This is a genomic window from Solwaraspora sp. WMMD406, from assembly GCF_029626025.1.
Lineage (GTDB): Bacteria > Actinomycetota > Actinomycetes > Mycobacteriales > Micromonosporaceae > Micromonospora_E.
Genome location: NZ_JARUBF010000001.1, coordinates 2,935,207 through 3,165,892 on the forward strand (window position 1 = coordinate 2,935,207; position 230,686 = coordinate 3,165,892).

175 protein-coding genes and 9 pseudogenes (2 of these 184 running past the window's edge) are annotated in these 230,686 nt (G+C 70.9%); 93 read left to right on the forward strand and 91 right to left on the reverse strand.

Annotated features, from left to right (window positions below; genetic code table 11):
* The 5 genes from O7632_RS13290 to O7632_RS13310 form a co-directional block, all read left to right on the forward strand.
* Positions 1–2,060 carry the 3' end of a hypothetical protein gene (locus O7632_RS13290; protein ID WP_278114448.1) on the forward strand. The gene continues 9,376 nt to the left of window position 1, outside the view, so only the last 2,060 of its 11,436 coding nucleotides appear in the window; its start codon lies off the left edge, out of view; its stop codon occupies positions 2,058–2,060.
* 44 nt (positions 2,061–2,104) lie between these two features.
* Entirely contained in the window at positions 2,105–8,038 is a 5,934-nt protein-coding gene (locus O7632_RS13295; protein WP_278114449.1) for a hypothetical protein, read from the forward strand.
* Positions 8,035–10,053: a hypothetical protein gene (locus O7632_RS13300; protein ID WP_278114450.1), complete on the forward strand. Its 2,019-nt coding sequence runs from the start codon at positions 8,035–8,037 to the stop codon at positions 10,051–10,053. The genes O7632_RS13295 and O7632_RS13300 overlap by 4 nt, the downstream gene beginning before the upstream one ends.
* A 249-nt stretch (positions 10,054–10,302) precedes the next feature.
* Positions 10,303–11,511, forward strand: a complete 1,209-nt coding sequence (locus O7632_RS13305; RefSeq protein ID WP_278114452.1) for a hypothetical protein — start codon at positions 10,303–10,305, stop codon at positions 11,509–11,511.
* A gap of 333 nt (positions 11,512–11,844) precedes the next feature.
* Complete coding sequence (locus O7632_RS13310; RefSeq protein ID WP_278114454.1) at positions 11,845–19,077, forward strand: hypothetical protein; 7,233 nt, start codon at positions 11,845–11,847, stop codon at positions 19,075–19,077.
* Positions 19,078–19,115: 38 nt separating this feature from the next.
* Here the strand turns inward: O7632_RS13310 and O7632_RS13315 are convergent, their stop codons facing one another.
* Positions 19,116–22,478: an AAA family ATPase gene (locus O7632_RS13315; RefSeq protein WP_278114456.1), complete on the reverse strand. Its 3,363-nt coding sequence runs from the start codon at positions 22,476–22,478 to the stop codon at positions 19,116–19,118.
* A 46-nt stretch (positions 22,479–22,524) separates the two neighbouring features.
* Here O7632_RS13315 and O7632_RS13320 point away from each other — a divergent pair, with 46 nt between their 5' ends.
* Positions 22,525–23,874: a S8 family serine peptidase gene (locus tag O7632_RS13320; RefSeq protein ID WP_278114457.1), complete on the forward strand. Its 1,350-nt coding sequence runs from the start codon at positions 22,525–22,527 to the stop codon at positions 23,872–23,874.
* Here the strand turns inward: O7632_RS13320 and eccCa are convergent.
* Positions 23,847–27,830: a type VII secretion protein EccCa gene (eccCa, locus tag O7632_RS13325; RefSeq protein ID WP_278114459.1), complete on the reverse strand. Its 3,984-nt coding sequence runs from the start codon at positions 27,828–27,830 to the stop codon at positions 23,847–23,849. The two genes, O7632_RS13320 and eccCa, sit on opposite strands and share 28 nt — an antisense overlap.
* A 124-nt stretch (positions 27,831–27,954) precedes the next feature.
* Here eccCa and eccD point away from each other — a divergent pair, with 124 nt between their 5' ends.
* From eccD to O7632_RS13345, 4 genes and pseudogenes are all read left to right on the forward strand, one after another.
* Positions 27,955–29,328, forward strand: a complete 1,374-nt coding sequence (gene eccD / locus O7632_RS13330) for a type VII secretion integral membrane protein EccD (protein WP_278114461.1) — start codon at positions 27,955–27,957, stop codon at positions 29,326–29,328.
* Between the two features lie 42 nt (positions 29,329–29,370).
* On the forward strand, positions 29,371–30,780 hold the full coding sequence (gene eccB / locus O7632_RS13335) for a type VII secretion protein EccB (protein WP_278114462.1): 1,410 nt from the start codon (positions 29,371–29,373) through the stop codon (positions 30,778–30,780).
* A 130-nt stretch (positions 30,781–30,910) separates the two neighbouring features.
* Positions 30,911–31,889 (forward strand): annotated as a pseudogene (locus O7632_RS13340) (family 65 glycosyl hydrolase); the annotation flags it as partial.
* An 84-nt stretch (positions 31,890–31,973) separates the two neighbouring features.
* A complete protein-coding gene (locus tag O7632_RS13345) occupies positions 31,974–32,267 on the forward strand; it encodes a hypothetical protein (RefSeq protein ID WP_278120020.1) in 294 nt (97 codons plus the stop codon).
* 371 nt (positions 32,268–32,638) lie between these two features.
* On the opposite strand, the gene O7632_RS13350 is transcribed toward O7632_RS13345, so the two are convergent.
* The gene (locus tag O7632_RS13350; protein WP_278114463.1) at positions 32,639–33,358 is read right to left on the reverse strand and encodes a dienelactone hydrolase family protein; all 720 of its coding nucleotides are present in this window, start codon (positions 33,356–33,358) and stop codon (positions 32,639–32,641) included.
* Between the two features lie 188 nt (positions 33,359–33,546).
* Positions 33,547–33,990: a DUF1801 domain-containing protein gene (locus O7632_RS13355; RefSeq protein WP_278114464.1), complete on the reverse strand. Its 444-nt coding sequence runs from the start codon at positions 33,988–33,990 to the stop codon at positions 33,547–33,549.
* 163 nt (positions 33,991–34,153) lie between these two features.
* Between O7632_RS13355 and O7632_RS13360 the strand changes: the two genes are divergently transcribed.
* The gene (locus O7632_RS13360; RefSeq protein ID WP_347403570.1) at positions 34,154–34,642 is read left to right on the forward strand and encodes an NUDIX hydrolase; all 489 of its coding nucleotides are present in this window, start codon (positions 34,154–34,156) and stop codon (positions 34,640–34,642) included.
* A gap of 139 nt (positions 34,643–34,781) precedes the next feature.
* Here O7632_RS13360 and O7632_RS13365 read toward each other — a convergent pair.
* The 3 genes and pseudogenes from O7632_RS13365 to O7632_RS13375 form a co-directional block, all read right to left on the reverse strand.
* A pseudogene (locus O7632_RS13365) lies at positions 34,782–34,952 on the reverse strand (DUF397 domain-containing protein); the annotation flags it as partial.
* Between the two features lie 140 nt (positions 34,953–35,092).
* Positions 35,093–35,299, reverse strand: a complete 207-nt coding sequence (locus O7632_RS13370; RefSeq protein ID WP_278120022.1) for a DUF397 domain-containing protein — start codon at positions 35,297–35,299, stop codon at positions 35,093–35,095.
* A pseudogene (locus O7632_RS13375) lies at positions 35,291–35,482 on the reverse strand (Scr1 family TA system antitoxin-like transcriptional regulator); the annotation flags it as partial. The pseudogene O7632_RS13375 and the gene O7632_RS13370, both read right to left, overlap by 9 nt.
* Positions 35,483–35,857: 375 nt before the next feature.
* On the opposite strand from O7632_RS13375, the gene O7632_RS13380 reads away from it, so the two are divergent.
* Positions 35,858–36,481, forward strand: a complete 624-nt coding sequence (locus O7632_RS13380; protein WP_278114466.1) for a hypothetical protein — start codon at positions 35,858–35,860, stop codon at positions 36,479–36,481.
* 105 nt (positions 36,482–36,586) lie between these two features.
* Here O7632_RS13380 and O7632_RS32225 read toward each other — a convergent pair whose 3' ends face one another.
* The 3 genes from O7632_RS32225 to O7632_RS13390 form a co-directional block, all read right to left on the reverse strand.
* Positions 36,587–36,775, reverse strand: coding sequence for a cellulose binding domain-containing protein (locus O7632_RS32225; protein ID WP_347403571.1), 189 nt, complete (start codon positions 36,773–36,775; stop codon positions 36,587–36,589).
* Positions 36,724–37,755, reverse strand: a complete 1,032-nt coding sequence (locus O7632_RS13385) for an alpha/beta family hydrolase (protein WP_347403572.1) — start codon at positions 37,753–37,755, stop codon at positions 36,724–36,726. The genes O7632_RS32225 and O7632_RS13385 overlap by 52 nt, the downstream gene beginning before the upstream one ends.
* Positions 37,756–37,971: 216 nt before the next feature.
* Positions 37,972–38,796: a helix-turn-helix transcriptional regulator gene (locus O7632_RS13390; protein ID WP_278114468.1), complete on the reverse strand. Its 825-nt coding sequence runs from the start codon at positions 38,794–38,796 to the stop codon at positions 37,972–37,974.
* A gap of 133 nt (positions 38,797–38,929) precedes the next feature.
* Between O7632_RS13390 and O7632_RS13395 the strand changes: the two genes are divergently transcribed.
* The gene (locus O7632_RS13395) at positions 38,930–39,667 is read left to right on the forward strand and encodes an Atu4866 domain-containing protein (RefSeq protein ID WP_278114469.1); all 738 of its coding nucleotides are present in this window, start codon (positions 38,930–38,932) and stop codon (positions 39,665–39,667) included.
* Positions 39,668–39,707: 40 nt separating this feature from the next.
* On the forward strand, positions 39,708–41,045 hold the full coding sequence (locus O7632_RS13400; protein WP_278114471.1) for an amidohydrolase family protein: 1,338 nt from the start codon (positions 39,708–39,710) through the stop codon (positions 41,043–41,045).
* Between the two features lie 18 nt (positions 41,046–41,063).
* Here the strand turns inward: O7632_RS13400 and O7632_RS13405 are convergent, their stop codons facing one another.
* The gene (locus O7632_RS13405) at positions 41,064–41,684 is read right to left on the reverse strand and encodes a DUF4232 domain-containing protein (protein WP_278114474.1); all 621 of its coding nucleotides are present in this window, start codon (positions 41,682–41,684) and stop codon (positions 41,064–41,066) included.
* Between the two features lie 615 nt (positions 41,685–42,299).
* On the opposite strand from O7632_RS13405, the gene O7632_RS13410 reads away from it, so the two are divergent.
* Together O7632_RS13410 and O7632_RS13415 are read left to right on the forward strand one after the other, a co-directional pair.
* A complete protein-coding gene (locus O7632_RS13410) occupies positions 42,300–44,786 on the forward strand; it encodes a helix-turn-helix domain-containing protein (RefSeq protein ID WP_278114476.1) in 2,487 nt (828 codons plus the stop codon).
* A gap of 28 nt (positions 44,787–44,814) precedes the next feature.
* The gene (locus O7632_RS13415) at positions 44,815–45,573 is read left to right on the forward strand and encodes an HAD family hydrolase (protein WP_278120023.1); all 759 of its coding nucleotides are present in this window, start codon (positions 44,815–44,817) and stop codon (positions 45,571–45,573) included.
* Here O7632_RS13415 and O7632_RS13420 read toward each other — a convergent pair.
* The 3 genes from O7632_RS13420 to O7632_RS13430 form a co-directional block, all read right to left on the reverse strand.
* On the reverse strand, positions 45,518–46,771 hold the full coding sequence (locus O7632_RS13420) for a glycosyltransferase 87 family protein (protein ID WP_278114477.1): 1,254 nt from the start codon (positions 46,769–46,771) through the stop codon (positions 45,518–45,520). The two genes, O7632_RS13415 and O7632_RS13420, sit on opposite strands and share 56 nt — an antisense overlap.
* 245 nt (positions 46,772–47,016) lie before the next feature.
* A complete protein-coding gene (locus O7632_RS13425; protein WP_278114478.1) occupies positions 47,017–48,156 on the reverse strand; it encodes a hypothetical protein in 1,140 nt (379 codons plus the stop codon).
* Positions 48,157–48,385: 229 nt separating this feature from the next.
* On the reverse strand, positions 48,386–49,909 hold the full coding sequence (locus O7632_RS13430; protein WP_278114480.1) for a hypothetical protein: 1,524 nt from the start codon (positions 49,907–49,909) through the stop codon (positions 48,386–48,388).
* A 136-nt stretch (positions 49,910–50,045) separates the two neighbouring features.
* On the opposite strand from O7632_RS13430, the gene O7632_RS13435 reads away from it, so the two are divergent.
* On the forward strand, positions 50,046–51,479 hold the full coding sequence (locus tag O7632_RS13435) for an RNB domain-containing ribonuclease (RefSeq protein WP_278114482.1): 1,434 nt from the start codon (positions 50,046–50,048) through the stop codon (positions 51,477–51,479).
* Positions 51,480–51,505: 26 nt separating this feature from the next.
* Positions 51,506–52,201, forward strand: a complete 696-nt coding sequence (gene npdG, locus O7632_RS13440) for an NADPH-dependent F420 reductase (protein ID WP_278114483.1) — start codon at positions 51,506–51,508, stop codon at positions 52,199–52,201.
* Between the two features lie 34 nt (positions 52,202–52,235).
* Here the strand turns inward: npdG and panB are convergent, their stop codons facing one another.
* From panB to O7632_RS13455, 3 genes are all read right to left on the reverse strand, one after another.
* Positions 52,236–53,150: a 3-methyl-2-oxobutanoate hydroxymethyltransferase gene (gene panB / locus O7632_RS13445; RefSeq protein WP_278114485.1), complete on the reverse strand. Its 915-nt coding sequence runs from the start codon at positions 53,148–53,150 to the stop codon at positions 52,236–52,238.
* A 131-nt stretch (positions 53,151–53,281) separates the two neighbouring features.
* Positions 53,282–55,084: an NAD+ synthase gene (locus O7632_RS13450; protein ID WP_278114487.1), complete on the reverse strand. Its 1,803-nt coding sequence runs from the start codon at positions 55,082–55,084 to the stop codon at positions 53,282–53,284.
* A gap of 81 nt (positions 55,085–55,165) precedes the next feature.
* Positions 55,166–56,014, reverse strand: coding sequence for a hypothetical protein (locus O7632_RS13455; protein ID WP_278114489.1), 849 nt, complete (start codon positions 56,012–56,014; stop codon positions 55,166–55,168).
* A 281-nt stretch (positions 56,015–56,295) separates the two neighbouring features.
* On the opposite strand from O7632_RS13455, the gene glnA (O7632_RS13460) reads away from it, so the two are divergent.
* Both glnA (O7632_RS13460) and O7632_RS13465 read left to right on the forward strand, forming a co-directional pair.
* Positions 56,296–57,648: a type I glutamate--ammonia ligase gene (gene glnA / locus O7632_RS13460; protein WP_278114490.1), complete on the forward strand. Its 1,353-nt coding sequence runs from the start codon at positions 56,296–56,298 to the stop codon at positions 57,646–57,648.
* Positions 57,649–57,807: 159 nt separating this feature from the next.
* Positions 57,808–58,233 carry a DUF350 domain-containing protein gene (locus tag O7632_RS13465; RefSeq protein ID WP_278114491.1) on the forward strand — a complete coding sequence of 142 codons (426 nt, stop codon included), beginning with the start codon at positions 57,808–57,810 and terminating at the stop codon, positions 58,231–58,233.
* Positions 58,234–58,288: 55 nt separating this feature from the next.
* On the opposite strand, the gene O7632_RS13470 is transcribed toward O7632_RS13465, so the two are convergent.
* On the reverse strand, positions 58,289–59,164 hold the full coding sequence (locus O7632_RS13470) for an LD-carboxypeptidase (protein ID WP_278120025.1): 876 nt from the start codon (positions 59,162–59,164) through the stop codon (positions 58,289–58,291).
* A gap of 253 nt (positions 59,165–59,417) precedes the next feature.
* On the opposite strand from O7632_RS13470, the pseudogene O7632_RS13475 reads away from it, so the two are divergent.
* The 3 genes and pseudogenes from O7632_RS13475 to mptB all read left to right on the forward strand — a co-directional run bounded on the left by O7632_RS13475 (position 59,418) and on the right by mptB (position 65,017).
* Positions 59,418–60,220, forward strand: a pseudogene (locus O7632_RS13475) (type 1 glutamine amidotransferase).
* 11 nt (positions 60,221–60,231) lie between these two features.
* A complete protein-coding gene (locus O7632_RS13480) occupies positions 60,232–63,375 on the forward strand; it encodes a bifunctional [glutamine synthetase] adenylyltransferase/[glutamine synthetase]-adenylyl-L-tyrosine phosphorylase (RefSeq protein WP_278114494.1) in 3,144 nt (1,047 codons plus the stop codon).
* Positions 63,368–65,017, forward strand: a complete 1,650-nt coding sequence (gene mptB, locus O7632_RS13485) for a polyprenol phosphomannose-dependent alpha 1,6 mannosyltransferase MptB (protein ID WP_278114496.1) — start codon at positions 63,368–63,370, stop codon at positions 65,015–65,017. The genes O7632_RS13480 and mptB overlap by 8 nt, the downstream gene beginning before the upstream one ends.
* Before the next feature lie 132 nt (positions 65,018–65,149).
* On the opposite strand, the gene glnA (O7632_RS13490) is transcribed toward mptB, so the two are convergent.
* Positions 65,150–66,574: a type I glutamate--ammonia ligase gene (gene glnA, locus O7632_RS13490; protein WP_278114497.1), complete on the reverse strand. Its 1,425-nt coding sequence runs from the start codon at positions 66,572–66,574 to the stop codon at positions 65,150–65,152.
* 196 nt (positions 66,575–66,770) lie between these two features.
* On the opposite strand from glnA (O7632_RS13490), the gene O7632_RS13495 reads away from it, so the two are divergent.
* Entirely contained in the window at positions 66,771–67,169 is a 399-nt protein-coding gene (locus O7632_RS13495) for an RDD family protein (RefSeq protein WP_278120027.1), read from the forward strand.
* Here the strand turns inward: O7632_RS13495 and O7632_RS13500 are convergent.
* The 7 genes from O7632_RS13500 to O7632_RS13530 form a co-directional block, all read right to left on the reverse strand.
* Positions 67,159–68,700, reverse strand: coding sequence for a cation:proton antiporter (locus O7632_RS13500; protein ID WP_278114499.1), 1,542 nt, complete (start codon positions 68,698–68,700; stop codon positions 67,159–67,161). The two genes, O7632_RS13495 and O7632_RS13500, sit on opposite strands and share 11 nt — an antisense overlap.
* A 104-nt stretch (positions 68,701–68,804) precedes the next feature.
* Complete coding sequence (locus O7632_RS13505) at positions 68,805–69,032, reverse strand: potassium transporter TrkA (RefSeq protein WP_278114500.1); 228 nt, start codon at positions 69,030–69,032, stop codon at positions 68,805–68,807.
* A gap of 24 nt (positions 69,033–69,056) precedes the next feature.
* A complete protein-coding gene (locus O7632_RS13510) occupies positions 69,057–69,746 on the reverse strand; it encodes a DUF4191 domain-containing protein (protein ID WP_278114502.1) in 690 nt (229 codons plus the stop codon).
* Positions 69,747–69,793: 47 nt separating this feature from the next.
* A complete protein-coding gene (locus O7632_RS13515) occupies positions 69,794–71,152 on the reverse strand; it encodes an IS4 family transposase (RefSeq protein WP_278112971.1) in 1,359 nt (452 codons plus the stop codon).
* 174 nt (positions 71,153–71,326) lie between these two features.
* The gene (gene lipA / locus O7632_RS13520; RefSeq protein WP_278114503.1) at positions 71,327–72,265 is read right to left on the reverse strand and encodes a lipoyl synthase; all 939 of its coding nucleotides are present in this window, start codon (positions 72,263–72,265) and stop codon (positions 71,327–71,329) included.
* 79 nt (positions 72,266–72,344) lie between these two features.
* A complete protein-coding gene (gene lipB / locus O7632_RS13525; RefSeq protein ID WP_278114505.1) occupies positions 72,345–72,986 on the reverse strand; it encodes a lipoyl(octanoyl) transferase LipB in 642 nt (213 codons plus the stop codon).
* Positions 72,987–73,063: 77 nt separating this feature from the next.
* Positions 73,064–74,899, reverse strand: a complete 1,836-nt coding sequence (locus tag O7632_RS13530; protein WP_278120030.1) for a DUF2079 domain-containing protein — start codon at positions 74,897–74,899, stop codon at positions 73,064–73,066.
* Positions 74,900–75,171: 272 nt separating this feature from the next.
* Between O7632_RS13530 and O7632_RS13535 the strand changes: the two genes are divergently transcribed.
* Genes O7632_RS13535 through O7632_RS13545 form a run of 3 tightly spaced genes read left to right on the forward strand, consistent with a single transcriptional unit; the run spans position 75,172 to position 77,605 of the window.
* Positions 75,172–76,152 (forward strand): ATP-binding protein, encoded by a 981-nt coding sequence (locus O7632_RS13535; RefSeq protein ID WP_278114507.1) that lies wholly within the window; start codon positions 75,172–75,174, stop codon positions 76,150–76,152.
* A gap of 21 nt (positions 76,153–76,173) precedes the next feature.
* Positions 76,174–76,566: an SCO5389 family protein gene (locus O7632_RS13540; RefSeq protein WP_278114508.1), complete on the forward strand. Its 393-nt coding sequence runs from the start codon at positions 76,174–76,176 to the stop codon at positions 76,564–76,566.
* Positions 76,556–77,605 (forward strand): LLM class flavin-dependent oxidoreductase, encoded by a 1,050-nt coding sequence (locus O7632_RS13545; RefSeq protein ID WP_278114510.1) that lies wholly within the window; start codon positions 76,556–76,558, stop codon positions 77,603–77,605. The genes O7632_RS13540 and O7632_RS13545 overlap by 11 nt, the downstream gene beginning before the upstream one ends.
* Before the next feature lie 59 nt (positions 77,606–77,664).
* Here the strand turns inward: O7632_RS13545 and O7632_RS13550 are convergent, their stop codons facing one another.
* Both O7632_RS13550 and O7632_RS13555 read right to left on the reverse strand, forming a co-directional pair.
* Positions 77,665–78,009, reverse strand: coding sequence for a PPC domain-containing DNA-binding protein (locus O7632_RS13550; RefSeq protein WP_278114512.1), 345 nt, complete (start codon positions 78,007–78,009; stop codon positions 77,665–77,667).
* A 22-nt stretch (positions 78,010–78,031) separates the two neighbouring features.
* Positions 78,032–79,318 carry a helix-turn-helix transcriptional regulator gene (locus O7632_RS13555; RefSeq protein ID WP_278114514.1) on the reverse strand — a complete coding sequence of 429 codons (1,287 nt, stop codon included), beginning with the start codon at positions 79,316–79,318 and terminating at the stop codon, positions 78,032–78,034.
* 971 nt (positions 79,319–80,289) lie between these two features.
* On the opposite strand from O7632_RS13555, the gene O7632_RS13560 reads away from it, so the two are divergent.
* The 5 genes from O7632_RS13560 to argS all read left to right on the forward strand — a co-directional run bounded on the left by O7632_RS13560 (position 80,290) and on the right by argS (position 85,835).
* A complete protein-coding gene (locus O7632_RS13560) occupies positions 80,290–80,568 on the forward strand; it encodes a hypothetical protein (protein WP_278114515.1) in 279 nt (92 codons plus the stop codon).
* A 260-nt stretch (positions 80,569–80,828) separates the two neighbouring features.
* Positions 80,829–82,349: a pyridoxal-dependent decarboxylase gene (locus O7632_RS13565; protein WP_278114516.1), complete on the forward strand. Its 1,521-nt coding sequence runs from the start codon at positions 80,829–80,831 to the stop codon at positions 82,347–82,349.
* Entirely contained in the window at positions 82,346–83,269 is a 924-nt protein-coding gene (locus tag O7632_RS13570) for a class I SAM-dependent methyltransferase (protein WP_278114517.1), read from the forward strand. Before O7632_RS13565 ends, O7632_RS13570 begins: the two co-directional genes overlap by 4 nt.
* Positions 83,266–84,054 carry a nucleotidyltransferase domain-containing protein gene (locus tag O7632_RS13575; protein ID WP_278114518.1) on the forward strand — a complete coding sequence of 263 codons (789 nt, stop codon included), beginning with the start codon at positions 83,266–83,268 and terminating at the stop codon, positions 84,052–84,054. The genes O7632_RS13570 and O7632_RS13575 overlap by 4 nt, the downstream gene beginning before the upstream one ends.
* Positions 84,055–84,101: 47 nt before the next feature.
* Positions 84,102–85,835: an arginine--tRNA ligase gene (gene argS / locus O7632_RS13580; protein ID WP_278120031.1), complete on the forward strand. Its 1,734-nt coding sequence runs from the start codon at positions 84,102–84,104 to the stop codon at positions 85,833–85,835.
* Positions 85,836–85,878: 43 nt separating this feature from the next.
* Here argS and O7632_RS13585 read toward each other — a convergent pair whose 3' ends face one another.
* The 3 genes from O7632_RS13585 to lpdA form a co-directional block, all read right to left on the reverse strand.
* The gene (locus O7632_RS13585) at positions 85,879–86,784 is read right to left on the reverse strand and encodes a TIGR01777 family oxidoreductase (protein ID WP_278114519.1); all 906 of its coding nucleotides are present in this window, start codon (positions 86,782–86,784) and stop codon (positions 85,879–85,881) included.
* Between the two features lie 190 nt (positions 86,785–86,974).
* Positions 86,975–88,774 (reverse strand): 2-oxoglutarate dehydrogenase, E2 component, dihydrolipoamide succinyltransferase, encoded by a 1,800-nt coding sequence (gene sucB, locus O7632_RS13590; protein ID WP_278114521.1) that lies wholly within the window; start codon positions 88,772–88,774, stop codon positions 86,975–86,977.
* Between the two features lie 18 nt (positions 88,775–88,792).
* Positions 88,793–90,181, reverse strand: a complete 1,389-nt coding sequence (gene lpdA / locus O7632_RS13595; RefSeq protein ID WP_278114522.1) for a dihydrolipoyl dehydrogenase — start codon at positions 90,179–90,181, stop codon at positions 88,793–88,795.
* Positions 90,182–90,452: 271 nt separating this feature from the next.
* Between lpdA and O7632_RS13600 the strand changes: the two genes are divergently transcribed.
* Entirely contained in the window at positions 90,453–90,776 is a 324-nt protein-coding gene (locus O7632_RS13600; protein ID WP_278114524.1) for a hypothetical protein, read from the forward strand.
* A 135-nt stretch (positions 90,777–90,911) separates the two neighbouring features.
* Here O7632_RS13600 and O7632_RS13605 read toward each other — a convergent pair whose 3' ends face one another.
* Entirely contained in the window at positions 90,912–92,540 is a 1,629-nt protein-coding gene (locus O7632_RS13605; protein WP_278114525.1) for a leucyl aminopeptidase, read from the reverse strand.
* Between the two features lie 137 nt (positions 92,541–92,677).
* Here O7632_RS13605 and gcvT point away from each other — a divergent pair, with 137 nt between their 5' ends.
* Complete coding sequence (gene gcvT / locus O7632_RS13610) at positions 92,678–93,823, forward strand: glycine cleavage system aminomethyltransferase GcvT (protein ID WP_278114527.1); 1,146 nt, start codon at positions 92,678–92,680, stop codon at positions 93,821–93,823.
* Positions 93,824–93,958: 135 nt separating this feature from the next.
* On the opposite strand, the gene O7632_RS13615 is transcribed toward gcvT, so the two are convergent.
* From O7632_RS13615 to O7632_RS13625, 3 genes are all read right to left on the reverse strand, one after another.
* Positions 93,959–95,275 (reverse strand): DUF2314 domain-containing protein, encoded by a 1,317-nt coding sequence (locus O7632_RS13615; RefSeq protein ID WP_278114529.1) that lies wholly within the window; start codon positions 95,273–95,275, stop codon positions 93,959–93,961.
* Between the two features lie 103 nt (positions 95,276–95,378).
* Positions 95,379–96,185, reverse strand: a complete 807-nt coding sequence (cobS, locus tag O7632_RS13620; protein WP_278114531.1) for an adenosylcobinamide-GDP ribazoletransferase — start codon at positions 96,183–96,185, stop codon at positions 95,379–95,381.
* Positions 96,182–98,203, reverse strand: coding sequence for a bifunctional adenosylcobinamide kinase/adenosylcobinamide-phosphate guanylyltransferase (locus tag O7632_RS13625; RefSeq protein WP_278114533.1), 2,022 nt, complete (start codon positions 98,201–98,203; stop codon positions 96,182–96,184). The genes cobS and O7632_RS13625 overlap by 4 nt, the downstream gene beginning before the upstream one ends.
* Before the next feature lie 172 nt (positions 98,204–98,375).
* Between O7632_RS13625 and O7632_RS13630 the strand changes: the two genes are divergently transcribed.
* Entirely contained in the window at positions 98,376–98,576 is a 201-nt protein-coding gene (locus O7632_RS13630; RefSeq protein ID WP_278114535.1) for a hypothetical protein, read from the forward strand.
* A 30-nt stretch (positions 98,577–98,606) separates the two neighbouring features.
* On the forward strand, positions 98,607–99,407 hold the full coding sequence (locus O7632_RS13635; RefSeq protein ID WP_278114537.1) for a site-2 protease family protein: 801 nt from the start codon (positions 98,607–98,609) through the stop codon (positions 99,405–99,407).
* 87 nt (positions 99,408–99,494) lie between these two features.
* On the opposite strand, the gene O7632_RS13640 is transcribed toward O7632_RS13635, so the two are convergent.
* The 6 genes from O7632_RS13640 to nadA form a co-directional block, all read right to left on the reverse strand.
* The gene (locus O7632_RS13640) at positions 99,495–100,493 is read right to left on the reverse strand and encodes an aldo/keto reductase family protein (RefSeq protein ID WP_278114539.1); all 999 of its coding nucleotides are present in this window, start codon (positions 100,491–100,493) and stop codon (positions 99,495–99,497) included.
* A gap of 58 nt (positions 100,494–100,551) precedes the next feature.
* Complete coding sequence (locus O7632_RS13645) at positions 100,552–103,866, reverse strand: WG repeat-containing protein (RefSeq protein ID WP_278114540.1); 3,315 nt, start codon at positions 103,864–103,866, stop codon at positions 100,552–100,554.
* A gap of 332 nt (positions 103,867–104,198) precedes the next feature.
* The gene (locus tag O7632_RS13650) at positions 104,199–104,603 is read right to left on the reverse strand and encodes a cupin domain-containing protein (protein WP_278114542.1); all 405 of its coding nucleotides are present in this window, start codon (positions 104,601–104,603) and stop codon (positions 104,199–104,201) included.
* A 67-nt stretch (positions 104,604–104,670) separates the two neighbouring features.
* Positions 104,671–105,282, reverse strand: a complete 612-nt coding sequence (locus tag O7632_RS13655; RefSeq protein ID WP_278114543.1) for a DUF3043 domain-containing protein — start codon at positions 105,280–105,282, stop codon at positions 104,671–104,673.
* Between the two features lie 162 nt (positions 105,283–105,444).
* Positions 105,445–106,800 (reverse strand): UDP-N-acetylglucosamine 1-carboxyvinyltransferase, encoded by a 1,356-nt coding sequence (murA, locus tag O7632_RS13660; protein ID WP_347403573.1) that lies wholly within the window; start codon positions 106,798–106,800, stop codon positions 105,445–105,447.
* Between the two features lie 333 nt (positions 106,801–107,133).
* Positions 107,134–108,303, reverse strand: coding sequence for a quinolinate synthase NadA (nadA, locus tag O7632_RS13665; RefSeq protein WP_278114544.1), 1,170 nt, complete (start codon positions 108,301–108,303; stop codon positions 107,134–107,136).
* A gap of 94 nt (positions 108,304–108,397) precedes the next feature.
* Here nadA and O7632_RS13670 point away from each other — a divergent pair, with 94 nt between their 5' ends.
* The 3 genes from O7632_RS13670 (at position 108,398) to O7632_RS13680 (ending at position 111,275) form a co-directional block, all read left to right on the forward strand.
* Positions 108,398–109,543 carry a glycerate kinase gene (locus O7632_RS13670; protein ID WP_278114546.1) on the forward strand — a complete coding sequence of 382 codons (1,146 nt, stop codon included), beginning with the start codon at positions 108,398–108,400 and terminating at the stop codon, positions 109,541–109,543.
* Between the two features lie 227 nt (positions 109,544–109,770).
* Positions 109,771–110,139, forward strand: a complete 369-nt coding sequence (gene erpA / locus O7632_RS13675) for an iron-sulfur cluster insertion protein ErpA (RefSeq protein ID WP_278114548.1) — start codon at positions 109,771–109,773, stop codon at positions 110,137–110,139.
* A gap of 158 nt (positions 110,140–110,297) precedes the next feature.
* Positions 110,298–111,275, forward strand: coding sequence for a carbohydrate kinase family protein (locus O7632_RS13680; protein ID WP_278114550.1), 978 nt, complete (start codon positions 110,298–110,300; stop codon positions 111,273–111,275).
* A gap of 117 nt (positions 111,276–111,392) precedes the next feature.
* On the opposite strand, the gene O7632_RS13685 is transcribed toward O7632_RS13680, so the two are convergent.
* Positions 111,393–112,136: an aminoglycoside phosphotransferase family protein gene (locus tag O7632_RS13685; protein ID WP_278114552.1), complete on the reverse strand. Its 744-nt coding sequence runs from the start codon at positions 112,134–112,136 to the stop codon at positions 111,393–111,395.
* Between the two features lie 416 nt (positions 112,137–112,552).
* Between O7632_RS13685 and O7632_RS13690 the strand changes: the two genes are divergently transcribed.
* A complete protein-coding gene (locus O7632_RS13690; RefSeq protein ID WP_278114554.1) occupies positions 112,553–112,714 on the forward strand; it encodes a hypothetical protein in 162 nt (53 codons plus the stop codon).
* A 10-nt stretch (positions 112,715–112,724) separates the two neighbouring features.
* Here O7632_RS13690 and O7632_RS13695 read toward each other — a convergent pair whose 3' ends face one another.
* The 3 genes from O7632_RS13695 to O7632_RS13705 all read right to left on the reverse strand — a co-directional run bounded on the left by O7632_RS13695 (position 112,725) and on the right by O7632_RS13705 (position 114,834).
* On the reverse strand, positions 112,725–113,330 hold the full coding sequence (locus tag O7632_RS13695; protein WP_278114555.1) for a class I SAM-dependent methyltransferase: 606 nt from the start codon (positions 113,328–113,330) through the stop codon (positions 112,725–112,727).
* A gap of 119 nt (positions 113,331–113,449) precedes the next feature.
* Positions 113,450–113,689: a sulfurtransferase TusA family protein gene (locus O7632_RS13700; RefSeq protein ID WP_278114557.1), complete on the reverse strand. Its 240-nt coding sequence runs from the start codon at positions 113,687–113,689 to the stop codon at positions 113,450–113,452.
* Positions 113,686–114,834 carry an aminotransferase class V-fold PLP-dependent enzyme gene (locus O7632_RS13705; protein WP_278114558.1) on the reverse strand — a complete coding sequence of 383 codons (1,149 nt, stop codon included), beginning with the start codon at positions 114,832–114,834 and terminating at the stop codon, positions 113,686–113,688. The genes O7632_RS13700 and O7632_RS13705 overlap by 4 nt, the downstream gene beginning before the upstream one ends.
* A gap of 323 nt (positions 114,835–115,157) precedes the next feature.
* Here O7632_RS13705 and coxB point away from each other — a divergent pair, with 323 nt between their 5' ends.
* From coxB to O7632_RS13720, 3 genes are read left to right on the forward strand one after another with little or no spacing between them, the layout of a single operon-like run.
* Positions 115,158–116,021 carry a cytochrome c oxidase subunit II gene (coxB, locus tag O7632_RS13710; RefSeq protein WP_278120034.1) on the forward strand — a complete coding sequence of 288 codons (864 nt, stop codon included), beginning with the start codon at positions 115,158–115,160 and terminating at the stop codon, positions 116,019–116,021.
* A 9-nt stretch (positions 116,022–116,030) separates the two neighbouring features.
* Positions 116,031–116,456, forward strand: coding sequence for a cytochrome c oxidase subunit 4 (locus O7632_RS13715; RefSeq protein WP_278114559.1), 426 nt, complete (start codon positions 116,031–116,033; stop codon positions 116,454–116,456).
* 44 nt (positions 116,457–116,500) lie between these two features.
* Positions 116,501–117,439 carry a phosphotransferase gene (locus O7632_RS13720; protein WP_278114560.1) on the forward strand — a complete coding sequence of 313 codons (939 nt, stop codon included), beginning with the start codon at positions 116,501–116,503 and terminating at the stop codon, positions 117,437–117,439.
* 35 nt (positions 117,440–117,474) lie between these two features.
* On the opposite strand, the gene O7632_RS13725 is transcribed toward O7632_RS13720, so the two are convergent.
* From O7632_RS13725 to O7632_RS13740, 4 genes are all read right to left on the reverse strand, one after another.
* Complete coding sequence (locus O7632_RS13725) at positions 117,475–119,121, reverse strand: ubiquinol-cytochrome c reductase cytochrome b subunit (protein WP_278114562.1); 1,647 nt, start codon at positions 119,119–119,121, stop codon at positions 117,475–117,477.
* On the reverse strand, positions 119,118–120,221 hold the full coding sequence (locus tag O7632_RS13730) for a Rieske 2Fe-2S domain-containing protein (RefSeq protein WP_278114563.1): 1,104 nt from the start codon (positions 120,219–120,221) through the stop codon (positions 119,118–119,120). Before O7632_RS13730 ends, O7632_RS13725 begins: the two co-directional genes overlap by 4 nt.
* Positions 120,218–121,078 carry a cytochrome c gene (locus tag O7632_RS13735; protein ID WP_278114565.1) on the reverse strand — a complete coding sequence of 287 codons (861 nt, stop codon included), beginning with the start codon at positions 121,076–121,078 and terminating at the stop codon, positions 120,218–120,220. Before O7632_RS13735 ends, O7632_RS13730 begins: the two co-directional genes overlap by 4 nt.
* Positions 121,079–121,156: 78 nt before the next feature.
* Complete coding sequence (locus tag O7632_RS13740) at positions 121,157–121,756, reverse strand: heme-copper oxidase subunit III (protein ID WP_278114567.1); 600 nt, start codon at positions 121,754–121,756, stop codon at positions 121,157–121,159.
* Between the two features lie 107 nt (positions 121,757–121,863).
* Here O7632_RS13740 and O7632_RS13745 point away from each other — a divergent pair.
* The 3 genes and pseudogenes from O7632_RS13745 to trpD form a co-directional block, all read left to right on the forward strand.
* Positions 121,864–122,769 (forward strand): annotated as a pseudogene (locus O7632_RS13745) (cytochrome c oxidase assembly protein); the annotation flags it as partial.
* Between the two features lie 155 nt (positions 122,770–122,924).
* A complete protein-coding gene (locus tag O7632_RS13750) occupies positions 122,925–123,332 on the forward strand; it encodes a hypothetical protein (RefSeq protein ID WP_278114569.1) in 408 nt (135 codons plus the stop codon).
* Between the two features lie 53 nt (positions 123,333–123,385).
* Positions 123,386–124,459 (forward strand): anthranilate phosphoribosyltransferase, encoded by a 1,074-nt coding sequence (gene trpD / locus O7632_RS13755; RefSeq protein WP_278114571.1) that lies wholly within the window; start codon positions 123,386–123,388, stop codon positions 124,457–124,459.
* A 48-nt stretch (positions 124,460–124,507) separates the two neighbouring features.
* On the opposite strand, the gene O7632_RS13760 is transcribed toward trpD, so the two are convergent.
* The 6 genes from O7632_RS13760 to O7632_RS13785 form a co-directional block, all read right to left on the reverse strand.
* Positions 124,508–124,795, reverse strand: a complete 288-nt coding sequence (locus O7632_RS13760) for an Lrp/AsnC ligand binding domain-containing protein (RefSeq protein ID WP_278114572.1) — start codon at positions 124,793–124,795, stop codon at positions 124,508–124,510.
* Between the two features lie 40 nt (positions 124,796–124,835).
* On the reverse strand, positions 124,836–126,047 hold the full coding sequence (locus O7632_RS13765; protein WP_278114574.1) for a transposase: 1,212 nt from the start codon (positions 126,045–126,047) through the stop codon (positions 124,836–124,838).
* A 177-nt stretch (positions 126,048–126,224) separates the two neighbouring features.
* On the reverse strand, positions 126,225–127,076 hold the full coding sequence (locus O7632_RS13770) for a sugar phosphate nucleotidyltransferase (protein ID WP_278114575.1): 852 nt from the start codon (positions 127,074–127,076) through the stop codon (positions 126,225–126,227).
* Positions 127,077–127,087: 11 nt separating this feature from the next.
* Positions 127,088–127,693 carry an NUDIX domain-containing protein gene (locus O7632_RS13775; RefSeq protein WP_278114577.1) on the reverse strand — a complete coding sequence of 202 codons (606 nt, stop codon included), beginning with the start codon at positions 127,691–127,693 and terminating at the stop codon, positions 127,088–127,090.
* Positions 127,694–127,767: 74 nt separating this feature from the next.
* Complete coding sequence (locus O7632_RS13780; protein WP_278114579.1) at positions 127,768–129,552, reverse strand: HD domain-containing protein; 1,785 nt, start codon at positions 129,550–129,552, stop codon at positions 127,768–127,770.
* Positions 129,553–129,677: 125 nt separating this feature from the next.
* The gene (locus tag O7632_RS13785; protein WP_347403628.1) at positions 129,678–131,399 is read right to left on the reverse strand and encodes a DEDD exonuclease domain-containing protein; all 1,722 of its coding nucleotides are present in this window, start codon (positions 131,397–131,399) and stop codon (positions 129,678–129,680) included.
* 204 nt (positions 131,400–131,603) lie between these two features.
* On the opposite strand from O7632_RS13785, the gene O7632_RS13790 reads away from it, so the two are divergent.
* The 12 genes from O7632_RS13790 to O7632_RS13845 all read left to right on the forward strand — a co-directional run bounded on the left by O7632_RS13790 (position 131,604) and on the right by O7632_RS13845 (position 157,900).
* The gene (locus O7632_RS13790) at positions 131,604–133,082 is read left to right on the forward strand and encodes an NYN domain-containing protein (protein WP_278114580.1); all 1,479 of its coding nucleotides are present in this window, start codon (positions 131,604–131,606) and stop codon (positions 133,080–133,082) included.
* Between the two features lie 294 nt (positions 133,083–133,376).
* Entirely contained in the window at positions 133,377–133,613 is a 237-nt protein-coding gene (locus O7632_RS13795; protein ID WP_278114582.1) for an MbtH family protein, read from the forward strand.
* 192 nt (positions 133,614–133,805) lie between these two features.
* The gene (locus O7632_RS13800; protein ID WP_278114584.1) at positions 133,806–139,520 is read left to right on the forward strand and encodes a non-ribosomal peptide synthetase; all 5,715 of its coding nucleotides are present in this window, start codon (positions 133,806–133,808) and stop codon (positions 139,518–139,520) included.
* On the forward strand, positions 139,517–142,750 hold the full coding sequence (locus O7632_RS13805; RefSeq protein ID WP_278114585.1) for an amino acid adenylation domain-containing protein: 3,234 nt from the start codon (positions 139,517–139,519) through the stop codon (positions 142,748–142,750). The genes O7632_RS13800 and O7632_RS13805 overlap by 4 nt, the downstream gene beginning before the upstream one ends.
* Positions 142,747–144,072 (forward strand): NAD(P)/FAD-dependent oxidoreductase, encoded by a 1,326-nt coding sequence (locus tag O7632_RS13810; protein WP_278114586.1) that lies wholly within the window; start codon positions 142,747–142,749, stop codon positions 144,070–144,072. Before O7632_RS13805 ends, O7632_RS13810 begins: the two co-directional genes overlap by 4 nt.
* A gap of 33 nt (positions 144,073–144,105) precedes the next feature.
* Positions 144,106–144,765 carry a DUF6875 domain-containing protein gene (locus O7632_RS13815; RefSeq protein WP_278114588.1) on the forward strand — a complete coding sequence of 220 codons (660 nt, stop codon included), beginning with the start codon at positions 144,106–144,108 and terminating at the stop codon, positions 144,763–144,765.
* Entirely contained in the window at positions 144,762–152,525 is a 7,764-nt protein-coding gene (locus O7632_RS13820) for a non-ribosomal peptide synthetase (protein WP_278114589.1), read from the forward strand. Before O7632_RS13815 ends, O7632_RS13820 begins: the two co-directional genes overlap by 4 nt.
* Positions 152,522–153,910, forward strand: a complete 1,389-nt coding sequence (locus O7632_RS13825) for an MFS transporter (RefSeq protein ID WP_278114591.1) — start codon at positions 152,522–152,524, stop codon at positions 153,908–153,910. The genes O7632_RS13820 and O7632_RS13825 overlap by 4 nt, the downstream gene beginning before the upstream one ends.
* Positions 153,891–154,973 carry a methyltransferase gene (locus O7632_RS13830; protein WP_278114592.1) on the forward strand — a complete coding sequence of 361 codons (1,083 nt, stop codon included), beginning with the start codon at positions 153,891–153,893 and terminating at the stop codon, positions 154,971–154,973. The genes O7632_RS13825 and O7632_RS13830 overlap by 20 nt, the downstream gene beginning before the upstream one ends.
* A gap of 224 nt (positions 154,974–155,197) precedes the next feature.
* Positions 155,198–155,425: a hypothetical protein gene (locus O7632_RS13835; protein WP_278114594.1), complete on the forward strand. Its 228-nt coding sequence runs from the start codon at positions 155,198–155,200 to the stop codon at positions 155,423–155,425.
* Between the two features lie 73 nt (positions 155,426–155,498).
* Positions 155,499–156,758, forward strand: coding sequence for a M48 family metalloprotease (locus tag O7632_RS13840; protein ID WP_278114596.1), 1,260 nt, complete (start codon positions 155,499–155,501; stop codon positions 156,756–156,758).
* Positions 156,755–157,900 carry a glycosyltransferase family 4 protein gene (locus tag O7632_RS13845; RefSeq protein ID WP_278114598.1) on the forward strand — a complete coding sequence of 382 codons (1,146 nt, stop codon included), beginning with the start codon at positions 156,755–156,757 and terminating at the stop codon, positions 157,898–157,900. Before O7632_RS13840 ends, O7632_RS13845 begins: the two co-directional genes overlap by 4 nt.
* Positions 157,901–157,953: 53 nt before the next feature.
* Here the strand turns inward: O7632_RS13845 and O7632_RS13850 are convergent, their stop codons facing one another.
* The 5 genes from O7632_RS13850 to O7632_RS13870 all read right to left on the reverse strand — a co-directional run bounded on the left by O7632_RS13850 (position 157,954) and on the right by O7632_RS13870 (position 165,034).
* Positions 157,954–159,615, reverse strand: coding sequence for a bifunctional diguanylate cyclase/phosphodiesterase (locus O7632_RS13850; protein WP_278120036.1), 1,662 nt, complete (start codon positions 159,613–159,615; stop codon positions 157,954–157,956).
* Between the two features lie 103 nt (positions 159,616–159,718).
* Positions 159,719–160,528 carry an SAM-dependent methyltransferase gene (locus O7632_RS13855; RefSeq protein ID WP_278114600.1) on the reverse strand — a complete coding sequence of 270 codons (810 nt, stop codon included), beginning with the start codon at positions 160,526–160,528 and terminating at the stop codon, positions 159,719–159,721.
* Between the two features lie 321 nt (positions 160,529–160,849).
* Positions 160,850–161,518 (reverse strand): response regulator transcription factor, encoded by a 669-nt coding sequence (locus O7632_RS13860; protein WP_123602728.1) that lies wholly within the window; start codon positions 161,516–161,518, stop codon positions 160,850–160,852.
* 7 nt (positions 161,519–161,525) lie between these two features.
* Positions 161,526–163,223: a GAF domain-containing sensor histidine kinase gene (locus tag O7632_RS13865; protein WP_278114604.1), complete on the reverse strand. Its 1,698-nt coding sequence runs from the start codon at positions 163,221–163,223 to the stop codon at positions 161,526–161,528.
* Between the two features lie 14 nt (positions 163,224–163,237).
* Positions 163,238–165,034 (reverse strand): AMP-dependent synthetase/ligase, encoded by a 1,797-nt coding sequence (locus O7632_RS13870; protein WP_278114606.1) that lies wholly within the window; start codon positions 165,032–165,034, stop codon positions 163,238–163,240.
* 188 nt (positions 165,035–165,222) lie between these two features.
* Between O7632_RS13870 and O7632_RS13875 the strand changes: the two genes are divergently transcribed.
* From O7632_RS13875 to O7632_RS13900, 6 genes are all read left to right on the forward strand, one after another.
* Positions 165,223–165,684, forward strand: coding sequence for an SRPBCC family protein (locus O7632_RS13875; protein WP_278114608.1), 462 nt, complete (start codon positions 165,223–165,225; stop codon positions 165,682–165,684).
* A gap of 10 nt (positions 165,685–165,694) precedes the next feature.
* Complete coding sequence (locus O7632_RS13880; protein ID WP_278114609.1) at positions 165,695–166,516, forward strand: hypothetical protein; 822 nt, start codon at positions 165,695–165,697, stop codon at positions 166,514–166,516.
* 116 nt (positions 166,517–166,632) lie between these two features.
* Complete coding sequence (locus O7632_RS13885) at positions 166,633–167,580, forward strand: ROK family glucokinase (RefSeq protein ID WP_278114611.1); 948 nt, start codon at positions 166,633–166,635, stop codon at positions 167,578–167,580.
* Positions 167,581–167,613: 33 nt separating this feature from the next.
* Positions 167,614–168,438: an endonuclease/exonuclease/phosphatase family protein gene (locus O7632_RS13890; RefSeq protein ID WP_278120038.1), complete on the forward strand. Its 825-nt coding sequence runs from the start codon at positions 167,614–167,616 to the stop codon at positions 168,436–168,438.
* Between the two features lie 37 nt (positions 168,439–168,475).
* A complete protein-coding gene (locus O7632_RS13895; protein ID WP_278114612.1) occupies positions 168,476–169,879 on the forward strand; it encodes an NAD(P)-binding domain-containing protein in 1,404 nt (467 codons plus the stop codon).
* Positions 169,876–170,694, forward strand: a complete 819-nt coding sequence (locus tag O7632_RS13900) for an alpha/beta fold hydrolase (protein WP_278114614.1) — start codon at positions 169,876–169,878, stop codon at positions 170,692–170,694. The genes O7632_RS13895 and O7632_RS13900 overlap by 4 nt, the downstream gene beginning before the upstream one ends.
* A gap of 55 nt (positions 170,695–170,749) precedes the next feature.
* Here O7632_RS13900 and O7632_RS13905 read toward each other — a convergent pair whose 3' ends face one another.
* The 3 genes and pseudogenes from O7632_RS13905 to O7632_RS13915 all read right to left on the reverse strand — a co-directional run.
* The gene (locus O7632_RS13905; RefSeq protein ID WP_278114616.1) at positions 170,750–172,162 is read right to left on the reverse strand and encodes a trehalose-6-phosphate synthase; all 1,413 of its coding nucleotides are present in this window, start codon (positions 172,160–172,162) and stop codon (positions 170,750–170,752) included.
* Between the two features lie 164 nt (positions 172,163–172,326).
* Positions 172,327–172,680 (reverse strand): annotated as a pseudogene (locus O7632_RS13910) (DUF308 domain-containing protein); the annotation flags it as partial.
* Positions 172,681–173,052: 372 nt separating this feature from the next.
* A pseudogene (locus tag O7632_RS13915) lies at positions 173,053–173,451 on the reverse strand (hypothetical protein); the annotation flags it as partial.
* A 225-nt stretch (positions 173,452–173,676) separates the two neighbouring features.
* Between O7632_RS13915 and O7632_RS13920 the strand changes: the two are divergent.
* Positions 173,677–174,357 (forward strand): lysophospholipid acyltransferase family protein, encoded by a 681-nt coding sequence (locus O7632_RS13920; RefSeq protein WP_278114618.1) that lies wholly within the window; start codon positions 173,677–173,679, stop codon positions 174,355–174,357.
* Between the two features lie 4 nt (positions 174,358–174,361).
* On the opposite strand, the gene O7632_RS13925 is transcribed toward O7632_RS13920, so the two are convergent.
* Positions 174,362–177,886: an adenylate/guanylate cyclase domain-containing protein gene (locus O7632_RS13925; RefSeq protein WP_278120040.1), complete on the reverse strand. Its 3,525-nt coding sequence runs from the start codon at positions 177,884–177,886 to the stop codon at positions 174,362–174,364.
* Between the two features lie 230 nt (positions 177,887–178,116).
* On the opposite strand from O7632_RS13925, the gene O7632_RS13930 reads away from it, so the two are divergent.
* Positions 178,117–178,368, forward strand: coding sequence for a hypothetical protein (locus O7632_RS13930; protein ID WP_278114619.1), 252 nt, complete (start codon positions 178,117–178,119; stop codon positions 178,366–178,368).
* A 90-nt stretch (positions 178,369–178,458) separates the two neighbouring features.
* On the opposite strand, the gene O7632_RS13935 is transcribed toward O7632_RS13930, so the two are convergent.
* Positions 178,459–179,151, reverse strand: a complete 693-nt coding sequence (locus O7632_RS13935; protein ID WP_278114621.1) for a Crp/Fnr family transcriptional regulator — start codon at positions 179,149–179,151, stop codon at positions 178,459–178,461.
* A gap of 527 nt (positions 179,152–179,678) precedes the next feature.
* Here O7632_RS13935 and O7632_RS13940 point away from each other — a divergent pair.
* From O7632_RS13940 to O7632_RS13960, 5 genes are all read left to right on the forward strand, one after another.
* Positions 179,679–180,182, forward strand: a complete 504-nt coding sequence (locus O7632_RS13940; protein WP_278120041.1) for a polyadenylate-specific 3'-exoribonuclease AS — start codon at positions 179,679–179,681, stop codon at positions 180,180–180,182.
* Positions 180,183–180,351: 169 nt separating this feature from the next.
* Entirely contained in the window at positions 180,352–181,380 is a 1,029-nt protein-coding gene (locus tag O7632_RS13945; RefSeq protein WP_278114622.1) for a 6-phosphofructokinase, read from the forward strand.
* Positions 181,381–181,523: 143 nt separating this feature from the next.
* On the forward strand, positions 181,524–182,342 hold the full coding sequence (proC, locus tag O7632_RS13950) for a pyrroline-5-carboxylate reductase (RefSeq protein WP_278114624.1): 819 nt from the start codon (positions 181,524–181,526) through the stop codon (positions 182,340–182,342).
* Between the two features lie 282 nt (positions 182,343–182,624).
* A complete protein-coding gene (locus O7632_RS13955) occupies positions 182,625–182,975 on the forward strand; it encodes a DUF2203 domain-containing protein (RefSeq protein WP_278114626.1) in 351 nt (116 codons plus the stop codon).
* Between the two features lie 297 nt (positions 182,976–183,272).
* Positions 183,273–184,898 (forward strand): glycosyl hydrolase family 18 protein, encoded by a 1,626-nt coding sequence (locus tag O7632_RS13960; protein WP_278114628.1) that lies wholly within the window; start codon positions 183,273–183,275, stop codon positions 184,896–184,898.
* Positions 184,899–184,965: 67 nt separating this feature from the next.
* On the opposite strand, the gene O7632_RS13965 is transcribed toward O7632_RS13960, so the two are convergent.
* Both O7632_RS13965 and O7632_RS13970 read right to left on the reverse strand, forming a co-directional pair.
* Positions 184,966–185,772, reverse strand: coding sequence for an ABC transporter ATP-binding protein (locus tag O7632_RS13965; protein ID WP_278114630.1), 807 nt, complete (start codon positions 185,770–185,772; stop codon positions 184,966–184,968).
* Entirely contained in the window at positions 185,759–186,667 is a 909-nt protein-coding gene (locus O7632_RS13970; RefSeq protein ID WP_278114632.1) for an ABC transporter permease, read from the reverse strand. Before O7632_RS13970 ends, O7632_RS13965 begins: the two co-directional genes overlap by 14 nt.
* Positions 186,668–187,127: 460 nt before the next feature.
* On the opposite strand from O7632_RS13970, the gene O7632_RS13975 reads away from it, so the two are divergent.
* From O7632_RS13975 to O7632_RS13990, 4 genes are all read left to right on the forward strand, one after another.
* A complete protein-coding gene (locus tag O7632_RS13975; protein WP_278114634.1) occupies positions 187,128–187,769 on the forward strand; it encodes a TetR/AcrR family transcriptional regulator in 642 nt (213 codons plus the stop codon).
* Positions 187,770–187,868: 99 nt separating this feature from the next.
* Entirely contained in the window at positions 187,869–188,384 is a 516-nt protein-coding gene (locus O7632_RS13980; protein ID WP_278114636.1) for a hypothetical protein, read from the forward strand.
* Positions 188,385–188,405: 21 nt separating this feature from the next.
* Positions 188,406–189,812, forward strand: a complete 1,407-nt coding sequence (locus O7632_RS13985) for a 3-deoxy-7-phosphoheptulonate synthase class II (RefSeq protein WP_278114638.1) — start codon at positions 188,406–188,408, stop codon at positions 189,810–189,812.
* Between the two features lie 40 nt (positions 189,813–189,852).
* Positions 189,853–190,875, forward strand: coding sequence for a GntG family PLP-dependent aldolase (locus O7632_RS13990; RefSeq protein ID WP_278120042.1), 1,023 nt, complete (start codon positions 189,853–189,855; stop codon positions 190,873–190,875).
* Between the two features lie 57 nt (positions 190,876–190,932).
* Here the strand turns inward: O7632_RS13990 and O7632_RS13995 are convergent, their stop codons facing one another.
* Both O7632_RS13995 and O7632_RS14000 read right to left on the reverse strand, forming a co-directional pair.
* Positions 190,933–191,808: a deoxyribonuclease IV gene (locus tag O7632_RS13995; protein ID WP_278114640.1), complete on the reverse strand. Its 876-nt coding sequence runs from the start codon at positions 191,806–191,808 to the stop codon at positions 190,933–190,935.
* 2 nt (positions 191,809–191,810) lie between these two features.
* Positions 191,811–193,928, reverse strand: a complete 2,118-nt coding sequence (locus tag O7632_RS14000) for a Stk1 family PASTA domain-containing Ser/Thr kinase (protein WP_278114642.1) — start codon at positions 193,926–193,928, stop codon at positions 191,811–191,813.
* A 159-nt stretch (positions 193,929–194,087) separates the two neighbouring features.
* Here O7632_RS14000 and O7632_RS14005 point away from each other — a divergent pair, with 159 nt between their 5' ends.
* The 5 genes and pseudogenes from O7632_RS14005 to O7632_RS32230 all read left to right on the forward strand — a co-directional run.
* Positions 194,088–194,495 carry an Rv2175c family DNA-binding protein gene (locus tag O7632_RS14005; protein ID WP_347403574.1) on the forward strand — a complete coding sequence of 136 codons (408 nt, stop codon included), beginning with the start codon at positions 194,088–194,090 and terminating at the stop codon, positions 194,493–194,495.
* A 5-nt stretch (positions 194,496–194,500) separates the two neighbouring features.
* A complete protein-coding gene (locus O7632_RS14010) occupies positions 194,501–194,992 on the forward strand; it encodes a lycopene cyclase domain-containing protein (protein WP_278114643.1) in 492 nt (163 codons plus the stop codon).
* On the forward strand, positions 194,989–195,369 hold the full coding sequence (locus tag O7632_RS14015) for a lycopene cyclase domain-containing protein (protein ID WP_278114644.1): 381 nt from the start codon (positions 194,989–194,991) through the stop codon (positions 195,367–195,369). The genes O7632_RS14010 and O7632_RS14015 overlap by 4 nt, the downstream gene beginning before the upstream one ends.
* A 221-nt stretch (positions 195,370–195,590) precedes the next feature.
* Positions 195,591–196,799, forward strand: a pseudogene (locus tag O7632_RS14020) (S8 family peptidase); the annotation flags it as partial.
* 27 nt (positions 196,800–196,826) lie between these two features.
* Positions 196,827–197,534 (forward strand): annotated as a pseudogene (locus O7632_RS32230) (Ig domain-containing protein); the annotation flags it as partial.
* A gap of 95 nt (positions 197,535–197,629) precedes the next feature.
* On the opposite strand, the gene O7632_RS14025 reads toward O7632_RS32230, so the two are convergent.
* Entirely contained in the window at positions 197,630–198,712 is a 1,083-nt protein-coding gene (locus tag O7632_RS14025; protein ID WP_278114646.1) for a polyprenyl synthetase family protein, read from the reverse strand.
* A gap of 60 nt (positions 198,713–198,772) precedes the next feature.
* Between O7632_RS14025 and metF the strand changes: the two genes are divergently transcribed.
* Positions 198,773–199,690 carry a methylenetetrahydrofolate reductase [NAD(P)H] gene (gene metF, locus O7632_RS14030; protein ID WP_278114648.1) on the forward strand — a complete coding sequence of 306 codons (918 nt, stop codon included), beginning with the start codon at positions 198,773–198,775 and terminating at the stop codon, positions 199,688–199,690.
* Positions 199,691–199,737: 47 nt separating this feature from the next.
* Complete coding sequence (locus tag O7632_RS14035; protein WP_278114649.1) at positions 199,738–200,415, forward strand: CDP-alcohol phosphatidyltransferase family protein; 678 nt, start codon at positions 199,738–199,740, stop codon at positions 200,413–200,415.
* Between the two features lie 49 nt (positions 200,416–200,464).
* Here O7632_RS14035 and crtI read toward each other — a convergent pair whose 3' ends face one another.
* From crtI to O7632_RS14065, 6 genes are read right to left on the reverse strand one after another with little or no spacing between them, the layout of a single operon-like run.
* The gene (crtI, locus tag O7632_RS14040) at positions 200,465–202,015 is read right to left on the reverse strand and encodes a phytoene desaturase family protein (protein WP_278114650.1); all 1,551 of its coding nucleotides are present in this window, start codon (positions 202,013–202,015) and stop codon (positions 200,465–200,467) included.
* A gap of 12 nt (positions 202,016–202,027) precedes the next feature.
* Complete coding sequence (locus tag O7632_RS14045) at positions 202,028–203,230, reverse strand: glycosyltransferase family 2 protein (protein WP_278114652.1); 1,203 nt, start codon at positions 203,228–203,230, stop codon at positions 202,028–202,030.
* Positions 203,231–203,260: 30 nt separating this feature from the next.
* Positions 203,261–204,049: a carotenoid biosynthesis protein gene (locus O7632_RS14050; RefSeq protein ID WP_278114654.1), complete on the reverse strand. Its 789-nt coding sequence runs from the start codon at positions 204,047–204,049 to the stop codon at positions 203,261–203,263.
* Between the two features lie 2 nt (positions 204,050–204,051).
* Entirely contained in the window at positions 204,052–204,612 is a 561-nt protein-coding gene (locus O7632_RS14055; protein ID WP_278114655.1) for a GNAT family N-acetyltransferase, read from the reverse strand.
* A gap of 13 nt (positions 204,613–204,625) precedes the next feature.
* Entirely contained in the window at positions 204,626–205,372 is a 747-nt protein-coding gene (locus tag O7632_RS14060; protein ID WP_278114657.1) for a monooxygenase, read from the reverse strand.
* Positions 205,369–205,860 (reverse strand): YbaK/EbsC family protein, encoded by a 492-nt coding sequence (locus O7632_RS14065; protein WP_278114659.1) that lies wholly within the window; start codon positions 205,858–205,860, stop codon positions 205,369–205,371. The genes O7632_RS14060 and O7632_RS14065 overlap by 4 nt, the downstream gene beginning before the upstream one ends.
* A 164-nt stretch (positions 205,861–206,024) precedes the next feature.
* Between O7632_RS14065 and O7632_RS14070 the strand changes: the two genes are divergently transcribed.
* The 5 genes from O7632_RS14070 to O7632_RS14090 all read left to right on the forward strand — a co-directional run bounded on the left by O7632_RS14070 (position 206,025) and on the right by O7632_RS14090 (position 209,585).
* Entirely contained in the window at positions 206,025–206,507 is a 483-nt protein-coding gene (locus tag O7632_RS14070) for an NUDIX hydrolase (protein WP_278114660.1), read from the forward strand.
* Between the two features lie 24 nt (positions 206,508–206,531).
* Complete coding sequence (locus O7632_RS14075; RefSeq protein ID WP_278114661.1) at positions 206,532–207,074, forward strand: GNAT family N-acetyltransferase; 543 nt, start codon at positions 206,532–206,534, stop codon at positions 207,072–207,074.
* A gap of 186 nt (positions 207,075–207,260) precedes the next feature.
* Entirely contained in the window at positions 207,261–207,458 is a 198-nt protein-coding gene (locus O7632_RS14080; protein WP_278114663.1) for a DUF397 domain-containing protein, read from the forward strand.
* A gap of 191 nt (positions 207,459–207,649) precedes the next feature.
* Positions 207,650–207,943 carry a hypothetical protein gene (locus O7632_RS14085; RefSeq protein ID WP_278114665.1) on the forward strand — a complete coding sequence of 98 codons (294 nt, stop codon included), beginning with the start codon at positions 207,650–207,652 and terminating at the stop codon, positions 207,941–207,943.
* 818 nt (positions 207,944–208,761) lie between these two features.
* Positions 208,762–209,585, forward strand: a protein-coding gene (locus O7632_RS14090; RefSeq protein ID WP_278119771.1) for an IS5 family transposase whose coding sequence is annotated in 2 segments (ribosomal slippage) — positions 208,762–209,101 and positions 209,101–209,585 — 825 coding nt in all. Because the reading frame shifts where the segments join, the coding sequence is not laid out codon by codon here.
* A gap of 31 nt (positions 209,586–209,616) precedes the next feature.
* Here O7632_RS14090 and O7632_RS14095 read toward each other — a convergent pair.
* Complete coding sequence (locus tag O7632_RS14095) at positions 209,617–209,814, reverse strand: DUF397 domain-containing protein (protein ID WP_278114667.1); 198 nt, start codon at positions 209,812–209,814, stop codon at positions 209,617–209,619.
* Entirely contained in the window at positions 209,805–210,356 is a 552-nt protein-coding gene (locus O7632_RS14100; protein WP_278114669.1) for a DUF5753 domain-containing protein, read from the reverse strand. The genes O7632_RS14095 and O7632_RS14100 overlap by 10 nt, the downstream gene beginning before the upstream one ends.
* An 814-nt stretch (positions 210,357–211,170) precedes the next feature.
* On the opposite strand from O7632_RS14100, the gene O7632_RS14105 reads away from it, so the two are divergent.
* Positions 211,171–211,614, forward strand: coding sequence for a hypothetical protein (locus O7632_RS14105; protein WP_278114671.1), 444 nt, complete (start codon positions 211,171–211,173; stop codon positions 211,612–211,614).
* A 31-nt stretch (positions 211,615–211,645) separates the two neighbouring features.
* On the opposite strand, the gene O7632_RS14110 is transcribed toward O7632_RS14105, so the two are convergent.
* From O7632_RS14110 to O7632_RS14120, 3 genes are all read right to left on the reverse strand, one after another.
* Complete coding sequence (locus O7632_RS14110; protein ID WP_278114672.1) at positions 211,646–211,903, reverse strand: hypothetical protein; 258 nt, start codon at positions 211,901–211,903, stop codon at positions 211,646–211,648.
* A 260-nt stretch (positions 211,904–212,163) separates the two neighbouring features.
* Entirely contained in the window at positions 212,164–213,045 is an 882-nt protein-coding gene (locus O7632_RS14115; RefSeq protein ID WP_278114673.1) for a diacylglycerol kinase family protein, read from the reverse strand.
* A 54-nt stretch (positions 213,046–213,099) separates the two neighbouring features.
* Positions 213,100–214,089, reverse strand: coding sequence for an EamA family transporter (locus O7632_RS14120; protein ID WP_278114675.1), 990 nt, complete (start codon positions 214,087–214,089; stop codon positions 213,100–213,102).
* A gap of 140 nt (positions 214,090–214,229) precedes the next feature.
* Here O7632_RS14120 and O7632_RS14125 point away from each other — a divergent pair, with 140 nt between their 5' ends.
* From O7632_RS14125 to O7632_RS14135, 3 genes are read left to right on the forward strand one after another with little or no spacing between them, the layout of a single operon-like run.
* Positions 214,230–215,240, forward strand: a complete 1,011-nt coding sequence (locus O7632_RS14125) for an ATP-binding cassette domain-containing protein (RefSeq protein WP_278114676.1) — start codon at positions 214,230–214,232, stop codon at positions 215,238–215,240.
* Positions 215,237–216,079 (forward strand): ABC-2 family transporter protein, encoded by an 843-nt coding sequence (locus O7632_RS14130; protein ID WP_278114678.1) that lies wholly within the window; start codon positions 215,237–215,239, stop codon positions 216,077–216,079. The genes O7632_RS14125 and O7632_RS14130 overlap by 4 nt, the downstream gene beginning before the upstream one ends.
* Positions 216,080–216,081: 2 nt before the next feature.
* Positions 216,082–216,915 (forward strand): ABC-2 family transporter protein, encoded by an 834-nt coding sequence (locus O7632_RS14135; protein ID WP_278114680.1) that lies wholly within the window; start codon positions 216,082–216,084, stop codon positions 216,913–216,915.
* A 46-nt stretch (positions 216,916–216,961) separates the two neighbouring features.
* Here O7632_RS14135 and O7632_RS14140 read toward each other — a convergent pair whose 3' ends face one another.
* The 9 genes from O7632_RS14140 to O7632_RS14180 form a co-directional block, all read right to left on the reverse strand.
* Positions 216,962–217,279 carry a DUF2087 domain-containing protein gene (locus O7632_RS14140; protein WP_278114681.1) on the reverse strand — a complete coding sequence of 106 codons (318 nt, stop codon included), beginning with the start codon at positions 217,277–217,279 and terminating at the stop codon, positions 216,962–216,964.
* A 45-nt stretch (positions 217,280–217,324) separates the two neighbouring features.
* Positions 217,325–218,791, reverse strand: coding sequence for an NAD-dependent succinate-semialdehyde dehydrogenase (locus tag O7632_RS14145; protein WP_278114683.1), 1,467 nt, complete (start codon positions 218,789–218,791; stop codon positions 217,325–217,327).
* A gap of 3 nt (positions 218,792–218,794) precedes the next feature.
* Complete coding sequence (locus O7632_RS14150) at positions 218,795–219,973, reverse strand: alcohol dehydrogenase catalytic domain-containing protein (RefSeq protein ID WP_278114686.1); 1,179 nt, start codon at positions 219,971–219,973, stop codon at positions 218,795–218,797.
* Between the two features lie 46 nt (positions 219,974–220,019).
* Entirely contained in the window at positions 220,020–220,916 is an 897-nt protein-coding gene (locus O7632_RS14155) for a carbohydrate ABC transporter permease (RefSeq protein WP_278114687.1), read from the reverse strand.
* A 4-nt stretch (positions 220,917–220,920) separates the two neighbouring features.
* Positions 220,921–221,862 carry a sugar ABC transporter permease gene (locus O7632_RS14160; protein WP_278114689.1) on the reverse strand — a complete coding sequence of 314 codons (942 nt, stop codon included), beginning with the start codon at positions 221,860–221,862 and terminating at the stop codon, positions 220,921–220,923.
* A gap of 2 nt (positions 221,863–221,864) precedes the next feature.
* A complete protein-coding gene (locus tag O7632_RS14165) occupies positions 221,865–223,148 on the reverse strand; it encodes an extracellular solute-binding protein (RefSeq protein ID WP_278114690.1) in 1,284 nt (427 codons plus the stop codon).
* Positions 223,149–223,168: 20 nt separating this feature from the next.
* Positions 223,169–223,942 (reverse strand): amidohydrolase family protein, encoded by a 774-nt coding sequence (locus O7632_RS14170; RefSeq protein WP_278114692.1) that lies wholly within the window; start codon positions 223,940–223,942, stop codon positions 223,169–223,171.
* 83 nt (positions 223,943–224,025) lie between these two features.
* Positions 224,026–226,515, reverse strand: coding sequence for a beta-galactosidase (locus O7632_RS14175; RefSeq protein WP_278114694.1), 2,490 nt, complete (start codon positions 226,513–226,515; stop codon positions 224,026–224,028).
* The gene (locus tag O7632_RS14180; protein ID WP_278114696.1) at positions 226,512–227,327 is read right to left on the reverse strand and encodes an IclR family transcriptional regulator; all 816 of its coding nucleotides are present in this window, start codon (positions 227,325–227,327) and stop codon (positions 226,512–226,514) included. The genes O7632_RS14175 and O7632_RS14180 overlap by 4 nt, the downstream gene beginning before the upstream one ends.
* 493 nt (positions 227,328–227,820) lie before the next feature.
* Between O7632_RS14180 and O7632_RS14185 the strand changes: the two genes are divergently transcribed.
* Positions 227,821–228,438 carry a C39 family peptidase gene (locus tag O7632_RS14185; RefSeq protein WP_278114697.1) on the forward strand — a complete coding sequence of 206 codons (618 nt, stop codon included), beginning with the start codon at positions 227,821–227,823 and terminating at the stop codon, positions 228,436–228,438.
* A 65-nt stretch (positions 228,439–228,503) separates the two neighbouring features.
* Here the strand turns inward: O7632_RS14185 and O7632_RS14190 are convergent, their stop codons facing one another.
* Entirely contained in the window at positions 228,504–229,490 is a 987-nt protein-coding gene (locus O7632_RS14190) for an intradiol ring-cleavage dioxygenase (protein ID WP_278114699.1), read from the reverse strand.
* Between the two features lie 199 nt (positions 229,491–229,689).
* Between O7632_RS14190 and O7632_RS14195 the strand changes: the two genes are divergently transcribed.
* Positions 229,690–230,686 carry the 5' portion of a hypothetical protein gene (locus O7632_RS14195; protein ID WP_278114701.1) on the forward strand. It continues 227 nt past the right edge of the window, so only the first 997 of its 1,224 coding nucleotides appear in the window; its start codon is at positions 229,690–229,692; the stop codon falls past the right edge of the window.

Consider the following 230,686-nt stretch of genomic DNA (forward strand, 5'->3'; position numbering starts at 1 on the left):
CGGACAGCGATTCCGAAGCCGGCCGGTTGACGGCCGGACATGGTGCGGATTCCACCGGGGAAGAGGTGACCGGTCCGTGGTCGCCGTCGAATCTGTACGTGCCGGACCGGGGACAGGGCGTGTACGCCAACTCTGGCGAGGTCGGGGTCGATCCCGTGGTCGACGAGCATTTTCCCTGGTTGCCGCAGGTGAACCTGATCATCCGCGAGAATCTCGATCCGGACGTTTTCGCCCTGGTCAAGAATGGTCAACTCAGCCTCGCGGCGGTGGACCGGGCCATCCGTGGCAGGTCGCGGCCGGGAGACCTGGCTGGTCTCGATCCGGCCGTGCGGGCCCGCATCGGCAAGCGGGATCTCCCGACGTCGTACAGCCTCACGAACTGCCACCTCTCGGTGCTCGCCGCGGAGATGACGTTCGCCGACCGCGAGGCGGATCCGTCGTCTGAAGTGGTGTTCGCGTCGCTGGACGCCGATCCGGCACTCATCTCCGGTCTGGACCGCGATGGTGACCCGGACTGGTTCCAGATGAGTTCCTATCAGCAACTGGAAACCTCGATGCGGGCCGCCGCCGAGGCCAAGTCGGCCCAGAGCCGCGAGCCCGGTCGTGAGCCCGGCAAGGAGAACGCCGCGGCTGCCAGCTCCCGCGCCAGGGTGCGGGTGCAAGCGGTCGAGGGCGGGATGTGGCACGAGATCATCGTGGTCACGCATGACCAGCTGGGTGTGGTGTACCTGGACCCGCAAGCAGGTGACCTCGCCAAACTGCCGGCGGATCCGTACGCGGTGTGGCTGCAGTCACCCACCGCCGCGCTGCGCACGGGTCCTCACCACAGCGACGCCGGACCGTTCGCGGAAGTGCCGGTAGCAGCACGGTCCGGCGTGGTCGGCGGCCTCTTCGACGCTCCAGTCAAGGAGCTGATCAAGCAGCCACGTCCCAATGCGGTGAGCATCGCGGCGTTGAAGGAAGCGGACCTGCACAAACTCGCCGCGTCCGAGGTATCGATGATGAGTCCGGGGGTGCTCAGGCTGCTGAGCGCCGGGCAGGTGGCCGCGCTGAATATCAGCATGCTCACCGCCACACAAATGGCGGAACTGACCGCCGACGCGATCAGCGGGATCAGGCATGACCAAGTAGCCGGTCACGGTTCAATTCCTAGTTCTAGCTCTTCTGTCCCCATGAACGATATATTCGCACAATTCACCGCTGACCAGTTCGCTGCCCTGCGTCCTGAAGCGATCTCCGGCCTGCGACCCGACCAATGGCAGAAGCTTTCGGATTCCGAGCCGCTCACCGCACTCTCCGCCGAACAGATCGCTCACCAGCCAGCCACGGCCGATTCGCTCCCACGAGGGCTGCCGCCCGGCTTGATAAAGTCTCTGCCGGACGGCGTGGTGACCCGTTTGTCCAGGGCCCTTTCCGTCGATCACGTCCGCGAACTCGCGCCCAGCGCTGTGCGGTCGCTGACGCGCGATCAGGTAGCCAGGATTCCTCCGGACGCGATCGCCGGATTGACGGCCGCTCAGGTGCAGGATATCCGACCGGCTGCGCTAGCGGGGTTGACGCCTGCCCAGCTGTTGAAGGTCACGCCCGACGCGATCGCGGGGTTGACGCCTGCCCAGCTGTTGAAGGTCACGCCCGACGCGATCGCGGGGTTGACGCCTGCCCAGCTGTTGAAGGTCACGCCCGACGCGATCGCGGGGTTGACGCCTGCCCAGGTGGACAGGTTCAAGCTATCGACGATTGCTGGGTTGACGGCTGCCCAGATGGGAAAGATGACATGGGCGTCCGTGAATGGTCTCAGTCGCGCCCAAGCGCGGACCTTGTCCGATTCCGCCGTCAAAGCGATCAGACCGGACCTGCTTCGGGATGACCCCGCCACCGGTGAACCGGCCACGATCGTTACCAAACTTGATGACCGACAGATCCCGCTGCTCCCCTCACTTGCCGAGCTGGGGTCGGCCACCACGAAAGGGCTCAGCGAAACAGCGATGTCATCGTTGACAGCGGCCAGATCAGATCGATCAGCATCCATGCTGTCGACGCGCTTTCTCCGAAACAGTTGATGATGCTGTCGCCGTCGTCGCTGGCTAATCTCGGGATCACCTCAGTGGCACGGTTCACCCAGGAACAACTGGAGGCCGTCGGCCCGGCGGTGGCTCAGTTGATGCGCAAACGGTTCCTGGCTTTGAAGGAAGGTGCTTCCATCGGGGCGGCCGAGGTCGGCAGGCGTCTTCCGCCGTACCTGACGGCCAGCCAGTCGCTGGGCCCGATGGTGACCGTGACCTCCGTCGTGGACTTCGCCGGGGTGACGACCGTGGTAGACGACGGCCTACGGCGGCTGTGGCCGCGGGTCTGGAAGGGACGAAAGGCGCGCGGCCGATGGGCGGAGCAGGTTCGCGCCGAGCTGACGACCGGCATCGACGACTTCCTCGGTATCGGCAAGACCTACCGGGTAGCGCCCGGCACCACGATGCGGGTGAAGGTGACGTTCGACTTCACGAACGCCCGGATCGCCGATGAGAACGAGGGTCGGACCGACGAGAGCGACGTCCAGGCCACCCGCAACGACACCAACTACCGGCAGGCCCAGTCGGCCACCCAGACGGAGAGCCACGGACCATCACCGACGGTGGCACTCAACGGGGTGGGTTTCGCGCAACCCGTCTTCGTCGCGGTCGGCGTCGCGGGTACCGTACCGGTCTCGACCAGCTCCAGCGCGCTGACCAGCGCACAGTCCGCCTATCACCGGGTCAACAGTGGTCCGATCGGCGCGATGGACCTGAGCGGGGTCACCGCCGAGGTGGTGATCGAGTTCATCGACGACAGTGAGACCGTACTGGCCGCGATGCCAACGGTACGGCAGGACGAGCTCGAGCTGTCCGTGTCGAAGAACCTTGCCAAGGCCGACTGGTCCAACCCGGGCGGGACCAGCGTCACACTCTCGGACGACCAGCGGAAGTTGGCGGGAACGTTGAGTTCGCTCGTCGTCGTCTCCGGTGGCCGACCCGCCGCTGGTGGTAGGGCGTCGCAGCTGCTCAACGTACTCACCGGCGCGGTACGCAAGCGGAGCTGGCCGGTGACCAACCAGCTCAACTCCAACCGGCGGCTCCGCCAGACCCTGCAGGCGGCGCTGCGCAGTCCGACCGCCACGGACGGACTGCGCAGCAGATGGGGCTCGGTGGGTCAGCTGGGCATGAAAGCGGACCTCACCGAACTGACGGAGGTCACCGATCTCCACGGTACGGGCAGCGAAACCGCGAAACTCTGGATGTACGACATGAACACCACCGCGCTCGACGCCTCGGGCAGCCGGTCGAAAGGGCTGGAAGTCGCCCCGCTCGTCGCTGTCACCTTCGGACCGGTGCTGGCGTACGCCGAGGTCGCCCTCGGCGCCGGCAACTCCGCCGGGCGTACCCACGCGGTCGAGGCCACCGTGCTCAAGGGCAGAGAGGTGAAGGGTCCACTCAAGCTCTACAAGGCCAAGGTCGAGGTGACCACTGGTGCGGCCAACTCCTGGGGCCCGTTGGTGTTCAGCAGGGGCGGCGGTAATGGCACGGGCCCGGCGACGGTCACCTACGAAGAGGTGTATGTGCTCCTCAGCGAGACCGACGCGACGTTGCTCCTGCGTCCTGCCGGGGACCTGCCCACCCGGACCCCCGCGCCCGTCCTGGCGCCCGAGACGCTACGCGGGGAGCGGGTCGGACACGTCGCCGTAACCGGCTTCACCGCGACGGAGGAGATCGTCAACAGGGTGACCGGATATCTACGCGGACTCCCACTCGGCCGGCTGGTCAACACGATGGACCTTACCGCGGCGTCCGCGCAGCCGGCGAAGGGCCGGTTGTCGTGGAACGGCCGGCAGGCCGCCGGCCATCTGAAGACCCTGTTGACCGAGTTCAGCCCGGCCGCCCTCGCCGGTCAGTACGGCGCGTTGAGCCGGTCGGCGAAGGACCCCGACACGGGAATTCGCCAGCTAGGCACGGGGGTCTCGGCCAGCCTGAAACTGCGCGGTGCGCTCTACAACACCTATGTCCACGTCGAGGTCCACGATCGAGGCGGGCCCGGCTCGACCCAGCCGACGTACTCGCACAGCGTGCTGAAGCCGGTCGGTCCCAGTCGCGGAACCGGACCGCTCGCCGGCGAAGGCCATTTCATCGACTCCGTCGCGACCAGCCTGGAGAGTTCGGCCCAGGACGCCGGCTATCTCGGGTTCAGCCTCGGCGGACGCAACGCCGATCCGGTGCCGGTCGGCGCGGCGCAGACCGCGTTCGGGGCGGAGGCGCAGTTCGTCGTCGGTAGCCGGCGTACGGCCAGCGCCACCACGTCGGCTGACCATGGCACGTTTCTCACCGAGACCGGCGCGGAGGACGTCTTCACCAAGACGATGAACCTGGGCGTCACCGTCACTCACTACACCCGGCCCCGGACCTGGGTGCGTGCCCTGATCCCGGGCCGGTGGGGGAGACACCTGCCCAAGATGGGCAGCACGGAGATCGACATCAACCAATCGCAGGCGCTGCGCCTGTCCGTGCCGAGCGCGTTCCAGGAGAACGATCACCTGACAGCGAGTGTCGGGCAGGCGCTCGATCCGAACACCCCTCGGACCGAGGTGGCCTACACGCGTGACCTCGTCGCGAAGTTCCACGCCGGCCAGGAGCTGGCCGGACCGGCAGCGGGCACGATCGCGGTGCCCGCGACACCGACCATTGCCCGGTGGTGGGGCGGCGGCGAGGTCATCGGTCAGCCGATGTCGCAGGTCGTCCGGGAGAGTCTCACCGCGAACGCCGTCGACTCGCCCAACGAGGTACTGCTGCTACCCGGATCCCAGGCATTGGCCAGGCTGACCGGGCTACTGCGCCGGGACAAGGCGAAGGCGGCGTACCGCCTCTTCACCGACGGCGGCGTCCGGCTCGACCTGCTGCGCTACCCGAGGCGTACCGGGACGCGCCGGGGAACCGTCATCGTCGCCATGCGCGCGGTGGCCCGGCCAGACCCGACCGGACCGAAGCACGACGACGACCCGGTCATCCTGCAGCGGTTGACGGGGATGGGCGGTGAGAAGCCGAACAGGGGCAGCACCAGCGCGTCCAAGGGCAGCCGGTCCTGGCTGCGTCTCAACCTACGGCCACGGGCACTGTTCAACGGGGCGGGCAGCACGACGATGAGCACGGCGCAGACGGCGGACCGCTGGCATACCCGGCTGCAGCTCGGTCCCCGGTGGGCATTCACCTGGCGCAGACGCAGCGACCTCACGGTCAGCGGTGGCATCGAGCGGACCGCGGTCACCCACACCGAACGCAACATGTACCTGGTGAGCGCCAAACTGGAGCAGTTGGTGATCCAGCACTCGGCGGACACCAACACGAACATCCGCGGCAACGAGAGCGTGACGGCGCACCTGTTTCGGGGGCGCAACCGTGTCGAGCTGGTCCTCGACGAGGAGCAGGTGCGCGCGCTGGGCCTGTTGACCGAACTTGACAAGGCCGCGTTCCCGGCACCGTTCCCGGCACCGCCGACGGCGTCCGGTTCCGGGGTGCTCGACGCCGACCCTTCCTCCGCCAAGCCTGAGGAGTGGGTGCCGAGGTTGGCGCCCGCGACAGACGACACGGGCACGCCGTGGAAGTTGGCCGTGCCCGCCACCATGCCGGTGCCCGCGCCGGGACCGCCCGCCGACGCGGCGGTGGCGGCGTTGGGACTCGGACACCTGCTGGACGACATCGACCTGCGCGAGGCGCTCGCCGCGAGGCTGCACGAGGAGGTCGGCAGGTTCACCCTGCCGTCGCTCGGTGAGTTGTTCACCAACGATCAGACCGTGTGGCGGCGGTTGACCACCAACAGGTACCAAGGGCTGCGCAGATACCTCGCCAAGGATCTGCTCGCCGACAAGATGCAGGCGGAGCGGACGCTCACGGCGTTGAGCTCCCCGGCCATCGGGCAGGCGCACCTGGACAACATCCTCGACGGTGGCTGGACGCTGGCCGCCGAGCAGAACTTTGACGGCAGCCGATACGAGTTGAGCCTCTCCGCAGAGGTGGCCGCCGTCGATTTCGAGGACGTGCGGGCCGACCGGGAGACCGAGTACGTCACGGTCGGCAGCCAGGCCACCGGAACGGGGCAGTCGCACAGCCGGAGTAGCGGATTCGACGTGTCGGGCCGATTCGCGCAGGGCCTGCCCGACGACGGGCGGCGGGTGTTCCAGGCGACCGGCGCCGTGTTGGATGGTGTCGTCAACGCCAGCCAGGAGCACTCCGAGCAGGACGAGACCAGCCAGCGGACCGCCACTTACCAGATCACCTACGGGGTGGGGGCCGTCATCAAGGCGAGCGTCGAGTACCGGCTCGTCGTCACGCGCGACGGCGAGGAACTGTTCACCATCCGGCACGACCCCGCCAGACCACCGGAGCAGTCACTGAGCAGGACGATCCGGTACCTCACCCCAGCCGACGACCTGATCGTCGAATCCGAGAGTCAACGCCTGCCGCCGCGGCATACCTCGGCGACCAGACCGGTCGTCGTCAGTCCGGCGCAGTGGCTGGACGTGGCCGCCCTGAAGGCCTGGCGCGACAGTTCATCGTACAAGCTGCCGGCCGACTGGACGCCCACCGGAGGCCTGCTCAACGTCGAGCGGTTCAAGGAGGCTGCGGAACTGGCGTTCCAAAAGGCGGGTATCTCTGCGGATCGGCGCCGTCTGTCCGAGATTCTCACCAAGGAAAGCCTGCAGGGCAACGTGCGCCGGATGACCACCTCCGGTTTCAAGGTTCCCACCAAGGATCCTGGTTGGTGGCTTGGCGGTAGGGCCGTCGACCTCGAGGTGCATGCCAAGGTCGACTACGCCGAGATCGTCAACCTCACGGACTCCGTCCGCCCGGAGTACCTCGCCACGACCAGAACCACCCACACGGCCACCGACAGCTCCGGCGAGAGTGTGGGCTCTGGGCTGACCCTCGGTACCGCCCCCACGGAGACCATCGTGTACGTCAATGACGGCGCAGGCGGATCACCGTTTGCGGGCGACATCGCGCACGGGGACGGCTCGGCCGTGGCGCTTTCCGGCCAGACCGCCGACGTCCCCTACCAGCGCCCGGTTCACCAGCGAAACGCGCTTGTGCCGCTCGCGATGACGTTCCGGATGGTACTGAACGCCGGCCTCTCCAACCCGCCGCAGGTGGTGGTCGAGTTCTCGGCTCCGCTGGCCGAGGTCGCCCGGATGCACCTACCCGCCGCGCTGAGATTGGTGGGTAACCCCGTCGTGCCGGTCGACCTGCATAGCAAGCTCGACGTGAAACGGGCCGCCGAGCTGAAGTTCCAGCAGTCGGAACGCGACGCCTACCTGGCGGTCGGCTCCGTCGAACAGCTAGCCCGCAGCAAGGCGGAGGCACCCCTGCGAACGCTCTTCGACGCCGCCCGCACTGCAGCGCGGAACCTGGCGACGGCAGAGCACGACTACCTGGCGGCCGACCCGGCCGACCCAACCGATCAGGCCGCCAAGCTGGCGCTGTACACGGCGGCCAAGACGGCCAAGGATGCCGCCGACACCGCGCTTCACCAGGGAATACGGGACTGGACCGCGGCAAGCACCGACAACGATGTGGTCAACAAGCGCGCGGTCGCCTACACGGCCCTGGCGAAGGCCGCGCAGGACAAGAAGGCGTGGTTCGTCGCGAAACGCGAGGCCGACGAGCAGATCGTCGACCTGGTCCTGCGTCAGCGAGTCGCGGCGATGACCCGCCACCTCAATCCGGCGACCGCTGACCCGTCGGCCGCGAAGCAGATGTTCGACCTGCTTCCGCAGGAGACAGCCGACCTGCACATCGACGTGCCGGGCACTCCTGGCGTGCCCGCGGGCACCGCCGCACGAAACGCCTGGCTGGCCACGGTCACCGACCCGCTGATCACCGTCACCCCACCCGGTTCGGGAAACCTGCGGCTGACCATTGCCCCCGAGTCTTACCGGCGCTACACGGACCCGGTCACGGGCGTGACCATGGTCGTGCTCGACATCGACAGGCTGAAGGAGTTGGCCGGGGTGGCCGCACCATGAGTTCGGGCGGATTCGCAGGGGAGTGGCCAGGTCTACCCGTTCCCGATGCGGGGTTGCTCGACCTTGCCGACGGCCGCGTTCCGATCGCGACGTGGTGGAGCCCCACCCCGGGCGTTCTGGGCGTGCTGGCACCGGCCGATGAGTCCGACGTCGACGTGCCAGAGCTGGGGGAGCGGATCGCGGCCGATCCCGGATGGAACGGTCGGCCCGTCGTACTGGCCGGGGTCGAACCGGCGGCGGGCTGGTTGGTCCAAGTGCTGGCGGACCAACTGCAGGCACCGGTGATCACCGCCGCCGACCCAGCGGGCACATCCGGCTGGCACGTGGCCCGACCGCGTACGGCAGCCGGCGGGACCCGCCTGCCGTCGTTGCTCACCGGCCGCTACCCGGTGGCAGTGTCGGCTGTGGAATCTGCCACGGCTGACCCCACAGCCATCCCGGTCACGGCCGCGTCAGCACCGCCGTGTCTGGCCAACGCCGAACTGGCGATCCCCGGTGCGGCCGAGTGGGCGACGGCCAGGCTGCCCTCGGAGATCCGCTCTCCGGTCGGAGCCTACGCCGTTCTGCTGGAGCTGGCCGGGGATGCCCGCCGACCGTTCCTCTTCGGCGACGAGCAGGTCACCTGCTGGCAGGCCGCGACCGCGCTGTGGGCCGTACGCGATCACTGGCACGGGCAGGTGCTCGCGCTTCATCCGCCTGCCACGCCGCGCGCGTACGCCCAGATACTGGCGAACTACCTGGGCGTGTCGGTGCGGTACGCCGGACCAGACGCCAGTTGGCCGGTCTGCCAACCCCGCGACGCGGCCGCCGTGCGAAGTGGGGTCGCGGTCCAGCTTGACGCGGCGGCGGCGCCCGAGGACCCGGTGTTCAGCTCCGTCCGGTTCATCACCGACCTGGCCGAGCTCTTCGACGACCCGACCGAGACGCCGGTGACACGGCCTACGGCCACGGTAGTGCCCAGATCGGGTCTCCCGTCCGATGGGCGTGCGGGAGGACCGGTAACCGTGCCCGTTCCGCCGGTGGCTGGCCACGTTGATGGTCGGACAACCACCGAGGTCGCTGTGGCCACCGCGCCGATGGTCACCGCGCTGCCCGAGACCCGCAGTAGCGCCCTGCGGGACCACGCGACCGTCGTCCACGCCGTTGTGCCGAGACGTCCACCGGCCTCCGTACGGCACCTGCCGGTGGACGGCCCGTCGGCGGCGAAGCCCGGCCGGACCGCCATCGCGGACCTGGCCCCGCCGGACGGCCCGGCGGTGCCGCCCCCGCTGCCGGTGCCGCCGTCCGAACCCACTCGTCGGTCTGAGCCGGTCTTGGAGCCTGAGCCCGCGACGACGGCCGACCCGGCCGAAGCCGGTCAGGTGCTGCGGGAGCTGCTTGGCTGGCGATACGACGTCCATGCCCGAGCGGTCTCCCGACTGCTGGCACAGCGACCCGGCATGCGTGACACCAGTGGCCCGGAGGCACTGGTGACCGAGTTGGTGGCGGTCAGCGCGCTGCTGCACCACGATCCGGTGCCGGCGCTGTCAACCGACCGGTCGGCCACCCCGGAGCAGCGGATCTACACTGGGTGTTTCCTGCGCGGCCTCGCGCGGCTGCCAGCGCACTTCGGACCGGTGTACTCGGTGGTCCTTCCGGCTGACCCGAACACGCACATCGACGCGACGGTGTACGCGTCGGGCCGTGTCTTCGTGGAACCGGGCGTGCTGGCCGCTTCGACCGCCTTCCCGTCGATCACCGAGGCGGTCGTGGGGCGGCGTCTGGCGATCTGGTCGTGGTCGGGCCGGCGGGTGGAAGGACTGGCCGAGCGGGCCGCCCGGATGGTGCTCTTCCCGCCAGAGCTTGCTTTCCAGGTGCTGCTCGCGGAGCTGGACGGGACCGGTGCCGGCTGGGTATATCTGCGTGAGCTGCCGTCCGGCACCGGGGCCGGACCGGCGACCGGTGATCACGGCGACAGCAGCTACATCCTTGATCGGCTCCGGAGCGCGACCGGCGGGGAAATCCAGACGAAATGAGGGGTCGTATCCTGGACGCGGCAAACGGATAGCCATGCCGAGCTGTCCGTCAACGGCAGACTGAACACTGGTGAGGCCTGGGTGACGCGGTGGCTGGGGCGACGAAGCGGGGCAGAGCCGGCAGCCCGGGCACGGGAATCGGACGGTGGCCGACGAGCGGGGGAGCAGGGCCGGGCTGCCACGACGTGGGACACCAGCGCGGGTGTGCGTCGGTCGGAACAGCCGAGATCGGAGTGGATAAGCGACGGCGTGCTGCTGGTCGGCCCGGATCCAGGCTGTGCCGTGGCGACGATCGCCACCGACCTTCCGGTCGAACCGGGTGTCGTGACCGTGGTCAGCCTGCTGACCAACGCTCGAGACTGGCGGTGGCTGGCCGAGGCTGTCGCGGCCTCGGCGCCCAAGGGCGTCGCAGTCCGGCTGGCGGTCTCCAACGCCGGCGCACCGCAGGAGGGCGACGGGCAGTCGACCGCGCGACTGCTGGCTGAGCGGCTACGGGCCGATGTGATCGCGCCGGACGGACAGGTGCTGCTGATACCGGGAGGCAGCGCCTTCGTCGTGGCGCCGTCCGGGCAGGGCACGCAGCCGACCGGCGAGTCGGGACGATGGGTGCGGTTCAGTCCGGATGGCACGGTGGTGCCGTTGGGGGCACGGTTTCCGGAGCCGCCATGGGCGCAGGCAGCGGCCCGCCTCATGGGTGACCGGGGTGGCGGGGTGACGGTCGTCGAAGTCCCGGCCGGGCTTTGGGCGTCGACCGGTGGCAATGGCTCCGCGCCACGGTTGGACGATCTGGCGTTCTGCGTCCCGCTCGACGCCGAACTGTGCACGCTCATCGTGGGCTCGGCGGCCGGAACACGCCCCGATCCTGAGGCGGTGGTGTCAGCGCTGGTCGACCTGCCGCCGGCGGCGCGTGATCGGCTGTTGGTGGCACCGTACGGATCAGGTGCCCGGAGTGCGGGTGTTGTGGCTGGCGAACTCGCCCGTCGCTGGGACCGGCCGGTTTACCTGTCCAACGGCATCCCCGCGATCGGTTCGGACGGGGTGCGTCGGACCCTGGTCACCGAGGACGACGGCTCGCCGTTGTGGTGGCCCGCGAGCAGCCGGGTGCGGTGTGGCCCGGAGGGCCCACCGGTTCCTGTCGAGCCAACTCCGCTGTTAGCGGACGTCCCGTCGGTGGCTGACCGGGTGTGGGCGCTGCGCGAACCGTGGCTGGTGGAACAGACCCACTTCGGCTTGTGGATTCGTCATCTGGATGCGCCTGCCAGCGTCGAGCAGGTGGCCCAGATTCCCTGGGATCCGCGGTGGCTCACCGTGGTGGCGGGTGTGCCGGGGCAGCCGTCGGACGGTGTTCGGCCCGTCCTGGCCGGGCTGCTGGGTCGGTTTCCCGAGCAGGTCAAAGCACGGACCCGGGTGGTGTCACCAGAGTTGTTGTCCCGGCTGGCCGGGCCGATCCGGCGGTAGTCGACAACTAGAGCCCCTTCCACGCATCTCCGATGCGACAGCGATCCCTGCTCTAGTGACCGTAATGGCCCTGCGGTAAAGCCGACGCAAACGCTGGATTATATGATTTGAAACAATTATTCGGCTCCGGTGATCTGGTCTGTGTGTTTTGTCGCGTCGTCATGTATGGGTCGTAACGTTTCCGAATTCCGGTGAGTCGTGAATGCGCCAGCTCGTGCGACGAATCAGGTACGCCAAGATCGAGCTAATTTACATATCGGAAACATATATGAATTGATACAGAAACCTCGTGGCCGTCGAGAGTGCTGGTGGCCGAGTGGTGGACTCGTGGTTGTGAGCGAGCTGGATGCGACGGCCCAGGGGTTGGTGCAGTTCTTCTTTGGTGAGCCGTATCCGACGGGTGATCAGCGTGAGCTGCGGGCGTTTGGTCGTGATTTGGTGGGTGCTGCTGGTGATGTGGATGTGTTGGCGGAGTACGCGGTGCGTGTGTTGGCGGCTGCGCGGCGGGCGGGTTCGGGTGCGGCGGTGGATGCTATGGAGCGGACGTTCGGGCAGTACACGTCGAGTCCGCCGGCGTATTTCGATCAGTTGGGGTCGCAGTTGCGGGGGTTGGGGAGGTATTCGCGGGATACGGCGACGTTGGTTGAGTATTTCAAGTGGATGTTGATCGCTGATTTGGTGGAGACGCTGGCGGAGTTTGCTTTCACGGTGGCGTGGAGTTGGTTGTACCCGGGTTTGTTGCCGCAGTTCGCGGCGCGGACGGCGGCGCGGCGGGCGGTGATCGGGCAGGTGCGTCGTCGGTTGGTGGTGGAGTTGGCGAGTGGGGCGGTGGTGGTGCTGGGGATGCAGGTGGCGATGGATGTGTTGGTGCAGAAGTTGCAGTTTTTGACGGGCGGTCGGGATGTGTGGGATGCGTCGTTGACGGAGGCTGCGGCGAAGACGGGTGGGTTGTCGGCGTTGTTCGGGGCGGGTATCGGGTTGGGGCGTGGTGGGTTGGGTCGGGACGGTGGTGGTTTTCTTGGCGACGTTCTGGGTGGCGGAACGAACGAGTTGTTGACCGAGCTCATGCTGACCGGGCAGGTGAACCCGTTCTCGTTCACGGCGGGTGGGGTGGGTGGAGCGTTCGAGGGGTTGGGTGGGCAACTCGGGCCCGCCAACCTACGGCTACCGAGCCGCGCGGCCGACGGCAATGGCGGCGATGGTGGCGATGGTGGCGATGGTGGCGACGGTGATCCGGTGACACCGCCGACCGGCGACCTGGTCGGATCGAGCGAGCCGTCGCTGGTGCGGATTGGTTTCGAGCGGTCTACCGCGCTGGATTCACCACCTGCCCAGGACCGGGCCGGCGGGAGCGGATTTCCGCAGCCGGTCCCGGACCCGACATTGCGCGACCCGGGGCAGGCATCGATGGATACATCGAGCGGATCTCTCATCTCACCACCGTCGGAACCGGCCGGTGCGGACGCGTGGTCGGGCGCGACGCGTCCCCCTGCCCTCGCCGACACGCCGAACGGCACGAGTCCACCGAGTCAGGTGCCCGACCCGGCGGGCCAGTACACGCCCGCCCGGTTCGGCGGTCCGGAGTCGACAAGAGACTGGTCCACCGGCACTGGTTCGGTCGTCACCGGCTCCGCCGTCACCGGCTCCACCGTCACCGGCTCCACCGTCACCGGCTCCGCCGTCACCGGCTCCACCGTCACCGGCTCCACCGTCACCGGCTCCACCGTCACCGGCTCCACCGGCGGCGGCTCCACTAGCGTCGGCTCCACCAGCATCTTCCCGACCGGGGACTCTTCGGCGGCGTCCACGCAGCCAGTGGACCAGATCACCGGTCTGCCCGACGTCGGCGTGGGCGCCGGAACGTCGGCTGCCGAGCCGGGACCGGCCAGCGCCGACTCGGCGTCCCAGGTCGCCGTCGGCGACTCCGGGTCGTTGGACGCCCAGCACCCGCTGGCGGTCAGCACGGCGTCCGGGTCGGGTGTCGTCGACACTCCGGCCAGCGCGGTCGTGACCGGTCCGCAGCAGGAACGATCAGACGGGACCTCGCCGGGCGGAACCACCGCGACGACAGCCACATCAGAAGGAACCAACGGGACGGCACCGGGGACCCGTTCGGCAAGCCCACTCCATACCCCGGCGAAAGCCCCGCAACGGTCGGTCAAGGCCCGGGCGATGAAGGACCCCACGCTGGCGGCTCGGGCGAAGACCACAGTGTTCGGGCCCGCGCGGCAGGTCATGCTGAGTGCGTCGGGTGTCTCGGCGTCGTCGGTGACGGCGGGCGGTGACGGGTGGCTGGTGGATGGTCTGCCGGTGACGTCGACCGTGCTGGACGCAGGGGTGGCCTTCCTGACCGGGGACGAGGCAGCCTGGTTCGTCGAGGGATGGTCTAGTGGACCCGTCGGCAGTGATGGCGTGGTGGCGGTGCACGTACAGGATGGGTTGGCGTGGGTGCCGGTTCAGGCTGGATCGGGGGTGCGGTGGCGGGGGGTGTCGCCGGAACAGCTCGCGGTTCTGATCGGCGGGGCAGTGGCGGGGTCGACGGTGACGTTGGTGGCGTGTGCGTCGGCGGCGCGGGGCGTCGGGGTCGACGGTCGGTCGGTGGAGACGTTCGCGGGGCGGCTCGCGACAGCGCTGGGTCGGGACGTGCTGGCACCGGAGACGGCGGTGTCGGTACGTGCGGATGGTGAGGTGTTCACCGGGGGCGGGGTGTCGTGGCGGTTGTTCACCCCGGGTGATCCGGACGGCGACGGGTGGGACGTCGTCAACGACGGAGTGGACGGCGAGGTGCCGTTCCTGACAGTCGTGGCTCGGCCCGTACCCGAATCGGAACCGGTCTCCTCCGCGCAGGGCGACCCGCGACCGCGCCTGGTGACGCTGAGCTCGGTGCCGACGGTGGCCCCGGACCTCACCACTGGCGACGACTCCGCGCCGACCCAGGCGGCCGTGGGAACGGCCGAGACCGTGGAGGTGGCCGCGACGGCCGCGATCGTGGAGGCAGTCGAGACGACCGAGACGACCGAGACTAGGGAGACCATCCAGCGGACCGAGACGGTCGGGACGTTACACGCGGTCGAGACGGTCGGGACGCTACACGCGGTCGAGACGGTGATCCTCGACACCAGAGATGCTGACGAGGTCACCGACGACGTCATGGAATTCGCGGTGACCGTACCGGCGGCGGCTCAGACCGGCACCATGGTAGAGCCGGCGTCGACGGATCACACATCGGAACAGGCGGACCCCGAGGACGTCGTGACGGCGGCGGTGCGGCAGGTGCGGGACGCCCCGCAGCGGTCCGGTGGGCGGGCGTGGTCGATCGAACACCGTGCCGCCGACCAGACGGTCGTCTTCCGAAGCGGGTCGAAGACGGTCGCCGTCGCCATCGACCTGTCCACCCCCGTGCTGACGCCGACCGCGGTCACCCTGATCGAGCCGGGCCGCCGGCAACCTACCCTCCGGATGCCTCCCGGCGCGACGGCACACGAGATCGCCACGGCCCTCGTACGGGTCGGCACCGAAATCGCCCGAACCGGTAAGACCACGATCCATCGCGTGGGCCGGACGCAGCTGCATCGAGGGAGCAGACATCAGGATGGCACCGACACCAGCGGCCGCCCCCGCCTGCTCGGCTCGGCTGATCACGCCCTGCTGGCCGGGGTGGCGCATTCCCTGCACCACCTGGCCAGGTCGTCCCACGCACAGGACGCGGCCAAGCCGGCCACCCAACTGATGGCCGGGCTCACGGCTCTCGGCGCGCTGCCGGACCAGCCCGGCGGGCCACGGCGGGCCTGGGCACTGCGGCGACTGCTGGGCAGCCTACCGTCGGTGACCCCGCCTGCCGGACACGACGACACCAGTCCTTCCGTTGGCGACCTGCTCATGGCCAGGCTCTTCGACACCAGGTCGGAGCGGTCGGAGAAGGAGACACTGGAGTCGGTCGCCAACGCCGCGAGTCGGTACCGGTTTCACTCGACCCTGGTGCGGGGCGTCCAGCTGCAACCGAAGGACAAGAACGACCCGGCGGGCGTGAACCTGCTCCTGGTGGCGAAACGACCAGAGCCGGATGGGCCGCTGACCGACGCCGACATCAGCCGGTACGTGGTCAGCGTGGTCGCCGCCGCCGCGAGCGACCCGCCGCACCTGCCCAGTCGACGGGCGGTGTGGCTGGTGGGCGCCGGGACCGGCCGGGTCGTCACGGTACGTCGCGACGCCAGCAAACTCGCGATCGAAGTGGACCTCGCCGGCGTGATCGCCGAGCTGACCACCGGTCACCCCGAGATCGGGCTCGCCGAGCAGTACCGCACCCTGATGCGGCACTTCCGGCAACGCAGTGCGTTGTCGCGGACGGGCAGTGACCTCACCCGGCGGCTCTTCGGCCGGAACCGACACCTCACGACGGGTCAGATCACCCTGATGTCGGTCACCTTCCGGTCCACGCTGCGGTTGCAGACCATCGACGAGCAGGTGTCGGCCCGAGCTCTGGACCGGATCGAGAAGGGGCTGCGCGAGATCGCGCGGCTGCCTGCCGAATCGGCCAACCCGACGATCATGGAGGCGGTACGGTCGGCGCTGCACGAGACACCGCAACCGGTCCGCCGTCCCGTCTCGGGTCAGGCGTCGTTGGGGCTGCACCTCGCACGACGCGGCACGAGCGCGATCGCCTCCGTGGCGTACACGATGGCATCGAGCACCTTGGCCGAGCGGGCACCCTATCTGACGTACGCCAGCGTGGCGGCGACGGTCGGTCAGCAGGGCGTCCAGTCGGTCTCCGACGCCAGCTCCAGCGCGATGACCACCGCCGGACCGCCGAAGTCGGTGCTGTCCACGCCAGCGGAGCTCGCGAAAAAGCCAGCGCTCAAGCTGCTCGAACCACCCCACTACGGCTACGGCGGGCCGCAGTTGGTGAAGCGATCGCCAGCCGGAATCGCCCAGTCCTCAGTGAACGCTCTGGTGCTCGGCCTGGCGGGCGGCCCGAGTGTCGGCCTGGTGCCCGTCTACGGCGGAGGCGTCACCGTCGGGTCCAACCTCGCGCAGGCGTTCGCCGACTACATCTACGACCGGTCCGAGGCAGAAGCGAAGGACCGGCGTCAGCGGCTGGCGAAGCTCAGCCCGGACCACTTCCGCAACATCGGGGTGGCGGGCGTCTACTACCGGCTACGCGAGCTGGTCGGCCGGCTCGGACCGAAGCCGGTCGTCGACGATCTGTCGCAGCCACTGGTCGCGGCCGACACCGCGCTCGCGCAGCACCTGACGGAAGCCAGGAGAGATCTGGCGCTGATCAGGGACGCGCTCAAGGACGAAGTCGACGCGCGGGTCGCCGACATGACGGCCAGACGGCGGCCGATGAACCGGAAGAAGGGGCAGCAATCCGGCACCACCTACGACCCGGTGGCCCGGGGGATCCCGCTAGGAGCGCCACTGGCCTGGCACAACGCGGTACGGGTCGGGAGTCAGCAGACCGCTTCGACGGTACCCTCGCTGGCGCTGGCCGTGATCGGCAACTCCGCGATCGAACTGGCCACCGTCAACCTGGGTGCCGGCGCCGGATACGGGCTCGCGTACGGCGCCGGCTGGAGCCTGCTGAAGCCGCACGAGTTCGCGGACGCGGCGACGGTCGCCGCCTGGGATGCCTGGTACCAGGCGGCGAGATCAGTCGAAATGATCGACTACCTGCTCGGAACGGCCGCCGACCCGCCAGCGGACCCGCTCGCGACGATCGACCCCAGGGGTTGGAGTGGTCTGCGCTGGCTCATGCCCGACACAGCCGACATCCTGACCCAGCGGCGGGCCAACAAGGTCAGCGAACGGCCGGAGGAGGTCTCCGCCACGCTGCAACTGCTCTACAAGCACGTCCCGGCGGGGGTGTCCAAGCTCGCGGCCGGCGGCGCGCTGGTCGCGGCGACCGGCACGACCGGCGGCACCGCCGCCTTCATCCTGCTCGGCGGTGTCGTCGTCACCGCCGGCCTCGCACTGGGCGAAAACGCGCTACGGGTCGTCGCGGCGACCTACGCCCAGCGGGCGGCGAACACGGCGGCCAGCGCCGAAGCCGCCGCCCTGGCCCAGACGACCGACGAGTTCGTGCGGGTGATCAAAGAGCTCGCACAGGAGACGCTGACCTTCCAGAACCTGATCGCACCGGTGCCGGTGCCCGTTCCACGTACCTGGACCGGCTACGTCACGGACGAGAAGGCCAAGGTGGGCCGAGCCGCGCGCCGGTTCGTCGACCGTCTGAGCACGGTCCCCACCAACGGGAGACCACCGCGGGCGTTGTCGCGAGGTCCGGTGCCGGCCGACACCCTTCAGCTGACCGGCGCCGACCTGACCGAGGTCGACAGGCTGTACGAGCTGGTCGAGGAGTACGACAACGCCGCCCACCCGGACCACAACGCTCATCCGTTCCATCTGAGCCCGGCGCAGCTCACCTCGCGCGACTCGGACCCCATCTCCGACGCGCTGCTGATCGCGCTCGACGACCTCGGTCTGCGCAAGCAGCAGTCCGGCAGCGACGAACGGTGGGCGGCAGTCAGGACCTCGATGCTGGCCCGGCACGGCATCGACCTCGACACGCGCCCACCGGTGGGGCCACGGCTGGCGCAGTTGCGCGACGTCACATACGACCCGAAGGCGGTCGCGCCGCAGGCCGGGACCCTGGCGGCGAAACTCGCCGAGCATCGCGGCTCCGACACGCTCACCGACAGGCTGTGGGCGGCGGTCGCCCAACCGAGTGTGGCCGGTACCGGACACCGGTTCGACGTTCAGGCCGGCGGTCGCGTCATCGTCCACCCGGGGACCGGTCGCCCGTACACGATCGTGGTCAGCGCCGGGCCGGTGGGCACGCGGGCCGCCGCCGAGCTGGACTCGACCGGTACCGGCACCGACCGTGCGCCGTACCGGGTGACGGTCCCCGCCGCGACCCTCGACGATCCCGAGCTGCTCGCCACGACGCTGACCTGGGCGATCGGAATGGTCCCACAGATGGCTGGGCAGACCATCCAGACCGGGCAGCCGGCGTTTCCCGACGTCCATGTGCTGCCCCGGCCGGTGGCCGGTTCGCAGCCCGCCGATACGGCGTTCCAACAGGTGGCATCGGGTGTCAACCTGCCGGCGGTGGACGAGGGGGACGACCGGCGGCACGAGACGGTCACTGTCGCGGCCACGCCCGGCACGCTCGTGGTGCACGCGCGGATGACCGCTGGCCTGCTCGACATCGACGGCGAGCTACTCGACGTCGCGCGGTTCGCCGACCGGCTGCGCGCCTCGAGCCGGCTGACCGGTACGAGCCGGCTGGTGCTGGCCGTCGGCCAGGCGGGAGCCGGCGGCCGGAACTCGTTCGCGGAGCACCTCGCGCTGCGGTTGGGTATCCCGGTCGTCGCCCCGACCCGGGACGTGTGGCCGAGCCAGGGACGGCTGTTCTCGTACTCGCTGTCATCCGGCGACGAGGCCGGTCCGTCGCACCGCGCGGGGCAATGGCAGGTGCACGATCCGGACTACGACTCGCCGCAGACGGTGCCGTCGCTCGCGGCGGACGACCCGCTGAACGCGCTGCTGGTGAGCGGCATGCCGTGAGCGCGAAGCGACGCCCGCCGGGTCAGACGCCCGCCGGGTCAGACGCCCGCCGGGTCCGGCTCGTCGGAGGCCCGGGGGCGAGCCGCCGAGGTGTCGGCCGGCCCTGGCTGGTCGTGCGGCACCGGATCGGACAGCTCCGACGGCTCGAACAGGCCGCGCAGGTCGGTCGGCACATCCTGCTCCACCAGCGCCCGCAGGTCGTCGGTCGTGGGAGCGATGTGTCCCCGCAGCCGGTTGGACTGCCGGACCACCATGTCGTCGAGGACCTGTCGGGCCAGCCGGGCATTGCCGTGATCGGCGGTACGCGCCAGTGACGCGAACAGCTCCAGCAGCCTGGCGTCGGCGGGCGGGCGCAGCTCGTACCCGAGGCTGTCGGCCATCTGTCGAAGGATGGTGACCAGCTCCGGCGCGCTGTAGTCGGTGAACCGTACGTGCCGGGAGAAGCGGGAAGCCAGGCCGGGGTTGGCCCGGATGAACCGGCTCATCTCGGCCGAGTAGCCGGCCACGATGACCACGACCTCGTCGCGGTGGTCCTCCATCAGCTTGACCAGTGTGTCGATCGCCTCCCGGCCGAAATCCCGGCCGTCGCCGCCGGTCGGTGCCAGCGTGTACGCCTCGTCGATGAACAGCACGCCGCCTCGGGCCTGGTCGAACGCGGCGCGGGTGCGTTGGGCGGTGTGTCCGATGTATTCGCCGACCAGGTCGGCGCGGGCCACCTCGACGACCTGTCCGGAGCGCAGCACACCCAGGGCGGCCAGGATCCGGCCGAACAGCCGGGCGACGGTGGTCTTGCCGGTGCCGGGCGGGCCGGAGAAGACCAGGTGTCGGCCGACCTGAGCGACCGGCAGGCCGGCCTGCTGGCGCAGCCGCGACGACGCGATGAGGTTGACGATGTCGGTGACCTCGTTCTTCACCGCCGCCAGCCCGACCATGCCGGCCAGCTCGTCCAGCAGGGTGGCCAGATCATCGGTGGCCGCGGCGGCGGCTAGCGGTGGCGGCACGTCCTCGGGAAGCAACGTGGCCAGGGCGGCCTCGTCGGTGTCCGAGCTGTCGGCGAGGCGCTGCGCCTGCCGCGTGATCATCGTCTCGAAGACCTGGCGGGCGGTCCGCGCGTTGCCGAAGTTCTCGTCTCGGGGTACCGAGGCGAAGTACGCCCGCAGGGTCTCCCGGGTGCCGTACTCGAGTCCGAACCGGTGCTGACTACCCAGCGCTTCCACGATGGTGACCAGCTCGTCGTCGGTGTACGGGGCGAAGACGACCCGCTTGCCGAACCGGGAGCTGAGGCCTGGGTTGGCGGTCAGGAACTGCGCCATCTGCTCGGCGTATCCGGCGACGATCACGACGACGTCGTCGCGGTGGTCCTCCATCAGCTTGACGAGCGTGTCGATCGCCTCTTGGCCGAAGTCGGGGCCGTCGCCCCGGCTGGAGCTGAGCGTGTACGCCTCATCCAGGAACAGCACGCCCCCGAGCGCGCGGGTGAACACTTCGGTCGTCTTGATCGCGGTGGCGCCGACATACTGGCCGACGAGGTCGGCGCGGGCGACCTCGACCACGTCCCCGGTCCGCAGGACGCCCAGCGCGCCGAGGATCCGGCCGTACAGCCGGGCGACGGTGGTCTTGCCGGTGCCGGGCGGGCCGGAGAATACCAAATGCCGGGCGATCGGCGGTACGGGCAGTCCGGCGGTACGCCGCCGTTGGGCGAGCAGGTTGAGATTGACCAGTGACTTGACCTCGTCCTTGACCCCGGCCAGCCCGACCAGGGCGCGCAACTGCTCCATCAGGGCGTTGACGTCGTCGGACGCGCCGCCGAGGCGTTCGGCGGGCGGCGTGGTCGTGGTGCCGGCATCGGCGGGCGGCGCGGGCTGGGCGCTCGGCGGGCGGTGTGTCACCCCGCCGGTGGAACGGTCGCCGGTGGAACGGTCGGTGAACAGCCCACGTGGGTCGACGCCGGGGCCGGTGCGCACCTCCTGCCCGCTGTTGCCGCCCAGCCGGCAGTCGCGGACCGAGACCTCGTCGCGGGTGAGCACCACGAGTCCGTCGCCCTCGTTGCCGAAGATCTCGCATCCGGCGAGCGATCCCTGGGACTCCGCGTCGAAGCGCGCCCCGTCCGCCCCGCAGCCGTGTATCCGGGTCCGGGTCAGTGTCAGCACGGCGCCGGCGCGGGCCAGCATCCCGGTCTCGGCGGCTTCGGTGATCACGCAGTCGCGGGCGGTGAGCTCGCCGTTGTCGACCACCACGCTGGTGGTCGCGCTCTCGCGGAAGCCGCAGCCGTTGGCGCGCACGGTGGCGTCGTCGACGGCCAGGGCGGCGCCGCCGCTCGTCGCGATCTCGCAGTCGTCGAGAGTGGCGACGGATCGGGTCTTCACGAGCATCCCGTTGTCGCCGCTGCCGGTCACCGTCAGACGGCGCAGGGTGGGGCGGGCGCCGTGGTCGACGACGACGCCGTGCCGGCCGGCGCTGGTGACCTCGACGTCCTCGAAGACGCCTTCGGCGTCGTTGACGACCAACGCGTCTGTCGGACAGTCCCGGAGTCGCACCACACTCAGCTTCGCGGTGGCCCGGCTGTCGACCCACACCGCCGCGAGCTGGCCGCCGCGTATCTCACACTGGGTGATGGTCGGGGTGGCGCTGCGTCCGATGTAGACGCCCAACTGGGCGGGAGCCTCGGCCTCCGGCTCGGAGCCGCCGTCGATCAGGCAACCGCGTACGGTGGTGCGGCTGCCATCGTCGACGGCAAGGGCCGGGCCGACGCAGCGTCGCAGCTGGCACCGTTCCACGGTGCCGGCGGCCTGCTCGGTGGCGCACACGCCGTTGCCGGCCGCGTCGCTGATGACGCAGTCCAGCAGGTGCGGATCGGCGCCGGAGCTGATGATCACCGCGGAGCTGCCGAACTTGTCGAACCGGGAGTGCGCGACCAGGCCACCCGCGCCGTCACTGAACATCACCCCGGCCCCGCCGATGTTCGTGAAGTGGGACTCGTCGGCGTTGAACACGCCGGCCCCCTGCACCGCGACAGCGGCCGCGGAGTTCGCCAGGATCCGGCAGCCGAGCAGATCGAGTTGTCCATCCCGTACGTCGACGGCGGCGTCGTCGGGATCAGCGTGCCGCAGGATCACTCCGGCGACGGTCGCGCTGCCACCGAGCAGGGCCAGCGCCGGGCTACCCGGCGCGGCGGTGACCACGACGTTGCCGGGGTTCGTGGCGGTCACCCGTACACCGTCGGGCAGCACCAGCGACTCGTCGTACCATCCGTCGGCGAGCGCGATCACCGCGCCGGGCCAGGCCACCGCCAACGCCCGCGCGATGGTGGGGTAACAGCCGGGCGAATCGGGGTCGACGTATAGCACGGTGTCGTCATGCGGCGGCGTCTTGCCGGTGTGGACGACGAGGTCGTCGGTCAACCGTTCCTCCCGGGTCCCGTGGAGCGGCTGTGTGCGATCCTAGGCCATGCTTTACCGGTTCCTGCCGGCGTGTGTCGCGCTGCTGCTGTCGGCGCTGGTCGTGACCGTTCCCGGCACCGCGGCGCACGGCGCCAGCGGGTTCCCCACCAGGTACGGCGTCCCGAGCGGCGCCGAGGCACTCGCGCCGCTGGTGGTCGGCACCCTGCAGTCGGACACCGGCCTGCCCAGGCGACAAACCGTCAGCGGACGGCAGTGCGTCAGCGGGTCGCGGATCGTCGCGACGTCGTTGCCGTGGGCGCAGCGCCGGTTCGCCCCGACCCGGGTCTGGCCGCTGTCCACCGGTGACGGTGTGCTGGTGGCGGTGGTCGACTCCGGGGTGAGTCGGCAGTCCACCGCGTTGACCGGCGCGGTCGCCTCCGGGGCGCGGGTCGCTGGCGCGGGTGCCCCGGATGTCGACTGCGACGGTCACGGCACGTTCGTGGCCGGCGTCATCGCCGCCCGGCCACAGCCCGGGTCGGCCTTCGTCGGCCTGGCACCGGCGGCGCGGATCCTGCCGGTGCGGGTCACCGACGACGAGGGCACGGTGACCGTCGCACGGCTGGCCGCCGGGATCCGAGCCGCCGTCGACGCCGGGGCGAAAATCGTCACCGTGTCGTTAGTGCTGTCCGAGTCAAGTCGGTCGCTGCACGACGCGGTGCGGTACGCCACCGCGCGGGGCGCGCTCGTGGTCGCCGCCGCCGACATCGAGAGCGATGACGACGTGATCGGATACCCGGCCGCCTACCCGGAGGTACTCGCGGTGGGCGCGGTGCACTCCGACGGGGTGCGGGCCGGTTACTCCGCCGCCGGCGGCAACCTCGGTGTGGTCGCACCCGGAGCGGACGTCACCAGCGTCGGGGTGAGCGGCCCGGGGCACCTCGTCGGTGGCGGCAGCGGCGTCGCGGCCGGATTCGTCTCCGCCACCGCCGCGCTGACGCTGGCCTACCGGCCCGGGCTGAGTCCGGCACAGCTGGCCCGGCGAATCAAGACGACCGCGGACCGGCCGGGCCGCGAGGTCCCGGACAGCGAGTACGGCTACGGCGTCGTCGATCCGTACGCCGCGGTCAGCACCCTGCTGCCGCAGGAGTGGTCCGGCCCGGCAACGAACCCGGTCTCGCCACCGGCACCGCCGTACGTAAGCCTGCCGGTGCCGGCCGACCCGCGTCCGGCCGTCATCGCGTACCTGGTCACCGGCGGCGCGGTAGCGGTGGCCGCGCTGACGGCGTTGGCCACGGCGGTACGCCGACGGCACCGGGCGCAGCAGGCGCGGCGGCCCGACGATCCGGCCGACCGGTCACCGCCGGGTGAGGCGCCGGACCGGGCGATCGGTCAGCCCGTCGCGCCGTCCCGGAGGTAGGCGGTCTGGATCAGGGTGGCGCCGCGCCGGGTCACCAGCTGGGCCCGGCCCGCCGGCAGTACCCGGCCTTTGACCGGCGACCCGGCCGGGGTGTCCATCGGCGGGCACGACAGCATCAGATCGGGCACGTTCAACTCGCCCAGTTTGCGCAGCAGCGGATCCATTCCGGTACGGCCCGATCCGGCCGCCCCCCGGGCGACCACCACGTGCAGCCCGATGTCCGCGCCGTAGGCCAGCAGATCGAGCAGCGGGTCGATCGGGCTGTTCACCGAGGAGGCGAGTAGGTCGTAGTCGTCGAAGACGAGAAACACCTGCGGGCCGCTCCACCACTGGCGATGGCGTAGCTGTTCGGGTCGGACCTCCGGGCCGGGCATCCGGTCCCGCAGCGCGGGCGCCACGTCCGCCAGGGTCTGCCGGGCGCTGGCGGCGGTGACCGCGTACCCGATTCGGTACTCCTCCGGCAGCCACTCCAGCAGGTTGCGGCGCAGGTCGACCAGGATGACCTTCGCCTCGTCCGAGGTGTACCGGCTGGTGATCGCGCGCAGCACCAGCCGGACCAGGTTGGTCTTGCCGCTTTCGGCGTCACCGAGCACGCTGAGGTGCGAGTGCACGTCGAAGTCGTGCCAGACCGTGGCCAGGCTGCCCTCCGCGACGCCGATCGGGATCCGTACGTCGCCGTCCGGCGTGGGCAGCGTGTCGGCCGGCAGCGTGTCCGGCAGCACCCGCAGGCCGGGCGCGCTCGGGCCGGACCAGGCCGCGCTCACCGTCTCCACCAGTGCGGTCTGGCCCACGGTCAGATCGGTCGGGTCGCACTGGCCGTCGATCCTCGGCAGCGCGACCAGGAAGTGGGCCTTCTCCGTGGTCAGTCCACGCCCGGCGGCGACCGGGACGGTCGCGGCCAGCCGGATGTCCACCGCGGAGTCGATTGCCTCACCCATTCGCAGCTCCAGCCGAGTGCCGAGCTGGTCGCGGACGCTCATGTGGATCTCGCTCCACCGCGCGGCCGTGACCACCAGGTGTACGCCGTAGTTCAGCCCTCGCCCGGCGATGGTGCGCACCGCCGGCTCCAAGGCTTCGAATTCCTGCCGCAGCGTCGCCCAGCCATCCACCACCAGGAACACGTCGCCGTACTCGTCGTCGTCGAACCGCCCGGCGTCGCGCTCCCGGCGGTACGCGGCCATCGAGTCGACGCGGTGCTCGGCGAACAGCCGCTCCCGGCGGGCGAGGACGTCGCCGATCTCGCTGACGATCCGACCCACCCGGTCGATCTCGGTCCGGGCGGCGACCGCGCCGACGTGCGGCAGCCCCGCCAGCCCGCCCAGGGTGCCGCCGCCGAAGTCCAGGCAGTAGAACTGGACCTGCCGGGGGGTGTTCGACAACGACAAGGAACAGATCAGCGTACGGAGCAGCGTGCTCTTTCCGGTCTGCGCGGTGCCGGCGACGCCGATGTGCCCGCCCGGACCGTTGACGTCTGCCACCAGCAGCTCGCGTATCTGGTCGAACGGCCGGTCCACCACGCCGATCGGTGCGGCCAGCCGGCTGTCTCGATTGTCCGGGCCGAGGCCACGCGCCGGATCGAAGACGAGCGCCGGCAGCAGCTGGTCCAGGGTGGGCGATTCGGCGAGCGGCGGCAACCACACCTGGTGGGCCGGCGGCCCTTGGTCGCGCAGCGCCGCGATGATCATGCCGAGCAGGCTCTCCTCGCCCAGCGCCGACTCGCCCTCGGGAATGTCGGGCGTCTCGGGCCCGTCGGGCTTGGCCTGCGCGGCGGCGTGTTCGGCGAACCACCCGGCCGGCCGCGGTGTCGCCTCGAAGGGCAGGACGGCGCGGGAAGCGACCTCCGTCGGACGGCCCTTGCGGCTCACCGGTCGGACGTACGGTCCTGACACGTACGCCGCCTTGAACCGCACCATCGACGTCACGTCGAAGCGCAGGTACCCGTTGCCCGGCGCGGACGGCAGCTCGTACGCGTCCGGCACGCCCAGCACGGCACGGCTCTCCGAGGCGGAGAACGTCCGCAGACCGATCCGGTAGGACAGGTGCGTCTCCAGCTGGTTGATCCGCCCGTCGTCGAGCCGCTGCGAGGCCAGCAGCAGGTGGACGCCCAACGACCGGCCCAGCCGGCCGATCATGACGAACAGTTCGATGAACTCCCGGTGCGCGGCCAGCAGTTCGCTGAACTCGTCGACCACCACGAAGAGGCTGGGCAGCGGGTCCAGCGGTGTCCCGGCCGCGCGGGCCCGGTTGTAGTCGTGCACGGAGCTGAAGTTGCCCGCGCTGCGCAGCAGCTCCTGGCGGCGGATCAGCTCGCCGTGCAGCGCGTCGTACATTCGGGCGACCAGCGGGAGCTCGTCAGCCAGGTTGGTGATCACCGCCGAGGTGTGCGGCAGCTGATCGCAGCCGAGGAAGGTCGCCCCGCCCTTGAAGTCGATCAGGACGAAGTTCAACGTCTCCGACGAGTGTGTCACGGCGAGGGACAGCACCAGCGTACGCAGCAGTTCACTCTTGCCCGACCCGGTGGCACCGATGACCATGCCGTGTGGACCGAAGCCGCCCAGCGCGGACTCCTTGATGTCCAGGTCCACCGGCGCGCCGTCCATGCTCATCCCGATCGGCACTCGCAGCCGGTTGTTCCCGCCGCGCGCCGCCCACAGGGCGTGCACGTCGAGGTCGTCCAGGTCTCCGAGACCGAGAAGGCTGGCCAGGCTGATGCTCGCGGTCGCTGGCTCGGCGACTTCGGCGCTGTCGCTGGGTCGGAAGGCGGCGATGGTCCTGGCGAGCGCCCGCGCGTCGGCCGTGGAGAGCTGGTCGGGCCGCCCCAGTACAGTGCGCTGCTGCCGCCCGTCCGGGGTCCGGTCCATCATCGTCACCTCGGTCGCCGTCACCTCCAGGTGCAGCAGGTCACGGACCGATTGTTCGGCCAGGTGACCGTCGAGATCGATGAGGATCGCGTTGCGGTAGCCGGCGCCGGCGAACCGGTTACCGGCCGACGCCTCTACCCCGTCCACCAGTACCACGACGAACGGCTCGTCAGCGGCGGGGACCGCCCCGACCTGAAACCGGTTGCGGCCGGTGAACGACTCACCGAGCGCCGACTCCACCGCGGCCAGGTCGGTGCAGAACAGCGGTGCGGCACCCGCCCCCAGGCTCGACATCGTGTGTGGCGTCCATTTCGCCCAGTCCCACCGGGCCGACCGGTGCGGGGAGGCGCAGATCACCAGTCGTAGGTCGTCCGGGCCGTGCAGGGTGATCAGCTGGGCGAGCACCGCGGTGACCAACCCGCGTACGGCCTCGGGGTCGCCGGTGAGCCGCAGCGCCCGGAACCCCCGCAGGTACAGCGCGAACGGCAGCTGCGCCACCGTCGTGTACGCCTGGACGAAGCGGCGCAGCCCCTGCGCGGCCAACGGTTCGAGGTCTTCGACCGGCCGGGTCTGGGCCGGGGTGATCCGGGCGCTGAACCGCTGCACGCCCAGCCCGGCACGGACCTCCGCGAAGTCGGCGTGGTGGGCCCGCCGTTCCCACAACCGGTCGCTGATCGCCACCGACCAGAGCGTGTCCGGCGCCGGATGGTTGAACGCCATCGACTCGCGCTGTCGGTCCACCATCTTGCGCACGAGTCGGCGCAGTTGCGACAGATAGCGGAAGTAGTCACGTCGCTCCCCGCGCATGCGCTGCTTGCGCTCCTTGGCGGTCTGGCCGAGCTGCCCGACCAGCATGCCTAGGGTGGCCACCACCATCAGCCCGGCCGCCATGTACATCAGCACCGCGTTGCCCGGCGACACGAACAGCAGGATCACCACGCTGGACGCGATCGCCATCGGTAGGTACATCAGGACCATGCCCATGTTGCCGGTCGGGAACTCCGGCACCGACGGCGGTTCCTGCACGGTGATGTCGCCGGTGGGCAGTTCCGGACCCTTGCGCCGGGCCGGTCGTCGGAATGGGATGGTGCTCACCTGGTGTCTTCCTCCCTGCCCAGCCGACACGTCGACCGGCCATCGGCGCACCACCGCGCCGCCAACCGCGGACAGTGTGGCAGACTCGCGCCGTCGTCTTCCGTCCCCACAGTGAGGTCGCTTGATGGCCACCACCGAGGCCGCGCCGCTGTGCCGGTTGACTGTGCATGGACCCCGCCGCAGCGCCGACCTGGCGCTGCCGACCCACATCGCCCTGGTCGAACTGCAGACCGAGCTGGTTCGGCTCGTCATCGACCCGCACACGTTGGCCGGCGCGGACAGCGACGGCTGGGTCCTGCAACGACTCGGCGAGGAGCCCCTGGACACCGCGCAGACGGCGGCGGTGCTGGGCCTGCGCGACGGTGACGCGCTGCACGTCCGCCCCCGCAGTACCCCGCTGCCGGTGGCCGCGTTCGACGACGTGATCGACGGCGTCGCCACCGGTATCGCCGCGCGCCCCAACCAGTGGCGGACCGACAGCTCCGAGCTGGCGCTACGCGCGGCGCTGGTCGCCGCCCTGTCGACCGGGTTGGCGTTGCTGGCGTTGCCCGGCGCGACCGGTGTCGGGGTTCTGGTCGCCGCCGGCGCGGCGGTCGCTCTGCTCGCCGCCGCCGCGACGGTGGCCCGAGCCTTCGCCGACCAGACGACCGCGATGGTGCTTGGTTGCGCGGCGATCGGCTATGCCGTGCTCGCCGGCCTGCTGCTGCCCGGCCAGCCGTTGGCGGCTCCGGCGCTGCTGTCCGCCGCTGCCGCCGCCGGTGGGTTCGCCCTGCTCCTCCGCCTGCTGATCGGTGCGGGCGAGGCGGTCGCGGTCGCGGTGCTGACGGTTGCCCTGTTCGGGGTGGCGGCCGGTGTTGGTGCCACGATGGTCGGCCTGTCCACCGCCGCGACGGCCGCGTTGACGCTGTGCGTTGTCGCCGTCGCCATCGGACTCATGCCGATGCGGGCTGTCCGGCTGGCGGGCATCACGCTGCCGCCGCTGCCCAAGGGCCTGCCGGATCTGCAGCGCGAAAGCGATCTGACGCCGGGCGACGAACTGATCGCAGCGGCGGCCCGGGTCGACCGCTACCTCACCGCCCTCTACACCGCGCTGGCCGTGGTGGCAGCCGTGACGCTCACCGTCCTGGCCTGGTCGCCGGGGTGGGCGGCGACCGCGATGACGGTGGCGGGCATCCTGCTGACGCTGCTGGAGGCCCGGTCGGTCAACCGGGTCGGGCAACGTTTCGCCTTCCTGTGCGCTGGCGGCTGGGGCCTGGCCCAGCTGCTGCTGGCCAACGGATTCGCCGACGGTCCGGGTGGGCGGGCCGTGACGGTGTTGGTCCTGGTCGTGGCGGCCGTGGCGGTCGCGTTCGGCGTACGGGCGCTGCCACAGCGGCAGTTCACCGCGTACTGGGGCCGGGCCGGGGACATCCTGCAGACCGCCGCCGCGCTCAGCCTGCTGCCGCTGGCCATGGACGTGCTGGGTGTCTACCGCGCGGTACGCGGTATCGGCGGATGATCGGCGTCGGACTCCGGACCGGGCAGCCCGAGGGGGACGGCCGTGTACGCGCGTCGTGACCAGGTACAGGCACAGGCCTACGTCAACCGGCGGCTGATCCTGGCGGTGCTCACCGCCGACCCGGACGCGCCGGAGGTGCCCACCCAGCGGACCACCTTCGGCATGATCGCCGGGTCCGTCATCATGGGCCTGATAGTGGCCGGCTTCGCCGTTTTCGGGCTGATCGTTCCGGGCGGGTCGACGGCATGGCGGGAGCCCGGCGCGCTGGTGCTGGAAAAGGAGACCGGGGCGACCTACCTGTACGTCGACGGGACGCTGCACCCGGTCCGCAACCACACCTCGGCCCGGTTGCTGCTCGGCGGCGAGCCGAACCTGGTCTCGGTGTCGCGTCGGTCGCTGGACGGGACGCCGCACGGTCCGGCGCTGGGCCTGCCGGACGCGCCGGAGAGCCTGCCGGACCCGGACGCGCTCAACCACGGCCCGTGGAGCGTGTGCGCCGGGTTCCGACTCGACGACACCGGCGTGGTGACACCGCTGGTGAGCCTGATCGTGGCCGAGCTGCCGGACACCACCGAGGTCGCCGACGATTCGGCGGTGCTGGCCCGCGCACCCGACGACAGCTGGTACGTGATCTGGCGGGGCACCCGGTTGAAGGTGACCAGGCCGTGGATTCCGACCGCGCTCGGCCTCGACCCGGCCACCGCGCTGCCGGTGGCGGCGAGCTGGCTCAACGCGGTGCCGGCCGGTCCTGATCTGGCCCCGCCGGCGGTCCCGGGACGCGGTGGTGCGGGACGCCAGCTCGACGGTGACCAGACCCGGATCGGGCAGCTCTTCGCCGTCCGGGACGTGGCCGGTGACCAGACGTACTACCTACTGCGCGCCGACGGCTTGGTGCAACTGTCCGATTTGGACGCAGCGCTGGTGCTCGCCGACCCGGACACTGCGGCGGCCTACCCCGACGGACCGGTCGTCGCCCGGCCGCTGAGCGCCGCCACCCCCGCTGGCGCGCTCGCCCCGGTCACGGCGGGGACCGGCGGCGACCGTCCCACCGCGTTGCCGCGCCAGGTGACGGTGGGCGCCGGCCAGGCCGCCTGCGTGCTGGCGACCCCGGCGACCGAGGGTGCGCAGGCCGAACTGGTGCTGGCGGCGGCAGCGGCGACGACCGCCGCCCCCGTCGTCGCGCCCGCGGGCTCACCCGCCGACGGCCGACTGGCCGACCGGGTACGGGTCGCGGGCAGCAGCGGCGCGCTGATCCGTCCGGTTGTCGCCCCGGACGTACCCGGCATCGCCTACTTCCTGGTCACCGACGAAGGCATCAAGTATCCGATCCCGTCACAGGCGGTGCTGCTGGCACTCGGCTACGACGCCTCCGACGCTGTGGCGATGGCACCACAACTGCTGAGCCTGCTGCCCACCGGACCCGCCCTCGACCTCGCGCCCATCGTCGGTTGAGTCGCGGCGGCCGACGGGACCTACTGAGCCCTGCACGTCGCTCCGTCAGCGGGTCGGCGCAGCGGTTGCCGCGTGAGGCGGGTGGGTATCTGTGGCCCGTGCAGGCAGAAGCAGATGCCAGCACCGCGAGATGCCCGGCTGCTACCTCAACGGATTCCACGAGCGGCGCGAGCTGAGCTACCCCGAGGACGGGTACGCCTTCCCGCAGGAACACGACACCTTGTCACCGGCCGGCCACCCGGTGCGGATCCGTAGCACCCGCCTGGTGTCGCTGCCCCGTCAGCGGGTCGCTGCGGTCGCGTACGAGATGGAACTGCTCGGCGACGACCCGGTCGACGTCCGCCTCTACTCGGACGTGCAGGCCAACGAGCGGGTCCCGGACCGTGCCGACGACCCCCGCGCCGCCGAGATCATCGACGACCCGCTCGCCGCCGAGCTGCACCGCAACGACGACGACGGCGGCTGCGGGGTGCTGACGCACCGTACCGAGCGCTCCGGGTTGCGGGTCGCCGTCGCGGTGACCCACGACATCGACGCACCGGCGGGCTGCACCGTCCGCGAGGAGTGCACCCCCGACCGGCTGCGAACCGCCGTCGAGGGCCGGCTGCGTCCGGGCGAACGGCTGACGGTCACCAAGTACGCCGGGTACGAGTACGGGCCGGTCGACGATACGTCTCCTCAGGACCTGGCGGACCTGGTGACGAGCGAGGCGGCCACCGCCGGGCGCGACGGCTTCGCCGCTCTCGTCACCGAGCAGTGTGAGGCGGTGCAGGCGTTCTGGCGGGTCGCCGACGTCGAACTCGACGGCGACCGGACCATCGCGGCGAAAGGGCTGACCGGCAACGGGTACGACGGCCACGTCCTCTGGGACACCGGAAGCTACGTGCTGCAGGCGTTGACGTACCTCCAACCGGATGTCGCCCGGCGGGCGCTGCGCTGGCGGCACGCCCACCTGGCCGAGGCCCGCGATCGCGCGGCCGAACTGCGGCTGCCCGGCGCGACCTTCCCGTGGCGGACCATCGGCGGCCGGGAGTGCTCCGGCTACTGGCCGGCCGGCACGGCCGCGTCGCACGTCAACGCCGACATTGCCGACGCGGTACGCCGCTACGTCGCCGCGACCGGCGACGACGACTTCCTCGCCGAGACCGGGTTGGAGCTGCTGGTGGAGACGGCAGGCCGATCTGGTGTTGGCGATGCAGCTGTGCCCCGGCGAGTTCACCGTCGAGGAGAAGGCCCGCAACTTCGCCTACTACGAGGCCCGTACGGTCCGCGACTCGTCGTTGTCGGCCGGCCCGCAGGCAGTGCTCGCCGCCGAGGCCGGGCACCTGGATCTCGCGTACGACCTGTTCGCCGAGGCCGCCCTGCACGACCTGGCGGATCTCGGCGACCGGACCACCGACGGGCTGCACCTGGCCGCGTTGGCCGGGGCTTGGATCGCGCTGGTAGCCGGCTTCGGCGTGCTGCGCGACGACTGCGGGTCACCCTGACCGCTGACGAGGTCCGCTACGAGCTGCCCGACGCCGACCCGTCGGCCACCGTCGAGCTCACCCATCAGGGTGAGCCGGTACGGCTGACCGGGCGCGCACCCGCCGTACGGCTGATGCCTGCCGTGCCGGACCACGGCCCGGAACCGTCGCCGCCGCACGGCCGCCGTCCCGCCCGCCGCAGCCACCAACCCTGACTGCGGCTGACCCGTTCACGGTCGACGGGGGAGTGCCTGGTGCCAGGTGTCGTGGCTGTGGTCATCGCCGAGGATCAAGATCAATGTGAGCGTCATAGCCCTCAACCTCGCAACTTGAGGGCTATGACGCTCACATTGATCTTGCCGGAGCGGGTGACGCTAGGCAGCGGGCGTCGATCAGCCCTGCGGTGGTCGGTGCGGCATGAGATGACGGGTGAAGAACCGGACCGCGCTGTCCAGCTCATGCTCCGGGAGCCGGTCGGCGTGCCGGCCCGGGTTGGCGTGCAGCGTCTTCTCAGTCGAGCCGAAGGCGTCGAACAGGGCCAGGCTCTGCTCCCGGGGCACCCGTTCGTCGTCCCACTGGACCAGGAACTCGACCGGCACGGTAATGCGAGTCGCAGCCTCCAGCGTGGCAGCGGCGGCACCGCCGCCCAGGCCGAGAACCGCCGCGCGCACGCGCGGCTCGGCGGCGACGAACGGTACGCCGAGCCCGCAGCCCAGCGAGACTCCCCAGTAGCCGACCGGCCCGGCGTCGAGGTGATCGAGGACGGCCCGCCACTCCGGCACGGTCTGCTCGGCGACCAGGGCATGGAAGTCGGCGAGCAGGGCGGCCAGGTCGCCGCCGGAACTGACAGCGGCCTGGATCTCAGTGGCGATGGCCTGGTAGCGCTCGTCGGTCGGCCGGTCGCCGTGGTTCGGCACATCGACGCAGACGGCCGCAAAGCCACTGGAGACGAAGCGGTGGGCCCGGTGCACGACGCCGGGAGCGGTCTTGTGCTGGCCGCCGCCGTGGCCGATGACGATCAGCGGCGGACGGTCGGCGCCGCTGCCGGCTGAGGTCCAGAGCACAGCGGGTACGCCGTCGACGGCGAAGTGTTCTTCCTGGATGGTGTGCATGCGCGTACGCGCCTTTCGAGAGTCCCGGTGCGGGCGCTCCCTAGACCATGCGGGGGAGGGAGTCCCGACCTGTCACAGCGTTGATCGGACTCACCTCCTCGGGCAGCAGTCATGCACGGCGCAGCGATCGTAGCGCAACCCACCCCAGCTATCGGCGCTCAGCTCTCGGCCGAAGGCGTACCGGCAGGTCAGCTCACGGCCTTCGTGACAAGGACGGCGATGGTCTCGGCGGCCTGCTCGCTGAGCTGGGTCACGGCGAAGGACGTCGGCCACAGGCCGCTGTCGTCGGCGAGGTTGGCGGCGGCGGCGAAGCCAAAGGTGGAGTAGGGCTCCTTGTCCGCGTGTCCGCTCCGGAAAAAGCACACGACCTTGCCCTTTCTCGCGTACGCCGGCTGGCCGTACCAGAGCTTCGGGGACAGGTCGGGGGCGTTGCTGGTGACGATGGCGTGGATGCGTTCGGCCAGTGCGCGGTCCGACGGTTCCATCTGGGCGATCTTCGACAGCACGTCGAGCTCTTCGGCCGCTGCCTTGCCACCACGACCGCGGGTCGTCTCCTTCTTGAGCTCTGCGGCGCGTTCCTTCAGGGCGGCGCGCTCGCCCTCGGAGAATCCGTCCGTGCCTGCCTTGCTCACCGTGTCGCTCCTGATCCTCGTCGCGTGTGACCGAGGGTCACGCTAGCCGTGCTGCGGCGGCTGGTGCTTCTCGATTCCTGATCGGCAGAGGCGGTCCGGCACCACGAGCCCTGACCGGCGGAAGTTGCCGTCAGCTGGACATTCAGCCGGTTAGCCTCCTGAGGTGAGCTCCCCGTCTGACGATTACACCGCGACGTTGCCGCGAAAGCGGATGGGCTCGGCGGTGCTGCTGCGCGACCGTGACGGACGGATCCTGCTCGTCGAGCCGACGTACAAGGACTACTGGGAGCTGCCAGGCGGGGCGGTGGACGCCGACGAGTCGCCGTACGACGCGGCGGTCCGTGAGCTGGCCGAAGAACTCGGCCTGATCATCGCCCCCGGACGGCTGCTGGTCGTGGACTGGGTGCCACCTCGCGCCGGCCGCACCGAAGGAGTGATGTTCGTGTACGACGGCGGTGTCCTGGAGGCGTCGCAGACCGACGCGATCCGGCTCCCGCCGCAGGAGTTGCGCAGTTGGGCGTGGTCGACCCTGCCGCAGGCGCAGCAGCGGCTGTCGCCGCTGCTGGCTCGGCGGGCCGCCGCCGCTGTGGAAGCGGCGACGGCCAGCGGGACTGTCTACCTTGAGGGCGGCAATCAGGTCGGGGGACCGTAGGGCGCGCGGAGCAACGTGGCGCCGCCCGATCGGTAGAGACTGTCATTGACGCCGTCGGCGTAGAGCATGCCGGTGAGGTCGGCTCGCGCTTTCGCGACAGGGCTGGACTGTTGGAATCCACGAGCTGGGACGACTTGAGCGCGGTGGTGAAGGTGGTCCAGGCGGAGGGGGCGAAGGTCAGCGCCGGGCCGGTCGGGTCCTTGCTGTCGCGGGTGGCGACGACTCCCGGCAGGTTGCGGGCGACCTCGACGCACTGGCTGTTCGCGCTGCTGCGGCTGCTCTTGATCCACACGGCATGGGTGAGATCCATCGCGCTCTTCCTTCCTGATCTGTGGCAAGTTCCGACGGCGGCAGAGGTCGCTGTGGCGTACAGGGCAGTGGCCATGGCTGGCGTTGGCGCAACCGCGCCGTATGCTCGGCGCGGTCACGCATCCGCAATTCGGGCTGGTCTCACTCGCCCCGGAGCGACGTGGTGAAGGACGCCCACGCGGTAGGGGAGAACGCGAGTACGGGCCCGGATCGGTCCTTGCTGTCCCGGACCGCAACGACGGCCGCAAGGTTGTCGGCGACCTCGACGCAGTTGCCGTTGCCACCGGAGCGGCTGCTCGTGCGCCATTCGGCGTTCTCCAGTTGCCAGTTCGGACTCTCCAGGAACATCGCGTTGACCCGGTTCTCGATGTAGACGAGCTCTGGGTCGTACGGGTCGGGGAAGTCCATCAGGGCGAATGCGCCGTGCATGCCAGCGTGGGCGCCAACCTCGTACGGCAGCACGACGGTGACGGGGCGGCCGTCGATCGGCGAGAGATCTTCGTGCAGCGGCGCGGCCTGCGCTATCTCCATCGTAGACAAAAGTGACCGCTGGTTGGTGCTGGCGGGTGGACCAGCCCACCCACCGGTAGTGCGTTCTTGTCTGATCCTCCTGCGGGATCATGATCCCGCAGGAGGATCAGACAAGAAACGGATATCGCTCCGGGGCGGCCTCCCGGGACGCAGCGGGAGTCCGAGGCGGCCTTCGCATCCGATGTCGATGCGTGCGCTGTGCGGACTGGCGGCGGTCAGACGAGGATGATGGACTGATGGCGACAGCATTACCACCGGGCCGGCATCCACTGTTGCCCGAACAGCGGTCATCTCGGGCGGTACTGGTCGGTCGGGGCGAACGGACCTCCCCCTCGGCTGGCTCAGGGGTCGGAACGTTCGTGGGAAGCGGAACGGATGGCCCGCGAACTCGCTGAGGCGATCACCACTCCAGGTCCGGGCGGGGCAACGTTCCGACCCGAACACACCCAGGTGTTGCTGAATCCGCACCCCGCAGATCTGCTCGACGCCGTCCGGACGGCGTCGCGGGACGCCGCCGATACCTTGCTGTTCTATTACGCGTACGCCGGTAGCGGCGACAGGGTGGACCGGTTCTACGGCCGGGTACCGTTCGCCAGCTCAGAACTCGCGGCCGAGTCCGCCGTCATCCTCGACGGCGTGGTGGAGGACCGATTGGCGGAACACACGCCGACATCGTTCGTTCTCGCCGGTTCGAGCTTCGGTGAAGGCGATCAGCTGGTCTCGTTCACTCCGACGCTCGTCGGTGCACTGTGCGACGGGATCCGTGACGGCCCGGCGTCGTTGGACCTGCTGACCCTCCGCAACGCGGTCGAAGCGGCTTTCGACGAGGCGCGGGAGTACGTCGAAGACGACTGGGTCGTCGGGCCGGCCAGGTTGTATGTGCGCCAGCCGGACCTGTTCCGGATGGTGGCCCTGGGCATGAACCCGGCCTTTGGCTACTCGGATCGGCGTGGCATGCTCCGCGACTCGGCGGCTGTCGACCAGGAGTACCAATGGTGAAGGTGTGCGTACCAGTCGTGATGGCGCGTGCTGGTAGCGGCGGTGCGCTGACCTGCTGTCGCGGTGATGGTCTCCGCAACCACCACCGCGACAGCAGTCGACTGGTCAGGGACTGGTGCAGGTCAACGATGATGGCGTCGACGGCGATCCGGAGCCGAGGAAGCCGAAGGTCGCGGTGCCGGCAGCCGGCAGCGACCCGTTGTACGACACGTTGCGTACCGAGACGGTGGAGCCGCTGGTGCTCAGGGTGCCGTTCCAGATCTGGGTGATCTCTGGCCGCCGCCGAGTGTCCACCCGACGGTCCAGCCGTTGATCGCCGAACTGCCGGCCCGGACGGTCACCTCACCCTGGAAGCTACCCGGCCACGAACCGATGGTCTGGTAGGTGGCGGTGCAGGCACCCGTCGGCGGTGCCGTGGTGGGCGGCGCGGTCGTCGGGGGAGCGGTGGTCGGCGACGGCGATGGCAGGCCCGGCGGTACGAGTGGGCAGGTGTTGCGGTACTGCAGCACCCCGGAGGAGTCCGTCAGCGGGCAGAGGAACTGGGTGTACCGCAGGTCGTTGTCGAGGAAGATCTTGACCCAGGGGATCATCGTACGCATCAGCAGCGTGTTCGGCCGGGTCGGGAAGCTGTGGTCCAGGCCGGCGGCCTCGATGTACGCAGCCTCGGTCGTCGACGGCAGCCCGTTGTAGAGGTTGCTGACCGACGACGGGGTGGTGACCGTGTCGTTCTGTCCGGAGTAGAGCAGGGCCGGCACCCGCATGGTGTTCAGGTTCTGCGAGGGCGAGAACGGGGTGAAGCCGACCGCGGCCTTCAGCGCCGGGCGCCGCAGCGCCGCGCTGAACGCACCACCGCCGCCCATCGAGTGGCCGGCGACGGCGAGTCGGTTGGGGTCGACGCGGTTGCGTACCGAACTCTGTCCGGTGAGGTAGTCCAGCGCGGCCAGCAGTTGGGTGCCCCGGGCGGTGTCGAAGTCGTTGCGGTTGTTGGTCTCGATGCCGATCACGACGAAGCCCTGCGAGGCGAGCCGTGGCCCCATCCAGGCGAGTTCGACGGAGAACAGTGCCGTGTAGCCGGGGGAGATGGCGATCGCGCCGAAGGTGCCCTGGCTGGTGTCGGTCGGGTAGTAGATCATGCCGCCGTTGAAGCCGTACCCGGATGGGACGCTGACCTGCGCGGTGGCGAAGGGTCCGTTCGGAGCGGCGACGCTCGCGGCGGTCGGGTCCGGACCCCGCTGGTACGGGTTGTCCGCCGCGACCGCCGCCGGTCCGGCCACCACGAGTCCGACGGCCAGTGCGTTGTCGAGGTTCCTGGCATCGGGTGTCTCCTTGCCCGTCGTGGGGTGCTATTGAGCGATCAATATCGATGTGAACGGTCACCCTACACACCCTCTGGGCTGGCCATCAATCGATGTCCAGGAACGACATTCGCCAGTATGGATTACCGCCATCGCGCAAAGTGACACGTGACGCCAGCACGTAGCGCCAGCTGGTCAGGAGAGCCAGTTGCTCACTGCCAGAGTGCCGAGCAGTCGCAGCGCCTCGGCGCTGTGGCCGTCCGCCGCGCGGTAGACGATCAACTGCTGGCCAGCGGCACCGCGTACGTCGAAGGCGTGGTACGTCAGTGTCAACTCGCCGACCGTGCCGTGGCGGAACGCCTTCGCCTCGTGGGCCTTGCCCCGTACGTCGTTGCGCTGCCACAGTTGGCGGAACTCCGGGCTGGCCGCGCCCACCTCCTCGACCAGCTCACGCACCCGCCGGCCGTGTGGGTCGTGGCCGAGCGCGAGCCGCAGGTTTGCCACGCACGCCTGCGCGGCGCGCTGCCAGTCGACGAAGAAGCCGCCGCCGACCGGATCGAGGAAGGTCATTCGCGCGATGTTGTCCGGCTCGGTGAAATCGGCATAGAACGCGTCCGCCAGCGCGTTGCCGGCCAGCAGGTCGAGCCGGCGGTCGATCACGATCGCCGGGGTGTCCGGCCAGGCGTCGAGCAACTCCCGAAGGCCCGGGTCGACCTGCGGACGCGCCGGCGTCGGAGCGGATCCCGGCGCGACATCTGCCAGCCGGAACAAATGGTCACGGGCGTCGGCGTCCAGATCGAGGGCACTGGCCACCGCGTCGAGCACCGACGCCGACGGGTGGCGTTCCCGGCCCTGCTCCAGCCGGGTGTAGTAGTCCACGCTCACCCCGGCCAGCACCGCGACCTCCTCGCGACGCAGACCGGCGACCCGGCGGGTGCCGCTCGCGGTCAGCCCGACATCGCACGGCGTGAGCCGGGCCCGGCGGGCCACCAGGAAGGCCCCGAGGGCGGTGGTGGGCATGCCGCCACGGTAGCCAGGCGCTGCTCACGCTATCCAGGGTGTGCCGCACCCTGGATAGCGTCGGCCTGGCTGACGGCCGCGTCGGCCCGCACGGTGGAGAGGTCCCACACCGAACCCTCTACCGGAGGTGCACGTGAACACCCCGATGTTCGACGAGTCGGTTCTCGCCACGATCGATGACAGCACCGCAGCCGCCGACAGCACCGGCGGTCGCCGTCGGCCGCTGATGTTCGTCAACGCCGCCATCCACACTCTCGACCCGGTGATCGGCGACTTGGCCGCCGCCGACCTGCTGCTCGGCGGCGACGTGATCGTCGGCGTCGGCCCCGGCCTGCACACCGCCGCCACCGACGACGAGGCGATCGTCATCGACTGCACCGGGCTGACCATCGTGCCGGCGGTCGTCGACGGCGTCGCGGCTGCCGGGCTGCGTACCCGCCCCGCCGACCGGGTCGGCACCCTGACCCCGGGCAACCCCGCGACCTTCGCGGTGGTCCCGGGCAACATCGCCCTGGAGAAGATCATCTGGCGACCGGAGCAGGCCGCCGCGATCGTCGTCGACGGCGAGATCGCCCTGTTCAACGGCGAGCGCCGCAGCCCCGCCCCGGTCGAGCCGGACCGCAGCGGCCCCCGGGCGGTGGACGGCCCGTACCTCGGCATGTGGATCGACGAGACCGGCTTCATCCACCAGGAACTCACCGCCGACGGCCGCTACGACGAGACGCGCGGCGGCCGGCCACACGCGTACCAGGGATCGTTCTGGATCGACGGCGACCGGATCGTCTACCGCGACGACCTGGGCTTCTGGGCGTACGGCCGGTTCGTCGACGACGTGCTGCACCACGCCGGCTACGTCTTCCACCGCCGGTGAAACCCGACCAGGAGTCTCTACCAGGAGTAAGGAGAAGACGATGATGCTGTTCAGCGGTGGCGCGGTCGTCACCATGGACCCGACGATCGGCGACCTGGACCACGGTGACGTGCTGGTCCGCGACGACCGGATCGTCGCCGTCGGCGCGGACCTGCGGTCGCACCCGGACGCGGCCGGCGCGACCGTCGTCGACACCACCGGCGGCATCGTCTGCCCCGGGTTCGTCGACACCCACCGGCACGCCTGGCAGGCGCAGCTGCGCCGCAGCATCCCGGACGTCGGCGACCTCGGCGAGTACGTGATGTCGACGCTGGCCGGGGTCGCACCCGCCTACACCCCGCACGACATGTACGTCGGCACCCGGCTCGCCGCGCTCACCGCCCTCGACGCCGGCATCACCACGATGCTCGACTTCTCGCACAACTCCCGCTCGGCGGCGCATTCCGACGCGGCGGTGCGGGCGCTGATCGACACCGGCATCCGGGGCGTGCACGCCGCGATGGGCCCACACTTCGGCGACTGGGACAAGCAGTGGCCCGCCGACCTCGTCCGGCTGCGGGAGACGTTCCACGGTGCCAACGACGGACTGGTGACCGTACGGCTGGCGGCGCTGGCCACCGACGAGATCGCCGGCCCGGCGCTGGCGTACGGCACCGAGCTGGCGGCGCTCGCCCGCGATCTGGGCGTCGGCGTCAGCATCGACGCCGTGTTCGGCAAGTCGTCGTCGGCGGCGATCGACCGCTGGGCCGCCGCCGGTCTGCTCGACCCGGACGTCACTCTGATCCACACCACCGGGCTCACCGCGCGGGCCTGGCGGACGATCGGCGACACCGGGACCACCGTCGCCCTGGCTCCCACGTCGGAGGCGCAGATCGGGCTGGAGACGGCGGTACCGGCGATCGACGAGGCGCTCGCCGTCGGCGTCCGACCCGGGCTCAGCATCGACGTCGAAGTGGCGCTGGCCAGCGACATGTTCACCCAAATGCGGGCACTGCACGCGATCCAACGGATGCGCGCGGTGCACGCGGTCTACCGTACGGAGCACCCGGTCGGGCACCGGATCACCACCCGCGACGTGCTGGACTTCGCCACCGCGCAAGGTGCGCGGACCAACGGCCTCGGCGACGTCACCGGCTCGCTCACCCCGGGCCGGCAGGCGGATCTGCTGGTGGTCCGGGCCGACGACGTCAACACGATGCCGCTCAACGACGCGGTCGGCACCCTGGTCCTCGGTGCCGATGCCCGCAACATCGACACGGTCGTGGTGGCCGGCCGCATCCGCAAGTCGGCCGGCAGGCTGGTCGGCGTCGACCTTGACGACCTGCGCCGTTCGGTGACCGCCTCCCGCGACGCGATCCGCGCCAGCGTCGGCGGGTAGCGGGGATCTGAGCCCGGTCTACCAGGCCACGACGCCCTGGGTGGACGGCTGGATCGAGCCGACCCGCACGTCGGCGATCGGCAGTTCGCCGACCAGATCGGCGCCGTCGATGCCGATGACCCGGGCCACCACCGTGGCGCTGTCGCCGGGGGCACCGACCCGCACCGTGGTCGCCACCGCGCAGTCGGTCGACGACGGGTCGCAGGTGGCCCACTTGATCCCGGCGAACGCCGACTCACCCGGATCCAGGTCGGTGGCCAGCGGCGGTCCGGGCTGCTCCACCTGCTCCTGGGCGACGTCCACCGTACTGCGGTCGGCACGCTCGAACGCCAGCGTCACCCACCCGTCGAGCTGGCACGCCGTTGACGAGGCGTTGGTCAGCGCCAGCAGGGCCAGACCAGCGTCCTGGATGGTCACGTCGACCGACAGATTCGCGCTGGCACAGGCCGCCGTACCGCCGTCGTCCGGTGCGCCGGACGAGGTGCCGGACGGGTCGGACGAGGTGCCGGACGGGTCGGCGCTGGCGGCCGACGCCGAGCTGGCCTGCGGGTCCGCGTCGGAGGCGGGGTCACCGCAGGCAGCGAGGACGAGTGCTGCGGGGATCAGGCAGGTCGCGGCAACAGTACGGGCAACACGCACGGGAGGCTCATTCCTGTCAGATGTCCGGGAGCACCACGATGCCAGATGCGTCAGGTCCTTCGCTCCACCATGGGGGATCCGATCCGGCGCCGGCCGGTCGTCGGCGGGGGCGGCGACGTCGCGGGCGATCCGGCGCACGCCGGTGGTGGCCTCCAGCAGGGACGCCCACACCCACCTGGCGGCGCGGTCCGCACCGGCCAGCCAGAACCGGCAACCGTGGGTGTCGTGCGGTGACGTCGAGGGCGGGTGGCCGGGGTCCCGTGGCCGGCCACCCGCCACCCGAACGTAGCCAACCGCCGCCAGCGCGGTCGGTTACGGGCAGGGTGCGGTCAACGTGACGGGTTCGAATCCGTGCGCCAGTACATCTGTCCGTCCTTCCCTTGTCGGTCCGCCCGAGCCCGGGCGGCGATGACGCTCGGCGCGGCCTGGTCACACCGAGCGGGATTCCGGCCTTCGACCAGGGTGGTGATCCGTCAGCTGACGTGGGGGTGATCTCGATCATCTCCGTACATTGGCGTACATCGACTAAGATCCGCTGTGGAGCGGCGAGCCGTACGAGGTTCGCCGCAGTGACGTCGGGCCGGTGGGGTCGTGCGAGTCGGGACGATGCACGATGTGGACGCTCGACCGGCCGACCGGTTTCTCCTCGCGGCCGCCGGCACGTCGACCCTCGACGACCTGGCTGGACTGTTGCGCGCGTTGCGTCGTCGGCACGCCCGCCGCGAAGGGCACCGCGTCCTGTCTTACCGGACACTCGCCGCCCGGGCCGGTTGGTCGCACACCGCCGTCGCGGAATACCTCACCGGCAAGACGCTGCCGCCGACCGACCGGTTCGACGTTCTGGTCGGTCTGCTCGGCGCCAGCCCGGTCGAGCGCGGGGCGCTGGCCAGCGCCCGCGACCGAGTCGACGAGCAGCGTCGTGTCGGCGCGCCGTCGGCACGTGCCGGCACACCGTCTGACCGGGGCGGCGGCAACGCGGCCGGCGCATCGGCCGGCGCATCGGCCGGACATCCGGCTGGCGGACCGCCCGAAACCGCCGGCTCCGGACCGGCCGGACCGGCCGGACCACATGTGCCGCGCCAGTTGCCGCCGGCACTTCGCTATTTCAGCGGTCGCCGTACGGAACTGGCGCAGCTGGCGTACGTCGCGCGACTGGCGGGTGGTGGGGATCCGCACCCGCCTCAGGCCGGCACCATCCGGATCGTGGCGGTCAGCGGCACCGCCGGAGTCGGCAAGACCACGCTGGCCGTGCACTGGGCGCACCAGGTGGCCGGTCGGTTTCCCGATGGTCAGCTCTATCTCAACCTGCGCGGCTTCGACCCGGACGGGTCGATGACCGAGCCGGCCACCGCGTTGCGTGTCCTCCTCGATGCCCTCGGCGCGCCGCCCACTGGGATTCCCGCCGACCTGGACGCACAGGCCGCCCTCTACCGCACCATGGTCGCCGGTCGCCGCCTGCTCATCGTGCTGGACAACGCACGCGACAGCGCGCACGTCCGGCTGCTCGTGCCCAGCGCCCCGGACTGCCTGGTCATCGTCACCAGCCGTAACCAGCTGACCGGCCTGGTCGCGGCGCACGGCGCCCATCCGGTCACCCTCGGCCTGCTACCGGAGTCGGAAGCGGTCGAGCTGCTGCGGCAGCGGATCGGTGCGCGACGCTGCCGGGCCGATCCCGCCGCGACCGACGAGATCGTCTCCCGCTGCGCCGGGTTGCCACTCGCGCTCGCCATCGTCGCCGCCCGGGCCGCCACCGCCCCACAGATGCCACTCGCCGGGCTCGCCGCCGAACTCCGTACCGCCCAGCACCGGCTGGACGCATTGTGCGCCGACGATCCGGATCTCGGGGTACGGGCCGTTTTCTCCTGGTCCTACCAGGCGCTGACCCCGGCTGCCGCGCAGCTGTTCCGGCTGATCGGGGTCCATCCCGGACCGGTGCTGTCGGTGCCGGCGGCGGCGAGTCTCGCCGGACAGCCGTACGGACAGGTCCGGCCGCTGCTCGCCGAACTGGTCCGGACGCATCTGCTCAACGAGTACCCCGGCGGCCGGTACGGCCTGCACGACCTGTTGCGCGTCTACGCGGCCGAGCGACTCCGGGCGGAGGAGCCACCCGCCGTCCGCGACGCCGCCCTGCGCCGGCTGACCGACCACTACCTGCACAGCGCCTACCGGGCCGACCGGCTGGTGCAACCGACTCCCGACCTGACCGGCATCGCCCCGGCCGGCGCGGGCGTCGTCGCCGAGGAGTTCGCCGACAACCGTGCCGCGCTGGACTGGTTCGCCATGGAACACCCGACGCTGCTGGCCGTGTTCGACCTGGTGGCCGCCGCCGGGCTCGACCGTCCGGCGCTGCATCTCGCCCAGGCGATGTCCACGTTCCTCGACCGTCGTGGCCACTGGCGGGATCTGCTCGCCACGCAGCACGCGGCGCTGGAGTTGGCGCGGCGGCTCGCCGACCCGGTCGCGCAGGCGGTGGCACACCGGGGCATCGCCCGTGGCCACACCCGGACCGGCCGGTACGACGAGGCCTACGTCAACCTCGTCGCCGCGCTGGAGCTGTACCGCGATCGGGGCGACCAGGTGGGGCAGGGCATCACCGGGCTCAACCTGGCGCTGCTGCGCGAGCGCCAGGGCCGACACCGGGACGCGCTTGGTCACGCCCGCCACGCCTTCGAGTGGTACGCGGCGGCGGGGGACCGGCGGGGACAGGGCAAGGCGCTCAACGTGGTCGGCTGGCAACACGCCCTGCTCGGCGAATATCAGGCGACCCTCGTGCACTGCCAGCGCGCGCTGGATCTGCTGCGGGAGTTCGACGACCGACCGGGGCAGGCCAGCACCTGGGACAGCCTGGGCTTCGCCCACCACCATCTGGGTGACCACGACGAGGCGGACCGCTGCTACCGGCAGGCGCTGGCCTTGTTCCGCGAGGTCGGCGACCGGCATGTCGAAGCTCTCGTGCTCAACCACCTGGCCGAGCTGCGGCTGGCCACCGGCGACACGAACGCGGCCCGCGTGTCGTGGCAGTCTGCCGCGGACATCCTCGACAGTCTGGACCACCCGGACGCGGGGTCGATCCGCGCCCGCCTCGCCGAGCTGGGGCGATGAGCGCAGGGCTGGGATGATGACGACCATGTTGTTGCCTGCCCCCCGCGCGCTGTTGCTCGACTTCGGCGGCGTCATCGTCGAAGCACCGGTACGCACCCCGCAACCGTTGAAGCTGATCGACCGACTGCACGAGCTCGCCGGCGGCGAGCTGACCGCCGAGGAGATCCGCCGCGCACTGGTCGACGGCCAGCGCGAGTACGCCGCCTGGCGGGACCGCGTCGGCAACGACCCGCACCCCGCCGAGTACAGCCATGCTCAGGTGTGGCAGGAATTCATCACCAGCGGCTGGCCGGCCGCCGCCCGGGCGGCGGTGATCCAGGAGGCCACCGCGTTGAGCTACGACTGGACCTGGCAACCGAACTGGCAGGTACGGCCGGGGATCCGTGACACGCTGGACGCGGCGACCGACGCCGGCGTGCCGGTGGCGGTCGTCAGCAACACCTTGTGCGGCGCGGCGCACCGCGACTACCTGTTGCAGGTCGGCCTGGCCGACCGGTTCGCGGTGCAGATCTACAGCGACGAGGCCGGTGTCCGCAAACCCCACCCCGAGATGGCGTGGTTGGCGGCGCGGCGGCTGGGTGTGCCGGCGGCGCACTGCTGGTTCGTCGGAGACAGCCGGGCCCGGGACATCCCGTGCGCCCGGCGGGCCGGCACCGGCGCGGCGATCCTGATGGTCTCCGCCCGTACCGACCGGGAACCCGCCCTGCCGGAGGGTACGCCCGACGCGACCGTCACCGATGGGCACGGACTGCGGGAACTGTTCGCCACCGCCATCGCGCACGGCTGACTGCCGCCCGTCCCGGGCCGGACCCTGCTCGATCCCGCACGGTCGGGATCAGGCAGGCCACCACCACGGCGAGCAGCGCCCGTACGTTGTCGGTCAGGTGTGCGGTGGGCAGCCCGGCGCCCACCGTCGTCACCGGCAGGACAATGGTGGCTGCCACCAGAACGGTCCAGGCCAGCGCCTTACCCCGGTGCTCGCTCACCACCAGCAGGGCGGCGAGCACGAGCCACGTCTGATGATGGGTCCAGGACACCGGGGAGAACGCCAGACCGGCCGCGCCGACGATCACCACGCCGGCCAGCCGGTCACCGTCGCGGTAGGCGACCGCGCCGCGTACCAGGGCGATCGCGACCACCGCCAGCCCGGCGGTGAACAGCACGAGGGTACGGGCGTCGTCGGGTGCCCCCAGCCGGAGCAAGGTGCCGTTGATCGACTGATTGCCGGCGGTGACGATGTTGCCGACCCGGTCGACGTCCCACATCTCGGTGAGCCAGAAGCGGATCGACTCGCCGGGCAGGATCAGCCAGGCCAGGCCGGTTCCGCCGAGGAAGGTCCCGGTCGCGGTGACCGCCGCTCGTCGTTCGCCGGCGAGCCACAGGTACGGGATGAAGATCAGCGGGGTGAGTTTGACGGCGGCGGCCAGTCCGGTGGCGACACCCGCCAACCGACGCGGGGCATATCCCAAACAGTCGACCAGCACCAGCAGGGTCAGGATCACGCTGACCTGACCGAACCGCAGGTTGCTGGAGACCGGCGCCGACGCGAACAGCAGCAGGGCGATCGCTGCCGGTGCCACCTGCCGGGGTAGGAGCCGGTGGGTCCCATAGGCTCGGGCGACGATCACGGCGAGTAGTGCCACCAGTGCCACGGTGGCCGCCGTCCAGATCACCCGCAGCACGTCGATGTCGATCAGCGTCAGTGGTAGGAACAGCAGGCCGGACAGCGGTGGATAGGTGAACGGTGCTCCGGTGCCGGCGGCGGCGTAGTCGTAGAGGCTGGCTCCCTGCCGCAGTCCGGTGGTCGCTTCGACATACACGTCGAGGTCGGCGAGCCGGTCGTGCCGGGCGCGGGTGAGCGCCGCCACCGACTGGGCGACGGCGACGACTGCCGCCGCGAACCAGACGGCGACCGCGACCCGGACCGTGTGAACGGAACCTCGCCCCCCGCGTCGGCGTGGCGCGGACGACCGGACTCGGTGCATGCTCCGCCCCCGTAACGCTCCTGCCGATCAGTACGCCGAATCGTACTGGACGGTTCTGTCCCGTTCGGCCCGCGCCGGTCCCGCCGACAGATCGATGGACATCGGCGAGACCGGCGAGACCGGCGAGTCTGGCGAGACCGGTGTGATCGTTGTTATCGGTGTGATCGCTCCCGGGCATCCGGCCGGGTCGCCCGGCCGGATGGGTCGGTTGCCCAGCCGGCCGGGCTGGCGCTCTGGTCGACTCGTCAGGGCATGGTCAGCTTGGCCAGAAAAGCCTGATGGTCGGTGTAGAACATCAGGTACGTGTCGGTGTCGTAGAACGGTGTGTCGTTGGTCGCCATGATGTGCTGCACATTTCCGTCGCCCTTGCGGGTGTACCCGGATGGGACGCAGTTCTGTACGTTCTCTGGATCGCTGGTGTCGTATTCCAGATTGAGGTCGCCGCCGAGTACCGTGGGCCGGTACACACCCTCGTAGGCACGGATCGCGGGAATGACTCCAGTCAACAGTTCCGAACACTGGGCGAGGGCGATTGGCTCGCTGTCGCTGGTCAGATGAGTCGTGCATGCGTAATAGTGGTCGATGGCGTACAGGCAGGCGAAGGCGCGCTTCTCGTTGCCGGAGTCCTGGTTGCCGTAGTGTCCGCCGAAGGCGTCGAAGCCGTAGTACAGGGAGTCCGGCATGTGCCCAATCACCGCTACCCCGTACTCGTCGCCGTTCGTGCAGGTGACCGGGGTCCCGGCGGCGGTGACGGCGGGCATGAACACGTAGAACGCCCAGTCGCCGGCCCAGGCACCGGCCATCGCCGGGGTCAAGTCGTTCGTGACGTCCCCGAGGCAGACCTCGTTGACGGTGACGAGATCAGGCATGAGTAGATAGATCATGTACGCGCCTTCGTCGATCGCGTCACCGCCGGCGTAGCAGCCGGCGTGACCGCTGTTGCAGAGATTCATCTGCAACTGCCAGAAGTCACCAAAGGCGGTCCCGCTCGCGCGTTTGCTGAAGCCCCGGGCAGGCAGGTTCGGGCGGCCGGCCACTGGGGGTGGCGCGGCGCGGGTCACCGTTCCCGGTGCGATCGTTCCGGTGCGGTACGCACCCTTCCCGCCCTGCCCGGTGAGGATGTGCGTGCCTTCTCCGGCGACGATGCGCGCGTCCTGGGCTGGCGCGGCGGACGGCGCTGCCTGGACCGGTGTGCCGGACATTAGCAGCGCGGCGCTGGTGGCCAGTGCGGCGAGCAGGCTGAGGGGGGCCCCGAATCCGGGCCGGCGAGAGTTCCTGGTGTCTTTCGAGTACGGGAATCCAATGTCCACGTACGTTCCTCCCGTGAGGTCGAAGGGGAGGCCGTCGACCGACGCGCCAATAGAGCGCCTGGGCTGGGAAGACAAATGGGCGCGAAGATCTAGCCGAGGGTTGTCGTCGGAGCTGATCTTGGGTGGATTTCCTGTCCTTCCCGTGTTCGTCCAGACGCATGGACACCGTACCGCCATACAATGAGATGAGTCAATAGATATTAGTGGTTCGGTGTCAATTTAAAATCTTGGTTTCGCAAAGTCGAATTGTCATTGAGATGACAGGTCGACCAGTCACTGGGCTTGGTTCGCGCGGCGAAATTGATCATTGCGCGGTCGGATCACGGTGCTGGTGGTGCGACGACGGGCGAGACGGCGATGGCGGCGGCTGGGCCGCCCCGTCCACTGGGCCGCCCCGTCCACTGTGCCGGCCGGGCGGCGGTCGATGGCCGACGTCCGGGGGGTCGCCCTGGTGTCGCCTCGAATCCGTCCGGCACCCACTGGCCCGAAGGGTCGAGGCCGCGACGGCGAGTCCAGTGACGACGACCGAGGCCGCGGTGACCAATCCCTGAACGGACCTGGGGACTGTCTCCGGACCGCTCGCGCCGGTGCCGTCGGCGCGTTGCCCGGTTCGGATTGGGTCGACGGTTCGGTGCCGGCCGCCGGTATGGCATGCGGCTGGAAACGGAGGTTTATCGCGGTGAATTCCCTGTCTCGCAAGGCATGCGAGGTGTCGTGGTGACGGTGCGGGGAAATCGGCTTCGGGGAAATTGACCTCGTCTATTGTGGAGATGTTGGTGGGTTTTTGTGCGAAACGGTAGCGCTTGGGAGTTTTTCGGTGCACAGTGTTCTCATGAGCGACAGCGGACCTGGTGGCGAGTACTTCTGGTGTCTCCGTCATCAGCGCGTGGAGTCCGGGGCGGATCTGTGCGCCGCCAAGTACCGGCTCGGTCCCTACGCCTCGAAGGCCGAAGCTGAGCAGGCGCTGCAGCGGGTGGCGGAACGTAACGAGGAGTGGAAGGCCGAAGACGCCCGCTGGACCGGGGAGGAGAGCTAGGCCGGTCGGGTCGTACCTGGGTCCGACCCTGGAGACTCCATTGTCTCCGAAGGAGACAAACCCATAGAAAGTCCGCAAGAAGGAGACAGAGATGGTTGCTGGCAGTAACGCCACGACCCGCCCCGCCGCCCGGCGCGCATCGAGCACCGGTTCGTCGGCGAGGTCCACGTCCGCACGGTCGACCGGTACGGCCACCCGCACCTCGACCGCCGGCGCCGCGAACCGGAACGCGGCAGGAAAGCCCAGCACCGCGAAGAAGACCAGCACCGCGGCAAAGGCGAGCACCGCGAGGAAGACCAGCACCGCGGCAAAGGCGAGCACCGCGAAGAAGACGAGCGCGGCGAAGACCACGGGTGCCAGGAGAACCGTAGCGGCGAAGAGCGCACCGACCCGCAAGAGCACCCCGGCGAGCAAGACGACGTCAGCCGGCAAGACCACCACGGCCCGCAAGACCGCTCCGGCCAAGAAGGTGACCACGAAGAAGGCGACCACGGCCAGGAAGACGACCACGACGAAGGCCACTCCCGCCAGGAAGCCGACCACCCGTACGTCGGCATCCGCTGACACCGCGGCGAAGTCCACACCGGCCAAGGGCACCACCGGTCGGGCCGGCAAGAAGATGGCCGCCGCGGTGAAGCGGACCGTCGGACGGGTCCAGCGGGCGACCTCGCCGAAGAACGCCACCCCGGCCCAGAAAGGCACCGGCAAGAAGGCCGCCGCGAGCAAGACGACCGCGAAGAAGACCACTAAGAAAGTGGGTACGCAGAGCGCGCGCAAGGCCTCGACCGGCACCGGTCGGGCCGGCGCCCGCAGCGCCGCCCGTACCGCCGCGCGGTGACCGCTCCGGGGGCGGCCCGGCCGATCGGTGCCGGGCCGCCGCCGACGAGCTGACGCGACACGGCTGGCTTCCTGCTGCTAGGAATAGGCCGTGCCAGTTCGTCGCCTCAACGCGCCCCGGATTGACTTCGCCGCGCTGCGCCGGGAACTGGAACTCCCCGACGGGTTCCTGCCCGCCGCGCAACGCGAAGCAGACGAGGCGGCAGCCCGCGTCCGCCTACGCGACACCGACCGTGCCGACCACACCGACATCCCGTTCGTCACCGTCGACCCGCCCGGTTCCCGCGACCTGGACCAGGCGATGTGCCTGCGCCGACGCGGCGACGGATACCGCCTCTACTACGCCATCGCCGACGTCACGCCGTTCGTTCCGGTCGACGGAGCGCTACGGGTCGAGACCTGGCGGCGCGGGCAGACCATCTACCTGCCCGACGGCCGCGTCCCGCTGCACCCGGCCAGCATCAGCGAAGGAGCGGCGAGTCTGCTGCCCGACGCCGAACGGCCGGCCGTCGTCTGGACCCTCGACCTCGACGGCGGCGGGGCGCTGACCAACACCGAGCTGTGCCGGGCCCGGATCCGCAGCCGCGCCCAGCTCGACTACCAGCGGGTGGCTGCCGCACATGCCGCCGGCACACCCGCCGAACCGATCGAACTGCTTCCGGAGATCGGCGAACTGCTGCTGGCCGGGGCGGTCGCGCGGGGCGCGGTCACGCTGCCGCTGCCCGAGCAGGACGTCGTACCCGACGGCGACGGGTGGCGGCTGGTGCTCCGACCTGCGCTGCGGATCGAAGAGCACAACGCCCAGATCTCCCTGCTGACCGGCATGGCCGCCGCCGACATCATGCTGCGCGCCGGGATCGGCCTGCTGCGGACAATGCCGGCACCGGAACCGGCCGCGGTCGAGCGGCTCCGGGCCGCCGCGCACGCCCTCGGCATCTGGTGGCCGCCGGGTGCGGCGATCGGTACGGTGACCGCTGGCGTCGACCCGGCGCGACCGCGTGGCGCGGCGTTCCTCGACCACGCCACCGAGCTACTGCGCGGAGCCCGCTACACGGCCTTCGACGGCGCGCCACCGGCGGACCCCGGCCACGGCGGAGTCGGCGCGCCGTACGCCCACGTCACCGCCCCGTTGCGCCGGCTGGCCGACCGGTACGCCGCCGAGGTGTGCCTGGCGGCGGTCGCTGGGCGGGAGACACCGGCCTGGGTACGGGACGCGCTACCCCGACTACCGGAGGTGATGGCGGGCACCGATCGGATCGCGTCGACCGCTGCCCGGGCGGCCGTCGACCTCACCGAGGCGGTACTGCTGCGGCACCGCGTCGGTGAGGAGTTCGACGCCGCCGTGCTCGACGCCGTGCCGGGGACCGCGAACCGCCCGCCGCGCGGCACCGTCGCCCTCGACGACCCGGCGGTGCTCGCCCGCTGCACCGGCGATCTGCCGGTCGGGGAGCGGGTAACGGTACGCCTGATCACCGCTGACCCGGCCACCCGACAGGTGCTGTTCCGGTACCCGGCCGGTGAGTGACCGTGGCGGTGAGCGAGGATGGCCGAATGGGATACGACGCCAGCACACTGCCGGACGTGTCCGACCTGACGGTCGGCATCATCGGTGGCACCGGCGACCAGGGCCGTGGCCTTGCTTACCGGTTCGCTCTGGCCGGCCAGCGGGTCCTGATCGGTTCGCGGGACGCGTCCCGGGCGGCGGCCGTCGCCGAGGAGATCGCCGCGCTGCCGGGCGTGCCGGCGGGCGGCATCACCGGCGGCGGCAACGACCAGGTCGCCACCGGGTCCGACGTCGTCGTGATCGCGGTGCCGTGGGAAGGACACGAGGCGACCGTGGCGGCGCTCGCCGACCCGCTGCGCGGCAAGATCGTCGTGGACTGCGTCAACCCGCTCGGGTTCGACAAGCAGGGCCCGTACGCGCTGGCCGTGCCGGAGGGCAGCGCCGTCCAGCAGGCGGCCGGTCTGCTGCCCGAATCCCGGGTCTGCGCGGCGTTCAACCACGTCAGCGCCCCACTGCTGGCCGACCCGACGATCGAGTGGATCGACCTCGACGTGCTGATCTGCGGCGAGGACCGTGAGGCCGTCGGGGTGGTCGCCGCGCTCGCCGGGCGGATCCCGGGGATGCGCGGCGTCTACGCCGGACGGCTGCGCAACGCCCACCAGATCGAGGCGTTCACCGCCAACCTGATCGCCATCAACCGGCGGTACAAGGCCCACACCGGGGTACGGGTCACCGACCTGTGACCGCCGTACCCCGGCGTGCCCGGATCGGCGTGGATCAGAACGTGTGTCGAGCGGCGGGGAACTCGCCGGCGCGTACCTCGTCGGCGAACCGTCGGGTGGCGTCGCCGAGCACCCCGGCCAGGTCGGCGTAGGTCTTGACGAACCGGGGCATCGGGCCCGACCGCAGCCCGGCCATGTCCTGCCAGACCAGCACCTGCGCGTCGGTCTCCGGGCCGGCGCCGATGCCGATCGTCGGGATCGACAGATCGTGGGTGACCCGTTTGGCGACGACACCGGGCACCATCTCCAGCACCACCGCGAACGCCCCGGCTTCCGTCACCGCCTGGGCGTCGGCGAGCACCTCGTCGGCGGCGTCGCCCCGGCCCTGCACCCGGTAACCGCCGATGGTGTGTTCGCGCTGCGGGGTGAACCCGACGTGTGCCATCACCGGGATGCCGGCACCGGTCAGCGCGGCGATCTGGTCGGCGACCCGACGGCCGCCTTCGAGTTTGACCGCGCCGCAGCCGCCTTCCTTCATGAACCGGACGGCGGTGCGCAGCGCCTGCGTCGGCCCTTCCTCGTAGGAGCCGAAGGGCAGGTCGCCCACGACCAGCGCACCCCGGGTGGCCCGGACCACCGCCCGGACCAGGGGGAGGAGCTCGTCGACGGTGATCGGCACGGTGGTCTCGTGGCCGAAGACGTTGTTGGCCGCCGAGTCGCCGACCAGCAGCACCGGGATGCCCGCCTGGTCGAAGATGGCGGCGGTGTACTGGTCGTACGAGGTCAGCATCGCCCAGCGTTCGCCGCGCTCCTTGGCGGCGATCAGATCACGGGTACGGACCCGGCGGCTCACCGGTCCGCCGTACAGCGCGGTCGCCTCGCCGGCCCCGCCCGGCCCGCCGGTCTCGGTTGGTCCGCCGGTCTCGGCCGGCTGTTCGGGCGGGCTGGCGGTAGGCATGGAACGGGACATCATCGTCTCCTCTCACCCTCGTGGCCGCGGTCGCGGTCCCCGGGGTACGTCACCGATGGTGCCACCGCCGGTACGGGTGTGCGGAGACTTCAGTGCAGGAATTCACAACCTCGGCGCACCCGGCGGTCGGCTCACCGGGTCGGACGGTCGCCCGGCTCGCGCCAGCGGTTGGTGATCGGTAGCCGCCGATCCCGTCCGAACGCCTTGATCGATATCTTGGTGCCGGGTGCGGACTGCCGCCGCTTGTACTCCGCCAGGTCGACCATCCGCAGCACCCGGTCGACGAGCGTGGCGTCGTATCCGGCGGCGACCAGGTCGTCGCGGCCGGAGTCACCGTCGATGTAGCCGGTGAGCACCTGATCCAGCACCCCGTAGTCGGGCAGGGAGTCGGTGTCCAGCTGACCGGGCCGCAGCTCCGCGCTGGGCGGTTTGCTGATCGAGTTCTCCGGGATCGGCGGCTCGCCGCCCCGGCGGGTCTCGTCGTCGTTGCGCCACCGGGCGAGCTTCCAGACCAGGGTCTTCCATACGTCCTTGATCGGGTTGAACCCGCCGACCGAGTCGCCGTAGAGGGTGGAGTAGCCCACCGCCAACTCGCTCTTGTTGCCGGTGGTGAGCACCAGGTGCCCCTCCTGGTTAGACAGCGCCATCAGGATCACTCCCCGTACCCGGGCCTGGAGATTCTCCACCGCGAGCCCGGACAGCGAGATGTTGGCCAGGAACGGGTCGACCATCGGCTGGATCGGCTCGACCCGGTAGTCCAGGCCGGCCCGTTTGGCCAGCTCGGCGGCGTCGGAGCGGGAATGCTCGGACGAGAACTGGCTGGGCAGCGACACCCCGACGACGTTGTCGGCACCGAGCGCGTCGACCGCGATCGCGGCGACCACCGACGAGTCGATCCCGCCGGACAGGCCGAGCACCACCGAGGAGAAACCGTTCTTGCGTACGTAGTCACGCAGGCCGAGCACCAACGCGGACCAGATCTCCGCTTCGGCGGTGAGCGGTTCGGCGATCCCGGCGTCCGCCGGCTCCCCGATCGGTGCGGGCAGCGGCCCGCTGACGCTCACCCGGTCGATGCCCATCGGGTCGGCGGGCGGGCCGGCGGTGCCGGTCTGTGATCCCGGAGCCGGCGTCGGTACGGGGTCGTCGGCGGCCGGCAGGTCCAGATCGTGCAGCAGCAGGTGTTCGACGAACTGGGGCGCGCGGGCGAGCAGCTCGCCGGAAGCGGACACGATCATCGAGTCGCCGTCGAATACGAGCTCGTCCTGGCCGCCCACCAGGTTCACGTACGCCACGGTGGCGCCGGCCTCGGCGGCCCGGCGGCGGACCAGCGGCAGCCGGGCGTCGTCCTTGTCCAGCTCGTACGGCGACCCGTTGACCGTCACCACCAGACCGACGCCGGCTCGGCGGGCGGCGGCGAACGGACCGCCGGCCTGCCACAGGTCTTCGCAGATGGTCAACGCGACGTCGACCCCGCCGACCCGTACGACGGTCAACGCCGAGCCGGGCACGAAATAGCGGTCCTCGTCGAAGACACCGTAGTTGGGCAGATGATGCTTGAAGTAGGTGGCGGCCACCGTACCGCCGTGCAGCAGGGCGAGCGCGTTACGCGGCCCCCGGCTCGGATCCGCCTCGGCGCTGAGCGCGGCCGGTCCGTCCGCGTCCAAGTAGCCGACCAGCACCGGTAGGTCCGCGAAACCATCGGTGGCCAGGTCGGCGGCCAGCCGGTGCAGACCCTCGCGGGACGCGGTGACGAACGACTCCCGGAACACCAGATCCTCCACCGGATAACCGGTGAGCACCATCTCGGGGAAGACGATCAGCTGACCGCCGGCCTCCACCGCCGCGCGGGTGAAGTCGCGGACCAACCGGGCGTTTCCCGGCAGGTCGCCAACGGTGGGGTTGACCTGGGCGAGGGCGATGCGCAACGTCGGCATGTCGTTATCTTCTCCTAGCCGGTGCCGGGCCAATCCAGGTGTCGCCCGGCGATCATCGACACCGGCGTGGACCGGTCGCGGTCACGGGCCGGTGGTGTCGGGCCGGTCGCCCGTCGCGGTGGCCGGGCGCAACAGTGGCGCGGCCGGATCCACCTTGGCGGCCGCCCGGGTCAGCACCTGGGCGGCGTCGCGGGGGGTCACCGTGCCGATCGGGCCCAGATGGCGCACGGTGGCCAGGACGCCGCCGATGCCGATCACCGCGAGGTAGCCCGCCTGCGGCGGGGGTCCACCTGCGGCGGCACCGGGCGTGGTGACACTCAACAGCAGCGACCACGACGTGGCGGTGCCGTCGGGAACCCGGTCGAGCCGGTGCGCCCGGACCGACACCGGGCTGCCGTCGTCGAGCGTCGCCGGGAAACCCGTACAACTGTCCGCGGCGGTACGGATCTCTTCGACGGCGACGGCCGCCTCGGCCGGGTCGAGGACGGTCAGCGACTGGCGCAGCACCGCGCCGGTGTCGGCCGCGACGTGGTGGGCGACGACCTGGTCGCGGGTGTCCGTCGGCGCGTCGGCGGTGGCGATCTGCCACGGCCGTTCGAACAGCCACCGGCAGCGGTGCGGAATCGTCGCTTCGCCGGGCGCCGGTCGGTCGAGGCCGAGGTACCGGCCGGCGAGGTGGTAACCCGCAGGCAGGTCGGCCGGGCCGAGCAGGACGTCGCCGAGATCCGGTTGACCGGTGACGGATTCCGGTCGACCGGTGGTGGACTCCGGTCGACCGGTAATGGACTCCGATGCGGTGATGCGTCCCGCGCCGGTGACCGCGACCGGGTCGACCTGGCCGTCGGTGGGGACGCCGATGACGGTGCCGACCATCAGTCCGGCGGCCAGACCCCCGCCGAGGGCGGACCGGCTCACCGCGTACCTGGTCACCGCAGACCATCCGGTGACCGTACGGGTTGGTATCGGCGTGCCCTGGTGATGGTGCATTAATATCCCCTTTCGTAACGCTTGGGACTAACGCTGCTGAACCGGACGGGTTGTGCCCTGGCCCCGCCAGGTCGGTGGCCGGAGTGGTCCCGTAACGTCGGTGTAACGAGGTCGGGAAAGACTGGGCAGCCCAGGTGGGAGCCGAAGCGCCTGGTCCTGCGCTGGAGGGCAGCAGCGCGGAGAATGGAACCGGTCCGGGCAGACCAGTGTCACGAGGGGTAGACGTGGACCGTCAGCAGGAGTTCGTGCTCCGCACTCTGGAAGAGCGCGACATCCGTTTCGTTCGGTTGTGGTTCACCGACGTGCTCGGCACGCTCAAGAGCGTATCGGTCGCGCCGGCTGAGCTGGAGGCGGCATTCGAAGAAGGCATCGGCTTCGACGGATCGGCGATCGAAGGGTTCGCCCGGGTCTTCGAGTCCGACATGGTCGCCATGCCGGATCCCACCACTTTTCAGGTATTCCCCTTCGAGGGTGGCGTCAGCGGTGAGAGCGCCCGGATGTTCTGCGACATCCTGCTCCCCGACGGCACCCCCTCCTGGGCCGACCCACGGCACGTCCTACGGCGGGCGTTGTCGCGGGCAGCGGACAAGGGCTTCACCTTCTACACCCATCCGGAGATCGAGTTCTTCCTGCTGGAGAACAGTCCGACCGACGGCTCCACGCCGGTGCCGGTCGACTCCGGCGGCTACTTCGACCACACCACCCACGCGGTGGCCCGCGACTTCCGTCGCCAAGCGGTCCTCGCCCTGGAGCGCATCGGGATCTCCGTCGAGTTCAGCCACCACGAGGTGGCCCCCGGCCAGCAGGAGATCGACCTGCGCTACGCCGACGCGCTGACCACCGCCGACAACATCATGACGTTCCGGCACGTGGTCAAGGAGGTCGCCCTGTCGCACGGCGTCGCCGCGACCTTCATGCCCAAGCCCTTCACCGACCAGCCGGGCAGCGGGATGCACACCCACCTGTCGCTGTTCGAAGGCGAACGCAACGCGTTCCACGACGCCAGCGACCCGATGAAGATCTCCAAGGTCGCCAAGGCGTTCATCGCCGGCCTGCTGGTGCACGCCCGCGAGTACACCGCCGTCACCAACCAGTGGGTCAACTCCTACAAGCGGCTGTTCCCGCAGGCACTGCCCGACCGGATCACCGAATCCCCGGCGTACGTGTGCTGGGGGCACCTCAACCGCTCCGCGCTGGTACGGGTGCCGGCGTACGGCAAACCCAACTCGGCCCGCGTCGAGGTCCGCTCGCTGGACTCGGCGACCAACCCGTACCTGGCGTTCGCGGTGATGCTCGGCGCCGGCCTCAAGGGCATCGAAGAGGGCTACGAGTTGCCGCCCGGCGCCGAGGACGACGTGTCGGCGCTGTCCGCGGCCGAACGCAAGGCCATGGGGTACGAGTCGTTGCCGGAGAACCTCTCCGAGGCGATCGAGGTGATGGCGAAGTCCGAACTGATCGCCGAGGTGCTCGGCGAGCACGTCTTCGACTTCTTCCTGCGCAACAAGCAGTCCGAGTGGGAGCAGTACCGCCGCGAGGTCACCCCGTACGAGCGTCGCCGCTACCTCGGCGCCCTATAGGCGGCACGGCACCGTCCGGGCGGCGACCCGGCTCGGCGCCCGCCGAATCCACCCCGGGACGCGGCCGCCGTCCCGGGGTGACGACCCACTGGCACGCTCGCGCTATCGTCCCACCCGACGTCGTCGCCGAACCCGGCGCGGACAGTGGAGGGACGTGGCGTGGTAGAGGATCTGTTCACCGGAGCCTGGCAGAGCATCGTGTTCGGAGCGGTCGGTGTCGCCCTGATGGCCGCAGGGTTCCTGGTGGTCGACTGGCTCACCCCGGGCAAGCTGCGAGATCTGATCTGGGTGCAACGCAACGGTAACGCGGCGTTGCTGCTCGCCGCGAACCAACTCGGCGTCGCCGCCATCGTGTTCACCGCGATCATGACCAGCTACCCGTCGTTCGCCAAAGGTCTCGCCTCTACTGTCCTGTTCGGACTGATCGGGCTCGGTATCATGGCACTGGCTTTCGCCGTACTCGACTGGCTCACCCCCGGCCGGCTCGGCGCGGTGATCTGCTCCGACGAGCCGCACCCCGCCGCTCGGGTCAGCGCCGCGTCGCACTTCGGCGCCGCGCTCATCGTCTGCGCCTGTATCGCCTGACGACCGCCGTGGCCGTCCGTCCGCCCGCCGCCGCCAGCGGCGGGCGGCGGGCGGGTCAGCGGACCGGCGCGGCCACGGTCAACGTACCCGCGGCGGTGTCCAGGACGGCCGGTACCCCGAGACCGACCGTCCGAGGTGCCTGGCCGTGCCCGATCGACAACCCGCCGAGCACGGGTACGCCGAGATCGCCCAGCCGTTCGGCCAGCACCTGCGCGACCGGCACCCCGTACTGGTCGGCGCAGTCGGTGAACTGGCCCAGCGCCACCCCGGCCACCCCGTCCAGCGCGCCGGCGCGCCGCAGCTGGGTGAGCATCCGGTCGATCCGGTACGGCGCCTCGCCGATCTCCTCGAGCAGCAGGATCGCGCCGGTCAGGTCGGGCAGGTCGGCGGTGCCGGCCGAGGCGGCCAGCAGATTCAGGTTGCCCCCGAGCAACCGGCCGCTCGCCCGGCCCGGCACCAGCACCGGCGCGCTCGACTCGTCCGGTGACCGGTGCACCACCGCCGCCTGGGGCCGGGTCAGCACGGCCCGCAGCGACTCGGCGGACACCGCTGGTGTCCGGTCGTCGCGCCAGGCCGCCACCGGCCCGTGCACCGTCGCCAGCCGGGCACCCCGCCAGAGCGCCAGCTGCAGCGCGGTGATGTCGGAGTAGCCGCAGACGACCACCGGATCCCGGCGTACGGCGGCCAGGTCGAGCAGGTCGACGATCCGCTGCGAACCGTAGCCACCCCGGGAGCAGATCACCCCGCGTACGGCCGGATCGGTGAACGCCTCGTTGAGGTCGGCGGCCCGCTGCCGGTCGTCGCCGGCCAGGTAGCCGTGCCGGGCGAAGGCGTGCCGGCCGATCCGGGGACGCAGGCCCCAGCTGGCCAGCAGCCGCATTCCGCGCTCGACCGGCTCCCGCGCGACCGGTCCCGCCGGCGACACCACCATGACCTCGTCGCCGGGACGCAGCGCCGGCGGTCGCCGCACCTCGTCTGCCGGTCCGGCGGTGTCTGCCGGTCCTGCGGCGTTTCGGTCTGCCGGTCCTGCGGCGTTTCGGTCTGCCGGTCCTGCGGCGTTTCGGTCTGCCGGTCCTGCGGCGTTTCGCGTCACGTCGACCAAGCCTAGGCCGGTCTGCCGGACGATCCTACGAGTACGCGGCCCGCAGCGGGTCGGTACCACCCGGGCTCGGCGGCGCACGCGATTGGATAGCCTCGACGGGTGGGCAACGCGCTGGTGATCGAAAACGACCCGACCGACGACCTGTGTCGGCTGGGGCAGTGGCTCACCGAAGCCGGCCTGTCGGCTGAGGTACGCCGCCCGTACGCCGAAGATCCGGTCCCCGCCGATCTGGCCGGGTACGCCGCGCTGGTCGTGCTCGGCGGCCGCCAGCACGTCACCGCCGCACCGGCCGGCGGCGACACCACCGAGACCACCGAGACCACCCACTGGTTCGCCGAGCTGGAGGCGCTGCTGCGCAAGGCGGTCCGCACCCGGCTGCCCACCCTCGCCATCGGGCTCGGCGCACAGCTGCTCGCCACCGCCCACGCCGGTACGGTCGAGCGCAGCGCGGCCGGTCCCGAGATCGGCCCGACCCTGGTCGGGAAGCGCGACGCCGCCGGCACCGACCCGCTGTTCCGCTACGTCCCCCTCGCGCCCGACGTGCTGCAGTGGCATGTCGACGAGATCACCGAACTGCCGCGCGGCGCCGTCCTGCTGGCCGCCTCCACCCACTATCCGCATCAGGCGTTTCGCTTGGGGGACAGGGCCTGGGGGCTGCAGTTCCACATCGAATGCGACGCGGACATGATCGCTACCTGGGCCGCCGGTTCCACCGTGCTGGCCGAATTGCGGCTGCCCGCCGACGTCGTGGTCGGGGCGTGCGTCGAGGTGCTGGGGGAGATCGAGGACGTGTGGCAGCCGTTCGCCGCCCGGTTCGCCGCGCTGGCGCTGGGACAGCTGCAGACACCGGATCTGCCCCGGACCCTGCCACTGCTCGGCAGCTAGGCGGTCCGGCGATGACCAGACCGACCAGAGCCAGCGGCCGCCTCGCCCGATACGGCTTCGACATCAGCGGCGGCGACACCGTCCGGGCCGGCGAGCTCCTCGGCCCGGACGGACTGCGGCTGTGGGACCCGGACAGCCAACAGCCGGTCGACGAGGCGGCGGCCGAACTGCTCGCCGCGCTGTCCCGGGCCGCCGACCCCGACCTCGCCCTGCGGCAACTGCACCGGCTGGTCGAGGCTCATCAGCGGGCCGGCGCCGGCGCCACCAACGGCGGTCGACGGGCCTTCGGCCCGCGACCGCCGACGGACGGACGAGCTACGGACGGACCGGGCGACGAGACCACGGTGCTCACCGCCCTGCACGCCGACCCGGGGCTGCGCCGCCGGCTGATCGCCGTCCTCGGCGCCTCCTCCAGCCTGGGCGACCATTTGGTCGCCAACCCCGACCAGTGGCAGCAGCTCGCCACCGGACACAACGGGGTCGCCCCCACCGCCGATGGCAGTCTCGACCTCGGTGCCGGCGACGAGGTCGGGACGCCGGCGATCGCTGCGCTGCGCCGGGCGTACCGGTTGGCCCTGCTGCGGATCGCCGCCGCCGACCTGACCGGCGGACGCGGCCTCGAGCAGACGATGGCGGCCCTGTCCGCGTTGGCCGACGCGACCCTCGGCGCCGCCTACGACATCGCGGTCAGCGAACTGCCCGCCGGCACCACCCCGCCGCGACTGGCGGTGGTGGCGATGGGCAAGTGTGGTGGCGGCGAACTCAACTACGTCTCCGACGTCGACGTCATCTTCGTCGCGGCCGAGGACGCCGACCTGGCCGCCGGGACCACCGTGGCGACCCGGCTGATCCACATCTGCGGGCTGGTGGCGTGGCCGGTGGACGCGGCACTGCGCCCCGAAGGCAACCGGGGGCCACTGGTCCGGACCCTGGCCAGCCATCTCGCCTACTACCAGCGATGGGCCCGTACCTGGGAATTCCAGGCGCTGCTCAAGGCCCGCCCGGCGGCGGGTGACACGGACCTGGCCCGGGAGTGGATCCGGCTGCTCGCCCCACTGGTGTGGCACGCCGCCGAACGCCCCGAGGCGGTCGACGACGTCCGGGCCATGCGCCGTCGGATCATCGACAACGTTCCGCCCCGTGAGCTGGAACGCGAGATCAAACGGGGACCCGGCGGGCTGCGCGACATCGAGTTCGCCGTCCAGTTGCTGCAGCTGGTGCACGGGCGGGTCGACGAAACCCTCCGGACACCGGGCACCCTGCCCGCGTTACGGGCCTTGGTCGCCGGCGGCTACGTCGGCCGCGCCGACGGCGAAGCGCTGCTGCGCGGCTACCGCTTCCTGCGCGGCGTCGAACACCGGCTGCAACTGCAAGGCCTGCGCCGTACGCACACCGTGCCGGCCGACCCGGCCGGGGTCCGGTGGCTGGCCCACGCCCTGGGCTACACGGCGCTGCCGGGCCGCGCCGCCGTCGAGGCGTTCCGCGCCGACTGGGTCAGCCACGCCACCGAGGTACGGCGGCTGCACGCCAAGCTGCTCTACCGGCCGCTGCTGGAGTCCGTCGCCCGGGTGCCGGCCGAATCGCTGCGGATGACCCCGCAGGCGGCCCGCCGCCGCCTCGAAGTGCTCGGCTTCGCCGATCCCGCCGGCGCGCTGCGGCACCTGGAGGCGCTCACCGGCGGGGTCTCCCGGACCGCCGCCATCCAACGCACCCTGCTGCCGGTGCTGCTGCAGGAGTTCGCCGACGCCCCGGAACCCGACCGTGGCCTGCTCAGCTACCGTCAGGTCTCCGACAAGCTGGGCAGCACCCCCTGGTATCTGCGGTTGTTGCGCGACGAAGGCCCGGTCGCCGGCCGGCTCGCCCGTACCCTCGGCCTGTCCCGGTACGCCGCCGACCTGCTGGCCCGCGAGCCGGAGGCGCTGCGCATGCTCGCCTCCGACACCGAACTCGCACCCCGCGACGCCGGCGTTCTCTGCGACGGGTTCGCCGCCGCGGCAGCCCGACATCTGGGTTCCGGCGGCGGCGAGCCACCCGATCCGATCAAGGCCGTCCGGGCGGTGCGTGCCCTCCGACGCCGGGAGCTGCTCCGGCTGGCCTGCGCCGACGTCCTCAGTCGCGCCGGTGCGCTGGCCCCGACCCGCCCGACCTCGACCGGCGATGCCGCCGATGCCGTCGGCGGCGGTCCGGCCGCCGCCGACGGCATCGATGTCACCGTCGTCGGCGCCGCCCTCAGCGCGGTCACCGACGCTACCCTCGCCGCCGCGCTGCGGGTGGCGGTCGCCACCGTGCCGCCACCGCCGGGACTGCGTTTCGCGATCGTCGGGATGGGGCGCCTCGGCGGCTACGAGATGAGTTACTCGTCTGACGCGGACGTGCTGTTCGTCTACGATCACCCGCCCGGCGTCGCCGACGACCAGGCCAGCGCGGCGGCGCGGGCGATCGCCGAGGAACTGCGCCGGTTGCTTGGCATGCCGGCCCCGGACCCGCCGCTGGGCGTCGACGCCGACCTGCGTCCCGAAGGTCGGCAAGGACCGCTGGTGCGAAGCCTCGCCGCGTACGCCCAGTACTACGCCCGCTGGTCGAGGGTCTGGGAATCCCAGGCGTTGCTTCGGGCCCGGTTCGTCTGCGGTGATCCGGCACTGGGCCGGGAGTTCCTCGCCGTCGCCGACCCGGTCCGCTATCCGGCCGACGGGCTGAGCCGGGAACAGGTCGTCGAGATCCGACGGATCAAGGTCCGGGTGGAGACCGAGCGGCTGCCCCGGGGCGCGGATCCGGCGACCCACACCAAACTCGGTCGAGGCGGCCTGGCCGACGTGGAGTGGGCGGTGCAGCTGACCCAGCTGCGGCACGCACACGCCGTACCGGCGCTGCGCGACACTCGTACGCTGATCGCCCTGGCCGCCGCCCGTGACGCCGGGCTGATCGACGCGGCCGACGCCGCCGCGCTGCGGGCCGGCTGGACCCTCGCCGCCCGGGTCCGCGATGCTCTGATGCTGGTCCGGGGACGGGCCAGCGATCAGTTGCCCCGGCACGGACCGGAGCTGGCCGGGGTGGTCCGCCTGCTCGGTGGCGCTGACGCCGGCCAGTTCCTCGACGACTACCTGCGGACCGCCCGCCGCTGCCGGGCGGCGGCCGAACGGGTCCTCGGTGCCTGACGGCGCCCCCGTCACCGGCGCGCGGCATCGCCTCATCCGCTGGACCGGACTGCTCGGCGCGGTCGGGTTGGCGCTGGCCGCCGTGCTCGGCGGCGCGTCGCCCGACCCGCCCGCCGCCGGTTGGGCGGTCTTCACCAGCGGGCGCGGGGTGCTCAGCGTGCTCGCCTGGGCCGCCGGCACCGCCGTACTGGTCTGGGCGTGGTGGTCGGCGCGGCACGGCGTGCCGTCGACGCGTTGGGCGATCGTCACCATCGGGCTGTGGGCGGCACCGTTGCTGGTCGCCCCGCCGCTGGCCAGCCGGGACGTCTATTCGTACGCCTGCCAGGGGTGGACGTACCACACCGGTGGGGACCCGTACGCCGGTGTCGCCGGGCAGGGCTGTCCGTGGCTCGACGCGGTCGCCCCGCTGTGGCGCGACACCCCGGCACCGTACGGTCCGCTCTTCATCTGGCTGGCGGGACTCGCCGTCGCCGCAGGGGTGGGTCTGACCGGCACGGTGCTGATCCTCCGTGCGGCGGCCGTGGCCGGTCTGGTGCTGGTCGTGCTCGCCCTGCCCGGGCTGGCCCGGCGCTGTGGCCTACCGGGTGGGCGGGCGTTGTGGTTGACGCTGGGCTGTCCGGTGGTGCTGGTGCACCTGGTCTCCGGCGCGCACAACGACGCCGTGATGGTCGGCCTGCTGGTTGTCGGGCTGTGGCTGCTCGTCGCCCGGCCGGCGCCGGCGGCCGTCACGGGCGAGCCGGCCGTCACGGGCGAGCCGGCCGTCACGGGCGAGCCGGCCGTCACGGGCGAGCCGGCCGTCACGGGCGAGCCGGCCTCCAGCGGCGAGCCGGCCTCCAGCGGCGAGCAGGCAGCCGCCGGACTGCTGGTGCGCGGCGCGTCGGTCCTGGTCCCGGTGGCCGCCGGGGTGCTGCTGGGCCTCGCGGTGGCGGTGAAGGTGACGGCACTGGTGGTGGTGCCGTTCGCCGTGGTGCTGGCGGTCACCAGCGCGCGCCGCCCCGCCGCCCTGGTGCGGGCCGGCGCGGCGGTGCTGTCCGGGGTCGTCGCAGCGGTGGCGGCGACGTCGCTGCTGGTCGGGTCGGGGTGGGGCTGGGTGGCCGGGCTGACCCGCAGCGGCGACTCCCGACAGTGGACCTCTCCGCCGACCGCCGTCGGTCTGCTGGTCGACTACCTGGCCCGGCCGGTCGGCGGCGAGCCGCAGGCGGTGGGCGTCGCGCGGCTGGCGGCGCTGGTGCTGCTCGCCGTGTTCCTGGTGGCCCTGTGGTGGTGGGTGTGGCGGGGCAGCGGACCGGTGCCCTGGTGGCGCGGCCCGATCGGCCGGGGCGGCGCGTGGTACGTCCCGGTTCGTGACCGGGGGCTGGCGGTGTACGGGGCCGGAGTGGGGCTGGCCGCGACCGTGCTGGCCGCCCCGGTGTTCTACCCGTGGTATCTGGTGTGGCCGCTGGCGTTGCTCGCCGCCACCGCGTACCGCACCCGGTGGTTCCTGCTGCCGGCGGCGGCCAGCTGTTTTCTGGTGCTGCCGGACGGTTCGGGAGTCGCGGCGATGACCAAGGTCCCCGGTACGGTCGCGATGTGCGCGCTGCTCGTCGTCGGGCTGTGGCGGGCGGTGCGGCACTACCGTGCCCGGCCACGTCCGGCCGGCTGAACGATCGCTGCGCTGCGCCGTCGCGCGCCGTGTCTGCGCTGGCGGCGGGCGGGTGGAAACGGCGAAGGCCGGACCCGCAAAGGTCCGGCCTTACCGTTTCAGCTGCTCAGCGCGCCCCTCGGGGCAACTGGATCAGCAGTCGTAGTACATGGCGAACTCGTGCGGGGTCGGCCGCAGGCGGACCGGGTCGACCTCGTTGGCGCGCTTCCACTCCACCCAGGTGGAGATCAGGTCCGGCGTGAAGACGCCGCCCTCCAGCAGGAAGTCGTGGTCGGCCTCGAGGGAGTCGAGCACGGCCGGCAGCGAGCCCGGTACCTGCTTGACGTCGCCCCACTCCTCCGGCGGCAGGTCGTAGAGGTCCTTGTCGATCGGCGTCGGCGGCTCGATCTTGCTCTTGATGCCGTCCAGCCCGGCCATCAGCATGGCCGAGAAGGCCAGGTAGACGTTGGCCGACGGGTCCGGCACCCGGAACTCGACCCGCTTGGCCTTGGCGTTGCTGCCGGTGACCGGGATACGGGTGCAGGCGGACCGGTTACGCTGCGAGTAGACCAGGTTGACCGGCGCTTCGAAGCCCGGCACCAGCCGGCGGTACGAGTTAACCGTCGGGTTGGTGAAGGCCAGCAGCGACGGCGCGTGGTGCAGCAGACCACCGATGTACCAGCGGGCGGTGTCGGACAGCCCCGCGTAGCCGGTCTCGTCGTAGAACAGCGGCTCGCCGTTGAGCCACAGGCTCTGGTGGGTGTGCATGCCGGAGCCGTTGTCGCCGAACAGCGGCTTGGGCATGAAGGTCGCGGTCTTGCCGGCGGCCCACGCGGTGTTCTTCACGATGTACTTGAACAGCTGCAGCTGGTCACCGGCGTGCAGCAGGGTGGAGAACTTGTAGTTGATCTCGGCCTGCCCGGCGGTGCCCACCTCGTGGTGCGAGCGCTCCACGGTGAAGCCGGTGTCAATCAGCTTGCGCACAATCTGGTCCCGCAGGTCGGCGTAGTGGTCGACCGGCGGCACCGGGAAGTACCCGCCCTTGTACGCGGTCTTGTAGCCGCGGTTGCCGCCTTCTTCCTCGCGGCCGGTGTTCCAGGCGCCTTCGATCGAGTCGATGTAGTAGTAGGCCTGGTTCGCCGAGGTCTCGTGGCGGATCGAGTCGAAGATGTAGAACTCCGCCTCGGGGCCGAAGTAGGCGGTGTCGGCGATGCCGCTGGCGGCCAGGTAGGCTTCGGCCTTCTTGGCCACGTTGCGCGGGTCCCGCGAATACGCTTCCCGGGTGAACGGGTCGTGGATGAAGAAGTTGAGCGCCAGCGTCTTCTCGATCCGGAACGGGTCGATGAAGGCTGTGGCGACATCCGGCAGCAGCAGCATGTCCGACTCGTGGATCGCCTGGAAACCACGGATCGAAGACCCGTCGAAGGCGAGGCCGGTGGTGAAAATGTCCTCGTCGACCGACTCAACCGGCAGGTTGAAATGCTGCATCACGCCGGGCAGGTCGCAGAAGCGTACGTCGACGAATTTCACGCCCTCGTCTTTGAGGTACCGCAGTAGTTCCTCTGGATTGGCGAACACACGTCCTCCTGGCACGTCGCACTGATGGCTATGCTGGTCGCGACGCTATGGCCGAGCGGTTGCCCCGGGGTGTCTCTAATGTTTCCGCCGTGTTACGTCCCGTGCGGAGCGTGATCTCGACCAATCGTCCCCTGCAGGATACGGCAGACGGCCCCGGCTACCCTGGCCGTTCGTGGGTATCCAGGAAGGCGGCAGCATGTCGGACAGCGCGAGCGGGGCGACGGCGACGGGTCCGGCACCAGCATCCGATCCGCCCGGGCTGGCCCGACGCACCGGAGCTCTAGTCATCGACTGGCTACTGTGCGTGCTCGTCGCGGGTCTCTTCGCCGACCCGGCACGGGACGGTTGGCCGCCGGTGCTCGTCCTCGTTGTCGAGTACGCCATTTTCCTCGGGCTGTTCGCCCAGACGCCGGGAATGTGGCTGGCCAGGATCCGCTGCGTGTCGGACATCGACGGGGGACGGATAGGCGTACCCCGGGCGTTGGTGCGCGGTATTCTGCTCGCCTTGGTCGTGCCGCCACTGATCATGGATGACCGTCGCCGTGGACTGCACGACCGGGCGGCTGGTTCGGTCGTGGTCGCCGTCAATCGCTGACACCATGATCCGGTTGCGCCAGGCCCGGATCCGCCGGATCGGCCGGACCAGCCGGATCGGCCGTGCGGCCCATCGGCTGGCGGACCAAAGTCCGGTCCTCGAAGCAGTACCACCAGTCCTCGCCCGGTTCGAGCGAACGCATCAGCGGGTGGCCGGTCTGGTCGAAGTGGGCCGTAGCGTGCTTGTTGACCGAGTCGTCGCAGCAGCGGACCGCGCCGCAGGTCAGGCACATCCGCAACTGGACCCAGTCGTCGCCGGTCTCCGCGCAGTAGGCGCACTCGCGGGTGTCCGTCTCGGTCACCGTGACCAGGTCGAGATGGGTGCAGGCGGTACTCATCGTCTCCTCGCGCACGTACCGCCAGCGCGACCGCAGCAGCCAGTCCGGAATGATCCGGGCCAGCAGCCGGGACTGCGCCGCCAACATCGGCGAGAGCACCGCCAGCACCAGCACGTACAACGCGATGAACGGACCGAGTCGGGGGTCCAGCCCCGCGCTCAGCGCCAGCGTCGCCAGGATCAGTGAGAACTCGCCCCGGCCGAGTACGGTCAACCCGACGTTGGCCGCCCCCCGGTGGTTGAAGCCGAACAGCGCGGCGGTGACCAACCCGGCGCTGGCGTTGACCACGAGCGTGATCAGGACCGCGATCACCACCGGCAGGACGACCGCACCCAACTCGCCCACGTCGATGCTGAGCCCGAACGCGACGAAGAAGACCGCAGCGAACAGATCCCGCAGCGGCAACGTGAGCCGTTCGACCCGCTCCCGGACCGACGTGCGGGAGATCACCAGACCGATCATCAGCGCACCGATGGCATCCGACACACCGACGTCGGCGGAGATCCCGGCGACCAGCAGCACCAGCCCGACCACCAGGATGACCAGGATCTCGTCCTCATGAGAGCCGATCAGCCGACCGATCGCCCGCGCGCCGAAGCGGGCTACCGCGAACAACAGCAGCAGATAGCCGAAACTGATCGCGATGTCCGCGACCAGTTGGCCGGCCGAGTCGGCCGGCGACAGGACCGGCGTGAGCATCGCCAGGTAGAAGGCCAGGAACAGGTCCTCGATGACGATGATCCCGAGGATCACCGGGGTCTCGGCGTTGGTCAGCCGGCGCAGCTCGATCAGCAGCTTGGTGGCGATCGCCGACGACGAGATGCCCAGCGCACCGCCGATGACCAGCGCCTCGGCGGTGCCCCAGCCCAACGCGAACCCCAGCGCCAGGCCGGCGCTGACGTTCATCCCGATGTAGCTGCCGGCCGCGATGAACAGCCGTCGGCCACTGCCCAGCACCTGTTCGACCGGGAACTCGACCCCGAGGCTGAACAGCAGCAGGACGAGGCCGAGCGCGGCCAGAAGGGCGAGGTCTTCCGGATGCTCCACCAGCACCGGACCGGGGGTACCCGGGCCCAGCAGGATTCCGGTGAGCATGAAGAACGGGACCGTGGGCAGGCCGAGCCGGCGTCCACCTCGGGCGAGCAGCCCGGCGATGAGCACGATGGCGCCAAGACCGATCAGGTCAGCGTGCATGCCGTATCAAACCAGGTGGACGGCGGGATCCGACAGGCTGGTCCAAGGCCGGACGGCGTCGATCACCCGGGACGGCGTCGATCACCCGAAGTCGTCGGATCGAATCAGGCTTCGAAGAAGGTGCCGGCGAGGACGGCGCCCACCTTGCGAGACTGTTCCTCTGTCAACTCGAGCACGGCGGTCGGCTCGTCGGATCGGCTGGTGAAGACATAGAGGTCCCGGGTGCCGTCCCGGCGGACCACCACGGACACCCGCTGGCTACCCGAGCCGAGGTCGATGTCGTATCGCTTGCCGATACCCGGCAGCTCCTGCATGTGTACGCCCTGACCCATCGGTCCTCCCCCTGGATGGTGTGGTCAGCGCCCGCGCGACTGCCGGAAGGCACCCCGGGGCGGACGCATGTTCTTCGGGATCGCGCCCTTGGGGAGCTGCGGTCGGGCCGACAGCGCGGTCAGCCGCTTGTCCAGCGCGTTGACGTCCTTGCCGGTGAGGTTGCGCGGCAGGCGCATCAGGGTGGTGCGCATCTTTCGGATCGGCAGCTCGCCCTCGTCGGTGCCGATCACGTAGTCGTACAGCGGGGCGTTGCCGATGACCTTGGCCAGCCGCCGTTTCTCCTGGCCCAACAGCCCTCGGACTCGTTGCCGGTTGCCTTCGGCGAGCAGGATCACCCCGGGACGGCCGATCACCAGGTGCACCATGTCCAGCTGGGTGGTCGAGCTGACCGCCGGGGTGACCCGCCAGTCGCCGCGCATGTTCTCCAGCAGCGACGCGGCGGCCCCCGGCTGCCCCTCGGCGACGTTCATCATCGCCGCGTTGGAGCGGAGGTTGAGCACGATCAGGACGGCGAGCAGCGCGAGCAGGATGCCGACCGGCAACCACATCCAACCCCAGGCGATCACGGCCACCACCGTGACCGCCAGCGGCAGCACGACGGCGGCGAGCGCCAGCGGCACGAACCACTTGTCGCGCTTGGCGGTGAACGAGAACACCATGCCGATTTGCTTCAGCCGCTGGCCGAACGACACCTTCTCCTGGGGTTTCGCCATGCGAGGCAGTCTAGTGGCAACGCCGCTCGGTTAGGGCGGGTGGATGGTTAGCAAGTGTTTGTGATTATATCGATGGCTATGGTGGCTTTGTAGCTGCGTCGGTCTACGTTGGGTCCGCGGGCTTGGTACTTGGAGTTCGAGCGTTTGATCATGCGGGTCTTCACCCGGATCCGACGCTCAGGTAGCAGGTGGGCCAGAACCGCACGACCGATGGCGCCGACCAGGTCGATGACGGTGTCGGCGAGGACGCCGGCGGCGTGGGTGACCTGGTCGCGGGCGGCGTTCAGGGCGGTGGTGAAGCTGGCCCGGTCAGGGCCGGTGCCGGGCCGGCTGTCGGTGGCGTCGGTCATGGCGTTACGCAGGATCTGGTAGACGACCAGCAGGGCGTAGACCTCCTGGTCGATGCCGTCGGGAGTACGCGCGCGCAGGACCCGGCCGCCGAGGATGCTGGATTTGATCTCCAGGTAGGCGGTTTCGACCTCCCACCGGCGGTGGTACAGCTTTATCAGTTCGCCGGCCGGGTGGGTGCGTGGGTCGAGCAGGGTGGTGATCAGCCGGTAGCCGCCCGTGCGGACGCCGTCGATGGTCTGGACGCTGATCTCAGCGTCCACGACCCGCACCCGTACCGTGCCGATGGTCGACAGCCAGGATCCGTCGTGGTACCGGCGGATCACCGGCAGGCGGCGGCCGTTCTTGCAGCGGATCAGCAGGTCGGCCCTGGTGGCGGCGAGTGTCTGGATGAGGTCGGCGGCGGCGTAGTTACGGTCGGCCAACAGCAGCATCCCGGCGGCCAGGCTCCGGGCCAGGGAGCGGGCCTGGTCGAGTTCGCTGGTGCCGAGTGGAGCGAACACGGCGTCGATGATCGAGCGGGTGCCGCAGGTCAGCAGGACACTCAGCCGTAGTGCCGGGTAGCCCGCGCCGCCGTGGTTACCCCGTTGTTTGCGGTAACGGACCCGGACCGCCTCGGCGTCGGCGACCGACATCGTGGTCCCGTCGATCGCTGTCACCAGCAGGCCCCGCCACCGCACGGCGTGCGTCGCCGTGGTGACCGCCGGGCCGCGCAGCAGATCGAACAGGGCCCGCAACGGCGTCGACCCGAGCCGCTGACGCGCCTCCCGTAACGTGCCTGAGGCCGGCTCGGTCAGATCCAGCCCGGTCAGACCGGCGGTCAGTTTCCGCCACACCTGCCCGTAGCCGAGTTCGGCGAACAAGCAGCCTGCGAGGACGAGGTAGACCACGACCCGGGCCGGGAGTAGCCGGATCCGCTGCTGGGTACGACGGGTCGCGGCAAGGACCTCATCGACCATCTCGAAGGGCAGGAACTGGGTCAACTCACCCAGATGACCCGGCGCGAACACACCTGCGGCTACCCGCACCGTCCGAGTTATGGCAATCTGATCGACCAAAGCGGAGTTCCTGGTCTCGAGGCGTCTTGGAGTGACTCACCTCGTTACAGGAACTCCGCTTTCCCATGTCCGACCGACACACCCTTGACCGCTGCCGCAACGGCTTAACCGAGCGGCGTTGAGTCTAGTGGCCGGAGGCGAGCCGGTTCACCGGCGGTGACACCTGCGGGGGGCCTAGCGGGGGAGCGCAGCAGCGCGCCGCTCCAACGCCTGCTGGTAGAGGCGGCCGGCCCGGTACGACGAGCGCACCAGCGGACCGCTCATCACCCCGGCGAAGCCGATCCGCTCCGCCTCCTCGCGCAGCTCGACGAACTCCTCCGGCTTGACCCACCGTTCCACCGGGTGGTGGCGAGGGGTGGGGCGCAGGTACTGCGTGATGGTGATCAGCTCGCAGCCGGCGTCGTGGAGGTCGCGCAGTGCCTGGGACACCTCGGCCCGGTCCTCACCGAGCCCGAGGATCAGGTTGGACTTGGTGACCAGGCCGGCGGAGCGTGCCTGGGTGAGTACGTCGAGCGAACGTTCGTAGCGGAACGCCGGCCGGATCCGCTTGAAGATCCGGGGCACCGTCTCGACGTTGTGCGCCAGGACCTCGGGTGCGGCGGCGAACACCTCGGCGAGCTGCCCCGGATCACCGTTGAAGTCCGGGATCAGCAGCTCCACGCCGCAGCCGGGCTGCAGCGCGTGGATCTGGCGGACCGTCTCGGCGTACAGCCAGGCGCCTCCGTCGGGCAGATCGTCGCGGGCGACCCCGGTGACCGTGGCGTAGCGCAGGCCCATGGTCGCCACCGATTCGCCGACCCGGCGCGGCTCGTCGGCGTCGAACTCCGCCGGTTTGCCGGTGTCGATCTGGCAGAAGTCGCAGCGCCGGGTGCACTGGTCGCCGCCGATCAGAAACGTCGCTTCGCGGTCTTCCCAACATTCGTAGATGTTGGGGCAGCCGGCCTCCTGGCAGACGGTGTGCAGGCCTTCGCGCTGCACCAGGCCGCGCAGCTGGGTGAACTCCGGGCCCATCTTGGCCTTGACCTTGATCCACGGCGGTTTCCGCTCGATCGGGGTCTCGGCGTTACGGGCTTCCAGGCGCAGCAGACGGCGTCCCTCCGGAGCAATGGTCACCCTTGTCAGCGTACGCCGACGGGGTGCCGGCCGGGCGGTCCGGCCGGGCCGCACACGGCATCGTCGTCCGTGAGTTCGCTCACCCGAGAGTCGGCAGGTGCCGTTCGACGACCGGCAGCACCTCGGCCACGGTGACCGGGCGGCCCAGTTCGGCGCTCAGCGACGTGACCCCGACGTCGCGCAGCCCGCACGGCACGATCCGGTCGAACGCCGACAGATCAGGATCGCAGTTGATCGAGAAGCCGTGCTGGGTCACCCCACGGGCGACCCGGATGCCGATCGCGGCCACCTTGCGCGCCGGCCCACGGTCGTCGGCGGCCACCCACACGCCGCTGTGGTTGGGGCCCTCGAGCCGGGTCGTGGCCAGGCCGAGCTCCGCGCAGACATCGATCAACAGCTGCTCGGTACGGCGTACGTAGGCGACCACGTCGACCGGTTCGGGCAGCTTGACGATCGGGTAGCCGACGAGCTGACCGGGCCCGTGCCAGGTGATCTTGCCGCCCCGGTCGACGTCCACCACCGGGGTGCCGTCGGTCGGGCGGTCCCACACCTCGGTGCGCTTGCCGGCGGTGTAGACGCTGGGGTGTTCCAGCAGCAGGACGGTGTCGGGCTCGTCGCCGGCGACGACAGCGGCGTGCAACCGGCGTTGCTCCGTCCAGGCGACCTGATAATCGACCAGTCCGGCTCGAACGCTACGCAGGCGGGATACGGTGCTCGTCACACCGCCCAGCGTAGTGCGTTACCGGCCGGTCGGCCCGGTCCGTGGCCGGGCTCACCAACGGTCGGCGTACCGCTGGCTCACCAGCCGCCGTCGGGCACCGGCCAGATCCAGACGTCGTCGACCCGCTGCGGCGGTCCGAGCAGCTGCGTCGTGGCCCGCAGCAGCGCGTCGGCGTCCACCGGGAACTTGGCACCGTGCACCTGGTCGGCGAGGACGACCACCTCGGCGTCCCAGTAGCGCAGGTCGGCGCGGGCCGCCGCCCGGTCGGCGTCGTCGATCGGCGGCACGACACCGGTCCGCGCGACGGTGTGCAGCAGACCGTCGGTGGCCCGGGGGACCGGCCCGATGCGGCCCCGCCCGTCCGGGCCGCCCGGTCCGAGGAAGAACCCGGACGGGATGGCGAACTCGCCCTGCCGCTCGGCCAGGGCGTACGCCTGCCACCGCTGGCCGTCGGGCAGCACGTCCAGGGTGAACGGGACGGGTGCGAGCACCCCGCCGGGGCTGACGTGGTCCCGCCACGCCCCGGAGGTGACGAATTGCGGGATCGGTTCCCGTTCGATGGTGAGCAGGCTGGCCGGGACCAGCGGCAGCAGGGCGGCCACGAACGCGCCGGTCCACCACCGGCGTCGTACCGGGCCGGTCCACCACCGGCGCCGTGCGGTGCCGGTGTCGGCACCGGCTGCGGTCCGGAGCCGGTCGATCGTCAGCGCCAGCACGATCCCGATGACCGGGGCGACCACCAGGGCCAGCCGGGCCGGCAACGCGGCGTTGAAGATCGGGGCGTCGGCCAGCGGCGCGTACGGCAGTGGAACGTCGGTGATGGTGCCGTCGAACTTGAGCCGTGGTCCCCAGGAGAGCACGGTGAAGACGGCCGCGGTGACCGTCAGCGCCCGCAGGGTGGCGCGCCGGCCGGGGTCGGCGGCGCGCCACAGCATCACCAGCCCGGCGACGGTCAGGGCGAGCACCGGCAGGCCGAAGAAGCTGTTCTCCTCGGTCTCGTTGGGTGCCAGCCCGGTGTCGAGGCCGGCGATCCCGGCGAGCGAGCGTTGCGGGAACGCGCCGTAGGCGAGGACGTCCTCGCTGTGGATCCGGGCGTCGAAACCGGTGCCGTGGAACACCTGCGGTCCGAAGAAGTGCAGCCACAACGGGTACGCCAGCAGCGTGGTCGCGATCACGGCGGTCACCGCCAGGCCGCGTACCAGCCGGGGGAGCGCGGCGCGGACCTCGGCCCGGCGGCTGCGGTCCAGCGCCCAGGTGCCGAGGAAGACTCCGCAGGCCAGAGCGGTGAAGAACAGGCCTTCGGCGGCGATCGAGAAGGCCGCCGCGACGAGTACGCCGAGGATCGCCCCGTTGCGTAGCCAGCCGCCACGGGCCGTTGGTCGGGCACCGGCCCGGCCGCGCAGCGCGAGTACCCGCCAGACGATGATCGGCACCAGCCAGCCGGCCGTCCAGTTCAGGTGGGCGTTGGCGTGCGAGACCATGCCGGGTGCGAAACCGATGAAGAGTCCGCCGACGGCGGCGGCCAGCCGGGAGTCGACGAACGGCGTACCGCCGTCGCCGGTGCCGAGCCGGGACAGCAGCCAGTACCAGGCGAAGCCGGTGCCGGCGAGGTTGAGCGTCAGGATCACGGCGAAGGTCGCCGGTGGCCCGATCAGGAAGGTCAGCGGCGCGAAGACCACCGCGTACACGGTGATCGAGGTGTTGACGGCGAGGTTGACCCCGTCCGGGGCGTTGAGCAGGTAGGTGAACAGCGGGTTCTCGCCGTGGGTCAGTGCGTACGCTCCGTAGGCCAGCAACCATTCGAACAACGCCTGGTCGCTGGAGTTGACGGTGATCGCCCGGCTGTCGGGTCCGGCCCACAGCCCGCTGGTGACCCAGCCGGCGAGGGCGAGTGCCGCGAGGGCCGCCCACAGGTCGGCGCGGCGGTACTCGGCCGCGCGGAGCCGGCCGTCCGGGGTGTCCCGGGTGTCCGGGGTGTCCCGGGTGTCCGGGGTGTCCGGGGTGTCCGGGGTTGATCGACCGGAGCCGGTCGTCCGGATGGCGTCGGGTAGCGGGGACGAGGCGGTCGGCACGGGCGGAGATTACCAATTTCGCCCGACACGCCCGCGTCGTGCCTACGCTTGACGAAGTTATTGGAAATGACTTCCAATGTACTCGTACCTTTTCATCCTGGGGGAGACGTACCGTGAAGATCTGTTTCGTCGGCAAGGGCGGCAGCGGCAAGACCACGCTCGCGGCGCTGTTCGCCCGCCACCTGGCGGCGGTGTCCGCCGCCGAGGGCGGTGGCCCGGCACCGTTGCTGGCCATCGACGCCGACATCAACCAGCACCTCGCCGCGGCACTCGGAGCCAGCGACGACGAAGCGCTGCTGCTGCCGGCACTCGGTGACCACCTCACCGACATCAAGGAGTACCTGCGCGGCGACAACCCCCGGATCGGTTCCGCCGCCGCGATGGTCAAGACCACCCCGCCCGGCCGGGGATCGCGGTTGCTCACGGTCACCGGCGCCAACCCGATCTACGACTCGCTGGTCCGCGACGTCGCCGGCATCCGCCTGGCGGTCACCGGCCCGTTCGCCACCGACGACCTTGGCGTGGCCTGCTACCACTCCAAGGTCGGCGCCGTCGAGCTGCTGCTCAACCACCTGGTCGACGGGCCCGGCGAGTACGTCGTGGTGGACATGACCGCCGGCGCCGACTCGTTCGCCTCCGGCCTGTTCACCCGCTTCGACGTGACCTTCCTCGTCTGCGAACCGACGGTCCGCAGCGTCGGCGTCTACCGCCAGTATGTCGGATACGCCCGCGACTACGGCGTACGAGTGCACGTGATCGGCAACAAGGTCGACGACGAGTCCGACGTGGACTTCCTCCGGGAGGAGGTCGGCGACGACCTGCTGACCTGGATCGGCCGGTCGGCCTTCGTCAAGGCCGCCGAGCGTGGCCGGCACCAGCCGATCGCCGCCGTCGAACCAGCGAACCGTGACGCCCTGGACGCGATGCGTAAAACCGTCGATGCTTGTCCGCAGGACTGGGCCAGATTCACCCGGCAGGCGGTGGAGTTCCACCTGCGCAACGCCACCGCCTGGGCCAACGACCGGGTCGGCGAGGACCTCGCCGGCCAGGTCGACCCGGAGTTCGTTCTCGGGCCAGACCTGCTGGTTCGCTGACCGTCTGCGTGAGGAGAAAGCATGTCGCTCGACGTACCCGCCGCTCTGCTGGAGCGGGCCGAAGCCGGCCAGATCGACGACGCCGAGTTCGTCGACTGCGTACGCCAGTCCCTGCCGTACGCCTGGTCGGTGGTGTCGCAGGTGGCCGCCCAGGCCCAGGACACCACGGCCGAGTTCGCCGACCACGCCGTACCGCCGCCCAGCGAGGCCGAACGCGGCCAGCTGCTGCGGGCGCTGGCCAGTGACGCGATCCGAGGTGGTCTGGAGCGCCACTTCGGCGTCAAGCTGGCTTTCCAGAACTGCCACCGGGTGGCCGCCTTCAAGCTCGCCGCCGTCGGTGGCGAGACCTACCAGCGGTTCATCTCCCCGGTCGCGCAGATCCGCAACCAGTCACCCGAGCTGCGTGACTGCTGATCCGACCGGATCGACGGTGGTCGGCGCCCCGCGCCTGCCCGCGGTGGACCTGTTCCTGCTGGCGGCGCACGGGTTGCCGGCCACCGTCACGTACGCCCGCGCCGCCGAGGCAGCCGGTCTCGGCGGCGTGTGGCTCGCCGAACACCACTTCATCGCGTATGGGCAGTGCCCGTCGGCGACCACCCTCGCCGGCCACCTGCTCGGCGCCACCGACCGGATCAGCGTCGGTACCGCTGCCGCCGTACTGTCCAACCGGCACCCGGTGGCGCTGGCCGAAGAAGCGGCCCTGCTCGACGCGGTCTCCGGCGGTCGGTTCCGGCTTGGGGTCGCCCGGGGCGGACCCTGGGTCGACCTGGAGGTCTTCGGCACCGGGCTGCCCCGCTACCAGCAGGGCTTCGCCGAAGCCCTGGACCTGGTACGCCGCTGGCTCTCCGGTGCGGCCACCGTCGGCGCCGACGGCGAGTTCTTCACCTTTCGGGACGTGCCGGTGGTACCCCGGCCGACCCGACAGGTGCCGATCTGGGTCGCCGCGACGTCCCCGGCGACCGTCGCACTCGCCGCCGAACGTGGTCTGCCGCTGTTGCTCGGCCTGCAGGACGACGACGCCGCCAAACGGGCCACGCTGGACCGCTATGTCGACGTCGCCGCCGCCCACGGGCACGACCCGGCGGCCGTCGAGCACGCCTCGGCGCACCTGATCGCCCTCGCCGACAACCGGGCCGCCGCCGAGCGGGAGCTCCGTCGGACCCTGCCGCCCTGGCTGGCCACCACCCGGCAGTACGTGCGCATCGACGGCTCGCCGCCGGTGCACCGCGACCTCGACGCCTACGTCGAACATCTGCTGCGCATCCACCCGCTGGGCAGCGCCGAGGAATGTGCCGAGCGGTTGGCGGCCAGCGCCGCCGTGACCGGCGTGCACCACCAGTTGCTGATGGTCGAGGGCGCCGGACCGGACGGCACCGCCGAGCAGATCGCCGCCATCGGCGCCGACCTGCTGCCCAAGATCCCGACCATGGACCTACGGCCGGCATCCGGCTGAGCCGTCCGGACCCGACAGTGGCGGACTGCCCTCAGCCGACGTTGCCGAGCGATCAGGAGTCAGGAATCGATCAAGAGCGGAAGTGCGTACGCGTGTACGAAGAACGTCTCGACCCTGGCCCAATGGAGGTGCCCGGCGATGGCCGTGTCGCCCGCTCGGCTGAGGCACACATGGATGTGCACCTTCCCGTTTGTTATCTCGCCAGTACCGGACAGCTCGAATGGTTGTTGGTATTCGGTGACGATATCGGACTTGGCATCATGAGCGGGCATGTTGCTGATGGCGCATGCATCAACGGCACCGATGAGGGACACGATGGCACCATTGGTGATGCCCTCCTCAGCGGCGCGGCGTTGAATTGTCTCGATTACTTCCTCGCCTGGCTTGACTACGAGCAGCTTCACGCGGTTGACCTCTCTTGTTGGCTTATACGATTGGGCTGTTACCGGCGAGAACGGCCGCGTAGGCGCGCAAGTTCTCCCGGCACGGCTCGTCCTGGATTGCGCGGGCGAGCGCGGCGTGGATCACATGGAGATCTTGTTGCGCCAGGCTGGACAGCATGATCGCGCAGCACCATCGGGCGGCGGCGTCGCGAGGATTCGCGATCTCTGCGGCCAGCCGTTCCGCCGCCCACGGAACCCGCTCATCGCCAAGCCGATCGCTGAGACTGCTCGGGTGGCCGTCCGTCCCCGCCACGACGTGTTCAGCGTGATCCCACGTCGCATCCAGTACCCGGGCAGCGACTGCGGTCAGGTAGAGATGCCTCGCGGCCCGGTCAATCCGCAGTGCGGAGACCACCGAGTCGCCGAGGTCGGGCACTCCTACCTTGGCCAGCACGCCGGCGGCGTTGACCCGCAGGACCGGCGTCGCGCCCCAAGACATCCAGCTCGCCAGGCCACGCCGAGCCGCTTCATCTTCACCGGTCAGGGCGCTGAGCCGCATGTCCGTGGCATGGCTGGTCTGGGCCGTCGACAGCAGATGGCTATCGCCAGCCTGGACACCGCCGAAGATGCGCTGTGCCACAAGACCATCGATCATCGCCGGATCGGTGAAGCGGTACGACCCTTCCGGGCCGGAAATCACCTGCGGATGCGTCTTTAAGTGCGACGCAAGGCGGGGCGGCACCAGGGAAGCTTCCAGCTCGCGCGTTTGGCGCTGCCACAACAGCCACGCCAGCCACTCGGCTGGTTCGTCAGCAGTGGCCAGCCCGGCGCTTGGCGGTTGCTGGGGCAGCAGCCCACCGACGACCGTCATGCCGGCCGATGCCAAGAACTCGCGCCGCTTCACCGTGCTCTCTTCCTCCTGCTGTCCTGGGGCTGTTTCGGGCAGAGCGAACCACAGCCGATTGGCCGGGACACGCAGCACCCGAGCCCACTGAATGAGGCGGTCGAGGTGGGCGATCGGTGGTCCGTTCTCGATCCGACTGAGCTGCGCTTGGGAGATGCCGACCCATGCCGCTACGCGCTCTTGTGGGACCGGCTGACGCCCGTGCTGAGGATGTGTCCGCCAGGCACGTATTACCCGCCCCATGTGTCTGGTCTGGAGCGCCTCCCGAAGGACAACTTCGTCCCAGAACTCGGCTGACACCTCCGGAGCGGCAGCCAAGCGATCCCGATCCGCCGAGAGGCAGGCAGCGCACTGGTTGCCGGGATTATCCCTGGCCAAGCGGGCACCACAACGGCAGTACCGAGCTTTCTGGGTCACGGTCTTCATGGCGTCCTTGTATGACGGCTGTTGGCTCGGGATCTTACGGACGGACGTTTCAAGGGTCTACCTGTCTGCCGTGGGGAAGGTATACACGAGGTGCATATTGATGACCGCCTCCTCGGGTACTGCCACGGTCCCGCCCGGTCCCAGGTCTTGCCAATCCCGTCTAGCTGTGCTTCCGGTCGAAGCTGCTCTTGGCGCGATGAGTCGGCGGCTTGCTCTTCACGACAACCCTCTTGGCCGTCGGCTCTGTCGTCGACGCGGACGCCAACGACGATACAGAACCGCTCTGCCAGGGGGTACGTGCTCTCCTCTGCATAGGCGCGTACAGCCACGTGTGTTGAGCTTGTCGTACTCGCTCCTCGGGAGATGATCAACAAGTTGGATGGGTGGTCCGTCCGAGCGCCTCCAGGCCATGCGCGGGTCAGCCTGTTCTGGCGTGCGTCTGGGCGGCCTGACCGCGAGCATGGGGCGGCTGTACCCAGACGCTGCCATATCGGTAGCAAGCCGACCGCACCGCAGCCGCGCAGCGGTGCGGAGGGGAAGCGGCGCGGTAGGGACTTTGGTCACAGGGCCCCGCGTATGGCGCGACGTCTGGTGCGGCGTAGATCGACGTTCACCGCCATCCGGTCCATGACCTGGCGTGTTTACGGCTATGTGGCGAATGGATATCTACATACGTCGTGTGTTATGTCGGCGGCCGGACGTATGCGAGATCGTGTTACTAACGATAGGTAACCAGCGGCCCGTGAGGCTGGGCGACGGGTCTTCATGATCGACGTGCGGTGGCGTCCTCGGTTGGGCGTGGCGCTTCTTTCGGTGTCCGGTCGGCGGATGTCGCGGCAGGAGTTTGTCAATCGGTCAACTCCTGCCTCTTCGCCACCCACCGGGCGAGTATCCAAGCCGGACGGCAGCGCCCTGCCGATCCTGCAGCGCAGAGCCAGCCGATGACCGCAGCTATGTGGGAGGTGACAACGGTGAGCGACCTCGCCGACGCAGTGCGGAATTTGGCAGAATACCACGTCAAGAGCCCCGCACTGGTTGTGCAGGCGCCGGACGGCGGCTACCTAATCAACCCTGACGGAATGGGCGGCAACACTCGGAACCGATTCGTCATCTCGCGTAGCCAGCTCGGGACGCTGATGTGGGAGAACGGATTGCGGCGGAAGGAGTTGGCCGAACCGCAGGCCGCCGCAAAACTCGCCGCGATCGTGGCCAAGTTCCGAGTCCCGCCCGCCGGGTCGCCTCGGTGGTGAGCGCCCGGTGGTGGGCGGAGGGCATGTCCAGGATCTCTTCAGTCATATCGACTCGGCACGAGGAGGAAGGGCTTGGCAACGACACGGCGTTGACCGTGTCCAGTACGCCGCGACGGCGACGACCGTACCTCCCCGGCCGATCTGGCCTACCTGAACCACGACCTCGCCGACTCGTGAAGGTCGGAGTCTTCCAATGTTCCTCGTTGCGGCTCGCAGAGGTCCATTGGACGTATCGAATTCTTATTGATTGAGGACTTCAATTGACTGGCATTTCCATCACCCAGGGTGTACTGACCGATACGCAAACCGTCAACGAGTCCACGAAACTCCTAAAGTGGCTTGTCGACCTGGGCATCGAGTTCAAGCGGCGACATGTCATCTTCGGTGAACGTTTGAGTCCCGAGCAAGCCCGAGATCTGCTGATCTCTGAGCTACCCACCGCCCCGACTCCAGTGGACGGATTGCTGCGCTACTTCGAGAACACGGTATTGCCGTTGTGCAAGAACGAGGCGAGTCCCCGCTTCCTGGGTTTCGGCGACACCGGCGACGACCTGGCTGCGATGGCTGGTGGGCTGCTGGCTCTATTTACCCAACAGAACCTGATAAACCAGAGTTTCGACTCCCCGAGCGCAACCTTCATCGAGATAGCTGTCCTACGATGGCTCCGCGACCTGCTTGGGTACCACAACCAGCCTGTTAAGGACCTCAGATCGGTGTGGGACGTGGGTGGGATCATCACCCACGGCGGGACCACGAGCAACACCGTGGCCATGATGCTCGCAAGGGAGCGACATGCACCGGGCACCATGCAAGCCGGGGTGACCGATCCGGCTCGGTTCGCCATCATCGTGCCGCGAGGCATCGGGCACTACAGCGTCAAGAGCGCGCTGACCTGGATCGGCGTCGGGGCGCACCTGATTGAGGTGGATACCCGCGACTATCGCTACGACCTTCAGGCACTTACCGAAGCGTTGCGGACGAACTCTGACCGCGTCATGGCAGTGGTGGCCTACGCAGGAGACAGCCGCACCCAGACCGTGGATGACCTGCGTGCGGTGCACGACGCGGTCCGAGCCGTGAACGAACAGATCTGGCTGCACGCCGACGCGTGCTGGGGCCTGGTGTGCGCCTTCAGTCACACTTTGCAAGCCAAGATCGACGGCATCGGTGAGTACGACAGCATCACCGTCGATCCCCACAAGGTCATGTCAGTGCCGTACGGGCTGAGCGCGTTGCTGGTCCGCGATCCCGCTGATCTGCGAATGATCTCCACCTACTCAGACCTGATCATGCAGGAGGACTTCGCGTTCGGCCAGGTGACCCCGTTCATCGGCAGCAAGGGCTGGCTGTCGCTCAAGCTGTGGATGATGATGCGTGCTCACGGACGCTCCGGGCTGGCACGCATCGTGGAGCGCCGCATCGAACTGGTCAAGGCTTTTGTGACGCTGGTCGATGACCATCCTCGGCTGATACGCCTACACGACCCGGACTTGGTCGCCGTGGTCTTCATGTACCTGCCCGACCGCTACGACCCGCACGCGCCCGACGTTGACCTGCTCAACCAGGCCAACCAGTGGATTCACGCTCAGCTCATCGCCGAGGGCACCTGGCATCTTCATCAGTTCAGCATCGCCGACGACGCCGGGCGCGTTCGTCGTAGCACCACCCTGTATCCGCTGCGGTTCATGGCCGCCAACCCCCGTATCGAGTACGCCCACCTGGTCGGTGTCCTTGAGTACGTCGTGGGCCTCGGTCAACGCTGGGAGAAGGATTCACGGTGAGCCGCGAGAATGGTTTCAAGTCCGTGTACGAGGCGGTCGGCGTCTACGACCGGGTCCTTCTGCCGCACTTCTACGACGGTATCGAGGACATCGATCTCGTCGGACGGTTCATGGCCGAGAAGTACGGGTCGCCGGGCACCGCATGCCAATTGTCGATTGTAGAGTTCGGTTGCGGGACGGGCCGGATCACCGCCAGGCTTGCACCCTACGCCCGACGCCTCGTCGGAGTGGACTACAGCCCGGCAATGATCGAGGCGTTCCAGGCGAGGTACCCGCATGCGCGGACGCACTGCCTGGACACCCGCGAAGCCGTCGCCGGCCTTCTGGACGACGGTCAGGCGGACGCCTTCGATGTTGTGGCCGCGTTCTGGTCGTTGAGCTATCCGTTGGGCGAGTGCTTCGAGCAGATGACCGCCGACGGTATCCGGCCCGAGCCCGACACCGGCTCGGCGCGTCGTCGTGCCGGGCAGCTTGTACGCGACCTGTTGCGGTTGGTCGCCCCCGGCGGTCATCTGCTCGTGCTGTTCTTCGATTCCGAAACCCGCGAGCAGCACATGGTTACCCGGCTGTGGGAGAAGCTCGCGCCATTCCCCGAAGGGGGCCGCGGATACACCCGGCAGCTACTCCTTGACGAGTTGTACGCCGCCGAGCGACGCGGACAGGGCAACCTGACGCACGTCCGGCGGGCAGGCGTCGCCACTGCCAGCGACCGTGACGCAGCCCGCGCCTGGTTCGCCACCGTTCATCTAAAGGGCATGCCGGCACTGGTCGATGACCCACAGGCCCAACGCGACATCGATCAGTTCGTTACCGCGTGCTCACGCCCGTCCGGACAGGTCGACATCCCCACCGGCGTCCATGTCATCGACTTCACGATGTCTCAAGATCGTGCCCGGCGCAGTCGGGGAGCCGAAGCATGATCGAGCACGCTCTTGAAGACGCCAGCCACATCTGCGCCGCCGTCGTCGGCGATGCGGGTTACGGCTTGGCCTACGGCTCCCACGCCGCCGGCAACGCCAAGCCCGACTCGGACCTTGACCTGCTCTACGTCGCTGCCACCGAGCTGGGCCACACCCAAGCCGTCCGACTCATCGAACAAGTGGTCGCGCTGCACCGCAAGCACCAGCTGCGGCTGGACCATGAAGTCGCCTATGAGGTGAAGCTGTACGCCACCCTCGCGCAGGTCGACGCCGCCATCGCGCTGCGCGGATTAATGATCCAACCAGATGGCCGCCTGCGGGTACCACAGTTGGTGGCCCAGCCCTTGTTTCTCAACTCCGTCCCGTTCAAGCTGAGATTGATCTTCAACGCCCTCACCAGCGCGCATGCCTTCCTCGGCGGCAACCTCAACCTCTACCAGCACCACCGCGCGCAGGCTTGTCGGTCCCTTGCGCTGCTCGCTCTCGCGCTGCTGGACCCCGTCTCATCCTTCACGGCGACGCAGGTAGTCGCGGTCCTCACCCACGGCTACGGCACCGCCGGCAAGGACTATCTGGGCTACACCGGCGATGCCACGCTTTACTCGGCGCTGCAGCAGGGCCTCATCCACCTCGCCGCCGAGCAGGCCGTCACGGTAGTCGACGGCACCCACTATCGTGCCCACCCCCAGGTGTGTCGCCAGCTCGTGGCGACACTCACCGGGTCTACCCCGGCAATTGCCGAGCCGAATGACGATGCTGCGACAATGGCGAACACCAACCATTGAGAGGAAGCACGTTGATCGTCAACGAGGTCCTGTCGCTGACCAGCACGATTGAGGACACTGTCCAGGCCGCGATCACCCGAGCGCTGCCCGAGCTGGCCGGTGCCGACCCCGTTGTCCGACGTTCCGAGCACGCCGACTTCCAGTCCAACGCTGCCCTCGCCCTGGCCAAGCCCGCCCGCCGCAGGCCCGCTGACCTCGCCAGTGCTCTGGCCGCCGCACTGCAAGATCAGGTGCCGGCGGCGCTGGCCGGAGTCTCTGTCTCTGGACCCGGGTTCCTCAACATCACCCTGCCTGACGCCGTGCTGTGGCGGCAGGTTGCGGGTCGTCTGGCCGGCCCGAGGCTCGGTGTCGGAACCCCGCACGCGGGCCAGCGAACCCTGATCGACTACTCAGCGCCCAACATTGCCAAGGAGATGCACGTCGGGCACTTGCGTACCACGATCATCGGGGACTGCCTCGCCCGCGTGTTGGGCTTCCTCGGTGCCGAGGTCATTCGGCAAAACCACCTTGGCGACTGGGGTACTCAGTTCGGGATGCTCATCCAGTACCTCGACGAGCATCCCGACTCCGCCTGGCACCACGACCAGCTTGCCGCCGGCACCTCCACCGTGTCCGCCCTCGACGCGCTGTACCGGGCCGCCCGCGCCGCGTTCGACGCCGACCCCGCCTTCGCTGACCGTTCCCGGGCGCGGGTGGTGGCCCTGCAGGCCGGCGACCCGCCCACCGTCGCCGTGTGGCGGGACATCGTTGCCGAGTCCGAGTTGGCGTTCCGTGAGATCTACGACCGGCTCGGCGTCCAGCTCACCCCGGAGGACTCGGCTGGCGAGTCGTTCTACAATCCGCTGTTACCCGGCATTGTGGAGGAGCTGACCGACGCTGGCATCGCCGTGGCGAGTGACGGCGCGCTGTGCGTGTTCTTCGACGACATCGCCGGCCCGGACGGCAGCCTGGTCCCACTCATGGTTCGCAAGCGCGACGGCGGCTACGGCTACGACACCACGGACCTGGCCACCATCCGGTACCGTATCCGAGACCTGAAGGCCGACCGAATTTTGTACGTGGTCGATGCCCGCCAAGCCCTGCATTTCCGCATGGTCTTCACGGCCGCCCGCCGGGCCGCCTGGCTCGGCGACGATGTCCAGGTCGAGCACGTCGCGTTCGGTACAGTGTTGGGACCTGACGGGCGGCCGTTCAAGACCCGTTCCGGCGAGACTGTCAAGCTCATGGATCTGCTCAACGCGGCCGTGGATCGTGCACGGGCTGTCGTTGCCGATAAGGCAACGGATCTGGGTGACGAGGAGCTGGACAGGATCGCGGAACAGGCCGGCATCGGCTCGGTCAAGTACGCCGACCTCTCCACCTCTCGCACCAAGGACTACATGTTCGACGTCGACCGGATGGTGTCGTTTGCCGGCAATACTGGCGTCTACCTGCAGTATGCCCACACTCGGATCTGCTCGATCCTGCGTAAGGCACCCGCAGATGCCGTCGAGCTCGATCCAGCCGTCTCGCTACATCCCGCCGAGCGGGCGTTGGTTCTGGCCCTAGACGGCTTTGCAGACACCCTCACCGAGGTTGGCCGGACGCTGGAGCCACATCGACTGTGCGGCTACCTGTTCACCCTCGCTAAGACGTTTACCGACTTCTACGAGGCTTGCCCCGTCCTGACAGCAGAGAACTCGGCGGCACGCGGTAACCGCCTCGCTCTGTGCAGCCTCACCGCGCAAACGCTTCGGCAAGGGCTGAACCTACTTGGCATCGCCGCACCAGAACGACTCTAGGGTGCCCCACGCGGGGCCGGGGGCTTCTCGTGTCCCTGTATGGTCACGGACCGTCGGCGAGGGCGGCTCGTAGTGCGCCGGGCAGGTCTGGGTAGCGGTAGTCGAAGCCGGCCTGGGTGAGTACCCCGGGCAGCACCCGGGAGGAGCGCAACGCCTCGGTGGCGAACTCGCCCAGCGCCACGTGCAGGGCGAACGCCGGAATAGGCATGACCGCCGGCCGGTGCACCGCCGCGCCGAGCGCCTTGCCGAACACCGCGTTGGTCACCGGGGCCGGTCCGACCACGTTGACCGGGCCGGCGATGTCGTCCCGGCCCAGCAGGAAGGTCATCGCCCGCAGCCAGTCCTCCAGCGCGATCCACGGCACCCACTGGCGTCCGCTGCCCAGCTTGCCGCCGAGGCCGAGCCGGAACGGCAGCAACTGCGGTTTGAGCAGACCGCCGGCGTGGTGCAGCGGCAGCCCCGTACGCAGCCGGACCACCCGTACGCCAGCACTCTCGGCCGGACCGGTAGCGGCCTCCCACACCCGGGCGACATCGGCCAGAAAGCCCTCCCCGGCGGGTGCGTTCTCCTCCACGGGCTGGTCGCCGGTGTCGCCGTACCAGCCGACGGCCGAGGCGTTGAGCAGTACGGCGGGCCGGTCCGTGGCGGGCAGCCCGGCGATCGTGGTGGCCAACGTACTGGTGCTGTCCACCCGGCTGGACCGGATCAGTGCCTTATAGCCGTCGGTCCAGCGTTTGTCACCGACACCGGCGCCGGCGAGGTTGATCACCGCGTCCACCCCGGCGAGGGCGGCCGGATCCAGCTGGCCGGACGAGGGCGACCAGGTGACTTCGGCCGGGTCGCGCGCGGGCCGGCGGACCAATTGGACGATGTCGTGTCCGTCGGCCCGCAGCCGGCTGACGAGCCGGGTGCCGAGAAAGCCGGACGCGCCGGCCAAAACAATGCGCATACCGACATCTTCGCCCATGGGCGCGGGATCGGATGCGGACAGTGCCGATCCGGCCCGGGTGGCCTCGGTCACCGGAGCCGGTCGGACACCCCGTGGGGGCGCCGGCCGGTTGGTCGAGACAGGCGTCCGGGGCGTCGGCCGACAGGTCGGCCGACGCCCCGGACGGGGGGTGTCACTACTGCGGTGAAGGTCAGGACAGGCCGAGTTCCCCTTCGAACGCGCCGGCCTCCAGCCGTTCCTTGACCGCGGTCAGGAACCGCGCCGCGTCCGCCCCGTCGACCAACCGGTGGTCGTAGGAGAGCGCCAGGAACACCATCGAGCGTGGGGCGATGACCTCGCCCAACTCCGGATCGGTGACCACCGCCGCCCGCTTGACCACCGCGCCGGTGCCGAGGATCGCCGCCTGCGGCGACGGCACGATCGGGGTGTCGAACAGCGCGCCCCGGCTGCCGGTGTTGGTCAGCGTGAAGGTGGCCCCGGACAGCTCGTCCGGCCCGATCTTGTTGGTGCGGGTCCGCTCGGCCACGTCGGCGATCCGCCGGGCCAGTCCGCCCAGGTTGAGGTCACCGGCGTCGCGGATCACCGGCACCAGCAGACCCTTGTCGGTGTCCACCGCGATGCCGAGGTGTTCGCCGTCCGGGTAGGTGATGGTGCCCGCCGCCATGTCGATCGAGGCGTTGACCACCGGGTAGGTGCGCAGCGCCTCGACGGCGGCCAGGGCGAAGAACGGCAGGAACGACAACTTGACGCCGTGCTTGGCCTGGAAGTCGTTCTTCACCGTGGCCCGCAGCCGCGCGATCTTGGTCACGTCGACCTCGACCACCGTGGTCAGCTGCGCCGAGCTCTGCAGCGACTCGAACATCCGCTTGGCGATCACCGTACGGGTGCGGGTCATCTTCTCGGTACGGCCGCGCAGTGGGCTCGGCTCCGGCTTGGCCTTCGGCGGCTGGGCCGCTGGCGTGGCCGCCGCCTCCTGGGCCTGTTGCGCCGCGACCCGGGCCGCTTCGGCCGCCGCCAGCACGTCCTGCTTGCGGATCCGGCCACCGACTCCGGTGCCGCGTACGTCGGACAGGTTGACGCCCTGCTCGGCGGCGAGCTTGCGGACCAGCGGGGTGACGTAACCGCCGTCGCCGTTGGCGCTGGCCGGCACCGGGTCGGGCTGCGCCGCCTGTTCGGTCTCGACCGGCCGGGCCGCCGTCTCGGTGGCTGGTGCCGGGCTGGCGTACGACGCCCCGGCGGCCGGGCTGGCCGCTGCCGGCTGCTGCTCGGCTGGCGCCGACTGTTCGGCCGGTGCCGGTGCCGGTTCCGGTTCCGGCGTCTGCTCGGCCGGCTCCGGTGCGGTGCTGCCGGCCGCGCCGATCAGGGCCAGCTCCGCGCCGACGTCAGCGGTGTCGTCCTCGGCGACCTTGATCTCCAACAGCGTGCCGGCCACCGGCGAGGGGATCTCGGTGTCGACCTTGTCGGTGGAGACCTCCAGCAACGGCTCGTCGACCTCGACCGAGTCACCGACCTGCTTCAACCAGCGGGTGACCGTGCCCTCGGTGACACTCTCGCCGAGCGCCGGCATCGTCACCGCCGTGGCGTCGCCGGCCGGCGCGGCCTGGCCGCCGCTGGCAGCCGGGGCGGCCGGCTCCGCCGGGGGAGCCGGCTCGGGCGCGGCCTGGGCGGCCGGCTCCGGCTGGGGCTGGGGCTCGGCCGCTGCCGCCGGTTGGGCCGCCGGCTCCGGTGCGGCGTCGGCACCGCCGCTGTCGCCCTCGCCGGAGATGACCGCGAGTTCGCTGCCGACCTCAGCGGTCTCGTCCTCGCTCACCACGATCCGGCTGAGCACACCGGCGGCGGGCGAGGGGATCTCCGTGTCGACCTTGTCGGTGGAGACCTCCAGCAACGGCTCGTCGACCTCGACCCGGTCGCCCTCCTGCTTCAACCAGCGGGTGACGGTGCCCTCGGTGACGCTTTCGCCGAGCCGGGGCATGGTGACCGATACCGGCATATCTCAAGACTCCTCTAGTCAGGCGTGTGCGTGCAGTGGCTTGCCGGCCAGGGCCAGGTGGGCCTCGCCGAGAGCCTCGCCCTGGGTGGGATGGGCGTGCACGAGTGGTGCGACGTCGGCCGGATCGGCCTCCCAGTTGTAGATCAGCTGCGCCTCGCCGATCAACTCCCCGACCCGGGCTCCCACCAGGTGCAGGCCGATGACCGGACCGTCGACCACCCGGACCAGCTTGACGAAGCCGGCGGTCTTGAGGATCTGGCTCTTGCCGTTGCCGCCGAGGTTGTAGTTGTAGGTCTTGATCTTGTCCGCGCCGTACTGCTCCTTGGCCTTCGCCTCGGTGAGGCCGACCGAGGCGAGCTCCGGGTCGGAGTAGGTGACCCGGGGAATGCCATTCTCGTCGATCACGGCCGGGTTGCGTCCGGCGATCTCCTCGGCGACGAAGATGCCCTGCTGGAATCCGCGATGGGCGAGCTGCAGACCGGGCACGATGTCGCCGACGGCGTAGACGTTGGGCAGGTTGGTGCGCAGTCGTTCGTCGGTGAGGACGAAGCCGCGGTCCATCTTCAGGCCCTGCTCCTCGTACCCGAGGTTGGCGGTCACCGGGCCCCGGCCGACGGCGACCAGCAGCAGTTCGGCCTCCAGGGTCTCCCCGCCGGCGATCGTCACCCGGACGCCGGAGTCGGTGCGCTCGACGGACTCGAACCGTTTGCCGGTCTTGAACCCGATGCCCCGCTTGCGGAAGGCCCGCTCCAGGGCCTTGGACGACTCCTCGTCCTCGGCGGCGACCAGTCGGGGGAGGGCCTCGACGATGGTCACGTCGACGCCGAAGGAGCGCCAGACGCTGGCGAACTCGACGCCGATCACGCCGCCGCCGAGCACGATCGCCGAGGACGGGACCCGGTCGAGTTCGAGCGCGTGTTCGCTGGTGAGGATCCGCTCGCCGTCGACCTCCAGACCGGGCAGGCTGCGCGAGTACGAACCAGTGGCCAGGATCACGTTACGGCCGGTGTACCGGGTGCCGTCGACCTCGACGGTGTTCGGGCCGACCAGCCGTCCGGTACCTTCCACGTACGTGATCTTGGCAGACTTGATCATGCCCTGGAGGCCCTTGTACAGCCGGCCCACCACGCCGTCCTTGTAGCTGTTGACCCCCGCCATGTCGATGCCGACCAGATCCGCCTTGACGCCGAACTGCTCGGACTCACGCGTGGTGTCGGCCACCTCGGCCGCGTGCAGCAGCGCCTTGGTGGGAATGCAGCCGCGGTGCAGGCAGGTGCCGCCGACCTTGTCCTTCTCGATCAGCGCTACCGACAGGTCGAGTTGCACGGCACGCAGGGCGGCCGCGTAGCCCCCACTGCCGCCGCCGAGGATGACCACGTCGAAGGTCTCGCCGTTCGGCTCACTCACAGTTCACTCCCAGATCGCGTCACTGCTTTAGGAGGGGCCGTTCCACAAGTCGTCCCATGGAACGGGCAGACTTACCTCGGTCATCTTGTCACTTGTAGTGTCTGAACGCTCAACGAGGTGCCCAAGGACACGTCGCCGCAACGTAGGCTTGGCCCATCCGTCGATGCTCGCGGGTACCGGACAGCCGGTCCCAGCCCGGCCGTGACCGGCAGGCGGTCGGCCGGGTGACCGGGGGACGCGACGATCCGAAGAGTCGGGGAGGAGATCGCCGGTGGCGTGGTTTCGTCGGCGCAAGCAGTCGAGTGGGGCACCGGGAGGACGGCAGGCGAACCGGGCCGACCTCGACCATCTCGAAGAGTTCGTCCGCAGCCGTCGCGGGGTCGAGGCGTTCATCGAACCCCGTACCACGGTCACCGAGACGACGGTGATGCTCATCGCCTACGACGGCGAGTGGACGCGCCGCCGCGTCGACGGGCCGGAAGGCGCCCGGCGGTTCGCCCACAAGATGGCCATCCCGATCTACGACGTCGCGCTGGTCGGCTACCCGAAACGCATGCGCGACTTCAACGAACGGCGCAAACGGGCCGCCGGGTGACGCACCGGCGGCCCCGCGCGACGGGTGCGTCGACCAGCCGGAGCGCAGCCGACGACCCGAGTTGAGCCGACGCCAGCTCAGCCAGCCGACGACCCGAGGTGAGCCGACGACCGGCTCAGCCCGGCGACGACCGGCTCAGCCGTTCGCCGCGATGTCCTCCACCAGGTGCACGAGGGTACGCACCGGCACCCCGGTGCCACCCTTGCTCCAGTAGCCGGTCGGCTCGCCGGAGTGGAACGACGGACCGGCCACGTCGATGTGCGCCCAGGCCACGTCGTCGCTGACGAACTCCCGGAGGAACACCCCACCCTGCAGCATGTGGCCAGCTCGATCCATCGACGCGTTGACCTGGGAAATGTCGGCGACGTCCGATTCCATGCCCTTACGGACGTCGTCCGGCAGCGGCATCGGCCACGCCGGTTCACCGACCGCGTCGCCGCTGGCCTGCACCCGGGCACACAACTCGGCGGTGCCCATCACGCCGGCGATCCGCTTACCGAGCGCGACGACCTGACCGCCGGTCAGCGTCGAAGTCTCCAGCAGGTAGTCGCAGCCGTCGGCACAGGCCCGGGCCATCGCGTCGCCGAGCACCATGCGGCCCTCCGCGTCGGTGTTGAGCACCTCCACCCGCTTGCCGTTGAACATCGTCACCACGTCGCCGGGCCGGTACGCCGTACCGGAGGGCATGTTCTCCGCCATCGGCAGATAGGCGGTGACCGGGACGGCCGGCTTCAGCACGGCGATCGCCAGCATCGCCGCACCGACGGCGGCGGCACCGGCCATGTCCGACTTCATCTCCCACATGCCTTGCGCCGGCTTGATCGACACGCCGCCGGTGTCGAAGGTGATGCCCTTGCCGACCAGCGCGATCCGGGGCCGGCCGGATCCGGACTCCGGATCCTGCCCGCTCTGCGTGCCGGCCCCGGCGACGTCCTCCGGGGTGTAGCTGATGATCACCAGCCGGGGCGGTGCCGCCGAACCGCCACCGACGGCCAGGATCCCGCCGTACCCGCCAGCGGCCAGCGCCGCCTCGTCCAACACCTGCACCGTCAACCCGGCGGCCGTCGCCGCCGCGCGGACCGCGTCGGCGAACTCGGGCGGCCGTAGCTCGTTGGGAGCGGCGTTCACCCAGTCGCGACTGGCCGCCACCGCCGCGCAGACCGCGCCCGCGCGGGCCACCTCGGCCTGGGCCGCCGGGTCGGCGGCGTCGGTCACGTGCACCGACACCGACGCGACGGGCCGCCGCCGACCCGGCTGCGGCCGGGTCTTGTAACCGGCGAAGCGGTAGCTACCCAACAACGCGCCCTCGGCCACGGCCCGCAACGCAGCCGGGCCGTCGGCGTCATCCGGAACCGGCAACGCCAGCGCGACCCGCGCGGTGCCGGCCAACGCCCGGACCGCCGCCCCGGTGGCCCGGCGCAACGTCTCCGGCGCGGGCGCGGCACCGGCCGGCTCCGGGCCCAGCCCGATCGCGACCAGCAGCGGCGGACCGATGGTGCCGAGCGTGGCGAGTTTGACCACCTCGCCAGGCGAGCCGGTGGCACCGAGCAGAGCCAATGTCTGGGTGAGCCGACCCTCGAAGGCGACGGCGATGCTCTCCGCGCCGGTGGCCAGCAGCAGCGCGGGCGTGGTGCCCGACGAGCCGTCCGCCGTGGTCTGGTCGGCCGTCCCGTCCTGGCTGTACACACCGATGACGAGAGCGTCGACAGCGAGTTCGGCGGGATCGGTGTCGACCAGGTCCAGGGTGGTGGTGGGTGAAGTCACGCGGCGTCTCCGGCGGGCCTGGCCGGCCGCTTCGTGAGCGTGCCGGCATGCGAATCTCCGGCGCAACCTAACCCGCCGGACAGGGTGATGTCCCGCCGATGCTAACCACCCGTACGCCCGCAGGTAAGTTGCGACCCATGACCGAGGTGACCATGACCGTCGGCGACGGGCCGCGCCGATCCCCCCTGCACGAGCGGCACGTCGCGCTCGGTGCGAAGTTCGCCGCTTTCGGTGGCTGGGAGATGCCGCTGGAGTACGCCGGCGGCGGAGTACTGCGCGAGCACGAAGCGGTCCGTTCGGCGGTCGGCGTGTTCGACGTCTCGCACCTCGGCAAGGCCCGGGTCACCGGCCCGCAGGCGGTGGCGTTCGTCAACCGTTGCCTGACCAACGACCTCGACCGCGTCGACGCCGGGCAGGCCCAGTACACCCTCTGCTGTGACCCCGACACCGGCGGGGTTGTCGACGACATCATCGCCTACCGGCACGCCGACGACCACGTCTTCCTGATTCCGAACGCGGCCAACACCGCCGAGGTGGTGCGCCGGCTGCGTACCGCCGCGCCAACCGGGATCGAGGTCACCGACGAGCACACCGGGTACGCCGTACTGGCCGTGCAGGGACCGGCCTCCGCGCGCCTGCTCGCCGACCTGGGGCTGCCGACCGGGCATCCGTACATGAGCTTCGCCGCCGCCCCGCTGCCCGGGGCCACCGCCGACGCGGCCGCCGAACTGGTGGTGTGCCGTACCGGCTACACCGGTGAGCACGGCTACGAACTGGTGGTCGCGGCAGACCGGGCCGGGGAGGTCTGGGACGCGCTGATCGCCGCCGGAGCCCCGCTCGGGCTGCGGGCGTGTGGCCTCGGCGCCCGCGACACGTTGCGGACCGAGATGGGGTACGCGCTGCACGGCCAGGACCTGTCCCCGGAGATCACCCCGGTGCAGGCGCGGCTGGGGTGGGCGGTCGGTTGGCGCAAGGACCAGTTCTGGGGCCGCACGGCGTTGCTGGCGGAAAAGTCGAATGGCCCGTCCCGGCTGCTCTGGGGCCTGGAAGCGGTCGAGCGGGCGATCGCGCGCCCGGGAATGTCGGTGCTGCTCGACGGTGCCCGGATCGGTCAGGTGACCAGCGGAACGTTCTCGCCGACCCGCAAGATCGGTGTAGCGCTGGCCCTGCTGGACACCGCAGCGGTCCGCGAGCCGGGCGTCGAGGTCCAGGTCGACGTCCGGGGAAGGCTGGCGTCGATGCGGGTGGTCCGGCCGCCGTTCGTGCCGTCCTCCGTCCGCTGACGTCGCCGCGAGACGTCTCCCGGCCGTCGGTGCGTGTTCGGGGCCGGGTGGGTGTCTTCCGGCGGAGTCGGTGGGGAGTTCGGGGCCGGGTGGGTGTCTTCCGGCGGAGTCGGTGGGGAGTTCGGGGCCGGTCGGTCAGGCGAGTTCACCCCGGGCGTCGGAGCGCTGGTCCTGTGGGCTGAGCACCGCCTCGGTCCAACCGCCCTCCACCATCCGGTCGCCGGACAGCACCGCCCAGTCGACGACGTCGGCGGCGTCCACCGAGACCGGACTGCCGATGCGGACACCCGGGTCGCAGGCGGCGTTGACCGTACTCGCCGCCGCGATCCGGCCCGGGCTCGTCCAGCCGGTGACGCTCGCCCAGACGTACTCGTGTCCGTCCGGGGCGGGCAGGCCGTACTTGATCAACAGTTGGCCGTCGGCGGGCAGCGCGTCGGCCAGGAACCGGGCGCGGACCTCACCGAGGGACCGGCGGGCGGTGGCGATCGCCCGGGCCATCGCGTCACTGGGCCGGGCGTAGTGGATCTCCGGCTGGCCGGCGCCGAACAGCTCGCCGCAGATCCGCGCGAAATACCCGCTCGGGGGCGTCGACGCCGAATCCGGTGGGCTGAGGGTGAGAAACGAGTCGGCTTCCGGGTCGGTCGACGGATCGAGGGCGATCTGCAGCACCGCCGAACCGGCCGAGTCGTGCCGGTCCTGGTTACCGTACGCCACCGCGATGTCGTGCCCGCTCACCGGCAGCCGCACCGGTAGCTGGACGAAGGCCGGCAGGTCCGGTTCGGTCAGCGCCTCGGTCCAGATCCGCAGCAGCCGGCGGGCCACGCCGGTCATGATCGCGCCCCACGCCCGGACGAAGCGGGCGGGAACCTCCTGCGCCTGCAGTTCCAGCAGGCCGAACCGGCGAAGGCCCTTGGTGGTGAACCACAGCCCCTGTTCGCCGGGGGAGTAGGGCACCAGGATCCAGTCGACGAGGCGGATGCGGCCGGTGTCGTCCGGCAACGACCGCAACGCCCCGGCCGGGTCGAGGAACTGGAGCCCGAACAGGTCGACCACGTCGCCGCCGAGCGCCTCGGCGAGTCCGGCCGCGACGGCCCGACCGGCCCATTCGTGCGCTGGCGGCCAACCAGGGCGGTAGCTGGCCTGGACCACCGCGACGTGCGTCGCGGTCCGCAGCCGCTCCAGCTGGCCGCCGGTGGCGCCGAAGGCGGCCAGCAGGTCGGGCGGCAGGTCCGGCAGCTGCTCCACCGGCCGGGTCTCGACCGTCATCAGCGGGCTGCCGAGCATCTGACCGGCCAGATCCCGTACCGGGGCCGCGAGCCGGGTGCCGAGCCGGTCGAGGGCGTCGAGCGCGTCCGGGACCATCGCGTGTGGGGGCACGATCGGGACCAGGTACGTTGCGGTGAGCGACTCGGGTACTGGGACCGGCAGCAGCAGGTCCTCCGAGGTGGCCATGGCGTGCTCCCATGATCGTGCGGACTGGCGAGGTGAACGCTACTCCGCCGGGCCGTCGCGCCGGGCCAGGTTCGTCCCAGCCCTACCTGGCTCCGGCCGCGTTCTAGCCGGTGGCGACCAGGCCGAGATAGGTCAGGCCGGTGGTGGTCTCGACCCCGGCGCCGAGGACGTCTCCGGTCACCCCACCGAACCGGCGGACCAGATGCCGGAGCAGCATCAGCCACACCCCGAGCGCGACGACCACGACCACCGGCCCTTGCCACGGCCGGGTGGGTATAGCGGGCACCGCCACCGCCGCGACCACAGCGGTGCCGGCGGCCAGGGCCGGCCACCGCTGGGTGCCGGCGACCAACGCGCCGAGTCCGTCGGGGCGGGCCGCCGGCACGCCGTGCCGGCAGGACCAGGTCACCGCGAGGCGACCGGTGCCGGCCGCGACGGCGACCGTGGCCAGGACCGCCGGCCACGACCGGTCGGTGGGTACGGCGGCCAGCGCCACGGTCGGCAGCAGCAGCGCCATCACCACCGCCACCACACCGAAGGGTCCGATGTCGGGCCGGCGCATCACCTCGAGCGCCCCGGTCGCCGGCCGGTGTGAGCCGAGGGCGTCTACGGTGTCGGCCAGCCCGTCCAGGTGCAGTCCACGGGTGAGCGCGGCGGCGAGTCCGACGACCACCGCCGCGCCGACCAGGGCCGGAATCCCGGCCCGGCTCGACGCGAGCATGGCCAGCCCCAGCACCGCGCCCAGCACGAGGCCGACCACGGGTGCCACCGCCATCGCGACCGTCGCGGCGTGACGGTCCACCCGGCCGGGCCGTAGCGGCAGCACGGTGAAGGTGGTGACCGCGAGCCGCAGCCCGGCCGGGAGGTCGCGCGTCGGTCCGGGTCGGCCGGGCGGCTCGCCGCCGGTCACCGCCGGTCGGTGTCCTTCGCCGGGCCGGGTCCGGCGGGCTCCGGCTCGATGAACGGGGTGACCTCGGACTGGTCGTCAGCCTGTTCGTCGGAGTAGGCGTACCCGTTCTCCGGGGTTCCGGTCGGGTTCGTGCCGGGTTCGTCGCCGCCGGTTGCGTCGCCGGCCGCGCCGCCTGTCCGGCCGATGGCCGCGTCGGTGTCGGTGTCGGTGTCGTCGAGGACCGGTCCGCCGTCGTCGGTCTGGCCGAGGGCCGCGTCGGCGTCGTCCGTCGCCGCTGCCTGGACGGGCCGTTCGCCGAGCGCGCCGGCAAGGGCCAGCGTCGAGCGCAACATCGGTAGCGCGGCCAGCGATGTCACCCCCTCACCGAGGTCCAGCCGCAGGTCGAGCAGGGGCGTGAGCCCGAGTACGTCGGCGGCGTGTCTGACGGTCGGCTGCCGGCCGTGATCGGGCAGCAGGCACCAGTGCCGGGCCTGTCCGGCGAGGTCCCGGCTGACCAGCCCGGCGGCCACCCCGACCGGACCGTCCACCAGCACCGGAATGCGGTTGGCGGTCGCGCCGAGCAGAACACCGGTGGCGACCGCGATGTCGCCGCCGCCGAACTCGGCGAGCACCTCCCGGGCACTGCGGGTGCCCCGTCGGGTGCGGTGCAGTGCGTCACGCACCGCCGCGCAGCGGGTCATCCAGGCGTTGTCGTCGATCAGCCCACCGCTGGTGTGGACCCGGCCGAGGACGGCGGCGGGTTCCGCCCCGGTGGTCGCGGCGAGTACGGCGGCCGCCGCGGCCGCCGACCCGGCGCCACAGGCGGCGATCACGATCGCCTGCGCGCCGTCGCGAGCGGCCTGCTCCGCCGTCCGCCACCCGGTGGCGAGGGCGGTCTCCACGTCGTCGACGGGTAGCGCCGCTCCCTCCTCGATGGCGGCGGCCGTCGGGGCGGTGACCACCGTGACGTCGGCTCCGGCGGCGGCGGCGAGGTAGGCCAACGGTCCGACGCCGGTGCGGGCCTGCTCGGCGCGGCGGGCGGACTCCAGCGGGCTGTCGCCGGCGGCGACGCCGCCGTCGTGATCACCGTGGACGAGGATCACCCGCACCGCGTCCCAGGGCCGGGGCGTGGGGGTGTCCTGGGTGGCGGCGGCGAACGCGACGATCCGCGCCAGCGCGCCGAATCCCGCCCCCGGCTGGTCGAGTCGGCCGAGTCGGTCGGTGCTGGCGACGCCGACCTTCTCCGCCGGCATCGGCAACGCCATCCCCGGGGTGATCGGTGAGGGCTCCTCGATCGTGGCCGGCGGGGAGCCGGTCGAGCCGGCGGTCTGATCGACGCCGACCGGAGCAGCTTCCGTCCTGTCGGCCGCCGCCGCACCGACGGCCGTCGAGTCGGCGGGAGCCGGATCCGCCAGGGCCGTCTCCCCGATCGAGGTGGTGGGCCGTGCACCGGCGTGGACCGGCACGATCAGCGGCCCATCCGGCCCATCCGGCCCGCCGGCCTTGATCTCCACCGGTTGACCGGCGATCACCAGTACGACCGAGTCGCAGACGGCGGCCAGGGCCTGGTTGGTCGCGCCGAGGGCGTCGGCGAAGGCCCGGCCGACCGGAGTGGTCGGCACCAGTGCCAGGCCCACTTCCGGGCTGACCAGGACGAGCCGGGCCGCGCTGGCGCGGACGGCAGCGGCGAGATCGGCGATCGTGGCCCGGTCGTCGGCCGGCTGATGGGCCGGGTCGAGCAGCACCGTCACCCAGCCGCCCAGATCGTCGATCAACAGCGTCTCTCCGCCGGCGGCGGCGGAGATCAGTTCGATCAGGCGGCCGGGATGTTCGGCGGCTTCCTCGGTGTGCCACCGCTCGGAGCGCCGCGCTCGATGCGCCTCGATCCGCGCGGCCCACTCCGGGTCGTCCGGATCGAACGCTCCGGTCGCCACGTAACGGACCGTGGCAGCCTCGTCGACCAGCGACTCGGCGTAGCCGGACTTGCCGGACCGGATGCCACCGAGCACGAGAACGGTCTTCCACCCGTCATCGGACATGCCCGTACCTTACGGCTGGCCGTGGCGGCAGGTCGCGGGTGGTCGCACGAGTGGTGGCCGATGGCAGCGTGCGTGGCCGCGGGTGGTCGCGTCGGCGGTGGTGAACCGGCGCGGCTGACTGTCGGGCGACGAGGCTAGGCTTGCGAACGTCGTCGCCGAGGGGAGCTGCACCATGCCATGGAGTTGGCGGTACGAGGACGCGGACGGCCAGGCCGTGGACGGGCCGGCCGAGACGTTCGGCACGCAGGCCGACGCCGAGTCCTGGATCGGCCAGTCCTGGCGGGAGCTGGCCGCGGCGGGCGTCGGCACGGTCGAACTGGTGGAGGACGACCGGTCGGAATACCGGATGAGCCTGCAGCCGCCCGGCAAATGACCCGCCGGTGACGCACCAGCACGTGTGGACATGAACCAGGACGGCGTCCGCCCGCCGGTCGCTGGTGGCCGGCCGCGCCCACCGGCCGGAGGCTGGCGCCCGAGCCCGGTCTTCCTGCTACTGGTCGCGTTGCTGATCGGCAGCGGCATGCTGGCCTGGTCGGAGGGCCGGTTCGCCCGGGCCGCCGTCGTGGTCGGGGTGCTCACCGGCTGGCTGGTGTCGTTGTGTCTGCACGAGTACGCGCACGCGCTGCTGGCGTACCGGTTCGGTGATCGCGGGGTCGCCAGCCGTGGCTATCTGCGGCTGAACCCGCTCACCTACAGCCATCCGCTGTTGTCGATCGGCCTGCCGGTGCTGGTGGTGCTGCTCGGCGGCATCGGCCTGCCGGGCGGCGCGGTCTGGATCGACCGACACCACATCCCCGGTCGGCTGCGGCACAGCCTGGTGAGTCTGGCCGGGCCGGCGGTCAACGTGACGCTGGCGGTGCTGCTCGCGCTGCCGTTCGCCATCGGCGTCGACGTCACGGCGCGACCGGGGTTCTGGGCCGGGGTGGCCCTGCTGGGATTTCTGCAGATCACCGCCGGTGTGCTGAACCTGCTGCCGGTGCCGGGCCTGGACGGCGGCAACATCGTCGCGCCGTGGTTGTCCCCGTCCTGGCAGCGCGGCTACCAGCTGCTCGCCCCGTACGGATTCATTGCCCTGTTCGCGCTGCTGTGGGACGACCGGATCGGCGGGGCGTTCTTCTGGCTCGTGTTCGCCCTCGGCGACCTGGTCGGCCTGCCGTCAGGCCTCTACCACGACGGTCTGCGACTGGTCCGGTTCTGGTCCTGACCTCTCGCTTCGGTCCTGGCCGCTGCGGCACCGCCGGTGGGCGGACGTGGCCGGACCGCACCACGCCGCCCGCCGGCACGCCGCGACCTACGGCCGCCGCGCCGGACTGACCGTCTTGCCCGGGTCGCGTTCGACGATCGGGTCGAGCACCTCGTCGATCGCCTTGAGCAGCCCGCTGTCCAACTGGACGCCGCTGGCCTTGACGTTGTCGTGAACCTGTTCGGGCCGGGTGGCACCGATGATCGCCGACGAGACGTTCGGGTTCTGCAGCACCCAGGCGACCGCCAGCTGCGCCATCGACAGCCCGGCCTGGTCGGCCAGCGGCTTGAGACGCTGCACCGTGCTGAGGGTCTGGTCGGTCATGAACCGGGCGATGAACGTCGCGCCGCCGGACTCGTCGGTGGCGCGTGAGCCGGCCGGCGGGGGCTGTCCGGGCTGGTACTTGCCGGTGAGGACGCCCTGTCCGAGCGGGGAGAAGACGATCTGCCCGATGCCGAGCTCCTCGCTCGCCGGCACCACCTCGGCCTCGATCACCCGCCAGAGCATGGAGTACTGCGGCTGGTTGGACACCAACGGGATCTTCAGCTCACGGGCCAGCGCGTGGCCCTGCCGGATCTGCGAGGCGTTCCACTCGGACACCCCGATGTAGTGGGCCTTGCCGGAGTGCACGATGTCGGCGAACGCCTCCATCGTCTCCTCCAGCGGCGTGGCGTGGTCGAACCGGTGCGCCTGGTACAGGTCGACGTAGTCGGTCTGCAGCCGGCGCAGCGAGCCGTTGATCGACTCCATGATGTGTTTGCGGGACAGGCCCCGGTCGTTGGGTCCCGGACCGGTCGGCCAGAAGACCTTGGTCAGGATCTCCAGGCCTTCGCGCCGTTCGCCGTGCAACGCCCGGCCGAGCACTTCCTCGGCGCGGGTGCCGGCGTAGGTGTCGGCGGTGTCGAAGGTGGTGATGCCGACGTCGAGCGCGGCGCGGACACAGGCCTTGGCAGCCTCTTCCTCCACCTGCGAACCGTGGGTGATCCAGTTTCCGTAGGAGATCTCGCTGACCAGCATGCCGGAGCGGCCTAGGTGTCGGAATTCCATGTCACCAACCCTAGTCGCCCCCCGGGTGGCCAGCAGGGCGGCTGCCGGGAGTGCCGCCTCAGAGAACCGGTTTGGTGTCCGCCAGCAGCCGGTCGATTTCGTCCATCACGTCGCCCCGGCTCGGATGCACCGGATCGATCAGCGGTTCACCGCGTCGGTCCAGCGCTCCCCACTTGCCGTCAGGCCCGGCGATCAGGAAGGCCACCGGGTGGATCGCCATCGCCGGATGCACCGGCGCGACGATCATCCGGCCGGACCGGTCGACCACCCCCTTGCGCCCGCCGGCGTCGACGATCGCCAGTCCCTCGTCCGTGAAGCCGTCGATGTAGCGACCATCGGTCAGCGCGGTGGGGAAGCCGCCGTACCGGGTCGGGAGGACCGCACGACCGGTCTTGTCGACCGCGCCCCAGCCGCCACGGCGGACCACCGCCACGCCCCTCCGGAACGGCCGTACGTCGTCGTAGCCGGTGCCGATCACGACCGTGTCGTCGCGGTCGATGGCGATCCAGGCTCCCGTGCCGTCCCGGGAGACCCAGGCCAGCCCGTCGGAGAACGAACCGACGCCCAGGTAGCCGGCGGACGCGCCGATGAGCACCTGCCCGGACTCGTCGATCAGCTCCCAGCTCTGGACCTCAGGCCGGCGTACCCAGGCGACTCCTTCCCGGAACGGTTGGACGTCGGCGAACGCCGGGGCGATCACCAGATCGCCGTCGGCTCCGGCGTACCCCCACCGTTGCATCCGGTCGCTGAAGGTGGGCCGGGGTGGCCGGTGCAGCCGCAGGACCTCCTCACGGTCGCGGGGGTACGGTCCCCAGCCGTTCTCGGCGACCTTCGCGAAGACCGCGTCGAGCGCCAGCTCGGTCCGGGCGATCAGGTCCGGATCCTCGACCTTGCGCAGCTCCAGGGCCCGCTCGAAATGGTTGCACGCCTCCATGTAGCGGCCCTGGTCGTAGCAGGACCGACCGGCGTGCTCGTGCATCGTGGCGCGCAACCGGTCGGGCAGTTCGGACGAGTTCGCCTCCTCGAAGAGCCGGTCCGCCTCGGCGAAGTCGCCCCGCCACTGCAGGACGTGTGCCAGCCGCGCCTGCGCGATGGCGATCCGCCGCAGCTCACCGGTCGCCTCGGCGTGGGCCACCGCGAGCTTCGCGTCGGACAGGGCTTTGCCCAGATCACCGAGGATGCGGGAGACCACCGCGCGCAGGCTCAGCAACCGGGCGCGGGCGCCGTTGTCCGTGGCCGGGTCGATCTTCTCGGTGAGCCGGTCCCGGATCGCCCGCAGCTCGTCGGGGTTCTCGACCAGCTCGCGGAGCGTCTCGTGATGGAAACGCCACCGGTACGACGACAGCACCTGTTCCGGATCGGCCGGCACCGGTGCGACGGGCTCCGGTGGGGTGACGTCCGGCGCGTCGGACGGGCCATCCGGGCGGACCATCGGTGCCAGCATGGTCGGCGCGCCGAGCGCGGTGGCCGCGCCGGCCGCCGTACCCGCCACCGGCAGCACCGTGTCGGCGCTGGCGGGGGGTTCCGAGCGGGCCGGTTCGTCGTCGGTCGTCGGTGTCGACGTCGATGGTGTCGACGTCGATGGTGTCGGCGCCGACGTAGGCGGTGGAGTTCGGTCGGCGGCCGCCGCCAGTTCGGCCTGGTTGTCCGCGGTGGCGTCCGGGGCGGCACCGGCACGCGCCGGTGCCGGATCGAGGTCGGCGTCCGAAGGTCCGCTCGCCGGGTCCGCAGGCGCGACGGTGGCCTCCGGCTCGGTGGCCGGGGGATCAGCCGGCCGGGTCGGGGCGGGAGACACCGGCGCGGCCGGCGGCACGGACGCGGGCGTCGGCCCGCCGACAGGGGTACGGGATCCCTCGGTGACCGGCTCGGCGGGAGCCGGTGCCGGTCGCGGCACCGGTGTGGGCGCACCGGCCGGTGGAGACGCCACGATCGGTGCCGCGTCCACCGGGTCGGTCCGCTCCCGGACGATGTACGGCGGTGGAGCGTGTCGTGGTTCCGCTTTGGCGCGGACCACGTACCCCGGTGCGTCGGCTTCTGTCCCGGATGGCGCCGGCCGGATCTCGGGGTGCTCGCCGGTCTGCGCCTTGACCCGGAATTCCGGCGGCGGACCTGCCGGGGCCGACACCGGGATCGGCAGGTGCTCGCCGGTCTGGTCGGCGGCGACCACTCGGCGTGGTGGCGGAGTCGGCGCCGGGGGACGCCCGAGCGGCGGACGGGCCGACGGTGCCGGGGCCTCGGCCGGCGGCTGCGGGCGGGGTGACCCGTACGCGGCGGGCTGCCGGTACGGAGTCGGCTCCGCGGGCTGGGCCGGTCGCCCGTACGGCGTCGCCTGACGGTTCGTCGTCGTTGGTTCGGCCGGCGCCGCCGGAGGAGCGTCGTACCGCCGGTCGGCCGGTGTCCGGGGCGGTTCGGCGTACGGCGGACGGCGGACGGGACCCGCATGGCCTGCGGATTCTGTCGGGCGGACCCGGTAGACCTCGGCTGCGTCCCGATCCCGGGCATCGGGGCGGCCCGGTGGGGGCGGCCCGACGCGTCGCTGGTCTTGGCCGTGCCCCGACCGTGCCGGATCGGGGTGTACGGGATCGGGGCGTATGGGATCGGCGTGCTCGCGGGGGGGCGTGGCCCACCCCGGGAGACCGGCGCGGTGGTCTACCGGGGGCCGTCCCGGTTGGTCGCGACGATAGCCGTCCAAGCGCTGGTCCGCCCGTGGGTCCCACTGCTCGCCACCGGCTGGCGGCCGGCCGTGTCGGTGCTCCGCCGGCCGCCGCTGCGACGGATCGGTACGCCGCTGCTCCATCCGCCCGGTTGCGGCGGGTGGTTCCTCGCCGTACTCGCTGTGCGCCCGCGCCCGGCCACGTCCGTCGTGGCTGAACCAGCCGTCGTCGTGGTCGCCGCCGACGTACCGGTCGTCGCGTGGCCGACGGTCGTCCGGCCGGCGGTCGTCGCGGGGTGTCCGGCCGTCCGAGGGGTCGCGTCGGTAGATGTCGTCGCGTTGCCGGCCGTCGGTGTGGCCGTGGCGTTCGTTGTCGGACAGCGGTGGCGTCTGCCGCCTGGTCGGGTTCGCCTGATAGACGTTGGCCCGGCCCCGGTCGACTCCCGGACGGGCATCGGATTCACGTCGCGGCTGCCGCCTGGCTCCGCGGTCTCCGGGGTAGCGCTGGCCGGGAAGCGGCACCCATTCGGCGGTCGGGTCCGACAGCCATGCCGGCTCCGCCGGCCGGCGGTCACGGCCGCGCCGCATCGCCTCCCAGCGGTCGTCGTCCCACTCGTCGTCGCGGTGGTCGTCGCGGTGGTCGTCGTCCGGCCGCTCGCCAGCGGGGCCGTCCTCCCAACGCCACGCCTGCCAGCGGCGGTCGAAATAGCCTTCGCTCACGCCGGCACCTCACGGTGCGCGTCCACCCGGGTTGCCCGCCGGGCGTGGCGGGACGGGGCGGTGCGCCGGGCACGGCAGAACCGGGGAGACGGTTCACGTGGCTCGCTCACGGCGATGTCACCTCGTCGAATACTCGCTGAGCAACCGTGGCAACCCGATAGAGTCCCCGGCCCGGTGCAGCATGGTTGCGGAAGGAGGGTAGCGGCGCGGACTCGGTCGACGCCACCGAACCGCCCGCACTGCGGCAAAACAAATGTTCCCGAATTCGGTCGCCCGCCTTCGGCGAGATCGGAATCGGGCGGTCGTCGGGCCGTCGCCGCCCGGTCGCCGGCTCAGCGATGCTTCATGATCAGTACGGCCGAGGTGCCCGGCTCCAACGCCTGGTAGACATGCGGCTGGTTAGCGGGGAAAGCGGCGTAGTCGCCCGGAGCGAGCACGACGGGCTCGTTCGTCGGCCCGGTACGGATCCGTCCGCTGGACACCACCAGGTGCTCCACGGTGCCCGGCAGGTGACCGGCCGCCTCGCGGGCCGGGCCGGGTTCGACCTGGATGAGGTAGATGTCCCGCCGGGAATGCCCGGGCGCGGCCGACAGTAGGGTGCCGACGAAATCGGCGTGTTCGGAACGCTGACCTTGCCCGTCACCGGCTCGGACCACCCGTACGGCGGCACTGGGCGGCTCCACGAGCCGGCTGAACGGTACGCCGAGCGCGACCGCGAGGGACCAGAGCGTTTCCACGCTCGGGTTGCCGGATCCTGCCTCGTCGAGCGTGCCTGGGCCAAGCAGATCTTCGTGCCTGGGTCGATCAGAATTTGTCGCCCAGCTGCACCCGGGGGACCGGGGTCCGCATCCGGCGGAACGTCATCGCCCGCATGATCGCGTAGAAGTAGATCCCGCCCATCCGCTCGGTCGACTTCGGGAACCGCTGCCGCACCAGCTTGCCGATCCGCCGGGAGATCAGCACCGAATCGACCACCACTAGTACCGCCAGGGTGACCCAGAGGACGTTGGACGCCAGCTGGACCGCTGGTGGCATGGTCGGTCCCGAACCGATCAGCACCAGCAGCGCGCCGCCGAAGAACCAGGTGCCGACGGTACGGCGGGAGTCGACCACGTCGCGGGCCAGCCCACGCTCGGGGGCACGGTCCCGAGGTCCACCCTCCCGCCGGAACTCCTCCGAGATCGCCGCCCGCCGGGCCCGACGCTGCTCGCGGGCTTCCTGCTTGGTCAGCGGTTTGGCGTCCCCGGCAGGCCGACGACCGGCGGCGGGGCGTTTGGGGGTGACCACGCCGAGTTCTTTCTTGCTCGGCGTGTATCCCTTGGGGTGGCTGGAGGCGTGCTCAGGCTCCGGGACGGTGTCCTCGGGGTGATCGGCTTCCACGACGGCGGCGGACTTGCGGCGAAACAGCGACGGCACGGGGTGAAGGGTAGCCAACCACCGCCACCACCCGCACCTTCGCACCCGGTGGGTGACGATCCACAGGGTGACCGGCCAGCTGGCACGCAGGTGCGGGTGGTACGGACGGATCGGCCTGGTCGGGCTGGTCGGGCTGTCTGACCGGTCGGGCTGTCTGACCGGTCAGGGCCGCTCGACGAGGGCGCCGAGGTCGGCCAGCTTGGCCTCGAAGTCCTCGTACCCCCGGTTGATCAGGTCGACGCCGTACACCCGGGAGGTGCCCTCGGCGGCGAGCGCCGCGATCAGGTGGCTGAACCCGGCGCGCAGATCCGGGATGACCAGGTCGGCGGCGTGCAGCTTGCTCGGGCCGGCGATGACCGCCGAGTGCTTGAAGTTGCGCCGACCGAACCGGCACGGGGTGCCGCCCAGGCACTCGCGGTAGACCTGGATCGTCGCGCCCATCGTGTTGAGCGCCTCGGTGTAGCCCAGCCGCTGCTCGTACACCGTCTCGTGGACGATCGACAGCCCACGGGCCTGGGTCAGGGCGACCACCAGTGGCTGCTGCCAGTCGGTCATGAAGCCGGGGTGCACGTCGGTTTCGAGGGCGACCGCCCGCAGTTCGTTGCCGGGGTGCCAGAAGCGGATGCCGCCTTCCTGGCCGGTGCTGCCGACCCGGGGCGGACGGGCGTCGGTGACCTCGTAGGCGCCGCCGACCGAGCGGAACACGTTGAGGAAGGTCATCATGTCGGCCTGCTGCGCGCCGAGGACGTTGACGTCGCCGCCGGTGGCCAGCGCCGCCGCCGCCCAGCTGGCCGCCTCGATCCGGTCCGGGATCGGCCGGTGCGAATAGCCGCCGAGGCGGGGTACGCCGTGGATCTCGATGACTCGGTCGGTGTGCACCTTGATGATCGCGCCCATTTTCTGCATGACGCAGATCAGGTCGATGATCTCCGGCTCGACCGCCGCGTTGCGCAGCTCGGTGACGCCGTCGGCCAGCACCGCCGTCAACAGCACCTGCTCGGTGGCGCCGACGCTCGGGTACGGCAGCTCGAACTTGGTGCCGTGCAGCCCGTTGGGCGCGGTCAGGTGCAGACCTTGCGGGGTCTTTTCGACGACCGCGCCGAATTCGCGCAGCGCCTGCATGTGGAAGTCGATCGGCCGGGGACCGATATGGCAGCCGCCCAGGTCCGGGATGAACGCGTGGCCGAGTCGGTGCAGCAGCGGACCGCAGAACAGGATCGGGATCCGGCTGGAACCGGCGTGCACGTTGATCTGGTCGAACGAGGCGCTTTCCACGTTGGCCGGGTCGAGGACCAGTTCGCCGTCCTCGGCGCCGTCGCTGACCTTGACCCCGTGCAGTTCGAGCAGACCACGGACGACTTCGACGTCACGGATCCGTGGCACGTCGTAGAGCCGGCTCGGCTCGTCGCCCAACAATGCGGCCACCATCGCCTTGGAGACGAGATTCTTGGCGCCTCGGACCCGGATCTGGCCGTGCAGCGGAGTGCCGCCATGCACGATCAGGACGTCGTCGGTCAACGAAACCTCCAGCGCGTCGATGCTGCCGTCGTATAGGGGTGTGGAGCTGGACCGGCAGGTACGCCAAAACGTGTCCCGGCCGGTGGCGGGCGAAACCAACGGATCCGCGAACGGGTCAGCGGTCGGTGGACCTCAGGTCACGGCCGAGGACGGCCGCGCCGCTGGGCATCGATGATCCGTACTGCCCGTTCATCGCCTGAGGCAGCATAGCGCTCTGTGATGGAAACAGGATCCGCTCGCCGCTCCGATTGGCACGAATTCGGGAACGACGGTACGTATGTGTAGGTCTCAGATTACTTTCGGTGACACAATTGCGGAGTGTCGGTTATCCGATCACGGCAACGCGAGCATCTGGTCGAGTGCGACCCGCGCGAAGTGCGCCGTCCGCTCGTCGACCGTGATCTGGTTGGGCACCCGTCCGGCGACCAACTCTTCCAGCGCCCACACCAGGTGCGGCAGGTCGATCCGGTTCATGGTCGAGCAGTAGCAGACCGCCCGGTCCAGGAACATGACCTGCTTGTCCGGGTGGGCCAGCGCCAGCCGACGGACCAGGTTCAGCTCGGTGCCGACCGCCCACGCCGATCCGGCCGGCGCCGCCTCGATGGTCTTGATGATGTATTCCGTGGAGCCGACCTGGTCGGCCGCGGTGACCACCTCGTAGCGGCACTCCGGGTGGACCAGCACGTTGACCCCGGGCACCCGCATCCGTACCTCGTCGACGCTGCTGCGGGTGAACCGCCCGTGCACCGAGCAGTGCCCCCGCCAGAGCACCATCTTGGCCTCGCGTAGCTGCCGCGCGGTCAGCCCGCCGCCCGGCTTGTGCGGGTCGTAGAGCACACAGTCGTCGGCGTCGAGGCCCATCTCCAGCACCGCCGTGTTGCGGCCCAGGTGCTGGTCCGGCAGGAACAACACCCGCTGTCCCCGCTCGAACGCCCAGGTCAGCGCCCGCTTGGCGTTCGACGAGGTGCAGACCACGCCGCCGTTGCGCCCGACGAACCCCTTGATGTCGGCAGACGAGTTCATGTACGTCACCGGCACCGTCGAATCGGCCGCACCCGCGTCTGCGAGGGCCTCCCACGCGGTCTCCACCTGGCCCAACACCGCCATGTCCGCCATCGAACAGCCGGCGGCCAGGTCCGGCAGGATCACCCGCTGGGCGGGACCGGTCAGAATGTCGGCGCTCTCCGCCATGAAGTGCACGCCGCAGAAGACGATGAACTCCGCCGACGGTCGGGCGGCGGCCTCCCGGGCCAACTTGAACGAGTCGCCGGTCACGTCGGCGAACTGGATCACTTCGTCGCGCTGGTAGTGGTGCCCGAGCACGAAGACCCGGTCACCGAGGGCCGCCTTGGCGGCGGTGGCCCGGGCGACCAGGTCCGGGTCGCTGGGCGCCGGCAGGTCCCCGGGACACTCCACGCCGCGCTCGGTCGCCGGATCGGCACCCCGGCCGAGCAGCAGCAGAGCGGTCGCGGTGCTGGATGGCTCAACCCACGTCGAAGTCACGAGATCCATGCTCGCACAGCTCCGCCCGGCTGCGACCGCTGCGCGTGTGGCCTGCCGCACTACGGCGCCATGTCTCCTGCCACACTGCTGATCCATGCGGGTCCTGATCTGTCCGGACAAGTTCGCCGGCACCCTCACCGCGTCCGAGGTCGCCGCCGCCGTCGCGGCCGGCTGGCGGGACCGGGCACCCACCGACGACCTCGTCGAGCTGCCGCTGTCGGACGGGGGACCCGGGTTCATCGACGCCGTGGCCGGCCCGACCGGCGGCCGGCGGATCACCGTACCGACGGTCGATCCGCTCGGCCGGCCGGCCGTCGGCGAGATCCTGCTGGTCGACGGTCCGGCCGGGCGGACCGGGTACGTCGAGAGCGCCCAGGCCTGCGGACTGCACCTGCTGACGCCGGCCGAGCGTGACCCGAAACACACCACCTCGTACGGACTCGGTCTGTTGTTGCTGGCCGCCGTCGAGCACGGGGCCGGCCGGGTCGTCGTCGGGCTCGGCGGCTCGGCCACCAACGACGCCGGTGCCGGCATGCTCACCGCGCTCGGCGTCACCCCGCTGGACACCGCCGGCTACGCCCTGCCGTACGGCGGAGCCGCGCTCGCCGCCGCCGAGTCCCTGGACGGCTCGCCCCGGCTGCGCGGTGTCGAACTCGTCGCCGCGACCGACGTCGACAACCCGCTGACCGGGCTGCACGGGGCCAGCAACGTGTACGGCCCGCAGAAGGGCGCCGACCGGGCCGACGTACTGCTGCTCGACGCCGCGCTGGAGCGGTTCGCGGGCGTCCTCGTCGCGGGGTTGCCCGGCTGCCCGCCGCAGCTGGCGGCGCTGCCCGGGGCCGGTGCCGCCGGTGGCATCGGGGCGGCCCTGCTCGCCCTCGGCGGCCGGTGCGAGTCCGGCATCGCGCTGGTCACCGGTCTGATCGGGCTGCCCACCGCGCTGGACGCCGCGGACCTGGTGATCACCGGCGAAGGGTCGTTCGACCATCAGTCGCTGCGCGGCAAGGTGGTCGCCGGGGTGGCCGGCGCGGCTCGGGACCGGGGCCTGCCGTGCGTGGTGCTCGCGGGCCGGGTCTCCACCGGGCGGCGGGAGTCGGCGGCGGCCGGGGTCACCGAGACGTACGCGCTGGTCGACCACTTCGGCGGGGAGACCGGCGGTGGGCTGGAACAGGCGTTGGCCCGCCCGGCCGACGGGCTGCGGCAGATCGCCGCGCGGCTGGCGGGGCAGTGGAGCCGCTGACCCGGCTCAGCCCGGCGGCGTGCTCCGGCCGGCGGCCCGGCCCGGCGGCCCGGCCCGGCGGCCCGGCCCGGCGGCCCGGCCCGGCGGCACCGCCGGCCGGAGCGGGACAAGTGATCTAGGTGGCGAATCACGTCGAGATGTCGCCACCTGGATTGGGAATCGTCGCCGGGGCGGCTAGCGTTAGCCAGTACGGACGAATACGCACCCGTCGCAGGGGAGACTTTCACGTGAGCACTTCAGCGCAGTCCGAAACGACCGAGACCGCGGCACAGACCACCGTCGTCCTGACCGACGTGGCCGCCGAGAAGGTCAAGGCACTGCTCGAGCAGGAGGGTCGCGACGACCTGCGGCTGCGGGTCGCCGTACAGCCGGGCGGCTGCTCTGGCCTGCGTTACCAGCTGTTCTTCGACGAGCGGTCGCTCGACGGCGACGTCGTCGACGACTTCGGCGGTGTCGAGGTGGTCGTCGACCGGATGAGCGCCCCCTACCTCACCGGCGCGAAGATCGACTTCGCCGACCGGATCGACGCGCAGGGCTTCACGATCGACAACCCCAACGCGCAGAACTCCTGCGCGTGTGGTGACTCGTTCCACTGATCTGGTCGGTCGCGTCACCGTCCGGGCCGGTCCGCCGGCACCGGGCGGTCGTGCGTGTCTGATAGTGCTGATTTGAGACTGGTACGGGTTCTGGTCGCCCCGGTGCCGGTAAGCTGGCCGACGCACGCTTTTCATACCCCCGACATCTGAGGGCCGACATGAAGATCGCCGTCACCGGCTCGATCGCCACCGACCATCTGATGCACTTCCCCGGCCGGTTCGCCGGTCAGCTGATCGCCGACCAGCTGGACAAGGTCTCCCTGTCGTTCCTCGTCGACGACCTCGTCGTCCGCCGGGGCGGAGTGGCGGCCAACATCTCCTTCGGGCTGGCACAGCTCGGCCTGCGGCCGGTGCTGCTCGGCGCGGTCGGTACCGACTTCGCCGACTACCGCTCCTGGCTGGAGCGCCACGGCGTCGACTGCGACTCCGTACACGTCAGCGAGCTGGCGCACACGGCCCGGTTCGTCTGCACCACCGACGACGACCTGTGCCAGATCGCCTCGTTCTACGCGGGCGCGATGAGCGAGGCCCGCAACATCGAGCTGGCGCCGGTCGCCGCCCGGGTCGGCGGACTCGACCTGGTGCTGGTCAGCGCCAACGACCCGGCGGCGATGCTGCGCCACTCGGCCGAGTGTCGCGACCGGGGCTACCGGTTCGCCGCCGACCCGTCGCAGCAGCTGGCCCGGATGAGCGGCGAGGACGTCCGTCAGCTCATCGATGGAGCGGAATACCTGCTGACCAACGAGTACGAGCGGTCGCTGCTGGAGAGCAAGGTCGGCCTCACCGGCGACCAGTTGCTCGACCTGGTGACGGTACGGGTCACCACGCTCGGTGCCGACGGGGTGGAGATCACCGGCCGGGGCATCGAGCGGATCCACGTACCGGTGGCCCGGGACGTCGTCGCCGACGACCCGACCGGCGTCGGTGACGGGTTCCGGGCCGGCTTCTTCGCCGCGCTCGGCTGGGGCCTCGGCCTGGAGCGCGCGGCGCAGGTCGGCTGCCTGGTCGCCGCGCTGGTGCTGGAGACCACCGGACCGCAGGAGTACGACGTCAAGCCGGACATCTTCCTCAAGCGGCTCGCCGACTCGTACGGCGACGCCGCCGCCGAGGACGTCCGCCCCTTCCTGCCCGCCTGACGTTCGTAGCAGCTCGGCTGCCAGCGTGGCGGACCGCTGCGGGCCAGCGTCAAGATCAATGTGAGCGCCATGGGTGTCATCCGCGCTATGTGACACCCATAGCGCTCACATTGATCTTCAACCTGGTCGGTTAGCCCCGCCGGTGAGGACCTGGTCCGCCGCGCTCATGTCGAACATCAGCGCGGCGTCCAGCCGCAGCGCGGACAGGTCGATGCCGTTGTCGCCGACCCCCGCCATGTCCCAGTCGACCAGCCCGGTGACCGTGTCACCGGTCCACATGAGGTTGCCCTGCCACAGGTCGCCGTGCACCAGTACGAGGTCGCCGACCGGCATCGGATGCTGTCGAATCCGCTCGTCGGCGTAGCGCAGCAGCGCGGTCGTGCGGTCGGTGCCGGCGGCCCGATCCCGGGCGAAGTCCCGGGCCGTGATCGGCCGGGTGCGTACCGGCAACTGCGGCGAGGGCTCGACGATGATGGTGCGTAGGGCCGCCGCCACCGCGCCCATGGCCCGTAGCCGGGCGGCGGTCGGCTCGGTCGGTATCACGCTGCTACCAGGCGCGACGGTCTGCAGGAGCGCGACGCTCCCCGATCCCGCGTCGCCGACGTCGTACCCGATGATCCTCGGTGCCGCCACGCCCCGTTTCTCGGCGAGCCGGAGCGCGGCGATCTCGGTGAACAGCCGGGCGGGACGCGCCGGGTTGACCGTCTTGAGCACCGCTTCGGTGGTACGGCCGCGCCGCGTGATCCGCAGCAGCCACGGATTGGCGCCGTTCCGTAGTCCGCGCACCACCCGGACGGTCGCGTCGCCGCCGATCATTCCAGCGACCCAGTCGAGCACAGCCTGATCGGGGATCGTCGCCACCACCGTCCTCTGGGTTCATCCTGTTATCAGACAGATGCGGAGCCGTGGCCGGGAGGAACACCGTTCCATCGTGATCCCCTTGGGGGTTTTTGATCCCGCAGGGGGATCAGACTGAAACGGAGTTCGGCTTCCGGCCGGCCGTCGTCGGGCCGATGGCCTTCGAACACGGCCTACCGAGCCAGCTCTGCCTGTAGGTAGCTGAGCGTCTCGGCTGGCGGGAGCGCGAGCTTGCGGAGATCGTCGGCAAACCCACTGGTAGGTGCGGACCCGATCGAGGTCGTGTACGAACACAGCGTCGTCGAGAAGCTCCGTGTAGGCCACCGGCCGGATGCCATAGCCGAACTCATCGGCTCGAACGTGAAGAGCCGTTCGGCCATGCCGATCAAACCGACGTACGTCCTGAGGAAGTCGGGTGCTTGGCCGGGGCTGGCGTTCGACGACGAAGCCGTGGTCGTGCCCCCAACGGCGGTCTGCCCAACCCGTTCAGCGGCATCAAGGGAGCAATGCGGCTGTACGGCAAGCTCCGCGACGTACGACTGGTGTGGGTCGACCCGCCCGACGGCCGCGAGCTGACCTGACCCTCGATAGTCAGGCTGGTCGCAGCACCGCGACCAGGAAATCGGAGTCGTCGCGGTACGGGCGCAGATCCCAGGTGGCCAGCAGCAGGTCCTCGACCAGGCCGGCGGCCTGGGCATCGGCGCGGAACTCGGCGACGGGATAGCCCCGGTCGGTGCCGAACCCGACCACGATTCGGCCGCCGTCGCGCAGATGCGCCCGCAGCCGGCGCAACACCTCCCGGCGGGTATCCGGCGCCAGGAACGTCATCACGTTGCCCGCGCTGACGATCGCGTCGAAGCCGTCGGCGATGCCCCACGCGGGCAGATCCAGTTCGGCCAGGTCGCCGACCAGCCACTGCGGCCCCGGATGGTCCTGGCGGGCGGCGTCGATCAACACCGGATCCAGGTCGACGCCGACGACGTCGTGGCCGGCGGCGGCCAGCGCCGCACCGACCCGACCCGGACCGCAGCCGGCGTCGAGCACCCGCGCCGTACGCGGCAACATCGCGTCGACCAGCCGCGCCTCACCGTCGAGGTCGGCCCCGTCGCGAGCCAGCGACCGGAACCGGTCGACGTACCACTGGGAGTGCCCAGGGTTGGACTCCAGCAGCTTGCTCCACCCGTTCTCCGCACCCACGCCCGCCATCCTCGCACGCGAGGATTCGCCTGGCCCCGGGTGCCGTGGACCAACACCAGGCCCGGCCGAATGCGTCCGCTCCGGCGAGCGCTACGCACGCATACGATGGAGGAACCGGCTCAGTGGGTGCGGCGGACGTCGAAGGCGGGGGAGCCGGCGACCGTCGACGCGGCGACGAACTCCTGACCACGGATCCGACACCAGGCCGGAATGTCCAGGGCGGCGGCCGGATCGTCGGCCAACACCCGGACCACCGACCCGACCGGCAGCTGCGGCAGCCGCCGGGCCAGCGCGATCACCGGCAGCGGGCAACGCTGCCCCAGACAGTCGAGGGTCTCCGACGCTGGCGAGTCGCTCACAGCCCGACCACCCCGGCCTCGGCCCGCAGGTCCGCCACCACCTGCGGCAACTCGGCCAGGAACCGCTCCACGTCGGTGTCGGTGGTGTCCCGGTGCAGCGACACCCGTACGTTGCCGTGCGACAGCACCCCCATCGCCTCCAGCACATGCGACGGGCGCAGCGTCGACGCCGTACACGACGAGCCGGAGGAGACGGCGAAACCACGCCGGTCCAGCGCGTGCAGCAGCGCCTCACCGTCGACGTACAGGCAAGAGAAGGTGACCAGGTGCGGTAGCCGGTCGACCGGGTCGCCGACCACCTCCAGGTCCGGCACGGTCGCGGCCACCGTCGCGCGGATCCGGTCCACCAGCGCCGACAGCCGGGCCGTTTCGGCCGAAGCCTCGGCGGCCACCGCGCGCAGCGCCGCCGCCGACGCCACCACCGCCGGCAAATTCACCACCCCGGGCGTACGGCCGGATTCCCGCTCGTCGGCCGGGTAGGGCGACTCCCACCGGGTGCCCTTGCGGACGACAAGGACTCCGACGCCGGGCAGCCCGCCCCACTTGTGGGCGCTGGCCGACAGCACCGACCAGCCGTCCGGCACCGGTACCCGGCCCACCGACTGGGCGGCGTCGACGTACAGCGGCACCCCGTGCGCGGCGCAGACCCGGGCCGCCTCGGCGACCGGCTGGACCGTACCGACCTCGTGGCTGGCGCTGATCAGCGCGGCGAACGCCACCCCCGGCCGGCCCACCGCCGCCGACCACTCGGCCAGGTCGAGCCGGCCGAGCCGGTCCACCGGCACCGACACCGCCTCGCCGCCGGCGGCCTGATGCCGCTGGGCGGCGTGCAGCACCGCCGAATGTTCGATCGCCGAGTGCACCAAGGTCCGGCCGACCCGCCGCCGCCCGGCGAGACCACCGAGCACGGCGGCGTGCGCGGCGACCGTACCGCCGGGGGTGAACGAGACCTCGTCGGCGCGCACCCGCAGCGTCTCGGCGGTGGCCGCGCGGGCCGCGTCGAGCAGTTGACCTGCCCGGCGGGCCTGGGAGTAGAGCCGGGCCGGGTCGGCCCAGCCGTCGGCCAACGCCGCCGTCAGCGCCTCCCGGGCGACCGGATGTAGCGGCGCGGCGGTCGCCGCGTCGAGGTAGCAGCTGGCGCTCACGGACCCGACCGTACCGCCGGGCCGGCCGTCCGACACCGCCCGGGCACCCCATCGGACCCGTTCGGACCAGGTGACAACCGGACCCCAGACCGATCCGGACCCGACTGGTCGAGTAATCTGCGACCGTCGGTGACGCCTTTTCATCGCTGATGCCGTGAGCTGGCATCGGTGACGCGCTAGGGAGGCAGGACCAAGTGGTCGCAAGGGATTCGGGAGCGCAGCCGTCGGCTGGGCTGTCCGCGTCAGGACAGTCCGCACGGACGCGGTCCGCCGGTCGGTACGGTCGGCGACGGCCAGGCGGCCGGGTCGCCCGGGTCGGCGGGCTGGGCCTTGGCGGCGTGGCGCTGCTCACCCTGCTCACCGGCTGTGACGTCGGGGCAGCGTTCGACGGCTTCGGCTGGCCGCAGGGGGGCATCACCCCGCAGGCCAACCAGATGTACGACCTGTGGATCGGGTCGGTCATCGCCGCGCTCGCGGTCGGCGTCTTCGTGTGGGGCCTGATCTTCTGGTGCATCATCCGCTACCGCAAGCGGGGCGACCAGCTGCCCGCGCAGACCCGGTTCAACATGCCGATGGAGTTCCTTTACACCATCGCGCCGATCCTGGTCGTGTCGGTGCTGTTCTACTACACCGCCGTGGTGCAGACCGACGTCGACCGGGTCAGCGCCGAGCCGGACGTCGTGGTCGAGGTCGTCGGGTTCAAGTGGAACTGGCAGTTCAACTACCGCGACGCGGTGGGCGAGGACGCCAACACCATCGCCTCCACGGTCGGTTCCTCCGACGTCATCCCGGTCTTGGTGGTCCCCTCGGAGCGCACCGTACGGTTCGAAGAGACCAGCACCGACGTGATCCACTCCTTCTGGGTGCCGGAGCTGCTGTTCAAGCGGGACGTCTTCCCCGGCAGCATCCGCAACTACTTCGAGGTCACCATCACCCAGAACGGCGCCTACGTCGGCCGCTGCGCCGAACTCTGCGGCACCTACCACTCGATGATGAACTTCGAGATGCGGGTGGTCGACCCGGAGCAGTACGACCGGTTCATCGCCGAGAAGCAGGCGGGTGCCTCGACGCAGGAAGCCCTGCGCTCGATCGGGGAGGAGCCGTACGCGGTCACCACCTTCCCGTTCGACACCCGCCGGGACGTGCAGAATTTCGGTAACACGAGCGCCCAGGGCGCAGGAAGCTGAGGGCCGGTCATGAAGACCGAGTGGCGACTGTTCGGCATCGTCGCGGCGTTCCTGCTGGTCATCTCCGGGGTCTACCCGGCCTGGACCTCCGCTCAGCTGGGACACGTCGAGTGGATCGGCACCACGGCACTGATCCTGTCGTTCCTGCTCTGCGCGATGTGCGGTGGCTTCTTCTGGTTCGTCTCCCGGCGGATCGACCTGCGTCCGGAGGACCGTCCGGACGCTGAGGTCGCCGACGGCGCCGGTGAGGTGGGCTTCTTCAGCCCGGGCAGCTACTGGCCGTTCGGGGTGGCGCTGTCGGCCACCATCGCCGGCCTCGGCCTGGTGTTCTGGCAGTGGTGGCTGCTGATCTTCGGTCTCCTCGCGGTCATCGCCTCCGCCGCCGGGCTGCTGTTCGAGTACTACACCGGAACCCGCCGGACCGCCGAACACTGAGCGGTCGTCGCGCGCCGTCCAGCCCGGAACCGTACGGGCTGGAGGTGCTGGGTTCCGGGCAGGATCACACCGTACGGCTGGTCGGCGACGACCTGGTGGTGCGGTGTGCCAAGCGGCCCGGCGACGCCACGTCCGTGCGGCAGCAGGCCGCGCTGCTCGACGTCGTCTCCCGGACGATCGCCGCTGACCCGCGGATCCGGCTCGCGGTGCCGGTCCCGTTGTCGGTGGACCCGGCGAACGGCTGTCTCACCTACCGCAAGCTTGCTGGCACGCCGCTGCTGGAGGTGTCCGCGCGGCGACGCCGGCGGTGCGCCGGCCGGGTGGGCACCGCCGTCGGGCAGCTGCTGGCTGTCCTGCACTCGATCCCGGCCGCGCGGCTCGCCGACCTGGTCGAGGTCGACCACCTTCCGCTGACCGACTGGCGGGACGAGGCCGCCGCCAGCTACCCGTCGGTCGCCGGTCGCATCCCGGCCCGGCACCGGCCGGCGATCGAGGCGTTCCTGGCGGCGGCGGTGCCGGACGACGTGCAGCCGCCGGATTCCTCCGCTGACGACCTCGCCTTCTCGCACAGCCTGGTCTTCTCACACAATGACCTGGGTATCGAACACATCCTGGTGACCGATGATCCGGGCCGGCCGCTCACCGTCACCGGTGTCATCGACTGGAGCGACGCCGCGGTCGTCGACCCGGCGTACGACTTCGGGCTGCTGTACCGCGACCTCGGGCCGGTCGCCCTGCGCGCCGCGCTGACGGCCTACCCGGCACCGCTGCGGCGGCTGGCGGAACTGGCCCGGCGGGCCCGCTTCCACGCCCGGTGCGCCGTGCTGGAGGACCTCGCGTACGGGCTGCTCGGCGCGGACCAGTGGCATCGACGGTACGTGGACAAGAGTCTGCTGGCCATGCGCTGGCTGTACCCACCAGGGACGCTCCCGACAGGGACGCTCGCACCAGGGGCGCACAAACGTGGAACCGCCCGCCGGTAGCTACCGGCGGGCGGTTCCACGTCCACTCGTACAGGTCAGCGGCTGCCGCTGCTGACCTCCTCGCGGTTGTCGATCTCCTCGCGACGCGCGGGCGGTTCCTCGGCCGGATCGATCGGCACGTGCGGCGGGGGTGCCGCGACCGACGGCTTCTCGATCGGGAAGAAGAAACCCTTGACGGCCGGCCCGAGTGCGCCGAGCCGGTTCATCTTCTTGGGTACCACCCAGCCGACGTAGTCGAGCTGGCCGTGGCCGTGGTCGTCGGTCGGGCCGAGCGGCTGGTGGACCTCGACGAACCGGCCGTCGGGGAGTCGGCGGATGATGCCGGTCTCCACGCCGTGGGCGAGGACCTCGCGGTCGTGCTGCTGCAGACCGAGGCAGATCCGGTAGGTGACGTAGTAGGCCAGCGGCGGTAGCAGGATCAGCCCGATCCGGCCGGCCCAGGTCATCGCGTTCAAGCTGACGTGGAACTTGTCGGCGAACACGTCGTTGCCGCCGGAGATGGTCAGCACGATGAAGAAGGTGACGGCCATGGCGCCGACGGCGGTACGGGCCGGCACGTCCCGGGGCCGCTGCAGCAGGTTGTGGCTGGCCTGGTCCTTGGTGTAGCGCGCTTCCAGGAACGGGTACGCCAGGGAGAGCATCACCAGGATGCCGGGGAGCACCACGGTCGGCCAGAACAGCGGCGGGATCACGTACCCGTCACCGATCGGGATGGTCAGTTCCCAGGCCGGCATCAACCGGGTGGAGCCGTCGAGGAACATGACGTACCAGTCGGGCTGGCTGGCGGCGGAGACCACGGCCGCTTCGTACGGTCCGAACAGCCAGACCGGGTTGATCTGGAAGACCCCCGCCATCAGGGCCACGACCCCGAAGACGATCATGAAGAAGCCGCCCTGCTTGATGGCGTACCGGGGGAACATCCGCTCGCCGACGACGTTGTCGTTGGTCCGCCCCGGCCCGGCCCACTGGGTGTGCTTCTGCTTGAACACCAGCCCGAGGTGCACGCTGATGAGCGCCACCAGCAACCCGGGGATCAGCAGCACGTGGGCGATGTAGAACCGGCTGATGATGATCGTGCCGGGGAACTCACCGCCGAAGATCGACGAGGTGACCCAGGAACCGATCACCGGGATCGACAGCATGATCGCCGAGGCGATCCGCAGACCGGTGCCGGACAGGCCGTCGTCGGGCAGCGAGTAACCGGTGAAGCCGGCGAGGAAGCCGACCCAGAACAGCAGCGAGCCGATGATCCAGTTGGCCTCACGTGGCTTGCGGAACGCGCCGGTGAAGAACACCCGCAGCATGTGCACCACGATCGAGGCCATGAACAGCAGAGCACCCCAGTGGTGCATCTGCCGCATGATCAACCCGCCGCGTACGTCGAACGAGATGTCCAGGGTCGAGGCGTACGCCGCCGACATGTGCACCCCGCGCAGCGGCGCGTAGCTGCCGTCGTAGGTGACCTCCTCCATCGACGGGTCGAAGAAGAACGTCAGGTACACCCCGGACAGCAGCACCACCACGAACGAGAACAACGCGATCTCGCCCAACAGGAACGACCAGTGGTCCGGGAAGACCTTGTTCAGCAGCTTCCGCAGCGGAGTCGCCACCTGGAACCGGTCGTCGACCTGCCCGGCGGCCTTGCCGGGCAACGCCCGGACGTCGAACTTACGGCGTTTCATGGCCGCTCCCAGAAGTCGGGCCCGACGATCTCGGTGTAGTCGGAGGTCGCGACGAAGAACCCTTCGTCGTCGACGGAGATGGGCAACTGCGGCAACCGACGACTCGCCGGCCCGAAGATCGGCTTGGCGTTGTCGGTGATCAGGAACTGCGACTGGTGACACGGGCACAGCAACCGGTTGGTCTGCTGCTCGTACAAACTCGCCGGACACCCCGCGTGGGTACAGATCTTCGAGTACGCGATGTAGTTGCCCCACATGTAGTCGGACTTGCCGGCGTCCTCGTTGTTCTCCCGGGCGACCTGGGCGTCGTCGACCCGCAGGTGGATCAACAGCGCCGACGAATCCGCGTACCGGTTGGTGTGGCCGCCGGGGATACCCGGGAACACCGTCATCTGACCACCCGCGCTGACGTCCTCGGGCCGGATCGGCGAGCCGTCCTCCCGGGTCAACCGGACCAGTTCGGTCCCACCATCAGCGGTCTCGACCGGCGTCCACCCGGTGGTCGCCATCTGGTTGTCCTCGTGCGGGTCGCGAATCAGGCCGCCGACCAGCGGCGCGGCGGCGACCGCGGCGACCGGCGCCAACCCGGCCAGCAGCGACACCCCGAGCAGCGGCCGCCGCTTGACTCCCAGCTCGTCGGCCATGTACGCCAACGTGCCGCCGGTGATCTTACGGTCGTCGGCGTTCGACGCCCCGTCGTGCCGGTCCTGGATCGCCACCTCGTGCGGCAACAGCTTCTTGCCCCAGGTCAGGATGCCCACCCCGATCGCCAGCAGGGTCAACCCGAGGCTGATCCCCAACAGCGGGGTGTAGAACTTGCTCATCCCGGTGCCGAGTTCGTACTCCCACGGCCACCAGATGTAGACCACCAGGAACGCCGTCGCGGTGAGCCCGGCCAGCAGGAACAACCCGGCCACGAACCGGCTGACCCGCCGCTCCGCCCGGGTTCCCGGCACCGGGAACGGCGGCTCGTAGTGCACAATCTCGATGTCGTCGCGACGCGCGCCCTCGCGCAACACGTCGAACCGGGTCAACCGCGGATCATCCAGCTCCACCGGCTCGGCCTGACCCCGGCGCCCGTTGGTGGTGTCGACGCTCATGACTTCCCCGCAATCCACAGGCTCGCGAACACCAGCGCGGTGATGCCGACCAGGAAGATGGCGATGCCTTCGGTCACCGGCCCGTACCGGCCCAGGTTGGCCAGTCCGCCCGGGTCACCGTCGGACTTCAACCCCTCCTGCACGAACGCGATCACGTCACGCTTCTGCTCCGGCGTCAGCTGGTTGTCACCGAACACCGGCATGTTCTGCGGGCCGGTCAGCATCGCCGCGTAGATCTGCCGGTCCGTCGCCGGCTCCAGACTCGGCGCGTACTTGCCGGACGACAACGCCCCACCACCACCGCTGAACGCGTGACACGACGAGCAGTTGATCCGGTACAACTGACCACCGACCGCGATGTCGCCACCGGTGCGCAGGATCTCACCGTCGGGCAGCTGCGGACCGCCACCCAGCTCCTGGACGTACTGGCCGAGCTGACGGATCTCTTCCTCGGTGAACACCACCGGCTTGCGCATCGCCTGCGCCTCCTGCCGGGCCATCGGCATCCGGCCCGTCCCGACCTGGAACTCCACCGAGGCCGACCCGACCCCGACCAGGCTCGGACCGCGACCTTCGACGCCCTGGGCGTTGCGCCCGTGGCAGGAGATGCAACTCTGGTCGAACAGCGCCTTGCCGTCCTGCGCGGCCTGGGACAGCTGCGGCGTGTCCTGCGCCTGCAGACCCGGCGCGAACACGGTGTACGCACCGCCGGCCAGGAACAAGGCGGCGAGCAGTCGGACCGCGGTACCCAGCCGGCGGCGACCCCGGCCCCGTGGCGTGGCCCGCCCGCTGCGCAGCCGCGCGAGAAGACCGCGGCGGCGGTCGGCTCGCCGGTCGGCGGGGGTGTCAGATGTCATGGCCTGTGTCCTTAAACGGTTTGCGACCTGTCTGGTGGATACGACGCTGCACCATCACGGTTCGTGACCGGGTGATGATCACCGCAGCCAGTAGATCATGAGGTAGAGGCCGATCCAGACCACGTCGACGAAGTGCCAGTAGTAGGACACGACGATCGCGGACGTGGCCTGTGCCGGGGTGAAGCGGCCCATGGTGGAGCGGATCATGTAGATCAGGAAGGCGACCAGCCCGCCGGCCACGTGCAGACCGTGAAAGCCGGTGGTCAGGTAGAAGACCGAGCCGTACCCGTCGGAATTGATCTTGATGCCGTGGTGGACCAGCTCGCGGTACTCGTTGATCTGCCCCAGCAGGAAGATCAACCCCATCACGAAGGTGATGGTGAACCACCGCCGCAGCGCGTGCACGTCTCCCCGCTCCGCGGCGAACACCCCGATCTGACAGGTGACCGAGGAGGCCACCAGGATCGTGGTGAAGACCGTCGCGTACGGGATGTTCAGCTGCGGGGTGTGTTCCTCCCACATGCTGTAGTCCGCCGCGCGGATGGAGAAGTACATCGCGAACAGAGCCGCGAAGAACATGAGTTCGCTGGAGAGCCACACGATCGTTCCGACGCTGACCATGTTCGGTCGGGTCAGCGAGTGGATCCGGCTCTTGTCAATCGCTGGGGCCGCAGTCACGCGGTCATTATTGCTGCCGGTCAGCGCCCACGATCCTCGGGGTGGCAAACCCGACCCGCTGGTGGGCCGGTTCAGCCCGGCCGACCGACCTGTCCTAGCCTCGGTACGTGGCCCACGTCGACCCGATCGCCGCCCCGGCGCCGTTCACCGTCTCGGCGCTGTTCACCGAGATCGGGTTGGACAACTGGCTGGCGCTCGCCCTCGTCGTGGTCGCCGGCCTGTATCTCTACGGGGTCCATCGGCTGCGGCTGCGGGGGGACCGGTGGCCGGTGTCGCGCACCGTGCTGTTCATCGGCCCCGGGCTCGGGGGCATCGCCTCGGTCACCGTCAGCGGGCTGGGCGCGTACGACACCACGCTGTTGTCGGTGCACATGGTGCAGCACATGGTGCTGTCGATGATCGCGCCGATCTTCCTCGCCCTCGGCGCACCGGTCACCCTGGCGTTGCGCACCCTGACCGGGCGGCCCCGGCGGGCACTGCTGGCCGTGCTGCACAGCCGGTACGTGCGGGTGGTGACCTTCCCGCTGGTCGCGTTCGGGCTCTTCGTGATCAACCCGTTCGTGCTCTACTTCACTGATCTGTACCGGTTGACGTTGGAGAACACGTTCGCGCACGAGCTCGTGCACGCCCACTTCATCCTGACCGGCTGCCTGTTCTTCTGGCCCCTGGTCGGCCTCGACCCGTTGCCCGGCCGTTGGCCGTACCCGGCCCGGGCGTTGTTGATGGTGCTCTCCGTGCCGTTCCACACCGTGCTCGGTCTGACCGTCATGCAGAGCACCACGCTGTTCGGCGGGGACTGGTACCCATCGCTCGGTCTGACCTGGGCCGACCCGTGGACCGACCAGAAGGTCGCCGGCGGCATCCTCTGGGTCGGCGGCGAGTTCGTCAGCGTCACCATGCTCGCCGTACTGGTCCTGCAGTGGATGCGCCAGTCCGAGCGGGAGGCCCGCCGGGTCGATCGCGACCTCGACCGGCAGGAGGCGCTGGCGGCCCGCGCGACCCGCGAGTCGGGGACGGCCGCCGAGTCGGGCACGGTCCGCGAGTCCGGGACGGTCGGCGAGTCGGGGACGGTCGGCGAGTCGGGGACGGTCGACGCGGCCGGTACGCCCCGGCAACAGGCCAACCGGTAGGATCGGCCCGCAGCTACGAGGTGGGAGTTCAGCGACCGATGACCGAGCGTGTGCACACCGTTCTGCTTTATAGCGACGATCCGCAGGTACGGGACCGAATGCGACTGGCCGTCGGCACCCGTCCGGCCGGTGATCTGACGGTCGAGTTCCTCGACGCCGCCACGTACGCCGAATGCGTCCGGCTCGTCGACGAGTACGTCGTCGACCTGATGCTGCTCGACGGCGAGGCCACCCCCGGTGGCGGACTGGGGGTCGCCCGCCAGATCAAGGACGACCGCGACGACGCCCCGCCGACCTGCGTGGTGATCGCCCGCGCCGCCGACCGGTGGCTGGCCGCGTTCGCCGAGGTCGACGCGACCCTGATGCACCCGCTGGACCCGGTGACCACCGGCCAGACGGTGGCCGCGCTGCTGCGCGGCCGCAGCGGCAAACTGCCGGCCGCCTGACGCCACGTCGCTCCCGCCGCACCACCCACCCCCACCGCACCTGGGAGGCCCACATGGGTGAACGGTCCTGGCCACACCTGTTGAGCATGCTGCTTGCCGGGCAGGAGCTCTCCACCGCCGACACCGCGTGGGCGATGGGTGAGGTGATGAGCGGTGCCGCGACGTCGGCGCAGATCGCCGGCTTCGTCACCGCGCTGCGGGCCAAGGGGGAGACCCCGGCCGAACTCGCCGGCTTGGTCGAGACGATGCTGGCCAACGCGGTGCCGGTCGAACTCGCCGACGCGATCCGGTCGGACGCGGTTGACGTGGTCGGCACCGGTGGCGACCGGGCGCACACGGTGAACATCTCGACGATGGCCGCGATCGTCGTGGCTGCGGCGGGCGCCCGGGTCGTCAAGCACGGCAACCGCGCAGCCTCCTCCTCGTGCGGTGCCGCCGACCTACTGGAGTACTTCGGAATTCCGCTCGACCTCGGCCCGGCCGCGGTCGTCCGCTGCGTCACCGAGGTCGGCATCGCGTTCTGTTTCGCGGCCCGGTTCCACCCCGGGATGCGACACGCCGGGGCGACCCGCCGCGAGCTCGGCGTGCCCACCGCGTTCAACTTCCTCGGTCCGTTGACCAACCCCGCCCGCCCGCGCGCCGGCGCGATCGGCTGTTTCGACGCCAGGATGGCGCCGGTGATGGCCCGGGTGTTCGCCGGACGAGGCGACTCGGCCCTGGTGCTGCGCGGTGAGGACGGACTGGACGAGTTCAGCACCGCCGCGCCGACCCGGGTGTGGTTCGCTCGGGCCGGCGCAGTACGCGAGATCGTCATCGACGCGGCGGCCGACCTGGGGGTGACCCGCTCGGCCGCCGGCGACCTGCGCGGCGGCGACGCCGCCTTCAACGCCGACGCCGCCCGGCGGCTGCTGGCCGGCCAGACCGGGCCGGTACGCGACGCGGTGGTGGTCAATGCCGGCGCGGCCCTGGCCGCGCACGCTGCGCAGGCGGGAACCGTCAGCGACGACGACCTGGTCCCGGCGATCAAAGCGGGGATGGACCGGGCGGCGAAGGCCATCGACAGCGGGGCCGCCGCCGGCCTGCTCGACCGGTGGGTGCGGACGGCCCAGCAAGCCCGGGACGACTGATCTACTGATCCCGGCCTGGTGGATCACGTCGGTTCCCGGCCTGGTGGATCAGTCGCTGTCGCCCAGGCCGATCGCGAAGGCCGCCTCCAGGTCGTGCTGCGAGTACGCCCGGAACGCCAGATGCGACTCGGTGTTCAGCACCCCTGGCACCTTGGAGATCCGGCCGGCGATCACCTCGGCAACCTGCTCGAACTCGCGGACCCGCACGATCGCGATCAGGTCGACGTGGCCGGCCACCGAGTAGACCTCGGCGACGCCGGGCAGGCCGGCGAGAGTTTCGGCCACCTCGGGGATCGAATCGGTGGCGCAGTCGATCAGCACGATCGCCGTGATCATGGCATTCTCCGTCCGTTGTCAGTTGACAATCCTCCCCGCCCTATCCGACGGGGATTCCCTGGGTCGCCCCAGGGGGTTCCTGCTTCGCCGACGACCGCCCCGTCCGAGAGGAGGACTCCCGGTGAGGTCTTACACCGCCTCCACAGGCAATCACGGAGAGCCCCTCCGCGAGGATGTTGCGGGCCGCGTTGACGTCCCGGTCGTGGGTCCGCCCGCACCGGCAGGTCCACGACCGGACCGCCAACGGCATCCGGTCAGCGATGGTGCCGCAGGCGGAGCACAGTCGGGTCGACGGGAACCAGCGGTCGACGGCCACCAGGTCCCGGCCGTACCAGTCGGTCTTGTAGGCCAGCATGGTGCGGAACTGCCGCCAGGCCGCGTCCGAGATGGCGCGGGCCAGACTGTGGTTGGCCATCATGTTGCGGACGGTCAGGTCCTCGATCACGGTCGTTTGGGTGTCACGAACGAGCCGAGTGGTGAGTTTGTGCAGGTGGTCGCGGCGGCGGTCGGCGATCCGGGCATGCACGCGGGCCACCGCCAGCCGGGCTTTCGCCCGGTTCGCCGAGCCTTTGGCTTTGCGGGCGAGGTTGCGTTGGGCGCGGGTCAGCCGCTGGCGGTCGCGGCGTTCGTGTCTCGGGTTGGGGATCTTCTCCCCGGTCGACAGGGTGAACAGGCTGTCGAGACCGGCGTCGACACCCACCACAGCGGTGGAGGCCGGGGCCGGTTCGATCCGGTCGTCGCAGAGCAGGGACACGAACCAGCGGCCCGCCGGGTCCTGCGACACGGTCACCGTCGACGGCACCGCACCCTCCGGCAGTGGCCGGGACCAGACGATGTCCAACGGTGCGGCCATCTTCGCCAGCGTGAGGCGGCCGTCACGCCACCGGAACGCGCTGGCCGTGTACTCCGCCGACCGCCGCGACCGCTTCCTCGACTTGAACGTCGGATACCGGGCCCGTTTCGCCCAGAAGTTGGTGAACGCGGTCTGCAGATGCCGCAACGCCTGCTGCAACGGCACCGACGACACCTCACCGAGAAACGCCAACTCCTCGGTCTTCTTCCACCCGGTCAGCATCGCCGACGTCGCGTGGTAGGTGACCCGTTCCCGACGCAGGGTCCACGCCTCGCCGCGCGCTGCCAGGGCCTTGTTGTAGACCAGCCGGACACAACCGAACGTCCGAGTAAGCTCGGCCGCCTGCCCCGGGGTGGGGTAGAAGCGGTACTTGAACGCCCGCTTCACGGTCCTGGACACAGTCCACAGTCTAACGATTCGGTCGTGAGCCGTGGGGTTGCGTGTGGGGTGGACGCCGATCCGCCTCGGCGGCGGATCGACTTGCCCCGCCCTGCTCCGCAGGAGTTCCGTTTCCTCCCCGGCCGCAACGCCGGAGTATCCACGGAACGAATCCGATGACATCGCCCGGTGGTGAGGTTAGCCGGCTGGCACGGTCAGGTCCGCACCGACACGGATCGCGTCGACGACGACCTCACCGGCCTCGACTCGGGCCCCTGGCCAGACGACCGCCCGGGTCACCGTGCCCGCCACCACCGCGCCGGCGCCGATCACCGCTTCCTGACACGCCCCGGTCACCTCCGCCGTGGGATCGACCAGATTGCCGCCGGCCGCGGCGTGCCGGTTCGCGGCGACGTAGTCCGGCGGCGTACCGGTGTCCAGGTAGGTGCCGGTGAAGGGGACGACGCGCAGCGCGCCCGCCGCCTCGGCCGGCCGCCACACCGTACGCACCAGGTTGCCGGGCGTCGCGGGTAGCTGGCGCACGTACCGCCAGGGCAGCAGGGAGAACCCGGCGAACCGGTGCCCGTCGAAGCCGCCCCGTTCGGCCGGGTCGGTCAGCCGCTGTCCGAGCAGTCGGACCGATTCGCCGTCCCAGCCGTCGAGCAACGCGGCGATGTCCGGACCGGCGGGCAGCTTCGGGTGGGCCAGGTAGCCGTCGACGTTGCCGACCAGTACGCCGCGTCCGGCGACCCAGTCCCGCAGCCGGCCGACCCCACCTGAGGTGCCCAACGGCTCGCCCGGCTCGACGGACAGGTACGCCCGGTCACCGACGTGGGCCACTACCTGATCGCCCAGGTAACAGGCGTTGACGGCGACTGAGTCGGGGTCGGTGAAGCCGAGCGCCGCGACCCGGGCCAACGCCCGATCGAGCAGCGGCACGTTGCCGACCGGGCAGAGCGCCTTCGGCAGCCGAGCGGTGAGAGGACGCAGCCGTCGGCCCTCTCCCGCCGAGAGGATCACGGCGCAGACCTCGTGCGGGTCGACGGTCACCTGGGACATGGTCAACTCGCGTCCGTCGCTGTCGGGTCGTCGTCGCCGGAGGCTCCGCCGCTGGCCGTCGGATCGTCCGTCGGGTCGTCCGTCGGGTCGTTCGACTGGTCCGCCAGCGGGCCGATGCCGTAGTAGGCGAGCAGCCGGGCGGTCGCCGGAGTGAGCCTCGGCAGGTCGTCCAACCGGTGCCAGGCGGCCTCGTAGACTTCGGCCCCGTCCACCACCAGCGTGGTGGTGGACGCCGGCACCGCCGCTTCGAAGACGACGTCCACCCAGCCCTTGGCGTGGACGACCGCGTTCGGTACGGCGGGCCGCAACGCCTGCGGTGCCAGCCGGATGCCGGTCTCCTCCGCCAGCTCGCGGGCCGCGCCGACCACCGGTGCCTCCCGGTGCTTGAGCAGGCCGGCCGGCAGTGTCCAACCACGACCAGGCGGTTGTCGCAGCAGCAGGAGCCGACGAGGTGTGTCCCGGCCGGTCTCGGAGTCGGTCACCAGGGTCACCGCGCCGACGATGTACTTCGGCACCGCCACCCGGACCAGCCGGCGTCGAACCGAGTGGGGGAGCCGGTAGAACACGCCGTAGAGCAACGCGCGGGAGGGTGATCGACGGGTGATCATAGCGTTCAGGCTAGAGGTAACCCGGTCCGGCCGCCCGCCTAGGTCGCCGCCTACGGCGGCGGGAACCCTCCGCGTCAGGTCGGCTGGTCGACCAGGGCGATCAACTGGTCGACCAGCTGATCGGGATCTATGGTCCGGTCCACCACGGCGACCAGCATCGTCTCCATGTCCGGGTAGTCGAGTTCCTCGGCGAGCCGGCGCAGCGGCTGGTCGTTGGAGAGCGCCCGGTCGTGCTTGCGCAGGATCAGGCTGACCGTGGCCCGGCCGAGCCGTACCTTGTCGTTGATGCTGATCGCGGGCTCTCGATGCTCGGCGAACCAGCGGTTGATCAGCATCTGGGCCTGCGGAGACTTGACGAATTCCAGCCACTCCTTGAGCGGGCCGGCCGGCGCTGGCGTCCCCTCCCCACGGGCGTCACCGTTGGTCTCGGTGAAGATCTCCACGACGTCGCCGTCGGCCAGTTCGGAGGCCAGCGGCGCGAGCCGACCGTTGATCCGTACGGCGAGACATCGCGCGCCCTTGTCCGGGTCGATCTCGTACGCGAGATCCACCGGGGTGGAGCCGGCGGGCAGCACGATCTGCTGGCCCTCGGCGAAGACCTGGATCTGCGCGTCCACCAGGTCCCGCCGCAACGAGTGGACGAACTGCGCGGCGTCGGTGGTCACCTGCTCCCAGTCCAGCACCCGGCGTAGCCAGGCCAACTCGTCGGCCCGGGTGACCGCGTCGCTGCGACCGGGCTTGGCGAACCGGTATGGCGCGGCGACCCCGTACTCCGCGGAGCGGTGCATGGCCTGCGTGCGGATCAGCACCTCCACCGGCCGTTCGTCTGGTCCGATGACGGTGGTGTGCAGCGACCGGTAGAGGTTGTTCTTGGGCGAGGCGATGAAGTCTTTGAAACGACCGGGTACGGGTCGCCACTGGCAGTGGATCGCGCCCAGGGCGGCGTAGCAGTCGGTGTCCGGACCGTCGACGACGATCTCGATCCGGGGCAGGTCGAACGGTTGCTGATGGCCTCCGGCGACGGTGTCCTTCCAGATGGAGTACCGGTGCCGGGGCCGGGGATTCACGTCCGCGTGGACCTTGTCCCGGCGCAGCGCCAGACGTGCCTGGCCGCAGACGTCGGCGAGGTATTCCGCCCAGCCGGGACGGTTGGCCAGATGCGCCGAGATGCGTTCGTACGCCTCTGGTTCGAGGTGGAACAGGACGATGTCGTCCAGCTCACGTTTGAGTGCCTGGATGCCGAGCCGGTCACAGAGCGGAACCAGGACGTCCAGGGTGGCCTTGGCGATCCGCGCCCGGGAGGCGGCGGACCGGGCGTCGAGGGTGCGCATGTTGTGCAGCCGGTCGGCCAGTTTGATGATCAGTACCCGGACGTCTTTGCCGGCCGCGACGATCATCTTGCGGATCGTCTCCGCCTCGGCGGCCTTGCCGTAGAAGGCCTTGTCGAACTTGGTCACCCCGTCGACCAGGTGGGCGACCTCGCCGCCGAAATCCGCTGCCAGCGTCGGCAGGTCGTACTTGGTGTCCTCGACGGTGTCGTGCAGCAGCGCCGCGACCAGCGTCGTGGTGTCCATGCCGAGTCCGGCGCAGATTTCGGCGACCGCCAGCGGATGGGTGATGTAGGGGTCACCGCTCTTGCGGAACTGTCCGGCGTGCATGCTCTCCGCGATCTGGTAGCCGCGCCGGAGCACCGAGGGGTCAGCCGAGGAGTGGATGCCACGGTGGATGCGGATCAGTTCGGCGACCGGATCGGTTTTCCTGGGCGACCAGGACAGCAGGGCACGCAGCCGGGCCGACAGCGGTGTCGAGGCGGGCAGGATGCGTCCGAGGGCGGCGCCGGGACCGGCGTCGACGTCCACGTGGGGACACCTCCTCACCCACCACCCTGCCGGTGGGTCGGCTCGGGCGGGCGCCGCGAATCGGGCGTTGGCTGACAGGACTGCACTTCTCTAACAGCCTAAGCGAGCGAGCGTAGTCCGATCGGCTACTTGCGGGTGAGCGATCGGTCGAGTCTTGGATTGGCTGACGCTCTGTCAGTTTTGGCGAGCAAACCGTGGAAGCGGCCGGCGCCGCGCGCGGGGGACATCCATCCGTCGGACGTGCTCACCAGCCGGGTCTCGGGTGGCTCCAACCAGGACAGGATCCGCTCGGACTCCTCTGCGGACGCGTGCGGGACCGGGCCGTGTCCGCCCCGAACCGTCTCGGCGGTGGCCAGCAGCAGGTCGATCGTGGCCCGGGGATGCTGCCGGGGCGGCGACACGCCGGCGGCCGCCAGCCGGCCGTGCCGGACCACCGCCAGTTCCCACCCGCCGTCCGGGGCGCGTCGCGCGGCGACCAGCTCGGCGATCCGGCTCAGCGCGGTGAGTCGCTGCATGCGCAGAGTGACCCGCAGCACGGCGGCCAACCGGCTCCGGACCACCGCCGCCTCCTCGTACCGCTGGTCGCCGGCGAGCGAGGAGATCCGGGCGAGCAGGGTGTCGACCAACGGCTGCGGGTCGCCCAGGGTCGCGGTGCGTAATGGATCGACGGCTGTCACGGCGTACTGCTCGGGGCTGATCAGATGCTCGCAGGGTGCCGGGCAGCGACCCAGCTCGGCCAGCACGCAGGCCGGGGTCTGCCGACGGAGCGACAGCTTGTGGGTGCACTGGCGCAGCGGCAGGGCGTCGTGGATGCCGGCGGCGGCCAACTCGGCCGATCGGGTGGACGGAAACGGTCCGAGGTAGGTGTCGTCCGCCGCGCTGATCGCGCGGACCACGGACAGCCGGGGGTAGGCCTCGTCGGTCACCTTCAGCCAGACCATCCGTTCCGGATACTTCGACCTGCGGTTGTACGGCGGGGCGTGCGCGGCGATCAGCCGCAGCTCGCGTACCTCGGCTTCCAACCGGTGCGCGCACTCGACGGCCTCCACCCGTTCGGCGGCGGCCAGCATCTCCGACATCCGGGCCCGGCGTTCCGCCGCGGTGAAGTAGCTGCGGACCCGGGTGGCGATGTCGCCCGAGGTGCCCACGTAGAGCGGCCGGTCGTCGGCGGCCCGGAAGATGTAGACCCCGGGGGAGCGGGGCAGCCCGTCGGCGAGATGCCGTTTGCGGCGCTGGACCGGGCTGACCGCCCGGGTGAACTCGATCGCGTCCCCGATGGTGGTGACCTGGTGTCCGCCGAGCCGGGCGATCAACGCGTGCAGCACGTCGACGGTGGCCTGCGCGTCGGCCAACGCCCGGTGGCTGGGCTGACGGGGGGTGCGGAAATAGGTGGCCAGGGTGCCGAGTTTGCGGTTGGCCACCTCGTCACGGCTCAGCACCCGCCGGGCCAGCGCCGCCGTGTCCAGCACCGGTGGGGCCGGCCAGGCGTGGCCGTGTCGGGCGCAGGCGGCCTTGAGAAACCCCACGTCGTACGGCGCGTTGTGGGCGACCAGCACCGCGCCGGCGAGGAACTCCAGCAGGCTGGGCAGCACCTGCTCGATCGGCGGCGCGGGAGCCAGCATCGCGGAGGTGATCCCGGTTAGCACGGTGACGAACGGCGGGATCGGCTGCCCCGGATTGACCAGGGTGGCCAGCACCCCGAGCTCCTCGCCACCGCGTACCTTGACGGCGCCGATCTCGGTGATGCCGCCGCCGTCGGGAGCGCCGCCGGTGGTCTCCAGGTCCAGGACGACGAAGGTGGTGTCGCGCAGCGACACGGCACCGGGGTCGTCGAGCAGGTCACCGATCGTGCTCTGGGTGTATCCCGCCGGCCCTGGCTGTTCGTCGGCGCCCGAGCGCGGAACGGACTTCAGCTGCGCCACGGGACGAACCTTAGGACGTGGGTACGACACACCAGCCCCATCGGTACCATCAGTAACAATACGATCGACTCAGAGAGATCCTTCTTCCTGTCAGGCGCAGGACGCTCCTGCGGTGGGAGACTGGGGCGTATGGCCGCAGCGGAACCGTCCGACGTTCGTCCCGAGGGGGCGGCACCGACGAATGGCGTCGGCTCGCCGCCAGCTGAGCAGAGCGGGTCCGCCGCCGTGCCGGATACCGCCGCGTCGCAGGGGGACCGCGTGGCCGACGGGACACCCGCGTCGCCGGAGGCGCCGACGGCCGAGGCGGTACTTCCCGAGCCCGTGCTTCCCGAGCCGGTACGGCTTCGCATCGTGGCGTTCGCCGCAGCGGCGTTGCCGGAGATACCCGCCGACGAGCTGCCGGCGCCGTTGCGCAAGGTCGCCAAGTTCGCCCCCAACCGCCGAGCCCGGTACGGCGCGGCGATGATCGCCGCCCACCTGACGAGCGACCCGCTCTTTCGGCAGCGGGTCGCTGCCCGAGCCCTCGTCGACGCCGGCGAACTGGGCGAAGCGATCAGCGAGGGTGTCACGCCGGGAGCGGCCGACCCGGTGGAGGTGGCCGCCCTCGCGTACCTGATGCGCCCGGTCGGCTGGCGGGAACTGGTCGGGGCGGCCGGCGCGGCGGTCCGCGCCGAAGCGGACAGCGCCGCTGTCGCCGCCGTGGTGCGCGACGCCGAGGCGCGCGCCGACCGGGCCGAGCACGACCGCGCGGTGGCCAAGGTCGAGGTCGAGAAGTTGCGGGACGAACTGGCCCGGGTCCGGGAGGAACTCGGTCAGCTCCGGGAGGAGTCCCGGTTGCTGGCTCGTGCCCTGCGGGACGCGCAGGCGCAGCAACGGCGGGCCAACGAACTGCTCGCCACCGAAAAGGGTCGGGCCGCCCGGGCGGCCGCCGATCACGACGCCGAGCTGCGCCGGCTGCGCGCCAAGTTGGCCGACGCGGAGTCGTCGGCCGGTGCGGCCCGTCAGTCGGCCAAGGAGTCGCGGGCGGTGGACGACGCGCGGCTGTGGCTGCTGTTGGAGACGATCGGCCAGGCCGCTCAGGGGCTGCGCCGGGAACTCGCGCTCGATCCGGCCGACCGGCTTCCGGCGGACTACGTGGCCGAGGCGTTCGCCGACCGACCGGCCAGTGCCAGTTCTACGCGGGCCCGTGACACCGACGACCCGGCGCGTCTCGACGACCTGCTCGCGTTGCCCCGGGCGCACCTGATCGTGGACGGCTACAACGTCACCAAACGCGGGTTCGGCGAGATGCCGCTGGAACAGCAGCGGAAACGGTTGATCACCGGCCTCGGCGGGATCGCCGCCCAGACCAACGACGAGGTCACCGTGGTCTTCGACGGCGCTGAGCGGATGCACGGTCTGCCGCCGGCCCCGCGCGGCGTACGGGTGCTCTTCTCCCGCAAGGGGGAGACCGCTGACGAGTTGATCCGCCGGTTGGTCCGTGCCGAACCGTCGGGTCGGGCGCTGGTCGTGGTCTCCTCCGACCGGGAAGTTGCCGACGGCGTGCGCCGGCACGGCGCGTATCCGATGGGTGCCGACTCGTTGCTGCGCCGTCTCGCGCGGTCCTGACCGTCGCCCCTGGCCGTCGCCCCTGGCCGGGGATCTGCCGGCGTCTGGTCCGGTTTCATCGTTCCCGGTCTGAATTGCTCATTATTGGTATGGGCTGGTATTACTGGGCCTGAATCGTGAGTCAATATAGGCCTATTGAGCAATTCATTGCTGAATTTCTAGGTCAGATTGCTGATCGGGCTGGATTGTCAATATCGTGCCGCGTGATTTGACAGCCGGTATTGACTGCCCATGTCGGCCGTGTCATCCTCCTGCATCAGGTCTGGTAATTGGGCAACTGCAAGGGGTGGTGGCGTGTTCGGCGACGACGACACGATCGTGTACGCGGTGGTTCTGAATCAGGAGGAGCAGTACTCGGTCTGGCCCAACGAGCGTGATTTGCCGCTTGGCTGGGAGCGTGCGGGGTTCGTGGGGACCAAGGCCGAGTGCCTGGACCACATCGACAAGATCTGGCTGGACATGCGCCCGCGGTCCCTGCGGGACTGGCTGTCCGGAGGGTCGCTTCCTGATCTTGTCAACGACTTGACTTGATGCTTTACGGTTTGCTCAACTGATTTGGCGATCAGCAAGTCAAGTGGCGGCCGGTGCCGTTCGTCCGGCGGGAAAGTGGCCGCGCGGTGGTGGCGGTCCTGCGGTGTCGGGATGTCGGCAAGAGGCCTATTGAGGCGTGGTGAAGCTGTCGCCCGGTGAGTGATTACGTGACTACGGAGTCGGAGGCCTGTCGTGCGATACGGGGCGACCCCGCTGCAACGTGGCCTGATCGTCAACAGCCTGCGCGACCGGGATGCCGGGATCGACATCATTCAGGTGCTTCTGACCTGGCCGACGACGCTGAACCGGGCCGCGTTCGAGGCCAGCTGGCACGCCGCCACCGCCCGACACGAGGTGCTCCGGACCGGATTCCGCTGGCACCCATCCGACGGGCTCATGCAGGTGGTCGAACCAGCGGCCACGATCGGCATCCGCTGGCGCGACGACTGGCGTGCCGACGACGACCTCGACGGGCTGCTCCGGGCCGACCGGTCGGCCGCGTTCGACCCGGACCAGGCCCCGATGGCGCGGATCACCGTCCTCGCCGGCACGCCGGCACCCACCGTCCTGTTCACCTTCCACCACGCCATCCTGGACGGCCGGTCGTTGGTCCTGCTGCTGGACGAGGTGTTCACCGACTACCTCGCCCGGCTCACCGGCCGGTCGGTCGAGCATCCGGTACGACCGCCCTTTCGTGACTTCGTCGACTGGTGGCGGGGGCACGACCTGACGGCGGCCCAGCGGTTCTGGTCCGGCCATCTCGTTGACGCGCTGCCACCGAGGCCGTTCGCCGGATACCTCGGCCCGGCCGATCTCGCCGACGCCGCCGGCCCGGCCGAGGCCGGCGGCGGCCCACCTGCGGCCGGTCCGCCGGCCCGGCGGGCAAGTGCCCCGCGCACTCTGACGATCGAGTTGACCTCGGACGAATCCGAGCTGATCAGGGCCGCGGCGACCGCAGCCGGCGGCAGCGTCAACAGTCTGGTCCACGCGGCCTGGGGACTGGTACGTGCCCGCTACGCGGGGCAGCCGGAAGCGACCCTCGCGATGACTCGATCCTGCCGGCGTGACACCGCACCCGGCGCGGGGGAGATGATCGGCCTGCTGATCAACACCGTGCCGCTCCACCTGCGAATCCCCACCGGGTGGACGGTCACCGAGTTGGTGCGCGACGTCCATCGCCGGATCCGGCAGGTCCGGGAGCACCAGTACGCCCCGTTCACCACGATCCTCGAATGGGCCGGCCACCGGCCGGAGACACCGTTGATCGACAGCCTGGTGGTCTTCGAGCGTCGGCTGGCGCAGTCGGTGCTCGCCGAGCGGCATCCGCAGCTGCGCGCGGCGGGCATGCGGCTGGAGCGGCTGCCCAGCTACCCGGTCACCATCTACGTCTTCGACGAGCCCCGGATGCGACTGCTGCTCATTCACGACGGCAACCGCCTGCTCACCACGGCGGCCGAGCGGATCCTGGCGCACTTCCGTACCGTGCTGTCGACCATGGCCCGCCAGCCGTCGGCGCTGCTCGGCACGGTGGCGCTGGACGAGAAGACCGAACGGAACCCGATCCGACGTAGCGGCCCGGACACCGATCCGGTTCCCGCCGCCACGATCGGCGAGCTGTTCACCGCCGTCGCCGGCCGTGTTCCGAACGCCCCGGCACTCACCGACGGTGCCACTAATCTGTCCTACCAGGACCTCGCCGAGCGGGCGAATCGGCTGGCCTGGCTGCTGCGCGAGCACGGGGTGGACTGTGACGTTCCCGTCGCGGTGGCGCTGCCCCGGGGGATCGACCTCATCGTGGCGTTGCTCGCGGTGAGCCTCGCCGGAGGCGCGTACCTGTCGGTCGACCCGGTCGATCCACCAGCCCGTACCCGTCAGCTCCTCGACGACAGCCGCGCGACCCTGGTGATCACCCCCGGTTGGTTGGCCGCCCAGGCCGCCGAGCTGACCCGACCGGCGCCGGGTCCGCCGCCCGGTCGAGCCCACCCCGAGAGCACCGCCTACGTGAGCTACACCTCCGGATCCACCGGGCGGCCGAAGGGCGTGGCCGTCCCACACCGCGCCGTGCACCGACTGATCGACCGACCCACCTTCGCGCGGCTCGGCCCGGGGGAGACGCTGCTGCACCTGGCGCCGACGGCGTTCGACGCCTCCACGTTGGAGATCTGGGGGGCACTGCTCACCGGTGGCCGGCTGGTGGTGGCTCCACCCGGGCCGGTGGACCTGGCCACGATCACCGCTCTGATCCGGGACCACTCGATCACCCTGCTGTGGTTGACCGCCGGGCTGTTCCACCAACTGGTGGACCTCGACCCGGCCGCACTGGCCGGCGTACGTCAGGTGCTCGCCGGCGGCGACGTCCTCGCGCCGGACGCGGTCCGGGCGCTGTCGCGGACCCGGCCCGGTCTGCCGTTCGTCAACGGCTACGGTCCGACCGAGAACACCACCTTCACCACCTGCCACGTGACGACGACGACCGAAGGCGTCGGCGACCGGGTGCCGATCGGGACGCCGATCCAACGGACCAGCGTCGTGGTGCTCGACGAGACCGGCGCACCCGTGCCGGTCGGCGTCGTCGGCGAGCTCTACACCGGTGGCGACGGACTGGCCCGGGGCTACCTGAACCATCCGGCGGCCACCGCCGACCGGTTCGTGCCGGACCCCTTCGCGGCCACCCCGGGTAGCCGCCTCTACCGTACCGGCGACCTGGTCCGGTGGCGCGCCGACGGAGTGCTGGAATTCATCGGCCGCGCCGACGAGCAGGTCAAGATCCGGGGTTATCGGGTCGAACCCGGTGAGGTGGCCGCCGTACTGCGCGGCCATCCGCAGGTGACCGACGCGGTGGTGGTGGTCCGTGGCGACGGGGCACAGCGGCACCTGGTCGGCTACGTCACGGCCGCCCCTGACACGCTCACCGCCACCGACCTGCGGGAGTACGCCGCGCGGCGACTCGCCGGCCATCTGGTGCCCAGCCGATTCGCGGTACTCACCCGGTGGCCGCTGACCGCCAACGGCAAAGTGGACCGGTCCGCCCTGCCGCCGGCGTCGCTGCCCACCGGCGCGTTCGTCCCGCCCCGTACCCGCACCGAACGTGAGCTGGCCGGCCTCTGGCGGGACGTGCTGACGGTGGAACGGGTGGGGGTCGAGGACGACTTCTTCGGACTCGGCGGCAATTCCCTCGGGTTGACCCGGCTGCTGTTCCGGATCCGGGAGACCTTCGACGTGGAGCTGTCCCTGCCAGCGTTCTACGCGGCACCGAGCCTGGCCGGATGCGCGGCGGCGATCGACGCGGCGGCCGGGGCGGCCGACGGCACCGTTCGGTCCGCGCCCGGTGGCGGACCACGTCCCGGCGTGATCGGCCGGCGTGACCGGCGGGCGTTCGCCACCGGCGGAGTCGATCGTTCCACGGTCGTGCCGGCAAAGCCGCCAGCTGACCGACCCGAGGTCGGGTCGGTGGCCGCGACGCCGGTGGCGGCGGAACCGTCGATTCCGCTCACCGAGGACTGGACGCTGTGGCGCACCGTGTGCCTGCGCGGGGCGGGAATGCCGTTCGCGCTGCTCGCCCCGTTGGGTGATCCGGAGTTGGCCGCCGCGGCCGACGCCGGCGACGACGAGGGGTTCGCCGCGCGCTGGCCGGCCGCGACCCGGCGGCTCTCCCAGGCGCTGTACGCCGCCGCGAAACACCCGCAGGTACGCGAGGCGGTGGCGTGGCAGAACCGGCACGCGTTGCGGACCGGCTTCGATTCGCTGATCCGACACGGCCCGCAGCCGGCCTCTCGCAACACCAAACACCGCCAGCACGAAGCGCTGGTCGGCAGCTACCTGCAACGCTACTGCGCCAAGAACGACACCATCGGGTTCTTCGGGCCGGTCGGCTGGGCCCGGTTCCGGTCCGGTGCCGGGCTCAGCCTGTCCGCCGGCCCACTCGCGGCGCGGGCCGTCCATCTCGAAGGGTGGGCGGTCACCGCTCTGCTGGCACCGTACGTCGACCGGCTGCGGCCGACCCTGGTCCCTCGGTTGATGCCGTTCCTGGACCTCGTCGGCGACCAGTTGCGGGTCCCGATGGCGCAGCCGGTGCCACTGACTCCGACGCAGGCGGCGGTCCTGCGGGCCTGTGACGGGGTCCGCAGCGCTCGGCGGGTGGCCGACGTGCTCGCCGGCGACGGGCTGTCCGTCGCCGAGGTCTACCAGGTCCTGGCCGAGCTGGCCCAGGCCCAGCGGATCGCCTGGCGGCTGGAGGTGTCGCCGGACGACGTACGGCCCGAGCAGACCATGCGGCGGCTACTCACCAGGACCACCGACCCGGCGGACCCGGACGGGGCGGCGGTGCCGGATGGCGCGGTGGACCCGGCGGTGCCGGCGGACCCCGCCGGCTCGGACGGCGCGGCGGACCCGGACGGCTGCGAGCCGGCCCGCCGGGAGGCCCTGGCCGCCCTGGACGAGCTGGTCGCCGCCCGCGACGCGTTGGCCACAGCGGCCGGCGATCCCGACAAGGTGGCCCGGTGCGTCGGTGAGCTGGAAGAGGTCTTCACCCGGCGGACCGGCGCCGCCGCGACCCGCCGGCCGGGCGAGCTCTACGCCGGGCGGACGATCGCGTACGAGGAGTGCCTGCGCGGCGGTTCGGTGGAGTTCGGCGAGTCCATGCTCGACGGAGTACGCGACGCCTTCGGCATCGTGCTCGACGCGGCGCAGTGGTTCACCGCGGCGGCGGCGGCCCTGTGGCATCGCCACTTCGTGGACCTGTTCACGGCGCGGGCCACCGAGCGCGGCACGGCCAGCGTGCCGTTGGCCGAGTTCTGGCTCATCGCCGGAGACCTGATCTTCAACCCGCCGGCCGAACTGGTGGATCCGCTCCAGCGCGCGCTGCGTCAGCGCTGGTCACGGGTGCTGCGGCTGCCCGCCGGACTCGACCGGATCCAGCTGGACAGCGCCGACCTGCGGGACCGGGCCCGACAGGAGTTCGCCGCCCGGCGACCCGGCTGGCCGACCGGCGTGCAGCACAGCCCGGACCTGATGATCGCCGGCGACCAGTGGGTGCTCGGCGAGCTGCATCCCGGGGTGAACACCATGCGCTACCACACCTGGGTGGCGCTCCACCCGGATCCGGACGCACTGCGGGCCCGGCAGCGCCTCGACGTCGGCGGGCCGGCCGTCTATCCCGGTCCGACCGGCGAAGCCGGCGGCATTCCCGCCCGGCAGGGCAACGCCCTGGTGTCCGCGCAGGACCTGCGGCTGATGTTCGCGCACGACACCTGCCAGTCCGCGCCGGCCGCGCCGTTGCCGATCGGCGCGTGCGACGTGCTCGAACACGGCGGCCGACTCGTCGTGCGTCGCCGCGACGGACAGGTCGAGATGCCGCTGGTGGAAGTACTGGGTGACCTGCTGGCGGCCGGGGTGGTGCAGCACTTCAAGGTGACCACCGCCCAGGCCGCGTCGACCGGGACCGTACCGGTGCCGACCAGCGGCCAGGGCCGCTCCGGCAAGCGGGCCGGGCCGGCCACCGAATCGGTGGTGCGCACCCCCCGGGTGACCATCGACCGGCTGGTGGTCAGCCGGCAGGGATGGGCGTACCAGGCCGGCCAGCTCGACTTCGCCGGCACCGCCGACGAGGCCCGGCGCTACCGGCAGGTACGGGCCTGGGCCCGCCGGCACGACCTGCCCCGGCACGTGTTCCTGCGTACCGAGGGCGAAGACAAACCGATCTATCTGGATCTGACCAGTCTGGTGTCGATCGACCTGCTGGCCCGGGCGGTTCGCCGCGCCCACCGCAACGTCGGGCCCGGTGCCCGGGTCGCGGTGACCGAGATGCTGCCCGGACCGGAGCATTTCTGGCTCACCGACGCGGCGGGACGACCCGGTCCGGCGGAACTACGGGTGGTGGCGGTTCGACGGTCAGGAGGCGGCACGTGAGCGAGACGTACGAATTCCCCGCGTCGTTCGGGCAGCGGCGCCTGTGGCTGCTCGACCGGATCGACCCGGGCCTGCCCACGTACAACGTGCCGTGGGCGATCCAACTGAGCGGGCCGCTCGACCCGGCGGCCCTGCACCGGGCGCTGACCGCTGCCCTGGCCCGGCACGAGGCACTGCGTACGGTGTTCCGGGAGTCGGCAGACCGGCCGGGCCAGCCGGTCCAGGTCGTCGCCGACACGGCCGACCTTCCCTGGCGTACGGTCGACCTGACCGGTGAGGCCGACCCGGCCGCCGCCGCGCGTCGACGCGCCGAGCGGATGGCCCGCACCCAGTTCGATCTGCGGACCGGACCGCTGCTGCGGGCGGAACTGCTGCGGCTCGCCCCGGACGAGCACGTGCTGCTGGTCGTCTACCACCACATCGTCGCCGACGGCTGGTCGCTGCGGATCCTCGTCCGGCAGATGATCGACGACTACGCCGGCCGGCCGGTGCCCGAACCACCCATCCAGTACGCCGACTTCGCGGTGTGGCAAGCCGAACAGGCGCGGCGGGCCGAGCCGGCCGAGGCCGATCAGCGGGCCGAGCCCGCCAAGACCGATCAGCGGGCCGAGCCCGCCGAGGCCGATCAGCGGGCCGAGCCCGCCCAGACCGACCGGTCCGCCGGGACGGTTGAGCCGAGCGACGGCTGGCAGCGCGCGGAGCGGTACTGGTCGACCGAACTGGCCGGGGCCGACCCGGTGCTGGCCCTGCCGACCGAACGGGTCCGGCCGCAGCAGCCGTCGCTGCGCGGTGACACGCTGCCGTTCGCCGTCGCCGACGAGGAAGCCGAGCGGCTGCGGCGATTCGCCCGCGAGCACGGGGTCAGCCTCTTCACCGTCCTGCTGGCCGGCTTCGCCGTCACCCTGGCCCGCCTCGCCGGCCGCGACGACCTGCTCGTCGGGGTGCCGGTGGCCGGCCGGGAACAACCCGAAACCGAGCAGGTCGTCGGCCTGTTCATGAACACCCTGCCGGTACGGCTGCGGCCTCGGTCGGCGCAGGATTTCGCCACCCTGCTGACGCAGGTCCGGGACACCGTCGCCGGCGCGCTCGCCCACCAGCAGGTGCCGTTCGAACGGATCGTCGAGATCTGCCGGGCACCCCGGGAACTGGCCAGTTCCCCGCTCACCCAGGTGATGTTCCAACTCGAGGAACTACCGGGCGGAGCCGAGGTCGACGGGCTGCGGTGGCGGCCGGAAATGCTCGACAACGGCGGCGCCAAACTCGACCTCACCCTGATGATGGTCGACGACGCCGACGGGCTCACCGGCCGACTGATCTACGCCACCGACCTGTTCGACGCCGCCTGGGCCGGGCGCTTCGTCGACCTGCTGCGGACGGTGCTGCACGCCGCCGTACGGGCACCCGGGCGCAGCCTCGGCGACCTGCCGCTGCTGCCGGCGGCCGATCTGTCCACCGTGACCGTCGACTGGGCTACCGGACCGCAGCTACCGGCGGGCCCGCCGACCGCCATCGAGATGCTGGCCGACGCCTGGCCCACCGACGAACCCGCCCGGATCGCCGGGGCGCTGCGCCGCCTCGGCGTCGGGCCGGAGGACCGGGTCGGGCTCTGTCTGCCCCGCGACGACCGGCTGATCCCGGCGCTGCTCGGCATCTGGTGGGCCGGAGCCGGCTACGTGCCGCTCGACCCGGACCATCCGCCGGCCCGGACGGCCATGATGATCGCCGACGCCGGGGTCGACGTGGTCCTCGGCACCGGCCAACCGCCGCCGGGACTGGCCGACGCGCCACGGGTGCGCCTCGTCGACCTCGACGACGCGCTCGTCGCCGAACCGGTGCCGCGCCAGCCGATTCCCGCCACCGCTGCGGCGTACACGATTTTCACGTCCGGGTCGACCGGCCGGCCCAAGGGCGTGACCGTCGACCAGGGCAACGTGGCCGCGCTGCTGACAGCGTTCGGCGCACTGCTGCCGATCGGACCCGCCGACCATCTCGTCGCGGTCACCACCGTGGCCTTCGACATCTCCGTACTCGAACTGCTGCTGCCGCTGGTGTGCCGGGCGCGGGTCACCGTCGCCGATGCCGGCACCGTCGCCGACGCCGCCGCGCTGCGTCGACTGGTGGAACGTACCGGCGCGACCGTCCTGCAGGCGACCCCGGCGACCTGGCGGGCCCTGCTGACCACCGGCGGTGTGCCGGCCGGCGTCCGGCTGCGGATCTGCGGCGGCGAGGCAATGCCCCGGGACCTGGCCGACGCGCTGCTCACCGACGACGCGCAGCTGTGGAACGTCTACGGTCCGACCGAGACGACCGTCTGGTCCACCGCCGCCGTTGTCGCCCCGGACGGCCCCGTCCTGGTCGGCACCCCGATCCCCGGGACCCGGTGCTACGTGCTGGACGACCGTCTGCAGCCGGTGCCGCCCGGCGTGGTCGGCGAGGTCTTTCTGGGCGGGGCGGGCGTGGCCAGAGGCTATCAACGGCAACCGGGACGTACCGCCGAACGGTTCGTCCCGGATCCCTTCTCCACCAGCGGCGGACGGCTCTACGCCACCGGCGACCTCGCCCGCTGGCGCACCGACGGCACTCTGGAACTACTCGGCCGAGCCGACCACCAGGTCAAGATCCGTGGCTTCCGGATCGAGCCCGGCGAGATCGAAGTGGTGCTGCGGTCCTGCCCCGGCGTGACCGACGCGGTGGTGACCGTCACCGGCGGGCCGGACCCCCGGCTGGTCGCGTACGTGGTCGGCGACGACCGGCAGGTCCGGGGATGGCTCACCGAGCGACTGCCCGGCTACCTCGTGCCGGCCGCCGTGGTGACGATCGCCGCCCTACCCCGGACCGCGAACGGGAAACTGGACCGGGCCGCGCTGCCCGCGCCGGACTGGTCGGCCGGAGCACCGACCCGCGCCGCGAGCACCGACACCGAACGGCACCTGGTCGGCCTCTGGCAGGAACTGCTCGGGCTGACCGAGGCACCCGGCGTGGACGCCAACTTCTTCGCCCTCGGCGGGCATTCGCTGACAGCGACCGCGTTGATCGCCCGGATCGGCACGGACCTGCGGGTGGACGTGCCGCTGCGCACCCTGTTCCGGGGCCCGACCATCGCCGAGTTGGCGCGGGCGGTCGACGAGCAGGCCGCCAGCGGCAGCGACCCGATCCGCCCGATCGGCAGCGGCCTGGCCGACCTCGACGACGACGAACTGGACGACCTGCTGCAGGAGCTGATGCGGTGAACGCCGGACGAACGGCCGGCCACGGGCAGCGGGCGGCGATCATCGGCGCCGGACTGACCGGCTCACTGCTGGCCAGCTACCTGGCCCGGCGGGGCTGGCAGGTCGACGTCTACGAACGCCGCGACGACCCGCGCGAGGTCGCCGGTGCCGGTGGACGATCGATCAACCTTGGGCTGTCCGCGCGGGGCATGGCCGCGCTGCGGGAGATCGGCCTGCTCGATCCGGTGCTGCGCCGCTGCGTGCCGATGCGCGGCCGGTACGTACACGACCCCGACGGAACGTTGAGCTTCCAGCCGTACGGGACCCGCTCGGGTGAGGTGCTGCACTCGATCCTGCGACAGGACCTCAACGAACTGCTGATCGGATACGCCGAAGGCCATCCACAGGTGCGTTTCTCGTTCCGGCACGCGTTGACCGAACTGGACGCGGCCGACGGGCTGCTGTCGTTCGCGAACGGGCAGCAGGCCCGCGCGGACCTGGTCGTCGGCGCGGACGGTGCCCACTCGACAGTGCGTGACCTGCTGCAACGGCAGGGGCACGTGCGCAGCACGGTGGACGTGTTGGAGTGGGGCTACAAGGAACTCACCATCCCCGCCGCCGACGACGGCTCCGCCCGTACCCCCCTGCGGGGTCTGCATGTCTGGCCCGGCGGCGGCGACGGACTGATGGTGGCCCACCCCAACGTGGAGAACTCGCTGACGGCCACGATGTTCCTGCCGATGCCGACGCTGGCCCGGCTCGACACCGAGACCGCCGTGCACGCCTTCCTCGACGACGGGTTTCCGGACACCGCCGCGCTGATGCCGGACCGCGCCGCCGAGTGGCTGGCGCATCCGGTCGGCAAGCTGGTCACCGTCCGGGCCGAACCGTGGCGGTACGGGCAGTCGGTGGTCCTGGTCGGTGACGCGGCGCACGCCGTCTACCCCTTTTACGGCCAGGGCATGAACTCCTGCTTCGAGGACTGCTCGTTGCTGGCCGGTTGCCTGGACCGGTTCCCGGCCGACCGGGGCGCGGCGCTGGCCGAATACCAGCGGCTGCGCAAGCGGCACACCGACGTGCTCGCCGAGCTGTCGGAACGCAACTTCGTCGAGTTGCGTGACCGAATCCGGTCGCCGTGGTTCCGGGCCCGCAAACGGGCTGATCTGGTGCTGCACCGGATGCTCGGATCGGCCTGGTTGCCGCTCTACACCATGATCTCCCACCGCACCATCCCGTACGCGGATGCGCTGCGGCGGGCCCGGCGGCAGGACGCGGCGCTGCTCACCGCGGTGGTCCTGACCCTGGGCAGCGCCACCGGACTGCTCACCCTGCTGATCCGCTGACCCATCGGCTCCCACCTGCGGCAAGGACCCCTGATGTTGACCTACCCGGTTGACCCCTCGTACACCCTCATCGAAGTGGCGGATCTCGATCGGGATCCGCTCCCTGAGGCGGTGCGCGCCCACCAGGCGTCGCTCCGCGCCGTCGTGACCTGGGCGCGGGAGTACCTGTGCCGCCCGCATCCGGACCTCGGTCGCACCGGCAACGTCTGCCCGTACGCGCAGACCGCCCTCGACCGTGGCACCTTCTACCTGACCGTGCAGCCCGGTACCGACCCGGACCTGTCGGTCGTCGCCGGCCGGCTCGGCGTCTACCGGGACTGGTTCCGGCTGCTGGCCGACCAGGCCGGCAGTTCGCGGATGTACTGCACCATCCTGATGGTGCTGCCCGAACTGCCGTCCGGCCGCGCCAGCGCCGTCGTCGACTACCTGCAGGACCAACTCAAAGGCGAGTACGTCGCCCAGGGCCTGATGATCGGCGAGTTCCACGACGGCCCACCCGACAAAGGCGGCCTGTGGAATCCGGACCTGCGGCCGCTGCGCAGCCCGGTTCCCATCCTGGCGATCCGGCACATGGTGCCCACCGACTACCTGTTCCTGGAGTCCGACCCGGCGCACGTATCGACCTATCTGCGGCTCTACCGCGACCAGGTGCCGGCGCACCTGCGGCGGCGGGTCTTCGGGGCCGTGTCGTGACCCAGATCGATCGGCTGACGCGACAGCAGAAGCAGGCGTTGCTGGCCCGTACCCTCGGTGGCGACCGGCCGGCCCGGACGTCCGACACCAGGCCGATGTCGTTCGCCCAGGAGCGGATGTGGTTCCTGGAAAGCCTCGATCCCGGTCGACCGACCTACACGATGCCGTTCGCGCAGCGGCTGCGCGGCCCGGTCCGGGTGGATCTGCTGCAACGTGCCGTGGACGACGTGGTGGCCCGGCACGCCGCGTTGCGGACCACGTTCGACGCGGCCGGTGGCGTCGCGGCGCAACGGATCGCCGCGTCGCTGACGGTGCCGGTCCGGGTGGTCCGGGTCGCCGACGAGGCGGCCGCGCACGAGTTCGTCACCGAGGTCGCCGCGCGACCGTTCGACCTGGCACGCGGCCCCCTGCTGCGGGTGACGCTGATCGAGTTCGCCGCCGACGAACACCTGCTGCTGATCGTCCTGCATCACCTGGTCGGCGACGCCGCGTCGTACGAGATCCTGCTGGACGAGCTGTCCTGCTGCTACCGGGCATGCCTCGACGGCGACCAACCGCGACTGCCGGACCTACCCATCCAGTACGCCGACTACGCCGCCTGGCAACGCGACCAGCTGCGCGGTGCCGAGTTGGACCGCCACCTCGACTACTGGACCGGACACCTGGCCGGTGCGCCGCCGGTGCTGGAGCTGCCGGGCGACCTGCCCCGCCCGGCGGTCGCCAGCGGTGCCGGCGCGATCCATCAGCGCGACGTCGCTGCCGATCTCGGCGACGCCTTCCGGACGTTGTGCCGCGACGCCGAAGTGACCCTGTTCATGGGGCTGCTCGCCGTCTACCAGGTGGTGCTGTCGCGGTGGGCGGCGACGACCGAGGTCGTGGTCGGCACCCCGGTGTCCGGGCGCGGTCGCGCCGAAACCCAGCCGTTGATCGGGCTGTTCGTCAACACGCTCGCCCTGCGTACCTCGTTGGGCGACGACCCGACCTTCCGGCAGTTGCTGGACCGGGTCCGCGAGACCACGTTGGACGCGCTGACCCACCAGGAGCTGCCGTTCGAGAAACTCGTCGAGGTCCTGGCTCCGGAGCGGAGTCTGGCCCACGCCCCGGTCTGCCAGGCCCAGCTGGTGTTCCAGGCCGGTGATCCGCCCCGGATCGACCTGCCGGGGGTGCGGGTCAGTCCGGTGCTGGTCGACACCGGCACCGCCAAGGTGGACGTCACCCTGTACGCCGAGGCCCGCCCGGCCGGGGACATCGCGCTGGTCTGCGAGTACCGGACCGACTTGTTCACCGAGGACTGGGCGGCCCGGTTCCTCGACTGTGTGCAGACGGTGCTCGCGGCGGCGGTCGCTGATCCGTCGACCCGGATCGCGGACCTGCCGCTGGTGACCGGAGCCAGGCTGGCCGAGGCGCTGCCGACCGTACCGGCGGCCAGCCCGCCAGCTGCGGACCGGCCGGCTGGTGCCGCGACCCAGAACGGTCGTCCCGGCCCGGTCGACGGCGACGACACCCCGGCCACCGCGCTGGACCTGCTACGCCGACGCGGTCGCGGGCCGCAGACCGACGAACTGCTGTCCCGGGCGGCCCGAATCGGTGCCGCGCTGCGCCGGCACGGCGTCGGACCGGAGACCCGGGTCGGGTTGTGCCTGCGTCGTGGCCCGGACACCGTCGCCGGTCTGCTCGGCATCTGGCACGCCGGCGGCCAGTACGTGCCGCTCGACCCGAATTTTCCGGCCGCCCGGCTGGCCGCGATGGCCGCCGACGCGGACCTGCGGCACCTGGTCACCGAATCCGGGCTCGCCGAGCTGGCCGGCCAGATCGCTCCCACCGCCCACAACCTGCACCTGGACGAACTGTTCGCCGGCCCGGCGGCCGCCTCCGCGCCGCCGGCAGACCCGGTCGCGGCACCCGGTCCAGAGTCGCTGACCGACCCGGTCGCGGTGCCCGGCACCGCCGCCGCGTACACCATTTTCACCTCCGGTTCGACGGGGCGGCCGAAGGGAGTGACGATCCCGCACTCCGCCGTCGTCAACCTGATCGAGTCGTTCGCGGCGGCGCTGCCGCTGACCGAGGCGGACTGCCTGGTCGCGGTGACCACCATCTCGTTCGACATCGCCGTCCTGGAACTCCTGCTGCCGCTGCGCCAAGGCGCCCGGCTGGTCGTCGCCGACGCCCGGCAGTCCGCCGACCCGGACGAGCTGCGGGAGTTGCTCCGCAGCAGCGGCGCCACCGCGATGCAGGCCACCCCGGCGACCTGGCAGATGCTGCGGGACACCGGGGGAGTGCCGGCCCGGCTGCGGCTGCGGCTGTGTGGCGGCGAGGCGCTGCCGCCGGATCTGGCAGCCGCGCTGACCGGACCGGACGTCGAACTCTGGAACGTGTACGGACCCACCGAGACCACGGTCTGGTCGGCGGCCGGCCGGGTCGTCGCGGGCGCGCCGGTGGTGATCGGGCCGCCGATCGCCGCCACCCGGCTGTACGTACTCGACAGCCGGCTACGGCCGGTGCCACGTGGGGTGCCCGGAGAGCTGTACATCGGCGGGGCCGGAGTCGCCCGGGGGTACCACGACCGGCCCGCGCTGACCGCCGACCGGTTCCGGCCCGACCCGTACGGTGCCGCCGGTGAGCGGATGTACGCCACCGGCGACCGGGCCCGTCAGCGACCCGACGGCACCCTGGAACTGCTCGGCCGTACCGACCATCAGGTCAAGATCCGGGGCTTCCGGGTGGAGCTGGGCGAGATCGAGGCGGTCCTGACCGACCACGCGGCGATCACCCAGGCCGCCGTCGCCGTCGTGGACGAGCAGCTCGCCGGGTACGTCGTGCCTGCCGTCGGCGACGTGCCCCCGGACGATCTGCTCGACCACCTCCGGCTGCGGCTGCCGGAATACATGGTGCCGGCCACCGTCGTGGCGCTGCCGGCGCTGCCCCGTACGCCGAACGGCAAACTCGACCGGGCGAAGCTGCCCCGCCCTGAGCCAGCCCGGTCGGCGGCCGCGACGCCACCGCGTACCCCGGTGGAGGCGGAACTGCTGGCGATCTGGACCGAGCTGTTGCGCCCGGCCGGTCCGATCGGGGTCGACGACAACTTCTTCGTCCTCGGCGGGCACTCGATGACCGCGACCCGTCTGATCGCCAGGATCACCACCGAGTACGGCGTCCAGTTGCCGGTCCGCGACGTGTTCGCCGCCCCGACGATCGCCGGGCTGGCCGCCCGGCTGGTCGCGGCACCGGGCTACCAGGGCCGGCTACCGGCCGCAGCCGCACTGGCTCCCACGGCCGGCCCGGCTGCGGCCGGCACGGAGGCGGCAGCCGGTACGGAGGTGGCGGCCGGTACCGATTCGGCGGCCGTCGCCTATCCGGCCTCCCGTACCGACCCGGTCGACCCGGTCGGTGCCAACGGCGCGCCCGGCCCGGCGGACCTGGACGACCTCGACGACGACGAACTCGAAGAACTCCTCCGGGCGGCGATCGAGGTCCGCCGACGGCGCCGCGGCTCGGTCGCCGCCGGTCCGGTCCGGTACCCGGCCACCTTCGGCCAGCGGCAGATGTGGTTTATGGAGCAGCTCGCCCCGGGCGACGGCGTCTACCACGTGGCCACCCGGCTACGGCTGCGCGGCCGGCTGGACCTCCCGGCCTTCACCCGGGCGGTGGACCGGCTGGTGGCCCGCCACGAGGCGCTGCGGACCGGGTTCGTGCTGGTCGACGACGAACCCGTACAGGTGGTGGAGCCAGGCGTGCGGATGACCGTACCGGTGGTCGACGTCGTCGACGAGTCCGAGGCGGTCCGCCGGCAGACCGAGCTGCTACGTCAACCGTTCGCCCTGGACCGGGCGCCGGCGCTGCGGCTGCTGCTGGTCCGACTGGCCGCCGACGACCACCGGCTCACCCTGGTGGCGCACCACGCCGTCCTCGACGAGGCGTCGTGGAGCATCCTGCTGCGGGACCTGGGCGAGTTCTACCGGGCCGAGCTGACCGGGACCGAGCCGCGACTGCCGGCGTTGCGCCACGGGTTCGGCCGTTACGCGCGCTGGCAGCGGGATCCGGCGCGAGCCGCCCGGCGGGAGATCGACCTGGCCTACTGGACCCGGCGGCTGCACGGCGCGCCGGAACTGCTCGACCTGCCGACCGACCGGCCCCGGCCCGCCACCCAGACGTTCCGGGGCGCCTCGGTGTCGCTGCACCTGCCCGAGTCGGACACCGCGACGATGCTGGCCGCCTGGCGGCGCGCGGCGGTCACCCCGTTCCACGCCCTGCTCACCGGATTCGCCGCCGTGCTGGCCCGGTACAGCCAGCAGGACGACCTGGTGATCGGCACCGCGATCACCAACCGGGGTACCGACTTCGCCGACGTGATCGGAATGTTCGTCGCCACCGTTCCGCTGCGTATCGACCTGTCCGGCGACCCCACCCTGGACCAGGCCCTGACCGCCGTCCGCGACGAGAGCGTCGCCGCGCTCGAGCACGCCGACATCCCGTTCGACCAGCTGACCGCGCGGCTGCGTCCCCGGCGCAGTCCGAGCTTCCCACCCGTGTTCCAGGTCATGTTCGTCTACAACGAACCGATCGCCGGCGGTGCCGACCTCGTCTGGCCGGACCTGACGGTGACCCCGCAGGCCCCGCCGCCCGGCCCGGCCCGCTACGACCTGACCCTGCTGATGTGGCCGGACCAGGGCGGACTGAGCGGCCGGATCGACTACAACGCCGACCTGTTCGACGACGCCACCATGCGGCGGCTCGCCGGACACGTCGCCGAGACACTGCGGGCGTTGGCCACCGAACCCCGGCGACGGCTGTGGGGGCTGCCGTTGCACACCGTGGTCGCGCCGGCGGCCCGGCACGAGTTCCCGGAAACCGACCTGGTGCCGGCGCTGATCGAGGCGCAAGCCGCCCGTACCCCGGACAACCCGGCGGTGATCGACGGCGACACCGTCGTCAGCTACGCCGAACTGCTGCGCCGAGCCCGGGCGGTGGCCGGTTGGCTACGTGCCCAGGGTGCCGGACCGGAGACCCGGATCGGGCTGAGCATGCTGGCCGGCGCCGACGCGCTGACCGCGCTGGTCGGCGTCCTGCTCGCCGGAGCAGCCTACGTACCGCTGGACCCGCGTGACCCCCGACGGGCCGACCTGCTGTCCGACGCCGGGGTCCTGCTCGACCTGACCGCGCTTCCGGCGTTGCCGGCCGCCGTGGCCGGGCCGACCGGGGCCGCCCTACCGGCGACCGTGCCGCCCGCGCCGCAGAGCGCGGCCTACGTCATCTACACCTCCGGGTCGTCGGGCCGACCGAAGGGGGTGGTGGTGCCGCACGCCGCCGCGCGCAACCTCGCGCTGGCCTTCCGGGACCGGCACGACTTCGGCGTGTCCGACCGCATCCTGATGATCCCGCCGCTGAGCTTCGACGCCTCCGTCGGCGACGTCCTGCCGGCGTTGATCAGCGGGTCGGCCCTGGTGCTGCACCCGGAGCCGGCGGCACTGACCGGTCGGGGGCTGCTGCGTTTCTGCGCGGCCAACGACGTCACCACGGTGGACGCGCCGTCGGCGTTGTGGCAGCGCTGGGCCGAGGACCTGACCGGTGCCGGTGAACCGGTGCCGGGATGTCTGCGCCGGATGATGGTCGGCGGGGAAGCGGTGCCGATGTCACGCCTGCGTGACTGGGCGTCGGCCAGCGCCGGACAGGTCCGGTTCTACAACCACTACGGCCCGACCGAGGCCACCGTCTGCGCCACGACGTACGCGACCGTGTCCGGTGCGGAGTTGCCGGCCGGCGCGACCGAACTGCCGATCGGGGTGCCGCTGCCCAACGTGTACGCCTACGTGCTGGACCGGCGGGGTCACCCGACCCCGCCGGGCGTACCCGGTGAACTCTGCCTCGGCGGCGCCGGCGTGGCCCGTGGATACCACCAGCGGCCCGCGGTGACCGCAGCCGCGTTCGTGCCGGATCCGTTCGCCGCCGAGCCCGGAGCCCGGATGTACCGGACCGGGGACATCGCCCGGTGGACCAACGACGGCCAGCTGGAATTCCTCGGCCGGGCCGACCACCAGGTGAAGATCCGGGGCCGGCGGATCGAACTGGGCGAGATCGAGGCGACCCTCGCCGACCAGCCGGGCGTCCGGCAGGTCGCCGTGCTCGCCCCGCACGACGCGCACGGCCAACGGTTCCTGGCCGCCTACCTGGCCGGGGCGATCCCGGACACGCCGGCCGGGGTGGCCGCGCTGCGGGCGGAGCTGGGTCGTCGGCTGCCCGACTACCTGGTGCCCCAGTCGTACACCGTCCTCGACGAACTGCCGTTGACCCGGCACGGCAAGGTCGACCGGTCCCGACTGCCCGAACCGGCACCACCGGCGAGGCCACAGCTGGTGCCACCGGCGACCGCGACCGAGCGGACCTTGGCCGGCATCTGGAGCCAGGCGCTGGGCGTCGACCCGATCGGCGGGCAGGACAACTTCCTCGACCTCGGCGGGCACTCCTTGCTGGCCGCGACGATCCTGGCCCGGATCAACGAGGCGTGCCGGGTGAACCTGCCGTTGGTCGCCCTCTTCGAGACCGCCACCCTCGCCGAACTGGCCGCCCGGATCGACGGTGCGCCCGGCGCGACCTCGTCGGACACCGTACCGCCGGACCTGGCCGGCGAGGCGGTGCTGCCGGCGGACTTCCCCGAGCGGGCGGGTACCGGGTGGTCGTCCCGGCCGGCGCCGCGTCGGGTGCTGCTGACCGGGGCGACCGGGTTCCTCGGCGCCTTCCTGGCCAGTGAACTGTTGACCCGTACCGCCGCCGAGCTGTTCTGCCTGGTCCGGGCCGGCTCACCCGACGAGGGGCGCGAGCGGATCGTCGCCGCGTTGGACCGCTATCAGCTCTGGCGGCCCGAGTACGCCGAGCGGATCGTCCCGGTCCGTGGCGACCTCGCCGCACCCCGACTCGGACTGGCCGACGCCGAGTACGCCCGGCTCGTCGACGAACTCGACACGATCTATCACAACGGTGGCGCGGTCAACTTCCTGCACCCGTACCAGCGGCTGCGCGCGGCCAACGTCGCCGGCACCGTCGAGGTGCTGCGGCTCGCCGCCGCCGGCCGGGACGTCGCCGTCCACTACGTCTCCACCCTCGGCGTCTACCTCGGTGACGGATACCTGGACCGGACCGTCTCCGAGGCCGACCCGCCGACCGACGCGGCCGGTCTGCTCGGCGGGTACAACCAGAGCAAGTGGGTCGCCGACACGCTGGTCCGGGCGGCCCGGGACCGGGGACTTCCGGTCACCGTGCACCGGCCGGCCCGGATCACCGGGGACAGCCGGACCGGTGCCGGCAACCCGGACGACTACTTCAGCGCCTTCCTCAAGTGCTGCGTCGAGGTGGGCGGCGTACCGGACCTCGCCGAACCCACCGACATGTCCCCGGTGGACTACGTCGCCGGCGCGATCGTGACCCTGGCCGGGCAGGGGGTCGACGGGCACTACTACAACAACCGTACGATCGCCTATCCGCAGGTCGCCGCCGAACTCGGCATCGACCTGGTGCCCTACCACCGGTGGCGGGAGATCGTCCGGGCCGGTGCGGCCGACGGCACCGTGACCGCCTTCGCGCCGTACGCGGCGGCGCTGACCGAGCAGGAGCCGAGCATCCGGCAGCCGACGTTCGCCTGCGCGTCGACCGAGCAGGTGGCGGCGCGGGCGGGGCTGGCCTGCCCGGCGGCCGACCGCGCCCTGCTCCGGGCCTATCTGGATCACTTCCGGCGTACCGGATTCCTTCGGGAGGTGACCGTCCGATGACTGGGATGCTGCGCGGGTTCGGCGTGCTCTGGTTCGGCCAGACGGTGTCGTTCGTCGGGTCCGCGCTCACCGGGTTCGTCCTGGGAGTGTGGGTCTACCAGAGCACCGGATCGGCCACCCAGTTCGCGATCATCTCCCTGGCGGCGGTGCTGCCGGGAATCGTGGTCGCGCCCTTCGCCGGGGTGCTCGCCGACCGCCGGGACCGCCGCCGGATCATGCTGGTGGCCGACGCCGCGGCCGGGCTGGTGACCGCCGGGGTGGCCGCGCTGCTCTGGGCCGACCAGCTCACGGTCTGGCACATCTACCTGGCGACCGCGGCGACCGCCGTGTTCAACACCGCGCACATCACCGCCTTCTACGCGATGATGCCGCTGCTGGTGCCCCGCGAAGGGCTCGGCCGGGCCAACGGGTTGATGCAGATGACGCAGGCCGGACAGATCGCCGCGCCGCTGCTGGCCGGTGTGCTGGTCGGCACAATCGGGCTGCGCGGGGTGATCCTCATCGACCTGTGCACGATGGCGGTCGGCATCGTGCTGCTCCTCACCGCCCGGCTGGACCCGTCGGCGACGGCCGCGCCGGCCGCCGGCACGCGGATCACCCTCGGTGAGGATCTCGGGTACGGCTGGCGACTGCTGCGCGGCAAGCCCGGGTTGTTCCAACTCGCCGTCCTCTTCGGCGGGTTCAACTTCCTGTTCGCGACGGCCGGTGTGCTGGTCCAGCCGCTGATCCTGTCGTTCGGCTCGGCCGCCACCCTGGGTGTGCTGATGTTCGCCGGCGGTGCCGGCTTGTTCGCCGGCAGCCTGGTGATGAGCGCCTGGGGCGGACCGAGACGGCGGATCCGGGGCATCATCGGCTTCCTGGCCTGGGGTGGGGTCGCCCTGTTCCTGCACGGCATGTACCCGTCGGCCTGGTTGATCGCGGTGGTGGCGCCGCTGTTCCTGTTCACTCTGCCGATCCTCAACGGCAGCGTGATGACCCTGATCCAGACCAAGGTGCCGACGGAGTCGCTGGGTCGGGTGATCGCCACCACCCGCATGATCGGCCAGGCCGCCACCCCGGTGGCGTACCTGGTCGCCGGACCGTTGGCAGACCGGGTGGCCGAGCCGGCGCTGGCCCCGGACGGCGCGCTGGCCGGCAGCGTCGGAGCGGTGATCGGCACCGGACCGGGCCGGGGGATCGCCGGGCTGTTCTGGCTGATCGGCGCGGCGATGGTGCTGCTCGCCGGGGTGGCGGCGGCCCGGCCGAGGCTGCGTCGGCTGGAGACCGAACTGCCGGACGCCGCCGGCGACGACACCGCTGGCCTGGCCGTTGCCGCAACCGCTGACGGGGTCGAGACGGACCAGTCCGAGAAGGGGAGCCCGCGTAATGCCACTCAACCTGCCTGACCGGGAGCGGCTGGTGTATCAGGAGGGGCGGGCTCCGGCGGCGCACCTCGACCTGCTGCACGCCGCCGGATTCCGGGCCGCTGGCGCGGCCCAACGCCTCGGCGTCTTCGACACGCTCGCCGAACACGGACCGCAGTCGGCCAAAGGCCTCGCCGCCCGGCTGCGCTGTGACCAGCGGGCGCTGACCATCCTGGCGCGGGTGCTTGTCGACTTCGGCTACCTGACCGAATCGGTCGACGACGGCACCGACGCGGTCTGGGACAACACCCCGGCCAGCGCCGCGTTCCTGAGCGACGGCACCCCGGACACGTACGCGCTGGTCTTCTCGTTCTGGCAGCGAGTGCTCTTCGACCACTGGGACCGGCTGGAGGAGACCGTCCGCAGCGGCACGCCGGCAGCGGATTTCTACCGCTGGCTGGAGGAGCATCCGGACACGTTGCGTGAGTTCCAGACGATGCTGACCCGCCAGTCCCGGATGCTGGCGCCCGAACTGATCGACTTGGTTCCGGTGCCAGCCGGCCCGGCCCGGCTGCTCGACGTCGGTGGTGGACACGCCGGGTACAGCGTCGCGTTCTGCCGGCGTCACCCGCAACTGCGGGCGACGGTCCTCGATCTGGCCGGGGCGCTGGCCACCGGAACGCAGGCGATCGGCGAGGCCGGGCTGGTCGACCGGATCGTCCCGTACGAGTGGGACATCCTCTCACCGGAGCCGATTCCCGGTCCGCCGGCCGACGTGGTGTTGTTGTTCAACATCGTGCACGGCTACCGGCCCGAGCAGAACGCCCGACTCCTGCGGCGGGTGGTCGCGGCCACCGCGCCGGGCGGGACGGTGGCCCTGGTGGAGCCGGTGGACGATCCGGCTCCGGCCGGCTCGGTCAGCGGGGACGCCTTCGTCAAGCTGTTCAGTCTGAACCTGCTGCACGGGCAGGGCGGGCAGGCGTACCCGTACGGGGAGATCGCCGGTTGGCTGCGCGAGGTTGGCCTGGTCGACGTGCGCCAGGCGGCGCTGACCGCTTCCCCCAACGACCGGCTGATCCTGGCCACCCGGCCAGTCGCCGGGTGAGCGGGTCCTGGCTGGACGACCGATTTTGTCGTACCTCTGTTCTAGCGTCGACGTAACCGACAGTGGCCGGCTGCCGTCGGTCTGCGTGTCCGGTCGCGGATGGTTCCGCGGTGGGACACCCCGCGACCAGCGGCGGTAACGGGGGCCGGCCACTGTCGGCACCCGTTATTCGGCCCGGCCCGGCCGGGCCGGGCCGGGCCGGGTCCGGCGTTGGAGGAGGAGCGATGCTCATCGACTGCGACACCTGTACGGTTCGTGGCGCCGCCTGCGGCGGTTGCCTGGTCAACGCGTTGATCGAGGCGCCTCGTGCGGTGGCCCGACTCGACAGCGAGGAACGCCACGCGGTGGAGGTCTTCGCCCGTGCCGGCTTCGAGGTGGAGGTGCTCGACGAGCCGGTAGGACCGATCCGGCGTCGGTCCCGTCGGCCCCGGTCGCGAAGACAGGCCGCGTGAGCCGCGCCCCTGGCCCGCTTCCGACGGCTTAGGATGAGCGGGGCCAGGCCGTGACGGGTGGGAGGAACGAGCTGTGACCTCTCGGTCGTGGGCGGTCGTGGTGTTCGTCGTCCTCATCCTGGGCACGGCCGCGTTGGCGGTGCTGCTGGTGCCCTGGTCCCGTCCACCGGCACCTCGGGCGGACCAACTCGCGGCGTTGGGCGATCTGCCGGCGGAGCAGGTCGACCGTGGTCGGGACTTTCGGGCGGCGCTGCGCCCCGGCACCTACGGGTCCCTGCTGCTCGGGTTGGCCGTCGCGGTGGCACTCGGGCTGACCCCGCTCGGCGCCCGGACGATCGAAGCGGTCGGGCGTCCGTTTGCCGACCACTGGCTCGCCCAATCCCTCGTCGGCGGATTGACCATCGTGGGCATCGCCAACCTGGTGACGGTGCCGTTCGCCGCCTGGCGGCACGACGTCCTCACCCGCTACGGCCTGTCCACCCAGAGCTGGGGCGGGTGGGCCGTCGACCTGCTCAAGTCGTACGCGGTGAGCGCCGTCATCGGCGCGGTCGCGCTCGGCGGCTTCTACACGGTGACCCGACTGGCTCCCCACTGGTGGTGGGCGTTCGGTGCGGCCGGTGCGGCGGTCGTCGTGGTGGCGCTGTCGCTGGTCTTCCCGGTGGTGGTCGAGCCGGTGTTCAACCGGTTCACCCCGATGCCGCCGGGCCCGTTGCGGACCGAGCTGATGGCGCTCGCGGCACGGGACGGCGTCGCCGTCGACGACGTCCTGGTCGCCGACGCGTCCCGGCGGACCCGCGCGGTCAACGCCTACGTCTCCGGGTTCGGGCCGACCCGGCGGATCGTCGTCTACGACACGTTGCTGCGCGAGGCTCCACCGGCCGAGGTCGCGGCGGTGGTCGCGCACGAGCTCGGTCACGCCAAGGCTCGCGACGTCCTGATCAGAACGTCGCTGAGCGCGGCGGGCGCCGCCACCGCCGTACTGGGGCTCTACCTGCTCGGCGGGTGGGGCGGACTGCTGCGCAGGGCCGGTGTCGGCGACATCGCCGAGCCGCCGGCGTTCGCCCTGGTGCTCGCCGTGGTCACCGTCGTCGGGTTGGCCGCGACCCCGGCGCAGGCGTTCGTCTCCCGGCGGATCGAGGCCCGCGCCGACGCGTACGCGCTGCGGCTGCAGAGCGACCCGGTGGCGTACGAGGCGGTGCAACGACGGTTGTCGGCGATCAACCTGGGCGACCCGGATCCGCCCCGCTGGGAGTTCCGCTACTTCGCCACCCATCCCTCCACCGTGCAGCGGATCGCCGCCGCCCGGGCGTACGCCCGGCAGGTCGGCGGATGAACCGCACCCTGCTGGTCACCAACGACTTCCCACCCCGCCCCGGTGGCATCCAGTCCTTCGTCCACAACCTCGCGGTGCGGCAACCGGCCGACTCGGTCGTCGTCTACGCCTCCAGCCATCCGGGTGCCGCTGAGTTCGACGCCGCGCAGCCGTTCGAGGTGATCCGCGACGCGACCACGATGTTGCTGCCCACGCCGGCGGTGGCCCGCCGTACGGCCGCGTTGGCCCGGGCGCGGGGCTGCGACACAGTCTGGTTCGGGGCCGCCGCCCCGCTCGGGTTGCTCGCCGACGGGCTGCGCCGCCGCGCCGGTGTCACCCGGGCCGTCGCCCAGACCCATGGGCACGAGGTCGGCTGGGCCATGCTGCCCGGTGCCCGGGCCGCGCTGCGGCGGATCGGACACGGGGTCGACGTCGTCACCTATCTCGGGGAATACACCCGGCAGCGGCTCGATCGGGTGCTGCACGGGCGTACCGAGCTGTGCCGACTCGCACCCGGGGTCGACGTGGCGGCCTACCATCCCGATGTCGACGGCGCGCGGATCCGGACCCGGTACGGGCTCGCCGACCGGCCGGTGGCGGTGTGCGTCTCCCGGCTCGTCGCCCGCAAGGGCCAGGACACGCTGATCCGGGCCTGGCCGCAGGTGTTGCGTCGGGTACCGGACGCCGTCCTGCTGATCGTCGGTGGTGGCCCGTACCGGGCCCGGTTGGATCGACTGGCCCGTCAGGCCGGTGTCGCCGGCGCCGGCGGTGCCCGACGTGGCGGGGTGGTCTTCACCGGCTCGGTGCCCTGGGAGGAGCTGCCGGAGCACTACGCCGCCGGGGACGTCTACGCGATGCCCTGCCGGACCCGCCGCCGTGGGCTCGACGTCGAAGGACTGGGCATCGTCTACCTGGAGGCGTCGGCGACGGGACTCGCGGTGGTGGCCGGCGACTCCGGGGGGGCGCCCGACGCCGTGCGCGACGGCGAGACCGGGTACGTGGTGAACGGCCGCGACCTGCCAGCGGTCGCCGATCGGGTGGCCGGCCTGCTGGCCGACCGGGATCTGGCCCGGCGGTTGGGGGCGGCCGGCCGGGCCTGGGTCGAACGTGACTGGCGCTGGGACACCCAGGCCCAACGGATGGCCACGCTGCTCGCTGGCTGACCGCTGGCTTGCCAGCGGCCGGCGGTTCGCTGGCCCACCGAGCGGTCGGCGGCTCAGGCGAGCTGGTCGTCGATGTCGGCGGCCGGACCCGGGCGGCCGAAGTGCCATCCCTGTGCGGCGTCGCAGCCGATGGCCCGCAGTCGTTCGGCCTGACCCGCGGTCTCGACACCCTCGGCGGTGACCGTCAGTGCCAGGGTGTGCGCCAACGTCACGAGCGTGAGCAGGATGTTCTCGTCGGTACGGTCGCCGATCGCCGGGCTGCGGAGTCCTTCCACGAACTTGCCGGCCAGCTTCAGCTCCTGCACCGGCAGTGACCGCAGATAGGACAGGTTGGAGTAGCCGGTGCCGAAGTCGTCGATCGCGATCCGTACGCCGAGGTCGGCCAGTTCTCGCAGGGTGCGGACCGGGCCGTCGGCGGTGCTCATCAGGGCGCTTTCGGTGATCTCCAACTGGAGCCGGTCCGGCGGCAGTCCGACGTCGTCGAGCACCGTCGTCACGTACTGCACCAGGCCCGGATCGTTGATCTGGCGGACCGCCAGGTTGACACTGACGAACGGCGCGTTCGGGCTGCGGTCCAGCCATCGTCGGGCCTGCCGGCACGCTTCGGCCAGCACCCACGAACCGAGCCGTACGATGAGCCCGGAGTCTTCGGCCAGCGAGATGAACCGGTCCGGCCCGAGTACGCCGAGGGTGGGGTGTCGCCACCGGACCAGGGCCTCCACCCCGAGCAGGGTGCCGCCGACGAGCGACACCAGCGGTTGGTAGTCGAGGAAGAACTCTCCCCGGTCGAGTGCCGCCGGCATCGCCGCGGACAGCGCGTACCGCGCCAACTGGTCGTCGTTGCGGACCGGGTCGAACAGCGCCCACCGGCCCTTGCCGGCGGACTTGGCCCAGTGCAACGTGATGTCCGCCGCGCGCATCACCTCGCTCGGTGTGGTCCCGGCGACCAGACGTTCCACGATGCCGATGCTGGCGGTCACGGTCAGCTCGTGACCGTCGACGATCGCCGGCTCGTTGATCGCGGCCAGGGCGGCGTCAGCCACCTTGAGTACGTCGTCGGTGCAGGTGGTGTTCGCGACCAGGATGACGAACTCGTCGCCGCCGATGCGGGCGACCAGGTGCTCGCCCACGCCACGCCGCAGACGTTCGGCGACGGAGACCAGGAGCAGATCACCGACGTGGTGACCGAGCGTGTCGTTGATGACCTTGAACCCGTCGAGGTCGACGAAGCAGACGCCGAGCCGACGCGACGCCGTGGTCGGCTCGGCGAAGACCGCGTCCAGCCGTTGGGTGAACAGGCTGCGATTGGGCAGGTCGGTCAGCGGGTCGTGGGTGGCGCGATGCCGATAGCGGGCCTCGCTTTCCCGTAGCGCGAGCTCGGCCTGTTCCCGGGCGACCAGCGCGGCGCGTCGGATCGTCTCCTGTTCGTCCAGGGTCCGGTCCCGCAACGCCCGGGCGTATCCGGTGGCGATCCCGCCGAGCAGCCGGGCCATCCGGTCGCGTACGTCCGGGCCGTCGATGTCCATGTCCCGCAGCAGCCGCAGGTCGAGAATCTCGATGGTACGGCCGAGCCCTTCGGCGGAGGCGACGTGGGCGGCTACCAGTTCGGTGCCGACCTGGTGACCGGCCCGTACGGTGAACGGTTCGGCGCGCAGCGCCTCGACGAGCCGGACGGTGAGTCCGCCGAGGAAGTCCTCCAGCTGGGCCTGGGTCATCGGCAGATAGCTGGTGCCGGTGACCGCCTTGGCCCAGGACCGGGCGATGGTGGTGACACCCGGCGGTCGGCCACCGGGCGGATCGGGTCGGGACCGGGCCGGTTCATCCACCGAGCCGGCCCACCCCGCCCATGAACACGGCGCGTTCGGCGTCCTCGGCTGCCTCCGGGGTCTCCGGGCGCCACTGCGGCACCCAGACGACTCCCGGGTCCACCAGGTCGAAGCCGTCGAACAGCCGGGTCAGCGCGGACCTGCTGCGGACGTTGAGCGGGTTGTCGGTACGCCGGTAGATCTGGTCTGCCTCACGGCGCTCCTCGTCGGACCGGCCGTCGTCGCTGGCCTGGGACAGCACGAGATAGCTGCCGGGTGCCATCGCGTCGCGCAGGGTCGCCAGGATTCCGGCGGGGTCGTCGGAGTCGGGGACGAAGTGCAGCACGGCGACGACCATCACCGCGATCGGCGCGTCGAAGTCGAGCAGCTTGCGGATCCGGGGATCGTGCAGGATGCGGTCCGGATGGCGCAGGTCCTCCTGCAGGATCGTGGTCTGGTCGTTGCCGGCGAGGATCTCCCGGCTGTGCGCGACGGCGACCGGGTCGACGTCGACGTAGGCGACCGTGGATTCCGGCGCGAGTCGCTGGGCGATCTCGTGGACGTTGCCCACGGTCGGAATTCCGGAACCGATGTCGAGGAACTGACGGACGCCGGCGTCGACGAGGAATTGCACGGCCCGGCGGAGGAAGGCCCGGTTGGCCTGGGCCATCAGTGGGGCGTCGGGAACCGCGGCGATCATCGCCTGGGCGGCGGCGCGGTCAGCGGCGAAGTTGTGCGAGCCGCCGAGGTAGTAGTCGTACATCCGGGCGACGCTCGGCCGCTCCACGTCGATACTCTCCGGTGCCCAATTCGGCCGATCCATTTTCGCCCCTCTTGCCCTTTTTGAACGGTTCATGCCTGCCTGGTAGCGGTAGTTATTGTGCCCGCTCCATGCCCGTCCATCCAGACCGTCCCGGGATCATCGGCGCATCCTGCCGCGCCCGGATCCCTCAGGCGACCACCATCGGCGGCGGTGAGGCGGCCGCCTCCCTTCCCGTACCGACGGACACCGCCCGGCCGGACGCCGACGGTCTCGGCGGACACCGCCCGGCCGGACGCCGACGGTCTCGGCGGACACCGCCCGGCCGTACGGCGGTGGTGGTGTGTGGGCCGGCCTCCCCGCCGCCGGCACCCACCGACCAAATCAGAACTTCGGGGCGTCCGGGGCTTCCAGCAGGCCCAACCGCAGCGCGGTCATCAGCGCCTGGGCCCGGTTGGCGGCACCCAGTTTTTCGTACAGCTTGGAGATGTGGGTCTTGGCGGTGGACTCGCTGACGAACAGTTGCTTGGCGATGCCCGCGACGCTCATTCCGTCAGCGAGCAGACGGAGCACCTGGCCCTCGCGAGGGGACAGTTGCGGACCCGACGGAGCCAGCCGCCGTTTCATCGCCTCGGCCAGATCGGCGGCGGTGAACGCACTCGGCGAGGAAGCGGCGTGCCGGGCCGCCGCCACCACCTCGTCGGCCGGTGCCGTCTTCGGCACGAACGCGCTGGCGCCCGCCTCCAACGCGCCGAACAACTGATCGTCACCGGCGTACATGGTGAGCACCACGATGCCCATCGTGGAACTGGACTTGCGCAACGCCCGGGTCGCTTCCAGGCCGCTGCCGTCCGGCAGTCGCAGGTCCATGATCACGACGTCGGGTTGCAGGGCGCCCGCCTGGCGTACGCCCTCGGCCGCGGTTGCGGCCTCACCGACGACCTCGAACTGCCGGTCCCGCTCGAACGCGTGCCGCAGGCCCTTGCGGATGAGGTCGTGATCATCGACAAGCAGGACCTTGGTCCGGGTGGTCGGTGTGGGGCTGGTGGTCATGCTTTGGCTACTCCCCTTCTGATGCTGTCACGCTATCGCGCACGCTATCGCGCCGGGGCGAGGTTCCGAGCACCACTGCCACGGTCGTTCCGCTCGGGTGTCGTGGCCTGATCTCCAACCGGCCCCGGATACGTTCCGCTCTCTCCGCCATGATCGCAAGACCGTACCTGCCGTCCGGACGCTGGTCAGCGATCCCCTGACCGTCATCCGACACTTCTATTTGCGCATAGGGGGGGTCTATGTCGCACGTGACCCACAGATTCGCCGCCCCGGCGTGCTTACGCGCATTGGTAATCGCCTCCTGGGCGATGCGCAGCAGTTCCGCCTCCGTCGCCGCCGGCAGCCGGGCACCGGACTCGTCGAGCGACAGGTGCACCCGCAACCGACCCGACGAGCCGACGGTACGGGCGTACTCGGCGATCGCCGCGCCCAGCCCACCGTGCCGGTCCACCTCGCTGCGCAACTCGAACAGGCTGAGTCGTAGCTCGGTGATCACCCTGGTCACCTCACCGCGCAGCGTCCGCAGCTCCTCGGCGGTGTCGGTGGCGTCCTCGGGAAGGGTCGCCAGGGCGTTGTCGATGCCGTACCCGACCATCACCAGCTCCTGGGCGACGCCGTCGTGGATCTCCCGGGCCAGCCGCTGCCGCTCCTCGTTGGTGGCCAGCGACCGGACCTCGTCGAACAGCAACGCGGCCTCCAGCCGCAGCGCCGCCGGCCGGGTGAGCGCGGTGATCCGGGCGACCACCGGAGCCGGATAGGCGTTGGCGCTGTCGGTCTCCAGGATCACCAGACCGACCGTACGGACGCCGGCGACCAACGGGACCACCAACGCCGACACGTCGCCACCGGGATGCGACCGGGCCTGGGACCGGGCGGCGGTCTGCGGCAGCTGGCTGGCCCACGCGTCGGCGATCGCCGAATCGGCGTCCAGCGTCGTCTCCCAGTCGACCCGGTCCAGCCCGGCCTGGGCCAGCACCACCAGCCGCCCGCCGCCGCTACCGGAGAGGACCGCGGTCCGGCCGGCCGGCGCCACCGTCCGCAGCTCTTCGATCAGGTGCTCGGAGATGCTGCCCGGGTCCAGGGTGGCGCCGGGCAGCTGACGGGCGACGCTGCGCAGCTGGGTGAGCAGCCGGGTGGCCTCGGCGTACGGGGCCGGTTTGCCGTCGCCCCGGGCCTGCAACACCTGCTGCAGCGTGCCGGCGGCCAGAATGCCCAGACCGGCCAGGATCAGCCACTGGGCGCAGACCGCGAGGTAGCCGAGCTGGGTGATCTGTCGCTGGTCGCCGACGGTGGTGAACGCCCCGCAGGCGACCAGGGTCACCGCCGCGACGCCGAGTAGCGCCGTCGCCTCCCGGGTACGGCGCTGCAGCACCGACACGGTCAACGGCACCGACAGGTACGGCAGCATCGCCGAGGCGCCCAGGCCGGCGCCGATCGCGGCGCGGACGAGGGCGGCCGCGGCGACCTCGCTGGTCGCCATCGCGACGATCACCACTTCGGCGAGCCGACCGATCGGGGCGATCACCGGATGCCGGGGGGCCAGCACCGCCGGCGCGCCGGCGATCGCGAGCAGTGCCACCCACCGCAGCTGATCGAGGTCGCGGGTGGCGATCAGCGTCAGCACCGCGACGAGCGCGAGCATGACCAAGCGGGCCACGGCGGCGAGTGGATGCGGGCGCGGGACGTCGGACGTCGATGCGGACACGTGACGGATGGTAGTCAGCCCCCGTAGATCTCGGTGATCTCGGCCTCGTGGTTGCTGAGCACCACTGTCCGTTTCACCTTCAGCGAAGGGGTGAGTTCACCGGTCGCCTCGGTGAAGTCCCGGTCCAGGATCCGGAACCGTCGGATCGACTCGGCGCTGGACACGGAACGGTTGGCCTCGTCGACCGCCTGCTGGATCTCGGCCCGCAGGGCCGGATCGTCGCGCAGGTGGGCCACCGTCCGGTCGGCTGGTTGCCCGTTGCGTTCCAGCCACCCCGACCAGGCGTCCTCGTCGATGGTGATCAGCGCGGCGATGAACGGTCTGCGGTCGCCGATCACCATGCACTGGCTGACCAGCGGGTGTGCCCGTACCTGGTCCTCCAGGGCCGCCGGGGCGACGTTCTTGCCGCCGGCGGTGACGATCAATTCCTTCTTGCGGCCGGTGATGGTCAGGTAACCGTCTCCGTCGAGCTGGCCCAGGTCGCCGCTGTGGAACCAGCCGTCGTCGGTGAGCACCTCGGCGGTGTGTTCGGGATCGTTCCAGTACCCGGAGAAGACCAGGTCGCCCTTGATCATGATTTCGCCGTCGTCGGCGATGCGGATACTCACCCCGGGCAGCGGCCGGCCGACCGTGCCGATCCGGATGGCGTGCTGCAGGTTGACCGACGCGGCGGGGGAGGTCTCGGTCAGGCCGTACCCCTCGTAGACCGTCACCCCGGCGCCCCGGAAGAAATGCGCCAGCCGGGTACCCAGCGGTGCGCCACCGGAGATCGCGGTGCGGCAGCGGCCACCGAGCGCCGCGCGCAGCTTGCGGTAGACCAGCCGGTCGAACAGCGCGTGCTGGGCCCGGAGCGCCAGCCCGGGACCGCCAGAGGTGTCCAGCGCCTCGCTGTAGGCGACGGCGACCCGGTCGGCACGGTCGAAGATCGCCCCTTTGCCGTCACCGTGGGCCCGTTGTTTCGCCCCGTTGTAAACCTTCTCGAAGACCCGCGGTACGGACAACACGAACGTCGGACGGACCTGGGCCAGGTCGTCGAGCAGGTTCCTCGGGTCGGCGGCGTGCGTCATCGTGACCCGGGCCTGCACCGCGCCGATCTGGATCAACCGGGCGAAGGAGTGCGCCAACGGGAGGAACAGCAGGGTCGCGGCGCCCTCGTGGAACAGGTTCGGCAACCCGGGGATGGCGTTGCTGATGTCGGCGTACATGTTGCGGTGGGTCAGCACGCATCCCTTCGGCCGCCCGGTGGTGCCACTGGTGTAGATGATCGTGGCGAGGGCGGCGGAGGTCAGCGCCGCACGCCGCTGGTCGACCCGCGCCGCGTCGACGCTCTCGCCCAGGGCGGTCACCTCGTCGACACCGCCGGTGTCGAGCTGCCACACCGATCGCAGCGCGGGCAGTTCGTCGCGGATCGAGGCGATGGTCATCGCGTGTGCGTTGGTCTCCACGAAACAGGCGACCGCCCCGGAGTCGGTCAGGATCCAGGCGACCTGGTCGGCGCTGGACGTCTCGTAGATCGGGACGGTGACCGCGCCGATCGACCAGATCGCGTAGTCCAGCAGGGTCCACTCGTACCGGGTTCTGCTCATCAGCCCGACCCGGTCACCGGCGGCGATCCCGGCACCGATCAGGCCACGGGCGAGGGCCACGACGTCGTCGCGGAACTGCCGGCAGGTGACCTCGACCGGCCCGGCCGGGCCGGGCCGGGTGAACTGCACCTGGTCCGGGGCCGCCTCGGCGTTGTCCCAGACCGGATCGGTCAGACTGGCCGCGTCGCCGATCGTGACGACCGGCGGTACGGAGAACTCGCGCACCTGCACTCCCTTGCGTTCGCGGGCTGAGCCGACCCGGACCTGCGGGTGCGGCGTCCGGCTACCCGCAACCTACCGGGCGGCCGGTGACCTGCGCGGTCAGCCCGTGGTCCGGGCGGCGGACGGTGGGTGCCGAGCCGGCTGCCGACTGCTGGCTTGATCTTGCCCGCGCACCGGGTAGCCTGCCCCACATGGCGGAGTCCTCCACCAAGTCGATCGTCATCACCGCGCCCGCGTCCAGGGTGACCGCGGTGATCTGCGCCTTCGCGCGTTACCCGGAGTGGACCGAGGCGCTCGACCGGGTCGAAGTGCGCCAGGAGTACGAGGACGGCTACGCGCGCGAGGTCCACTTCGTGCTCGACGCGGGCGTGCTGGCCGACGAGTACACGCTGCTGTACGAGTACTCCGAGGACGTGTCCCGGATCGAGTGGCAGCTGGCCCGGCCGTCGAAGATGCAGCGCAGGCAGGACGGCTCGTACGACATCGAGGACAACGGCGACGGCACCACCACGGTGACCTACACGCTGGAGGTCGAGCTCTCGGTCGGGATGCTCGGCATGTTCCGTCGCAAAGCCGAGAAGATGATCATGGACGCTGCCCTCATCCAGCTCAAGCGCCGGGTGGAGCAACTCGGCGCGGCGGAGACCGGGTAGGGGGCGGCGCATGGCGGGATCGGATCCCCACTCGGCCCGCGCCGAGGCGGAACGGCTGGTGGCGACCGCCCTGGCCATGGCCAAGCTGGCGGCGCGCGGACAGCGGCACGGTAGCGCCGGCCTCGGGGCGTTGCGGGACCTGCTCGGTGCCACCGGGCCGATCGCCACCGGCGAGCCCGCCTGCTGTGTCTGCCCACTCTGCCGGCTGATCGACGCCATGCGGGATCCGAGCCCGGAGCTCGCCGAGCGGCTGGCGACCGGGGCCGGCGACCTCGCCGCCGGGGCGGCCAGCCTGCTGCGGGCCCTCGCACCGACCGAGCCGGCACCGCAGGGCGGGTGGGGCGCTCCCGCGCCGCCGGACGCCCAGGGCGAGCCCGCGCCGTCTCGCGTGCCGACCGAGCCCGCGCCGCCGGACGCCCAGGGCGAGCCCGCGCCGCCTCGCGGGCCGTCGCCGGATTCCCCCGCGACCACGGTGAGCAGCCCACGCACTCCTCCGTCCGGCCAATCCGCCCCGGACGACGAGGTATGGCGCTGGGCTACCCGGACCAGGGATGATTCGGGCTCAGCGGGTGATCGGGACGTCTGGTCGGCCGCCACCCACGTTCCCGTCGATGTCGCCGGGGCGAGCACACCACCAGTCGGGCGTGACGGTGTCCAGCGGGCGACCGACGGTGGAGCGGAGCCGGAGCCGTCGTCGGCTGGCGGGCCGGCCGAGCCCGACCCACACTGGGCTGACCGACAACAGCCGGGGCCGGCCGCCGACGGCACGGACCCGGCAGGGCCACGACGACCCGAATCCGGGCCACGACGACCCGAATCCGGACCGGCCTGACCGGCAACGCGTCGACCCGGCACCGGTCGGTGGGCAGATGGCGCTGCCCGGCGGGCGGACCGGGATCGGTGGACGCGCCAGTGCGGCGCACAGCACAGCAGAGGGGAGCGGCAGCGGTGACGCTGACCATCGGAGTCGACATCGGCGGCACCAAGGTCGCCGGCGGGGTGGTCGATCCGGACGGGGAGGTCCTGGCGCAGACCCGGCAGGAGACACCGGCCGACGACGTGGCGAAGACACGCGACGTGATCATCGAGGTCGTTCTCGAACTGGCCGCCACCCACCCGGTCACCGCGGTCGGTATCGGCGCCGCCGGATGGATCGACGCCCAGCGGTCCACGGTCCTGTTCGCCCCCAACATCGCCTGGCGCAACGAGCCGCTGCGCGACTACGTCAGCGCGGCGGTCGACCTGCCGGTGATCGTGGAGAACGACGCCAACGTGGCCGCCTGGGCCGAGTTCCGGTACGGGGCTGGCCGCGACGCCGCGGACTCGATGGTGATGTTCACCGTCGGCACCGGTATCGGCGGTGGCATCGTCTACGGCGGGGATCTGGTCCGTGGCGCGCACGGCATCGCCGCCGAACTCGGTCACATGCTCGCGGTCCCCGACGGGCACCTGTGTGGCTGCGGCCGGCTCGGCTGCATCGAGCAGTACGCGAGCGGCAACGCCCTGGTCCGGTTCGCCCGAGCCGGTGCTCGACAGGAACCGGCCCGGGCACGGGGGCTGCTCGCACTCGCCGGCGGCGACGCGGAGGCGATCACCGGACCGATGGTCACCGCGGCGGCCCGCGCCGGTGATCCGGTCTCCTGCGAGGCCTTCGCGCAGATCGGCCGTTGGCTCGGCATCGGTCTGGCCGACCTGGCGCAGATCCTCGATCCTGAGGTGCTGGTGATCGGCGGCGGCGTGGTGGAAGCCGGTGAGCTGCTACTCGGACCGGCGCAGCGGGCGTACACCGAGGCGCTCGCCCAGCGGGTACGTATCCCGGTGGCGCAGGTACGCCCGGCCGAACTGGGCAACACCGCCGGGGTGGTCGGCGCGGCCGACCTGGCTCGACGGATCTGACCACTGTCCCCAATCGTGAGATCGATGAGGAACATGCGACGCGACCAGACACCCGGATCGGACGGCACCGGCGTACGCCTGCGGGTGTTGACCTACAACATCCACGGCCAGCGTGACGACCGGACCGCCCTGGCCGCCGTGGTGCGCGAACTCGCTCCGGACGTGGCCATCCTGCAGGAAGCGCCTCGGCGGTTCCGCTGGCGGCACAAGTGCGCCGCGCTGGCCGACGCCTTCGGGATGGTGGTCGGCGCCGGCGGGCTACCCGGGCTGGGCAACCTGTTGCTGACCAGCCTGCGGGTGAGTGTCACCGACAGCTGGGTGATCCGCTATCCGCTGACCCCGGGCCGACACCTGCGGGGCGCGGTGTTCGCGCGCTGCGCGGTCGGCCCGGTCCGGTTCGTGCTGGCCGGATCCCACCTCGCGACCGACGCCGGCGAACGACCGGCGCAGGCCCGCGCGTTGCGCGAGGCCTGTCGCGCCCTCGACCAGCCGGTGATCCTGGGAGTCGACGTCAACGAGACGCCCGCGCCGGGCGACGACGGCGGGGACGCCGGGGCCGAGCCGCCCGGGGGGTCTGCCTGGGCCACGGTCTGCGACGGGCTGACCGATGCTGTGGTCGCCGCCGACCGGCCCGACGCCGCGACGTTCCCCTGCGCCGATCCACGACGACGGTTGGACGCGATCTTCGTCGATCCGTCCGTCGAGGTGCTCGACTACCAGGTGGTGGACACGCCGATGACCCGACGCGCCAGCGATCATTTCCCGGTCGTCGCCGATCTGTCGCTGGCCGTGAACGGGGGTTCGGCGCTGGCCGCAGAGAGCGGTTCGGCGCGTGGACTGGACAAGCGAGGCGGTTGACCGGCACGATTTCGCAGCCGTACAGAAGGAGATCGCCGTGTCCACTCCCGCTGACTACGACAGTCCCGCGATCGGTGCCGCGCTGTGGCGTGACGGCCGACCGGTTTCCGACCAGGGGGAGACGGTCTGTGTCGTGGGCGCTGGACCGAGCGGGTTGTGCGCGATCAAGAACCTGCGTGAGCAGGGGTTCGGCGTCGACTGCTACGAGCGGGAAACCGGGATCGGTGGTGTCTGGAATCCACGGCACGATCGCAGCCCGGTCTACGCCAGCATGCATCTGGTCTCGTCGAGGCCGTTCAGCCAGTATCCCGACTTCCCGATGCCGGACTCCTGGCCGGACTATCCGCACCACAGCCAGATGCTCGCCTATCTGGAACGGTACGCCGACCATTTCGACCTGCGCCGGCACGTCTGGTTCGGCACCGAGGTCGTCCGGATCGAGCCGGCCGACGGAGACCGGTGGGACGTCACCACCCGCAGCACCGGCAGCACGGGCGCGCAGCGCACCCGGCGCTACTCGGCGGTGATAGTGGCCAACGGCCACAACTGGTCGCCGAAGATGCCTGACTACGAGGGACTGTCCGACTTCACCGGTCAGGTGATCCACGCCTCGGCCTACTCCGACGCCACCCAACTACGGGGGCGCCGGGTGCTGGTGGTCGGCGGCGGCAACAGCGGCTGCGACATCGCCGTCGAGGCGGCCCAGCAGGCGGCCAGATGCTGGCATTCGACCCGCCGAGGTTACTGGTACGCCCCGAAGTATCTCCTCGGTCGACCCGCCGACCAGCTCAACGGCCGGGCGTCGGCGCTGCGGCTGCCGCTGTGGTTACGTCAATGGGTCGTGCGGCGGGTGCTCCAGCTGACCGTGGGCGACCTGACCCGGTTCGGCCTGCCCGCACCCGACCACGAGCTCTACGAGACTCATCCCATCGCCAACAGTCAACTCGTGCATCACGTCGGGCACGGTACGATCACGCCGGTGCCCGACGTCACGCGCTTCCGCCGGCATTCGGTCGAACTCACCAACGGCAGCGAGATCGATCCTGATCTGGTGGTGCTCGCCACCGGATATCTGCCTCGGTTCGAATTCCTCGACCCGGCGTTGCTCGGAGCCGACGGCGACGGACGTCCGCAGCTCTACCTGCACGCCATCCCGCGCCAGCGGCCGACGTTGTCGGTGATCGGCCTGCTGCAGCCCGACTCCGGAACACTTCCGTTGGCGCACTGGCAGGCTGTTCTCGTGGCGCGGTGGCTGCGGTCCCGGCAGGCGGATCCGGCGCTGGCCGCCACCATCACCGCCAGGATCGAGTCCGAGGCAGGCCGTCCCTGGCACGAGGCGAAGGTACGCGACTCCACCCGGCACTGGTTCGAGGTCAGTCACCTGCGCTACCTGCGCGCCCTGCAATCCACCCTGGACAGTTTGGAGGTCGCGGCCCGATGAGTCCGACCCCGCCGGCCACCCGGATCATCCGGACCAGGGAATGGGTCGATCCGGTCCCACCGGTCCACCGTGAGGTGCTGCGCGCCGACGTACTGCGCGACGAGGGCAAACCGCCGCTGCTGTTCGTCCCCGGCTTCGGCCACGGCGCGTGGATCTTCGCCGAGCATTGGCTGGAACGCGCCGCCGAACGTGGCTTCCCCGCGTACGCGGTCAGCCTGCGCGGCCATGGCGGCAGCGCCGACGCCCCGGGGACCTCGATGCGGACGTACGTGCACGACGTGGTCCAGACGGCGGCCGGCCTGCCCCGGCAGGCGGTCCTGGTGGGTCACGGCGCCGGTGCCCGGGTGGTCGCGTACGCGTTGGCCCGTTATCCCGCCCGGGCGGCGGTGCTGGCCGCGCCGGTGCTCGACGGCTGGTCGCTGCTCGGTACGGTGTTGCGCCGCAATCCGCTCGGCACCCTACCGGCCGTGTTCGGCGGTGCGGTCCGGCTGAGCCGTCACCAGTTGTTCAGCCGGGAACTGCCCGACGCCCTGGCCGACTCGTACGTGGACCGACTGGGCCGAGCCTCGGCCCGCGCGCAGTGGCAACTGCTGGCCCGGCTTCGGGCGGAGGCGCCCGTCGGCGATCCGCCCGTGCTGGTGCTGGGTAGTCCGGACGACCGGGTCGTCGCGGCGGCCGCGCTGGACCGGGCGGCCCGGCGGTTCGGCGGCGCGCCGCTGCTCTTCCCGGGGATGGGGCACGATCTGATGTTGGACGCGCGCTGGCCGGAGCCGATCGACGCGATCCTCGACTGGCTGGACAAGGGCACGCTCTGACCGACGCCCCGCGCCGGCTGACCGCTGCGTGCCCGCCGGGCCGCCGGCCGGCTGGTCAGCCGGTCAGCTGGGCGGCCAGGGATCCGCTGCGGTCCAGCGCGGTCAGGTAGCCGTGCACCCACGCCCGGATGTCGTGGGTGCGCAGATGGTCACGCATCGACCGCATCCGGTCGGCGACGTCGGTGGGGGATGCCTCCAACGCGTGCATCAGGGTCAGTTTGAGCCCGTCCAGGTCGTGCGGGTTGACCAGGTACGCCTGCTGGAACTCGGCCGCCGCGCCGGCGAACTCGCTGAGCAGCAGCGCCCCGTTGTTCTCCACCCGGGCCGCGACGTACTCCTTGGCCACCAGGTTCATCCCGTCCCGCAGCGGGGTGACCGCCATGATGTCGGCGACCCGGTAGAGCGCGGCCAGGTCGGCCCGGCTGAACGACTGGTTGAGGTAGTGGATGGCGGGCTCGCCGACCCGGCCGAACTCGCCGTTGATCCGGCCGACCTCGCGCTCGACCCGGTCCCGCAGGATGCGGTACTGCTCGACCCGCTCCCGGCTGGGCACCGCTACCTGGACCATGACCGTGTCGCGGACCTTGACGTGCCCGTCGGCGATCAGTTCGCTGTACGCCTTGAGCCGCTGCTCGATGCCTTTGGTGTAGTCCATCCGGTCGACGCTGAGGATGACGTGTTGCGGGTCACCCAGGTCGGCGCGCAGTTGCCGGGCCCGGTCGACCACGTCGGGCCGCGCCGCCAGCGATTCCATCTCGGACATGTTGATGGAGACCGGGAAGGCTCCGATGCGTACCACCCGGTCGTCCACCGCGATCCGCCGGTCGGTGGCCGGAACCTTGAGGACCTTGGTGGCGAGCTGGGCGAAGTTGTGCGCGGCCTGGGCGCGCTGGAACCCGACCAGGTCGGCGCCGAGCATGCCGAGCATCAACTCGGCCCGCCGGGGGAGCTGCATGAACAGCTCCGGCGGGGGGAAGGGCACGTGCAGGAAGAAGCCGATCAGCAGGTCGGGGCGCAGCGCCCGGAGCATCCCGGGCACCAGCTGCAGGTGGTAGTCCTGGATCCAGACCAACGCGCCGGGTTCGGCGGCGGCCGCCGCCGCTTCGGCGAACCGCTGGTTGACCCGCTGGTACGCCTCCCACCATCTGCGGTGGTAGGCCGGTTGCTCGACCGAGTCGTGGTACAACGGCCAGAGCGTCGCGTTGGCGAAACCTTCGTAGTGGTCCCGGATGTCCTCATGGGACAACGGCACGGTGTGCATCCGTACACCGTCGATGTCGGGCAGGCTCGGAGCGGGGCCGGCGCCGCCGGCCCAGCCGACCCAGGTTGCCGGGGCGTGTTGCAGGATCGGGTGTAGGGCGCTGACCAGGCCGCCCGGGCTTCGACGCCATTCGCACGCGCCATCGCGTGCGACGCTGTCGTCCACCGGCAGGCGGTTGGCCACCACGACGAGAGAACTCTGACGCATGAGGGGACCTCGTTTCGCCGCGGCGTTCGCCGCGCATGGCGAGTGATCGCGAACTCGTGACAGGTTGGCTACCGGAATTATTCCTACTGAGACCAAGTTACGCGAGCGTTACAGAGTGGCCACGGTCATCAATGAATCTAATTTTCGGTGATCTTTGGTCGGACTCAGACGACAGCGCCGTCGTCTGGATCATCATCCTCGTCGTGATCGGGACGCAACCGCCAGATGAGCGTGACGAAGCCGCCGACAACGCCAGCGAAACCGAGCAGGATGGCCAACCCCCGGTCCACCGGAAGCACCGTGGGGAAAACGAAGAGGATGAAACCGCCGATGATGGCGAGGACCCCGAGGATCGCGGCGGAGGACAGCCGTGGCAGCGGCGGCGGGGGTGGCGGCGTGTAGCCCTCTTCCGGCTCGTCGGGCAGTTGGGTACCGAAGGTGTCCAGTCCGTCGAGCAGCGACGGCTCGTCACCGCGTCGGCCGACCGAGATGTTGGTGAACCCGGCGGCCCACGGAAGGTCGGCGGGCCGCCCACCGGCCGTCGTCGGGCCCGGATCGTTCCCGGCCGGCCCGTCGGGCGGGACCTGACCGGGAACCGCCGGACCGGACGTGCGCCAGGGCGGTCCCTGGCCGGGACCGCCGTCGTACGGATCGCCCGGCCCGGTGGTCGGGTCGGCTGCCTCGGTGCCCGCGCCGTCCGGCCCGGTGGTAGTCCCGTCCGGCCCGGTGGTAGTCCCGTCCGGCCCGGTGGTAGTCCCGTCCGGCCCGGTGGTAGTCCCGTCCGGCCCACGCTGGGTCGATCCGGCACCGGTGGGATCGCCCCGTCCCGCCCCGCCGAACGGCAGGCCTTCCGCCGCCGGCCACGGCGCGGCGGTCGGATCGACCGGCGCGTGGTAGTTGGCGATGATGCCGGCCCAGGCGGCGTCGACGTCCGGGTCCGGACCGCGCCGTTCGGCGGGAACTCGACCGCCGTCGGCCGGTCCACCGGTGCCCGGCCCGCCGCCCGGCACCGGCGTACCTTCCTCGGCCAGCTGCACCAGATAGCCGCGGGCGGTGTCCAGATGGACGCGATCGACGTAGAGCCGATCGACCGGACGGGCGGGAACGGTCGTCGTACGGGTGACCGGATTCAAGTCGGACGACGGCTGCAGATAGGCGGCGATGCCACCGGCGGCCAGCACGTCGAGCAGGTGCTCACCGACCCGGGGATCCACGTCGCCGGCAACCGCGTACTCGGATGCGTCGAGGCCGTTGTCCCGCCGCCCCCGGCGCGCACCACCCGCAGACACCGAATCCTCTCCTCACCGGCCGCCAGTCGCGCCCTGTCCCGCCGTCGCGCCCCGGCCGGGGCGTGCCGTGCCCTTGAATCGTGACACGCCGCACCGTGGTTGCGGGAGTGCGTTGTGGCGTGCCGTGCTCCCTCCGTACGCTCGGCTGGCTCGCCGGCGTGCCGCCCTCGGGGGACGACTCCGCGTCGGGCCGGCACGCCCGTGCCGTGGTGAGGAAGGAACCGGGTGCTCTACTGGCTGCTCAAGTACGTCATTCTCGGTCCCTGGCTACGGCTGATCTTCCGCCCACAGGTCGAGGGTCTGCAGCATCTGCCGGCGACCGGGCCGGCGATCATCGCCAGCAATCACATTTCGTTCTTCGATCCGGTCTTCATGCCGCTGATGGTGCGGCGGAAAGTGACTTTCGTCGCCAAGGCGGAATACTTCACGGGCAGCGGTGTCGTCGGTTGGCTGATCCGGATCTTCTTCCTCGGCACCGGCACGATTCCGGTCGACCGTGCCGGTGGCCGGGCGGCCAGGGCGGCGCTGGAGGCCCAGCTGCGGGTGCTATGCCGGGGCGACCTGGCCGGCATCTATCCGGAGGGGACCCGGTCGCCCGACGGTCGGCTCTACCGGGGCAAGACCGGTGTGGCCCGGCTGGCCCTGCGCAGCGGTGCCCCGGTCGTGCCGGTCGTCATGCTCGACGCCGATCAACTCCGCCCGCCCGGCGTGCGGCTGATGCGGATTCGCCCGGTCCGGATCCGGTTCGGCGCGCCGCTGGACTTCTCCCACCGCGCCGGGGCGGCCGGTGACCGGCGGGTCGAGCGGGCCGTCACCGACGAGATCATGCGTCGGCTGCGGGAACTCTCCGGTCGGGAGTACGTCGACGTCTACGCCTCGTCGGTGAAGGCCACCCGGGTCGGCTGACGACTCAGGAGGCGAGAGTCGGCGACCACTCCAGGCCTCCGTCGGTCTCCTGACCCAGCAGCAACAACCCGGGTGCCTTGTTGCGCAGCGCGAACGTACGCACGTCGGCCAGCAGCGCCGCCGCCGTCTCCCGTTCGCCGGCCCGCCGATAGGCATCGACCGCCAGCGCCAGCGCCAGCATGCGGTCGGTGGTGGTGCCGATCGCGGCGTACTCGGTCGCCGCGACGGCGAACAACTCGCCGGCCTCACGATGGGCGCCGTCCGCGTCGGCCGCCGCGGCGGTCACCGTACGCAACGCCGCCGCCGCCCACGGCGTGCGGTGCTCGACCCGGTCCAGCATGGACCGGATCCGTACGGCCGCCTCCCAGCCGCTGATCGCGGCGGCGAACGCGGCGGCGGCGATCCACTCTCCGCTGGCCAGGGCCGGTACCTTCGACCAGGAGCGGTCCAGCTCGTCGAGCAGCTCCGCCGCGGCGTCGGCGCGACCCTGTAGCGCGCGGCAGAGCGCCCCCAGCCCGAGGCTGTTCCAGTACGGCCGGCGGAAGCCGCTCGCGCGGGCGGTCCGGATCGCGTCGGTGACGTCGTCGACCACGCCCGGCTCGGCCGCCGGCACCGGCTCGCCACGCAGCACCCGCAGACAGCAGCGCAGGCCACGGGCCTGCATGTCCCACCGCCCGCTGGGCGTCTGCACGAAGCTGTCCGCCGCCGCAAGGAACGCGGTGAAGTCGCCGGCGAAGTACGCCCGCATCGCCTCACCCGAGTACCCGGTGCTCACCCCCGACCCTGAAGCCGCCCCCGCCATCAACCGCTGGGCACCGGACCAGTCGCCCTCCTCGCACAATGCGTACGACAGGTTCTGCAACGCCCGGGGCAGCGCCATCAGCTCGCGTTCCTGGCACAGCGCGGTCACGGCGCGCAACTCGTCGAGCCCGGTCCGATCCCCGGCCTGGTAGCGGGCCATCGCCACGGTGATTCGCGCGTTGACCGACGTCTCGGTCAACCCCAGCCGTTCGGCGATCTCCGCCGCGGCACCGGCGGCGACGATCGCCGGATCCCGCTCCAGGTTGAGCATGTGCAGCCGGCCGAGCTCGGCGTACGCGTCGGCCTTCTGATCGCTGTCCGGCAACGCGTCGAACAACTCGACCGCGCGGTCCAGACACGTCAACGCGCCATCCCGGTCTGTGCGCAGCCAGGCCGCCCGGCCGAGTAACGTCCAGGCGCGGGCCGCGCAACCCTGGTCACCGGCGGCGGACAGCTGATCCGCCAACGTGCGCAGCTGATCGCCGCCGCCGACGGACAGGAACGCCCGGCCGTCCTTGGTGAAGGAGATCTCCGCGGCGAGCAGGTCCAGTTGCGGCCGGGCGAGCGGGTCCTCGGCGCCGACCAGAGCCAGCGCCCGTTCGACGTGCCCGGCGGCCACGTCCAGGGCGTGCAGGGCGTACGCCCGCCGGGCGGCCCGGTGCAGCGCCACCCGGGCGTCGACGGCGTACCGGCCGGTGTCCAGTCGCAGCGTGTGGGCGATCTCGTGGGCCGCCCAACGGTGGTGGGCGAGGACCTCGGCCAGGTCGGTGTCCCGGTCACCGGCGAGCGTGTCCAGCCAGTCCGCCGTACGGGCGTGTCCAGCCGCCCGTTCGCTCCGGGGCAGCCGCTGGTAGCAGACGTCCCGTACCAGCACGTGGCGAAAGCGGAACTCCGGCTGCCCGGCCATCGACGAGCTGGCCTGCTCGTGGACGAAGTCCCGCTGCTCCAGCCGACGCAGCGCGCGGTCGATCAGTTCGAGAGGCTGACCGAGGGCGGCGGCGACCGCTCCGGGCCAGAACTGCACCCCGACGACCGCCGCGCCGAGCAGCACCGCCCGGTCGGTGACCTCCAGCAGGTCCACCCGGTTGGCGATCACCCCGTGCACGCTGTCCGGGATCGGCAACCCGCCACGCTGGTCGAGACTCACCCCGCGGCTGCCGCGCCGCAGCGCACCCTGCTCGATGAGCATCCGCACGTACTCGTGGGCGTAGAGCGGATTCCCGGCGGCGACCTCCACCAGCGGAGCGAGTAGATCTGCCGAGAAGGGTGTGGTGCCGAACAGATGCGTGTAGAGGGCGGCCACCCCCGAGCTGCGCAGCGGCGGCAGGCTCACCGTCAGCGCTCCCGGGGTGGTGCCGGCCCAGCCGGGGTCGCGGCTGGTCAGCTCCGGCCGTGCCGTGCACAGCAGCAGCAACGGCACCTGCCGGGCCGACGCGCCCAGCAACTCGACGAACCGCAGCATCGCCGCGTCCGCCCAGTGCAGGTCTTCGAAGACCAGCACGGTCGGCTGCCGGGCGGCCAACGCGAGCAGGAACCGGCGCCACGCCGACTCGGTCTCCTCCGCCGGCAGGTTGCGGTGCGGCAGCCCGACCAGTGGGCGGAGCGCGTCCACCAGCCGGTCGGCCTCCGTCGAGCCGACCAAATCGCGTACGGCGGCGACCAGCCGGTGTTCGGCGGCGGTCGCGGAATCGGTGTCCAGGATTCCCGCTTGCGCCTTCACGATGTCGGCGAGGGCGGCGAAGGTGACGTTCTCGCCGAACGGTGGACATCTGCCGGTGCGCCAGGTGACCGGCTGATCGACGAGCCGCTCCGTGTGCCGCAGCAGTTCGCGTACCAGCCGGCTCTTGCCGATCCCGGCCTGGCCGAGCACGGTCAGCACCTGCGGGCGTTGATCACGGATGGACCGGTAGAGGGCGTTGACCAGGAGACCCAGCTCGTGTTCCCGATCGATCAGCGGAGTCAGGTCGGTCTGCCGGTCCGTCGGCGGTGCCAACAGCGGTGCCAGGGCGAGCCACACCTCGGTCGGCGAGGATCGGCCACGGAGCGTGACTGTCGGCTGGGCGTCGTAACGGATCGCGTCCTTGGTGAGCGTGTACGTGTCGCCGCAGACCAGCACCCCGGTCGGTGGCGCCACCGACTGCATCCGGGACGCGGTGTTGACCACGTCGCCGGCGAGAAAGGCCTGACCGCCGTCGCGGGCCGCGCTGATGTCGACAAGCGCCTCGCCGGTGGCAACGCCAATCCGGAAACGCAGGCCGCCGCTGTCGCCGTCGATGGCGAAGTCGGCCAGCGCCCGGCGTAGTTCCAGACCGGCGCGTACGCAGCGTAACGCGTCGTTCTCGGTCGCCACGGGTGCGCCGAACAGCGCCATCACAGCGTCGCCGATGTACTTCTCCACCACCCCGCCGTACTGGCCGACGACCCGGCGGACCGCGGAGAAGAAGTTCGTCTGCATCCGCCGGACCTGTTCCGGATCGGCCCGTTCGACGTACGGCGTGAAGTTGATCAAATCGATGAACAGGACGCTGACCCGCCGCCGATCCTCCTGGGTGGGCTCCGACACGCGGCGGGAGGACTGGGGCTGCCCGCAGGAGGTGCAGAAGATCGCGTCGGTGGGCAGCGGACGGCCGCAGTGGGCGCAGACAGGTATCAGCGCCGTACCGCAGCCGCCGCAGAAGCGGTCGTCGTCAGCCGGGGTGCGGCCACACTTGTCGCAGGGAGCAGTGATGACCGTCCTCCTTGCGCGAGAGTCGAGTCGGGAGCTTACTGTCCCATCTGGCCGGCGATCCCGGCCCGAGCGGTCCGGCCGGGTGCGTACGCAGCTAGTGCGTCCGGCCGGGACCGGTTCCGGATGGTGGGCAGTACGCGCAGTTCAGCTGTGGTGCACAGGGCCGAGTATCGCGGGTCCCCGCCACTGTCCAAAACCGGGCTGTTGGCTAATGGACAGTCCGACTCTCGGTGATCGCCGGCTACATTGATGTCGCAACGCCAACCGAGTGGGGGAGTTCCGACATGGTCTACGTCAAGCTGGACAAGGATTGGACCGACGGCTCAGGCGTCAGCCACGCCGCGGGGGAGATGGTCGACATCGACGCGGCCACGCTGGCCAAGCTGCAGCAGGAGGGCATCGTCGACGAGTCCGAGTGGATCGGGCCGACCGGCGACAAGGTCACCACCAACTGGATCGGTCCGACCAGCACCCAGCCCTGAGCCGGATGATGTCGAGACGCGGCGGTGCGGTCGAGGTCTGGCGCGCACCGCCGCGTCGTGTCGCGCCACCACGCTTGCCGGGCACCGGCCTCAGCGGTCGGCCATGCCGGCCCGTCGCCGCAACGCCGCGACATCGGTGACCACGATCCGTCGACCCTCCGTGCGTAGCCAACCCCGGCTGCTGAACGACCCGATTGCCTGATTGACGCTCTGCCGCGAGCCGCCGGCCATCTCGGCGAGTTGGCTCTGGTTGAGTTCGATCGTGATCATCGGCGCCTGGCTCTCGCCAGCCAGCCGGACCAGTGTCTTGGCCACCCGGCCCGGGAGATCGAGAAAAACATGATCGGCGTTCTGTTCGGTGAGCCGGCGGATGAGCGCTCCCAGTGAACGCATCACCGCGTCGAGAATCCGAGGATTGGAATGCACCAGATCCATGAACGCTCCTCGGGACAACGCCAGCGCGCTGCACTCCTCGATTGCCTCGGCGGAGGCTGACCTGGTCGAGGCGTCCAGCAGCGACACCTCGCCGAGCACGTCCGGCGGCCGGACCACCGACAGCACGGCCCGTTCGCCGGTCGGGGCGGTCCGGAACACCGCCACCGCCCCGCGTTTGAGCACGATCAGCGACTCGCCGGGGTCGTTCTCGACGAAGAGCAGCTGACCCTTGCGGTAGGTGCGCGGCACGGCGGCGGCGATGACCCGTTGCCGTACCTCTGGTTCGAGGCCGGCGAACATGTCCACACCGGTGAGCGCGTCACCTGGCTCCGGCAGACGCATCTCCACGGTCCAACCCCTCCCCACCAAGGGCACCATCCCACCGAGGGCACCACCCAGTCCGTCCGAGGTACGACACCCGGAGCGGACAAACATGAAATAGATACCGTTCGGAGAACGGTGTCAACATCAGATCATGACTTCCGTGTCGCGTGCTGTACACCCCCGCAATCATTTCTGTGACAGTCCTGTGGCCGACAAAGCGGCAGGCTAGGGCCAAGATCCGCCGGAGGGTGGGGGCCGACACGGGGGCCCGGCGGATCTGGCCGTGGGGATATCGGTGCCGTCCGGAGTCCGCCCGTACCGTGGGCTCCGGACGACACCCCCGATGGTGGTCGATCGATCGGATCGGCGAAGATGGCCCGCATGACGGCCAGCACCACCGGCACGACGACGGCCGCCGAGCCGGCGGTCACCGGGTCCGGCGACCGCGTCGCCGGACGCTGCGCGCGGTGCGGACCAGCGAAACGGCTCGCGGCGTGACCGCGCCGCCGCCGCGCCGATCCCCCGGCCCCGGCCGAGGGGAGGAGGTCCGGATCCACCGCTACTTCTACGACTGCGAGTTCGTCGAGGACGGTCGGATCGTCGACCTGGTCTCGATCGGTGTCGTCGATGAGGAAGGGCGCGAATTCTACGCCGTTTCCACCGAATTCGACGGCTCGCGCGCCGTGCCCTGGGTACGCCGCAACGTCCTGGACAAGTTGCCGTCGCCCGCCGACCCGGCGTGGCGATCACGGGAGCGTATCCGCGACGATCTCTACCAGTTCCTGGTCGCACCGCTCCGAGACCGGTCCGCCGACGAGATCGAGCTCTGGGCCTGGTACGCGGCGTACGACCACGTGGCGCTGGCGCAACTCTGGGGCGCGATGCCGGCCCTGCCCCGGGAGATTCCGCGGTTCACCAAGGATCTGCGGCAGCGCTGGGACGACGCCGGCCGGCCGCCACTACCGAGCGCGGCGGCGGATCGGCACGACGCGCTCGTCGACGCCCGACACAACCTGGCGCGGTGGCAGGTCATCGGGCAGCCGGATCCCGGATGACCGCGCGGCCGGGCAACCTCGGGGTCTGCTCGCCCGGCCCGGGACCGGGCCGATACAGTTCGCACTGACGGCCCGCCCCGGGCCGGCAATGATGCCGACGGTCTGACCGGACTTCGTTCCTGGGGCTCGAGTGGGCTTACCGCACAGTTTCCTGGAGGATGAGCGGATCATGCGTATCGGCGTGCTCACCGGTGGTGGCGACTGCCCCGGCCTGAACGCCGTGATCAGGGCGGTGGTGCGCAAGGGCGTCGCCAGCTACGGTCACGAGTTCATCGGATTCCGCGACGGCTGGCGCGGACCGCTGGAGGGGCTGAGCAAGCCTCTCGGCATCGACGACGTGCGGGGCATCCTGCCCCGGGGTGGCACCATCCTGGGCTCGTCCCGGACCAACCCGTTCAAGATCGACGGCGGGGTCGAGCGGATCAAGGAGAACCTGGCCGGCCAGGGGGTGGACGCCCTGGTGGCGATCGGCGGCGAGGACACCCTCGGCGTCGCCACCAAACTGCACGAGCTCGGCGTCCAGGTGGTCGGCGTGCCGAAGACGATCGACAACGACCTCGGTGCCACCGACTACACCTTCGGCTTCGACACCGCCGTCAACATCGCGATGGAGGCCATCGACCGGCTGCACACCACGGCCGAGAGCCACCACCGTACGCTGGTGGTCGAGGTCATGGGCCGGCACGCCGGCTGGATCGCGCTGCACGCCGGCCTCGCCGGTGGCGCGAACGTGATCCTGCTGCCCGAGCGTGAGTTCGACGTCGAGCAGGTCGCGACCTACGTCGAGAAGCGCTTCCAGAAGCAGTACGCCCCGATCGTGGTCGTCGCCGAGGGGGCACACCCGATGGCCGGCCAGATGGTCCTGCAGAACCAGGAAGTGGACTCCTTCGGGCACGTCCGGCTCGGTGGCATCGGCCAGTGGCTCGCCGAGCAGATCGAGGCCAAGACCGGCAAGGAGGCCCGGACCGTCGTGCTGGGCCACATCCAGCGCGGTGGCACCCCGACCGCCTTCGACCGGGTGCTCGCCACCCGGCTCGGCCTGCACGCCATCGACGCCGCCAACGACGGCGACTGGGGCAAGATGGTCGGCATCCGGGGCACCGACATCGTCCGGGTGCCGCTGGCCGAGGCGACCCGGGAGCTCAAGACCGTCCCGCTGGAGCGTTACACCGAAGCCGAGGTCTTCTTCGGCAGCTGATCGGACGTGCCCGCCGGATGTCAGCCGCGCGCGGGTGTCGCCGACTGTTCGACCGGCGTGTCGCGGTGGCGGCCGTTCACGAACGGCCGCCACCGCCGTCCACCCGGACCACCCGTGCCAGTGCGAAAGAAAGTGACGAACGGATGCCTCCAGGCCTGCACAAGGTGGCGGTGATCGGCGCGGGCAAGATCGGCGAGCTGGTGCTCTCCGGGCTGTTGCGGGCCGGCTGGCCGGCCGCCCGGCTGCTGGCCACCACGCGACGCCAGGACCGGGCCGAGGAGCTCTCCATCCGGTACGGCGTGTCGGTGGTGGACAACATCACCGCGGTGACCGAGGCCGATGTGCTGGCGGTAGCCGTCAAGCCGCAGGACGCGGCCACCCTGCTGGACCAGATCGGCCCGAAGGTTCCGGCCGACAAGCTGGTCGTTTCCCTCTGCGCCGGCCTGCCGACCGAGTTCTTCGCCCGCCGGCTGCCCGAGGGCACCGCGGTCATCCGGGTGATGACCAATACCCCGGCCCTGGTCGATCGGGCGATGACGGCGATTTCCCCGGGCCGCCACGCGACCGCCACCCACCTGGCCCTGGCCGAGGAGATGTTCCAGCCGCTCGGGGCGACCATCCAGGTGCCGGAAGGCCAGCAGGACGCGGTCACCGCGCTCTCCGGCTCCGGGCCCGCCTACTTCTATCTGCTCGTCGAGGCGATGATCGACGCGGGCATCCTGCTGGGCCTGCCGCGTCAGGTGGCACACGAGTTGATCGTGCAGACCGCGATCGGATCCGCCGTGATGCTGCGCGATTCGGGCGAACACCCGGTCAAGCTGAGGGAGGCCGTGACCTCGCCGGCCGGTACCACCATCTCGGCCATCCGCGAGCTGGAACGCCACGGTGTACGGGCCGCCCTGCTGGCCGCGCTGGAAGCCGCCCGGGACCGGGCGCGGGAACTCGCCGCCCAGAACGACTGAGGTATTCACTCACGCGGCAAGGCCTTCCGCTCTACGTGTCGATGTCGCTACCGTTCGCGGTGACGGTGTCGTGGCAGCGCTGTCCGGACGGCTGCCGGCAAGGGCTGCGACGCTCCGTACGCCGGCGCCATCGCCTTCCCCCTGTGGTGGCCGCCGAAGCCGGCCGTGGCGCCCCCTGCGGCCGGCTACCGGGGCGCGTACCGCCGACGCGCCCAGTGCCGCCGCCGGCGTCCTTGACCGGCGGCGGCCCGGGGAAGTTCGGGATGCACCATACTGGCGGGCGTGTTCACCCTCGCCCAGGCGCGCCACCTGATGGCCACCCTGCGTCCCCGGATCGACGAACTCGTCGTCCTCCGCGCCGACCTGGCCGAGCTGCGGGCCGATCTGGCCAACGGTGCGGACAGTCCGCATGGCGGGTTGGCGGAGGTCAAGGGCTTGGAGGCGCGGATCTACGGGATCCTTGACGAGATCAACGAACACGACATCCAGGTCAAGGGCGTCGCTCCGGTACTGCTCGACTTCGCCGGTGAGCTGGACGGCCGGCCGGTGTTGTGGTGCTGGCTGGAGGGTGACGGCGAGATCCGTTGGTACCACCGGCTGGAATGCGGCTTCTCCGGCCGTCGCCGGATCTGACCCGTACCGGCTCGCCGCTTTCCGCCGTCCTCGACCGCGCTGATCTCGGCCCAGCCGATCCCTCGCGCCGATCCCCCGCGCCGATCCCCCGCGCCGATCCCCGCGCCGATCCCCCGCGCCGATCCCTCTGTCGCTCGGCTGATCCTGACGCGGGGCTGACCTGAGCGGGCTGATCGGAACGACTGGGAGCGCTACCGGCGGAGATCGAGATATCGACATCTTGACGAGGTGGCGAACTTGTGAGTAGCGTCTCAGAAGCTTTCTGAAAAGTTTCCTAACTATTTGGGGAGGCGCCTCATGAGAAGATCCATCCGCCGTGCGATCTGGGCCGGTGCCCTGGTCGCCGTGACCACGGCGGCCGCCGTTCCGGTCACCGCCGCGTTCGGTGCCGGCTCCGTCTCGGCCAGCTTCACCGCCACCTCGGACTGGGGCAGCGGGCACGAGGTCCGGGTCACCGTCGCCAACGGGTCGGACGCCGCGGTGAGCACCTGGCGGATCGAGTTCGACCTGCCCTCGGGGACGACGATCAGCAGCTTCTGGGACGCCGACGTCACTCGTAGCGGCAACCGCTACACGGCGGTGAAGAAGAGCTGGGCCGGCAGCCTCGCGCCGGGTGCCTCGTTCAGCTGGGGCTACATCGGCACCGGGGCCTACCGGGCACCGCAGAACTGCACGATCAACGGCGTCTCGTGTGCCGGTGGACCGGCCCCGACCACCGCGCCACCGACCACCGCGCCACCGACGACGGCCCCGCCGACCACCGCGCCACCCACGACGGCACCGCCACCGACCACGGCGCCGCCGCCAGGCAACCAGAAGGTGGTCGGGTACTTCACCCAGTGGGGTGTGTACGCCCGGAACTACCACGTACGCAACATCCACACGAGTGGGTCGGCAGCGAAGATGACCCACATCCTGTACGCCTTCGGCAACACCACCGGCGGCCGGTGCACGATCGGGGACAGCTACGCCGACTACGAAAAGGCCTACACCGCCGCCGAGAGCGTCGACGGCGTGGCCGACACCTGGGACCAGCCACTGCGGGGCAACTTCAACCAGCTGCGCAAGCTCAAGCGGATGTATCCGCACATCAAGGTGATCTGGTCGTTCGGGGGTTGGACCTGGTCCGGCGGCTTCACCCAGGCGGCGCAGAACCCGGCCGCGTTCGCCGAGTCCTGCTACAACCTGGTCGAGGACCCGCGCTGGGCCGACGTCTTCGACGGCATCGACATCGACTGGGAATATCCGAACGCCTGCGGGCTCACCTGCGACGCCAGCGGCCCGAACGCGTTCAAGAACGTGATCTCGGCACTGCGGAACCGGTTCGGCTCCGCCGCGCTGGTCACCGCGGCGATCACCGCCGACGGCAGCAACGGCGGCAAGATCGACGCCACCGACTACGCCGGAGCCGCCGGCAACCTCAACTGGATCATGCCGATGACGTACGACTACTTCGGTGCCTTCAACGCGCAGGGACCGACCGCGCCGCACTCACCGCTGACCTCGTACGCCGGGATCCCGCAGCAGGGCTTCTGGTCGGACGCGGCGATCCAGAAGCTCAAGAGCAAGGGCATCCCGGCGAACAAGCTGCTGCTGGGCATCGGCTTCTACGGCCGGGGCTGGACCGGGGTCACCCAGACCGCGCCGGGCGGCACCGCGACCGGTCCGGCACCGGGCACCTACGAGCAGGGCATCGAGGACTACAAGGTGTTGAAGAACACCTGCCCGGCGACCGGCACGATCGCCGGGACCGCGTACGCCAAGTGCGGCAGCAACTGGTGGAGCTACGACACCCCGGCCACGATCGGCGGCAAGATGAGCTACGCCCGTGGCCAAGGGCTCGGTGGGGCGTTCTTCTGGGAACTGTCCGGCGACACCGGCAACGGCGAGTTGGTCACCGCGATCCGTAACGGCCTCGGCTGATCCCGGTCGGCCGACGGTAGGACGATGCCCGGAGCAGGCGACCGCCGGCTCCGGGCATCCTCGTACGTCACTTGCGGTTGACGTGGTCGACGTACGCCCGCACGACCTCTTCGCTCGGACCGTCCATCCTGATCTCGCCGGACTCCAGCCAGATGCTGCGTTCGCAGGTGTCCAGGATCGACTTGTTGCTGTGGCTGACCAGGAAGACGGTGCCGGCCTCGGCCCGCAGCTCGCGGACCCGTTCCTCGCTGCGTCGCTGGAACGCGGCGTCGCCGGTGGCCAGCGCCTCGTCGATCATGAGCACGTCGTGGCTCTTCGCCGCGGCGATGGAGAACCGCAGCCGGGCGCCCATGCCGGAGGAGTAGGTCCGCATGGGCAGCGAGATGAAGTCGCCACGTTCGTTGATGCCGGAGAACTCCACGATGCCGTCGTACTTCTCCTTGACCTCGGCCGGGGTCATCCCCATGGCAAGACAGCCGAGTACGACGTTACGTTCACCGGTGAGGTCGTTCATCAGCGCGGCGTTCACCCCGAGCAGGGACGGCTGACCCTGGGTGTAGACCTTGCCCCGGTGCGGCGGCAGCAGTCCGGCGACCGCGCGCAGCAGGGTCGACTTGCCGGACCCGTTGCTGCCGATCAGGCCGATCGCCTCACCCCGGTACGCCACGAAGCTCACCCCCCGGATGGCGTGCACCTCGCGTACCGTCGGGGCCCGTTTGCCGGTGGCGATCCGGCGCAACGCGGCGGCCGGGCTGGTCCGGCCACCGCCGCCGGTGTTGATCCGGTAGACGACGTGCAGGTTGTCCACGATCACCGTGGGAATCCGGCCGGTGCCGGGGGTGGGTACGGTGCCCGCCGGGTCAGCCACGGCCATACTCCTCTTCCGCGCGCCAGAAGTAGACGAAGCCCACCACGCCCATCACCACCGCCCAGCCGGCCGCCGCCGGCCACAGGTAGGCGGGTGGGTCGCCGCCCATCGAGTCCATCATGGCGTACCGCACCAGGTCGATGTAGATCGCCATCGGGTTGGCCTGCAGCACGGCGACGACCCAGTCGGGCATGTCGGCGGGCAACCGGTCGAAGCTGTAGAACACCCCCGAGGCGTACAACCAGGTGCGGGTGACGAACGGCAGCAGCTGCGACAGGTCGCTGGTCCTGGCCGCCCACCGGGCGACCGTCATCGCCAGTCCGGTGCCGAAGATGGTCTGCAGGATCAGGGCGGGAACCACCAGCAGCCAGCTCAGGTCGATGCCCTCTCCGGTGACCAGCATGATCACCGCGAGTACGGCGATCGACGGCCCGAGCTGTTGCAACTGCACCAGCACCGCGGTCAACGGCAGGGTGGCCCTGGGGAAGTGCACCGCGCGGATCAGGTTGAGGTTGTCGCCGATCGACCGGGCGGCGGTGGTCACCGTCTGCTGGGTGTAGGTGAAGATGAAGATCCCGGTGCACAGGTACGCGATGAAGTTGTCGATCCCACGGCTGGTGCCCAGCAGCAGACCGAAGACCAGCAGGTAGACGCCCGCGTTGGCGAGCGGTGTGAGGACCTGCCAGATCTGTCCCAGCCGGGCGTTGGTGTAAGTCGAGATCAGCCGGGCGCTGGCATACGCCCAGATGAAGTGCCGTCGTGACCACAGCTGTCTGAGGTAGGCGAGGAGTTTCGGGCGCGCTCCGCTGACCGCCAGTCCGTAGCGTTCGGCGAGCTCGGTAGCGGTCAGCCCGCTGTCCGGGTCCAGCGTCACGGTCGTGCCGCTGGTCGACTGCTGCATCCGATCCGTCCTTCCGTCAGCCGGGGCCGCCACTCGCGCACACCCGCCGTCCCTTCCCGTACGGACCGTCCGGCGACGATCCCGCGAACCCGCGACGACGCCGTGTCACCGCGCCTCCTGCGCCGCCTCGCGGTGCCCGTGTCCGGGTCGACCGACACCGGGTGCCGTTCCGACCGGCACCACTGGGTGGCCGTTCCGACCGGCACCACTGGGTGGCCTCGGGCCGACCGGCACCACTGGGTGGCCGTTCCGACCGGCACCACTGGGTGGCCTCGGGCCGACCAGCACCGCTTCCGACCAGGGACCCTGATCGCACGGGTTCGTCGCCGATGATCACCTGGGTGCGTCGACCACCCGGCGGGTCCGGTGGCACGGAACGATACCGTCGCGTCCTGACCGAAACGGTAGGGGAGCGGACGGCGATACGCAACCGTATCGACGTCGGCGTACACTCGGGTGGATGCAGGTCGACGGAAAGCGAGCTCCCGCCGGTGCCGCGGTGCTGCGCGAAGAGGTGACGCAGGCGATCCGAACCGCCGTCTTCGAGGAACTGGCCTCGGTCGGCTACGGCCGGATGTCGATCGAGGCGGTGGCGCGGCGGGCCGGGGTCGGCAAGACCGCTGTCTACCGGCGGTGGGCCTCGAAGCTGGACATGGTGATCGAGATCGTGTCGGCGGTCGCCGTGAAGGTCACCACGATCCCCGACACCGGCACCCTGCGCGGTGACCTCGAACTGGTGCTGTCGTTCGCCGCCCGCGCCCTGCGACATCCCCTGGCCAGTCAGATCGTGCCGGACCTGCTCGCCGAGGCGGCCCGCAACCCGGCGATCGCGCAGACCCTGCAAACCGCCCTGCGCGACAGCCAACGCGACATCGGAACCCTGGTGGCGAGCCGGGCGGTACGACGCGGCGAACTCGCCGACGACACCGATCCCGACCTGCTGGTCGACCTGATGGTGGGCCCGCTGTACTGGCGGCTGGCGGTGGCCCGGACGCCGTTGCCGGCACGCTACGTCAGTCAGGTGGCGGACGCCGTCGCCGCCGCCCTGACCGCCGGCCGGGTGGAGCCCGCCCGGCGCGACGCGCTTCCCGACCAAGGCTGAGCGCGGCGGCACCGGACGGTACGTAGACTCGTCGGTCGAGCACTCGTCGGTCGAGCCGGGACGAAGGAGCGCGATGCGGACCGTAGACGAAGGAGCGCGATGCGGACCGTAGCCGCCCGAGCCCTCCGGGGCGCCGGTTGCCTGCTCGCCGGACTGCTGCTGACCGCCGGCTGCACCGCCGATCCGGCACCCGTGCCGAGCGGGACCCCGACGCCCGTACGGCCCGCCGGTCAGGACCAGGCACGGCAGGTGGTGCACGACTATCTGGACGCGATGCGGGCCAAGGACGTAGCCCTGGGCCGCGCGCAGCTGTGTCCCGCCACCCAACTGATCTTCGACAGTAGCGCGACCAGCGCCAACGGTGATTTCGCGCCACACTTCACCGTGCCCGAGGCGGAGATCACCGACACCCGACAGGTGCCGGTGGGCCACGAAGTGACCGCGACCGTGACGGTCGCCACCGGTACCGTGGTGACCCCGGTCGAGCTGCTGTTCACCGTCACCCCGGTCGACGACGGCGAATCCTGGTGCATCCACGACGAGACGCTGGCCCCGACGAGCGCGGCGACCACCGAGTCGACCGCCCCGCCGCCGGCCGGCGAGCCGGCCGGGTGAACGTCGGACTAGGCTCTGCGCATGGGCCAAGAATGGCATCAGCTCAGCTACCCCGCCGTGGGCCATCCCAGCTTGCAGACCAGCCGCCCGACCGTGGACTCGGTCGAGGACGCGGCGCTCGGACTGGACCGGTGGCGGACCCTGCCGCGCGCGCAGACGCCGCCCTGGCCGGACCCGGCCGTGGTCGACGAGGTGTGTCAGGTGCTGGACAACGTTCCCTCGGTGGTCGCCCCGTACGAGGTCGACCAGCTGCGCGAACGGCTCGCCCTGGTCTGCGACGGCAAGGCGTTCCTGCTGCAGGGCGGTGACTGCGCCGAGACCTTCACCGACAACACCGAGAGTCACCTGCTGGCCAACGCCCGCACGATCCTGCAGATGGCGGTGGTGCTCACCTACGGCGCGTCGCTGCCCGTGGTCAAGGTCGCCCGGGTGGCGGGGCAGTACACCAAACCCCGGTCGTCGCCCACGGACGCGCTCGGCCTACCGGCATATCGCGGCGACATGATCAACTCCTTGGACACGACGCCGCAGGCGCGCGTCGCCGACCCGCAGCGCATGATCCGCGCGTACGCCAACTCGGCCGCCGCCATGAACATGCTCCGCGCCTACCTCGCCGGCGGACTGGCCGACCTGCACGCTGTTCACGACTGGAACAAGGGATTCGTCAAGCGCTCCCCGGCCGGCGAACGCTACGAGGCGATCGCCCGGGAGATCGACCGGGCTCTCGCCTTCATCCGGGCCTGCGGGATGACCGACGACGAAGCCCTGCGGACGGTGACCCTCTACTGCTCGCACGAGGCGCTCGCCCTGGAGTACGACCGGGCGCTGACCCGGATCTCCGACGACCGTGCCTACGGCCTGTCCGGGCATTTCCTCTGGGTGGGGGAGCGGACCCGACAGATCGACGGCGCGCACATCGACTTCATCTCCCGCATCGCCAACCCGATCGGCGTCAAGCTCGGCCCCGGCACCAGCTCCGAGCAGGCTCTGGAGCTGTGCGAGAAGCTCAACCCCGACAACGTCCCGGGCCGGCTCACGTTGATCAGTCGGATGGGCAACCACAAGGTCCGCGACGCCCTGCCGCCGATCGTGGAGAAGGTCACCGCCGCCGGCGCCCGGGTGGTGTGGCAGTGCGACCCGATGCACGGCAACACCCACGAGTCCTCCAACGGTTACAAGACCCGGCACTTCGACCGGATCGTCGACGAGGTGCTCGGCTACTTCGAGGTGCACCGGGGTCTGCGGACCCATCCGGGTGGCCTGCACGTCGAGTTGACCGGCGAGGACGTCACCGAATGCCTCGGCGGTGCCCAGGCGATCGAGGACATCCACCTGCCGGACCGCTACGAAACGGCCTGCGACCCCCGACTCAACACCCAGCAGTCGCTCGAACTGGCCTTCCTCGTCGCGGAGATGCTCCGTGGCTGATGCGACACCGGCACCGGCACCGGCGGCGTACCCCGGCGGGCTGATCGACCTGCGGTCCGACACGGTGACCCGGCCGACCGACGGCATGCGGGCCGCGATGGCCGCCGCCGAGGTCGGCGATGACGTGTACGGCGAGGACCCGACCGTCAACGTGCTGCAGGCCGAGGTGGCCGCGCTCTTCGGCCACGAGGCCGCCCTGTTCGCCCCGACCGGGACGATGACCAACCAGGTCGCCCTGCAGCTGCTGGTGCCGCGCGGTGGCGAACTGCTCTGCGACGCCGACGCACACGTGGTCACCTACGAGGCCGCGGCCGCCGCCGCGTACGGTGGAATCTCCTCACGGACCTGGCCGGCGGCCGGCGGCGACCTCGACGCGGACCTGGTCACGGCGATGATCCGTCCCGACGGGTACGGCGCCGTGCCGACCCGCGCCGTAGCCGTCGAACTGACCCACAACCGGTCCGGTGGCGAGATCGTCGGGCTGGACGTGCTGCGGCGGCTGCGCGCCGTCACCGCCGAGGCCGGCGTCGCCCTGCACTGCGACGGTGCCCGGATCTGGAACGCGCACGTGGTCACGGGTGTCCCGCTGGCCAGCTACGGAGCGCTGTTCGACACGCTGTCGGTCTGCCTGTCCAAGGGGCTCGGCGCGCCGGTCGGTTCACTGCTGGTCGGCAGCGCGGAGCGCATCGCCGAGGCCCGGCGGTTGCGCAAACGGTTGGGCGGTGGGATGCGCCAGGCCGGCGTGCTCGCCGCCGCCGGTCGGTACGCGCTGCGGCACCACCTGGGTCGGCTCGCCGACGACCACGTTCGCGCGGCCCGGCTGGCTCAGGCCCTGGCCCCGTACGGTGTCGTCGACCCGGCCCGGGTCCGCACCAACATCGTCCGGCTCGACCTGTCGAAGGCCGTCGTGGACGCGCCCGCCCTGGCCGCCGCCGCGCGGGCCGACGGCGTCGGTGTCTCGGTGGTCGGCCCGGACGCGGCCCGGCTGGTCACCCATCTCGACGTCGACGACCCCGCCGTGGACCGGGCCGCCGAGGTTTTGATCGGCATTCTCGACCGCTGAGCGACAAGGTCCCCAGACCGCTGAGGGACAAGGTCCCCAGTCAGGCCAGCTGAGCTGTCACGTCAGCTGCCGCAGGGTGGCGATGTCGGCGGCGTGCCCCAGGTGTTTCTCGGTCGGGGTTTCGACCAGCACCGGCACGCCGGCGGTCGCCGGGTGGGCCATCAGCTCGGCGAACGCGCCCATCCCGATGGCGCCCTTGCCGATCGTCTCGTGCCGGTCCCGGGTCGACCCGCACGGGTCGCGGGAATCGTTGGCGTGCACCAACCGCAGTCGATCCGCGCCGACCGCCGTGACCAGCGCGTCCAGAGTCGCCGTCATCCCGCCGGGGGCCGCAAGGTCGTGGCCGGCGGCCCAGGCGTGGCAGGTGTCGAAACAGACCCCCATCCGGGGATGCCAGTCGACCGCCGCCAGGTAGGGCTCCAGATGTTCGACCCGGGAGGCCAGTGACCGGCCGCCACCGGCGCTCGGCTCGACCAGCAGCATCGGCCCGTCCGCCGCGTCGGCCGCGTCCAGCAGGGGCAGCAGTGCTGCCCGTACCTGGCGCATCGCCGTATCGGCGTATCCGTCGTCGACCGCGCTGCCAGCGTGGAAGACCACCGCGTCGGCGCCGATCTCCCGGCCCCGGCGCAACGCGTGCTCCAGGGTGGCGGTGGACCGCTCGACGGTGGCGGCCGTCGGCGAGCCCAGATTCACCAGCAGCGAGGCGTGCACGTAGGCGGGCAGGCCACGGTCGGCACAGCCGTCGCGGAACGCGACGTCTTGCGCCGGGTCACCGTCGGGTAGCGCCCAACCGCGTGAGTTGCCGACGTACACCTGCACCACCTGCGAGCCGGCGGCGTCGGCGTACGGCAGCGCGGCCCGCGCCAGCCCGCCGGAGGTCGGCGTGTGCGACCCGATCAGCCGACCCGGGTCGACCTGGTTGTCTCCTGCCATCTTCAGAAGCAGCCGATCACGATCTCGGTCCCCGGTGGCACCTCGGATCCCTCGCCGGGGTTCTGGTACCGCACGGTGCCGTTGGGGTTGAAGTCGACGCGTACCGCGAAGCCCAAGGCCTGAAGCTGGCCGGCGGCGTCCTGACACGGAAGGTCGACGACGCGCGGCACCGCGATCGCCGGCGGTCCCTTGCTGACCTTGAGCTTGATCTCGGCGCCCTGCTCGGCACCGGCCCCGTCCGGCGGGTCCTGGTCGATCACCTGGTCCTTCGGCTTGTCCGAGTCCTCCGAGGCGACCAGCGGCTCCAGACCGAGTTCCTCGAGGATGCGCTGCGCCTCGTTCACGGTCAACCCGATCACGTTCGGCACGGTGATCGGCGCGCGGCCCTTGCTGACCGTCACCGTCACCAGATCGCCCGGTTTGACCTCGGTGCCGACCGGTGGATCGACGCTCAGCACCACCCCGGCCGGCAGGTTGTCGTCGTAGCGGTCAGGTGCCTGTTCGATGGTGAGCCGGGCCTTCTCCAGATCGACCTGCGCCAGGTCGAGCGTCTTGCCGACGACGTCGGGCACCTGGTAGCGCTCCGGACCCAGCGACAAGGTGAGCACGATCTCGCCGCCGCGCACGATCCGGCTGGTGGACGGCGGCTCCTGGGCCAGCACCAGATCGGCGGCGACGTTCTCGTCGTGGCGAGGGTCGGCGAACCGTACGGTGAACCCCTCCCGGGCCGCCACGGTCTGGGCGTCGGAACCGTTCAGGCTGACGAGGTCCGGCGCGGACGTGTAGCGGCCCGCGCCGAGCCACCAGCCGCCCAGCGCGACCACCAGGATCAGCGCCACCGCGCCGGCGATCGCGGTGGTCCTGGCCCGAGGATCGGTGGCGAGCCGCTCCCGTAGCCCACCCGATCCGCCACCGGCCCGGCCCGCCGAGCCGGCCCGCCGGCCCGCCGAGCCGGCCCGCCGACCGGTCGGTTCGGCCCGGCCGTCGTCGCCGCGTCGTCGCCCGGACCTGCCGTCACCGGCGCTGTGCACCACGGCCGGGCCGCCGGCCGCCGCCGAGCGGACCACGGTGCCCGGTGCCGCCCGTCGGCGCGGTGCCGCCTTGTCCCGCTTCTCCTTCGGCTCGGGCAGCCTGGCCCAGGACGGCCGTTGTGCCGGTTCGACCGCGGCCAGCGCCGTCGTGGGCTGTGCCACCTGACGCAGTACGGCGGTGTTCGCGCTGGCGTTGCCGAGATCGTCCCGGACCACCTGCACCTCGGACAGCAACGCGCCGGCGTCGGTGGGACGCTGACCGGGGTCCCGGCGGGTGGCCTGGACGACCAGGTCGTCGACCATCGCCGGTACGCCGGGCACCACCTGGGACGGCGGCGGGACGTCCTGGTCGACGTGCTGCCAGGCCACCTCCGCCGGGCGGTCGCCGTCGTAGGGGACCCGTCCGGTGAGCATCTCGAACAGCACGATCCCGGCCGAGTAGACGTCGGTCCTCGGGTCGGCGCGTCCCTCGGTCACCAGTTCCGGTGCCACGTACGCGACCGTCGCCATCAACTGCCCGCCATCGGCGGCGTCCGCGCTGGCCTCGACCGCCTGGGCCAGCCCGAAGTCGGCTACCTTGACCACACTGTCGATCAGGTTGCCGGAACCGCCGGTCGGCGCCTCGGCCACCAGCACGTTCTCGGGTTTGACGTCCCGATGCACCAGGCCGGCCCGGTGCGCGGCACCGATCGCGGCGAGCATCTGTTCGAGGATCGCCAACGCCTCGCCCGGGTTCAACCGTCGGCGCTGCGTCAGTACCTCGCGCAAGGTGCTGCCCCGGACGTACTCCATCACCAGGTACGGCAAGCCGTCGTGGGTGCCCTGGTCGTAGACGGCGACCACGTTCGGATGGGTGAGCCGGGCGATGGTCTTGGCCTCGTCGGTGAACCGGTCCAGGAATCCGGCGGACTGGCCGTGCGCGTCACGGGCCTGCGACGGATGAATGATCTTCAGTGCGACGGTGCGTTCCAGCCGCTCGTCGGTCGCGGTGTACACGGTCGCCATCCCGCCCCGTGCCACCCGGGTACGGATGCGGTACCGCCCGTCGATCAACGAGCCCAGCAGCGAGTCGGCGACCTGTGTGTCCATCGGCAGGCAGTCTATGCGGCCGGGACGTGGGGGTAGAACACCGATCGTGCCCGGTCCACCGAACCGGGCCAAACCGTTACCTGACCCGGGTGCCCGTCGGGTGGGCGTTCCGGCGGGGCGGCGTGGTCGGGCGTGGTCGGTACGTGGCAGGGTGGTGTGGTGACCGATCCCGCCTCCGCCGGAGCGCTACCTCCTGCCGCTGGCACCTCGCCCTCCGCCACCCACCTCGACGCGGCGGAGCCCGCCGAGTGGTTCACCTTGCCCGACGTCGCCGAGCGACTCGAGGTGTCGATCAGCAAGGTGCACCAGATGATCCGCGACCGCGAGTTGCTGGCTGTCCGCCGCGACGGTGTCCGGCGCGTACCGGCGGAACTCGTCGCCAACCGTACGGTGCGCAAGCACCTGCCGGGCATCCTCACCCTGCTGCACGACGCCGGCTTCTCGGACGAGGAGACGCTGCGCTGGCTGTACCGCCCGGACGACTCCCTGCCCGGCACCCCGGCGGCGGCGCTCGGTGGTGACCGCGCCCGCGAGGTCAAACGGCGCGCCCAGGCTGAAGGCTTCTGAGCACGATGTCCCGGCTGGCCTATCTCGGCGTACTCGCCGGGTGCCTGCTCGCCGCGCTCTGGCTGGAGCCGATCCTGCGGGTCAACGTGTTCCGTCGCTGGCGGCGGCTGCTGTTGACGCTGGTCCCGGTCGTGGTGGTCTTCGTCGCCTGGGACATCGCCGCGATCGCCGCCGGACACTGGACGTTCGACCCCGACCAGACGACCGGGGTGCTGCTGCCCGGCCGGTTGCCCCTCGACGAGTTGCTGTTCTTCGTGATCGTGCCGATCTGCGCCGTGCTCGGCTTCGAAGCGGTCCGCGCGGTGCGTACGCCGCCCGGGCGGCAACGTCTGCCGGGCGACCGCTGGTCCGCCGGCGACGAGGCGTCACCGGCGGCGTCACCGGCGGCGTCACCGGCGGAGGCGGCGGCGGAGGCGGCGGCTCCCGCCGGTGGGGACGGGACGTCGCCGCCCGGCGACGACGGGGCTTCGGCCGACCAGCGGCGGGCGGTCCGGTGAGCTACACCCTCGCCGCGATCTGCGGGGTGGTCGCCGCCGTGCTGTTGGATCTCGTGGTGCTGCGTACCCGACTGGTCCTGCGGGCGGTCTTCTGGGCCACCTATCCGATCATCGTCGGCTTCCAGCTGCTCTCCAACGGGATTCTGACCGGCCGCGACATCGTGCGGTACGACCCGGCGGCCATCATCGGGCTGCGGATCGCGTACGCCCCGGTCGAGGACCTGTTGTTCGGGTTCGCGCTGGTGTTGTGCACCTTGTCGGTGTGGGTCTGGCTCGGTCGGCGTGGTGTGCAACGCACCCCGGTCGCCGGCACCGGTGACTGGCTGCTGGCCTGGTTGCGCCACCGCCAGCGTCGCCGTTCATCGGATCACCGCTGACCTCGACCGTCGCTCGGCTCTCGTCGCCACCGCGGCGCTCGGCGCGCGTCCGCGCCGTGGAACGGGGTTTTGATCGATCGAGGTGTCCGAATTCATTTAAAAGGGCCAGAGTATAGGCACTTCTTATCGTTGATTTTGGCCACCTGATCGCTTAGCGTCAATGCCACGGTCGCGCGAGCCGGTCTGCCTGTCATGTCTTGCCCGAGGGAGAGATTTCTGCCATGGGAAAGGTTCATCCGATTCGCGTCCGGCGGCTCGCCGCCATCGGCACGGTCCTGGCGGCACTGGTGGCGTTCACCACCGTCGCCGCCACACCCGCGCAGGCCGTGTCCGGGATTCTCGGCACCAGCAATCCGGCGGCCATCAAAGACAGTTACATCGTCGTGTTCAAGGACGGTGAGATGCCCGCCCGTCGGGTCGACCAACTCACCGCCACCCTCGCCGGTCGCCACGGCGCCCGGGTCGACCACACCTACCGGCACGCGTTGCGCGGATTCGCCGGCAGGTTCAGCGAACGGGCCGCCCGGCTGCTGGCGGCCCACCCCGACGTCGCCTACGTCGAGCAGGACGGCGAGGTGCGCACCACCGCCACGCAGACCAATCCGCCGTCCTGGGGCCTCAACCGGATCGACCAGCGGAATCTGCCACTGGACAACGCCTACACCTATCCGAACACCGCGTCGAACGTCACCGCGTACATCATCGACACCGGAATCCGCACCACGCACGGCGACTTCGGCGGCCGCGCGGTGTGGGGCACCAACACCGTGGGCGGCAGCAACTCGGACTGCAACGGGCACGGCACCCACGTGGCCGGCACCGTCGGCGGCAACGCCTACGGAGTCGCCAAGTCGGTCCGGCTGATCGCGGTGAAGGTGCTCGACTGCGCCGGCAGCGGCTCGTTCGCCGCGGTGGCGGCCGGGGTCGACTGGGTGACCGGCCACCACACCTCCGGCCCGGCGGTGGCCAACATGAGCCTCGGTGGCTCCGGCAGCAACACCACCCTGGAGAACGCGGTCCGCCGCTCCATCGCCGACGGTGTCGTCTACGCGATCGCCTCCGGCAACTCCAGCTCCAACGCGTGCAACTTCACCCCGGCCCGGGTCGCCGAGGCGATCACCGTCAACGCCAGCGGCAGCAACGACGCCCGCGCCTCGTTCTCCAACTACGGCAGCTGCACCGACATCTTCGCCCCCGGCGTCAGCATCACCGCACCCTGGCACACCAGCGACAGCGCGACCAACACCATCAGCGGCACCTCGATGGCGGCACCGCACGTCGCCGGCGGTGCCGCGCTGATCCTGGGCGGCAACCCGGGTCTCACCCCCGCCCAGGTGGCGAGCACGATGGTCACCAACGCCACCCCCAACAAGATCACCAACCCGGGCAGCGGCTCGCCCAACCGGCTGCTGTTCGTCAACACCGGTGGCGGCACACCGGGTACGCCGTACGTGAACAACCCCGGCCACCAGAGCACCTCGCGGGGCGTCGCGACCAGCCTCCAGCTGACCGCCTCCGGCGGCACCGCGCCGTACACCTGGTCGGCCACCGGTCTGCCGGCCGGCCTGTCGATCAATGCCTCGACCGGACTCGTCTCGGGCTCACCGAGCACCGTCAGCACGTACGCCGTGACGGTGACCGCCCGCGACGCCGCCAGCCGGACCGCCACCGCCTCGTTCAGCTGGACGATCACCCAGAACCTGGACGGCACCTACGCCTGCTCGGTGCCGGCCGGTTACACCTACGACCAGGTGGTCCGCCAGCTCAACGTGTGCAGCCCCGGCAATTTCGCCAACAGTTACCGTATTCGCGCACCCCGGGACAACATCTACACGTGTACGGTGCCGTCCGGGTTCACCTACGATCAGGTGTCCAACCAGCTGAACGTGTGCAGTCCGAGCAATTTCGCCAACAGTTACCGTATTCGCGCACCCCGGGACAACATCTACACCTGTACGGTGCCGTCCGGGTTCACCTACGATCAGGTGTCCAACCAGCTCAATGTGTGCAGTCCGAGCAATTTCGCCAACAGTTATCGGATCCGGGTGCCGGTGGTCGGTCTCTGGGCCTGCACCGTACCGTCCGGATTCAGCTACGACCAGGTGCGCAACCAGCTCAACGTCTGTAGTCCGAGCAATTTCGCCAACAGCTACCGGCTGAGCTGACCGTCCACCGGCTGAGTCGTTCGTCAGAGCGAGATCAGACCGGGATAAGAGCGGATCAGACCGGGATCAGACCGGGACCAGTCGCACCGGCGGCGTCAGCCGGTGCGACTGGTCGCCGCCGTCGCCAACTCGACCAGCACCTGGCGGGCCAGCGGGTCGACGGCGGCCGGTTCCAACGCGGCCAGCGCCCGTTCGGTCAACTCGGCGATCCGGGCCTCGGTGAGCGCCAACGCGCCGCTGGCCACGATCAGCTCCCGTAGTTCGGCGATGCCGTCGGGGTCGAGCGCCGGGTCACCGAGCCGGCGGTCCAGCACCGCGCGAGCGGCGGCCCCGCTGGCCTGGTAGGCCGACGCCACCAGATAGGTCCGCTTGCCTTCCCGCAGGTCGTCGCCGGCCGGCTTGCCGGTCCGCGCGGGATCGCCGAACACGCCCAGCACGTCGTCGCGTAGCTGGAACGCCTCGCCGAGCGGCAACCCGTATGCCGAGTAGGCGTGGGCCAGCGGCGGTGGCGCGTCGGCCAGCGCGGCACCCAGCAGCAGCGGGCGTTCGACCGTGTACTTCGCCGACTTGTACCGGGCGACCTGACTCGCCCGCTCGACCGAGGTGTCGGCGGTGTACTGGGTGAGCACGTCCAGGTACTGCCCGATGGTCACCTCGGTGCGCATCTCGTCGAACACCGGCCGGGCCCGCCGGAGCATCTCGGCGTCCAGGCCCGCGCCGTGCAGCACCTCGTCCGACCAGACCAGGCACAGGTCACCCAGCAACACCGCCGCCGCGCTGCCGAAGTCGTGGGCCGAGCCGCGCCAACCGGACCGCTGGTGCTGTGCGGCGAACCGGCGGTGGATCGCCGGCTCACCGCGACGGGTGTCCGAACCGTCCATCAGATCGTCGTGGATCAAGGCGCTGGCCTGGACCAGCTCCAACGCGGCCAACGCCGACACCACCGCCGCGTCGTCGGGTCCGCCGGCACCCCGATAGCCCCAGTAGCCGAACGCGGGACGCAGCCGCTTGCCCCCGCCCAGCACGAAATCCTCGATCGCGGCGGCCACCGGCCGCAGCGCCTCGTCGACGTCGACCAGCCAGCGCCGCCGCCGCTGGAAGAACTCGGCCAGCGCGTGATCGACACGCTGGCGTAGATCGGCCTGGTCGGTCGGGGCCACGGCCGTGCTCTCTGCCACCCCATGACGCTATCGGCTGGCCGGTGCCGCTGTCGCACGCCACCCGGTACAGTCACAGGTGTGGCTCTCGGTCTACCGTCCGTACTCCCCGGCTCGCAGCCGTCGATCGGGGACCTGATCCGCGACGCGGCGCCGACGTTCTCGTTCGAGTTCTTTCCGCCCAAGACCCCGGCCGGTGAGCGCCTCCTCTGGCAGGCGATCCGCGAGCTGGAGCCGTTGCGGCCGTCCTTCGTGTCGATCACCTACGGTGCCGGCGGCACCACCCGCGACACCACCGTGGATCTGACCGAACGGATCGCCACCGAGACCACGCTGCTGCCGATGGCGCACCTGACCGCTGTCAACCATTCCGTCGCCGAGCTGCGCAACGTCATCGGTCGGCTGGCCAGCGTCGGGGTCCGCAACGTCCTCGCCGTCCGGGGCGACCCGCCCGGGGACCCGACCGGGGAGTGGATCGCCCATCCCGAGGGCGTGCGCTACGCCGAGGACCTGGTGCGGCTGGTACGCAGTTCCGGCGACTTCAGCGTCGGCGTGGCCGCCTTTCCGTACAAGCATCCCCGGTCGCCGGACATCGCGACCGACACCGACTACTTCATCCGCAAGTGCCGGGCCGGTGCCGATTTCGCGATCACTCAGATGGTCTTCGACGCTGACGACTATCTGCGGTTGCGCGACCGGGTCGCGGCGGCCGGCTGCGACACGCCGATCCTGCCGGGCGTGATGCCGGTGACCAAGCTGGCCACCATCGAGCGTTCCGAACAACTCTCCGGTGCCCCGTTCCCACCGGCCCTGGCCGCCCAGTTCGCCCGGGTCGCCGACGACGAGGAAGCGGTCGCCCGACTCGGCGTCGAGCAGGCCAACCGGCTGTGCCAGCGGCTGCTCGACGAGGGTGTGCCCGGCATCCACTTCATCACCATGAACCGGTCGACCGCCACCCGTGAGGTGTGGCTCACCGTCGCGGCCTCCGCCCGGGTGTGATCCGCACGTCCCCGCCACCCGTACCGCCGCGGCGCGGTTGAGCTGTCGTGGAGACCAGGCTCAACTGGCAGGACTACGCCGTCACCTGGGCGCGGTTGCACGGTGGCTTCGACCCACGGACCGCGACCCCGGTGGTGCGCTACTGGCTGCGTGGCGCGCATGCCATCGCCGACCTGCTCGGCCGGCTCGGCGTCGGCCCGACGGCGGTGACCGTGGCCGGTGTGGTGCTGTGTCTGGGCGTGCCGGTGCTCGCCCCACGCGGCGGGTACGGGCTGCTCGGCGCCGCTGCCCTGGTGCTGCTGGCCGCCGTGGCCGACACCGTCGACGGTGCCCTCGCGGTCGTCACCGGGCGGACCAGCCGGCTCGGCTACGTCTACGACTCGATCGCCGACCGGGCGGGCGAGGCGTTCTGGCTGCTCGGCTTCTGGCTGGCGGGGGCACCCGGCCCGTTGGTCGTCGCCGCCGGAGCCCTGTCCTGGCTGCACGAGTACCTGCGGGCCAGAGCAGCCGCGGCCGGGATGCGCGAGATCGGGGCGGTGACCGTCGGGGAACGTCCGACCCGGGTCAGCGCGGCGCTGGTCGGTCTGCTGCTCGCCGGGCTCGCCGCACTCGTCGCGTCCGACCTCGCCGCCGGGGTGCTCACCGTGGTCACGGCGGTGTGGGTGCTGCTCGGCCTGTTCGGGCTGACCCAGTTGCTGACCGCCGTCCGCCGGACCCTGGCCTGAGCTCCGCCGGACCCTCGCCTGAGCGTCGCAGAACCCTGGCTTGAGCCGGTCACCGACCGGCGGGACCGATCCGGTCGGCGACGATCTGCGCGGAGAGGGTGACCATCGGCAGCCCGCCACCGGGATGCACTGAACCGCCGACCAGGAACAGCCCGGCGGCCGGCCCCCGGTTGGCCGGTCGCAGCAGACCGCCGGCGGTGCCGTAGATCGCACCACCCGGCGCGCCGGTCGCCGCGTCCAGATCCGCCGGGGTGCGCACCTCCCGGAACACCACCCGGTCGCGTACGTCGACACCCCGCTCGGCGAGCACCCGCAGCACCTGGTCGGCGTAGGCGTCGGCCAGCCCGGCCCGGCGCCAGTCGACCCCGCCGAGCGACAGATCCTGCCGGGCCGCGTTGACCAGCACGAACCACGCCTCGTGTCCGTCGGGTCGGGCTGCCGGGTCGTCGGCCACGGTCACGAACACCGTCGGATCGGCCGCCGGCCGCGCCGGCCGGCCCCGGCCCGCAGCCCCGAACACCGCGTCGAACTCGGCGTCGTAGTCGCGCGGGAAGAACACCGTGTGGTGGGCCAGTTCGGGGGTGTGGCCGCGTACCCCCAGCAGCAGCACGAACCCACCGAGGCTGCGGTCGGTCAGCCGGGCCAGCCGGCGGGCGTCCGGTAGCAGCTCCCGGTAGACCCGCAGCGCGTCCACGTTGGCCACCACGACGTCGGCCGGGACCGGCCGGGCCTCTCCGGCGACCCGTACCCCGTGGACCCGGCCGCCGGCGGCGTCGATCGCGGTCACCGTCGACCCGGTCCGGACGACCACCCCCAGATCGAGGCAGCGGGAGAGCAGCGCGTCACCGAGCGCGCCCAGTCCACCTCGGACGTACCAGCCGCCGAAGGTCAGCTCGGCGTAGCAGACGGCCAGCAGCGCGGCCGGTGCCCGACGTGGATCGGCGCCGGTGTAGGTGGCGTAGCGTTCCAGCAGCGTCCGCAGGCGATGGTCGCCCACTTCGCGGCGCAGCACCCCGCGCAGGGTCCGCCCGGGTGCGATCGCCGCGAGATCACCGAGCCGGTGGGCCAGTCGCGCCACCGCCAACGGCGAACCGACCTCCCGACGCAAGATGTCCCGCCAGGACGCGTCCCAGATCCGGCCGGCCCGCCGCCAGACCCGCCGCCAGTCGTCGGCCGCGCGGTCGCCGAAGGCCGCCGCGACGCGTTCGGCGAAGACAGCCGGATCGGTGCACGAGTCCAGCCAGCTGGCGTCGCCGCCCGCGCCGGATCCCGAGCCGCCGGCCGAGTCGGATCCGCTACCGCCGTCCGATCCCGGGAACCGGTGCCGCACGATCGGGTCCAACGGCACCAGGTCGAGGACCTTCTCCAGCGGTTCGCCGGTGGAGTCGAACAGGTCGGCGAAGACCTGCGGCAGCGTCAACAGGCTCGGCCCGGTGTCGAAGGTGAAGACGCCCTCGGCGGTCAGCCGCGACCAGCGGGCCAGCTTGCCGCCCACGGTGTCGGCGCGCTCGATGACTGTGACGTCGTGACCGGCGGCGGCGAGCCGCATCGCGCTGGCCAACCCGCCCACCCCGGCACCGATCACCACGACCCGGCTCATCGTCGTCTCCTCCTACGGACCTGCGGTTGGCGGCATGGTCACCGGTCGGCCGCGCCACGACAGGCGTCGCCGGTTGCGCAGATGGTAAGACCGGATCACGAGCCAGCCGAGCAGCGCGACCGAGACCGGGTGTGCCAATCCGTCCGGCCAGCCGCGCCCGCCGGTGGCCCGGGCGGCGACGACCCGGCCGGCGACACCGAGGGCGTACCCGGTGAACCCGGCCCCGACCAGGCCGGCGGCGGGCCCGGCCGGCCCGAGCCCGGTGACCAGCGCGCCCAGTCCGGTCAGCGCCAGCAGCAGCGGCAGGACGTACAACGTCGTCAGCGCGCCGACGACGGCGGCCGCGCCGATCGGGGACGGCAGCGACGCCCACAGCGACTTGGTGTAGCCGGCCGACAGTTCCCGCCACGACCCGTACATCCGGCAGTCGGCCAGGCCGGAGCCGTCGGCCAGGGCGATCCGGCCACCGGTGCGTTTGACCGCCCGGGCCAGCCCGATGTCCTCCAGCACCTGGTCACGGACGGCGGCGTGCCCGCCGGCCCGCCGGTACGCGGCCCGGTCGACCACCAGGAACTGCCCACCGGCGGCAGCCAGCGACGTCCGTGGCGAACGCTCCATCGCCCGCAACGGCAGGAAGGTCAGCCAGGTCCACTGCAGCAACGGCTGGACCAGACGCTGCCCGGCCCCGTCGGCCACGATCCGGGGGTACGGGCTGAGCAGCTGCGCCGGCACCGCCCGCAGGGTTCGCACCGCGGCCGCGACCGCGTGCGGCGCGAGGACGACGTCGGCGTCGACGAACACGAGTACGCCGCCCGCCCGGCCCGGTGCCGTCGCGGCCTCGGCCAGTTGGTGGCAGGCGTGCGGCTTGCCCAGCCAACCGGGCGGCGGCTCGACACCGGTCAGCAGCCGGACCCGGGGGTCGGCGCCGGCCACGTCGGCGACCACGTCGGCGGTGCCGTCGCTCGATCCGTCGTCGAGCACGACGATCTCCCAGTCGGCCAGCTGCCGCTGGGCGCGCAGCGCCCGCAGGCACGGCGTCACCCGGTCGGCCTCGTCGCGCAGCGGCAGCAGGATCGACACCGGTTCGGTGACGTCGTCGTGGGCGGCCGACACCGGCCGGCGCAACCAGCGGGTGGCGTTGACCACGGTCAGCCCGGTCAGCCCGGCGAGGACCGCGACGACGCCGACGGCGACGGCGACGGTCCACCCGTTCACGCCCGCCACCCGTTCACGCCCGCCACCGGCTCAGCTGGTGCGGCGGGCACGCGTCAGCGCCACCGTCAGCGGGACCGCGACCAGACCCATGCCCAGCGCACCCCAGCCGGCGGACGCGGGCAGACCGAGGAAGACCGCGTGGGCCAGGACACTGGCCAGGTACGTCCACAGGTACAACGCGTACATCGGGGCGTCGGTGGACCCTGCCGGCCGGCGGGCGGGAGACCCGGCGGTGAGGTGCAGCAGCGCCATCATCGTCACCGCCACGACCAGCCAGCCGAGGTAGTTGCCGACCGGGATGTCTGGCACGCCGGGCAGGGCCAGCGAGGTGTCCTGCCAGGTCCAGTGGCCTTCGGCGACCATCTGCGGGTCCAGGAACAGGTCCCAGCTGGCCAGGCCCACTCCGGCGACCACGATCCGGGCCAGCGTCCCGCCGCGCGAGCGGGCCGCCCGGGTCAGCCGTACCGCCACCAGCCACGCCGGCCACGCCATCCAGGTCCAGGCCAGCGGGATCACCACCGGTACGCCGAGCAGCTTCGGACCGAGGGTGCCGGCATAGTCGTACCCACCGAACGGGAACCCGGTCGCCACCCCGCAGGCCTCGACAGCCAGACCGCCGCCGGTGGTCACCACCAGCACCGCGACGGCAGTACGGAGACCCCGGGTGAGCAGCGCGTGGGTCATCGACAGCAGGAAACCGACCGCGACCGTGGCGACGGTCAGCGCGGCCCGGGTCGTACCCGAGGTGAGCGGATAGCCGATCTGGGCCAGCACCAGCAGCACCAGCAGTGTCCACGGCAGCGCCCGCCGTACGGTCACGGCTACCGACCGGCGGCGTCGGGCGGGGGCAGCGGCAGGGTCCGCCCGAGTACGGCGAAGGCCCGCTCGTCGCCGGGGAAGTGGAAGTCCCGCAGGAGGTCGACGAAACCGAAGCGCCGGTACAGCCGCCAGGCCCGGGACCGCTGCTCGTCGGCCTCCGGGGTGGACAGCAACGTGGTCGCGCCGTCGGCTTGGGCGAGCAGGGTACGCAGTTGGTGCGCGCCGATTCCGTGGCCCTGCGCCTGCGGCCGGACGTGCAACTCGACCACCTCGAAGCAGTCGGTCAGCCAGATCCGCCGGTCGGGCCGGCTCAGCGCGCCGCGTACCTGATCGTGCCACCACTGGCCGGCGGCCGAGTGGTAGCCGTAGCCGAAGCCGGCGAGTTGGCCGTCGGTGGTGAGGGTGGCCACGGCCCGGAAACCGGGCCGCCGGACGTGGGTGGCGATGTAGCCGCGGCGGACCTCCAGCAGCTCGGACCGGTAGTTCATCGCCTCGCCGTATACGCTCACCACGTCGTCGAGCCGCCGGAGCAGGTCGTCGGGCAGCCATGGCAACAGCCTCATCGGTGCCCGTTCCTCATGTCCTGCCAGCACCGCATGCTCCGTCCTCGTCCTCGTCTGCGCCGTCCCAGCCCAGCACGGTGCGGTCGCCGACGATGTCGAGCACCTCGAACCGGGCGAACAGCTCCTCGGCGTACCAGCGTCGCACCGGGGTCTGGGCGATCGCCGCCCGGTGCTGCGGGTGACGGTACGCGAACCGGGTGAGGTCCGCCGTACTGCGCCACAGGGAAATGGTGCCCTGCCAACCGATCGGCGCCTCACCGATGCCGAACCGGCAGTACAGCCCGTCTGCGTCGCGCAGGGCGGCGGCGACCGGGGCGATGGAACGCCAGAACGTCACCGCCCGGGTTGGTCGCAGCCGGGCCCGGGTCAACGCCAGGACCGGCTGATCGGCGGCGACCCGCCGACCGTGCGGGGCACCGAACGGTTCCACCCCCGACCAGCGGCCGTGGCTGACGATCGGCCGTAGCTCGACCCGGACCTGGGCCTGGGCGATCCGCCGCCAGGCCCGACCGACCGGGCTGGCGTCGAAACCCGTGGCGGCGGCGGGGTCGTCCCACGCCACCACGGCCGACCAGCGCAGCGGATCGGCGTCGGTCGGGCCGAATCCGGTGCCGGTTCCGGTGCCGAGCAGCTTGGCGAACCCCACCCCGGGGGTACGGCGTAGCCGCCGCGCGTCCAGCGCCATCCGGGGCGGCGCGCGGAGCAGCCGCCGGCGGGGCAGCCGCCAGACGTGCAGGGTGACCAGGTCGGGGACGTTCACGCGACGGTGGCGGCGGTCCCGGCGGTGATCCGCAGCAGCTCGGCGTAGGTGGTCGGGAAGACCGCGCGCGGCACCCCGCCGGCCGCCCAGACCTCCGGGTACTGCCGCAAAGCGGTGTCGACCAGGGTACGGACCGGCTTGGGGTGCCCGATCGGGGCGACGCCACCGATGGGTTGCCCGGTGTGTTCCCGGACGAACTCCGGGGTGGCCCGGCGCAGCGCGGTGACGCCCAGTTCGGCGGCGACCTTGGCGGTGTCCACCCGGTGCGCGCCGGAGGTGAGCACCAGCAGCGGTTCGCCGTCCGCGTCGAAGATCAACGAGTTGGCGATCTGGCCGACCTCGACGTCGAGCGCGGCGGCGGCCGCCGCCGCCGTGTGTACGGCGTCCGGCAGCAGCTGCACCTTGGCGGCCGCGCCGGAACCGTCCCGGGCCCGGGCCGCCTCCAGCGCGTACTGCACCGCCTGCACGTTCGGGTGTGTCTTCTGCATCCTCCCATCTTGCTCGCCGTCCCGGTCGCGCCGCCGCCGGGCTCACCTTGGTGCCGGTCGCCAGCGGCACCGGCCCGATCGACTGGCCCGGCCAGCGGTGGTTTCGCCACTTATATGCTGCTTAGTACGAGATCACGGCGGAGTTCAACGCAGAGGAGTCGAGCATGCCTGGTTACCGGATGCGGGTGGCCGCCTACGCGGTCTGTGTCGACGAGGGGCAGCTACTGCTCGCCCGGTTCGTCTCGCCGGGGGGTACCCGGCGACACTGGACGCTGCCGGGCGGCAAGGTCGAACACGGCGAGGATCCGGTGGACGCGGTGGTCCGGGAGGTGGCCGAGGAGACCGGCTACCAGGTCGAGGTGGAGTCGCTGCTCGGCGTGGATTCCCGTACCGTGCCCGCGCAGCGGCGGCTACCCGGCCGGGTGGAGCGGCACAACCTGGGAGTCTTCTACCGGGTCCGGGTCGTCGCCGGCGCGTTGCGGCCCGAAGTCGGCGGCTCCACCGACCTGGCCGAGTGGGTGCCGCTGACGCAGGTGCCGCAGCTGACCAGGGCGGTGATCATCGACGTGGGCCTGGAGCTCGACCGGACCCGCCCGCCCAGCGGACATGTCGCCCCGGTCCAGGTACACGGACTGCTGCGGCACTAGGTCCAGCACGCGCTAGAGTGCCGCATGGCCGAGTTGACCACGCGACGGCTGCTACTGCGACACTGGCGCGAGTCCGACCTGGAGCCCTGGGCGGCGATGAACGCCGACCCGCGGGTACGAGAGTACTTTCCCGGCCTGGCGACCCGGGAACAGAGCGCCGCCGTGATGGCCCGCTGTCAGGCCGGCCTGGAGCAGCGCGGCTGGGGCTGGTGGGCGGTCGAGGTGGGCGACACCGGCGAGTTCATCGGCATGACCGGGCTGGACCCGGTGGACGCCAACATGCCGTTCGACGGCGTCGAGATCGGCTGGCGGCTGCGCCGCGACGCCTGGGGCCACGGGTACGCGACCGAAGCAGCCCGCGCCTGCCTGGCGTACGGCTTCGACCGCCTCGGCCTGTCGGAGATCGTGGCGTTGACCGCCGTCGGCAACCTGCGGTCGCAGGCGGTGATGCGCCGGATCGGGATGACCCGCGACCCGGACGGCGACTTCGATCACCCGAACGTCCCCGACGGCCCGGTGCGCCGTCACGTGCTCTTCCGGATCCAGGCCCCGCCGCGCACACACTGACCACGAAGGCCACGGCCAGGCCTTGGCTGGTCCGACCGGACCGTTTTCTCAGACCTCACTCCAGAGTGTTGAATGGATCATGCTTTCCTGATCGAATCACCTGGTGGACGTCAATATGTGGATCAAGGCCTTCAAAGCGGCCAGGCCTTGGCTGGTCCGACCGGACCACTTTCCGAGAACTCCACTATGAGCGGTACGAGTGTGACACCACGGTGGCGTACCTCGACCCGATCCGGCAACGGCGGCAACACCTGCGTCGAGGTCGCCGACAATCTCCCCGGTCGGGTGCTGGTCCGCGACAGCAAGGACATCGCTGGCCCGGTGCTCACCTTCGGCTCGATCGCCTGGTCGGCCTTCGTGACCAAGTTGACCGCCGCCCACTGACCGCCGCCCTCGATCCGACCCGGCCACCGTTCCACGATCACGACGATCTTGCGCTTATCGAGAAGATGTCGGCACTTCTGTTGAGTTGGGTTCACGTGCCCTGAGCTGGGGTTCTACCTCTCTGTGGTACGTGTGGCGCGGTAGCACAGCACCAACAATCGAGGAAACCTCGGATCTCCCGGAGTGCTGCCGTGTCGCTTGTGGAACGCTTCCCAACGTTGCCCGAACTGGCTACCCACCTACGCCCGTCCTCCGCCGAGGGCACGATCAAGACCTACCGGGATGCGCTCGCGTCGTTCCTGGCCTTCCTGGTGGCGGGCGCGCACCAGGTGGCGACCCCGGCCGACGTGCGGCGCTCCCACGTCGAACAGTGGCAAGCCGATCTGATCGACCAGGGCCGCGCGACGGCTACCCGGATCGCGCGCCTGAAGACGGTGAGGCGTTCTACGGGTGGATGGTGGAGGAGTCCGCAGACTCCGGGGTGACGGTCAACCCGGCGGGCAGCGTGCCGCTGCTTGCCGAGGCTGACCCCGAGGCGTAACAAACCTGCCGCGCCCGGTCAGCGACGGCGTCGGGAAGCCGCCACCCGGGCCGGGGAACTGGACGCTGCCGAGCAAGCTGCCGTGCTGGCGCTCCGGTCTGACCGAGTCCGGACCCCGGCGGACATCGAGCGCGCGTACGAGGTCGTCAACCGCTGCCAGTGCCACTTCATCGAACGGTAGCGCTGCCAAGCGGTGGTGTCGCGCCGACGAGACATAGCTAGCCGTTCGGATGATTTGCCGGAGTTACGTGGTCCGAGTTGGGTCTTGCCCCTCTTCACTGCCTTGACCTCCAACGTCCTAAATATGCCCTCCCCTTGTCATGTAACTAAACCTGCGACCCATCGACGTTACATCCAACCGTTGTGCGCCCTACTTGTACCGCCAGCGACTGCAATATGTGGCGGCCGTTCGATGCACCGCGAGCGGCCATCCAACAGGCAGTCAGAGTTGACACGGAGGTCGTGAGTGAACGCAACAGGCGAGACACCCGACAACAACGGTGAACAGGGGCGGAGCCGTACCGGGTGATCTTGGACTACCTCCGAACTCTTCCCGGGGTGCTCACCGGAGTAGCAGCGCTGATCGGCGCTGCTACCGGGCTGGTGGTGGCGTTGTCCCACTGAGAGGCACCGGGAACGAGCGGAGCCCTGATCCCGCACTCACGGCAGGATCAGGGCTCCGAAACGGCCTACAGCCTTAAGACCGTGTGTCGTTTGGGGTTGTTGAAGTTCAAGGTCATTCGTTGACGTGGTGTGGATGACGTGGAGAAGTACTGCCCCGACGCGTTGTGGCACCTCGCGCGGCCGTTGCTGCCGCCGCACCCGGAAAGGCACCAGGGCGGCGGCCGGCGGCGGACCGATGACCGGGCGATGCTCGCGGCGATCCTGTACGTACTGGAGTCCGGCTGCTCGTGGCGCAAGCTGCCCGCCTCGTTCCCGGTCCACTGGCGCACCGCGCACCGCCGGTTCGCCGAATGGGTCGAGGCCGGGGTGATGACCGCCCTGCACCGGGCGACGCTCGATGTCCTCGGCGCGGCCGGGCGGATCGACTGGTCGAGGGTGAGTGTCGACAGCATGCACGTACGCGCGGTGAAAAGGGGGACCTGACCGGGCCCAGCCCGGTGGACCGGGGCAAGCCCGGCTCCAAGATCCACGCCATGAGCGACCGGGGCGGGTTGCCGCTGCACGTGGGCGTCTCCGCCGCGAACCTCAACGACCACCGGATGCTCGAGGACATGGTCGACGGCGTCACACCAGTGCGTCAACCGGTCGGCCGGCCGCGTCGACGACCGGCCAAACTCCACGGCGACAAGGGCTACGACTACCCCGAATGCCGCGACCTGCTGCGCGCACGCGGCATCGTCGCACGGATCGCGCGCAAGGGCGTCGAGTCGTCGAAGCGGCTGGGCCGGCACCGCTACGTCATCGAACGCTGCCTCGAGTGGATGACCCGGTTCCGACGGCTGGTCCGCCGCTACGACCGCAAGGCTTCCCACTACCTCGGATTCCTCCACCTGGCATGCGCTCTGATCTGCTACCGCCGCGCCGACCGACTCAACCTGTTGACCAGCAACAACCCCTACTGACACACGGTCTAAGGGCGGCTTCGGCGACGGCTCAGGGCTTCCCGGTCGTCTCGGCGATGGACGCCGACACGAAGGACTGCCACGCGGCCGGGGAGAACGTCAGGGTCCCGCCGTCGCGGTCCTTGGTGTCCCGGACGAGGACGCGGCCCGGGAGGTTGTCCGCGACCTCGACACAGTTCGCCGTGTCGCTCTTGCTCGACTTGCGCCAACGCGCGCCGATCAGGTCCATTGCTTCGCCGCCTTCGTGATCAACTCCTGGGACTGCTGTGCAGATAGAGCGTAGCCCCGGATGTCTTCCCAGTCCGCTTCCAGGCTGGCCACTCCGTCCGGTGACTCAACGACGTTGCCCTCCAGGTGCCCTTCCAGGAAGCCGACCGTCCGGCCGTCAACGGAGGCGAGCACGATCGGGCCACGGAGGCCGACGTAGGCGGGCGCGTCCGCCGGGACCACCTGCACACGTACGTGCGACAGTTCAGGGGCCATCAGCGCCTCGATCTGCTCTCGCATGACCTCGGGACTGCCAACTCGCCGATGTAGGGCAGCTTCGTCGACCACGGCGACGAGTCGGCAGGGCTTGACGGACCGCGTGATGATCTCCTGCCGATCGAGCCGGGCCGCTAGCGTCTGCTCGACGTCCTCCGGCGGAACATTCATCGCGGGCAGCAGTTCGCGCGCGTACGCCTCCGTCTGAAGGAGCCCCGGGATCAGGTTCGGGTGGTAGACCCGTAGCAGCGTGGCCCTGCCTTCATATTCCACAAGGGCCTGTACCAAGTCGGTGTCCAGTCGCCCCGGACGAACTCCCGGTAGAACTCGACGAGCGCTGTACCGTGCGCCTTGTCGACGGCACGCAGGTAGTCAGGGAGCACCGGCCGTTCGCCGCGTTCCACCGACCCGACGTGACTGCCTGAGAAGTGGATTCGTTCGCCCCAAGCCTCTTGGGTTAATCCCGCCGCATCGCGCAGCCGACGCAGCTCCTTTACCAGATAGGCGCTTCCGCTCACAATACCTTCACATCCCTCGATTTTCCGTGTTGTGGACTATCGCTACCACGTCGCGCAGCGGACCGCTGATAGCGACCACCTAGTAACCCCTGGTGGTCAACCATCTTCCGCCCCGGCCGGCTGTGAGTCCAGAGTGAAGGGACCCCCCCGGGGGTCGGTGAGGTTCGTTTCCCCACGGACCCGGAAGGCCACGGCACCGGTCTCCGGGGGCCGACCGCAGCCCAACCGGACTCCACCCCGAGGGGGACCAGGTGCGACACGACGACGGCGTAGGAAACCCGACCGGATCGCGAGTGCAACGAAGGCTCGCGGATGCAGGGTGGCTCCCGCTGCCGACGCGGACGCCCGGGAGCGTCGACACCACGACCGGACCCTGGGGAATCCGCCCGAGGGGCGGAATGGCCGGCCGGGTCGCCACCGGGGTAGCCACCCGGGCGATAGCGATCATCAGCCGGCACATGCCGTCACGGCTGACACTGGAGTGCCGGACCTGCGGAGGCACCCTGTTCTGTGACCGGTTCTTCCGCGCGTACCTCGTGCTCCACAGGGTGGACCGAAGGCGCGTTCGGCGCGTCCAGGTCATCTTGGAGTACGACGGACTGTGGCCACGCGGCGCGACCGATACCCCGATCGCCGACTACGGGGCGGTCCGGGTGTGCCCCGGGGACGTCGTCGATCTACGCGCAGCCGACCACCTGGACGGGCTCCGCCCGGTGCGCCTGGAGGTCGGAGAGGTCGGTCCCGACGTGTCCTGGCAGTCCTGGATCAACCTGCTGGGCAAAGAGATCAGTGACGACCCGAACCGTAACGGCAAGCTCGTGATGGTGCGCCCGTACAAGGACGCTCTCCGGCGTCCCGGGACGCTGACCCAGCGGGACCCGGTCGAAGAGTGCGCCCGGCACTGTGGGCGCGCGGCCGGACTAGCGGTCCGGTCGCCGGCCGGGGACGCGGCGCTCTGCCCGGCGTGCGCTCTCCGGGAGTTGACAGGGTTCGCGGGATCTGAGGCGAGAAACGACCCTCGGGGATGATCCCCGAGGGTCGTTGACTCTGGCGTCGTAGCTACTGGTTCTTGATCGCGTCCCAGTCGAACGCCACTACCTGTCCACGCTCCAACGTGGTGTGAACGCTGTCGCCGTCGCGCTCAGCGTCGGTCATCACCACGTCTTCCGGCAGGCTCCCGGCAAGCGCCGCGAGGTCGTTCGGGGCGACCGGCTCACGGAGGATGGCGACGTAGACACCCGGAGCTTCCTCGGCGACGTTGCCCTCCGGGGCGGACCCGGTCCGGCTCTCCAGGTCCACCATCGTCGCCTCGGTCATCCCCAAGCGTCCGCCGTACCGAGCTTGCCTGCCTGCCAGAGTTCCCGGATCGCCCGGACCCGTGCGAGTTCTCAACGTCGGTGGACATCTACCGGCCCTCCTGAAGGGCTCGGGAAGTGACGATATCCACCGGCACTACAGACCCGCTGCACCCGTGCTGACCTGCGGTTTAGCGCTGAGAGGAGTCACAGATATCGAGAAGATATGTCCGCGATGTTCCACGATAAGTGCAAGATCGTCGCGATCATGGATGCAGGCGATCATGGGGCGCAGACGGTGATCGCTGCGGGGACCACCCGTACCTTCATCTTTTTCGCCTGGGCGCGGGCACCGCCGTCGAGTTCGTAGGTCATCGGGTCGGCGAGCCGGATGTCGATCCGCTTCGCCCGGGTGACCCGGACGAACGGTGAGCGCTCGGACCGGCCGACCGCCATCCGACCCAGCGTCCGCGCCCACTCCACCGCGCCCTGTGCGGTGGCCACCCCGACCTCCAGCCAGCCGTCGTCGGGCTGGGCGTCGTCGAAGGCGTGGATCCCGCCGGTGATCTTGCCGACGTTGCCGACCAGGACACAACTGGCCGGCTCGTCGAACCAGGTCGTCCCGTCGACGCGGATCCGCACCCGGGGTGCCGCGCCGCGTACATGGCGCAGCCCGGTCCAGACGTACGCCAGTTTGCCGGCCCGGTCCTTCAGATCCCGGTCGGCGTCGCGGATCAGCCGGCCGTCGAAACCGGCCCCGGCCATCACCGCGAAATGCTCGCCGTTGAGTTTGCCCAGGTCGAGCTGGCGACGCTCACCCTCGAAGCCGATCCGGACCGCCTCGCCGAGGTCATCGGGGATCCCGAGGTTGCCGGCGAGCAGGTTCGCCGTACCGGCGGGGACGATCGCCACAGTGGCGTCGCGTCCCGCGAGGGCGTCCATGGTCCGCTGCACCATGCCGTCGCCGCCCCACACGAAGACCAGCTCGGCCCCCTGCTCGACCGCCTTGCGGGCCTTTTTCGGCGCCTTGCGGCTCTTCGGCACCTCGTACCAGATCAGGTCCTCGGCCCCGTGCGCGGCGATCGCCGCGCGCAGCTCGTCCAGACCACCGCCGAGGGTCTTCTTGCGGTGGGCGACGACGGCGACGCGTTTCGGTGCGCTCATGCCGGCGTCCTTACCCGCCGGGCCGCACCGTTACGCCGACACCGGGCCGCACCGTTACGCCGACACCGCGACCGGCGGTGGCGGCGGGGCGTCGGGCACCGGCGGGGTCGCCGGTGGGCCACCGGGCCGGGCCGTCTCTGCCAACGCGACCCCGGCGAGCACCAGCGCGCCGCCGGCCAACTGGACCGGGTTCAGCGCCTCGCCGGCCCCGATCACCAGCCAGGCCACGGCGGCGGCCAGCACCGGTTCGACCATGGCGACGATGCCGACGCTGGTGGCCGGCAGATGCCGCAACGCGGCGGTGATCATCAGGTACGGCACGATCGAGCCGAGGATCACCACGGAGCAGCAGAGCAGCGCGACCGGTACGCCGTTGTCGGCGCGGGTGAGCAGCGGCTGCCAGCCGTCCAGCCCGGCGGTGGCCCCGCGCACGATCAGCCCGGCGACCGCCGACGCGCCGAACGCCCAGGTGGTCAGCGACAGCGCGTCGCGGTCCCGCACCCCCCGGGCACCGATCAGGAAGTACGCGGCGAGCATCACCGCCGCGCCCAGCCCGGCCGCCACCCCGAGCACGTCGAGGGTGAGCCCGCCCCACACCTGCGCCACGCAGGCCAACCCGACCAGGCTCAGCCCCAGCCCGGCCCAGATCCGCGACCGCACCGGCTGCCGTTGCACCGCCCACGCCCACAACGCCACCATCAGCGGCGCGGTGTATTCGAACAGCAGGGCGATGCCGACCGGCAGTCGGGCGATCGCCACGAAGTACAGCATCGGGACCAGGAAGAACCCGGTCAGCCCGTACGCGACGAGCAGTGGCAGCTCACCGCGACGCAGTCGCAGCCGACGCGCCCCGGGCCGCAGCACCACACTGAGCACCAGCAGCCCGGCGAACGCGCCGACCGCCCGCAGCACGGTCAGTTGCGGGGCGTCCAGGCCGGCCCGCAGCACCAGCTTCGACACGGTGCCGTTGATCGCGAACAGGGCGCTCGCCCCGATCACCAGGGCCAGGCCGATCAGCGGCCGGCGCGGGTACGCAGTCGTCACGCCGGTGAGGCTACCGCCGCGCGTGTCAGCGCCCGACTGGATGCGGCCCCTTACCGGATGGTGGTCGACCCGGCCGGGACCGGCGCAGCCGGCCGGAAAATCGTTAGGCCGCCGGCGGGCGGCTGCGGCACCATCCGGTCATGGCCTTCATCGAAGCTGACGGTTTGACCAAGCGGTTCCGCCGGCCGGTGAAGGACCCGGGGCTGCGCGGCGCGCTGAAACACCTGGTCACCCGCCGGTTCGCCGATCATGCCGCCGTCGACGGCATCGACCTGCGGGTCGAGGCGGGCGAGGCGGTGGCGTACGTCGGCCCGAACGGTGCCGGCAAATCCACCACCGTCAAGCTGCTCGCCGGCATCCTGGTGCCGACCGCCGGCGAGGTACGGGTCGGTGGGGTGGTGCCGCACCGGCAGCGGATCGCCAATGCCCGGCAGATCGGCGTGCTGTTCGGCCAACGTACCCAGTTGTGGTGGGACCTGCCGGTCCGGGAGTCCCTCGCCCTGCTCCGTGACCTGTACGACCTCGACCCCGCCACCTACCGCGAGCAACTGGACCGCTTCGACGACGTTCTCGGCCTCGGCGAGCTGTTGCCGGTGGTGGCCCGCAAACTCTCCCTCGGCCAGCGGATGCGCGCCGACCTGGCCGCCGCCCTGCTGCACCGGCCCAGGGTGGTCTACCTCGACGAGCCGACCATCGGGCTGGACATCGGGGTCAAGGACCGGGTCCGGGGATTCCTGCGGGAGCTGCGCGCCGACGGCACCACGCTGATCCTGACCACCCACGACCTCGGCGATATCGAGGACGTCTGCCAGCGGATCGTCATCATCGACCAGGGGCGGATCATCTACGACGGGCCGCTGGCCGGGGTGAAGGACCAGTACGCCCGGCACCGGTCGATGCACCTGCACCTGGCCGACCCGCTGCCGCGCGACGCGGTCGCCGCCGTACTGCCCGGCACGGAGGTCGTCGACGGGGCGGCGCCGGGGGAGTTCACCGTCCGGTTCGACCGGTTCGCCGTCACCGCCGGCCAGGTGATCGCGGCCGTGTCGGCGGTGTCCGAGGTACGCGACCTGCGTATCGACGAGCCGGCGATCGAGGACGTGGTGCGCAAGGTGTACGCCGGTGAGCTGCGTCTGGAGCCGACCCCGTGACCGCCGCCCTGGCCGGTCCACCGGTACGGCACCCGGCGGTACGGCATCCGGCGATGCGCGCGTACCGGGCATTGGCCCGGGTGGCGGCGCGCAGCACTCTGGCGTACCCGTTGAGTTTCGTTCTCGGCATGGCCGGGGCGCTGCTGCAACTGTTCGCGATGCTGTCCATCTGGGCGGTGCTGCTCGGTGCCACCGACGACATCGGCGGTTTCAGTTGGCCGCAGATGAAGGCGTACCTGCTGATCGCCTACGTCACCGGCGCACTGATGTCCTTCGGTGACTGGGACATGGCCGGCCGGATCCGGGACGGCATGGTCGCGGTCGACCTGACCCGCCCGGTCGACTACCAGCGGGCGCGGTTCGCCGAAACCGTCGGTGTGGCCGCCGTCGAGGTCGCCTTCTCCCTCGCGGTGTGTGCCGTCGTGCTGGCGATCACCGGGCCGGTCCCGGTGCCGCCGCCCGGGCAGGCGGCGCTGTTCGCGGTCAGCGTCGTGTTGGTGCTGCCGCTGCGGTTCACCACCGTCCACCTGACGGCGCTGCTGTGCTTCTGGACCGGCAACATTTTTGGCGTGTCCCTGGCCCGGGGGGCGATCACCAACCTGTTCTCCGGGTCGCTGGTGCCGTTGACGCTGCTGCCCGGCTGGCTGCAGACGATCGCGGCCGTGCTGCCGTTCGCGGGGATGACCTTCACCCCGGCGACGATCTACCTCGGCCAGGCGACCGGGGCCGACGCCTGGCGGCTGATCGGCATCCAGGCGGTGTGGACGGTGGCGCTGTGGTGGGGCGCCCGGCTGGCCTGGCGGGCGGCGGTGCGCCAACTGACCGTACACGGGGGTTGAGGATGCGGCCACGGACCGGGCTGCGTCGCGGGCTACGGCTCTACCGGCGCAGCCTCGGTGCGCATCTGCGGTCCACACTGGAGTACGAGGCCGACTTCTGGATCCTGGTCGGCGGTTCGGCGTTGACCCAGCTCGTCGGCCTGGCGTTCCTCGGTGCGATCTTCTCCCGGGTGCCGCACGTCAACGGCTGGACCTTCGCCGAGGTGGTGCTGATCTACTCCGTCGTGGTGCTCTCCGACGCGGTCGGGCCGCTGCTGTGCGAAGGCATGTGGCGGTTGCCGTGGCTGGTCAACAAGGGGGAGTTGGACTACAAGTTGGTACGGCCGTACCCGGTGGTGCTGCAGGTGCTCAGCGACGACGTCGGCGTCAACGGGCTGGGCAACCTAGTCACCGGCGGGGCGATGTTCGGCTGGGCGCTGTGGCGGGTCGACGTCGCTTGGTCACCGGCGCTGGTCGTCGGCGGGCTGCTGCTGTTCGCCAGCGGGATGGCGGTCAAGCTGTCGATCAGCCTGGCCACCAACTCGTCGGCGTTCTGGATGCAGAGTCCACACTCGATCTTCGCGTACGCGGTGCACCAGATCGGCGACCTGGCCCGCTATCCGGTGTCGGTGTACGCCGTCGGGGTACGGCTGGTCCTGGTCGTCGGCCTGCCGTTCGCCTTCGTCAGCTACTTTCCGGCGAGCGCGATCCTCGGCCCGGGTGGTGGCAGCGGCGGTGCTGGTGTCGGCCCGGCATGGCTCGGCTGGCTCACCCCGTTGGTCGCCGCCTACTGCGTCACCGTGGCGGCGCTGATCTTCCGCGCCGGGCTGCGCCGGTACGAGTCCGCCGGCAACTGAATGTCGGCCGGCAACTGACCGGCTGGTCACCTCGGCTCGGCTCGACTCAGCTCAGGCCCATCGACTCCACGTACCGCTCGGCGGTGTTCGGGTACGGCAGCGCCAGCGCGTTGCGGCTGTACCGACCGTCGGCCCGTGCCATCAGCTCGGCCTCGATCAGGTAGCGGCGGACGGTGACGTGGTCCACCTCGCCGCCGTCACACCAGCGGCGCAGCCGCTCGTCGACCGTCGGCTCGTCGTACACGACGTCGCGTTCGAAACACGCCCGCGCGATGTGCGCCAGCACCACGCGGCGGCGGGCGTGCCGCCTCGGTAGCGACACGAGACGGCCGTCACGGACGAACGGACTCAACTCCTGGCTCATACCGTCCGACGGTACCCACCCGTTCGCCGTACGGGCGAGCGGAATTCACCCGGCGATGCCGACGTACTTCGTCTCCAGATATTCACCGATGCCTTCGCGGCCGCCCTCGCGGCCCAGGCCGGACGACTTGATCCCGCCGAACGGAGCCGCCGCGTTGGACACCACTCCCTGGTTGAGTCCCACCATGCCCGCCTCCAACCGCTCCACCACCCGCAGCGACCGGACCAGGTCAGCCGAGTAGACGTACGCCAGCAGCCCGTAGTCGGTGTCGTTGGCGGCGGCGACCACCTCGTCCTCGTCGCGGAAGGTCAGCACCGGCGCGACCGGGCCGAAGATCTCCTCGGTCAGCAGCCGTGAGGTGGGCGCGATGCCGGTGAGCACCGTCGGCGCGAAGAAGAACCCCGGACCGGGGACCGGGCCGCCGGGGAGCACCGGTTCCGCGCCCAAACCGACCGCGTCGTCGACCAGGCCGACGACCTTGTCCCGGCCGGCCGCGTCGATCAGCGGGCCGACCTGCGACCGTGGGTCGGTGCCGGGACCGATGGTCAACGCCGCCATCCGTCGGGCCAACCGCCGGGTGAACTCCTCGGCGACCGGTTCGGCGACGAAAAACCGGTTGGCCGCGGTGCACGCCTCGCCGATGTTGCGCATCTTGGCCGCCATCGCTCCCTCGACCGCCGCGTCCAGGTCGGCGTCGTCGAAGACGATGAACGGGGCGTTGCCGCCCAACTCCAACGACACCCGCAGCACCCGGTCGGCGGCGAGCCGCAACAGGTGGGAGCCGACCGGGGTGGAGCCGGTGAACGACACCTTGCGCAGCCGGGGGTCGGCCAGCAGCGCGGTGCTGATCGGCGCCGGATCGGCGGCGGTCACCACGTTGAGCACGCCCGGCGGTAGTCCCGCGTCGATCAGGATCTGCGCGATCGCCAGCGCGCACAGGGGCGTCTCCTCCGCCGGTTTGAGGACGGCGGTGCAGCCGGCGGCGAGCGCCGGGGCGATCTTGCGGGTCGGCATCGCCAGCGGGAAGTTCCACGGCGTGATCAGCAGGCTCGGCCCGACCGGTTGGCGCAGCACCAGGATCCGGTGGGTCCCTTCCGGCGTACGGCGGTAGTCGCCGTCGACGCGCGACGCCTCCTCGGAGAACCAGCGGAAGAACTCGGCCGCGTAGGTCACCTCGGCCCGGGACTCGGCCAGTGGTTTGCCCATCTCCAGGGTGGCGAGCAGGGCGAGCTGGTCGGCCCGGTCGCGCATCAGCTCGAACGCGCGGCGCAGGATCTCCGCCCGCTGGCGTGCCGGGGTGGCCGCCCAGTCCCGCTGCGCCGACGCGGCGGCCTCCAGCGCGTCGAGAGCGTCGGCGGCGGTGGCGTCGGCGACCGCGCACAACGGTGCACCGGTGGCCGGGTCGACAACGTCGAAGACGCCGCCGGAGCCGTCACGCCACTGCCCGCCGACGAGCAGCTGCCGGGGAATCCGGTCCAGCAGCGCGGTGGTGGTGGGAGTCGATGTGGACACGTGTCAGCCTTCCGTCCGCGCCGGCGCCGCCACGGCGGCACCGGCTTCGTCGTGGGCCGCGTCGAAACGCAGCAGTTGCCGGATCGCCCGGCCGTCGGCCAGGTCGTCCAATGCCTGGTTGATGTCTCCGAGGTCGAGGGTGGCGGTGTGCAGCGCCTCGACCGGCAGCCGGCCGGCGCGCCACAGCGCCACGAACCGGGGGATGTCCCGTTGCGGTATGCAGTCACCCAGGTAGGAACCGAGCAGCTGCTTGCCTTCGCCGGCGAACGCGAGCGCCGACGTGCCGAGGCGGCTGTCCGGATGCGGCAGGCCGACGGCGATCGCCCGCCCACCCCGGACCAGCGCCGCCAGACAGGCGTCCAGCACGCCGGCGCTGCCGACCGTCTCCACCGCCACGTCCACCCCGCCGCCGGGCAGCCCGGCGATCAGCGCCGCCGCCTCGTCCGGGTCGACCGCCACGGTGGCACCGACCCGCAGCGCCACCTCCCGTTTGGCCGGCACCGGGTCGACGGCGACGACGGGATGCGCGCCGGCCAGCCGGGCACCCATCACGGCGGCCAGCCCGACGCCGCCCAGCCCGTACACGGCGACCGCCTCGCCGGGTCGGGTACCGGCCGTGTGCAGCACCGCCCCGGCACCGGTGAGCACCGCGCAGCCGAACATGGCGGCCACCTCGTCCGGCACGTCCGGGTCGATCACCACCGCCGACTCCCGGGCCACCACGACGTGGTCGGCGAACGCCGACACCCCGAGCTGGTGGCGTACCGGCGCGCCGGTCGCGTCGGCGAGCAGCGGCGGGCCGTGCAGCAGCTCACCGGCGGCGTTGGCCGCCGCGCCCCGCGCGCACAGCGCGACCCGCCCGGCGGCGCACTGCCGGCACCGGCCGCAGCTGGGCACGAACACCAGCACCACGTGGTCGCCGGGGCGTACGTCGGTGACGCCGGGGCCGACCTGTTCGACGACCCCGGCCGCTTCGTGGCCGAGCGCCATCGGCAGCGGGCGCACCCGGTTTCCGTCGACCACCGACAGGTCGGAGTGGCACACCCCGGCGGTCCGTACGGCGACCAGCAGCTCCCCGGCGCGCGGGGCGCCCAGGGTCAGCTCCTCGACGGCGACCGGGGCGCTGTCGCGGTACGGGCGCTGCCGGGTGGTGTGCCGCAGCACGGCGGAACGGATCCGCATGGTTTCCTCCAGTCGGCCTGGCGGGCCTTTCCGGCTTCGCCGGGCGTCAGCCCTTGACCGCGCCGAAGCTCAGGCCACGGGCCATCTGCTTCTGCACGAAGATCGAGAAGATCAGGGCGGGGATCATGATCACGGTGCCGGCGGCGGCCATGCCGCCCCAGTCGGTGCCCTGTTCGCCGAGGAACGCGGTCATCGACAGCGGCAGGGTGTTCGCCTCGCGGCTGGTCAGCATCAGCGCGTACAGGAATTCGTTCCAGGCGAACATGCCGACCAGGACGCTGGTCGCGGCCAGCCCGCCGGACGACATCGGCAGCACCACCCGCCACAGCGCGACCAGTCGGGAGCAGCCGTCCACCCAGGCGGCCTCCTCCACCTCGACCGGCAGGTCCTGGAAGAAGCCGTGCATCATCCACACCGCGTACGGGATGTTCATCGCCGAATAGATGATGATCATGCTGGCCCGGGTGTCGAAGACCTCCAGGGCCTTCAAACCGAGGAACAACGGCACCACCGTGCTGATCGGCGGCACGAACCGGGTGGACAGGAACAGGAAGCTGATCGTCCGGCTGCCCGACGGGCGCAACCGGGCCAGCCCGTACGCGGCGAGGACCCCCAGCACCATCGTGATCAGCGTCGAGGTGCCGGTGATGATCAGACTGTTGGTCAGGAACGACACCACCCGAGACTGGCTGAAGTAGGCCGCGTAGTTGGTCCAGTCCGGTGCCACGAAGATCCGGGGTGGGATCTCGTACGCCTCGGTCCGGCTCTTGAACGAGGTCATCAGGATCCAGTAGATCGGTACCAGATAACCGACCGCCAGGAGCGTGACCAGCGTGTACTTGATGATGGTGGTGCCGGTCCGGCGGCGGTTGGGCCGCCGGGCGGCACCGGCCGGGCGGGTCCGGCCCGCCGGCGGCGACGACGGTACGGTCGTGGTGGTCATCGGCTCAACCCCGATCTGTCCGGGTGCCGCGCATCAACCCGATGGCGATACCGCTCATCAGCACGAACATGAGCATGGCGATGGCCGAGCTCTGGCCGAAGTCGAGATTGACGAAGGCCCGCCGCCACACCGCCAGCGACAGCAGTTCGGTCGCCCCACCCGGGCCGCCCTGGGTCATCGTGTAGACGTGGTCGAAGCCGCGGAACGCCCAGGTGAAGCGGAACAGCAGGGCGATGACGAGCAGCGGCATGATCGCCGGCAGGGTGACGTTGCGGAAGATCTGCCACGAGTTGGCGCCGTCGATCCGGGCGGCCTCCACCGGATCCACCGGCGCGGCCTCCAGCCCGGCCAGCAGCAGCATGAACACGAACGGCGTCCACTGCCACACGTCGACCACGATGATCGCCACCATCGCCAGGGTCGGATCTCCCAGCCAGCTGCCGCCGTACCCGACGGCGTCGCTGATCAGGGTGACCAGGCCGACCTGGTCGTTGAACAGGAACCGCCACATCACCCCGACCACCGCCGGCGCCATCAGCATCGGCAGGAAGAACGCGGTCCGGAAGATCCGCCGCCCCCAGCCGATCTGGTTGACCAGCAACGCCAGCAGCAGGCCCAGCACCAGCGACAGCCCCACCGTGCTGACCGTGTAAACCGTCGTGTTGACCGCCGCCGACCGTACCGCCGGATCGGTCAGCACCACCCGGTAGTTGTCCCACCCGGCGAAGGTCCGGTCCTGGTCGATCAACTTGTGGTTACGGGTGCTCAGCCAGAGCGTGTACAGCAGCGGGAACAGGCTGACCACCCCGACGACCAGGAACGCCGGCAACACGTACAGGTGTCCGGTGGAGAAGCGGAACCGGCGGGCGGGCCGCCGCCGCGCCACCGACCCGGAGGTCGGCGGCCCGGCGGCGGCACCCGTACGGCGGGTGAGCGCGGCGGGCATGGTCAGGAACCCAGTTCCCGGTTGACCGCGTCGGCCGCCGCGTCCAGCCCGGCCTGCGCGTCACCACCGCCGGCGAGGGTGCCCTGCAACTCGGTGGCGATCAGGTTCTCGATCGACGAGATGTTCGGCAGCTTCGGGTACGACCAGGCGGTCTGCGCCGCCTGCTCGGCGGTGGCGAACGACGGATACTGCTCCTGCAACTCGGTCAGCAGGTCTGCCCGGGCCGGCACGATCGCGCCTTCGGCGCTGGTGGTCATCCACTCCACCAGGTCCGGTGACATCAGGTACTGCACCAGCAGGTACGCCGCCTCGGGGTTGGGGCTGCCGGCGGCGACCGCCAACGCCCAGGTGTTCAGCTTCGAGGTGCTTTCGCCACCGGCGGTGGCCGGCGGCAGGGTGGCGTACCCGATGTCGCCGGCGACCTGCGAGTCGGCGCCTTCGACGACGCTGGCCTGGAACGGCACCAGCAGGTCGGTGGCGGTGGCGCCCTGCGCCATCAGCGCGGCGTTGTCGTCGTAGGTGCGGTTCAGGTAGCCCTGCGGCGACACCGTGGTCAGCTCCCGCAGGAACTCCAACGCCTCCACGCCTTCCGGCGAGTTGAACGCCGCCTCAGTGCCCTCGTCGTTGAGGAACTGGCCGCCGTTGAGAATCACCAGGTCCATGAAGACCTCGGTGAACGACGCCGGTGCCAGGCTCAGCCCGACCCCGGAGGTCCCGTCGCCGCTGGCCGCCCGGGCCGCCGCCAGCCAGCCGTCCCAGTCCGCCGGCGGCTGTTCGACCAGGTCACTGCGGTAGAACATGATCAGGGTGTTGAACTTCCACGGCAGGGCGAGCAGTTGCCCGTCCACCCGGTTCGCTTCCAGCAGCGGCTCCGGAATGCCGTCGATGTCGAAGTCGGGATCGTAGAGGTCGTCGTCGGCCAGGTAGTCGTCCAGTGGCTGCAGCCAGCCGGCGGCCTGGTACTCGCCGAGCCAGAAGTCCGGCACCGCGGTCACGTCGTACGAGCCGGTGCCGCCGGAGAGTTCGAGGACCTGCTTGTTGTGCAGGTCGGAGTAGGGCACCGTGTCCATCTCGACCTCGATGCCGGTCTCGGCGGTGAAGTCGGCCAGCTTCTCCTGCATCAGGTCGGCGTCGTAACCGGCGTGGCGAAGGAACCGCAGGGTGACCCCGGCGTACGGGTCGTCCGGGTCGGTGGTGGTGTCGCCGCTACCGCAGGCGGTGGCCACCAGGGTGACCGCGGCGAGTCCGGCTATCAGGCGGGACGTGCGTGAGATGTTCCATGTCATGGCTGTCTCCCTTTACGCGTTCAGAGACGGAAAACGCGGCGGGCGTTTCCAGCGAAAATCTGCTGCTTCACGGAATCGGGTACCGATGAGTGGTTGACGATGTCGATGTCGATCGAGTGGTCGAAATACGGGTTGTCGCTGCCGAACAACAGCCGGTCGGCGCCGATACCGGCGACGGCCTTTTCGATCGGCCAGAGATGGTGGTGCGAGATGCAGGTGTCGAAGACCATGTTCGGCGCCCGGGAGGCGAGGTCGATGCTCGCCGACAGGTGGGTGGTGTCCATCATCGGGTGGGCGTTGACGAAGGTCACCGACGGGAACGCCGCCGCCAGCCTGCCCAGCTGGAACGGTGCCTCCAGGATGGAATGCTGAGCGGTGTGCGCCTGCACCACCTGGTTGTCGTAGCCGGCCAGCCGATCCAGGATGGCGAACATCGACGGATGGTCCAGCGGCAGCCCGGCGAAGTCGTTGTGGAACATCAACCCGTGCAGGCCCAGCGCGTCCACGACCCGGTCGACCTCGCTGAGGGCGGGTGCCCCGTGCCGTGGCTCGACCACCCCGAGGCCGCGCGGAAACCGGTCCGGCCACTTGCGTACCGCCTCGGCGATGTTGTCGTTCTGCGTCGCCGAGTCCGCGATGCCGTTCGGATCCTCGTACCCGGGAATGGGGGAGATGACGGCCTGGGCGATCCCGTTGTCGTCCATTTTTCGCAGCACGTCCTCGGCGCTGCCGGCGACGGCGAGTGTGGAACTGATGCCGATGTGCGCGTGGACGTCGATGATGTCGTGGGACATGGCGGTGCCCTCCAACCATTTCTCGTCAATGGTGCTGAACTACCTGTCGAGCTGTCCGGATCTCACTCGGCGGGCCCGGGACTTCATGTGTCGAGTCGCAGTTCGGCGGTGCCGTCGTGGTGGCGCAGCGACACGACGTGCACCTCGTCGACCGGTTCGGTGTGGAACGGCGCACCGTTCCACGAGCCGCTGGTCGGCCGGTCGAACGCCAGTTCCACCGGGGCGAGCCGGTCGCCACGGGCGGTGAACGCCGTCCGCTCGGTGTTGGTCGGGGTCAGCTCGGTCGTCGCGTACACCATCCGGGTGTAGCCGAGATCCAGGTCCAGCCAGAGCTGGTAGACGCTCTTGGCGTCAACCGCCAGCTCACCGACGTGCGGGAAGGTGACCGGGGCCTCGCCGTCGAGCGCGACGGTGACCCGGCCGGTCCCGTCACCGCCGGCGACGTTGGCGACGGTGACGAGCTTGGCGGGCGAGTCGGGCCGGTGCCGCAGCACCGCGTGCAGCCGCTCGCCGGTCGTGGTGACCCGCCGACGCACCCCGGCGGCGTCGAGCAGGACGGTACGGAAGAAGTCCTGGCTGTCGCGGGTCAGATAGGACGGGTACACGCCCATCACCAGCACCTGGCCGCGCCCGGCCGGCCGGCGGAAGATCACCGGTCGGCCCTCGTGGGTGGCCAGCACCTCGGCGTCGTCGCCGATCCCGGCGAAGGTCCGCAGCCCCCGGTCGACGGCCACCTCCGGCATGCCGGCGTCGCCCTCGCCGGTGCCGTCGATGGTCAGGAACCGGGTCCGGCCCGGCTCCATGCCGGGGATCGGCACCTCGGTCTCGGTCAGCTGGTCCAGGCCGGCGAAGCGCAGGAACTCGGTCGCCGGCTCGCTGTCCAGGTCCATCGTCGGCACGGTCGGGAAGAACACCACCGTCTGCCCGGCGTCCAGCTGCCGGCGCAGCAGGTCGAAGCCCTGCCGGGGCAGCCGGCCGCTGGTCGGCACGACGACCGGCCGGTCGGTGATCGGCCGCCGCGGCGGGTGGTACGGGTTGACGAAGGTGAAGTGCGCGTTGAACTCCGTCATGATCCGGATCACGCCGTCGACCCCGTCGTACGCGTCATGACTGGCCTTGGTCGCCACCGTCGCGTACCCGAAGGTGTCCTCACTACCCGGACTGAGCACCTCGACCTCGTCCATCCACCGGGCCTGGTACGCCAGGTCGGTGGAGAGCGCCAGGTAGAAGTCGATCTCCTTCTCGGTGTCGACCAGCTCGCGCTGCCAGCCGTCGATCCAGGCGCCGGTACGGGCCAGCCGGTCGAAGGTGGGGTGGCGGCTGCCGTCGGGCAGCACCGGCGCGTTCCAGTGGTAGTCCCGGCCGTAGTTGTTGGACCCGGGCGGGTTGTAGCCGCCGGAGAACATGTAGATGTTGTAACCGTCCAGGCCGTGGCCGAGCGCCAGCCGGGTCAGCAGGTCGAAGTTGTAGTGCGCCCGGTTACGGGTCAGGTCGACCCAGCCCGAGGCGAGCTCGGCGACGAACGTCGGCCCGGCCAGGTCCAGCATCTTGACCAGTTCGAGGCGGTACAGCGTGGTCGGCACCCCGATCAGGTCCTGCTCGCCACCGGACAGGTAGAGGTGGCCGGTGGTGAAGTACCGGCCTTCCTCGTGCCGGAAGAACGTCGACGCCGCCGCGTGGTCGCCACCCTTGAACATCATGTTGACCGGCTCGTTCATGGTGAACGGCACGTCGAGACCGAGGGCCCGGAACCGCTCCACCAGATGGCTGGCGAAGGTGAAGATGTACCAGGTCTTGTAGTCCAGCCAGTCGGCGATCCGCCGCCGCCCGGCCGGGTCGGCCGCCGGGCGCCGGGGCGGGGCCAGCGCGGCCAGGTCACCGCCGGGGACCCCGTGGCGGCGGGCGACCGCCTCGGCCGAGCCGTACCGGTCGAGCAGCCAGCGCTGCCACCGACCCGGCGTGGTGCCGTCGCCGATCGAATCGGCGTCGTAGAGGGAGTGACCCAGCCCGTACGTGAAGCAGATGTTCATCTCGTTGTCCGGCTGGCTCAGCACGATCGGCCCGCCGTTGTCGATGGTGTAGCGGGCCAGCAACGGCACCACCTGCTCGTACCAGCCGTCCACCAGGGACAGGAAGTCCGGGTGCAGCTGGGCCGGGATCGGCACGCCGTGGCCGCGCCACAGCGCCGGCTTGCCGTCGGCGTCGCGGCTCCACACCTGCGGGTGGTTGTCGAACACCCACGCCGGGTGCCCGCCGTAGCGGAACTCGGAGTTGATGAACGGGCCGGGCCGGATCATCAGACGCAGGCCGCTGTCGGCGACCAGGTCGAGGAAACGCACCAGGTCCCGCTGCGGGTGGGTGGCGCCGGTCAGGTCCGGCGCGCCCTCGGTGGGCTCGTGCCACTCCCACGGGATGTACGTGGCGACGCAGTTGAGGTTGGCGTCGCGGGCCGCGTCGAGGCGGTGCCGCCAGCTGTCCGGTCCGGTGCGGTAGTACGGCAGTTCCCCGGAGCGTACGTACACCGGCTCGTCGTCGATCAGGATGCTTTTGCGGGCGATGCGGACACGGGTCATACCGTCTTCCCTCCTGCGGCGACCGGTGCCGGGGACGCGGTCGGCGTGCTGTGGTTGTTGCTGGTGCGGAGCTGGTGGGTGATCGCGGTGACGGTGCGGTCCATCAGGTCACGCAGTTCGTGCACGGACTCGTCCGGGAAGCGGAACACCGGCGCGGACATGCTCAGCGCGGCGATCACCTGACCGTCGCGGTCGCGGATCGGGCCGGCGATGCAGCGGACGGACGGGTCGAGCTCGCCGAGGTTGACCGCGTAGCCGCGCTCGCGGACCTCGGCGAGTCGCCGGTCGAGCTCCGGGCGGTCGGTCACCGTTTCGGTGGTGTACGCCGGCAGGGTGGCGTCCAGCAGTCCGTCGACGTCGACCGGTGCCCGCCAGGCCAGCAGGATCTTGCCGGCGGCGCTGGCGTGCAGCGGCATCCGTTTGCCGACCGACGAGGTGAACCGCACCGACTGGCTGCTCTCGATGAACAGGATGTCGGTGGCTTCCCGACCGACCAGCACGCTCAGATGCAGCGTCTCGTCGACCTCGTCGCGGAACCGTTCGATCCACGGCAGCGCCACCGAGGTCAACTCCTGGTGGACGACGCCGATCGTGTTAGCCAGCGCGAGCAGCCGTGGACCGACCGTGTACGGCCCGCGACTGCGGCCCTGGGCGAGGTAACCCTCGACCACCAGAGTGGCGAGAAAATTGTGCACCGTCGTCACGTTGGCGTCGACGTGTCGGGCGATGGCCTGCAGGGTCAGTCCGCGCGGATTCGCCGCGACGGCATCGAGGATCCGCAAGGTCCTCGACACGGACTGGATGCCGGCCACCATTCCTCCTGGCATTGACGGAACGTCGAATTCAATACTGTTGAAAACGACTTCATGTACGCCAAGTATTGCCACCGCGAAATCTGATCGTCAAGGTTCGTAACCTCACCGAGATATCGATGGATACCGCTGCCATTTCAACGGAAAGCCCAGCTGGCGGCTAGGTTATCTCGCCGCCGTAGCGGTGCGGATCGGCGTTTTCGGTGCGGCTGACCGCTGTCGTCCCGGGTGCGAGGATCGGCGGATTCTCGCCGGCTCCCGGCGGGGAACATCGGCCGGTCGGGCGGCGTTGGATCCTGGCGTTGGACCGAATAGCGCGGACGCCGCGCGGTGTGAGCGCGTGGGTGTGAGTACGCCACCGAGAGCGTCCCGCCAACGAGCGTCCAGCCAACGTCTGACAATCGTGCGTGTTCTTGTTCTGTCCCGTTCGTGACCGGTCATCGCCCGTGTGGGGTTGGTGTCTGGTTCATTCCCCTCGGAACGGAGATTCGCTATGAACACGATCTTCCGTAAGTCTGTGCTGTCTGTTGCTGGTGTGTTGACCGCTGGTGGTGTGGTGGCCGCTCCCGCCGTGGCGCAGGCGGCGTCGCCGGGTTCCGGTGATGGTGGTGCGCGTGAGGTGCGGGTGCAGTACGAGGCGCAGCCGAACTTCTACTACTGCGGGCCGGCGGCGACGCGGATCGCGTTGACCGCGCAGGGCCATGCTCCGTCGCAGGACGAGGTGGCGGGCAAGCTGGGGACGACCGAGGCCGGGACCGACTCGGCGGAGGAGACGACCCGGGTGCTCAACGAGATGACCGGTGACGACGAGTACGAGACGACCGCGATCGGCGCGGAGGCCGCGAAGCCGGAGCACGTGGAGAAGCTGAAGGCCGATGTGCGTGCGGCGGTGGACGACGACCGGGCCGTGGTGGCGAACATCATGGGTACGGCGTCGGACGTCGACGGGGTGGCGCACTCGTACGAGGGTGGGCATTACCTGACGGTGACGGGTTACCGCGATGGTGGTGACTCGGTGAAGATCGCTGACCCGTTCTACGAGGGTCAGGAGTACTGGATGGACCTCGACGCGCTGGCCGACTGGGTCGCCGCGCGCGGCTACTCCGCCTGACCGGTGACAGTCCTTGGTGGCCGGGTTCCCGTACAGGGAACCCGGCCACCGGCGTCTTACGGCGACTACCGTCGCGGCGAGCCGCTCGGCGGCGTACCGCCAGGATTGCCCTCGCCGCCGCCAGCGGGTCCGCCGCCGCCGGACGCAGCGGCACCGCCGCCCGGCTCGGTGGCCGTGTCCACCGCCACGGTGAGCGCGGCGGCGTAGCCGCCGGAGACGTCCCCGGTGACGGTGGCCAACTGCAGGGCGCCGCCGTCGTCGCCGAAGACGTTGTCCGACTCCAGGCTGAGCTGTGCCAGGTTGCCGACCGAGGCGTCGTAGCCGGCCTGCGTGTACACGGTGTCGCAGACGTCCTGCGGGAGGGCGACCTGGGAGGTGGCGATGGCGTTGGTGGCGTCGGTGATGTCCGCTTCGGTGGGGTACACCTCGAAGTGGATGTGCGGCCAACGGCCGGAGTAGCAGCCGGGGAAGACGGTGGTGAAGGTGACCGTGCCGTCGGCGTCGGCGATCTGGACACCACGGAGGTAGTTCTGGTCGGTGATGCCGTCGGAGTACATCGAGTAGCGGCCTTCCCGATCGCAGTGCCAGACGTAGACGGCGACCTCGGCGAACGGCGTACCGCCGTTGGCGATGTCGGTGATGGTGAGTTCCAACGTCAGCGGCACTCCTTCGGCCGTACCGTCGGCGTCACCGAAGCTTGACCGGATGTCGCTGCGGACGACGCCGCTCTGGTCGAGGACGTCCGGGCCGTTGGACCCGTCGCCGGGGTACGGCCCGGCGGTCTCGTCCGGGATCTCCCCGTCGGTCGTCGTGGCGGGGGTCGCTGCGGTGGTCGCGGCCGAACCGGCGCTGCTGCCGCCGTTGGTGTTGCTGCCGCACGCGGCGAGCCCGACGGTCGCCGCGCCCAGACCGAAGGCCCGGAGGATCTGTCGGCGGCCGAGCAAGGTGCCGAGGTCGAAGCCGAGGCCCTGGTCGACGAGTTCCTCGTCCGGCCTGGGCAACGGGCGGCCTTCGTACCGTGCGGTGCCGTCCCGGCGTGGGTCGCGCTGCATCCGTCTCTCCGTTCGTGACTACGAGATGTCATCGGCGTCGTGCCCTGGGCTGGACCAACAGTGGCCGTCCGCTCCAGCAGATGGCTGTGCCGCGTCTGTGGATCCGCTGTGCCGGTTGATGAGCCCGGATGAGCCCCATGACGACATCGCAGTGGGACCGGGGTCTTGGACCGGGGTCGACCGGTACGAAGATGGGCCCATGACGACGCCAGCACGGGACCGGATCGAAGCGGCGCTGCGGGCCTGGGACGGCTACGAGCGCAAGCGCGGCGCCACCCCGGTCATCGACTACGACTGTCACCCGGCCGACCCGGGTGAGCCGACCGACCCGGCCGGTTCGGCGGCGTCGGTGCCGGCGGCCAGCCGGGTCGCCGTACTCGCCGAATTGACCGCCGTCGCCGACGAGCCGGACTGCCGGGCCGATGCCAGGCTGCGGTCGCGGGTCGACGCCGACGTCACCTACCTGCGGGCGATGCTGGGGGAACGGCTGCCACTGGCCGACCACGTACGACGCACCCAGGGCTGCGGGGTGGCCGGCTGGAACGACGACCATGTCGCCGAGGTGGGCGAGCGGGCCAAGGCCGGTCTCGCCGGTGTCGGCGTCGACTGGGACGCCCGTACGCTCGTCGAACTGGCCCACGGCGAGGGCCTGCTGCGCCGTCAGGACGCCCCGGACGCGATCCGGCAGGCGGCGGCCGACCTCGAACCACTGGTACGGGCGGCCACCGGCGCCGACGCGCCGTACCAGTTGACGATCGAGTCCGCCGATGTCGACGCCTACTGGTCGTACTGGCTCGACGGCGCCGGCTCGGCCGCGCGGCTGCGGCTCAACCGGCACCGGGCCGAGTTCAGTGAGACGCAGGCCCGGGTGTTCGCGTTGCACGAGGTGCTCGGCCACGCGTTGCAGTCGGCCAGCTGGTACGCGCGGTGGGCCGCCGTCGACGACGGCGCGGTACGCCTGCTGTCGGTGCACACCGACACCCAGGTGCTGCTGGAAGGGTTGGCGCAGGTGTTGCCGCTGTTCGTGATCGGCGACGACCCCGGGGCGGTCGCGCGGGTCCGATTGGCCCACTACATCCAGCTGGTCCGGGCCGGGCTGCATCTGGCGGTCAACGACGGTGTCCCGGTCGCCGACTGTGTGGTCTGGGCGCGGGCACGGGTGCCGTTCTGGTCCGACGAGGAGATCGGTGACGCGC

Excerpts from the sequence above, each read along its gene's own strand:
- O7632_RS13300 (WP_278114450.1), top strand. The coding sequence starts at position 8,035 with ATGAGTTCGGGCGGATTCGCAGGGGAGTGGCCAGGTCTACCCGTTCCC.
- O7632_RS13320 (WP_278114457.1), top strand. The coding sequence starts at position 22,525 with ATGCTTTACCGGTTCCTGCCGGCGTGTGTCGCGCTGCTGCTGTCGGCG.
- eccD (WP_278114461.1), top strand. The coding sequence starts at position 27,955 with ATGGCCACCACCGAGGCCGCGCCGCTGTGCCGGTTGACTGTGCATGGA.
- O7632_RS13345 (WP_278120020.1), top strand. The coding sequence starts at position 31,974 with ATGCAGCTGTGCCCCGGCGAGTTCACCGTCGAGGAGAAGGCCCGCAAC.
- O7632_RS13350 (WP_278114463.1), bottom strand. The coding sequence starts at position 33,358 with ATGCACACCATCCAGGAAGAACACTTCGCCGTCGACGGCGTACCCGCT.
- O7632_RS13370 (WP_278120022.1), bottom strand. The coding sequence starts at position 35,299 with ATGTTCCTGGAGAGTCCGAACTGGCAACTGGAGAACGCCGAATGGCGC.
- O7632_RS13380 (WP_278114466.1), top strand. The coding sequence starts at position 35,858 with ATGGCCCGCGAACTCGCTGAGGCGATCACCACTCCAGGTCCGGGCGGG.
- O7632_RS13390 (WP_278114468.1), bottom strand. The coding sequence starts at position 38,796 with ATGCCCACCACCGCCCTCGGGGCCTTCCTGGTGGCCCGCCGGGCCCGG.
- O7632_RS13400 (WP_278114471.1), top strand. The coding sequence starts at position 39,708 with ATGATGCTGTTCAGCGGTGGCGCGGTCGTCACCATGGACCCGACGATC.
- O7632_RS13420 (WP_278114477.1), bottom strand. The coding sequence starts at position 46,771 with ATGCACCGAGTCCGGTCGTCCGCGCCACGCCGACGCGGGGGGCGAGGT.
- npdG (WP_278114483.1), top strand. The coding sequence starts at position 51,506 with ATGGGATACGACGCCAGCACACTGCCGGACGTGTCCGACCTGACGGTC.
- panB (WP_278114485.1), bottom strand. The coding sequence starts at position 53,150 with ATGTCCCGTTCCATGCCTACCGCCAGCCCGCCCGAACAGCCGGCCGAG.
- O7632_RS13450 (WP_278114487.1), bottom strand. The coding sequence starts at position 55,084 with ATGCCGACGTTGCGCATCGCCCTCGCCCAGGTCAACCCCACCGTTGGC.
- O7632_RS13470 (WP_278120025.1), bottom strand. The coding sequence starts at position 59,164 with ATGGTGGTGTCGCCGGCGGGACCGGTCGCGCGGGAGCCGGTCGAGCGC.
- O7632_RS13480 (WP_278114494.1), top strand. The coding sequence starts at position 60,232 with ATGACCAGACCGACCAGAGCCAGCGGCCGCCTCGCCCGATACGGCTTC.
- O7632_RS13495 (WP_278120027.1), top strand. The coding sequence starts at position 66,771 with ATGTCGGACAGCGCGAGCGGGGCGACGGCGACGGGTCCGGCACCAGCA.
- O7632_RS13500 (WP_278114499.1), bottom strand. The coding sequence starts at position 68,700 with ATGCACGCTGACCTGATCGGTCTTGGCGCCATCGTGCTCATCGCCGGG.
- O7632_RS13505 (WP_278114500.1), bottom strand. The coding sequence starts at position 69,032 with ATGGGTCAGGGCGTACACATGCAGGAGCTGCCGGGTATCGGCAAGCGA.
- O7632_RS13510 (WP_278114502.1), bottom strand. The coding sequence starts at position 69,746 with ATGGCGAAACCCCAGGAGAAGGTGTCGTTCGGCCAGCGGCTGAAGCAA.
- O7632_RS13540 (WP_278114508.1), top strand. The coding sequence starts at position 76,174 with ATGTCGCTCGACGTACCCGCCGCTCTGCTGGAGCGGGCCGAAGCCGGC.
- O7632_RS13555 (WP_278114514.1), bottom strand. The coding sequence starts at position 79,318 with ATGAAGACCGTGACCCAGAAAGCTCGGTACTGCCGTTGTGGTGCCCGC.
- O7632_RS13575 (WP_278114518.1), top strand. The coding sequence starts at position 83,266 with ATGATCGAGCACGCTCTTGAAGACGCCAGCCACATCTGCGCCGCCGTC.
- O7632_RS13585 (WP_278114519.1), bottom strand. The coding sequence starts at position 86,784 with ATGCGCATTGTTTTGGCCGGCGCGTCCGGCTTTCTCGGCACCCGGCTC.
- sucB (WP_278114521.1), bottom strand. The coding sequence starts at position 88,774 with ATGCCGGTATCGGTCACCATGCCCCGGCTCGGCGAAAGCGTCACCGAG.
- gcvT (WP_278114527.1), top strand. The coding sequence starts at position 92,678 with ATGACCGAGGTGACCATGACCGTCGGCGACGGGCCGCGCCGATCCCCC.
- O7632_RS13615 (WP_278114529.1), bottom strand. The coding sequence starts at position 95,275 with ATGGCCACCTCGGAGGACCTGCTGCTGCCGGTCCCAGTACCCGAGTCG.
- O7632_RS13625 (WP_278114533.1), bottom strand. The coding sequence starts at position 98,203 with ATGTCCGATGACGGGTGGAAGACCGTTCTCGTGCTCGGTGGCATCCGG.
- O7632_RS13630 (WP_278114535.1), top strand. The coding sequence starts at position 98,376 with ATGCCATGGAGTTGGCGGTACGAGGACGCGGACGGCCAGGCCGTGGAC.
- O7632_RS13635 (WP_278114537.1), top strand. The coding sequence starts at position 98,607 with ATGAACCAGGACGGCGTCCGCCCGCCGGTCGCTGGTGGCCGGCCGCGC.
- O7632_RS13640 (WP_278114539.1), bottom strand. The coding sequence starts at position 100,493 with ATGGAATTCCGACACCTAGGCCGCTCCGGCATGCTGGTCAGCGAGATC.
- O7632_RS13670 (WP_278114546.1), top strand. The coding sequence starts at position 108,398 with ATGCGGGTCCTGATCTGTCCGGACAAGTTCGCCGGCACCCTCACCGCG.
- O7632_RS13680 (WP_278114550.1), top strand. The coding sequence starts at position 110,298 with ATGAAGATCGCCGTCACCGGCTCGATCGCCACCGACCATCTGATGCAC.
- O7632_RS13715 (WP_278114559.1), top strand. The coding sequence starts at position 116,031 with ATGAAGACCGAGTGGCGACTGTTCGGCATCGTCGCGGCGTTCCTGCTG.
- O7632_RS13725 (WP_278114562.1), bottom strand. The coding sequence starts at position 119,121 with ATGAAACGCCGTAAGTTCGACGTCCGGGCGTTGCCCGGCAAGGCCGCC.
- O7632_RS13730 (WP_278114563.1), bottom strand. The coding sequence starts at position 120,221 with ATGAGCGTCGACACCACCAACGGGCGCCGGGGTCAGGCCGAGCCGGTG.
- O7632_RS13735 (WP_278114565.1), bottom strand. The coding sequence starts at position 121,078 with ATGACATCTGACACCCCCGCCGACCGGCGAGCCGACCGCCGCCGCGGT.
- O7632_RS13750 (WP_278114569.1), top strand. The coding sequence starts at position 122,925 with ATGACCGAGCGTGTGCACACCGTTCTGCTTTATAGCGACGATCCGCAG.
- trpD (WP_278114571.1), top strand. The coding sequence starts at position 123,386 with ATGGGTGAACGGTCCTGGCCACACCTGTTGAGCATGCTGCTTGCCGGG.
- O7632_RS13760 (WP_278114572.1), bottom strand. The coding sequence starts at position 124,795 with ATGATCACGGCGATCGTGCTGATCGACTGCGCCACCGATTCGATCCCC.
- O7632_RS13775 (WP_278114577.1), bottom strand. The coding sequence starts at position 127,693 with ATGATCACCCGTCGATCACCCTCCCGCGCGTTGCTCTACGGCGTGTTC.
- O7632_RS13790 (WP_278114580.1), top strand. The coding sequence starts at position 131,604 with ATGGCCGCAGCGGAACCGTCCGACGTTCGTCCCGAGGGGGCGGCACCG.
- O7632_RS13815 (WP_278114588.1), top strand. The coding sequence starts at position 144,106 with ATGTTGACCTACCCGGTTGACCCCTCGTACACCCTCATCGAAGTGGCG.
- O7632_RS13825 (WP_278114591.1), top strand. The coding sequence starts at position 152,522 with ATGACTGGGATGCTGCGCGGGTTCGGCGTGCTCTGGTTCGGCCAGACG.
- O7632_RS13830 (WP_278114592.1), top strand. The coding sequence starts at position 153,891 with ATGCCACTCAACCTGCCTGACCGGGAGCGGCTGGTGTATCAGGAGGGG.
- O7632_RS13835 (WP_278114594.1), top strand. The coding sequence starts at position 155,198 with ATGCTCATCGACTGCGACACCTGTACGGTTCGTGGCGCCGCCTGCGGC.
- O7632_RS13845 (WP_278114598.1), top strand. The coding sequence starts at position 156,755 with ATGAACCGCACCCTGCTGGTCACCAACGACTTCCCACCCCGCCCCGGT.
- O7632_RS13850 (WP_278120036.1), bottom strand. The coding sequence starts at position 159,615 with ATGACCCAGGCCCAGCTGGAGGACTTCCTCGGCGGACTCACCGTCCGG.
- O7632_RS13855 (WP_278114600.1), bottom strand. The coding sequence starts at position 160,528 with ATGGATCGGCCGAATTGGGCACCGGAGAGTATCGACGTGGAGCGGCCG.
- O7632_RS13860 (WP_123602728.1), bottom strand. The coding sequence starts at position 161,518 with ATGACCACCAGCCCCACACCGACCACCCGGACCAAGGTCCTGCTTGTC.
- O7632_RS13875 (WP_278114608.1), top strand. The coding sequence starts at position 165,223 with ATGGCGGAGTCCTCCACCAAGTCGATCGTCATCACCGCGCCCGCGTCC.
- O7632_RS13880 (WP_278114609.1), top strand. The coding sequence starts at position 165,695 with ATGGCGGGATCGGATCCCCACTCGGCCCGCGCCGAGGCGGAACGGCTG.
- O7632_RS13890 (WP_278120038.1), top strand. The coding sequence starts at position 167,614 with ATGCGACGCGACCAGACACCCGGATCGGACGGCACCGGCGTACGCCTG.
- O7632_RS13900 (WP_278114614.1), top strand. The coding sequence starts at position 169,876 with ATGAGTCCGACCCCGCCGGCCACCCGGATCATCCGGACCAGGGAATGG.
- O7632_RS13905 (WP_278114616.1), bottom strand. The coding sequence starts at position 172,162 with ATGCGTCAGAGTTCTCTCGTCGTGGTGGCCAACCGCCTGCCGGTGGAC.
- O7632_RS13945 (WP_278114622.1), top strand. The coding sequence starts at position 180,352 with ATGCGTATCGGCGTGCTCACCGGTGGTGGCGACTGCCCCGGCCTGAAC.
- proC (WP_278114624.1), top strand. The coding sequence starts at position 181,524 with ATGCCTCCAGGCCTGCACAAGGTGGCGGTGATCGGCGCGGGCAAGATC.
- O7632_RS13960 (WP_278114628.1), top strand. The coding sequence starts at position 183,273 with ATGAGAAGATCCATCCGCCGTGCGATCTGGGCCGGTGCCCTGGTCGCC.
- O7632_RS13965 (WP_278114630.1), bottom strand. The coding sequence starts at position 185,772 with ATGGCCGTGGCTGACCCGGCGGGCACCGTACCCACCCCCGGCACCGGC.
- O7632_RS13970 (WP_278114632.1), bottom strand. The coding sequence starts at position 186,667 with ATGCAGCAGTCGACCAGCGGCACGACCGTGACGCTGGACCCGGACAGC.
- O7632_RS13975 (WP_278114634.1), top strand. The coding sequence starts at position 187,128 with ATGCAGGTCGACGGAAAGCGAGCTCCCGCCGGTGCCGCGGTGCTGCGC.
- O7632_RS13980 (WP_278114636.1), top strand. The coding sequence starts at position 187,869 with ATGCGGACCGTAGCCGCCCGAGCCCTCCGGGGCGCCGGTTGCCTGCTC.
- O7632_RS13985 (WP_278114638.1), top strand. The coding sequence starts at position 188,406 with ATGGGCCAAGAATGGCATCAGCTCAGCTACCCCGCCGTGGGCCATCCC.
- O7632_RS13995 (WP_278114640.1), bottom strand. The coding sequence starts at position 191,808 with ATGGCAGGAGACAACCAGGTCGACCCGGGTCGGCTGATCGGGTCGCAC.
- O7632_RS14000 (WP_278114642.1), bottom strand. The coding sequence starts at position 193,928 with ATGGACACACAGGTCGCCGACTCGCTGCTGGGCTCGTTGATCGACGGG.
- O7632_RS14010 (WP_278114643.1), top strand. The coding sequence starts at position 194,501 with ATGTCCCGGCTGGCCTATCTCGGCGTACTCGCCGGGTGCCTGCTCGCC.
- crtI (WP_278114650.1), bottom strand. The coding sequence starts at position 202,015 with ATGAGCCGGGTCGTGGTGATCGGTGCCGGGGTGGGCGGGTTGGCCAGC.
- O7632_RS14055 (WP_278114655.1), bottom strand. The coding sequence starts at position 204,612 with ATGAGGCTGTTGCCATGGCTGCCCGACGACCTGCTCCGGCGGCTCGAC.
- O7632_RS14065 (WP_278114659.1), bottom strand. The coding sequence starts at position 205,860 with ATGCAGAAGACACACCCGAACGTGCAGGCGGTGCAGTACGCGCTGGAG.
- O7632_RS14070 (WP_278114660.1), top strand. The coding sequence starts at position 206,025 with ATGCCTGGTTACCGGATGCGGGTGGCCGCCTACGCGGTCTGTGTCGAC.
- O7632_RS14075 (WP_278114661.1), top strand. The coding sequence starts at position 206,532 with ATGGCCGAGTTGACCACGCGACGGCTGCTACTGCGACACTGGCGCGAG.
- O7632_RS14080 (WP_278114663.1), top strand. The coding sequence starts at position 207,261 with ATGAGCGGTACGAGTGTGACACCACGGTGGCGTACCTCGACCCGATCC.
- O7632_RS14095 (WP_278114667.1), bottom strand. The coding sequence starts at position 209,814 with ATGGACCTGATCGGCGCGCGTTGGCGCAAGTCGAGCAAGAGCGACACG.
- O7632_RS14110 (WP_278114672.1), bottom strand. The coding sequence starts at position 211,903 with ATGACCGAGGCGACGATGGTGGACCTGGAGAGCCGGACCGGGTCCGCC.
- O7632_RS14115 (WP_278114673.1), bottom strand. The coding sequence starts at position 213,045 with ATGAGCGCACCGAAACGCGTCGCCGTCGTCGCCCACCGCAAGAAGACC.
- O7632_RS14125 (WP_278114676.1), top strand. The coding sequence starts at position 214,230 with ATGGCCTTCATCGAAGCTGACGGTTTGACCAAGCGGTTCCGCCGGCCG.
- O7632_RS14135 (WP_278114680.1), top strand. The coding sequence starts at position 216,082 with ATGCGGCCACGGACCGGGCTGCGTCGCGGGCTACGGCTCTACCGGCGC.
- O7632_RS14140 (WP_278114681.1), bottom strand. The coding sequence starts at position 217,279 with ATGAGCCAGGAGTTGAGTCCGTTCGTCCGTGACGGCCGTCTCGTGTCG.
- O7632_RS14150 (WP_278114686.1), bottom strand. The coding sequence starts at position 219,973 with ATGCGGATCCGTTCCGCCGTGCTGCGGCACACCACCCGGCAGCGCCCG.
- O7632_RS14155 (WP_278114687.1), bottom strand. The coding sequence starts at position 220,916 with ATGACCACCACGACCGTACCGTCGTCGCCGCCGGCGGGCCGGACCCGC.
- O7632_RS14160 (WP_278114689.1), bottom strand. The coding sequence starts at position 221,862 with ATGCCCGCCGCGCTCACCCGCCGTACGGGTGCCGCCGCCGGGCCGCCG.
- O7632_RS14165 (WP_278114690.1), bottom strand. The coding sequence starts at position 223,148 with ATGACATGGAACATCTCACGCACGTCCCGCCTGATAGCCGGACTCGCC.
- O7632_RS14170 (WP_278114692.1), bottom strand. The coding sequence starts at position 223,942 with ATGTCCCACGACATCATCGACGTCCACGCGCACATCGGCATCAGTTCC.
- O7632_RS14175 (WP_278114694.1), bottom strand. The coding sequence starts at position 226,515 with ATGACCCGTGTCCGCATCGCCCGCAAAAGCATCCTGATCGACGACGAG.
- O7632_RS14185 (WP_278114697.1), top strand. The coding sequence starts at position 227,821 with ATGAACACGATCTTCCGTAAGTCTGTGCTGTCTGTTGCTGGTGTGTTG.
- O7632_RS14190 (WP_278114699.1), bottom strand. The coding sequence starts at position 229,490 with ATGCAGCGCGACCCACGCCGGGACGGCACCGCACGGTACGAAGGCCGC.